General features: G+C 70.5%; 168 protein-coding genes and 6 pseudogenes (2 of these 174 running past the window's edge). 95 read left to right on the top strand and 79 right to left on the bottom strand.

Annotated features, from left to right (window positions below; all coding sequences use genetic code 11):
* Nucleotides 1-110: the final stretch of a VOC family protein gene (locus WAB15_RS31430; protein WP_407288287.1), read on the top strand. 631 nt of this gene lie to the left of the window's left edge; 110 of the gene's 741 nt are visible here — the last part of the coding sequence; the start codon falls outside the window, past its left edge; it ends in the stop codon at nt 108-110.
* Nucleotides 111-262: 152 nt separating this feature from the next.
* Here the strand turns inward: WAB15_RS31430 and WAB15_RS31425 are convergent, their stop codons facing one another.
* The 4 genes from WAB15_RS31425 to WAB15_RS31410 form a co-directional block, all read right to left on the bottom strand.
* Complete coding sequence (locus WAB15_RS31425) at nt 263-1,174, bottom strand: AAA family ATPase (RefSeq protein ID WP_399146248.1); 912 nt, start codon at nt 1,172-1,174, stop codon at nt 263-265.
* A 2-nt stretch (nt 1,175-1,176) separates the two neighbouring features.
* Nucleotides 1,177-2,385, bottom strand: a complete 1,209-nt coding sequence (locus tag WAB15_RS31420) for an RNA ligase (protein ID WP_407288286.1) — start codon at nt 2,383-2,385, stop codon at nt 1,177-1,179.
* A gap of 85 nt (nt 2,386-2,470) precedes the next feature.
* Nucleotides 2,471-3,046, bottom strand: a complete 576-nt coding sequence (locus WAB15_RS31415) for a hypothetical protein (protein ID WP_407288285.1) — start codon at nt 3,044-3,046, stop codon at nt 2,471-2,473.
* Nucleotides 3,047-3,222: 176 nt separating this feature from the next.
* Nucleotides 3,223-4,068: an SDR family oxidoreductase gene (locus WAB15_RS31410; protein ID WP_407288284.1), complete on the bottom strand. Its 846-nt coding sequence runs from the start codon at nt 4,066-4,068 to the stop codon at nt 3,223-3,225.
* 145 nt (nt 4,069-4,213) lie between these two features.
* Between WAB15_RS31410 and WAB15_RS31405 the strand changes: the two genes are divergently transcribed.
* Nucleotides 4,214-4,615 (top strand): winged helix-turn-helix transcriptional regulator, encoded by a 402-nt coding sequence (locus WAB15_RS31405; protein WP_407288283.1) that lies wholly within the window; start codon nt 4,214-4,216, stop codon nt 4,613-4,615.
* 242 nt (nt 4,616-4,857) lie between these two features.
* Here the strand turns inward: WAB15_RS31405 and WAB15_RS31400 are convergent, their stop codons facing one another.
* A complete protein-coding gene (locus WAB15_RS31400) occupies nt 4,858-5,985 on the bottom strand; it encodes an NADH:flavin oxidoreductase (RefSeq protein ID WP_407288282.1) in 1,128 nt (375 codons plus the stop codon).
* A 206-nt stretch (nt 5,986-6,191) separates the two neighbouring features.
* On the opposite strand from WAB15_RS31400, the gene WAB15_RS31395 reads away from it, so the two are divergent.
* From WAB15_RS31395 to WAB15_RS31375, 5 genes and pseudogenes are all read left to right on the top strand, one after another.
* Nucleotides 6,192-6,893, top strand: coding sequence for a LysE family translocator (locus WAB15_RS31395; protein WP_407288281.1), 702 nt, complete (start codon nt 6,192-6,194; stop codon nt 6,891-6,893).
* A 138-nt stretch (nt 6,894-7,031) separates the two neighbouring features.
* A pseudogene (locus tag WAB15_RS31390) lies at nt 7,032-8,349 on the top strand (DUF692 domain-containing protein).
* Nucleotides 8,350-8,354: 5 nt separating this feature from the next.
* The gene (locus WAB15_RS31385) at nt 8,355-9,353 is read left to right on the top strand and encodes a TIGR04222 domain-containing membrane protein (protein WP_399146241.1); all 999 of its coding nucleotides are present in this window, start codon (nt 8,355-8,357) and stop codon (nt 9,351-9,353) included.
* Nucleotides 9,354-9,465: 112 nt separating this feature from the next.
* The gene (locus WAB15_RS31380; RefSeq protein ID WP_407288280.1) at nt 9,466-10,263 is read left to right on the top strand and encodes a TIGR04222 domain-containing membrane protein; all 798 of its coding nucleotides are present in this window, start codon (nt 9,466-9,468) and stop codon (nt 10,261-10,263) included.
* A gap of 84 nt (nt 10,264-10,347) precedes the next feature.
* Nucleotides 10,348-12,033, top strand: coding sequence for an alpha/beta hydrolase (locus WAB15_RS31375; protein WP_407288279.1), 1,686 nt, complete (start codon nt 10,348-10,350; stop codon nt 12,031-12,033).
* 67 nt (nt 12,034-12,100) lie between these two features.
* On the opposite strand, the gene hemQ is transcribed toward WAB15_RS31375, so the two are convergent.
* Nucleotides 12,101-12,862: a hydrogen peroxide-dependent heme synthase gene (hemQ, locus tag WAB15_RS31370; RefSeq protein WP_384431542.1), complete on the bottom strand. Its 762-nt coding sequence runs from the start codon at nt 12,860-12,862 to the stop codon at nt 12,101-12,103.
* Nucleotides 12,863-12,864: 2 nt separating this feature from the next.
* Nucleotides 12,865-14,343, bottom strand: a complete 1,479-nt coding sequence (gene hemG, locus WAB15_RS31365) for a protoporphyrinogen oxidase (protein WP_399146238.1) — start codon at nt 14,341-14,343, stop codon at nt 12,865-12,867.
* Nucleotides 14,344-14,468: 125 nt separating this feature from the next.
* Here hemG and WAB15_RS31360 point away from each other — a divergent pair, with 125 nt between their 5' ends.
* From WAB15_RS31360 to WAB15_RS31340, 5 genes are all read left to right on the top strand, one after another.
* A complete protein-coding gene (locus WAB15_RS31360; RefSeq protein ID WP_407288278.1) occupies nt 14,469-15,590 on the top strand; it encodes a DUF4349 domain-containing protein in 1,122 nt (373 codons plus the stop codon).
* 94 nt (nt 15,591-15,684) lie between these two features.
* Nucleotides 15,685-16,881 (top strand): thiolase family protein, encoded by a 1,197-nt coding sequence (locus WAB15_RS31355; protein WP_407288277.1) that lies wholly within the window; start codon nt 15,685-15,687, stop codon nt 16,879-16,881.
* Nucleotides 16,882-17,041: 160 nt separating this feature from the next.
* Nucleotides 17,042-18,484 carry a benzaldehyde dehydrogenase gene (locus WAB15_RS31350; protein ID WP_407288276.1) on the top strand — a complete coding sequence of 481 codons (1,443 nt, stop codon included), beginning with the start codon at nt 17,042-17,044 and terminating at the stop codon, nt 18,482-18,484.
* 9 nt (nt 18,485-18,493) lie between these two features.
* Complete coding sequence (locus WAB15_RS31345) at nt 18,494-19,144, top strand: chloramphenicol phosphotransferase CPT family protein (RefSeq protein WP_407288275.1); 651 nt, start codon at nt 18,494-18,496, stop codon at nt 19,142-19,144.
* Entirely contained in the window at nt 19,141-20,565 is a 1,425-nt protein-coding gene (locus WAB15_RS31340; RefSeq protein ID WP_407288274.1) for an FAD-dependent oxidoreductase, read from the top strand. The genes WAB15_RS31345 and WAB15_RS31340 overlap by 4 nt, the downstream gene beginning before the upstream one ends.
* Nucleotides 20,566-20,637: 72 nt before the next feature.
* On the opposite strand, the gene WAB15_RS31335 is transcribed toward WAB15_RS31340, so the two are convergent.
* The 3 genes from WAB15_RS31335 to hemE form a co-directional block, all read right to left on the bottom strand.
* On the bottom strand, nt 20,638-22,104 hold the full coding sequence (locus WAB15_RS31335; protein WP_407288273.1) for a membrane-associated oxidoreductase: 1,467 nt from the start codon (nt 22,102-22,104) through the stop codon (nt 20,638-20,640).
* Nucleotides 22,105-22,305: 201 nt separating this feature from the next.
* A complete protein-coding gene (locus WAB15_RS31330; RefSeq protein WP_407288272.1) occupies nt 22,306-23,313 on the bottom strand; it encodes a hypothetical protein in 1,008 nt (335 codons plus the stop codon).
* Nucleotides 23,314-23,351: 38 nt separating this feature from the next.
* The gene (gene hemE, locus WAB15_RS31325) at nt 23,352-24,419 is read right to left on the bottom strand and encodes a uroporphyrinogen decarboxylase (RefSeq protein WP_399146231.1); all 1,068 of its coding nucleotides are present in this window, start codon (nt 24,417-24,419) and stop codon (nt 23,352-23,354) included.
* 102 nt (nt 24,420-24,521) lie between these two features.
* On the opposite strand from hemE, the gene WAB15_RS31320 reads away from it, so the two are divergent.
* The 6 genes from WAB15_RS31320 (at nt 24,522) to WAB15_RS31295 (ending at nt 31,770) form a co-directional block, all read left to right on the top strand.
* On the top strand, nt 24,522-25,178 hold the full coding sequence (locus tag WAB15_RS31320; RefSeq protein WP_407288271.1) for a DUF3000 domain-containing protein: 657 nt from the start codon (nt 24,522-24,524) through the stop codon (nt 25,176-25,178).
* A 285-nt stretch (nt 25,179-25,463) separates the two neighbouring features.
* The gene (locus tag WAB15_RS31315; protein WP_006602452.1) at nt 25,464-26,126 is read left to right on the top strand and encodes a response regulator transcription factor; all 663 of its coding nucleotides are present in this window, start codon (nt 25,464-25,466) and stop codon (nt 26,124-26,126) included.
* A 77-nt stretch (nt 26,127-26,203) separates the two neighbouring features.
* A complete protein-coding gene (locus WAB15_RS31310; RefSeq protein ID WP_399146229.1) occupies nt 26,204-27,484 on the top strand; it encodes an HRDC domain-containing protein in 1,281 nt (426 codons plus the stop codon).
* Nucleotides 27,485-27,926: 442 nt separating this feature from the next.
* Complete coding sequence (locus WAB15_RS31305; RefSeq protein ID WP_399146228.1) at nt 27,927-29,153, top strand: thiolase family protein; 1,227 nt, start codon at nt 27,927-27,929, stop codon at nt 29,151-29,153.
* Entirely contained in the window at nt 29,150-31,285 is a 2,136-nt protein-coding gene (locus WAB15_RS31300) for a 3-hydroxyacyl-CoA dehydrogenase NAD-binding domain-containing protein (protein ID WP_399146227.1), read from the top strand. The genes WAB15_RS31305 and WAB15_RS31300 overlap by 4 nt, the downstream gene beginning before the upstream one ends.
* 95 nt (nt 31,286-31,380) lie before the next feature.
* Entirely contained in the window at nt 31,381-31,770 is a 390-nt protein-coding gene (locus tag WAB15_RS31295; protein ID WP_399146226.1) for an NTP pyrophosphohydrolase, read from the top strand.
* A gap of 53 nt (nt 31,771-31,823) precedes the next feature.
* Here the strand turns inward: WAB15_RS31295 and WAB15_RS31290 are convergent, their stop codons facing one another.
* From WAB15_RS31290 to ngcE, 10 genes are all read right to left on the bottom strand, one after another.
* Complete coding sequence (locus WAB15_RS31290) at nt 31,824-32,690, bottom strand: GyrI-like domain-containing protein (protein WP_407288270.1); 867 nt, start codon at nt 32,688-32,690, stop codon at nt 31,824-31,826.
* Between the two features lie 247 nt (nt 32,691-32,937).
* Complete coding sequence (locus WAB15_RS31285; RefSeq protein ID WP_399146224.1) at nt 32,938-34,464, bottom strand: amino acid permease; 1,527 nt, start codon at nt 34,462-34,464, stop codon at nt 32,938-32,940.
* A 196-nt stretch (nt 34,465-34,660) separates the two neighbouring features.
* Nucleotides 34,661-36,613, bottom strand: coding sequence for a 1-deoxy-D-xylulose-5-phosphate synthase (dxs, locus tag WAB15_RS31280; protein ID WP_399146223.1), 1,953 nt, complete (start codon nt 36,611-36,613; stop codon nt 34,661-34,663).
* A gap of 312 nt (nt 36,614-36,925) precedes the next feature.
* Nucleotides 36,926-38,227: a sugar ABC transporter permease gene (locus WAB15_RS31275; RefSeq protein ID WP_399146222.1), complete on the bottom strand. Its 1,302-nt coding sequence runs from the start codon at nt 38,225-38,227 to the stop codon at nt 36,926-36,928.
* On the bottom strand, nt 38,224-39,024 hold the full coding sequence (locus WAB15_RS31270; protein WP_399146221.1) for an ATP-binding cassette domain-containing protein: 801 nt from the start codon (nt 39,022-39,024) through the stop codon (nt 38,224-38,226). The genes WAB15_RS31275 and WAB15_RS31270 overlap by 4 nt, the downstream gene beginning before the upstream one ends.
* A 184-nt stretch (nt 39,025-39,208) precedes the next feature.
* Nucleotides 39,209-40,303, bottom strand: coding sequence for a substrate-binding domain-containing protein (locus tag WAB15_RS31265; protein ID WP_407288269.1), 1,095 nt, complete (start codon nt 40,301-40,303; stop codon nt 39,209-39,211).
* A 140-nt stretch (nt 40,304-40,443) separates the two neighbouring features.
* On the bottom strand, nt 40,444-41,643 hold the full coding sequence (locus WAB15_RS31260; protein ID WP_399146219.1) for an ROK family protein: 1,200 nt from the start codon (nt 41,641-41,643) through the stop codon (nt 40,444-40,446).
* 255 nt (nt 41,644-41,898) lie between these two features.
* Nucleotides 41,899-42,828 carry a carbohydrate ABC transporter permease gene (locus WAB15_RS31255; RefSeq protein ID WP_407288268.1) on the bottom strand — a complete coding sequence of 310 codons (930 nt, stop codon included), beginning with the start codon at nt 42,826-42,828 and terminating at the stop codon, nt 41,899-41,901.
* A gap of 11 nt (nt 42,829-42,839) precedes the next feature.
* Nucleotides 42,840-43,763 carry a carbohydrate ABC transporter permease gene (locus WAB15_RS31250; protein ID WP_384431484.1) on the bottom strand — a complete coding sequence of 308 codons (924 nt, stop codon included), beginning with the start codon at nt 43,761-43,763 and terminating at the stop codon, nt 42,840-42,842.
* A gap of 209 nt (nt 43,764-43,972) precedes the next feature.
* On the bottom strand, nt 43,973-45,403 hold the full coding sequence (ngcE, locus tag WAB15_RS31245; protein WP_399146217.1) for an N-acetylglucosamine/diacetylchitobiose ABC transporter substrate-binding protein: 1,431 nt from the start codon (nt 45,401-45,403) through the stop codon (nt 43,973-43,975).
* A 438-nt stretch (nt 45,404-45,841) separates the two neighbouring features.
* Between ngcE and WAB15_RS31240 the strand changes: the two genes are divergently transcribed.
* Nucleotides 45,842-49,249, top strand: coding sequence for a GH92 family glycosyl hydrolase (locus WAB15_RS31240; protein ID WP_407288267.1), 3,408 nt, complete (start codon nt 45,842-45,844; stop codon nt 49,247-49,249).
* A 138-nt stretch (nt 49,250-49,387) separates the two neighbouring features.
* Here the strand turns inward: WAB15_RS31240 and acnA are convergent, their stop codons facing one another.
* Entirely contained in the window at nt 49,388-52,114 is a 2,727-nt protein-coding gene (acnA, locus tag WAB15_RS31235) for an aconitate hydratase AcnA (protein ID WP_407288266.1), read from the bottom strand.
* A 271-nt stretch (nt 52,115-52,385) separates the two neighbouring features.
* Between acnA and WAB15_RS31230 the strand changes: the two genes are divergently transcribed.
* Complete coding sequence (locus WAB15_RS31230) at nt 52,386-52,829, top strand: hypothetical protein (RefSeq protein WP_399146214.1); 444 nt, start codon at nt 52,386-52,388, stop codon at nt 52,827-52,829.
* Between the two features lie 129 nt (nt 52,830-52,958).
* Nucleotides 52,959-53,843: an RNA polymerase sigma factor SigJ gene (sigJ, locus tag WAB15_RS31225; protein WP_407288265.1), complete on the top strand. Its 885-nt coding sequence runs from the start codon at nt 52,959-52,961 to the stop codon at nt 53,841-53,843.
* Nucleotides 53,844-53,880: 37 nt separating this feature from the next.
* Here sigJ and WAB15_RS31220 read toward each other — a convergent pair whose 3' ends face one another.
* The 3 genes from WAB15_RS31220 to WAB15_RS31210 form a co-directional block, all read right to left on the bottom strand.
* Nucleotides 53,881-54,708, bottom strand: a complete 828-nt coding sequence (locus WAB15_RS31220; protein ID WP_407288264.1) for a hypothetical protein — start codon at nt 54,706-54,708, stop codon at nt 53,881-53,883.
* Between the two features lie 148 nt (nt 54,709-54,856).
* Complete coding sequence (locus WAB15_RS31215; protein ID WP_399146211.1) at nt 54,857-55,216, bottom strand: GntR family transcriptional regulator; 360 nt, start codon at nt 55,214-55,216, stop codon at nt 54,857-54,859.
* Between the two features lies 1 nt (nt 55,217).
* Nucleotides 55,218-56,174, bottom strand: a complete 957-nt coding sequence (locus WAB15_RS31210; RefSeq protein ID WP_407288263.1) for a DUF1648 domain-containing protein — start codon at nt 56,172-56,174, stop codon at nt 55,218-55,220.
* A gap of 136 nt (nt 56,175-56,310) precedes the next feature.
* Here WAB15_RS31210 and WAB15_RS31205 point away from each other — a divergent pair, with 136 nt between their 5' ends.
* Nucleotides 56,311-57,840, top strand: coding sequence for a helix-turn-helix domain-containing protein (locus tag WAB15_RS31205; protein ID WP_399146209.1), 1,530 nt, complete (start codon nt 56,311-56,313; stop codon nt 57,838-57,840).
* A gap of 124 nt (nt 57,841-57,964) precedes the next feature.
* Here WAB15_RS31205 and WAB15_RS31200 read toward each other — a convergent pair whose 3' ends face one another.
* The 3 genes from WAB15_RS31200 to WAB15_RS31190 all read right to left on the bottom strand — a co-directional run bounded on the left by WAB15_RS31200 (nt 57,965) and on the right by WAB15_RS31190 (nt 60,273).
* On the bottom strand, nt 57,965-59,137 hold the full coding sequence (locus tag WAB15_RS31200) for a tyrosine-type recombinase/integrase (protein ID WP_407288262.1): 1,173 nt from the start codon (nt 59,135-59,137) through the stop codon (nt 57,965-57,967).
* 128 nt (nt 59,138-59,265) lie between these two features.
* Entirely contained in the window at nt 59,266-59,568 is a 303-nt protein-coding gene (locus tag WAB15_RS31195) for a helix-turn-helix transcriptional regulator (RefSeq protein ID WP_407288261.1), read from the bottom strand.
* Between the two features lie 420 nt (nt 59,569-59,988).
* On the bottom strand, nt 59,989-60,273 hold the full coding sequence (locus WAB15_RS31190; RefSeq protein WP_407288260.1) for a helix-turn-helix domain-containing protein: 285 nt from the start codon (nt 60,271-60,273) through the stop codon (nt 59,989-59,991).
* Between the two features lie 260 nt (nt 60,274-60,533).
* Between WAB15_RS31190 and WAB15_RS31185 the strand changes: the two are divergent.
* From WAB15_RS31185 to WAB15_RS31170, 4 genes and pseudogenes are all read left to right on the top strand, one after another.
* A pseudogene (locus WAB15_RS31185) lies at nt 60,534-61,426 on the top strand (hypothetical protein).
* A complete protein-coding gene (locus WAB15_RS31180; RefSeq protein ID WP_407288259.1) occupies nt 61,423-62,121 on the top strand; it encodes an ATP-binding protein in 699 nt (232 codons plus the stop codon). The pseudogene WAB15_RS31185 and the gene WAB15_RS31180 overlap by 4 nt, the downstream one beginning before the upstream one ends.
* A gap of 814 nt (nt 62,122-62,935) precedes the next feature.
* The gene (locus WAB15_RS31175; protein WP_109893445.1) at nt 62,936-63,277 is read left to right on the top strand and encodes a plasmid mobilization relaxosome protein MobC; all 342 of its coding nucleotides are present in this window, start codon (nt 62,936-62,938) and stop codon (nt 63,275-63,277) included.
* The gene (locus WAB15_RS31170) at nt 63,274-64,989 is read left to right on the top strand and encodes a relaxase/mobilization nuclease domain-containing protein (RefSeq protein ID WP_407288258.1); all 1,716 of its coding nucleotides are present in this window, start codon (nt 63,274-63,276) and stop codon (nt 64,987-64,989) included. The genes WAB15_RS31175 and WAB15_RS31170 overlap by 4 nt, the downstream gene beginning before the upstream one ends.
* Here the strand turns inward: WAB15_RS31170 and WAB15_RS31165 are convergent, their stop codons facing one another.
* Both WAB15_RS31165 and WAB15_RS31160 read right to left on the bottom strand, forming a co-directional pair.
* A complete protein-coding gene (locus tag WAB15_RS31165) occupies nt 64,990-65,547 on the bottom strand; it encodes a flavoprotein (RefSeq protein ID WP_109893441.1) in 558 nt (185 codons plus the stop codon).
* A pseudogene (locus WAB15_RS31160) lies at nt 65,544-66,814 on the bottom strand (helix-turn-helix domain-containing protein). The gene WAB15_RS31165 and the pseudogene WAB15_RS31160 overlap by 4 nt, the downstream one beginning before the upstream one ends.
* A 176-nt stretch (nt 66,815-66,990) precedes the next feature.
* On the opposite strand from WAB15_RS31160, the gene WAB15_RS31155 reads away from it, so the two are divergent.
* The 7 genes and pseudogenes from WAB15_RS31155 to WAB15_RS31125 all read left to right on the top strand — a co-directional run bounded on the left by WAB15_RS31155 (nt 66,991) and on the right by WAB15_RS31125 (nt 73,264).
* Complete coding sequence (locus tag WAB15_RS31155) at nt 66,991-67,434, top strand: ATP-binding protein (RefSeq protein WP_407288257.1); 444 nt, start codon at nt 66,991-66,993, stop codon at nt 67,432-67,434.
* Nucleotides 67,435-67,466: 32 nt separating this feature from the next.
* Nucleotides 67,467-68,752, top strand: a pseudogene (locus WAB15_RS31150) (UDP-N-acetylglucosamine 1-carboxyvinyltransferase).
* Entirely contained in the window at nt 68,749-69,972 is a 1,224-nt protein-coding gene (locus tag WAB15_RS31145) for a metallophosphoesterase (protein WP_407288256.1), read from the top strand. The pseudogene WAB15_RS31150 and the gene WAB15_RS31145 overlap by 4 nt, the downstream one beginning before the upstream one ends.
* Complete coding sequence (gene dcd, locus WAB15_RS31140; protein WP_407288255.1) at nt 69,969-70,508, top strand: dCTP deaminase; 540 nt, start codon at nt 69,969-69,971, stop codon at nt 70,506-70,508. Before WAB15_RS31145 ends, dcd begins: the two co-directional genes overlap by 4 nt.
* Nucleotides 70,505-71,044, top strand: coding sequence for a dCTP deaminase domain-containing protein (locus WAB15_RS31135; protein WP_407288254.1), 540 nt, complete (start codon nt 70,505-70,507; stop codon nt 71,042-71,044). The genes dcd and WAB15_RS31135 overlap by 4 nt, the downstream gene beginning before the upstream one ends.
* Nucleotides 71,041-72,138 (top strand): glycosyltransferase family 4 protein, encoded by a 1,098-nt coding sequence (locus tag WAB15_RS31130; RefSeq protein WP_407288253.1) that lies wholly within the window; start codon nt 71,041-71,043, stop codon nt 72,136-72,138. Before WAB15_RS31135 ends, WAB15_RS31130 begins: the two co-directional genes overlap by 4 nt.
* An 82-nt stretch (nt 72,139-72,220) precedes the next feature.
* Nucleotides 72,221-73,264, top strand: a complete 1,044-nt coding sequence (locus WAB15_RS31125) for a serine hydrolase domain-containing protein (protein WP_407288252.1) — start codon at nt 72,221-72,223, stop codon at nt 73,262-73,264.
* 206 nt (nt 73,265-73,470) lie between these two features.
* Here the strand turns inward: WAB15_RS31125 and WAB15_RS31120 are convergent, their stop codons facing one another.
* The 3 genes from WAB15_RS31120 to WAB15_RS31110 form a co-directional block, all read right to left on the bottom strand.
* Entirely contained in the window at nt 73,471-74,214 is a 744-nt protein-coding gene (locus tag WAB15_RS31120) for a hypothetical protein (RefSeq protein WP_407288251.1), read from the bottom strand.
* Entirely contained in the window at nt 74,211-78,254 is a 4,044-nt protein-coding gene (locus WAB15_RS31115; protein ID WP_407288250.1) for a CHAT domain-containing protein, read from the bottom strand. Before WAB15_RS31115 ends, WAB15_RS31120 begins: the two co-directional genes overlap by 4 nt.
* 282 nt (nt 78,255-78,536) lie before the next feature.
* On the bottom strand, nt 78,537-79,862 hold the full coding sequence (locus WAB15_RS31110) for a helix-turn-helix domain-containing protein (protein WP_407288249.1): 1,326 nt from the start codon (nt 79,860-79,862) through the stop codon (nt 78,537-78,539).
* 932 nt (nt 79,863-80,794) lie between these two features.
* On the opposite strand from WAB15_RS31110, the gene WAB15_RS31105 reads away from it, so the two are divergent.
* From WAB15_RS31105 to WAB15_RS31080, 6 genes are all read left to right on the top strand, one after another.
* A complete protein-coding gene (locus WAB15_RS31105; RefSeq protein ID WP_407288248.1) occupies nt 80,795-81,316 on the top strand; it encodes a hypothetical protein in 522 nt (173 codons plus the stop codon).
* Between the two features lie 651 nt (nt 81,317-81,967).
* Nucleotides 81,968-84,208 carry a hypothetical protein gene (locus WAB15_RS31100; RefSeq protein WP_407288247.1) on the top strand — a complete coding sequence of 747 codons (2,241 nt, stop codon included), beginning with the start codon at nt 81,968-81,970 and terminating at the stop codon, nt 84,206-84,208.
* A 62-nt stretch (nt 84,209-84,270) separates the two neighbouring features.
* Nucleotides 84,271-85,104, top strand: a complete 834-nt coding sequence (locus tag WAB15_RS31095) for a hypothetical protein (protein WP_407288246.1) — start codon at nt 84,271-84,273, stop codon at nt 85,102-85,104.
* A gap of 1,024 nt (nt 85,105-86,128) precedes the next feature.
* Nucleotides 86,129-86,377 carry a hypothetical protein gene (locus WAB15_RS31090; RefSeq protein WP_407288245.1) on the top strand — a complete coding sequence of 83 codons (249 nt, stop codon included), beginning with the start codon at nt 86,129-86,131 and terminating at the stop codon, nt 86,375-86,377.
* Entirely contained in the window at nt 86,353-86,601 is a 249-nt protein-coding gene (locus WAB15_RS31085; RefSeq protein WP_407288244.1) for a hypothetical protein, read from the top strand. The genes WAB15_RS31090 and WAB15_RS31085 overlap by 25 nt, the downstream gene beginning before the upstream one ends.
* Nucleotides 86,602-86,760: 159 nt before the next feature.
* Nucleotides 86,761-91,212 (top strand): hypothetical protein, encoded by a 4,452-nt coding sequence (locus tag WAB15_RS31080; protein ID WP_407288243.1) that lies wholly within the window; start codon nt 86,761-86,763, stop codon nt 91,210-91,212.
* A gap of 194 nt (nt 91,213-91,406) precedes the next feature.
* On the opposite strand, the gene WAB15_RS31075 is transcribed toward WAB15_RS31080, so the two are convergent.
* A complete protein-coding gene (locus WAB15_RS31075) occupies nt 91,407-92,258 on the bottom strand; it encodes a hypothetical protein (protein WP_407288242.1) in 852 nt (283 codons plus the stop codon).
* A 61-nt stretch (nt 92,259-92,319) separates the two neighbouring features.
* On the opposite strand from WAB15_RS31075, the gene WAB15_RS31070 reads away from it, so the two are divergent.
* Entirely contained in the window at nt 92,320-93,213 is an 894-nt protein-coding gene (locus WAB15_RS31070) for a hypothetical protein (RefSeq protein WP_407288241.1), read from the top strand.
* On the top strand, nt 93,146-93,385 hold the full coding sequence (locus WAB15_RS31065) for a hypothetical protein (protein ID WP_407288240.1): 240 nt from the start codon (nt 93,146-93,148) through the stop codon (nt 93,383-93,385). The genes WAB15_RS31070 and WAB15_RS31065 overlap by 68 nt, the downstream gene beginning before the upstream one ends.
* Before the next feature lie 735 nt (nt 93,386-94,120).
* Here WAB15_RS31065 and WAB15_RS31060 read toward each other — a convergent pair.
* Nucleotides 94,121-97,222 carry a Tn3 family transposase gene (locus WAB15_RS31060; RefSeq protein ID WP_407288239.1) on the bottom strand — a complete coding sequence of 1,034 codons (3,102 nt, stop codon included), beginning with the start codon at nt 97,220-97,222 and terminating at the stop codon, nt 94,121-94,123.
* Nucleotides 97,223-97,420: 198 nt separating this feature from the next.
* On the opposite strand from WAB15_RS31060, the gene WAB15_RS31055 reads away from it, so the two are divergent.
* Genes WAB15_RS31055 through WAB15_RS31040 form a run of 4 tightly spaced genes read left to right on the top strand, consistent with a single transcriptional unit; the run spans nt 97,421 to nt 99,836 of the window.
* On the top strand, nt 97,421-98,326 hold the full coding sequence (locus WAB15_RS31055; protein ID WP_407288238.1) for a hypothetical protein: 906 nt from the start codon (nt 97,421-97,423) through the stop codon (nt 98,324-98,326).
* A 6-nt stretch (nt 98,327-98,332) separates the two neighbouring features.
* Complete coding sequence (locus WAB15_RS31050; RefSeq protein ID WP_407288237.1) at nt 98,333-99,055, top strand: hypothetical protein; 723 nt, start codon at nt 98,333-98,335, stop codon at nt 99,053-99,055.
* Nucleotides 99,052-99,525, top strand: a complete 474-nt coding sequence (locus tag WAB15_RS31045; RefSeq protein ID WP_407288236.1) for a hypothetical protein — start codon at nt 99,052-99,054, stop codon at nt 99,523-99,525. Before WAB15_RS31050 ends, WAB15_RS31045 begins: the two co-directional genes overlap by 4 nt.
* A complete protein-coding gene (locus tag WAB15_RS31040) occupies nt 99,522-99,836 on the top strand; it encodes a hypothetical protein (protein WP_407288235.1) in 315 nt (104 codons plus the stop codon). The genes WAB15_RS31045 and WAB15_RS31040 overlap by 4 nt, the downstream gene beginning before the upstream one ends.
* A gap of 574 nt (nt 99,837-100,410) precedes the next feature.
* Here the strand turns inward: WAB15_RS31040 and WAB15_RS31035 are convergent.
* Entirely contained in the window at nt 100,411-101,715 is a 1,305-nt protein-coding gene (locus WAB15_RS31035) for an MFS transporter (RefSeq protein WP_407288234.1), read from the bottom strand.
* Nucleotides 101,705-102,769, bottom strand: a complete 1,065-nt coding sequence (locus tag WAB15_RS31030) for an aromatic ring-hydroxylating oxygenase subunit alpha (RefSeq protein ID WP_407288233.1) — start codon at nt 102,767-102,769, stop codon at nt 101,705-101,707. The genes WAB15_RS31035 and WAB15_RS31030 overlap by 11 nt, the downstream gene beginning before the upstream one ends.
* Nucleotides 102,770-104,179: 1,410 nt before the next feature.
* Between WAB15_RS31030 and WAB15_RS31025 the strand changes: the two genes are divergently transcribed.
* From WAB15_RS31025 to WAB15_RS30980, 10 genes are all read left to right on the top strand, one after another.
* A complete protein-coding gene (locus tag WAB15_RS31025) occupies nt 104,180-105,163 on the top strand; it encodes a hypothetical protein (protein ID WP_407288232.1) in 984 nt (327 codons plus the stop codon).
* 2 nt (nt 105,164-105,165) lie between these two features.
* Nucleotides 105,166-106,041: a fumarylacetoacetate hydrolase family protein gene (locus WAB15_RS31020; protein ID WP_407288231.1), complete on the top strand. Its 876-nt coding sequence runs from the start codon at nt 105,166-105,168 to the stop codon at nt 106,039-106,041.
* A gap of 25 nt (nt 106,042-106,066) precedes the next feature.
* On the top strand, nt 106,067-106,891 hold the full coding sequence (locus WAB15_RS31015; RefSeq protein WP_407288230.1) for a phytanoyl-CoA dioxygenase family protein: 825 nt from the start codon (nt 106,067-106,069) through the stop codon (nt 106,889-106,891).
* Complete coding sequence (locus WAB15_RS31010) at nt 106,891-108,600, top strand: thiamine pyrophosphate-binding protein (protein WP_407288229.1); 1,710 nt, start codon at nt 106,891-106,893, stop codon at nt 108,598-108,600. The genes WAB15_RS31015 and WAB15_RS31010 overlap by 1 nt, the downstream gene beginning before the upstream one ends.
* Nucleotides 108,601-108,670: 70 nt before the next feature.
* The gene (locus WAB15_RS31005) at nt 108,671-109,870 is read left to right on the top strand and encodes an MFS transporter (RefSeq protein ID WP_407288228.1); all 1,200 of its coding nucleotides are present in this window, start codon (nt 108,671-108,673) and stop codon (nt 109,868-109,870) included.
* Nucleotides 109,863-110,633 carry an SDR family oxidoreductase gene (locus WAB15_RS31000; RefSeq protein WP_407288227.1) on the top strand — a complete coding sequence of 257 codons (771 nt, stop codon included), beginning with the start codon at nt 109,863-109,865 and terminating at the stop codon, nt 110,631-110,633. Before WAB15_RS31005 ends, WAB15_RS31000 begins: the two co-directional genes overlap by 8 nt.
* 252 nt (nt 110,634-110,885) lie before the next feature.
* Nucleotides 110,886-111,914: a FecCD family ABC transporter permease gene (locus WAB15_RS30995; RefSeq protein ID WP_407288226.1), complete on the top strand. Its 1,029-nt coding sequence runs from the start codon at nt 110,886-110,888 to the stop codon at nt 111,912-111,914.
* Entirely contained in the window at nt 111,911-112,987 is a 1,077-nt protein-coding gene (locus tag WAB15_RS30990; RefSeq protein ID WP_399146199.1) for a FecCD family ABC transporter permease, read from the top strand. Before WAB15_RS30995 ends, WAB15_RS30990 begins: the two co-directional genes overlap by 4 nt.
* Entirely contained in the window at nt 112,984-113,853 is an 870-nt protein-coding gene (locus tag WAB15_RS30985; RefSeq protein ID WP_407288225.1) for an ABC transporter ATP-binding protein, read from the top strand. Before WAB15_RS30990 ends, WAB15_RS30985 begins: the two co-directional genes overlap by 4 nt.
* Nucleotides 113,854-114,023: 170 nt before the next feature.
* On the top strand, nt 114,024-114,983 hold the full coding sequence (locus WAB15_RS30980; protein ID WP_407288224.1) for an ABC transporter substrate-binding protein: 960 nt from the start codon (nt 114,024-114,026) through the stop codon (nt 114,981-114,983).
* Nucleotides 114,984-115,097: 114 nt separating this feature from the next.
* Here the strand turns inward: WAB15_RS30980 and WAB15_RS30975 are convergent, their stop codons facing one another.
* The 13 genes from WAB15_RS30975 to WAB15_RS30915 all read right to left on the bottom strand — a co-directional run bounded on the left by WAB15_RS30975 (nt 115,098) and on the right by WAB15_RS30915 (nt 130,590).
* Nucleotides 115,098-116,456 (bottom strand): glutamine synthetase family protein, encoded by a 1,359-nt coding sequence (locus WAB15_RS30975; RefSeq protein ID WP_399146196.1) that lies wholly within the window; start codon nt 116,454-116,456, stop codon nt 115,098-115,100.
* On the bottom strand, nt 116,453-118,282 hold the full coding sequence (locus tag WAB15_RS30970; RefSeq protein WP_399146195.1) for an IucA/IucC family protein: 1,830 nt from the start codon (nt 118,280-118,282) through the stop codon (nt 116,453-116,455). The genes WAB15_RS30975 and WAB15_RS30970 overlap by 4 nt, the downstream gene beginning before the upstream one ends.
* Nucleotides 118,279-119,670: an MFS transporter gene (locus tag WAB15_RS30965; protein ID WP_399146194.1), complete on the bottom strand. Its 1,392-nt coding sequence runs from the start codon at nt 119,668-119,670 to the stop codon at nt 118,279-118,281. The genes WAB15_RS30970 and WAB15_RS30965 overlap by 4 nt, the downstream gene beginning before the upstream one ends.
* Nucleotides 119,667-121,073 carry a lysine N(6)-hydroxylase/L-ornithine N(5)-oxygenase family protein gene (locus WAB15_RS30960; RefSeq protein ID WP_407288223.1) on the bottom strand — a complete coding sequence of 469 codons (1,407 nt, stop codon included), beginning with the start codon at nt 121,071-121,073 and terminating at the stop codon, nt 119,667-119,669. Before WAB15_RS30960 ends, WAB15_RS30965 begins: the two co-directional genes overlap by 4 nt.
* On the bottom strand, nt 121,070-122,890 hold the full coding sequence (locus WAB15_RS30955; RefSeq protein ID WP_407288222.1) for an IucA/IucC family protein: 1,821 nt from the start codon (nt 122,888-122,890) through the stop codon (nt 121,070-121,072). The genes WAB15_RS30960 and WAB15_RS30955 overlap by 4 nt, the downstream gene beginning before the upstream one ends.
* Entirely contained in the window at nt 122,887-124,533 is a 1,647-nt protein-coding gene (locus tag WAB15_RS30950) for a pyridoxal phosphate-dependent decarboxylase family protein (protein WP_407288221.1), read from the bottom strand. Before WAB15_RS30950 ends, WAB15_RS30955 begins: the two co-directional genes overlap by 4 nt.
* Entirely contained in the window at nt 124,530-125,927 is a 1,398-nt protein-coding gene (locus WAB15_RS30945; protein ID WP_399146190.1) for a diaminobutyrate--2-oxoglutarate transaminase, read from the bottom strand. Before WAB15_RS30945 ends, WAB15_RS30950 begins: the two co-directional genes overlap by 4 nt.
* A gap of 118 nt (nt 125,928-126,045) precedes the next feature.
* Nucleotides 126,046-127,239, bottom strand: a complete 1,194-nt coding sequence (locus WAB15_RS30940) for an alanine racemase (RefSeq protein ID WP_407288220.1) — start codon at nt 127,237-127,239, stop codon at nt 126,046-126,048.
* 128 nt (nt 127,240-127,367) lie between these two features.
* Entirely contained in the window at nt 127,368-127,994 is a 627-nt protein-coding gene (locus tag WAB15_RS30935; protein WP_407288219.1) for a GNAT family N-acetyltransferase, read from the bottom strand.
* Nucleotides 127,995-128,397: 403 nt separating this feature from the next.
* Nucleotides 128,398-128,763, bottom strand: a complete 366-nt coding sequence (locus WAB15_RS30930; RefSeq protein WP_399146187.1) for a hypothetical protein — start codon at nt 128,761-128,763, stop codon at nt 128,398-128,400.
* Between the two features lie 56 nt (nt 128,764-128,819).
* The gene (locus tag WAB15_RS30925; RefSeq protein WP_407288218.1) at nt 128,820-129,062 is read right to left on the bottom strand and encodes a hypothetical protein; all 243 of its coding nucleotides are present in this window, start codon (nt 129,060-129,062) and stop codon (nt 128,820-128,822) included.
* A 146-nt stretch (nt 129,063-129,208) separates the two neighbouring features.
* The gene (locus WAB15_RS30920; protein ID WP_399146185.1) at nt 129,209-130,015 is read right to left on the bottom strand and encodes a VOC family protein; all 807 of its coding nucleotides are present in this window, start codon (nt 130,013-130,015) and stop codon (nt 129,209-129,211) included.
* A 224-nt stretch (nt 130,016-130,239) separates the two neighbouring features.
* Nucleotides 130,240-130,590: a hypothetical protein gene (locus WAB15_RS30915; protein ID WP_399146184.1), complete on the bottom strand. Its 351-nt coding sequence runs from the start codon at nt 130,588-130,590 to the stop codon at nt 130,240-130,242.
* On the opposite strand from WAB15_RS30915, the gene WAB15_RS30910 reads away from it, so the two are divergent.
* A complete protein-coding gene (locus WAB15_RS30910) occupies nt 130,583-130,807 on the top strand; it encodes a hypothetical protein (protein WP_399146183.1) in 225 nt (74 codons plus the stop codon). The genes WAB15_RS30915 and WAB15_RS30910 overlap by 8 nt on opposite strands.
* 57 nt (nt 130,808-130,864) lie before the next feature.
* Here the strand turns inward: WAB15_RS30910 and WAB15_RS30905 are convergent, their stop codons facing one another.
* The gene (locus WAB15_RS30905) at nt 130,865-131,992 is read right to left on the bottom strand and encodes an acyl-CoA dehydrogenase family protein (protein WP_399146182.1); all 1,128 of its coding nucleotides are present in this window, start codon (nt 131,990-131,992) and stop codon (nt 130,865-130,867) included.
* A gap of 177 nt (nt 131,993-132,169) precedes the next feature.
* On the opposite strand from WAB15_RS30905, the gene WAB15_RS30900 reads away from it, so the two are divergent.
* Both WAB15_RS30900 and WAB15_RS30895 read left to right on the top strand, forming a co-directional pair.
* Nucleotides 132,170-133,771 carry an AMP-binding protein gene (locus WAB15_RS30900; protein WP_407288217.1) on the top strand — a complete coding sequence of 534 codons (1,602 nt, stop codon included), beginning with the start codon at nt 132,170-132,172 and terminating at the stop codon, nt 133,769-133,771.
* 9 nt (nt 133,772-133,780) lie between these two features.
* On the top strand, nt 133,781-134,632 hold the full coding sequence (locus WAB15_RS30895) for a PaaX family transcriptional regulator C-terminal domain-containing protein (protein ID WP_399146180.1): 852 nt from the start codon (nt 133,781-133,783) through the stop codon (nt 134,630-134,632).
* A gap of 12 nt (nt 134,633-134,644) precedes the next feature.
* Here the strand turns inward: WAB15_RS30895 and WAB15_RS30890 are convergent, their stop codons facing one another.
* Nucleotides 134,645-135,409 (bottom strand): HAD family hydrolase, encoded by a 765-nt coding sequence (locus WAB15_RS30890; protein ID WP_393488648.1) that lies wholly within the window; start codon nt 135,407-135,409, stop codon nt 134,645-134,647.
* Nucleotides 135,410-135,874: 465 nt separating this feature from the next.
* Here WAB15_RS30890 and WAB15_RS30885 point away from each other — a divergent pair, with 465 nt between their 5' ends.
* Nucleotides 135,875-136,519, top strand: coding sequence for a TetR family transcriptional regulator (locus tag WAB15_RS30885; protein ID WP_399146179.1), 645 nt, complete (start codon nt 135,875-135,877; stop codon nt 136,517-136,519).
* A 46-nt stretch (nt 136,520-136,565) separates the two neighbouring features.
* Here the strand turns inward: WAB15_RS30885 and WAB15_RS30880 are convergent, their stop codons facing one another.
* Nucleotides 136,566-137,585 (bottom strand): MDR family NADP-dependent oxidoreductase, encoded by a 1,020-nt coding sequence (locus WAB15_RS30880; protein ID WP_399146178.1) that lies wholly within the window; start codon nt 137,583-137,585, stop codon nt 136,566-136,568.
* 149 nt (nt 137,586-137,734) lie between these two features.
* Between WAB15_RS30880 and WAB15_RS30875 the strand changes: the two genes are divergently transcribed.
* Both WAB15_RS30875 and WAB15_RS30870 read left to right on the top strand, forming a co-directional pair.
* Nucleotides 137,735-138,352: a ScbR family autoregulator-binding transcription factor gene (locus tag WAB15_RS30875; protein WP_399146177.1), complete on the top strand. Its 618-nt coding sequence runs from the start codon at nt 137,735-137,737 to the stop codon at nt 138,350-138,352.
* A gap of 243 nt (nt 138,353-138,595) precedes the next feature.
* Entirely contained in the window at nt 138,596-139,513 is a 918-nt protein-coding gene (locus WAB15_RS30870; RefSeq protein ID WP_399146176.1) for a ScbA/BarX family gamma-butyrolactone biosynthesis protein, read from the top strand.
* Nucleotides 139,514-139,587: 74 nt separating this feature from the next.
* Here the strand turns inward: WAB15_RS30870 and WAB15_RS30865 are convergent, their stop codons facing one another.
* Together WAB15_RS30865 and WAB15_RS30860 are read right to left on the bottom strand one after the other, a co-directional pair.
* Nucleotides 139,588-141,924: a bifunctional salicylyl-CoA 5-hydroxylase/oxidoreductase gene (locus WAB15_RS30865; RefSeq protein ID WP_407288216.1), complete on the bottom strand. Its 2,337-nt coding sequence runs from the start codon at nt 141,922-141,924 to the stop codon at nt 139,588-139,590.
* A complete protein-coding gene (locus tag WAB15_RS30860; protein WP_399146174.1) occupies nt 141,909-142,736 on the bottom strand; it encodes an enoyl-CoA hydratase family protein in 828 nt (275 codons plus the stop codon). Before WAB15_RS30860 ends, WAB15_RS30865 begins: the two co-directional genes overlap by 16 nt.
* 331 nt (nt 142,737-143,067) lie before the next feature.
* Here WAB15_RS30860 and WAB15_RS30855 point away from each other — a divergent pair, with 331 nt between their 5' ends.
* Nucleotides 143,068-143,529 carry an ATP-binding protein gene (locus tag WAB15_RS30855; RefSeq protein WP_407288215.1) on the top strand — a complete coding sequence of 154 codons (462 nt, stop codon included), beginning with the start codon at nt 143,068-143,070 and terminating at the stop codon, nt 143,527-143,529.
* On the opposite strand, the gene WAB15_RS30850 is transcribed toward WAB15_RS30855, so the two are convergent.
* The 10 genes from WAB15_RS30850 to WAB15_RS30805 form a co-directional block, all read right to left on the bottom strand.
* Nucleotides 143,492-145,015, bottom strand: coding sequence for an amino acid permease (locus WAB15_RS30850; RefSeq protein ID WP_399146172.1), 1,524 nt, complete (start codon nt 145,013-145,015; stop codon nt 143,492-143,494). The two genes, WAB15_RS30855 and WAB15_RS30850, sit on opposite strands and share 38 nt — an antisense overlap.
* Nucleotides 145,016-145,214: 199 nt before the next feature.
* Nucleotides 145,215-146,219 carry an ornithine carbamoyltransferase gene (gene argF / locus WAB15_RS30845; protein WP_407288214.1) on the bottom strand — a complete coding sequence of 335 codons (1,005 nt, stop codon included), beginning with the start codon at nt 146,217-146,219 and terminating at the stop codon, nt 145,215-145,217.
* A gap of 178 nt (nt 146,220-146,397) precedes the next feature.
* Nucleotides 146,398-147,633, bottom strand: a complete 1,236-nt coding sequence (locus WAB15_RS30840) for an arginine deiminase (RefSeq protein WP_399146170.1) — start codon at nt 147,631-147,633, stop codon at nt 146,398-146,400.
* Between the two features lie 361 nt (nt 147,634-147,994).
* A complete protein-coding gene (locus tag WAB15_RS30835) occupies nt 147,995-150,802 on the bottom strand; it encodes a polynucleotide kinase-phosphatase (protein WP_407288213.1) in 2,808 nt (935 codons plus the stop codon).
* Nucleotides 150,799-152,349, bottom strand: coding sequence for a 3' terminal RNA ribose 2'-O-methyltransferase Hen1 (locus tag WAB15_RS30830; RefSeq protein WP_407288212.1), 1,551 nt, complete (start codon nt 152,347-152,349; stop codon nt 150,799-150,801). The genes WAB15_RS30835 and WAB15_RS30830 overlap by 4 nt, the downstream gene beginning before the upstream one ends.
* A gap of 143 nt (nt 152,350-152,492) precedes the next feature.
* Nucleotides 152,493-153,416 (bottom strand): LLM class F420-dependent oxidoreductase, encoded by a 924-nt coding sequence (locus WAB15_RS30825; protein ID WP_407288211.1) that lies wholly within the window; start codon nt 153,414-153,416, stop codon nt 152,493-152,495.
* Nucleotides 153,417-153,841: 425 nt separating this feature from the next.
* A complete protein-coding gene (locus WAB15_RS30820) occupies nt 153,842-154,297 on the bottom strand; it encodes a DUF6099 family protein (RefSeq protein ID WP_399146166.1) in 456 nt (151 codons plus the stop codon).
* A gap of 375 nt (nt 154,298-154,672) precedes the next feature.
* Nucleotides 154,673-155,032, bottom strand: a complete 360-nt coding sequence (locus WAB15_RS30815; protein WP_384431400.1) for a nucleotide pyrophosphohydrolase — start codon at nt 155,030-155,032, stop codon at nt 154,673-154,675.
* Complete coding sequence (locus WAB15_RS30810) at nt 155,029-156,480, bottom strand: biotin transporter BioY (RefSeq protein WP_399146165.1); 1,452 nt, start codon at nt 156,478-156,480, stop codon at nt 155,029-155,031. Before WAB15_RS30810 ends, WAB15_RS30815 begins: the two co-directional genes overlap by 4 nt.
* Nucleotides 156,481-156,535: 55 nt before the next feature.
* Entirely contained in the window at nt 156,536-156,925 is a 390-nt protein-coding gene (locus WAB15_RS30805; RefSeq protein ID WP_399146164.1) for a cell division protein SepF, read from the bottom strand.
* A 220-nt stretch (nt 156,926-157,145) separates the two neighbouring features.
* On the opposite strand from WAB15_RS30805, the gene WAB15_RS30800 reads away from it, so the two are divergent.
* From WAB15_RS30800 to WAB15_RS30790, 3 genes and pseudogenes are all read left to right on the top strand, one after another.
* The gene (locus tag WAB15_RS30800) at nt 157,146-158,306 is read left to right on the top strand and encodes a magnesium and cobalt transport protein CorA (RefSeq protein WP_407288210.1); all 1,161 of its coding nucleotides are present in this window, start codon (nt 157,146-157,148) and stop codon (nt 158,304-158,306) included.
* Between the two features lie 462 nt (nt 158,307-158,768).
* Nucleotides 158,769-159,086 carry a hypothetical protein gene (locus WAB15_RS30795; protein ID WP_407288209.1) on the top strand — a complete coding sequence of 106 codons (318 nt, stop codon included), beginning with the start codon at nt 158,769-158,771 and terminating at the stop codon, nt 159,084-159,086.
* 125 nt (nt 159,087-159,211) lie between these two features.
* Nucleotides 159,212-159,443: pseudogene (locus WAB15_RS30790) on the top strand (RICIN domain-containing protein); the annotation flags it as partial.
* Between the two features lie 897 nt (nt 159,444-160,340).
* On the opposite strand, the gene WAB15_RS30785 reads toward WAB15_RS30790, so the two are convergent.
* Nucleotides 160,341-163,343, bottom strand: coding sequence for an FG-GAP-like repeat-containing protein (locus WAB15_RS30785; protein ID WP_407288208.1), 3,003 nt, complete (start codon nt 163,341-163,343; stop codon nt 160,341-160,343).
* 900 nt (nt 163,344-164,243) lie between these two features.
* Between WAB15_RS30785 and WAB15_RS30780 the strand changes: the two genes are divergently transcribed.
* Nucleotides 164,244-165,230 (top strand): hypothetical protein, encoded by a 987-nt coding sequence (locus tag WAB15_RS30780; protein ID WP_399146161.1) that lies wholly within the window; start codon nt 164,244-164,246, stop codon nt 165,228-165,230.
* Nucleotides 165,231-165,606: 376 nt separating this feature from the next.
* Here the strand turns inward: WAB15_RS30780 and WAB15_RS30775 are convergent, their stop codons facing one another.
* Nucleotides 165,607-166,536 (bottom strand): hypothetical protein, encoded by a 930-nt coding sequence (locus tag WAB15_RS30775; protein WP_407288207.1) that lies wholly within the window; start codon nt 166,534-166,536, stop codon nt 165,607-165,609.
* A gap of 1,139 nt (nt 166,537-167,675) precedes the next feature.
* Between WAB15_RS30775 and WAB15_RS30770 the strand changes: the two genes are divergently transcribed.
* From WAB15_RS30770 to WAB15_RS30710, 13 genes are all read left to right on the top strand, one after another.
* On the top strand, nt 167,676-168,098 hold the full coding sequence (locus WAB15_RS30770) for an ester cyclase (RefSeq protein WP_399146159.1): 423 nt from the start codon (nt 167,676-167,678) through the stop codon (nt 168,096-168,098).
* 165 nt (nt 168,099-168,263) lie between these two features.
* Nucleotides 168,264-172,580: a beta-ketoacyl synthase N-terminal-like domain-containing protein gene (locus tag WAB15_RS30765; RefSeq protein WP_407288206.1), complete on the top strand. Its 4,317-nt coding sequence runs from the start codon at nt 168,264-168,266 to the stop codon at nt 172,578-172,580.
* The gene (locus WAB15_RS30760; RefSeq protein ID WP_407288205.1) at nt 172,577-179,083 is read left to right on the top strand and encodes an amino acid adenylation domain-containing protein; all 6,507 of its coding nucleotides are present in this window, start codon (nt 172,577-172,579) and stop codon (nt 179,081-179,083) included. Before WAB15_RS30765 ends, WAB15_RS30760 begins: the two co-directional genes overlap by 4 nt.
* Nucleotides 179,067-182,036: a type I polyketide synthase gene (locus WAB15_RS30755; RefSeq protein WP_407288204.1), complete on the top strand. Its 2,970-nt coding sequence runs from the start codon at nt 179,067-179,069 to the stop codon at nt 182,034-182,036. The genes WAB15_RS30760 and WAB15_RS30755 overlap by 17 nt, the downstream gene beginning before the upstream one ends.
* Nucleotides 182,033-186,433, top strand: coding sequence for a non-ribosomal peptide synthetase (locus WAB15_RS30750; protein ID WP_407288203.1), 4,401 nt, complete (start codon nt 182,033-182,035; stop codon nt 186,431-186,433). The genes WAB15_RS30755 and WAB15_RS30750 overlap by 4 nt, the downstream gene beginning before the upstream one ends.
* On the top strand, nt 186,430-187,272 hold the full coding sequence (locus WAB15_RS30745) for a methyltransferase domain-containing protein (RefSeq protein WP_399146154.1): 843 nt from the start codon (nt 186,430-186,432) through the stop codon (nt 187,270-187,272). Before WAB15_RS30750 ends, WAB15_RS30745 begins: the two co-directional genes overlap by 4 nt.
* A complete protein-coding gene (locus WAB15_RS30740) occupies nt 187,269-187,478 on the top strand; it encodes an MbtH family protein (RefSeq protein ID WP_399146153.1) in 210 nt (69 codons plus the stop codon). The genes WAB15_RS30745 and WAB15_RS30740 overlap by 4 nt, the downstream gene beginning before the upstream one ends.
* Complete coding sequence (locus WAB15_RS30735; RefSeq protein ID WP_407288202.1) at nt 187,475-189,271, top strand: fatty acyl-AMP ligase; 1,797 nt, start codon at nt 187,475-187,477, stop codon at nt 189,269-189,271. The genes WAB15_RS30740 and WAB15_RS30735 overlap by 4 nt, the downstream gene beginning before the upstream one ends.
* Entirely contained in the window at nt 189,261-190,592 is a 1,332-nt protein-coding gene (locus tag WAB15_RS30730) for an aspartate aminotransferase family protein (RefSeq protein ID WP_407288201.1), read from the top strand. The genes WAB15_RS30735 and WAB15_RS30730 overlap by 11 nt, the downstream gene beginning before the upstream one ends.
* A 102-nt stretch (nt 190,593-190,694) precedes the next feature.
* On the top strand, nt 190,695-191,501 hold the full coding sequence (locus WAB15_RS30725) for a thioesterase II family protein (protein ID WP_407288200.1): 807 nt from the start codon (nt 190,695-190,697) through the stop codon (nt 191,499-191,501).
* Between the two features lie 59 nt (nt 191,502-191,560).
* Nucleotides 191,561-192,610 (top strand): TauD/TfdA family dioxygenase, encoded by a 1,050-nt coding sequence (locus WAB15_RS30720; RefSeq protein ID WP_407288199.1) that lies wholly within the window; start codon nt 191,561-191,563, stop codon nt 192,608-192,610.
* Nucleotides 192,607-193,653 carry a TauD/TfdA family dioxygenase gene (locus tag WAB15_RS30715; RefSeq protein ID WP_407288198.1) on the top strand — a complete coding sequence of 349 codons (1,047 nt, stop codon included), beginning with the start codon at nt 192,607-192,609 and terminating at the stop codon, nt 193,651-193,653. The genes WAB15_RS30720 and WAB15_RS30715 overlap by 4 nt, the downstream gene beginning before the upstream one ends.
* Complete coding sequence (locus WAB15_RS30710; protein ID WP_407288197.1) at nt 193,650-197,510, top strand: amino acid adenylation domain-containing protein; 3,861 nt, start codon at nt 193,650-193,652, stop codon at nt 197,508-197,510. The genes WAB15_RS30715 and WAB15_RS30710 overlap by 4 nt, the downstream gene beginning before the upstream one ends.
* A gap of 248 nt (nt 197,511-197,758) precedes the next feature.
* Here the strand turns inward: WAB15_RS30710 and WAB15_RS30705 are convergent, their stop codons facing one another.
* On the bottom strand, nt 197,759-199,288 hold the full coding sequence (locus tag WAB15_RS30705; protein ID WP_399146146.1) for an MFS transporter: 1,530 nt from the start codon (nt 199,286-199,288) through the stop codon (nt 197,759-197,761).
* A gap of 120 nt (nt 199,289-199,408) precedes the next feature.
* Here WAB15_RS30705 and WAB15_RS30700 point away from each other — a divergent pair, with 120 nt between their 5' ends.
* The gene (locus WAB15_RS30700; RefSeq protein ID WP_399146145.1) at nt 199,409-200,122 is read left to right on the top strand and encodes a TetR/AcrR family transcriptional regulator; all 714 of its coding nucleotides are present in this window, start codon (nt 199,409-199,411) and stop codon (nt 200,120-200,122) included.
* A 96-nt stretch (nt 200,123-200,218) separates the two neighbouring features.
* Here WAB15_RS30700 and WAB15_RS30695 read toward each other — a convergent pair whose 3' ends face one another.
* The 4 genes from WAB15_RS30695 to WAB15_RS30680 all read right to left on the bottom strand — a co-directional run bounded on the left by WAB15_RS30695 (nt 200,219) and on the right by WAB15_RS30680 (nt 203,265).
* Nucleotides 200,219-201,244 (bottom strand): threonine aldolase family protein, encoded by a 1,026-nt coding sequence (locus WAB15_RS30695; RefSeq protein ID WP_407288196.1) that lies wholly within the window; start codon nt 201,242-201,244, stop codon nt 200,219-200,221.
* A 125-nt stretch (nt 201,245-201,369) separates the two neighbouring features.
* Nucleotides 201,370-202,233, bottom strand: coding sequence for an ABC transporter permease (locus WAB15_RS30690; protein WP_399146143.1), 864 nt, complete (start codon nt 202,231-202,233; stop codon nt 201,370-201,372).
* Nucleotides 202,193-203,128, bottom strand: coding sequence for an ATP-binding cassette domain-containing protein (locus WAB15_RS30685; protein ID WP_407288195.1), 936 nt, complete (start codon nt 203,126-203,128; stop codon nt 202,193-202,195). Before WAB15_RS30685 ends, WAB15_RS30690 begins: the two co-directional genes overlap by 41 nt.
* Nucleotides 203,125-203,265, bottom strand: a complete 141-nt coding sequence (locus WAB15_RS30680) for a hypothetical protein (protein ID WP_399146141.1) — start codon at nt 203,263-203,265, stop codon at nt 203,125-203,127. The genes WAB15_RS30685 and WAB15_RS30680 overlap by 4 nt, the downstream gene beginning before the upstream one ends.
* A gap of 437 nt (nt 203,266-203,702) precedes the next feature.
* On the opposite strand from WAB15_RS30680, the gene WAB15_RS30675 reads away from it, so the two are divergent.
* Both WAB15_RS30675 and WAB15_RS30670 read left to right on the top strand, forming a co-directional pair.
* Nucleotides 203,703-204,791, top strand: a complete 1,089-nt coding sequence (locus WAB15_RS30675; protein ID WP_407288194.1) for a hypothetical protein — start codon at nt 203,703-203,705, stop codon at nt 204,789-204,791.
* 156 nt (nt 204,792-204,947) lie between these two features.
* A complete protein-coding gene (locus tag WAB15_RS30670; RefSeq protein ID WP_407288193.1) occupies nt 204,948-205,481 on the top strand; it encodes a hypothetical protein in 534 nt (177 codons plus the stop codon).
* Nucleotides 205,482-205,525: 44 nt separating this feature from the next.
* Here WAB15_RS30670 and WAB15_RS30665 read toward each other — a convergent pair whose 3' ends face one another.
* From WAB15_RS30665 to WAB15_RS30645, 5 genes are all read right to left on the bottom strand, one after another.
* Nucleotides 205,526-206,128, bottom strand: coding sequence for a CGNR zinc finger domain-containing protein (locus tag WAB15_RS30665; RefSeq protein WP_399146138.1), 603 nt, complete (start codon nt 206,126-206,128; stop codon nt 205,526-205,528).
* A 198-nt stretch (nt 206,129-206,326) separates the two neighbouring features.
* Complete coding sequence (locus tag WAB15_RS30660; RefSeq protein WP_407288192.1) at nt 206,327-207,451, bottom strand: 12-oxophytodienoate reductase; 1,125 nt, start codon at nt 207,449-207,451, stop codon at nt 206,327-206,329.
* Between the two features lie 123 nt (nt 207,452-207,574).
* Entirely contained in the window at nt 207,575-208,543 is a 969-nt protein-coding gene (locus WAB15_RS30655; protein ID WP_407288191.1) for a zinc-binding alcohol dehydrogenase family protein, read from the bottom strand.
* A 108-nt stretch (nt 208,544-208,651) separates the two neighbouring features.
* A complete protein-coding gene (locus WAB15_RS30650; RefSeq protein WP_407288190.1) occupies nt 208,652-209,869 on the bottom strand; it encodes a PP2C family protein-serine/threonine phosphatase in 1,218 nt (405 codons plus the stop codon).
* Between the two features lie 104 nt (nt 209,870-209,973).
* The gene (locus WAB15_RS30645) at nt 209,974-210,783 is read right to left on the bottom strand and encodes an S-methyl-5'-thioadenosine phosphorylase (RefSeq protein ID WP_407288189.1); all 810 of its coding nucleotides are present in this window, start codon (nt 210,781-210,783) and stop codon (nt 209,974-209,976) included.
* A 361-nt stretch (nt 210,784-211,144) separates the two neighbouring features.
* Between WAB15_RS30645 and WAB15_RS30640 the strand changes: the two genes are divergently transcribed.
* The 5 genes from WAB15_RS30640 (at nt 211,145) to WAB15_RS30620 (ending at nt 217,274) form a co-directional block, all read left to right on the top strand.
* Nucleotides 211,145-212,350 carry a cytochrome P450 gene (locus WAB15_RS30640; RefSeq protein ID WP_399146133.1) on the top strand — a complete coding sequence of 402 codons (1,206 nt, stop codon included), beginning with the start codon at nt 211,145-211,147 and terminating at the stop codon, nt 212,348-212,350.
* A 189-nt stretch (nt 212,351-212,539) separates the two neighbouring features.
* The gene (locus WAB15_RS30635; protein ID WP_399146132.1) at nt 212,540-213,598 is read left to right on the top strand and encodes a type III polyketide synthase; all 1,059 of its coding nucleotides are present in this window, start codon (nt 212,540-212,542) and stop codon (nt 213,596-213,598) included.
* Nucleotides 213,599-213,771: 173 nt separating this feature from the next.
* Complete coding sequence (gene dnaK, locus WAB15_RS30630; RefSeq protein WP_407288188.1) at nt 213,772-215,649, top strand: molecular chaperone DnaK; 1,878 nt, start codon at nt 213,772-213,774, stop codon at nt 215,647-215,649.
* The gene (gene grpE, locus WAB15_RS30625; protein WP_407288187.1) at nt 215,646-216,275 is read left to right on the top strand and encodes a nucleotide exchange factor GrpE; all 630 of its coding nucleotides are present in this window, start codon (nt 215,646-215,648) and stop codon (nt 216,273-216,275) included. The genes dnaK and grpE overlap by 4 nt, the downstream gene beginning before the upstream one ends.
* Before the next feature lie 234 nt (nt 216,276-216,509).
* On the top strand, nt 216,510-217,274 hold the full coding sequence (locus WAB15_RS30620; protein WP_399146129.1) for a GNAT family N-acetyltransferase: 765 nt from the start codon (nt 216,510-216,512) through the stop codon (nt 217,272-217,274).
* 51 nt (nt 217,275-217,325) lie between these two features.
* On the opposite strand, the gene WAB15_RS30615 is transcribed toward WAB15_RS30620, so the two are convergent.
* On the bottom strand, nt 217,326-218,087 hold the full coding sequence (locus WAB15_RS30615; protein WP_407288186.1) for a thioesterase II family protein: 762 nt from the start codon (nt 218,085-218,087) through the stop codon (nt 217,326-217,328).
* Nucleotides 218,088-219,237: 1,150 nt separating this feature from the next.
* On the opposite strand from WAB15_RS30615, the gene WAB15_RS30610 reads away from it, so the two are divergent.
* From WAB15_RS30610 to WAB15_RS30585, 6 genes are all read left to right on the top strand, one after another.
* A complete protein-coding gene (locus WAB15_RS30610; RefSeq protein WP_407288185.1) occupies nt 219,238-220,212 on the top strand; it encodes a response regulator transcription factor in 975 nt (324 codons plus the stop codon).
* Nucleotides 220,213-220,362: 150 nt separating this feature from the next.
* Nucleotides 220,363-220,830, top strand: coding sequence for an acyl-CoA thioesterase (locus tag WAB15_RS30605; RefSeq protein WP_407288184.1), 468 nt, complete (start codon nt 220,363-220,365; stop codon nt 220,828-220,830).
* 23 nt (nt 220,831-220,853) lie between these two features.
* Complete coding sequence (locus WAB15_RS30600) at nt 220,854-222,407, top strand: class I adenylate-forming enzyme family protein (protein WP_407288183.1); 1,554 nt, start codon at nt 220,854-220,856, stop codon at nt 222,405-222,407.
* An 85-nt stretch (nt 222,408-222,492) separates the two neighbouring features.
* On the top strand, nt 222,493-223,710 hold the full coding sequence (locus WAB15_RS30595) for an MFS transporter (protein WP_407288182.1): 1,218 nt from the start codon (nt 222,493-222,495) through the stop codon (nt 223,708-223,710).
* Between the two features lie 272 nt (nt 223,711-223,982).
* Nucleotides 223,983-225,443: a lyase family protein gene (locus tag WAB15_RS30590; RefSeq protein ID WP_399146123.1), complete on the top strand. Its 1,461-nt coding sequence runs from the start codon at nt 223,983-223,985 to the stop codon at nt 225,441-225,443.
* A 106-nt stretch (nt 225,444-225,549) separates the two neighbouring features.
* Nucleotides 225,550-226,539, top strand: coding sequence for a LysR family transcriptional regulator (locus tag WAB15_RS30585; protein WP_399146122.1), 990 nt, complete (start codon nt 225,550-225,552; stop codon nt 226,537-226,539).
* Between the two features lie 2 nt (nt 226,540-226,541).
* On the opposite strand, the gene WAB15_RS30580 is transcribed toward WAB15_RS30585, so the two are convergent.
* Nucleotides 226,542-227,024: a flavin reductase family protein gene (locus WAB15_RS30580; RefSeq protein ID WP_399146121.1), complete on the bottom strand. Its 483-nt coding sequence runs from the start codon at nt 227,022-227,024 to the stop codon at nt 226,542-226,544.
* 218 nt (nt 227,025-227,242) lie between these two features.
* On the bottom strand, nt 227,243-228,313 hold the full coding sequence (locus WAB15_RS30575) for an LLM class flavin-dependent oxidoreductase (RefSeq protein ID WP_399146120.1): 1,071 nt from the start codon (nt 228,311-228,313) through the stop codon (nt 227,243-227,245).
* 397 nt (nt 228,314-228,710) lie between these two features.
* Between WAB15_RS30575 and nadC the strand changes: the two are divergent.
* Both nadC and WAB15_RS30565 read left to right on the top strand, forming a co-directional pair.
* Nucleotides 228,711-229,604, top strand: a pseudogene (gene nadC, locus WAB15_RS30570) (carboxylating nicotinate-nucleotide diphosphorylase); the annotation flags it as partial.
* Between the two features lie 289 nt (nt 229,605-229,893).
* Nucleotides 229,894-230,686 carry the 5' end (the start) of an AMP-binding protein gene (locus WAB15_RS30565; RefSeq protein WP_407288181.1) on the top strand. The gene runs 836 nt beyond the window's last position, so 793 of the gene's 1,629 nt are visible here — the first part of the coding sequence; it begins with the start codon at nt 229,894-229,896; its stop codon lies beyond the right edge, outside the window.

The raw sequence follows: 230,686 nt of genomic DNA, 5'->3' as shown, positions 1-230,686 counted from the left end.
GGCTGCGGGCCCTCGGCGCCACCGACCTCGACCTCGGCCAGGGCGACGTCCCGTGGACGTGCCTGGCCGATCCGGAGGGCCACGAGTTCTGCGTCCTCGCCCCGTCCTGACGCGGAGCCTCGACGACACCCCGACAGGTGAGCCTTGTGTGCTCGGGCATGCGGTGTTCCCCGGACCCGGGCACGGCCTTCGCGTTGCGGTTGCTACAGGGTGACGCCGCCGGTGACGTCGACCTTGGTGCCCGTGATCCAGTGAGCGTCGCTCAGAAGTTGCCGTAGTTGACCTGCCAGGTCGGCAGGCCCATCCGGCGCCAGACCGCGACGACGCGGTCGCGGTCGTCCAGGGAGACGCGTACCGCGAAGCGGTGGCGGACGTGGCGGTCGAAGAGTTCGGCCTTCACGACGTCGTCACGACGACCGTCGCCGGCGGCGCGCATCCACAGCTCGTCGTAGGGGACGTCGTGCCGGCGCAGCCACTCCTCGGTCTGCCGGCGGTGCTCCTCGCCGCGCCCCGAGAGCAGGACGATGACGTCCTGGTCGGCGCGCTGGAAGGAGCGCAGGGCGTCGCGCACGGAGACGTTGAGCAGGTCCTCGCCGCAGCGGGAGAAGTCGTAGGGGCCGCGGTCGCCCCTGATGGCGAGCGTGCCGTCGATGTCGCACATCACCGCCGCCGGGAGGGCCGGGTCGGCGGCGTACGACTCGACCGCCACCTCGTCGTTGAACCACTCCGCGGTGAGCCGCCAGCCGCCCTGCCGGGCCTTGGCGTGCTTGTCGGCCAGGAGCCGGATGATGTCCTCACCGGCCGTGCGGTCGCGCTCGGCGTCGCGCCGTATGCACTCCTCGACCGGGACGTCGGTGAAGTCGTGCACGACGAAGGCGGCCTGTCCGGCCACGGCGGCCTTCAGGCGCTTGGGGATGTGGGGCGTCAGGTGCGTGTTGTCCACGACGACGTCGAAGCCGTCGTCGACGGCGGCCCGTACCGCCGCGTCCTGGATCGCCAGCACGGTCTGCTCGTGCGCATAGGACCGGCGCTCGGGTGCCGGAATGTCGAGCATGGTCCGCAGGTCGTCGAGGTTCACCCGACGCATCCGGCCCTCGGACTCCGCCTGCAACTTGCGCGCGGCGGTCGTCTTGCCCGAGGCCGGGAGCCCCGTCATGACGTGTACTTCGGGCACGGTCAGTTCTCCTCGTCGTTCTTGAAGGGGTCGGATGCCTCCGGCCGGAAGGAACGGTACGTCACCAGCTCGGTGGGACGCCCGTCCAGGCGCTGGAACATGGCGGGGCGGACGGCCGCGTCGGGCAGCGCCCGCACGGCGCGGGCGAAGGCGCCGCGATCGCCGGCGAGGTGCGCCAGGGACCGGTACGCCTCGTCGATCGCGTGCTCGCGGTCGGCCACGTTCTTCTCGATCCGCGCGATCACCTCGTGCACCCAGGCGTCGAACTCGTCGGGCACCTGCTCCAGCAGCGCGTCCAGGGGACGGCCGCCGGACGCCTCGATGTCGGCCGGCGAGCAACCCAGCGCCTGGGACACCTGCTTGGCGGGCAGAGCGGCGAAGCGCTGGATGCCGTGGCCGCGCCAGATGTCCCGCTCCGTCACGCCGGTGAGCACCTTGTGCAGCCGTACGTACTCGGCGAGCTTGGCCTTGGCCCGTACGCCCGAGGCGAAGCGCAGCACGAAGCCCTCGGCGTTCGTGCCGGTGGCGGCGCCGCCACCGGGCAGTTGGTTGTCCGCGGCCAGGGCGAGCAGTTCGGCGAGCGGCACAGCGGGCCAGACGGTGACGACCGAGCCTATGCCGTGCCAGCACGCCGCGGCGTCGGCCAGGGGTATTTCCCTGCCGTCCTTGGCGAGGGCGGCGAGCAGCACCAGGTCCCGGCGGTCGCCGTAGTCGACGACGATGCGGTTCTGCGGGTAGAGGATCTCGGCGAGATAGGTGATGCCGGGCACCAGGGCGGAGGTGTCCTTGCCGTCGAGCAGCCGCTGGGCCCAGGTCGCCTGGGTGCTGATGAACGAGCCCTTGGACGCGACGTGCCAGCGGTCGGCGTAGTGGAAGATCACCGCGAGGCTGCCGTCGACCTTGTCGTACACCTCGAACGGCTCGTCCGGGAGGGCGGGCGCGTACGGCTGACCCGCCTCGTGCTCACCGACGTTGAAGAACTTGGGCAGCGGAAGCGCGACGATCTCTCCGGTGGCGTCGTCGGCGACCAGACCGCGGCAGCGCATGGTCACCCTGTTCCACACCCGCTCGTACTGGGCCGTCCTGGTGTACGTGTAGAGGGACAGCGGCAGTTCGGGATGCCGTTTGCGGGTGACGTGCCCGGCATCGAGGGCGGCCGTCAGCTCCTGCGGCGGCAGCAGCTCGTGAAGGGTCGGGGTCGCCTGGCTCATACTCTTCTCGGTTCCTCCTGGTAGTGACCCTCGATTCTGGTCTGCGGGAGGCCCGGTGAACAGCGAATTGATGCCAGGCGGTGGATCATCCCGCGGCGGGGCGGGGCGGCATCCAGTGGTCGACGTTGAAGTCGCCCTTCTCCAGGGTCTCGAAGGGGGCGGAGCCCAGGCACTTGCCGACGCTCTTCTTCGGCACGCCGTCCATGGCCCAGCTGTAGCCGAGACGGTCGTTCCTGCCGCTGTCCAGCACGGTGAAGCCGAAGCGCTTGCCCTTCAGATCACCGATCTCCGGCATACCCGGTGTGTTCTTGAAGTGCGACTCCGTCACGATGCCGGTGGCGACGGCGACCGGGCCGCCGGTCAGCAGGCAGTCGACACGGCCCTTGAAGTAGCCGCCCCAGTCCTTGCCGAAGTAATGGCTGACGCGGAACGTGCCGCGCGCCTGATCGGCGAAGCCATGGGCGTCGATGGTGAAGTGCACGTTGTCGCCGGGCTGGCGCTTCAACTTGGCGGAGCCCTTGAGCGCGGGTTCCTCGACGGTGTGCCGGGCGACCTTGGGCCCGCTGTCGACGGCTGCGGCCGGCCCCGGTGTACCCAGGGTCAGCGCGGTCGCCGTACACGCGGCGAGCGCGGTGGCGGCCAGGACAAAGGGACGACGCATTGCGGGCATGCTTGCTCCAAGGGGCGATGCGAGGGATCGGAATCGGTGCGGCAGGGGCGAGTTCCCCGTCCCTGCTGCTCTCCACGGTCCTCCCAGCCGCTTCGTCGGGCGTCGCTCCCCAGAAGGAATGCCCTCCGCCGAACGGTGGAGTCGGGGATGGGCCGACAGACCGAGGTCTAACGGAAGGCCGCGACATGCCGCCGTGCCCAGTCGGCGAAGGTGTGGGGCGGGCGGCCGAGGACGTGTGCGGTGTCGGGGGTGAGGTGCTGCTCGGCGGAGGTGGGTTCGCCGAGGATGGTCAGCGTGGTGTCGACGACGGGCTCGGGCATGAACCGCAGCATGTCCGCGCGGGCCTCCTCGCGGGTCTGCTCGATGAACCGAACGGGCTCGCCGAGTGCGGCACCGAGCGCCGCGGCGCGCTGCCGGGGCGTGGTGAGGGCGGGGCCGGTCAACTCGTACGTACGCCCCAGGTGCTGGTCCTCGCGCAGTGCCGCGGCGGCGACCTCGGCGATGTCGCTCGGGTCGATGGTGGGCAGGCCGACGTCGCCGAACGGGGCGGCGACGGTCCGCCGGTCCCGGACCGACTCGGCCCAGGCGAAGGCGTTGGAGTGGAAGCCGCCGGGCCGCAGGATCGTCCACCGCAGGCCGGACTGGCGGACCGCGTCCTCGATGGCACCCGCCGTGCCCGCGTGCGAGGCCGACTGCGGCCGGGTCGCGACTCCTTGGGACGACAGCAGCACCACCCGTTCGACGCCGCCGGCCTTGGCCGCGTCGAGGATGTCGGGCGTACTCAGCAGGTGCGCGCTGGGACCGCCGTTCTGCAGGAACACCGCGTCGGCGCCGTCGAAGACGCCCCGGAGGCTCTCCGCGTCGATGAGGTCCGCCCTTCGATGCCGGACGCCCTCCGGGACGTCCTGCGCCGAGATCCCCCGGGAGGTCGCGGTCACCTCTTCTCCGGCTTCCGCCAGGGCCCGTACGAGCGATCGGCCTACGTTGCCGGTCGCACCCGTCACCACGATCATGAGCAACTCCCTTGTTTTTCCGCATGGTTGGTCGTCGATGCCCGAGTGGGCGAAAGCGCCCCGAAGGGTTGTTCCCCGGGCGACGGGAGGACGCTAACAGCGGCCGTACAGTAGGTACCTAGAGGAAAGTGACTACCCCGAGGGGATGCACATGGCCGGCGGTGCGACCTGGACGGCGTCGATCGGGGCCGATCCTCGACTCGCCTGCCCCATCAGCCCGGTGGTGGACATGGTGTTCAGCCGCTGGACCACGCCGATCCTGTGGACGCTCCATGCGCACGGACGCCAGCGCTTCGTCGAGCTCGAACGGCGGATCACCGACATCACGCCGAAGGTGCTGACCCAGCGGCTGCGGCAACTGGAACGCGACGGCCTGGTGGTGCGCACGTACCACCCGGAGGTCCCCCCGCGCGTCGAGTACGAGATCAGCGACCTCGGGCGCAGCCTCGCCCCGCTCTTCGCACAGCTCGCCGAGTGGGGCGCCGGCCACCTGGACGAGGTCGAGCAGGCCCGGCGCGACTACGACGACGCCGACGCGGCCCGATAGCGGGCGGCGACCGGGAGGCAGAGGCACGGGAACAACAAGGAAGGGTCCCTTCCTCAAGCGAGGAAGGGACCCTTTGTGGAGCGCCCGGCAGGCCTTGCACCTGCATCTCCCACCGGTTGGTGGACGTCTTTCCTTGGACCACAGACGCGTGACTCCCGCCCGCGGGCCGGAGTTGCACCATGATCATACATGGCGATCTAGGTGCGTCGTCCAGTACGCCGGCGAGGCCCGGGGGACGCCCCCTAGTTCAGCGTCTTCAGCGCCGCCGCGTCGTACGGCTTCAGCTCGTCGAAGCGGCCGGCCAGGACCTTCGTCGCCCACTCCGGGTCCTGGAGCAGGGCGCGGCCGACGGCGACCATGTCGAACTCGTCGCGCTCCAGGCGGTCGAGGAGGTTGTCGATGCTGCCGATCCCGGCGCCCTCGCCCGCGAACGCGCGGAGGAAGTCGCCGTCGAGGCCGACCGAGCCGACAGTGATGGTGGGGCGGCCGGTGAGCTTCTTGGTCCAGCCCGCCAGGTTCAGGTCCGAGCCCTCGAACTCCGGGAGCCAGTAGCGGCGGGTGGAGGCGTGGAAGGCGTCGACGCCGGCCTCGGCGAGCGGGGCCAGGATCGCCGCCAACCCCTCCGGGGACTCGGCGAGCCGCGCGTCGTAGGCCTCCTGCTTCCACTGCGAGTAGCGGAAGATCACCGGGAAGTCGGGCGAGACGGTCTCGCGGACCGCGGCGACGATCTCGGCGGCGAACTTCGTACGGGCGACGGGGTCGCCGCCGTACGCGTCGGTGCGGCGGTTCGTCCCCGCCCACAGGAACTGGTCGAGGAGGTAGCCGTGGGCGCCGTGCAGTTCGACGCCGTCGAAGCCGATGCGCTCGGCGGCCGCGGCGGCCTCGGTGAAGGCGCCGACGACCTCGTCCAGATCGCTCCGGGTCATCGCCTTGCCGCCGCCCTCGGTGCCGTCGACACGGATGCCGGAGGGGCCGACGGCGGGGGCGTCGGCGAAGGGCGGGTCGCCCTGCTTGCGCACCATGCCGATGTGCCACAGCTGCGGCACGATCGTGCCGCCCGCCGCGTGCACGGCCTCGGCGACCTGCGCCCAGCCCGCCAGCTGCTCCTCGCCGTGGAACCGCGGCACACGGTCGCTCTGCCCGGCCGACTCGTGGCCGACGTAGGTCCCCTCGGTGACGATCAGCCCCACACCTGCGGCGGCGCGGCGGGCGTAGTACGACCGCACGTCCTCACCGGGGACGCCGCCCGGGGAGAACATGCGCGTCATCGGCGCCATCGCAATACGGTTCGGAACGGTCAGGCCGTTCAGCGCGACGGGTCGGGACAGGATTTCCGCCGCGCGGGAGGCGGAGGACGCGGTGACGGTCACGGAGTGCTCCTTGTAGGTACCGGTCGGTATGTGCACATGCATCGAATGCGTGCATTGCCAACCAGGGCGGCTGCCGAGGCATTCCGACCGCCCGGCGAACCCGGCTGTGATCCCGGACACGCGCCGGGTGCCGGGACCGTACGGCCGTCCTCAAGGCGACGGCCCCGTGAGGGCGGAAGTTTCGGGCCAGACCGTACTGTTGGCCCATGATTGCCTCACTTCTCGGGTTCACCACCGTGGCCGCGCTGCTGACCATCTCCCCCGGCCCCGACTTCGCGGTGGTCCTGCGGACCGCGCTCGGCTCGGGGCGGCGCGCCGCGCTGTGCAGCGCGCTGGGCATATCCACCGGATGCTTCGTGTGGGGGCTGGCCGGCGCGATCGGGCTGACCGCGATGCTGTCGGCCTCGGAGACGGCGTACCGCGTCCTGGGGCTGGCCGGTGCGCTGTATCTGATGTGGCTCGGGGTGCGGGCGCTGCGCAGTGCCCGGCGGGGACGGACGGCCGGGCGCACGGAGACGACGGGCCCGGGGCAGGGCACGGGGCGGGAAACGGCTGCGGGCGGGGGGCAGGCACAGGCCGCCGGCGCGACGAAGGACGCGCTTGCGACGCCCCTGGGCGCGTTCCGTACCGGTCTGCTGACCAATGTCCTCAACCCCAAGGTCGGGGTCGTCTATATGTCGCTGCTGCCGCAGTTCATCCCGCACGGTGCGCCGGTGGTCGCCACCACACTGCTACTGGTCACCGTCCATGCCGCACTGGGCGTGCTGTGGCTGGGCGGCGTCGCGCTCGCGGTCCACCGGGCGCGGGCCGTCTTCCAGCGTCCGCGCGTACGGCGGAGGCTGGATCAGGCCACCGGCGGGATGCTGCTGGCGCTGGGCGCCGCGGTGGGGTTCGAGACCGCCCGCTGACTGCCGCGGGGGGGGCGCCGGCGGGGGCGCGCGGGAAGCTCAAATCAACCTCTGAACTCGGCCGGTACAGGGTTTGGCCCCTGTTGAGGGGGCCATGAGTACCCCGACCACGGAGCGAGAGGGGGAGCCATGGAGCGCATGGAGCGCCTTGGTACGGGAATCGGCTGGCGGCCGGAAATCGCCGCGGAGATCGCGGAGCTGCCCGGGGTGGACTGGGTCGAGGTCGTGGCGGAGAACATCTGCCCGGGCCATCTGCCGGACGCCTTGCGGGAGTTGCGCGAGCGCGGCACGACCGTCGTGCCGCACGGGGTCTCGCTCGGCCTCGGCGGCGCCGACCGCCCCGACGCCGGCCGCCTGACCGCGCTCGCCGAACGCGCCGAGGCGCTGGGCGCGCCGCTGGTCACCGAGCACATCGCGTTCGTCCGGGCCGGCGGGCCGCTGACCGCCTCGCCGCTGATGGAGGCCGGGCATCTGCTGCCCGTACCGCGCACCCGCGACGCGCTGGACGTGCTCTGCGAGAACGTCCGGATCGCCCAGGACGCGCTGCCGGTGCCGCTGGCCCTGGAGAACATCGCCGCGCTGGTCAACTGGCCGGGCGAGGAGTTCACCGAGGGCCAGTTCCTGTCCGAGCTGGTCGAGCGGACCGGGGTGCGGCTGCTGATCGACGTCGCCAACCTGCACACCAACCACGTCAACCGGGGCGAGGACCCGGCGGTCGCGCTCGACGAACTGCCGGTCGAGGCCATCGCGTACGTCCATGTCGCGGGCGGGGTGGAGCGGGACGGGGTGTGGCACGACAGCCATGCCCATCCGGTGACCCGGCCGGTGCTGGACGTGCTGGCGGAGCTGTGTGCCCGGACCGCCCCGCCCGGTGTGCTGCTGGAGCGCGATGAGGACTTCCCCGAGGGCGGGGAGCTCGCCGGTGAACTCGACGCGATCCGCACCGTGCTGAAGGAGGCCCGTCATGCGCAGGCGGCTTGAGCCCGTACCGGACACCATGACGCGCCCCGGCCCGGGCACCGACCGGGCGACCGGCACCGACGCGGCGCGGCAGCGGCTGGCGCTGGCGCAGACCGCGCTGCTGTCCGCGCTGGTCGCCGGGACGCCGGCGCCCGAGGGCTTCGACCGCACCCGGCTGCGGGTGCAGAGCCGGGCGCTGACCGCCAAGCGCGCCGCGGTGGTCGCGAAGGTCGCACCCGAGCTGCCCGAGATCCTCGGCGCGGGCTACCGGGAGGCGTTCGCCGACTACGCCCGGAACCGGCCGATGGCCGGCGGCTACCGCCAGGACGCGCTGGACTTCGCGGCGCATCTGCTGGCCCAGGACCGTCCCCAGGACCCGGCCGCGCGGCAGCTGTTGACACGCTGGTGGCGCGATCGCGCGGGCCCCAGACCGCCGTCCGCCCGGCCCGCGGCCCGCCTGGCGCGCGCCGTGCGCGACATATGGGGCCGGAGGTGACCGCGATGTCCTTCACACAGTGGGTGTACGCCGCGGTCGGCGTCTCGTCGTTGCTGCTCGTCCTCGGCACGGTGGCGGTGCGGCTGCGGACGCCGTCGGCCACCAGGGGGGACGCGCTGACGCACAACGTGTGGGAGGCGGCGTTCCTCGCCGGCGGCCCCGGGCGGGTGGTGGACGCCGCGGTGGCCGGGATGCACGAGGACGGGCTGCTGGCGGTGGGCGGGCCGGGCGTGGTGACCGTACGCGGTGCCGCCGCCCGTGACGCGGTCGAGGCGGCCGTGGTGGACGCGGTCCTGCGGACGCCCGGCGGGGCGCTGGCCGCGGTCCGTATCGAGGCGATGCGCAGCCCGGCGGTCCAGGGCGTCGGCGACCGGCTGGCGGCCCGCGGGCTGCTGCGCCCGCCGCGGCTGGGGCGGGGCCGGCGCCGGTGGGCGCGCGCGCAGATGACGGCGTGCGCGGTGCTGTTCGCCGCCGCGGTGGTGTTCTCGATCGCCGGGACGGGCGGGGACGACGGGTACGAGGCGCCGGTGGTCTTCCGTATCGCGCCGGCGCTGATCGGCGGCGTGGTGGTGGGTGCGCTGTGCCGGACGGCGCTGCGCAAGCGGATCACCAAGGCGGGGTCGGTGGCGCTGCGCACCGCGCAGTCGGCCGGCTCGCAGGGCGGCGTGGGCGGTGCCTGGCAGCCCGCCGCGCAGGTGGTGGCGCTGGGGGGTACGGCGCTGATCGTGGACGAGCTGCTGCGGCAGCAGTTCGAGGAGGCGCAGCGGGCCACCGCGGCCGCCGCCTCGGGCGGCGGGTCCTCGTCGTCCGGCGGTTCGTCGTCCTGCGGCTCCGGGGGCGACGCCTCCTGGTGCGGTGGGTCCGACGGCGGCTCGGGGTCCGGGTGCGGCAGCGGTGGTTCGTCCTGCGGCGCGGGGGCGTCGTGCGGGGGCGGTTCGAGCGGCGGCTCGTCCTGCGGCGGGGGTTCGAGCTGCGGGGGCGGGGGCGGCTGCGGCGGCAGCTGACACGCGGGGGGCGGTGACCGCGTGTGCGGAGCGGGTGGCCGCGCGTGCGGTGCCTCACATGCGGAGTAAATCCGTGGCGTTCGGGACGGAACCTCCCGTATGAACTGTGCATATGTGGCTCCTGTTCCTCCTTGTCGCCTGTGTGGCGGCGGTGCTCTCCTGTGCGCGGGTCTGCCGCGCGGCGGTCGTCTCCGCCCGCATCTCCGGGCCGGCCCCGCGGCCGGCCCCCGGCCCCGCGTCGGATCCGGCCGCCGCGGACGGGTCCAAGCCCGGCCTGACCCTGTACGAGATGGCCTACCTCTCCGGTGGTCCGCAGCGGCTCGCCGATGTGGTGCTGGTGCTGATGGCTCAGCAGCGGCGGCTGCTGCTCGCCCACACCGGCTGGGCCACCGTCGTCGACCCGGTCGGCCACGACTCCGTGGAGCGCGCCACGCTCACCGCCATAGGGCCCGACGGGCAGCGCCCGATACCCGCGGTGCGCCAGGCACTGGTCGCCGACGAGGCGGTGCGGGCGGTGGCCGACCGGTTGGTGGCCGACGGGCTCGCGCTGCCCGAGGGGGCCCGGCCGGGCATCCGCGGCGCGGTCCGGCAGGTGCGGGCCGCCGCCCTGCTGGTGGTGCTGTCCGCCGCGGCGAGCTACTGGATGGCGCCCTCCGACGCTGAGACCGGGCAGGCGCTGGGCTGGTTCGCGCTCCCGCTGATCCTCACCCTCGGCACCTTGGCCGTGGCCCGCTTCGAGCTGTATCCGTACGGCGACTGGGCCACCGACGCGGGCGAACGGCGACTGCCCGCCGCCGGCTCCCCCAGCTCCCCTGCCACTTCGCCCTCACTCACCAGGCTCGCGCTGCACGGCCCCATGGCTCTCACCGACCCCAGCCTGCGCGCCGCGCTCCACTCTTCCGGGGCATAGCGTCCGACACCGGCACCATGTGCTTTACATCGGCATTGCCCCCCTCAACTATCCCTTTTGTATGCACACACGAAGGGACGGCCAGTGAGAGCACTTGCGTTGTACGGCACGATCGGATCGCTGATCGTGACCGCCGTCGCCACCGCCCCGGCGGGCAGCGCCCCGCGCGCGTCCGGCGCACCGCCGGCGCCCGTGGCACACCGCATCGACTTCGGCCGGTGCGCGCCGGTGGAGCATCTGCCGTCGACCGTCGAGTGCGGCAAGCTCACCGTCCCCCTCGACTACGCGCGGCCGGACGGCAAGAAGATCCACCTCACGGTCAGCCGGATCCGCGCCACCGCGCCCGACGAGCGGCAGGGTTCCCTGGTCTTCAACCCCGGCGGCCCCGGCGCGTCCAGCCTGGAGTTCCCCCTCTACGGCGGGCTCCCCAAGTGGAACAAGCTGGCCCGCGCCTACGACTTCGTCGGCTACGCGCCACGCGGCGTCGGCCGCTCGGCGCCGCTGTCCTGCCAGGACCCCGAGGAGTTCGCCAAGGCGCCGACCGACAGCCGGCCGCACCCCGACGCGGCCTTCAAGCGCAAGAAGGTGGCCGAGGCGAAGAAGTACGCCCGCGGCTGCGCCCGCCGGGCCGGGGCGGACCTGCCGTTCTACAACTCCGTCAACAACGCCCGCGACCTGGACATGCTGCGGGCCGCGCTCGGCGAGAAGCGGCTGACGTTCATGGGCGCCTCGTACGGGACGTACTTCGGTGCGGTCTACGCGACGCTCTTCCCCGGCCACGTCCGGCGGATGATCTTCGACAGCGTGGTCAACCCCGCGCCCCAGCAGATCTGGTACCGCAACAACCTCGACCAGTCCATCGCCTTCGAGCGCCGGTGGGGCGACTGGCTGCGCTGGGTCGCCAAGCACGACCACCACTACCACCTCGGCACGTCCAAGCAGGAGGTGCAGCGGTCGTACGACAAGGCCGTCACGCAGCTGCGCCGCCACCCGGTCAACGGCAAGATCGGCCCCGGCCAGCTGCAGGCGGCGTACCTCAAGACCGGCTACAACGACGCCTTCTGGCCGCTGCGCGCCGAGGCGCTCTCGGACTACCTGCACGGCGACCCCAAGCAGCTGGTCTCCCAGGCCATGCCCCAGGCCCGCACCGCCAAGGACGAGGAGAACGCCAACGCCGTCTACACCGCGGTGGAGTGCAATGACGCGCACTGGCCGCGCTCGTGGCAGACCTGGGACCGGGACAACAGCGACATCGCGCGGATCGCGCCGTTCGAGACCTGGGACAACGCCTGGATGAACCTGCCGTGCGCCTTCTGGCCCGAGCACTCGGAGTCGGAGCCGGCCGGAGCCGAGTCCGCGGAACAGGGTCCGGCGCAGGAGCTGCTGGACACCGCCGGCCACGCCACCGGGACCGGGCTGGACGACCTGCTCCTGGGGACGCACGGACCGCTCGACATCCACACCGAGCCGGGTGCGCTGCCGCCGGTGCTGCTGCTCGCGGCCGAGCGGGACGCGGCGACCCCGTACAAGGGCGCGGTGGAGCTGCAGCGGCGGCTGCCCGGCTCGTCGCTGGTCACCGAGAACGCCTCGGGCACCCACGGCATCGCGTTCGGCGAGAACGCCTGTGTGAGCAAGTACGCCGAGGACTACCTGGTGCGCGGGAAGATCCCGGCACACCGGGTGTACTGCGCGCCGCACGCGGAGCCGGTGCCGGGCCAGCAGGCGAACCGGGCGCAGCTGGCGCGGTCGGGCGCCCGGCCCGGGAAGTAGCGCGGACCGCGTGGACAGCGCTGTGGGCCGTCCCCTGGGGGCGGCCCACAGTGCCGTGCGGAACGGGTCAGGCCAGGCCGGCGACCAGCTCGGCGACCGGCTTGCGCCGCCCGGTGTAGAACGGGATCTCCTCGCGGACGTGCATCCGCGCCTCGGAGCCGCGCAGATGACGCATCAGGTCGACGATGCGGTAGAGCTCGTCGGCCTCGAAGGCGAGCACCCACTCGTAGTCGCCGAGCGAGAACGACGGCACGGTGTTGGCGCGCACGTCGGGGAAGCCGCGGGCCATCTTGCCGTGGTCGGCGAGCATCCGGCGGCGGTCCTCGTCGGGGAGGAGGTACCACTCGTAGGAGCGCACGAAGGGGTAGACGCTCACGTAGGCGCGCGGCTGCTCGTCGGCGAGGAAGGCCGGGATGTGCGACTTGTTGAACTCGGCGGGGCGGTGCAGTGCCATGTTCGACCACACCGGCTCCAGCGTGCGGCCGAGCCGGGTGCGGCGGAAGAGGTTGTACGCCTCCTGCAGGGCGTCCGAGCTCTCCGAGTGCCACCAGATCATGAGGTCGGCGTCGGCGCGCAGGCCGGACACGTCGTAGGTGCCGCGGACCACCACGTCCTTGGCGGAGAGCTGCGCGAACAGCTCCTCGACCTCGTCTGCGTAGCCGCTGCGGTCCTCGGGGAGGACGTCGCGCAGCTTGAACACCGACCACAGGGTGTAGCGGATGACCTCGTTGAGGTCCTTGGCCTTCTTGCCGGCGTTCGGGGCCTTCTCGGGCGCCGCGGGCGTCTGCGGTGCGGATGCGGGGGTGGAAGCGTCTGTCATGTCGTCCATTCTCACTCGCCGGGCCGGGCGTGCGGCCGCAGGGTGTCCAGGATGTCGTCGGCGGCCTTGCGGGCCGAGGCGATGCAGGCCGGGATGCCGACGCCTTCGTAGAGCGCGCCGCACACCCGCAGGCCCGGGAGCCGCGCGACGGCGTGCCGGATGCGGGCCACCCGGGCCAGGTGCCCGACGGGGTACTGGGGCAGCCCGCCGGCCCAGCGGGTGACCTTCGCGGCGACCGGCGCGGCGGTCAGCCCGACCGCGGTCCGCAGGTCGGCCCGCGAGAAGGCGATCAGCTCGGCGTCCTCGCGCGTCAGGTCCTCCTCGTCGCCGTAGCGGCCGAGGGAGGTGCGCAGGACGAAGAGGTCCGGGTCGGCGTCGCCGATCCAGCCCCACTTGTTGCCGGCGAAGGTGGCGGCCTTGATCTTGCGGCCGTCCACGGGCGGCACCAGGAAGCCGCTGCCGGTGAGTTGCCGCTCCAGGTCGGCGCGGCGGAAGGCCATGGTGACCAGCGCCATCGAGGCGTACTCGACGGCGCCCAGCTCGGCGGCGGCGGGCTTGCTGACGGCGGCGAGCAGCCGGGCCGCGGCGGGTGCGGGTGCGGCGAGGACGACGGCGTCCGCGAGCAGCGGCGTCCCGTCGACCACGAGGCGCCAGCCGTCGGCCGTCCGCGCCACGGCGGTGACCGGCGCGTCGGTGCGGATCTCGCCGCCCTTGGCGCGCACGGCGTCGGCCACCGCGCCCGGCAGCGTCCCGATGCCGCCGGCGATGCCCATGAAGACCGGCTTGTCCTGGGTGGAGCCGGTCGCGGCGGGACCGGTCACGTGGGTCGCGGCGGCGGCTCGCGCCTGGATGCCGCGTACCCCGTCGAGCAGCGAACGGCTGCCCCGCGCGGCCTCGAACAGCTGGGGGACGGCGGCGCGCATCGAGATCTTGTAGGCGTCGCCCGCGTACACCCCGCCCAGCAGGGGCTCGACGAGCCGGTCGACGACCTCGCGGCCCAGGCGGCGAGCGACGTACTCGCCGACGGCGACGTCCTCGCCGACCTCGGTGCGCGGCAGCCGGGCGTCCTCCTCGATACGGGCCAGCCCCTCCGGGGAGATCACACCGGAGGCGGCGAGCGGCGCGAGGTCCCCGGGGACTCCCATCACATGCCCCTTGGGCATCGGGCGCAGCGCGTCGCGGGACCACAGCCGGGCGCTGGCGGTGGTGGGCGGCTGGAGCCGGTCGCCGAGCCCGACGGCGCGGGCGAGGTCGACCGCCTCCGGCCGTCGGGCCAGCATCGATTCGGCGCCCAGGTCGACCGGAACGCCCGCGATATCGCCCGCGCGCAGTTTGCCGCCCAGCCGGTCCGACGCCTCCAGGACGGTCACCCGGGCTCCGCCGTCGAGGAGGCGGTGCGCCGCCGCCAGTCCGGAGATGCCTCCTCCGATGACGACCACGTGGCCGGTGCTGCCGGGCTCGCCGCCCGGAACGGTGTGCGCTGCGCTCATGCCTCCACTCTCTCAGAGCGCGCCGAGGCGACCGTGACCGGATCGCGATCCGCGGACGGCAACCGCGGCCGGCGGCGGACCGTCGAAAGAGCAACATCGGCACGCCACTTAGACGGGGAGCGTTCATGCGGCGAGCGAAGCGAGACGGGGGTCCGGCCGGCCGACGGCGGGAGGCGGGACGGGCGGCGGCACCGGCGAGGCGGGTGCGGGCCCGGGGAGCCGCCGTCGCGGGGGTGCTGCTGGCCGCGTCGGTGGTGGTCGCCGGGTGCAGCGCGTCGAGCGGCGAGTCCGCGGCCGGCGACGCGGCGGCCCCTAAGGGGGCGGTCGCACCGAGCCGGGCGGCGGACGGCCGGACGGCCGGCGGCGGGGCGGCGGAGGGCGCCGCCCGCCCGGGCGAGCGCGGCGGCAAGGCACCGAGGGTCGCCCCCTCGCAGATCATCCGGACCGCCACCCTCACCGTGCAGACCAAGGACGTCGCGGCGGGGCTGGCACGGGCGCGGGCGGCGGTCGACGGCGCGGGCGGCTACGCGGCCGACGAGACCACCGACCGGGACCCGCAGGGGCACGACCGCTCGCGGATCGTGCTGCGGGTGCCGCCCGAGGAGTACGACGCGGTGCTGGGGCGGCTGTCCGGGCTCGGCAAGCTGCTCTCCCGCGAGGTCTCGGCGAAGGACGTCACCGACCAGGTGGTGGACGTCGACAGCCGGATCAAGTCCCAGCGGGCGAGCGTGTCGCGGGTCCGGGCGCTGATGGAGAAGGCGACGACGATCAGCGACATCGTCTCGCTGGAGTCGGAGCTGAGCACCCGGGAGTCCAGTCTGGAGTCGCTGGAGGCCGAGCTGAAGTCGCTCAAGGAGCGGACCGGGATGGCCACCGTCACGCTGCTGCTGCGGCAGCCGGACGCCGAGGTGTCCGGTGCCCCGGAGGAGCCGGCGTCCTTCTCGGGCGCGCTGTCCGGTGGCTGGCAGGCCTGGAAGGCGGCGTTGCGCTGGGTGCTGGTGGCGATCGGCGCGGTGCTGCCGTTCGCGGTGACCGCGGCGCTGCTGTACGTCCTGTGGCGGCTGGTCCGCGACCGGCTGCCGGGCGCCTCGCGCGTCCGGCGGCGCACGGCCGGCACCGGCGGCGGCCCGGTGCCGGCGGACGGCGCCGACCAGGCCCCGGAGACGTCCGAGCGGACCGGTGCGGCCGCCGCCCCGACCGCGTCCGATGCGGCCGGTCGCGGGGAAGGTGACCGAGGACCCCGTTGACAGCGGACACCGGCGGGCAAAGACTCGGGGCGACGGACGGCGATCTTCGTACCGTCCGTCGACCGCCGAGCCGGGACAGCGAGGACAGCGCCTGATGACCGACCATCGCCTACGGGATGTCTACATCGTCGATGCGGTACGCACCCCCGTCGGCAGGTACGGCGGCGCGCTGGCCGGGGTCCGGCCCGACGATCTCGCCGCCCATGTGCTCAAGGCCCTGGTGAACCGCACGCCGGACCTCGATCCGGCGCGGATCGACGATGTCTGCTTCGGCGACGCCAACGGCGCCGGCGAGGACAACCGGAACGTGGCACGGATGGCGGTACTGCTGGCCGGGCTGCCGGTCACCGTCCCCGGCGTGACCGTCAACCGGCTGTGCGGCTCCGGCCTGGAGGCGGTCATCCAGGCGGGCCGCGCCATCGCGCACGGCGATGCGCACCTCGCGGTCGCCGGCGGGGTGGAGTCGATGAGCCGTGCGCCGTATGTCCTGCGCAAGCCCGAACGGGCCTTCCCCGCGGGCCATCAGGAGATGTTCTCCTCGACGCTGGGCTGGCGGATGGTCAACTCCCGGATGCGCCCGGAGTGGACGGTGTCGCTCGGCGAGGGCGCCGAGCAGATCGCCGATCAGCACGGCATCACCCGCGAGCAGCAGGACGTCTTCGCGCTGGCCAGCCATCAAAAGGCGGTACGCGCCTGGCAGGAGGGAGCCTACGCGGCGGAGGTGGTGCCGCTGCCGGGCGTGGACCTGGAGCGCGACGAGACCATCCGCGAAGGCTCCTCCCTGGAGGCGCTCTCCAAGCTGAAGCCGGTGTTCCGCACGGCCGGCGGCACGGTCACCGCCGGGAACTCCTCACCGCTCAACGACGGTGCGGCCGCGCTGCTGCTCGCCGACGAGGAGGGCCTGCGGGCCACCGGGCGCGAGCCGCTGGCCCGGATCCGCGCGAGCGCGGTGACCGGCGTCGAGCCGCAGCTCTTCGGCCTGGGGCCGGTGGAGGCGGTGCGCCGCGCGCTTCAGCGGTCCGGCCGCGGCTTCGCCGACCTCGCCACCTTCGAGCTGAACGAGGCCTTCGCGGCCCAGGCGCTGGGCTGCATCGGCCAGTGGCCCGAACTCGACCCGTCCGTGGTGAACCCGCTCGGCGGCGCCATCGCCATCGGCCACCCCCTGGGCGCCTCCGGTGCCCGCCTCGCCGGCTCGGTCGCCCACCAGCTCGCCGCCGAGGGCTCGGGCACCGGACTGGCGGCGCTGTGCATCGGCGTGGGGCAGGGGCTCGCGCTCGTCATGGAACGCTGACGGTCGGCGTCCTTCCCGGTACGTCTGCCGGTCGCGGCACGGCGCGTACGGCAGCATGAGGCGACACGGGCAGACTCGTTCCCGCTGCCGTTCCCGATCTCGTTCCCGTTGCCGGAAGCCGTGCCCCGTCAGCTTCCCCTCCCGGCCCGGAGGTTGCCCGATGCCCCTGCTCGATCCGGCGCGCTGGCGCCTGCTGCACGGCGGCGAGGCGGCGGCGGTCGAGCCCGCGACGGGCGAGGCGCTGGGCACGTTCACGCTCGCCGCCCCCTCGGACGTCGAGGAGGCCGCGCTGACCGCGGCCCGCGCCCAGCGCGCCTGGGCGACGGCGCCGTACTCCGAGCGGGCCGCGGTGCTGCGCCGGGCCGGGGATCTGATCCGGCGCCATGAGCCGGAGATCGGCGAGTGGATCGTCCGGGAGTCCGGCAGCATCCGGGGCAAGGCCGACTTCGAGATCCGCACGGCTTCCGAGGAGTGCTACGAGGCGGCCGCGCTGGCCCATCGCCCGCTCGGGCAGGTGCTGCCGTCCACCGCGCCCCGGCTCTCCTACACCAGTCGGATCCCGGCCGGTGTCGTCGGGGTGATCACGCCGTTCAACGCCCCGCTGGTGCTCGCCGCGCGGTCCGTCGCCCCCGCACTGGCCCTCGGCAACGCCGTCGTCCTCAAGCCCGACCCGCGTACCGCGGTCTGCGGCGGCCACGCCCTGGCGGCGGTCTTCGCCGAGGCGGGGCTGCCCGAGGGGCTGCTGCGGGTCCTGCCCGGCGGCGCGGAGACCGGGCGGGCGCTGGTCGAGGACCCTCGCGTACGGGTCGTCTCCTTCACCGGCTCGACGCGCGCCGGCCGCGCCGTCGGCGAACTGGCCGCCCGCCATCTCAAGCGCGCCCACCTGGAACTGGGCGGCAACAGCGCCTTCGTGGTCCTGGAGGACGCCGATCTGGACGCCGCGATGTCCACCGCCGCCTGGGCGTCCTTCTTCCACCAGGGCCAGGTGTGCATGACCGCGGGCCGGCATCTGGTGCACTCCTCCCGCTACGACGAGTACGTGGAGCGGCTGGCCGCCAAGGCCGACTCGCTCACCGTCGGGGACCCCTACCGCGAGCAGGTGCACCTCGGCCCGGTCATCGACCGCGGCCACCTCGACAGGATCGACGAGCTGGTGCGGGGCAGCGCGGCGGCCGGCGTGCGGATCGCCGCCGGCGGCCGGTACCGCGACCTGTTCTACCGCCCGACGGTCCTGGCCGACGCGGGCCCCGGGTCCGTCGGCGCCTCCCCCGCCTACGGCCGGGAGGTCTTCGGCCCCGTGGCGCCGGTGCGGGCCTTCGACACCCTGGACGAGGCCGTCGCGCTCGCCGGCGACTCCGGCTACGGCCTGGCGCTCGGCATCGTCACCCGTGACACCGCCCGCGCCCTCGACCTCGCCGACCGCGTCCCCGCCGGCCTCGTCCACATCAACGACCAGACAGTCAACGACGAACCGATCGCCCCCTTCGGCGGCCTCGGCGACTCCGGCACCGGCTCCCGTTTCGGTGGCGAGGCCAACCTCGACGCCTTCACCGAGACCCGCTGGACCACGGTGCGCGCCACGCCCGCCGCCTACCCGTTCTGAGGTGCCCAGATGACCGTGCCCGACCTGACCGCCCCGGAGTCCGGGCTGATCGTCTTCCTGAACGGTACGTCGAGTTCGGGGAAGTCGAGCCTGGCCGAGGCGCTGCTGCACACCCTCGACGAGCCGTGCTTCCATCTGCCCGTCGACGCCTTCCACCGCATGCGCTCGCGCCACGAGCTGACGCCGGACGCGCTGCGCGCCACCCTCCTGCGCACCTGGCGGGGCTTCCACCGCGCGGTCGCCGGGATGGCGGCGGCCGGCAACACCGTCATCGTGGACCATGTGCTGAGCGAGCCCTGGCGGCTGCGCGACTGCCTGGACCTGTTCCCGCCCGAGGACGTCGTCCTGGTCGGGGTCCGCTGCTCACCCGAGGAGTTGGCGCGCCGCGAACAGTCCCGGGGCGACCGCCCACTGGGCCTGGCGGCCGGTCAGCTGGCGCAGGTGCACGCCCATGGGATCTACGACATCGAGTGCGACACCACCGACACCCCTCCCGAGGAGTGCGCCCGGCAGATCAAGGAGTTCCTGCCCCGGCGGCCCACCCCCACGGCCTTCGAGCGGCTCGGTCCGGTCTACGGCACCGGCCGGGGTGACGGGGCGGAGCAGGGCGGCACCGCGGTGCGGGACGCGGCACGAGTGGGTACGGAGGGACGACGGTGACGGCGGCGGAGCGGCTGGTGGTCGTCGGTGGCGATGCGGCGGGGATGTCGGCCGCATCGCAGGCGCGCCGGCTGAAGAAGCCCGACGAGCTGGCGATCACCGCGTTCGAGCGCAGCCACTTCACGTCGTACTCCGCCTGCGGCATCCCGTACTGGGTGGGCGGCGTGGTCGACGGACCGGACGCGCTGATCGCCCGTACGGCCGAGGAGCACCGCGCCCGGGACATCGATCTGCGGATGCGGACCGAGGTCACCGAGATCGACCTGGACCGCGGCCGGGTGCGCACCCGCGAGCTGGACGACGGCGGCCGGGAGTCCTGGACCGGCTTCGACAAGCTGGTGCTGGCCACCGGCGCCCGGCCGCTGCGCCCCGACCTGCCGGGGATCGATGCCCCCGGGGTGCACGGTGTGCAGACCCTCGACGACGGCCGAGCCCTGCTGGACGCCCTGGAGCAGACCGCGGGACGACGGGCGCCACTGGACACACCGGGCACGTCCGCGGGGCGGCGGGCCGTGGTGGTCGGCGCGGGCTACATCGGGGTGGAGATGGCAGAGGCGCTGATCCGGCGCGGATACGAGGTCACCGTCCTGGAGCGGAGCGCGCAGCCGATGTCCACCCTCGACCCGGACATGGGCGCGCTGGTCCACGAGGCGATGTGCGGGCTGGGCGTCGAGACGGTGACCGGCACGACCGTCACCGGCGTGCTGACCGACTCCGCGGGGCGGGCCCGCGCGGTGACCACCGAGGACGCCGATCACCCGGCGGACGTGGTGGTGCTGGGCATGGGCGTACGTCCCGAGACCACGCTGGCCGCCGCGGCCGGGCTGCCGCTGGGCGAGTCCGGCGGGCTGCTCACCGACCTCGCGATGCGGGTGCGCGGCCAGGACGCCGTCTGGGCGGGCGGCGACTGCGTGGAGGTCCACGACCTGGTCTCGGGCCGCACCCGCCATATCGCGCTGGGCACCCACGCCAACAAGCACGGCCAGATCATCGGCACCAACGTGGGCGGCGGTTACGCGACCTTCCCCGGTGTCGTCGGCACCGCCGTCAGCAAGGTCTGCGATCTGGAGATCGCCCGCACGGGCCTGCTGGAGCGGCAGGCGCACGCGGCCGGTCTGCGCTTCGTCGCGGTGACCGTGGAGTCCACCAGCCGGGCCGGCTACTACCCCGGCGCCCGCCCGATGCACGTCAAGATGCTCGCCGAGCGCCGCACCGGCCGGCTGCTCGGAGTGCAGATCGTCGGCCGTGAGGGCGCCGGCAAGCGGGTGGACATCGCGGCGGTCGCCCTCACCGCCGGGATGACGGTGGAGCAGATGACCGCCCTCGACCTCGGCTACGCCCCACCGTTCTCACCCGTCTGGGACCCCGTACTGGTCGCGGCCCGCAAGGCGACCGCGGCGGTACGGGCGGCCGGCGGCTGACGCCGACGACCGGTGTGCCGAAGGGCCCACCGCCGTGGAGCGTCGATACCTCTTCGGAGGTTCTGGACCGGGTCACTGGCGGCTGACCGTACGGGTCACGCCGGCGAGGATCGTCGTCGCCAGGATCCAGCCGGTGATGATCAGGGCGTACGACAGCCACTGGTGCCAGCCGTCGGGGGCGAACGCCGACTCCTGGCCGAAGTTCACGACCGGCAGGAGCAGGTCGAGGGTGTAGAAGACGGGGTTGAAGTCGGGGGCCTCGTCGGCCTTGACGGGGCGCGGGTGGTCCAGGCCGTAGGCGATCGATCCGATGGCCATGAGGGACAGCAGCCAGACCGCCGCGCGCAACGGGCGGAAACCGTAGCCGACGGTGGCGTCCTGGGCGTACCCCCACAGCCGGCCGTACCAGGTGAGCGTGGTGCGTCGGCGGCGCTGCTTGGCGAGTTGGACGAGGCGGGCCGCGTCGTCGTCGCCGACGTGGCGGTAGGCGGCCGTCAACTGCTCGTAGCCGTAGGGCTCATACCGGTCGCCCTCCCGCTCCAGCATCAAAAGGCGGCGCTCGGCGGGCTCGTGCGGGGCGAGCACGGTGTACGTGAGATTGCTGAGGTGCACCTGGTCCGGCAGCATCTCCGGTTCCAGGGTCAGGATCTCTATGCGCGAACGCCGTAGGTTCAGGGCGCCCTCGATGCGGTCGCCCCTGCGCAGCCACAGTTCACCGATGACGCAACTGCTCGCCCGCAGGGCGGTGTCGCCCGGATGCGACAGGTGGGCGTGGAGCAGGTCGAGACGGCCCGATATCCGCGAGCCCCGGAGCTCGACCCGGCCCCGCGCACGTACGCACCGCGCCCGTACATGGGCGCCCACGTTGAGGTTCTGCGCGTCCAGTGCGGTGCCACCGGGATGGTGGAACTCGGCATCCTGAACGTTGATCCGCCCGGCGACGGAGGCGCCGGTGAGCCGTACCTGTCCGTGCGCGCGCATCTCCGGCGCCCACAAGTCGTCCCCGATCTCGGCCTGGTTGAGCTGCAGCACCGGCTCGGAGTCGTCCGGCGCCGTGAACTCCGCCCGCTCCATGAACAGCGCCCCGGAGATCTGCACCCCACCGAGCCGCACCGGCCCCCGCATACGGCAGTCCGTCATCCGCAGCACCCCCTCGACCCGCAACGTCCCCGAAGTCAGGCCCGGCAGAACGGACTTGCTCAGGTTGAGCTGGCGCAGTCGGGCACCGTACAGGTCGGGAGCGCCGTCGAAGTGGCAGTGGCTCAGCCGGATGGCGGCGTCGATCGTGGCGTACTTCAGGTCCAGTACGCCGGTGATCCGCGCCCCCGTGATCTTGAGCGCGGCGATCTCCCCGTCCTCCTGCGGAGCCTTGAGCAGCAGTGCCCGCAGCACCCTCGCCCGTACGGTCCGCTCGGCGCCCCAGGTGTCGCCGAGCGCCGGATCCTCGTTCTCGGCGGCGCGGAAGTCCACCGGCTCGCCTCGGGGGAAGGCCCGCCGAATACGCAGTTCGGCCGGCGTCAGATCGTCGATCTCGCTCACGCCGGGACTTTGGCGCGCCGCGTTCAAGCTGTCAATCGCCCTACGGAGCAGACTATGCCGTACGGCGGGCCCTCGTCACGCCGCTGGGCCCAGGCGCCGGGCGGCGAGGGGCGCCCCGTCGGCCCGGACGAGACCGTCGTCGAAAAGCTCGGCGCCGCGGACGACACCGGCCGACTCAGGGCACGAACGAGGGGGTGTCCCCTAACGCGCGGACCCCAGAGCGCCGAACAACTCCTCGCGGGCGGCCCGGACCCGCTTCAGTGACGCACGGGCCAGCTCCGCCACGAACGCCGGGCACCGCCACGCCTCCAGCGGCGCGCCCTCGCCGGGCCGCCCGCCGCGCTCGGCGAGCAGCCGGCGTCCGCTGGGGCTCTTCAGGCGCATCCCGGCCGTGAGGACGTCCTCCGGGGCCTCGGGGAGGACCGGGTGCGCCGCCGCGCCGTGCCCGCAGCTCCCTTCGGCGGGCGCCGCCGGTACGGACGCGAGCCCGGCGATCAGATCGTTGAGCGGCCCCGGACCGTCCACGAGCCCGACGGCGTACCGGGACAGCGCGGTGACGATGACGACCAGCCCGGCGCGCTCGGCGGGCTCGGTCGCCGCGGCGAGCGCCTTGCCGTAGTGGGACAGCGACCAGGACACGCTGACGCCCGGGGCCGGGTGGCCGTCGAGGAGGGAGGCCAGGTCGCCGACCTCCTCCTGCTCGGCGGTGGACAGGCGGGCCGGGACGGCGTCGGTGGTCCCCGGGGCGAGGATGTCGATGGCGACCCGGGCGTAGCCCGCGACATTGCGCGGGCAGCGCCACACCTCGGCGCAGTGCCAACCGTCCCGGTCCGCCTCCCCGGCCGGTGGTGCGCCGTGCTCCAGCAGCGGGAGGTAGGAGACCAGGCGCGGCAGCTGCTCGTCGAGATCGCCCTCGTAGGGGTGCCCGTCGTGGGCGCAGGGGCGCCGGCGCAGCTCCCGGTCGGTGGCGCGCAGCGCGTCGAGGACGGCCGCCGCGGTGCCGTCGGAGGCGGACTGCAGACTGACGTAGTCGGCGGTCATCAGCAGTCCGAAGGTCCACAGCCAGGCGCGCTCGCCACCGGGGTCGGCGACGAGCGCGCGGGCGCAGGCCAGCACGAGTTCCGTGTCGTGGTCCGCGTAGTACTCGGCGCGGACCTCTTCCCAGGCCGCGGCGAGCTCCGCTATCGGGGCGTCGGAGGTGGCGTTCATGCCCTCCACGACGCCCGGCGGCATCGACGCAGTTCCGCTCAGCGCGCCGTCTGCGTGTGGACGTACTCCACCAGGCGGGTCAGCGCGTCCGGGTCGGTGTCGGGCAGGACGCCGTGGCCGAGGTTGAAGACATGGCCTTCGAGGCCGGCCGCCGCGTCCAGCACCTCGCGGGCCTTGGTCTCGACGGCCTCGCGGGGGGCGAAGAGCACCGCCGGGTCGATGTTGCCCTGGAGCGCCTTGCCGGGGCCGACGCGGCGGGCCGCCTCGTCCAGCGGCACCCGCCAGTCGACGCCGACGACGTCCGCGCCCGCCTCGCCCAGCAGGCCGAGGAGTTCGCCGGTGCCGACGCCGAAGTGGATGCGCGGCACGCCGAGGCCCTCGACCGCCTTGAACACCTTGGCGGAGGCGGGCATCACCGAGCGGCGGTAGTCCGCGGGCGAGAGCGCGCCGACCCAGGAGTCGAAGAGCTGCACCGCGCTCGCCCCGGCCTCGATCTGGACCTTGAGGAAGGCGGCGGTGATGTCGGCGAGGCGGTCCAGCAGGTCGGCCCACAGCTGCGGGTCGCCGTACATCAGGGCCTTGGTGTGCTCGTGGTTGCGGGACGGGCCGCCCTCGACGAGGTAGCTGGCGAGCGTGAAGGGCGCGCCGGCGAAGCCGATCAGCGGGGTGCCGCCCAGCTCGCGCACGAGCATGCCGATGGCCTCGGTGACGTAGGGGACGTCGCCGGGCTCCAGGGCGCGCAGCTGGTCGAGGTCGGCGCGGGTGCGGATCGGGTTCGCGACGACCGGGCCGACGCCGGGCTTGATGTCGAGGTCGATCCCGAGGGCCTTGAGCGGGACGACGATGTCGCTGAAGTAGATCGCGGCGTCGACGCCGTGGCGGCGCACGGGCTGCAGCGTGATCTCGGTGACCAGCTCGGGCCGCATGCAGGAGTCGAGCATCGCGATGCCCTCGCGGACCTTGCGGTACTCCGGCAGTGAGCGGCCCGCCTGGCGCATGAACCACACCGGCGTGTGCGGCACCGGCTCACGCCGGCAGGCCTTGAGGAAGGCCGAGTCGTATGTACCGGTCTGCTGCTGGCCCGTGGGGCTCTGGTTGGCGCTCACGCCCCAAATCTTCGCATGCGCCCTAGGGGGCCTCCGAATGGGCGACGCGCGAACCGGGTGTCCTCCGCGTATACGGGCTCGGTTCCGCCTAATCTTCCGGGCATGGCTGCGGCTCAAGAACACCTCGCGGACAGCGCGGACGAGGCCCCGATCCCCTTCCGTCAGGCGGTCGAGGCGCTTCGCTCGGCCCGACTGCGGCCCGAGATCGAGATCGACCCGACGCCCGCCCCCAAACGGCTCGCCCCGTTCGCGTACGCGCTGGAGGCGGCGGTCGTCGAGCACGGCTCGGGGCCGGTCAGTGAGGACAAGGACCTGGCGGACGGCAGGCTGGTGCTGCTGCACAACCCGGCCGGGGACGACACCTGGCACGGCACCTTCCGCGTGGTGACGCTGGCACGGGCGGAACTGGAGCCGGAGATGGGCGCCGATCCGCTGCTGCCGGAGGTGTCCTGGTCGTGGCTGACGGGTGCGCTGGAGGCGCGCGGGGTGCCCTACGGCGCGCCGAGCGGCACGGTGACCCGGGCCGGGTCGTACTACTTCGGCGGGCTCGCCGCGCGCGAGCCCGCGACCCAGATCGAGATCCGGGCGTCCTGGACGCCGGCCGAGGGCCCCGGCGGGGTGCCGGACATGGCGGCGCATCTGGCGGCGTGGTGCGATCTGCTGTGCCAGGTCGCGGGGCTGCCGCCGGCCGCACTGGACCTGGCGCCGCGCGGCGGGGTCGTCCCGCTGCCGCAGCGCCGCGGCGCGCAGCCGCGCTGAGCCGCCCGCCGCGTATTCACAGCCGTGCCCGAGCGGTCAAGAGGGCGGCGCCCCGCGCCCGCCTTGATCACGTTCGCGCACGGCTCTGATCATCTCGGCATGCACTCCGTGCCCACACCTGATCGATCACCCATCCGATTTGCCCGAATTGCCCCTAACTAAATCGTGATCAAAGTCTAAAGTCCCGCCGGTTTGCTGCCGAAGAGGTCAGTGACCCTTCAAACACGGATCATTCCGGCTCCCCCCAGCCGGCTTCCGTCCCCGCCACTCCCCCCAGGAGGCCCGGTGTCTGTTCTCCTCGAGCAACCTTCGAGCCTGGTCGCCTACCGCCCGAACAAGCCGACGGCCATGGTCGTCGTGGCCGACCCTCGCGTCCGCTCCACCGTCACCCGCCACCTGTGGGCCCTCGGAGTACGTGACGTGATCGAGGCGTCGTCCATCGCGGAGGCCCGTCCCCGCGTCGGCAACCCGCGCGACATCTGCGTTGCCGACGTCCACCTTCCCGACGGCTCCGGCCTCACACTGCTGTCCGAGACACGGGCGGCCGGCTGGCCCAACGGGCTCGCACTCTCCGCCGCCGACGACATCGGCGCCGTACGCAACGCCCTGGCCGGCGGCGTCAAGGGCTATGTCGTCACGGGTACCCGCACCAACCTGGGTATTCCCGGCCGCCCGGGCACCTCGCCGATCGGCGCCAACGCGGCTCGTATGCAGCGCCGCCCACCGGGCGCCCCGGGCCATCCCGGCGGCTACCGCGAGCTGTCGGGCCGTGAGGTCGAGGTGTTGCGGCTGGTGGCGGAGGGCCAGTCCAACAAGGCCATCGGCGTCTCCATGGGGCTCTCGGCACTGACCGTCAAGAGCCACCTCGCCCGGATCGCCCGCAAGCTCGGCACGGGCGACCGAGCCGGAATGGTGGCCGTCGCGCTGCGCACCGGCATCATCCACTGACCCTTTACACGACCGGCTCGCCCGTCGAGGGAACGTTCCCTCGACGGGCGACGTGCATACACAGATACCCTTGACTGGTGACCGACGCCCAAAAGACCGCAGCAGACACGACACTGCGAGCACCCGGAGACTCGCCTCCGGATTCCCGACCGGCGCCGGTCCCTCTCCTGGAGCCCCGCGAGGGCATCCCCCCGGTGACCGCCACACCCGAGGCGCTCGCCGAGGTCGTGGCCGCCTTCGCGGCCGGTACCGGACCGGTCGCCGTCGACGCCGAGCGCGCCTCGGGCTACCGCTACGGCCAGCGCGCCTACCTCGTCCAGCTGCGCCGCGAGGGCGCCGGCAGCGTACTGATCGACCCGGTCGGCTGCCCCGACCTGTCGGCCCTGGGCGAGGCGATCGGCGACGCCGAGTGGGTGCTGCACGCCGCCACCCAGGACCTGCCGTGCCTGCGTGACATAGGGATGCTCCCCTCCCGGCTGTTCGACACGGAGCTGGCCGGGCGACTGGCCGGCTTCGCCCGGGTCGGCCTGGGCGCGATGGTCGAGAACGTCCTCGGCTACGCCCTGGAGAAGGGCCACTCCGCCGTCGACTGGTCCACCCGCCCGCTGCCCGAGCCCTGGCTGCGCTATGCCGCGCTCGACGTCGAGCTGCTGGTGGACCTGCGCGACGCACTGGAGGAGGAGCTGACCCGGCAGGGGAAGTTGGAGTGGGCCCGGCAGGAGTTCGCCGCGATCGCCGCCGCTCCCCCGCCGCCGCCCCGCAAGGACCCCTGGCGCCGTACATCCGGCATGCACAAGGTCCGCAGACGCCGCCAGATGGCGGTCGTGAGGGAGCTGTGGACGGCCCGCGACCAGGTCGCCCAGCGGCGCGACGTGTCGCCGGGCAAGGTGCTCGGCGACGCCGCGATCGTGGAGGCGGCGCTGCATCTGCCGCCGACCAGCCAAGCACTGGCGGCGCTGCCCGGCTTCGGCCACCGCATGGGCCGCCGGCAGCTGGAGCAGTGGCAGGCCGCCGTCGACCGCGCCCGCGCCCTCTCGGAGAGCGAGCTGCCGCAGCCCGGCCAGCCGCTCAACGGACCCCCGCCGCCCCGCTCCTGGGCCGACAAGGACCCGATCGCCGCGGCCCGGCTGTCGGCCGCCCGCGCCGGGGTCACCGCCCTGGCCGAGCGCCTGAACCTCCCACAGGAGAATCTGATCACCCCGGACACGGTGCGCCGCCTGTGCTGGGAGCCGCCGGCCGAGCCGACCCACGAGTCGGTCGCCCAGGCCCTCAAGGGCCACGGCGCCCGCCCCTGGCAGATCGAACAGGTCGCGCCGCTGCTGACCGAGGCGCTGCTGGAGGACCCGGCCGCCGGCTGACGCGTGCGGCGGTCCCCGACCGGGGGCCGCCGCGGACGCGTCTTCGCACTGCCGGAGGCAGCCGCCTCACGGCCCGCACCGCGCGCCATCACATAACCCCCCATTCGCCGCTATACGGGCATTTAGCCAGCCGACCGGCCGAATTCCGCCAAGGTCGGACATCATTCGGCCCCTTTCGACCCCGTTCCGGTCGCCCGGGTGCGCCTCCCACCGGCCCGCCGCCCGGGCGCACGCCGCCCGCGCTCGACGGCCCGCCGCCCGGCCACGCCCCGCCTTCACCCGCCGGCCGCCGCCCGGCCTCCTCCGCCTCCATCCGGTGTGACCTTCGCCGCTCCGGGCGATGGGGGTGTGCAGCTTGGTTACCCGTAAGTAGCATGTCGGTGTGAAGCGTCCCTGGGGGCGCCACGCAGCAGTGCCACCCCGCACCTGGAGGAGAGCCAACGTGCCTCGTACCGCTAGGGACGTCGTCTTCGTCGACGGCGTCCGCACCCCGTTCGGCAAGGCGGGCCCGAAGGGCATCTACCACGAGACCCGCGCCGATGATCTCGTCGTGAAGGCCATCCGGGAGCTGCTGCGCCGCAACCCGGACCTGGACCCCGCGAAGATCGACGAAGTCGCCATCGCCGCCACCACGCAGATCGGCGACCAGGGCCTGACCCTGGGCCGTACCGCCGGCATCCTCGCGGGCCTCCCGCAGTCCGTGCCCGGCTACTCCATCGACCGTATGTGCGCCGGTGCCCTGACCGCCGTCACCGCCACCGCGGGCTCCATCGCCTTCGGCGCGTACGACGCCGTCATCGCCGGCGGTGTCGAGCACATGGGCCGCCACCCCATGGGTGAGGGCGTCGACCCGAACCCCCGCTTCGTGTCCGAGAAGCTCGTCGACGAGTCGGCCCTGTTCATGGGCATGACCGCGGAGAACCTCCACGACCGCTACCCGCACATCACCAAGCAGCGCGCCGACGAGTACGCCGTGCGCTCGCAGGAGAAGGCGGCGAAGGCGTACGCGAACGGGAAGATCCAGCAGGACCTGGTCCCGATCTCGGTGCGCAACACCAACTCCGAGGTCGGCGAGACCGGTTGGGGCCTGGTGACCTCCGACGAGCCGATGCGCCCGGGGACCACCCTGGAGAACCTCTCCGGCCTGAAGACGCCGTTCCGTACGCACGGCCGCGTCACCGCCGGTAACGCCGCCGGTCTCAACGACGGCGCCACCGCCTCGATCATCGCCTCCGAGGACTTCGCCCGGGAGAACAACCTCCCGGTCAAGATGCGCCTCGTCTCCTACGCCTTCGCGGGCGTGGAGCCGGAGGTCATGGGCTACGGCCCGATCCCGGCGACCGAGAAGGCGCTCGCCAAGGCGGGCCTGGGCATCGGCGACATCGGCCTGTTCGAGGTCAACGAGGCGTTCGCCGTGCAGGTGCTCGCCTTCCTCGACCACTACGGCATCGCCGACGACGACGCGCGCGTCAACCAGTACGGCGGCGCGATCGCCTTCGGTCACCCGCTGGCCTCCTCCGGCGTCCGGCTGATGACGCAGCTGGCCCGCCAGTTCGAGGAGCAGCCGCAGGTCCGCTACGGCCTGACCACGATGTGCGTCGGCTTCGGCATGGGCGCGACGGTCATCTGGGAGAACCCGAACCACAAGGACGCCGGAGGCAGCAAGTGAGCACCACCACCACCGCCGAGCTGCTGAAGGGCGCGGCCGAGCTGTTCCCCGACGAGGTCGTCACGTCCGCGCACGTACGCCACCTCGACCTGCCGTTCGGCGCCGGGCGCTTCGCGCTCGTCACGCTGGACAACGGCTTCGACCACACCAAGCCGACCACCTTCGGCCCGGGCTCGCTGGCGAACCTCAACGCCGCGCTCGACCAGGTCGAGAAGGAGGCCGCGGACGGCGACATCGTCGGCGTCGGCCTGACCGGCAAGCCGTTCATCTTCGCCGTCGGCGCCGACCTCAAGGGCGTCGAGCTGCTGAAGAACCACGACGACGCGCTGGCCATCGGCAAGGGCGGCCACGAGGTCTTCAAGCGGCTGTCCGGGCTGGCCGTACCGACCTTCGCGTACTACAACGGCGCGGCCATGGGCGGTGGCGTCGAGGTCGGTCTGCACTGCTCGTACCGCACCGTCTCCAAGGCCCTGCCGGCCTTCTCCCTCCCCGAGGTCTTCCTGGGCCTCGTCCCGGGCTGGGGCGGCTGTGCGCTGCTGCCGAACCTGATCGGCGCCGACAAGGCCGTCTCGGTCATCATCGAGAACTCGCTCAACCAGAACAAGCAGCTCAAGGGCCAGCAGGTCTTCGACCTCGGGATCGCCGACGCGATCTTCGAGGGCGCGGACTTCCTGGAGCAGTCGCTGATCTGGACCGCCAACGTCCTCAAGGGCGAGGTGACGGTCGAGCGCGCCGAGATCGACCGCGGTGCGGCCTGGGACCAGGCCGTCGAGCGCGGCAAGTTCATCGCCGACGGCAAGGTGCACGGCGCCGCGCCGGCCGCCTACCGCGCGCTGGAGATCATCGCCGCGGCCAAGAGCGGTGACCTGCAGGCCGGGTTCGACGCCGAGGACGTGGCGCTCGCCGACCTGATCATGGGCGGCGAACTCCGCGCCGGCATCTACTCGTTCAACCTGGTGCAGAAGCGCGCCAAGCGCCCCGCCGGCGCGCCGGACAAGAGCCTGGCCCGTCCGGTCACCAAGGTCGGTGTCGTCGGCGCCGGTCTGATGGCCTCTCAGCTGGCCCTGCTCTTCCTGCGCCGCCTGGAGGTGCCGGTCGTGCTGACCGACATCGACCAGGAGCGGGTCGACAAGGGTGTGGGCTACGTCCACGCCGAGATCGACAAGCTGCTCGGCAAGGGCCGGATCAACCAGGACAAGGCCAACCGCCTCAAGGCCCTGGTGACCGGTGTGCTGGACAAGGCCGAGGGCTTCTCCGACGCGGACTTCATCATCGAGGCCGTCTTCGAGGAGATCGGCGTCAAGCAGCAGGTGTTCGCCGAGGTCGAGGCCGTCGCTCCGGCGCACGCGATCCTCGCCACCAACACCTCCTCGCTGTCGGTGTCGGAGATGGCGTCGAAGCTCAAGCACCCCGAGCGGGTCGTCGGCTTCCACTTCTTCAACCCGGTCGCGATCCTCCCGCTGCTGGAGATCGTGCGCGGCGAGAAGACCGACGACGCCTCGCTGGCCACCGCCTTCGGTGTCGCCAAGAAGCTGAAGAAGACCGCGGTGCTCGTCAAGGACGCCCCGGCGTTCGTCGTGAACCGCATCCTGACCCGCTTCATGGGCGAGATCCAGAACGTCATCGACGAGGGCACCCCGGTCGAGGTCTCCGAGAAGGCCATCGAGCCGCTCGGTCTGCCGATGTCCCCGCTGGTGCTGCTGGAGCTGGTCGGCCCGGCGATCGGTCTGCACGTCTCCGAGACGCTGCACGGCGCCTTCCCGGACCGCTTCACCGTCTCCCCGAACCTCGCGGCCGTCGTCAAGGCGGGCAAGCGCGGCTTCTACGTCTACGACTCCGGCAAGCCGGAGCTGGACCCCGAGGTCGTCGCGCTGCTCAAGCAGGGCGACTCGGTGCTGACGGAGGAGCAGGTCCGCGACCGCGTCCTGGACGCCGTCGCGCAGGAGATCGGCCTGATGCTGGACGAGGGCGTGGTCGCCGAGGCGCAGGACATCGACCTGTGCCTGATCACCGGTGCCGGCTGGCCCTTCCACCTGGGCGGCATCACGCCGTACCTGGACCGCGAGGGCGTCTCCGAGCGGGTGACCGGCAAGAAGTTCCTGGCCCCGGGCGTGGCGAGCGTGCCCGCGTAAGGGTGCGCGACTGACCGCACAAGGCGCGGGCCGGCTCGGCGGAGCCGGCCCGCGCTTTCGCGTTGCCGGGAAGCTGCGCGTGGGAAGGTTGCGCCATGGACTCCTTGGTCATTGTCGATGCCGCGAACGTCGTCGGCTCGGTGCCCGACGGCTGGTGGCGGGACCGGCACGCCGCCGCGGAACGGCTGCGCGACGCGCTGCCCGGCATCGCCACCGCCGGCCTGCCGGGGCTGGCCGAGCCGCCCCTGGACATGGTCCTCGTGGTGGAGGGCGCGGCACGCGGGGTGACCTCGATCGAGGGTGTACGGGTGGTGCCGTCGCCCGGCAGCGGGGACGACCGGATCGTTGCACTGGTGGCGGACGAGGGCGACGGACGGGACTGCCTGGTGGTCACCGCCGACCGCGGGCTGCGCGAGCGCGTCCAGGCGCTGGGCGCGCGGGTGACGGGGCCCCGGGCGGTGTGGGGGCGGCGCGGCGGCTCGTAGCGCCTCTCCCGGGCGCGGCGGCGCCCCGGGCGGGACACCGCCGCGCCGCCCGCTCAGACCTCGGTCCGCTCCACGGGGATCCACAGCTCCGCGTCCGCCTGTGCCGCGTCGGATGACAGGCGGACACGCAGGATCTCGGGTCCCGGCCTGCTCCGGTACGGGTTGGACGGGAACCACTGCGTGAACACGTCCCGCCACAGGTGCTGGAGCGCCTGCGGGAACGGCCCGGAGTTGTCGAAGACGGCCCAGGTCCCCGCCGGGACGGTGAGCGCGTCCAGGTCCTCCGGGACGGCCGCCCCGGACACCACGCCGTGGTAGTAGTCGAGTTCGGTCCCCTCCGCCCTGCTCGGGTCGAGGTCGTCGCTCACCGCGACGATCCCCTCCGGCTCCTGATCCGACAGCGCGCCGATGCGCCGCATCGTCTCCTGATCGATGCTCCGGATGAAGTCGGCTATCGCCGGGTTCACCCCCTCGTGCACGAGAGGTACCCGGGCCTTCTTCCCGACCACCCGGAACTGCTCCTTCTCCACCACTCGGTAGCGCATGCTGCTGCTCCCTTCGACGATGAGCCGGAAGGACATCCGAGGTTGGGAGCGCAACGCGACCCCGGTCCGCCGGGCCTCGCCCGGTCCCACACCGTGCACGGCCCGGAACGCGCGCGCGAACGCCTCCCCCGAGCCGTAGCCGTAGCGCACCGCGATCTCCAGCAGCGTGCGGTCTGCGGCGAGCACCTCGGCCCCGGCGACGGTCAGCCGCCGGCGCCGGATGTACTCCGACAGCCCCATCCCCGCCAGCGCGGCGAACAGCCGTCGGAAGTGGTACTCCGACGTCGTCGCGATCCGCGCCAGTTCGGCCACCTCGATCTGCTGATCGAGATGCGACTCGATGTGTTCCAGGGCCTCGTTCAGCCGCTCCAGCACCTCGGTCTCCTTCCCTTACGGCCACCACGTTAGGAAGGACGCACCCCGTCGGACCCGACATCCTGTGCCCGGTCCGATCAGGCACGACGGGTCGCCGACGCCCCCCTCCCCCGGCACACGGACACTACGCGCAGCCGCCGTACGGGCCGGCACCGCCGTACGGAACAGCCCCGTACACCGTGACCTGCGGGGCGAGCGGAGGGACGGGAGGACGGGCGTGGGGCGGGGGCGGGTGTGCGGCGGGGTCTCAGCCCTTCTCGCTCTGCCGGCTGCGGATGCCGAGGCGGCTGTGCGAGCGCCCGTACAGGAAGAAGACGCCGAAGCCGACCACCATCCAGACCGCGAACCGCGCCCAGGTCTCGGCGGGCAGATTGAGCATCAGCCACAGCGAGGCGGCCACCGACAGCAGCGGCACCACGGGCACGAACGGGGTGCGGAACGAACGGGGCAGATCCGGCCGGGAGCGGCGCAGCAGGATGACACCGATGGCGACCACGACGAACGCGAACAGCGTGCCGATGTTGACGAGTTCGGCCAGCTCGTCGATCGAGGTGAAGCCGGAGACCACGGCGACGACGACGCCCAGCGCGATGGTCGCCCGGTAGGGGGTGCCGTAGCGGGGATGGGCCCGCGAGAAGACCCGCGGCAGCAGCCCGTCCCGGCTCATCGCGAAGAACACCCGGCTCTGGCCGAGCAGCAGGATCATGCAGACCGAGGTCAGACCGACGGCGGCACCGAAACTGATCACCCCCGCGAAGTAGGGCTGGTCGAGGTCCTTGAAGGCATCCGCGAGCGGCGCGTCGGTGGAGAGCCTGTCGTACTTCTGCATACCGGTGACGACCACCGACACCGCCACGTAGAGCAGGGTGCAGATGGCCAGCGAGCCGAGGATGCCGCGCGGTACGTCGCGCTGCGGGTTGCGGGTCTCCTCGGCGGCGGTGGCGACGATGTCGAAGCCGATGAACGCGAAGAAGACCACGGCCGCCGCGCCGAAGATGCCCATGACGCCGAAGTTGGACGGGGTGAAGCCGAAGAGCAGCTGCGCCAGCGGCGCGCCCAGTCCGCCACCGCCGGCGGTGGGCTCGCTGGGCGGTACGAACGGTTCGTAGTTGGCGCCGTTGATCAGGAAGGCGCCGGCGATGATGACCAGCAGGACGACGGTGACCTTGATCCCGACGACCACCGCCGTCACCCGCGAGGACAGCTTCATCCCCAGCACGAGGATGCCGGTCAGCACCAGCACCAGGACACAGGCGAGCAGATCGAAGCCGAACTGTCCCTCGTGGGTACCGGACAGGCCGACGGGGAGGTGCCATCCGGCGCTGTCGAGCAGTGAGCGGACGTAGCCCGACCAGCCGACGGCGACCACCGCGCAGCCCAGCGCCAGTTCCAGGATCAGGTCCCAGCCGATGATCCAGGCCGGCAGCTCGCCCAGTGAGGCGTAGGCGAAGGTGTAGGCCGATCCGGCGACCGGCACGGTGGAGGCGAACTCCGCGTAGCACAGCGCCGCCAGCGCGCACACCACACCGGCCGCGACGAAGGCCAGCGCCACGGCGGGACCGGCCTGCTCCTTGGCGATCTTCCCGGTGAGGACGAAGATGCCGGTGCCGATGACCACACCGACGCCGAAGACGGTCAGATCGAGGGCCGACAGGGACTTCTTGAGTGTGTGCTCCGGTTCTTCGGTGTCCAGGATCGACTGCTCCACAGTCTTCGTCCGGAACATGCCGCTCTGTCGACGTGAATCATGTGGTGTGCCGTGCTGTGTGCTCATGGGCGAACCTCCGCCTGGACGACCCTCGCAACTCTCCTGAACTGACCGAGTCTCCGCAATGTCTGGAAACAGTCAGCTTTGGCGGGCCTCCAGGGGCCGGGGATTCACCCGATGGGGTGTGGCCGCGGGTATGCCGATGGGCCGGGCGGAACATCCGTACGGATGACCGGCCGGCCCATCGCCAGGGTCTGCGGAATCAGTCGCGGGCGACCTCGGCCTGCGCGCGATCGGGAGCGTCCGCGGTGTCCTCCAGGCCGGTCCGTGACAGACCGTCGATCTTGGAGACCAGGCCGGTCACCTGGCGGGCGATGTCCGGTGCGGTGAGCCCGATCTCCGCCAGGATCTCCTTGCGGGAGGCGTGGTCGAGGAAGCGCTCGGGGATGCCGAAGTCGCGCAGCGGCAGGTCCACGCCGGCGTCCCGCAGCGACTGGGCGATCGCCGAACCGACGCCGCCGGTACGGGAGTTGTCCTCGACGGTGACGACCACGCGGTGCTCGGCGGCCAGGCCCGGCAGCGCCTCGTCGACCGGCTTGACCCAGCGCGGGTCCACGACGGTCGTCGAGATGCCCTGCTTGTCGAGGAGGTCGGCGATCTCCAGGCACATCGGGGCGAGCGCGCCGACGGAGACCAGCAGGACGTCGGGCCGCTTGACGCTCTCGTCGGGCGCGCGGAGCACGTCCATGCCGCCGACCCGGCCCACGGCCTCGACGGCGGGACCGACCTTGCCCTTGGAGTAGCGCACGACGGTCGGGGCGTCCTTGACCTCGACGGCCTCGCGCAGCTGGGCGCGCACCTGGTCGGCGTCGCGCGGCGCGGCGATCCGCAGTCCCGGGACGACCTGGAGCAGGGACATGTCCCACATGCCGTTGTGCGAGGCACCGTCGTCGCCGGTCACCCCGGCCCGGTCCAGGACGAAGGTGACCCCGCACTTGTGCAGGGCGACGTCCATCAGCACCTGGTCGAAGGCGCGGTTGAGGAAGGTGGCGTACACCGCGAAGACCGGGTGCAGTCCGCCGGTCGCCAGGCCCGCCGCCGACACGGCCGCGTGCTGCTCGGCGATGCCCACGTCGTAGACCCGCTCCGGGAAGGCCTTGGCGAACTTGCCCAGGCCCACCGGCTGCAGCATGGCCGCCGTGATCGCCACGATGTCGTCGCGCTCCTGGCCCAGCCTGACCATCTCGTCGCCGAAGACGGAGGTCCAGCTGGCGCCCGACGCCGCCACCGGCAGACCGGTGTCCGGGTGGATCACCCCGATGCCGTGGAAGCGGTCCGCCTCGTCCTGCTCGGCCGGCTTGTAGCCGCGGCCCTTCTCGGTGAGGCAGTGCACGATGACCGGGCCGCCGAAGCGCTTGGCACGCTGCAGCGCGGACTCCAGGGCCTCCATGTCGTGGCCGTCGATCGGTCCGACGTACTTCAGGCCCAGGTCCTCGAACATGCCCTGCGGGGCGATGAAGTCCTTCAGGCCCTTCTTCGCGCCGTGCAGCGTCTCGTAGAGCGGCTTGCCGACGACGGGGGTGCGCTCCAGGAGGTCCTTGCCGCGGGCCAGGAACCGCTCGTAGCCGTCGGTGGTGCGCAGGGTGGCGAGGTGGTCGGCCAGGCCGCCGATGGTCGGCGCGTAGGAGCGCTCGTTGTCGTTGACGACGATGACGAGCGGGCGGTCCTTGGCGACCGCGATGTTGTTGAGCGCCTCCCAGGCCATGCCGCCGGTCAGCGCGCCGTCACCGATGACGGCGACGACGTGGTCGTCCTTGCCGCGCACCTGGTTGGCCTTGGCCAGGCCGTCGGCCCAGCCCAGGACGGTGGAGGCGTGGGAGTTCTCGATCACGTCGTGGTCGGACTCGGCGCGCGAGGGGTAGCCGGACAGCCCGCCCTTGGCCCGCAGCTGGGAGAAGTCCTGACGGCCGGTGAGCAGCTTGTGGACGTAGGACTGGTGCCCGGTGTCGAAGAGGACCTTGTCCTTGGGCGAGTCGAAGACACGGTGCAGGGCGATGGTCAGCTCGACCACGCCGAGGTTCGGGCCGAGGTGTCCGCCGGTCTTGGAGACCGCGTCGACCAGGAAGGTACGGATCTCCCCCGCCAGCTGCTCGAGCTGCTCCGGGCCCAGTCGGTCCAGATCGCGCGGTCCCCTGATACGGGAAAGCAACGCCACCCCTGCCTCCTTGCTGTGGTCGAGCTTGCTGCTGTGATCGAGCTTGCCGATCAGATGAGTCTAATGTCGCGCCCGCTGCACCGACGCGCGGGCCTCGCGATGTGTGTCACTCGGGTGACGACGGCTTTCGGCCGGTCGGTTGCGGGGGCCGGTCGATTGCGGGGTGTGACACACACGGCGCCGGCCCCCACCGGATCATGCCCGGTGGGGGCCGGCGCCGTCGAAGCGGCTGGGCGACGCTGCCGCAGCCGGGCGACGACCTGCACCTCAGGTGCGCCCGGTGCGCTGCCGCAGCCGGGCGGCGACCTGCACTTACGTGCGCCCCGCGGTCTTCTGCGTCCGCCGAGAGACCGAGTCGATCACGACCGCGGCGAGCAGCACCGCGCCGGTGATCATGTACTGGATCTCACTGGCCATGCCCAGCAGGTTCAGGCCCTGCTGGATCGACTGGATGACCAGCATGCCCAGCAGCGCGGACCAGATCTTGCCGCGACCGCCGAAGAGGCTGGTGCCGCCGATGACGGCCGCCGCGATGACGTTCATCAGCGTGTTGCCGGCGCCCAGGTTCTTGGTGGCGCCACCGGAGAGGCTGGCGATGAACAGTCCGCCGAAGGCGGCGAGCATCCCGGAGATCGCGAAGACGCTGATCCTGATCTTGTTCACGTTGATGCCGGCCCGGCGGGCCGCCTCGGCGTTGCCGCCGACCGCGAAGATCTGCCGTCCGTAGGTGGTGCGGCGCACCACGAAGTCGGCGATGACCAGCACCGCGAGGAACAGCACCAGGGCCAGCGGCAGCCCGCGGGCACCGGCAGGCTCGTTGAGCACGTAGGCGACCACGAAGCTGATCAGCGCGACCACGCCGGTGCGCAGCAGGATCTCGCTGAGCGGCCGGGACGGCAGTGCGGCGGCCTTGCGGCGCTTGCTGTCCAGCAGGAGCGACGCGGCGTACGCGAGGACCGCGACCAGCGCGAGACCGTACGCGGCGGCCTTGTCCTCGAAGTAGTAGCCGGTGAGGCTCTCCACCACACTGCCGCTCGGCGTGTTGATGGAGCCCTCCTTGCCCATCATCCAGATCTGCAGACCGCTCCAACCGAGGAAACCGGCCAGAGTGACGACGAAGGCCGGCACGCCGATCTTGGCGAAAAAGAACCCATGCAGCGTGCCGATGGCCACACCGGCCACGATGGCGATCAGGACCGCGAGCAAGTCGTTGACGCCGTTGGTGACGCTGAGCACGGCCCAGACGGCCGCGCCGACACCCGCCACCGAGCCGACGGAGAGGTCGATCTCGCCGAGCAGCAGCACGAAGACGATGCCGACGGCCATGATGCCGAGGCCCGAGGTGTAGACACCGATGTTCGCGAGGCTGTCCGCGGACAGGAAGCTGCTGTTCTTGAGCTGGAAGACGACCGCGATGACGACCAGGCCGATGACGACCGGCAGCGAGCCCAGCTCACCGCCGCGCACCCGGCGCTTGAAGTCGTTGAGGTAGCCGGCGATGCCCTGCTCCCGGACGAGGAGCCGGGGGTCGACGGCGGGCGGCTGCGGGGTGTCGACCGCGGCCGGTGCGGCCTCGGCCTCCGGGCCGGCCGGCTCCTTGGTCAGGTCGGTCATGCCCCGGCCTCCTTCTTCACCTGGTCCGTGCGCGCCTTGCGGCGGGTGACGGCGTTGTCCGAGGCGCCGGTGATCGCGGCGATGACCTCTTCGTGGGAGGTGCCCTCGACGTCGAAGACACCGTTGTTGCGGCCCAGCCGCAGCACCGCGACCCGGTCGGCGACGGCCTGCACATCGGCCATGTTGTGGCTGATGAGGATGACGCCCAGACCGCGCTCGCGCAGCCGCTCGACGAGGTCGAGGACCTGCGCGGTCTGCTCGACGCCGAGGGCGGCGGTGGGCTCGTCGAGGATGACGACCTTGGGGTCGCCGATCAGCGCACGGGCGATGGCGACGACCTGCCGCTGGCCTCCGGAGAGCGCGGCGACGGGGATGCGGACGCTGGGGATGCGGATGGACAGGGTGTCCAGCAGCTCCTTGGCGCGCTTCTCCATGGCGATCTCGTCGAGGACACCGGCGATGCGGGTCTCGTTGCCGAGGAAGAGGTTGGCGACGACGTCGAGGTTGTCGCAGAGCGCGAGGTCCTGGTAGACGGTGGCGACGCCGAGTTCCTGGGCGTCGTGCGGCTTGTTGATGCGTACCGCCTCGCCCTCCCACTCGATGGCGCCGTCGTCGACCGGGTGGACGCCGGAGATGGTCTTGACCAGGGTGGACTTGCCGGCGCCGTTGTCGCCTACGAGGGCGACCACCTCACCGGGGTGGATCTCCAGGGTGACGTCCGTGAGTGCTTGGACGGCGCCGAACCGCTTGGAGACTCCGCGCAACGCCAGCACAGGCGTAGCGGACACGTGAATCATCTCCTTCGCCGCCGTCACAACGGCGGGGATGGTGCGAAGAGCGGGGGGCTCTGCGAGGGGATGGGGGTGGTGCGGGTACGGTCCCGCGCCCGCGCCCGGGACAGGTCGGCGCGGGCGGGGGAACCGGTACGGCCGGGGGCCGGTGGCTTGTCGGCCGGGGGCCGGTGGCTGCTGGCCGGGGGCCTTACTTGATGCCGGCCGCCTCGCAGGCCTTCTTGACGTCGCCGGTGCAGATCTGGCTCGCCTTGTAGACCTTGTCCTTGAGGATCGTGGACGCGATGTCGTCCTTGGTCACGATCTGCGCGTCGTAGAGCTTCGCCGGGATGCCCTTGACCTCGCCGCTGAGGCTGTCGACCTTGGCGTCGGTCAGGGAGTCGATCTTCCCGCCCTTGAGGAGCTTGACGGCGATCTCGGCCGTGGAGTCGGCCTGCGGCTTGATCTGCTTGTAGATCGTGAACGCCTGCTCGCCCTTGAGGATGCGCTGCAGGCCCGCCAGCTCGGCGTCCTGGCCGCCGACCGGGACCTTGACGCCCTTCTGCTTGAGGGCGGTGATGATGCCGCCGGCCATGCCGTCGTTGCCGGAGTAGACGCCCTGGAAGCCGTCCTTGCCGAGCGAGTCGAGGGCCGCACCCATCTTCCGGTTGGCCTCGTCCGGCGACCAGTCCGGGATGTCCTGCTCGTACGCGATCTTCTTGACCTGCTTGTCGAGGACGCTGTGCGCGCCCTTCTTGAAGAACGGCATGTTCGGGTCGGTCGGCGAACCGTTGATCATGACGACATTGCTGTCCTTGGCCTTGTCGCCGAGCGCCTTGACCAGCGCCTCGCCCTGGAGGCGGCCGATCTTCTCGTTGTCGTAGGAGACGTAGGCGGAGATGTTGCCCTCGGCCAGCCGGTCGTACGCGATGACCTTGACGCCCTTCTTGGCGGCCTGGTTCACCCACGACTTGGTGGCCTTGTAGTCGACCGCGTCCAGAATGATCACCTTCACACCCTGGGTGATCAGCGCGTCGAACTGCTTCTTCTGGGTCTCGGTCTCCTGCGCCGCGTTGTTGTACTTCACCGTGCAGTCGCTGCACAGCTCCTTGATCTTCGCCTCCATGAGCGGGCGGTCGAAGGTCTCGTAACGCGTGGTCTTGTTCTCCGGCAGCAGCAGGCCGATGGTCTTGTCGTCGCCACCGCCGCCCTTGGCGCCGTCTCCGGCCTTGCCACAGGCGGCCACGGAGAGCGCCATCGATACGGCGGCGGTTCCTATGACGACGCGACGCGTCCAAACGTTCATTTGGGTTGCCTCCCTGACGAGGCCGCGTCGTTGCGGCCGAGGTGGCTGGAAGTCAACTCGGCCGCCAGCCGACCGTCAAGAAGTAAATCCTTAACGAGATGGCAACGGTGCCATGCGTTAGCTGTGTGAACTCAGCGCGCTCACGCTAGGGCGGGCGCGTCCACACCCTGTACGCCGTCGAGCAGGGTCGAATCGCCCATTTCGCTCAGCACCAGCGCCAGTGCGCCCAGCACCTCCGCACGGCCTCCGAGCGTGCCGGGGACGATGCCCAACTGCCGTGCCGCGCTGGGGATCGCGTACCGCGACACCGACTCCCGGATCGGCGCGAGCACCAGCTCACCGGCCTCGGCGAGATCGCCGCCGAGCACCACCCTGCTGGGATTGAGCAGATTGCACAGATTGGCCACACCGCTACCGATATGGCGGCCTACGTCCGCAATGACTCGACGGCAGCCCGGATCTCCCTCGCGCGCCAGCTGGACCACGCGCGGCATGGTCAGATCGGCGCCGTGGCTCGGCTGCAGCAGCGGCAGGACGTACCGGGCCGCGGTGAAGGTCTCAAGGCAGCCGCGGTTGCCGCAGCGGCACACCGGACCGGACTCGTCCAGGGTGATATGTCCGATCTCGCCCGCGGTGCCGCCCGGCCCGCGGTAGATCTGCCCGCTGATCACCAGGCCGGCGCCGACACCGCTGGCGACCTTGATGTACGCCAGGTCGGCGGCCCCGCGGCCACCGCCCCAGACCAGCTCGCCCAGCGCGCCGAGGTTGGCGTCGTTGTCGACGTAGACCGGCACCCCGAGGCGCCCGGAGAGCTCCTGGCTGGGGTTCGTCCCGGACCAGCCCGGCAGGATCGCGGTCGAGCCCAGCGTCCCCGATTCGACGTCGATCGGGCCGGGCACGCCCAGGCCGACGCCGATGACCTTGCCCGGACTGATGCCGGTCGCCGCGATCAGCCGGCTGACCAGCCGTTCCGCCCGGTCGAAGCCCTCGGCGGCGGAGGCGTCCACATCGATCGGCTCGGCCTCCTCGGCGAGCACCTGGTGGGCCAGGTTGCCGACCGCCACCCGCAGATGGGAGTGCCCGAAATCGACGCCCACGACGATGCCCGCGTCGCCGGAGAGCGAGACGCTGCGCGCCCGCCGCCCGCCCGCCGAGGTGGGGGTCACCTCGACGGTCCCGCCGTCCTTCAGCTCACGGACGATATTGGAGACGGTGGCCGCGGACAGCCCCGTGCTCCGGGCGATCTCCGCCTGCGTGAGTGAGCCCGCCATACGCACCGCGCGCACGACCCGCTCCAGATTGGCCCGGTGCAATGAGGACTGCGACCCCGGAGTCTCCATCGACTCATCCACTCCCGTCTCGGGCCGGGGGTGCCTCCCAGCGGGGCTGGGGAGGGCACGACCGCCCGCCGACCGCACCCACACCTTCGGGGGGCGGCTGTCGATTCAACATGTGAACTCTAAGCAGAACGCCCGTCGGGAAGTCTCGTCAAGACGTTGAGCCCGGGATGATCGGGGGGCAGCTCAGATGTGCGGCCCTCGGGGGCGGCTCCGCCGCGGCGGGGCCGCCCCCGAGGGCCGAGCGCGTACCGGGGTCTACTTGATCGCTCCGGCCGTCAGCCCGGCCTGCACCTGCCGCTGGAAGATGAAGTACACCACCAGGACCGGCAGCATCGCGATCATCATGCCGGCCATCAGCCCGCCCCAGTCGCCCTCATAGCCCTGCTGCAGCGCGATGTTGGCGAGGCCCTGGGTCAACACGTACTTGTCCTCGTCCTGGTTGAGGACCATCGGCAGCAGGTACTGGTTCCACTGCCCCAGGAAGTTGAAGATGCCGATGCTGATCAGGCCGGGCTTGGCCATCGGCAGCATCACCTGGAAGAACGTCCGCACGTGCGAGGCGCCGTCGATCATCGCCGCCTCCGCCACCGAGGTCGGCAGGGTGCGGAAGAAGGACGTCATGAAGAAGACGGTGAACGGCAGCGAATAGGCGACATAGACCGCGATCAGGCCCTGGTACGTCGCCAGCAGCGGAATCCCCGGGAAGTCCCGCATCACGAAGAACAGCGGGATGACCAGCATGAACACCGGGAAGGACATCCCGGCCACGAACAGGTAGTAGATGAACCGGTTGCCGGGGAACGTGAATCGCGCCAAGACGTAGCCGGCCATGGAGCCGAGCACCATCGTCCCGATGACCGAACCACCCACCACGACAAGGGTGTTGAGGAAGAACTTGCCGATATTGGCCTTGTTCCAGGCGTTGGCCCAGTTCTCGAAGTGCAGCACGTCCGGCAGCGACCAGGGCGTGGTGAGAATGTCGCCGCTGCTCTTGAAGGAACTCCACAGCACCCACAGCAGCGGCATACCCACCATGAGCGCCCATACGATCAGCATGCCGTGCGAGAAGACGTTGAGTATGCCGCCCTCGGCACCCTTGCGCGGCTTCCCCGCGCTCTTCCCGCCCTCGGCCCGCCGCCCGGCCGTCGCCGGCAGCTTGTCCACCGCGTCGGTTTCCGTCGTCATGCGCCCTGCCCCTAGAACTCGATCCGCTCACGCCGCGCGAAGCGCATCGTGAGGACGGCGAACAACAGCGTGACGATGAGCATGGCGACACCCATCGCCGCCGCGTAGCCGAACTGGCTGTCACGGAAAGCGGTTTGGTACAGCCGGAGCGGTACGACATCGGTCGCGCCGTCCGGGCCGCCCATGTTGACCGACATGATCTGCACCAGCGCGAAGGCGTCCATCGCGATGATGCCCATATAGACCCAGCCCGTCTGCACGGTGTCCCACAGCAGCGGAAGGGTGATCCGGAAGAAGGTGTGGAAGCGGTTGGCGCCGTCCAGCAGCGAGGCCTCGTAGATCTCCCGCGGAATGGAGGCCATGGCGGCGGAGAAGAGCACGACGTAGAAGCCGACGTTCGCCCAGACCATCACCACCATGATGCAGGCCAGGGCGAGACTGCGCTCACCGAGCCAGGAACTCTGCAGCGAATCCAGACCCACCGCGCCGAGCAGCGAGTTGAGCATGCCGTCGTGCGGATCCGGATTGTAGATGTTGAACCAGATCACCGAGATGATGGTGATCGAGATGACCTGCGGGAAGAAGTAGACGAACTTGTAGAACGACGCTCCCCGCACACCGGTGATGACCGCGCCGCGGCGGGCGCGTCCACCGACGTTGAGCATGAAGGCGAAGAACAGCCCCAGCGCCAGCGTCGCGATCGGCACCAGCACCAGCATGACGACGTTGTGCCGCAGCGCGTTCCAGAACTCGTCGCTGTGCAGCAGCTTGTCGTAGTTGTCCAGACCGATGCTCTTGGCGGCGCCGCGCAGGCCGCTCCATTCCGTGGTCGAGATCTGGAATGCCTGGATGAACGGCGAGATCACGAAGATCGCGTAGATCAGCAGAGGCAGGGCCAGGAACCCCACGATGAATCGGTACTTGCCGTGTTGCATGCGCTCCCCGGCCCTCCCTCGTCAGCGGTGGCGGTGTGCTCAGGCCTAGGCCGTGTCTTTCGGATCAGCCCGGGCCCGCGGCGTCTGGCACGGCACCTCGCGGCGTTGTCGCATCCCCCACGGACACCCAGTCCGAGTGAGACGCTCCGCCTTGCGATGCACCGCACCAGACGCCGCGGGCTGATCCGGGCTGATCCAAAAGGCACGGCCTAGCGGCGGAACTTGGTGACGGAATCGTCCTTGGCGAACTCGTCCGCGTACTGCTGGGCCTTTTTGATCCACTCCGCGGCCTTCATGTCACCGGTCAGCAGCTGACTGGTGAGCCCGCCCAGCTTCTCGTCCGTCAGCTTCGGGTACCACTCCGGGAGCTGGATCATCAGCAGGTTCTCGCCACCCTTCTTGACGAGCCCGGCGGCCGAGGAGAGCCCCGGCGAGAGCTGCATACCGTCGGTCGCGCCCTGGACCGAGGTGAGCGACTTGACCTTCGTCGCGAAATTCTGCGCGTGCTTCTTCGACAGCAGAATGCGCAGCAACTCCATGCCGCCGACCGGGTTCTCGCCGCCCTTGGCCACGATGAACGGCTCACTGGGCTCGGCGCGTACGGTGCCGTGCGGCATCTTGTCGCCGCTGCCGCCGTCGAACAGCGGGCCGACGGCCATGCCGAAGTCCTTCGGGGTGGTCGGCGCGGCCTCGTTCTCCACCCAGGAGCCGTTGGGGATGAAGACGGCCTTCCCGCGGGTCCAGGCGGTCTGGGACTGAATGTGCGTCAGCCCCTGGCTGCCTTCCAGGAAGTACTTCTTGGCGGCGAGTTCCTCATAGTGCTCGACGACCTGCTTGACCGCGTCGTTCGAGGTCCAGGCCTTCGGCTCCAGGTTGTCGATGGCGATCCACTTGTCGAGCCCGCCGATCTTGGCGATCTGCGCGAACATAGTGAAGTGGACGTAGTACGGGTACTTGCCCGGGTACGTCCAGGGCGCCACGTTCGCCTTCTTGATCTCCGCACAGAGCTTGATCATGTCGTCGAACGAGGTCGGGTACTCCCAGCCCCGGTCCTTCAGCAGCCGGCTGGAATACCACGTGCCGTAGACGGTGAACGCGTAGTAAAGGACATCGAAGGCATCCTTGTGCTTGCCCTTTTCCAGCGTGCTGGGGTAAAGCGTGTCCCGGACCTTCTTCTTCGGGTCGTCCAGCGAAGGCGCGTCGAGCAGTGTCGTCAGATCCTGCAGCTGGCCCTGCGAGGACAGCTTGTTCATATCCAGGTGGTCGGATCCGGAGTTGTCGATGACGTCCGGGGGATTTCCGCCGGCGAAGCGCGGCTGCAGTTTCGGGCCGACCTGCTGGGTTCCGGTGTGCTTGACCGTGACGCCATAGGTCTTGTTGTAGTCGGCCTCGGCGTCCTTCGCGTACTGGTCGCCCAACCCGCCCTTGAAGATGAACGCCTCCATCGGCACGCCCTTCTTCACGCCGAGCGGGTTCTTCGCCGAGGTCTCGCCCTTGTTCTTGGTGCCGTTGTCGGTGTCCCCGCCACCGCCTCCGGTGGCACACGCCGAAAGCGTCCCCATGGCCGGGACGGCGATGATGCCCAGGGCCGCGGCTCGCTTGACCAGATCGCGACGGTTGAATTCTGAGGTGGATCCCATGCTCAAGTCCTCGCCTTCTTCAGGACTCAGGCGGTGTACCGGAGCCACCCCGGCACCGCGGGTCAGATGAAGCTGAGTTGTACGGGATGTGCACCGGGCGCGCTAGGGATATGCGGGGAAATCATCCGTTCCCTAGCCGTAACCCGGCTCCCCACGGCCTTGGCCGTACGGCCGCTCGGACGCCGACAGGTATAGTCCACTTCCGGCCGAAGGGGCAAGATCGAATGCAGGGTTGGACAGCAGTCTTTCCCTAGTTGAGACCTCCCCGGTATGCGGACGATCCGACCGCCGTCACCCCGCCGGACCACCTTGGGACCCGGCCGGCCCATCGATCGCAGCGGCACCCTTGACACCAAAGTGCCCACGCACCTTACTTATCTCTGTTTATCGTGGCGTCATTCAACTGACAACGATGTCAATCTGGTTGAGAGGGACCGCGTGCGGCTCAGACACCGGCACAGTCCACTGCGGGGCCTCCCCCGCCCCGCCGCCCTCGTGGCGGCCGCTCTGCTCGTCATCACCGCCCACGGCCCGGCCCTGGCCGCGCCGCCCCAAAAGCCCAGTGCGGCAACGGAGTTCAGCTCCTCCTTCGAGTCCGGCGACCCCCGGCCGGACTGGACCGACGGCGTCGAGACCGGGCCCGACGGACGGCCCCGGACCTCCGGCGTCACCCCGCCGACCGCGCCCGCGGCCCCCGGCATGAGCACCGCGCCCGGCACCGGCCCCGCCGACTCCCCCACCGCCAAGGCGCACGCCGGCTTCTCCGGCGGCCATGCGCTGCGCTACGCCGGCACCCACACCGCCGGCGGCCGCGGCTACTCGTACAACAAGATCTTCGATGTCGACTCGCCGGTCACCGCGTCGACGGCGCTCTCGTACGAGATCTTCCCGGAGATGGCGACCACCGACCCGGCCTACCCCGCGACCCATGTCGCCGTGGACCTGGCCTTCACCGACGGCACCTACCTCAGCGAGCTGGGCGCCGTCGACCAGCACGGCGCCCCGCTGACCCCGCAGGGCCAGGCCGCCTCCAAGACTCTGTATGTCAACCAGTGGAACCACCGCGAGTCGCGGATCGGCGCGGTCGCCGCCGGCAGGACCGTCGACCGGATCCTGGTCGCCTACGACGCGCCCGAGGCACCGCGGACCGCACCGGCCTTCCGCGGCTGGGTCGATGACCTCACCCTCGGCCCCAAGGCCCCGGACAAGCCGCTCGCGCACCTCTCCGACTACGCCGTCACCACCCGCGGCACCCTCTCCAGCGGCAGCTTCTCGCGCGGCAACACCTTCCCCGCCACCGCCGTCCCCAACGGCTTCAACTTCTGGACGCCGGTCACCAACGCGGGCTCCTCCGACTGGCTCTACGAATACGCGCGCCGCAACAACGCCGACAACCTCCCCACCCTCCAGGCCTTCAGCGCCAGCCATGAACCCAGCCCCTGGATGGGCGACCGGCAGACCTTCCAGGTCATGCCGTCCGTCGCGGCCGGCACCCCGGACGCCTCCCGCACCGGCCGGGCGCTGCCGTTCCACCACGCCAACGAGACCGCGAAACCGCACTACTACGGCGTGACCTTCGACAACGGCCTCAAGGCGGAGATCACCCCGACCGACCACGCCGCCCTGATGCGCTTCACCTTCCCCGGCGACGACGCGAGCCTGATCTTCGACAACGTCAACAACAAGGGCGGCCTGAGCCTGGACACCGAGCGCGGCGTCGTCACCGGTTTCTCGGACGTCCGCAGCGGGCTGTCCGTCGGCGCCACCCGGCTCTTCGTCTACGGCGTCTTCGACGCACCGGTCACCGGCGGCGGCAGGCTCGAAGGCGGGGGAGGCAAGGACGTCACCGGCTACCTCCGCTTCCGGCCCGGCGCCGACCGCACCGTGACCATGCGGATCGCCACCTCCCTGATCGGCGTGGACCAGGCGAAGGCGAACCTCTCCCGCGAGATCCCGGCCGGTACGGCCTTCGGCGACGTCGAGCGCCGGGCGCAGTCGCAGTGGGACGACCTGCTGGGCCGCATCGAGGTGCAGGGCGCGAGCCGCGACCAGCTCACCACCCTCTACTCCAACCTCTACCGGCTCTACCTCTACCCCAACTCCGGCTTCGAGAAGGTCGGCTCGCGCACCCGCTACGCCTCCCCCTTCTCGCCGCAGACCGGCCCCGACACCCCCACCCGCACCGGCTCGAAGATCGTCGACAGTGCGGTCTACGTCAACAACGGCTTCTGGGACACCTACCGCACCACCTGGCCCGCCTACTCCCTGCTCACCCCCGAGCGGGCCGGGAAGATGGTCGACGGCTTCGTCCAGCAGTACAAGGACGGCGGTTGGATCTCCCGCTGGTCCTCGCCCGGTTACGCGGATCTGATGACCGGTACGAGTTCCGATGTGGCCTTCGCCGACGCCTATGTCAAGGGCGTGGAGTTCGACGCCGAGGCCGCCTATGCCGCGGCCGTCAAGAACGCCACCGTCGCGCCGCCGAATCCGGGAGTCGGTCGGAAGGGCATGAACACCGCGCCCTTCCTCGGCTATACGAGCACCGACACCCGCGAGGGAATGTCCTGGGCGCTGGAGGGCTATCTCAACGACTTCGGCATCGCCCGGATGGGAAAGGCGCTGTACGCCAAGACGCACAAGCAGCGGTACAAGGAGGAGTCGGCGTACTTCTTCCAGCGCGCCCGCAATTACGTCAGGCTCTTCGACGACAAGGTCGGCTTCTTCCAGGGCAAGGACGCCCGGGGCGACTGGCGCCTGCCGCCCGACCGGTTCGACCCCCGCGTCTGGGGCCACGACTACACCGAGACCAACGCCTGGACCTTCGCCTTCACCGCGCCGCAGGACACCCGGGGCCTGGCCAACCTCTACGGCGGCCGCGCCGCCCTGGCCAAGAAGCTGGACGCCTACTTCTCCACCCCGGAGACGGCCGCCAAGGAGTTCGCCGGCTCCTACGGCGATGTCATCCATGAAATGACCGAGGCCCGCGACACCCGTATGGGCATGTACGGGCACAGCAATCAGCCCTCGCATCACATCGCCTACACCTATGACGCGGCCGGCCAGCCCTGGAAGGCCCAGCAGAAGGTCCGCGAGGCGCTCTCCCGGCTCTACCTCGGCAGTGAGATCGGCCAGGGATATCCGGGCGACGAGGACAACGGCGAGATGTCCGCGTGGTACGTCTTCAGCTCGCTGGGCTTCTATCCGCTGGTGATGGGCCAGGGCGAGTACGCGGTGGGCTCGCCGCTGTTCACCAAGGCCACGATCCACCTGGAGAACGGCCGCGATCTCGTCGTCAACGCCCCTCGGAACAACGCGCGCAATGTCTACGTCCAGTCGCTGCGCGTCAACGGCAAGCCCTGGAATTCCACCGCACTCCCCCACAAAATGCTCGCCCGCGGCGGCACCCTGGAATTCACGATGGGCCCGAACCCGTCCGCCTGGGGCAGCGGCAAGAACGCCGCCCCCACCTCCCTCACCCGGGGCGACCGGATCCCGGCACCCGCGGCCGATCTGACCCGCCCGGACGGCGGCGCCCTGTTCGACAACACCTCCGACACCGCGGCGGAGTTCACCACCGCCACGGTCGCGCTCACCGCACCAAAACCGGTGACGTCGTACACCCTCACCTCGGCGGCCAAGGAGAACGCACCCACGTCCTGGGTCCTCGAAGCCTCCGACGACGGCCGGCGGTGGACACAGGTGGACCGCCGCCGCACCGAGTCCTTCACCTGGGACCGCCAGACCAGGGTCTTCGAGATCTCGCGGCCGGGCTCGTACCGGCACTACCGGTTGGTGGCCGACGGCAGGCCGGTGCTCGCCGAGATCGAACTGCTCGGGAACCCATAGACCCGGTCGACCGGTAAGCCCCAGTTGCGGGCGGCGAACGGCGCCTCGGCGTCGCCGGCGCCCGGAACGCGGAACGGGCCGCACCCCCCGTGCTCCGGGGAGTGCGGCCCGTCGTGCGGGACCTACTTGCGGCGGTGCTTACTTACGGATGAGCGACCGCAGCACGTACTGCATGATGCCGCCGTTGCGGTAGTAGTCCGCCTCGCCGGGGGTGTCGATGCGCACGACCGCGTCGAACTCGACACCGGTGTCGGTGGTGACCTTGACCGTACGCGGCGTGGTGCCGTTGTTGAGCTCCTCGACACCGGTGAAGGAGAAGGTCTCCTCGCCGGTCAGACCGAGGGACTCGGCGGACTGGCCCTCCGGGAACTGCAGCGGCAGAACGCCCATGCCGATGAGGTTCGAGCGGTGGATGCGCTCGTACGACTCGGTGATGACGGCCTTGACGCCGAGGAGCGCGGTGCCCTTGGCGGCCCAGTCACGGGACGAGCCGGAGCCGTACTCCTTGCCGCCCAGGATGACCAACGGCGTGCCCTGCGCGATGTAGTTGCGCGAGGCGTCGTAGATGAAGGCGACCGGAGCCGCGTCAGCAGTCGCAGCCTGCGTGAAGTCGCGGGTGTAGCCGCCCTCGGTGCCCGGCGCGAGCTGGTTGCGCAGGCGGATGTTGGCGAACGTGCCGCGGATCATGACCTCGTGGTTACCACGGCGGGAGCCGTAGGAGTTGAAGTCGCGACGCTCCACACCGTGCTCGGTCAGGTACTGACCGGCCGGGGTGTCGGCCTTGATCGCACCGGCCGGGGAGATGTGGTCGGTGGTGACCGAGTCGCCCAGCTTGGCGAGGACGCGGGCGCCCGTGATGTCGGAGACCGGGGTGGTCTCCATCGTCATGCCCTCGAAGTACGGGGGCTTGCGGACGTAGGTGGACTCGGCGTCCCACTCGAAGGTGTTGCCGGTCGGGATCGGCAGCGCCTGCCACTGGGCGTCGCCCGCGAAGACGTCCTGGTAGGACTTGTTGAACATGTCCTCGCCGATGGCGTTGGCGACGACGTCGTTGACCTCGGCCTCGGTCGGCCAGATGTCGGCCAGGTAGACCGGCTTGCCGTCCTGGTCGGTGCCGAGCGCGTCCTTGGTGATGTCCACCTTCATCGAACCCGCGAGGGCGTACGCGACGACCAGCGGCGGGGACGCCAGGTAGTTCATCTTGACGTCGGGGTTGATCCGGCCCTCGAAGTTGCGGTTGCCGGAGAGCACCGAGGTCACGGCCAGGTCGTGCTCGTTGACCGCCTTGGAGACCTCCTCCGGCAGCGGGCCGGAGTTGCCGATGCAGGTGGTGCAGCCGTAGCCGACGAGGTTGAAGCCGACCTTGTCGAGGTACGGGGTCAGACCGGCCTTGTCGAAGTAGTCGGTGACGACCTTCGAGCCGGGCGCCAGGGTGGTCTTGACCCACGGCTTGCGGGTCAGGCCCTTCTCGACCGCCTTCTTGGCCACCAGCGCGGCGGCGACCATGACGTACGGGTTCGAGGTGTTGGTGCAGGAGGTGATGGCCGCGACCGTCACCGCACCGTGGTCGATCTCGTAGGTCGAGCCGTCGGGGGCGGTGACCGTGGTCGGGCGGCTCGGCACGCCGTTGACGGCGGCCGGGGAGTCGGAGGCCGGGAAGGACTCCTGGCCCGCCTCGTCGGCGTCCGACACGTAGTTCAGCACGTCGCGCTCGAACTGCGTGGCGGCCTCGGCGAGGACGATGCGGTCCTGCGGGCGCTTCGGGCCGGCGATCGAGGGGACGACCGTGGAGAGGTCCAGCTCCAGCTTCTCGGAGAAGTCGGGCTCGGCGGCCGGGTCGAGCCAGAGGCCCTGCTCCTTGGCGTACGCCTCGACGAGCGCGACCTGCTGGTCGCTGCGGCCGGTCAGGCGCAGGTAGTTCAGGGTCTCGCCGTCGATCGGGAAGATCGCGGCGGTGGAGCCGAACTCCGGCGACATGTTGCCGATGGTGGCGCGGTTGGCGAGCGAGGTGGCGGCGACGCCCTCACCGTAGAACTCGACGAACTTGCCGACGACACCGTGCTTGCGCAGCATCTCGGTGATGGTGAGCACCAGGTCGGTGGCGGTGGTGCCCGGCTTCAGCTCACCGGTCAGCTTGAAGCCGACGACGCGCGGGATGAGCATGGAGACCGGCTGGCCGAGCATGGCGGCCTCGGCCTCGATGCCGCCGACGCCCCAGCCCAGCACGCCGAGGCCGTTGACCATCGTGGTGTGCGAGTCGGTGCCGACGAGGGTGTCGGGGTAGGCCTGGCCGTTGCGGACCATGACCGTGCGCGCCAGGTGCTCGATGTTCACCTGGTGGACGATGCCGGTGCCCGGCGGGACGACCTTGAACTCGTCGAAGGCGGTCTGGCCCCAGCGCAGGAACTGGTAGCGCTCCTTGTTGCGGCCGTACTCCAGCTCGACGTTCTGCTTGAAGGCGTCGTTCGTGCCGAACTTGTCGGCGATGACGGAGTGGTCGATGACCAGCTCGGCGGGCGCGAGCGGGTTGATCTTCGCCGGGTCGCCGCCCAGCTCCTTCACGGCCTCACGCATGGTCGCGAGGTCCACGACACACGGGACGCCGGTGAAGTCCTGCATGATCACGCGGGCCGGCGTGAACTGGATCTCCTGGCTGGGCTGGGCCTGCGAGTCCCAGCCACCGAGCGCCCGGATGTGGTCGGCGGTGATGTTCGCGCCGTCCTCGGTGCGGAGCAGGTTCTCCAGCAGCACCTTCAGGCTGTACGGCAGACGGGCGGCGCCCTCCACCTTGTCCAGCCGGAAGATCTCGTACGACTCGTCGCCCACCTGCAGCGTGCTGCGGGCGTCGAAGCTGTTCGCCGACACGACAGTCTCCTTCATGCATGAATTCGCGCGTACCTCCGCAATCCTGCCGTCACAGGTCCTTGCCCCATCCGCTAAGGTGAGCCTAAGTTAGGCATGCCTTACTGGCGCGGCGGCGGTACGCCTCTCAACAGATATCTCGATGTCGAGATAACTCTAGTACATCGTCGCGGCGGGGTCATGCCCTGACGGGCGCCGACCACTCCCCCGCAATCCGGTCACCGTCTCCTCGAACGCCGTCCAAAGGGACACGCCGGTGCCCGAAGATCTACGGATGGACTTGGACAGCCGACTGGTCGGCCACTGGAGCAGCGTCCCGTTCTCCTACGGCGTCATGGAAGCCTCCGAGCTGGGGTTCCTCGACGACGGATGGGGATGGAGCGCATGGTTCAACGTCGATGCGCTGTGTGTCACACGCTTCGGCTGGCGGTGCCCGGAGCCAGGCGTCGTGGAACTGCGCACGCACTGGGCGGTACAGGGGACGCCCGGCCGGGCGGCCGGCCCCACGGCGTTCGCGTCGACGGAACCGGCCGAACGGCTGGAGGAGGTCACCCGGCATCGCTACGGCATCGGCCCCGCCGTACCGATGCCCGGAGCCGAGCCGCTGACAGCGATCGATTTCGAGGAACCGGTGGAGTTCTGCGACCGGTACGCCCGAGGATCGACACGGATCCGGCGCGAGGAGGACCCCACCCATCTCGTGCTGCCGTACCCCTGATCCCGGGGCCGGACCCCCGTGGCCGACGGTGTCGCACACCTCACCCTCGTCATGATCCTTGTCACGTCACATCCGACCCGCCGCATACGTCATGGTGATGACGGAGCATGACGGGGAGGCGGGAGACCGGTGAACGATCACGAGTGGCTGGCGGCGCGGTTCGAGGAGAACCGGAACCATCTGCGGGCGGTGGCCTACCGGATGCTCGGCTCACTCAGCGAGGCGGACGACGCCGTCCAGGAGGCCTGGCTGCGACTGAGCCGGACCGGTGCGAGCGGTGTGGAGAATCTGGGCGGCTGGCTGACGACGGTCGTCGGCCGGGTGTGCCTGGACCAGCTGCGGATGCGCAAGGCACGGCGTGAGGACCCTCTCGACGTACACGTCCCCGAGCCGGTCGTGAGCCGCCTGGACTCCGTCGATCCGGAGGACGAGGCGATGCTGGCCGACTCGGTCGGCCTCGCACTGCTGGTCGTTCTGGAGACCCTCGCCCCCGTCGAGCGGCTCGCCTTCGTCCTGCACGACATGTTCGCGATGCCCTTCGACGAGATCGCGCCGATCGTCGACCGCACGCCCGCCGCCGCCCGGCAGCTCGCCAGCCGGGCGCGCCGCCGCGTCCAGGGCACCGCCCCGGCCGCGGACACCGACCTCGCCCGCCAACGGGAGGTGGTCGAGGCGTTCCTCGCCGCCTCACGCGGTGGCGACTTCGAGGCGCTGCTCGCCGTCCTCGACCCGGACGTGGTGCTGCGCGCCGACGCCGGTGCGGAGCCCGGCGGCTTGTCGAAGCTGGTCCGCGGGGCACGGACGGTCGTCGGACAGGCGCTGATGTTCTCCCGGTTCGCCCCCCTCGCACGGACGGCGCTGGTCAACGGCGCTCCGGGACTCGTCACGGTGGTGGAGGGGCAGCCGTTCGCCGTCATGGGCTTCACCATCGCGCGCGGAAAGGTCGTCGAGATCAACATCCTCGCCGACCGCGCGCGGCTGCGACGACTGGATCTGACATTCCTCGATGACTGAGTCATGCGCGGCCCATGACATGACAGGCCGGGCCGGCTCAGCAGCTGGGGACCGCGCCGCCCTTGGCCAGCGCGCGCAGCGCCTGCACCGCGCCCTTGAGGGTGGTGACGGGGACCAGCCGCAGCCCGGCCGGAGCCGGCCGCACCTGCGCGCACTCCGCCTTCGGCACGAGGAAGACGCTCGCCCCGTCGCGCCGGGCCGCCTGCGTCTTCAGCGCCGCTCCGCCGACCGCGCCCACCGTCCCGTCGGCATCGATCGTGCCCGTACCGGCGATGCTGCGGCCGCCGGTGAGGTCGCCGCCGCTGCCGTCGCCGTCCAGCTTGTCGACGATGCCCAGCGAGAACATCAGTCCGGCGCTGGGCCCGCCCACACCGTCGAGGGCGAGCTTCACCTTCACCCGGCCCGGGTCCTTCCCCAGCAGCGCGAGCGCGGCCGCGGTCGCGGCATGCTGTGAGGACTTCATGTCCGCGAGGTTGTGCCGCGCGATCTCCGCATCGGACAGACCGGCCGGAAAGACGGCGTCCTTGGGCATCACCGCACGATCCGTACGGGACCAGCCGTCGATCACCTCTCCCACACGCACGGCGACCTGCGGCCCGGTCGCCTGGATCGCCGCCATCCGCAACTGACCGCTGGTTTCGCGCACCGACGCACCGCTGATGGAGATGACCTCGCCGCCTCGGTCCGAGCCCAGCACATCCGTGGTCTGTCCGGGCCGCGCGACGGAGTACGGAAGCGGCGCGAGGCCGACGACGGCCAGCAGCACGACGAGCGGCACGGCGCTGAGCGCGAGGACACGGGCACGGACGCGCGGGGAGGCGCCGGGGCGGACCGCGGCTCCGTCACGGGAAGGGCGAGTGATCACGTTGTCAATCTAGGTCACGGCGAGTGACCGGGTTCGCGCGCCCCGGTCAGCGACAGTGAAGAGCGAGGACGGGGCGGTCCGTTGGAGGTGCTCGGCACGATGGCGGCGGGGACCGCGTACGGACGGCACGCCGCCGCCCCACCCCGGCTCACTTGCCCGCCAGGCCCACCCGTACCACCGTCACGATCTCCTCGTCGGAGAGTCCCAGATGGCGGGCCTGCGCGATCAGGCGCTGGGCGGACTCGCCGAGGCGGGCGCGGGCGGGGGTGGCGATGCCGGTGACCACCGCTCCGCGGCCGCGACGGAGTTCGATCAGGCCCTCCTCCTTGAGGCGCTGATAGCCGCGCAGCACGGTGTGGACGTTCACCCCGAGGGACGCGGCGAGTTCACGGGCGGCCGGCAGCCGCTCGCCGGTGCCCACCGTGCCGTCGGCGATGGCGCCGCGGACCGAGGCGGCGATCTGGTCGCCGAGCGGGACGGACGAGCCCGGGTCCACCCGGAAGAGCACCTCAGCCTCCTTGCCGCGAGCGCGCGCGGTCCGCGTACGTATTGAGCAGTGCGGCGGCGGTCGCCGCGTCGTCCACCGTGACGACGAACTCCCGGCCGCTGGTCAGCCGTACCGCGATTCCCTCACCCGAACGCAGCACCAGGCCGCTGCCGCGGCCCCGGACACGGTAACCCCAGCCGCCGAACTCACCGAAGCAGTCGACCCGGCGACTGGTGGCCTCCACCACCCGGTCGGGGCCGATGCGCCGGAACCGGATGCCGAAGGCCTGCGGCAGCGTCGGCGCGAGGGTCAGACCGCGGCGGTCGACGGTCACCCGTACCGACGTGACGGCGAGGGACACCACCCCGCTGAGGACGAGGATCACGCAGGAGATCCAGATGCCGAGGATGCCGGTGGCGAGCCCGCCGCAGAGCACCAGCACGCCCAGCGTCATCAGCGGGGGCGAGCTGATGGTGCGTGACCAGCCCGCCGCCGTACCCGCCGGGACGTCGAGCCGGGGCGCGTCGCCCGTCGGCCGACGGGGCGGGCGGGGTGCGACGCCGGCGAGCAGATGGCCCAGCGCGCCGGCGAGCAGGGCGACGGGGAGCGTCAGCAGCACCTGCCACAAGGGCAGCCGTACGGCCGAGGCGTCGGCGGCGCCCGCATTGCCGAGCAGGGTGAGGCAGAGGGCGTAGCCGAGCCCGGCGGCGACGGCGTACCCGGTCGCGATCACCCACGGGGCCGCCGTGGCGAGCTTCGGCACCCGGCTGAGCAAGGCGAAGACGGCGCCCAGGGCGACCAGGGCGAGCAGAGTGCCCGTCAGAAAGCCATGGGTGGAGGAGAAATCGTCGGCCCGGCCGGCGTCGTCGAAATGGGTGGCGAGCGGGTCGGGCAGCCGGGTGGAAACGGAGGCGTGGACCGCGGCGGCCGTCGCGGCGGCGACGACGAAGGGAAACACGGCAACAATCGGCCAAAACATGCGCTTTGAGGGTAAAGCCGGATAAGGAACGCGCTTCATATGCGTGATGACCACCTCTCAGTTGTTCGCATATTAGTAGAACAACCTAGCCACCAGCAATTGCGCATCCATCTCATATCTGAGATACGGTCGGTCCATGGCAGACGACTACCTCGTACGCATCGGCAAGCTCATCCGCGACGCCCGACAGCATCGCGGCTGGACGCAGACGCAACTCGCGGAGGCGCTCGGCACCAGCCAGAGTGCGGTCAACCGCATCGAGCGTGGGAACCAGAACATCAGCCTTGAGATGATCGCCCGTATCGGTGAAGCCCTCGACAGCGAAATCGTGTCGCTCGGCTATGCCGGACCGATGCATCTGCGCGTGGTCGGCGGCCGCCGGCTGTCCGGCAGCATCGACGTGAAGACCAGCAAGAACGCCTGTGTCGCGCTGCTGTGCGCCACCCTGCTGAACGCGGGACGCACAACTCTGCGCAGGGTGGCCCGCATCGAGGAGGTCTACCGCATCCTCGAAGTGCTGGGCAGCATCGGCGTGCGCACTCGGTGGATCAACGACGGCAACGACCTGGAGATCGTGCCGCCCGCGGAGCTCGACCTCGACGCGATGGACACCGAGGCGGCCCGCCGCACCCGCAGTGTCATCATGTTCCTCGGCCCGCTGCTGCACCGGATGGACCACTTCAAGCTGCCGTACGCGGGCGGTTGCGACCTCGGCACCCGCACCGTGACCCCGCATATGACGGCGCTGCGCCACTTCGGGCTGGAGATCACCGCGACCGACGGCATCTACCTCGCCGAGGTCGACCGCAGTGTCGCCCCCAAGCGGGCGATCGTCCTGACCGAGCGCGGCGACACCGTCACCGAGAACGCGCTGCTGGCCGCCGCCCGGCACGACGGCGTCACGGTGATCCGCAACGCCTCCTCCAACTACATGGTCCAGGACCTCTGCTTCTTCCTGGAGGAGCTGGGCGTCAGGGTCGACGGCATCGGCACGACCACCCTGACCGTCCACGGCACCGCGCACATCGAACGCGATGTGGACTTCGCCCCCTCCGAGGACCCGGTCGAGGCGATGAGCCTGCTGGCGGCGGCAGTCGTCACCGAGTCGGAGCTGACGATCCGCCGGGTCCCGGTGGAGTTCCTGGAGATCGAGCTGGCGGTCCTGGAGGAGATGGGCCTGGACCACGAGCGCAGCACGGAGTACCCCGCGGACAACGGCCGCACCCGGCTCATCGACCTGACCGTCCGCCCCTCCAAGCTCCAGGCCCCGCTGGACAAGATCCACCCGATGCCCTTCCCGGGCCTGAACATCGACAACGTCCCCTTCTTCGCGGCCATCGCCGCCAGCGCCCAGGGCCAGACCCTGATCCACGACTGGGTCTACGACAACCGCGCGATCTACCTCACCGACCTCAACCGACTCGGCGCCCAGGTCAAACTGCTCGACCCGCACCGGGTCCTGGTGGACGGCCCGACCCGCTGGCGCTCCTCGGAAATGATGTGCCCCCCGGCCCTGCGCCCGGCCGTCGTGGTCCTCCTCGCCATGATGGCCGCCGAGGGCACGTCCGTCCTCCGCAACGTCTATGTCATCAACCGGGGTTACGAGGACCTGGCGGAGCGCCTCAACTCGATCGGGGCGCAGATCGAGATCTTCCGGGACATCTGAACTACGGATGCCGCCGCACCCTTTCTGACCTGCGTGAATACGGGACAGGAGGGGGTGCGGCGGCATGTCTGGGACTTCTCTGGGACTTTGCGCCAGGACCGAGCTTCTGCCAGTCGGCTTGCGGCTACGCAAAGACCGCGTCGATGGCGGCGCCGCCGCGCGCACCGGCGCGGGGCAGGAAATGCGCGTACTTCCGGAGCGTGAAGCCGGGGTCAGAGTGGCCGAGCCACCTGGCCAGGGAGACGACCGACTCGCCGGCCTCCAACTGCTCGGAGGCGTAGAAGTGACGCAGGGCGTGATAACCGTGCTCCCGGAAGGGCTCCCAGGCTCGGGATCCGTCCGGTGCGCTCTCCTCCAGCGCGGCGATCACGCCGGCCTCGGCCAGGGCGGGCTTCCAGACGTAGGAGTTGAAGTAGTTCCGATTGATCGCCTTATGCTCGCGGCCCGTCACCAGGAGGTTGTACGTCCTGGGCCGACGGTGCTTGGCTTCTACCGGGGTCTGCGGCGGGCGCGGATCGTCCCACGGCATGGTAACCGGCACGGGTGCGAGGAACTCCACATGCTGCCGCAGTGCCTTGGCCACGCTTGAGGGCAGTGGCACGTCGCGTACCTTGCGCCCCTTGGGAAGCGCGAAGCAGAGCTTCGTCCGCACCATCTTGACCTGGCGCCGGACATGGACGATCTCCGCGTCGAAGTCGATGTCCTCCATCGACAGGCCGAACGCCTCTCCCTGTCGCAGGCCGAGTCCAGCACCAATCTCGACAAGCACGCGGTAGCGGTCCGGGATAACTGCGCGTACGGCCAGCACACGCTCGGGCCCCCATGCCTCGACCCGGCCCGGTGCGGCCGCCGGAGGGCGAACTGTGCTCGCACGGCACGGGTTGCGTGCGAGGCGTCGGTCTTCGACGGCAGCCTGGAGAACACCAGACAGCGTGGCCCAGACGAGACGAATGGAGGTGGGGCCCAGGTCCTTCTCGAGTCGCTTCTTCCAACTCCGCAGCACTTCGGTACCGACACCATTGAGCGGCAGGGCACCGAGGTGCGGGACGATGTGCCGGCGGACCCGTTGCTCGATGCGTTCGAGGGTGGACGGGTCGCCACTCTGGGTGGGCCACCAGTGGGTCGCGATGTAGTCCTTGAGGGAGAGGGCTCCATCGCGTGGATCGACGAACTCGCCTCGACGTGCGTCAGTCTGGGCTTGGGCGAGCCAGGTCTTGGCGTCCTGGAGTGCGTCGAAGGAACGGTCCTTGACGCCGGGGATGCCCTTGACGCGGTAGCGGGTGCACTTGCCGTACATGGTCGTGCGTTCGCGCTTGCCGGTCGTCGGGTTGGGGCGCTTCTTGAGCCATCGGTCTTCTATGTAGCCGGTCAGGTGGGACTCCTTGATGTAGAGGATGGAGACGGCGTTCTACGGCGCTTGGAGTGTCAAGCGCTGGTGAGGCGGGTGGACCGTTCCTGACGAGGAGCGTTCAGCGGGTTGAGAGCCGCGTTTGAGCGCGAGTCGGCCTGCTCCTGCTCGCGGACCCAGGCGTCGAGGGCTTCCAGTCGGTACATCACGCGACCTCGCGGAGCCATGCGGAAGCTCGGAGGTCCCTGTCGACGGTGGCGCCAGACGTAGAGGGTGTGGGGTGAGAGGCCGAGGTACTCGGCGGCGTCCTTCACGGTCAGGAAGGCCGTGTGTAGGGCACCCGGGGAAGTTGTGGGAGCACGCAAAGATCGGGCAGGCATAGGAGGTTCTCTGTGAGGTACGGGAGGGAGCGGACCTTGAAGGGCCGGTTCGTCATGCGCGGCACTCGCAATCGGTGGGCCAGTTCTCCGGATGATTGCGGAGGATACGCAGAATGGTGTTCGGAAGTTTCACACAGCGGGGCACCTGCCCCTTTCAGGGCCAGTCATAGAAAGCCGACCGGGAGACCTGAAGCTCGGCGCAGAGTTCGTCCACGGTCATTTTGTCGCGCGAGCGGCTGGAGCCATTCATCAGCGCCCCGCCTGCTCGTTGTCGAGAGAGTTTCTGGCAGGGCTTATGAGGGGTCGGGGCAAAGGTTTTCCTCGCATGGAAAGAGCGGATTACCGAAAGAAGGCACGACGGGGTGCCGGGATATTCAATGATGCGGAGCATCGCCGGTTTGGCCAACCGGCGATCGTCGGCTATGTTTCCGCCCGCTCCGCATGGCCCCGGTCTCGCGGAGAGCTGGCGAGGAGGGTGTATGGAGAGGCTCCGAGCGCGGTGGCGATGGCGACGAAGTCGTCGATGTCGCAGCGCCGGACCGTGCGTTCGATGCGGGAGAGCGCGGTGGCGGTCATGGGCCGGCCGAGGGCGTGGACGCGTGCGGCGAGCTGACACTGGGAGTAGCCGCGGGCGGTGCGGGCGCGCACGATGAGCCGAGCAGCGGCCTTTCCTGCGGGGCCGTTTTCAAGGGAACGCGGTGGCATGGATGTGTTGTAGCTTGCGTTCCCCGGCGACAGGAAGCCTTTCCCGTCTGCTGTGAGCGATGCACCGACCGTCGGAGATTTCAAGGGGCCGAATTCGGCGACCGGCGATTCGGGTCTACTGTTTTCCGACCGGCCCGGAAGTAGTACAGAGTTTCAGAATCAACTCTGGACTTTTGCGCCCCTGGTGTGGCTGTCTTGTCCATGCCCCCGGCACCGCCGAATTCCCTGCCCCCGATCTGCGACGAAGGTGGTCGATCGACATCGCCCGTATCCGCACCATCAAGCCCGAGGCGTTCCACTCGGAGTCCCTCGCGGCGGTCTCCCTGTCCGCCGAGCGGACGTTCTTCGGCTTGCTCACCCAGGCAGACGACCACGGCCGGTTCCGCGACCAGCCCGCCGTCATCGCCGGCCTGCTGTGGTCCCTGCGCCCCGAACACGGCCCTCTGGGCGTCGAAGACGACCTCACCCAGCTCCACTCCGCCGAGCTGATCTGCCGTTACCAAGGCGCCAACGGCAAGCGGTACCTGCACGTCGTCACCTTCGCCCAGCACCAGAAGGTCAACCGCCCCAGCGGGGTACGCCACCCTGCCTGCCCCCACCACGATCAGGGTGTTCCGCGTGAGCCCTCACCGCCGACGCACGCACCCGTCACTGAGCCCTCCGCACCGGCTCCCGGAGGTGTCACGCAGGGCGCGGTGAGCGACGAATCCGCAGGTCAGAGCCGATTCAATGAGTCCTCATCCCCAGCGCAGGGAGACCTCACGGAGCCCGCGACGAGTGCTCACGGTCCGGATCTAGGATCTAGGAACAGGGATCTAGGAACTACTCCGTTGGAGGGCGCGAGCGCCCCGCGCCCCAGACCGTCTCGGCGAAGGACCTCATAGGCGAGTACGCCGCCGCCTGCAGCCACCGACCGCCTGCGGGCGTGCTCGGACACCTCGGCAGCGAAGTCAAAAAGCTCCTCGGCGAGGGCATAGCCCCCGACCACATACGTGCGGGTCTTGACCGTCACCGGGCCAAGGCCATGCACCCCAGCGCCCTGCCCAGCTTCGTCCACGAGGCCATGAACGCCGCCCCGACCGCATCTGGGACCGCCCACCGGTCGTGGACGAATCCGTCCGACGTCGCCGCCGCTTACGGGGGTGACCTGTGACCGCCACCCTCACCCACGCCCCAGACCGCCTCGGCCCGCTCGCCGAGCGGCTCGGCGCCATCCTCACCGCACGCGGCATCGACCCCGAGGCAGCCACCACGCAGGAGCCACCGAGCGAACCGGTCACCGCCCTGGAGCTGGCCGATGCCCGCATTCCCGCCCGATACCGCCGCGCCCTGGGTGACGACCCACAGGTCATCGCCTGGACCGAGGCGATCGCCGCCGCCGGACGCCCCGGCCCCAGCGGCGCGCCGGGCATCGACGAAGGCCCGTCCCTGCTGATCGTCGGCCCCACCGGCACCGGCAAGACCCACCAGGCGTACGGCGCCATCCGCACCCTGCTCTCCGCCGGAGTCCGGCTGCGCTGGGAGGCCGTCACCGCCGCCGACCTGTACGCCCGCCTGCGCCCTCGCTCCGGCCACGACGCCGAACGCGACCTGCAGACCCTGGCGCGCTGCCCGCTGCTGCTCCTGGACGACCTCGGCGCGGCCAAGAACAGCGAGTGGACCGAGGAGCTCACCTACCGGCTCATCAACCACCGGTACGAGCACATGCGCCCCACCCTCATCACCACCAACCTCCCCACCGACGCCCTCCGCACCGCCCTCGGCGACCGCATCTCCTCCCGCCTCGCCGAGATGACCGAACGCGTCATCCTCACCGGCCCCGACCGCAGGCGCCGCTCCCAAATCTGACCGGTCCCGGGGACCAGCCCCAACCACACAAAGGACCGCGAGCCTCAGACGGTTCGGGACCCACCAACGCAGGGGACCGAGCGGGGACTCGGAAGGGACCGGTCCCGCTCGCGGTCCCCGCCGGGGACGGTCCCCCTGACACTCCGTCGGGGACCGGTCCCGGTCGAAGTTGGGACCGGTCCCCAGACACTTCGGGGACCGGTCCCCATCGAACACAGCAGATTCGGGGACCGGTCCCAACAAAGACGCAGGTCACCCCGCCTAGGGTCACCAAGCCCCGGTCCCCGAACGGGACTGAAAGGGCAAACCGAGGGCGGGGACCGCGCGGCACCGCCGACCGCCGCCGCTCGCGAGAAGTGGAAACCAGGCACCAGAAGCGCGGTCCCCGAACTCAGTGTTTCGCGGGGACCGATCCCCGTGGCCGCCCCGGCCCCTGCGACAACCGCTCCCGGCCCCGGTCCCAACGACATCTCCTGCGCACAACCAGTGCGCGCTCACAGCCCAACTCCCCACCCGCCCCACTCACCCAGAGAGAGCCATGCACCATTCGCGCCACGAAACCCCCACCGACCCCAACGCGGAAGCCGCCACCCCGGCCCCAGGCGGAGCAAGTTGTACCGGGAGCAATGCTCCCGGAGTTCCCGCCCCGGGGGTGGCGGGAGCGGACTGGCGCCAGGGGGCACCGGACCGGCAAGCTGCGGCCGAGGGCGGACCGCAGCCTGGAGGGGAACGGCAGCCCGAGACCCCCTCGCCGAAGCGTCAGCGCGCCCGTCAGCCGAAGCCGCTCAAGCGCCTGCACCAGCCCAGCTGCCGCATGAACGAGCCCGAGTACGCGCGCTTCACCGCCGCAGCCGCCCACTGCGAGATGACCAACGCCGCCTTCCTCGCCTACGCCGTCGACAAGGCTGCCCGCGACCTGACCCGCACCGCAGCCGAGATCGCCACCGAACGGGAAGTCATCGATGAGATCTTCGCCGCCCGCCGGCACCTGGGCCGCATCCACGGCCTCTTCAACCAGGTCGCCAAAGCCCTCAACTCCGGCGCCGACGCACCCCACCTCAACGCCACCGCACAGGCGGTCCGCGGCGCGGCCCGCCGCATGGAGGAAGCCGCCGACGCCCTGTTCGCTCACCGCGACGGCGGCGAGTCGGCGTGATCCCCAGCATCCACAAGCGCGGCAGCGAGACGATCGGCTTGATCCGCTACCTCTACGGCCCCGGCACCCACGAGGAGCACATCGACCCGCACCTGGTCGCCGCCTTCGACCCGCTCACCCCGGATCCCGGCCGCGACCTCAGCGCCACCTATGAGCATCTGCAGCGCCTGCTCGACCAGCCCGTCAACGCCCTGACCAAGAACCGTCGCCCCGACAAGCACGTGTGGCACATATCCGTGCGGGCCAGCCCTGAGGACCCGGTGCTGTCCGACAAAGACTGGGCCGCCATCGCCCGCCGCACGGTCGCCGCCACCGGCATCGCCGCCGACGGCGACGAGCAAGCCTGCCGGTGGGCGGCCGTCCGTCACGCCGACGACCACATCCACATCATCGCCACCCTCGTCCGCGACGACGGGCGCCGCCCACGCCTCCACAACGAAGCCCGCCGTGCCCAGGCCGAGGCCCGCCGCATCGAGGCCGACTACGGCCTCCGCCGCATCGCGCCCGGTGACGGTACCGCCGCCAAGCGTCCCACCAGCGCCGAGCGACACAAGGCCGAACGTCGCGGTCAGGACGCCACCTCACGTGACCTCCTTCGTGAACGCGTCCATCGGGCGCTGGCCGGGGCCATGGACGAGAGCGAGTTCTTCGACCGGCTCGCCGCCGAAGGCATACGCGTCAAGAAGCGGATCGCGCCCTCCGGCGACGTGCTCGGCTACTCGGTCGCCATGGTCGGCGACCGCAACAAAGACAACGAGCCGGTCTGGTTCTCCGGCTCCAGGCTCGCCCCGGACCTGTCCCTGCCCAGGATCCGAAAGCGATTCGCGGCCACGACGGACATGCCTGAGCCTCCCGCAGTCTTGGAACGCAGCGCAGCCTCCGCACCCGTCCGCGCCCGCCACTTCGCCGCCGAGGCCACTGACTCCGCACTGGCGTCGATATCGTCCGACGACGACAGCGCGACAGCGGCCCAGCTGATCGGAGTCGGCGAGGTCCTCGACGCCCTCGCCCAAACCTCGCTCGGCCCCACACAGGCAGAACTGCGAGAAGCCGCGCGGTACTTCGAGCGCGCCGCTCGCTCCCACATCCGCGCCAAGAACGAGGAGATGTACGCCCTGCGTCGCGCGGCCAACCAGATCGTCCACTCTGGGACCGCGCTCGGCAGCGGTCAGGACGGTGCCGCCACCGCCCTGGTCCTCGACGTCATGATCCTGGCCGTCATCGGCGCTGCCCGCTGGCACGCCGCCCGCGGCCATGCCCAACAGGCCGAGGCCGCCCAGCAGGCCGCAGACCGCCTGCGCGTCGCGTACCAGGCAACTGCCGCCAGTCCACTGGCCGCCATGCGCACCTACGGACAGCGACTACCCGCCCCGGCCCGGGGGCGTCACGCCGGTACGATCCGCGCCGCGCTCCCCCGCCTCGCCGACCGCCTCGAAGCCGAGCCTGGTCGGGACGCGCTAACCGCTGTTCTCGACCAGGCCGAGGGTGCCGGCCACGACACCGTCGCCCTGCTGACCAAGGCCGCTCAGCAGCGTGAACTGGGCAGCGCCGAGTCGATCAGTGACGTCTTGGTCTGGCGACTGCACCACCTCGGCTACATCGCCCCGACCGCGTCCGTACCCCGGCCGCAGCGTCCACGCAGCAGTCCCCCTGCTGCTCCTGCCGCGACGACAGTCGTCCACCAGGAGGCGCCGCGGCCACGGCTCCGGTGATCACAACCGCCTCGACACCTTCGGGGCGAGCAGTTCCAGCGCTTCCTCCCACCGGAAGTGGGCGGCCCCGCCGCCGGCCTTGGGCTGGTGAGGCTCGTACCCACCGATCAGGACGCCCATCTCGCGCAGCCGGTCCAAGCTCTGCCGGTAAGCGGGGTGGGCGGCCTGGGCCGAGTTCAGATACGGCAAGACGGCGGTCGGAATACCGAAGCCGTACGCCTCGCACAGGATGCCCACCGCGAGGGTGTCGGAGATCCCGGCGGCCCATTTGTTGATGGTGTTGAAGGTGGCCGGCGCGACCGCAATGGCATCGGCGGGCGGCAGGGGCCGGGGGTCACCGGGTGAGCGCCAGGCCGAGCGGATGGGATAGCCGGTCTGCGCTTCGACCGCCGTCGTGTCTATGAAGCCGAGGCCCTGTGGGGTGGCGATGACACCCACGTCCCAGTGCGCCTCCTGCGCAGCCGTGATCAGCTTGCCGACGTCGTCGGCGATTCCGGACGCGCACACGACGACGTACAGGAACGGCTTCTTGGTCTGCTGGTCAGGCTGTTCGCTCACGCGGGGACTCCCAGTCGACGGCTGAAGTGATGCAGTTCCGGCAGGGTACGACGGCGGTCGCGGGCGGCCATGTCGGCGACTAGTTCCCGGACGGCCGGGCGGCGGATGTCCTGGGCCGCGCAGCTCTCGGCGATGCGCAACGCCTGGTAGCCGTCGGCGAGGCGGCCCTGCTGGCTGTAGGCGCGGGCGGATTCAACCCAGAGAGCAGCACGGCGCTCGGGCACGGGGATGTGGCGACGCATGAGGGGTCGGGCGGTCTTCAGTGCGATTCCCGCGTCGCCGAAGGCGACGGCCGCACTGACCCCGTGCAGGGCAACGTTGGTCGGGCTGAAGTTGGCCCAGGCATCGGGACGGTCCAGCGCGACGTAGCGGGCGACTTCCTTCGCCTCGGTGAGGAAATCCTGGGTGGCGGAGCGGTCGTCGCCGGTGCTGGCGGCGGTGACGCCGCGCAGGAGCAGAAGGCCGAGCGCGGCGAGGTATTTCGGGGAGCGTTGGTCGTACGCACCTGTGAGCTGGTCGGTGGTGTGCCGGACGAGGGTGATGGCCTGGGCGGTGTGGCCGTCACGGGCGAGTACGTGGGCATGTACTCGGACACTGGACGCAAGTACCACCGGATCGCCGGAGCGCTCGGCCTCGGCCATGGCCCTGCCGACCGCGAGCCAGGCGTTGCCGTGATCGCTCTGTTTGAGCAGCAGGCTTGCCGAGGTCTGGTAGGCGTGGCCAGTAGTGCGGACAGGTCGGTCGAGCCGGGGGATTCGCCGATGGCTTGCCGGAGCTGCCCGATCAGTCCGGGCAGCGTGCGCTCCAGTTGCGTGTAGTGGCAGGTGGAGAAGAGGCGGCGTGCGGCGGCGACGTGATCTCGCATCTCCGGCAGGTCCGGTACGGGGTCTGTGGCCGCAGGGCTCGGGCCAGGGAGAAGGGACTGGATCAGATCCTGGTGTGCGCCGGCAGGAGTAGTCGGGGCCGCAAGCGCGGCGACGCCCGCAGCGAGAAAGGTACGGCGGTGCATGTCTTCTGTCTCTGGGTTGGAGGAAGTGGCATCCGGAGCAGTGCCGAGGCCGAGGTGGTGCGGCGGGATGCCCAACACCCGCGCGACCTCGCGCAGCATGTGGACGTCCTGGGCACCTCTGCCGGCTTCCAGGCGGCTCACTTTGGACTGGTGATACCCCAGTGCGGCAGCGACGTTCTTCTGCGAGCGCCGCTGTAACACGCGTGCCTGACGGATCACCTCACCGATCCGTCTCGCTTCGCTCTGCGCTTCGGCCATCTGCGCCACGGCTCCTCCCGCCGTCGCCGATCCTGCCTGCTCAACCGAGCGTAATGGAGAGGCACTTGGCTGTGATGCAGCTCGTGCATAAGTGATGCAGCCCCAGCACACGGACTGGTTCCGCTTGCTCCTGGAGCGGTTGCGTGGAGCAGCCGCACCCATCCAGGAGGCCACTCATGGAAGTGCACGACATCCGCTTGTCTGTCTTCGGTACACCCGCTGCCGCGGCGTCCGCGCGGCGTCGGCTCGTCGCCGCGATACGCGACTGGGGCCTGCCTGCCGGCAGCGAACCACTACACGTCGCTGAGCTGATGGCCGGCGAACTGCTCTCGAACGCCGTGCAGCACGCAGGTCCCGGCGCAGTCACCGTGACTGCCCGCTGTGATGGCAACGCCATTCGGGTCGAGGTCAGCGACAGCAGTCGCGATCTGCCCCGGACCCGGTCGCCCAGCCAGGACGACGAGCACGGTCGGGGCCTGTCCATCGTCGCGGCCCTGGCCGACCGGTACGGCACCGAACCGACCACGTCTGGCAAGCGGTGCTGGGCGGAGGTCGGCCTCCAAGCAGTTTCAAGTCCCGAAGTCGCACTACCCGTTCCACTTCCGAGGAGACGACCGTGACAACCGCTCGGACACCAGCCATTACCTCCGAGGTGATCGCCATCCGTCCCGGCCCGCCGCTTTCCGGGGCCGTGACCGTCGACGGCTCCAAGAACGCCGCCCTGCCGCTCCTCGCTGCGGCAGCCGTACTGTGCCGGCCCGTCCAGCTGTCCAACGTCCCGGCCAACAACGATGTCCAGGCCATGCTCATGCTGCTCCAGCACGCCGGCCACGGCATCACCCACCCGGTCGGCAAGCCTGACACGGCCCTTGTACTGCCGAGCGACGGTGTGCACATCGGGCCGGAATTCCACGAAACCGCCGCTCGTATCCGGGCTTCGTACTACCTGGTTCCGGCTCTCCTCGCCGTTCACGGGCGGGCCGTGTTGCCGTGGCCGGGCGGCTGCCGGATCGGTGACCGCGGAATGGAGCAGCACTTCAAGGTGTACGAGGCGTTCGGCGACCGCACGCTCGTCAACGACCACGGCCACAGCGTCGAAGCCGGTGAGAGCCGCACCGGCTCGGTTTCGGTGATGCTGCCGTTCCGCTCCCGCGGCGCGAGCATCGCGGCAATACTGCGCGCCGTCGTCGCCGGGCGACCGCTGCGGCTGGGCCAGCCCAACCTCTCGCCCGAAGTCATCAGCGTCCTGCAAGCACTCCAGGTGGCCGGTTGGGAGACACGTGCCGACGAGCGCGTTCTCTCCTTGACTCCACCCGCCTCCACATCACAGGAGCCAGTGGCCTGGGAAGTCCCCGGAGACAAGGTGGAAGCAGGCACCTTGGCCTGCGCCATCGCTGCCACCCGCGGAAACGGCCGCGTCGAGGGCGTACGCAGCAAGGACGTGGCGCCAATGGTGGCCGCATTGCGCTGGCTCGGCATTCCCGTCGACGCCCAGCAGAACGCCCTAAACGTCCGTGCCGAGGGCACTCGGCCCACCCACCAGCCCCTACGAGCCATCGCCTCACTCTCTCCCCGCGGGCTCGATGCCGACTTCGAACCCGCTCTGATGGCCCTGGCCCTGGGAATGCATGGCACCCACCTCTTCGCCGACGCGATCAACCCCGGGCGCCACAGCAACCTGATCCCCCAGCTCGCTCGCCTCGGTGCCGACATCCACCAGACCTCCCCACCCAGTGCCGCCTGACCGGGCCACAGCAGCTGATCGGCACGGGAGTGGAGGCCACCGACATCCGCACCGGGTCGGCCCTACTCATCGCCGGCCTCACCGCCAGCGGCGTCACGACCCTCGGCGGCCTCGAACAGCTCCGCCGAGGCCACGCTGACCTTCCCACCAAGCTGCTCGCACTCGGCGCCGACATCTGCGAGGTCACCCCGTGACCGGTCCACGCGCACTGCAACGGATCGCCGCCACCACCGATGTCCACTCCTCGTTCGACAACGCCCTGCCGATGCTGACCCACCTGCACGCCATCCGGCGGGACACGCTGATCGTCGATTGCGGCGACTTCTTCGAAGGCAGCGGCTACTACCGCCTCGGCCACGGCCGTATCGAAACCGCAATCCTCCAGGGCCTCTACGACGTGATCGCGCCCGGGAACCACGGATGGATCCACCACTTCGAACCCGCGGTCCGGGACATCACCGTGTGCGCTAACGCCGTAGAGGCCGCTACCGGCGAACCGCTCTTCCGCCGCCTGCACACCGTCTGCATCGGCAACCGGCGCGTGGCCATCACTGCGGTCATCGGCGAGCAGGCGTTCCACTCCATCCCCGTCGAGCAGCGAGCTGGGCACCGAGTCACGAACCCGGCCCAGGCCCTGCGCGAAGTGATGCTGGCGCATCACCACGAGGTCGATGCCTGGGTCGTGCTGAGCCACTCCGGATTCGACGAGGACCTCAAGCTGGCTGCCGTCTGCCCCTTCGTCGACGTCATCTTCGCCGGCCACTGCCACAGCGACCAGTACGGCCCTATCCATGTGGGCGAGACCCTCGTCCTCAAGGGCCGCGAACTCGGCGTCGGCTACGCCCTCGCCGGACCGGCCCCCGCACGATGGACTGGGCACACCGCCCGCTTCCCCGACACGACCGGCACGGCAGCGCTACCGCCCCAACTCGCCTCCGTCCATGACCGGATCGAGGACCTCAGAGATCGCCTGGCCCTGCCGATCGGCGCCATCGCCAAGCCGTACCGAGGCAAGGCTCTCGATCGACGACGCCTCCTCTCCGGCCTCGCCACCCGACTCCACACCGCCCTCGGCGCCGAAGCCGTCGTCCTCAACGAGACCGCCCTACGTTCCACTCAGCTCGACGACGTCCTCACCTTCGGCGACCTCCTCACCATCGAGCCCTTCAACAACCAGCTCGTCCACACCCGTGTCCCCGACGCGCTGAGAGACAACCCTGGCGCACTGCTGGCGCACCTCACCAAGAGCGCCGGCCCCTTGATCACCGAACCGGCACCGTTGCCGCCGCATCTGCCGACCGTGCTGTCCACCGACTACCTCGCCGAGAGCTACCTGGACGGCCGCACCCACCAAGCCGGCATCCGCCTCCGCCAGGCCCTCCAGCGGATCCTGACTGAAGGACCTCACCGATGATCCTCACCGGCCCCGAAATCACCGCAGCCGAGGTCGACGGCCGGCTGCGCATCACCCCCTTCGACGCCGCGCAGGTCAACCCCAACAGCTACAACGTCCGCCTCGGTCCGACCCTGCTCACCTACAAAGCCCCTGTCCTCGACGCCCACCGGTCCAACCCGACCCACCGCATCGAGATCGGCGCCGACGGCTACGTCCTCAAACCTGGCCAGCTCTACCTGGGCCACACCGTCGAGCAGGTCGGCTCCGACACCTTCGTCCCCCTCCTGTTCGGCCGCTCCTCCGTCGGTCGGCTCGGCTTGTTCGTCGAGATCACTGCCCCCATCGGCGACATCGGTTTCCATGGCCAATGGACTCTGATGCTCTCCCCCATCCGTCCCTTACGTGTCTACGCGGGCATGAAGATCGGGCAGATCATGTTCTTCGTCGCCGTCGGGCCCATCACCCCGTACTCCGGCAAGTACCAGGCAGCCAGCGGGCCCAGGCCCTCTGCCTACTGGCGGGACGTCGCCCCACTGGAAGCGGTGGCGCCGTGATCCTCACTGGCCCCGCCATCGCCGCAGCGCACGCCGCCGGCGAGATCACCATCGACCCGTACGACCCCGACAGGCTCTCCCCCAATGCCTACGACTGGCGCCTCGGCAACCACCTGCGCATCTGCGACGGAGACCTCGACGCCGCCGCCCCAACCTCGTCCACCGAGATCTCCATCCCCCGCACGGGCTTCGTCCTGGAACCCGGTGTGCTCTACCTGGGCGTCACCCACGAGAAGACCGGTTCGGAGACCTACGCACAGCTCCTCAACGGCGACCGAGCCACCGGCTCCCTCGGGATCTGGGTCCATGTATCCGCTCCACTCGGTCACCAAGGCCACGCCATCCGCTGGACCCTGGAGATCCGCGCCAGCCAGCCGGTCCGCATCTATCCCGGCATGACCTTCGGCAAGCTCGTCTTCCTGCAGCCCCTCGGCACTGCGGCCAGCTACCAGCAGCACGGCCTCAAATACACAGCCAGCCAAGGAATCGAGACCTCCCGCCTGTACGAGGAAATCCCCGGGGGCTGCCGACCATGAACGCCAAGGTAGCCACCGTCCTCGACCTCCCCTTCCCCAGCCCCGGCGGCAGCGTCGAGCTCTTCCTCGACCTCTACACCGGGGACAGGCCCCTCATTCCCGCACGCGCCTTCATGCTCTCCCCCGCCAGCCCCAGCCCCCAACTGCCCGCCGGGCTCGGTCTGCTGCCAGTCGTCGGCAAGTGTCTCGAAGGCCCGGCCTTCCACCGCTACGTAGCAGCCCTCCAACGGTCCCTGGCCGAGGCAATCGACCCAGACCACATCGGCGTCCTTCACCTCCAGCACCTCACCTTCGGTGGCACCCCCGCGCTAATCAGGGCCCTGCGCGAGCACCCGCGGATCGCACTCGTGCATGGCACCGACCTGCTGTTCGCCGAAGCCCACCGCCACCAGCACAAAGTGCTGACCGAATCCGTGCGGCTCGCCGACGCCATCGTCGTGCCGACACCGGCCATGGCCGACCGGCTCCTGCGCATCGCGCCTACCACCGACCGCGCGAAGATCGCCCACATTCCCTGGGGCATCCCCGACCGACTCCTGGCCCACCCGCCGCACAAATCACCCCGTCCGCCAGGCAGTCCCTTCCTGCTGCTGTACGCCGGGCGGCTCACGCCGGAGAAGGGCGCCGAGAACCTGCTGCTGGCCCTGGCGGCCGTACAGGGCGTCGAGCTGAGCATCGCCGGCCCGCAAGACCAGTTCCACACCCTCAGCCGCGCCGTACGGCAGTCCGGCGTCAAGATCCGGTACCTCGGCTGGCTCCGCCGCCCCCAACTGTGGAGAACCTTCACCGACCACGACCTGCTCGTCATGCCCTCCACCACCCTCGAAGCCATGGGACTGGTCGCCCTCGAAGCCCAAGCCTGCGGCCTGCCCGTGCTCTACCAGCCCGTCCCCGGCCTGGCCGAAACGCTCGCCGTCTCCGGCACCGCGACCGACTTCACCCGCCCCGCAGCCGTTGCCCGAGACGTCGACCGCCTTCGTACGACCCCCGGGCTGCTCGCTGCCTTGCGGCAGGCTGGGCGAAGCAACGCCGTCCGCTACCCGCTCAGCGCCACCGCCAAGGCCCTGACCGAGCTCGGCCACCGGATCAGTTGACCACCCCGCCACGTTCCCCGGCCGGGCCCGCCCGCGTCACTACGCTGATGGGCGGGCCCGCACCACGACATCGGAGATGTTTATGGAAGACAGCACCGACCGGATCAAGCAGCTCGTGGCGGACGGCGTCCGCGACAAGGTCTACCCCGGCGCGGTGTGGGCCATCGGCAACGCCACAGGCATGAAGGCCAGAGGTACCGCCGGTGTCCTCGACCCCGCCGAGCCGGACATCCCCATGCGGCCGGACACGGTCTTCGACGTCGCCAGCCTGACCAAAATCCTGGCCGTCTGGTCCACGGTCGGCGCCCTCTGGGAAGACGGCTCCCTCCCGCTCGACGAACCTCTCGGCACCTTCTGGCCCGAGGCCTCAGGCCGCCCCCTCGGCCAGGTCACCGCCCGCCACCTACTCACCCACACCGCCGGCGTACCACTGCGAGCCCAGCTGAAGAACCTCTACGGCACCGGCCCGACCGCCATCCGAGCTGGAGTCCTCCACGAGGCTCTACACCGGCCGCCCGGCGAGGCCGTCGAATACACCGACCGGGCCGCTCTCATCCTCGGCTACCTTGCCGAACACCTCTCCGGCCGGGGCCTCGACCAACTCGCCCACACCCACATCTGGCAGCCCCTGGGCATGACCCACACCCGCTTCGGCCCGTTGCTACCCGAGCTGTCCGTCCGCTGTGCCCCGACCGAACTCGACGAGGACACCGGCCGCCACCTCAAGGGCACCGCCCACGACTTCTCCGCCCGCCTCCTCGGCGGCGTCTGCGGCATCGCCGGCACCTTCTCCGTCCTCGACGACCTCGCCCGCTTCCTGCGGTACATGCTCGACCCCACGACCGCCCCCACAGCGCCGGGATTCGGGCCGAGCTGGGTCGAGGAGTCGCTCAGCGTCCAGACCGGAACCCTGGAGCCCGTGCGCGGTCTCTTCTGGCACCCCGCCCCCGGCACCGACCCCGCCGACCGCACCTACGTGCACTACGGATTCACCGGCACCGGCATGTGGATCTCCCCCAAGCGGGGAACCTGGGCCGTCCTGCTGACAAACAAGCTCTACTACACCCGCGACCGCGAACCGTTGACCCGCATCCGCAATGCCTTCCGAAGCGTGGTCTTCACTTGAAGAAGCTGCACGATCCGAGCCCATCTCATGCATGAGGACGCCGCGGTCTCTCGCTCCTGCGCTACTTCCACGCTAGCTTGCCAGAGCCGGGCGGAGAGTACGCGCACAGCGTTCCGCTGGGAACACCCGCACTTCTCCCTGCTGTCCAGTCCCTTGCAGCAGAACTGGCCTGGCGGCATCACTTCACTCCGGCGGCTCGCTCTGTGTCAAGCGCCGCTCGTAGGCAAGGCAGCCGTTGTGTTTCGGTCCCACCGATCGGTCTGACGACGCAGATCGATGGTTCGCAATGTGGCGGGGAGGTCTGCCCGGTAGGGAATCAGGCCGAATCGCCGATGCTTGATGGTGGCTGCCACCGTCACGTGGGCCTGAACGGGAGCGCCGGCAGTGGCCTTGACGATCAGCGTGAAGGTCTCGTCGCCGATCAGGGGGTGACGGCTGGTCGCCTGGACGCGCCACTCCGGGTCACTGTCCCTTTCGCCCATTCCGATGACGAAAAGGTCCTCCCGGCCTTGGCCGGGGGTGATTTCGAGCGTGGATTCGACGATCGCGAGCTTGGCACTGAGTCCAATGGTGGTTGCCCGTTCCACCGGGTGGGAGCGCTTCTTGGGAGAGATCGACCAAGCGATCGGCTGTCGGTCTGCAGGCTCATCAGAAGACTCCAGACGAACGCCGACGGCAGCGTCGGCGAAAGGATCACCATTTGCCGACGGGCGGAAGGCGCACGTGAGGCTGAGGAGGAGATAGTCGCTGTGCGACGCCTCCGCGGTCAGGAAGCCGAGCCAATCCGCCTCGCCTGCGGCTGCCTCCTCGGCAGTCAGTGGATGAACGACGGCGGTGCTGAGCGATACCCGCCCTTCGATGCGATGCTGCGGGGCAGGCAACTGCAGCCGGGGCACCTCCACCAGGTCGATCTCGTGGAGCGGGGGCAGGGGCAGTTCCAGATGGGTCACGAGGCAACTCCTTGGTTCGAATCCGAATGGCGCCAGTCGCCGATGAAGCAGAACGAGCCCCAATCGCGGAATGCCGGATGGCGGCCGCGGACGGCCGACTGCGCGGCGCGGAAGGCGGCCCGCCGGTCCGGTGTCTGCGCGAGACGCTCGTAGAGCGTTCCGAAGAAGTCCGTGGCCACGTCTGGGTGAACCGGCCATAGGCAGCCGATGACGGCCGAAGCGCCGGCGGACAGGAACGCGGCGGGCAGGCCGCGCAGATTGTCATTGACGTCGAAGCGACCCAGAGCAGATTCGCAGGAACTCATCGTCACGAGTTCGACGCCCCGCAGGTCGGCCTGGAGAATGTCGTGGGCGAAGACACGACCGTCGTTGTCCGCATCCGGCGACAGGAACAGGCACTGGTACCACGGGGCCCACTCGTTGTGGGCCCCGTGCGCGGCCACGTGGACGTAACGCGCGTCGGCGAGTTCGCCGAGCAGTCGCCGCGGTGTCGCTGCGGCACCCAGAACCGCGTGACCGCGCATCGCCACTGCGACCTGGTCGGCGTGTGTTTCCAGGGCGTTCTGAGCGAGGAGACCGTGCCGGGTTCCCCCGGCCGCGGATGCGAAGGCGACGAGCCCACGCTCGGGCGGACGGTGAGGGCCGGGCGCCGGAGTGCGGAGGAAGCCCAGGCTCGGCACCTGAGTGACGATCCAGTCCTCGGCGAGGGGACGGCCGTTGACCTCCAGGAGGTGGTATGGGAGGTAGTGCAATGGGCCGTTCGGCCAGATGCACAGATGCCGCTTTCCCTGGGCCCGCCAGCCGTCCAGCGAAGCGGTGAAGCCCGCTAGATGTGGGACGCTGTCCTCCCTGAGCCGCTTTTGTGCCTCACGGCTGACAGCCCGGTGCAGGGGGTCCGCGATGATGGCCTGTCTTAGGGCACCGACGTGAAATGCCACCGGGTGTGCGGAGAGAGAGTGCTCTGCGCGCGTGAAGCGAACGAGTCCGGCTTCGAAGTTCGACAGGAGCACGGTGTGGTGCTCCGTGTCGTCGCGTGTCATCGCCATGCCGGACAGAGAGGTCACCGGCGTCTCGGTTCCCTCCCGGCGGGCGTGGCCGAGATACAGCGAGAGCAGGACCGTGTCCTCGGTCAGGAGTGCCTGCAACTCGTCAGGGAACATCATCGGTATGCGGTCCATGCGGCCGGTGGCCAGGAGTTCCTGACTGATCCACCGGTCCGCGGCACGCTGCGTGTTGCGGTGCTCCGCTTCGGCGTCGCTTCCGAGTTCGGACTCGCCGGTGCCCACGTAGAAGAGCATGGCCTCTTCGGGGCCCGGCAGTTCGGGCTCGCTCAGCGGTCCGGACAGCTGCGCCTCGTCCGCCCGGATGCGGTCCAGCAGTCGCGAGAGGCTTGCGGAGGGTGTGAACGGGCCGGGCTGTTCGGTGATGACCGTGAAGTCAATCCCTTTGGCGGCTTGGTGAATTGCCATCATCAGGCCGTAAGGGATGGTGGGTCCGCTCAGTTTGAGGATCAGCTGTTGGTACAGATCCCGGAGCTTCCAGCCGATGACTTCGTCGATGCCGCCCCGCAGCCATACGGCGGCGGGGATCAGTGCTGCCACGGCCACGCCGACGCTGCTTTCGTCGGCTGCGAGCGCACTGCGCGATGCGGCATCGAGGCTGTTCAGCGCCATATCGATCTGGCCGCACAAGGCGTAGGCGGCGAGTGCATCGGCGAAGTGACGTGCGGCGAGGGCCTCTTGTCCTGTCCCCGACATGCGCAGCCCCATGTCGTACGAGAGTGTGCCGTCGAGATAGTCCAGTGCGGGACCGCACCGGCGACACAGCTCCGGAGCCAGCTCCCGAGCCTCCGCTGTCAGAGCGCGGCCGATGTGCTCCTCCTCGTCTCCCCTGGCATGCGCGGCGAGGTGGATGAGGGTCGCCGCACGTTCCTCGGGAGGCCAGCCCTCTTCGTCCGCGCGGGTGCGGAGCTGTCCCGCGGCTTCCTCCACTCGGATCAGCCCTGCGAAGCAGCCCAGGCGATTGTCCGCCAGACAGTGCACCTCACTGGCCCAGCGGCGACGACGGTAGGAATCCGCGGGCAAGTCGGGGAGTTCGCGGTCCGCGGCCTCGATCAGCTGGAACTCCAGGTCGGGCCGGCGGACCTCCTCCGCAAGCGTGAGCGCCTCGGCGAAGACGCTCGCGGCCCCCTGCATCCCTTGTCGGTCCCGGATGGCGGCTAGCGGCAATGGCAGGACATCCTGAAGGTCACCGGGCAGCGAGAGCTCACTCAGCAAGCAAAGGACTCTCAGCAGGTACAGATGGGCGAGGGGATCCCTGACCGGGTCCAGCAGGTCGAACGCCTCACGGGCAACCGCCCGGATCTCCTCGTCATGCGACTCCTGCTTGAGACCGGCGACCATGGACAGGGCTTCAGCCAACGCCTTGAGAACACGCCCCCGCTCGTGCTCGCGCGACAGGTCGGCGGCCTCGCGCAGATACCGGACCGCCTCCTCGGCGGCGACCAGTGGAGGAGGCATCTCCGCAGTTTCCGGTGCGACGGAATCGTCGGGGTGGATGGAGCGGCGCCGAGCTTGGCGTTCGCGCCACAGAGCATGGGCCGACTCGAAGGACAGTCCCGACATGTTCCCCACATACGGGCTGACCCGCAGCAGCCCTGCGGCGAACAGTGTCTCGGCGAGTTCAGCGATGTGCTCGGCGCGGCCGCTGTCGCGCAGAACGGCGATCTGTTCGTCCGCCACGGCACAGGCGCGGCGGAAGAGCAGCCCGTCGGCCACCTCGATCAGCGCGAGCCGTCCTGCTTCGACGTAAGCATCGGCCGCCCACCACCAGGGCGTTCCTTGTCCGGCAGCCCAACGGGAGCGCGCGGCCTCCAGAGCGAGGGTCAGCGCCGGCACCGCATCGTACGGCGTGCCGGCCTGTACGAGACGTAAGGCCCCGAGCACCACGGAGCCCACGGCGGCCTCCGAGAGCTCAAGGGACTGATCCTTCACTCGGCGTATGGCCTCGCTCTCGGTCACCACGCGTGCCGAGAGCTGCGAAGCAAGATCGACTAAGGCTTCCACCTGGCGCCGGACCACGGGATCGTCCGCATGGTCTGCTCGGTCGTCCTCTGCCGCATGGGCGTCGTTGAACAGCGGAACCCCCGTGGCCTTCCTGGCGTGGGACGTCCGTTCGAGAAGAAGCCTCATCACTCTTCTGAGGTTGGCCAGGTTCGACTCGCGACCATTGCTGTTCGTCAGGTCGACCGCGCGGCGCAGCCACCCGGCCGCTTCCCGCAGCACCGGTACGGCGCCGTCCTCGTCACCCGCTGTCGCCTCCGCTGCTTCCACACGGCGGCCGAGAGTCGAACCAAGCCCGGCCGCCGCACGCGCATACGTAGGGGCGTCCCCGGCAGCGACCGCGAGAGTATCCCGATAGGCCCTCTCGGCTCGGGTGAGATCCTTGATGCCTCTTGAGACCTCGAAGCGTTGTACGAGGGCATCGGCGTAGGACATTCCGCGGCTCGCGCGCCGTACAGCGGATGGCTCCGGGAGAGCGGCGACACGGCCCAGCAGTTCCACCGCGGCATCTGCGTCGGCACTCCGTTCCACCGCGGGACGGTCGGGAAGAGCCGCGCGGTGTTGGAGCGCAAGGCCGTGGACGGTGTCCCGGTATGAGTTGTCATCGCTGTCCGTGACGGTCCTGATCAGGCTGATGGCCTGGTCGAGGGCAGCGATGTCACCTGTCTCCTCAGCATCGACGACCAGATCTGCCGCATGTTGCACCGGGTCGCTCCACGGGTCGTATCCGGTCTCATCGGCGAGCCGGGGCCACAGCTCACGCGGCACTCGCCGGTGATCGACCAGGTAAAGCAGGCCGAATACACCGATGGCTGTCTCAAGGTCCCGGGCTGCAAGGGCGCCGCGCCTCTGCGCCAGGGAGCGGGCCCAGTAGAACGCGGCAATGGTGTGAAGGACATCAGGGTCGGCCTCTTCGGGTCGCCCATTGACCGAGGCGAAGAGTTCCGACGCGACGCCCAAAGCGTCGTCCTCGAGCACGCGTCGCGGATCTCCGCCTTCGCCGAACTCCCCTACGCGAGCGGCCAGCTCACTGAGACGCGCATCCTGCACGAATCCCCCGTCCGTTGGAGTACTCATGGTAGTGACGGCGGCACGATCGACCAGGGCGAACCGTCGATCCACACCACGAGCGGGGCGATGATCGAGATTTGGATCGACCGCGCGATGAGAACGCGGCAACCTATCGCAGGTGGCCTGCCGCTGAATAGGGAAAGAGGCGCGCGAGCAGCCCCACGCCAGCGGCCTTCTCGCGCACCTCTGCTACCGCTTCCAGCCCGTAAGCCTGTGTCTCCAGCCGGAGTTGAGCCGTTCGACCCTGAGGTCTCCTTCGGGAGTCAGGATGCCGGGCTCATGGGCTCCCATGTCGGCCAACAGGTCGGAGGCGAGCGTGTAGGCCATGGTGATGGCCTCGCGCATGTTGGTGGCGACGGCGACGAGATCCGCCGTGGTCCGTACTGGCGTTGAAGGCAGAGCAACGGCGGAGCCCCACAGGCCGGGGTCCTCCGAGTTGTTAAGGCGCACATCCTTGTCGTCGAAGCGGTGGAGTGCCGTCGCGAGGAGGATTTCGCCCGTCGCGCCGCTCTCCACCGCCCAGGCGGAAGCGGCTTGTACCAACGTCACCAGGTGTAGTTCGAGGCCGATCTGGGACAGTGCGTTGGCGCCGTCGCGGCCGCGCTGTGCCTCTTTGTAGTCGAGCGGCATTGCGCCGTAGAAGGAGCCGTCCTGGTGGAGCTGCCCGATAGGGGCGCCCTCGAAGCGGACCTGGCGGCGACCGGCCAGGACGGGATGGCGGGGTTGCATCTTGTCCGTCAACGCCGCTCCAGCCAGCTTGTGGAAGCGTTCAAAGGCCGCGTTTCGCTCGTTCAAGGTGGTCACGGAGTAGTTTCCGCGGATTGTTGGGATGGCGGTCAGGCTGGCCCAGAGGGGGTAGAGGTCGGTGGCGCGGGTGCCGCCATTGGGCAATGGAGTGTTCACGTCGTTCACCAGATAGCGGAGGCCCGCCTCGGCGACATAGTTGAGGCGGTCGATGTCGTCGGACGCGGCTTGGAATCGGTCGCGGTAGCGCTGCGCGATCTCGGATTCGGCGAGGCTCCGGGTTGTTGTGCCGTTCCGGACGTGCACACGGAAGTTGTAGTCGTTGCCCGGAGCGGCGACCGCGTGCGGCGCCTGCGTGCTGCGAGGAACGGTGATCAGCCAGTAGATCCTGCCGTCGTGCTTGGCGGACCGCAGGGAGCGCACGCCGATGTGGGGGACGACCGGCTGGATCCAGTTCGCGAGCACCGAGCGGATCCACTCCTCGCCGCGGCCCTGTGCTGGCTCAAGGGGTGAAAGTTCGTGTGCATGGTCCTTGCTCCCGTCGTCAACGCCGACGACGACCAAGCCGCCGACGGTATTGGCCATGGCACTCACATCTTTCGCGAGTTCCTTCTTGCCCGCGTCGGTGCCCTTGTAGAAGTCCTTCTTCCAGTCGAGGTCGACACCTTCAGGTATCTGGCTGTCGACCGCGCGCTGAAGGTCATCCTCGTCCAGGTCGTCGGGGTGTCGCCCAATGCGGCTGTGAGTCGTGCGGGCAGAACCATCCGGCACTCCAGTGTTCGCCGTTCTCGCGACTGACTATCGTCAGTCACACAAGGCTAGAAGCAGACTGCTGTGCGTAACCAGGGTTTTGATCCTATGACCGTGCCCCATCGGCTCGCCTCGCACGCCACCGCGCCCAATAGGAATGCCACGGTGCGGTGACTGCATCTACGGCCCTGCCGAACGCAGCCAGGGAGGCGTCCAAGCGAGCCGTGTTTTCCACCTCGGAGACGGCATTCAGCAGATGCTCGGTGGAGTCGACGACGGCAGGATCCGAGCACCGCATGAGCGGGGCCGCTGCGCTAGCGACCCGGCTGAACGGCTCCCGCACGGCGTTTGCGATCTGCTTGCTGGCCCGCCGTTCCAAGCTCAAGAGCTCTGCTGCCCGGCCAAAGCCGACCAGGCCACACTGAGCGTCCGAGCCGCCGGCGATCCGGGCCCGAGCAGCACCGCCCGCGACGGCGAGCACGGCCAGGAGAAACGTCCCTCCGCGAGCGACCAGCCCTTCCCACAGCACGCGGTTGGAGGCTGCCGCCCCCCGCACGTGTTGTAGGAGACAGAGCGTAGATCGCGGTTCCAGTCCAGCTGGGCGATGAGGGCGTCGTCGCCGCGTCGTTGAGGGGACGGTGCCCCGCTGGCGCGGGAGGGATCGCTGCGGCCGTCTCACATGAGGCCCGGTAAGGATCCACTCTGTTGCCAGCCCGGCTCAAGGATGTGACGGACCTGCAAGAGGGAGGCGTGCTCCAGCCACACGGGACACCGCTCCCCAAACTTCCAGGCACTGGCTCGGCATTGAAGACACCTCGCCTTACCGCCGCGGGACTGGCTTATTTGCCTCTTCCGGAGCAGTGATCGCGACCATACCGTGAGTCACACTTTTGCCTTGATCAGCACTCCTTCCTGGTGCCAGGTCAAGGACAGGGAACGGGGAGGGGCACATCATGGATCCGCTGTCGTTTCCGGTGCTTGCCGGAACGGTGTTGACCGAGGCAGTCAAGTTTCTGTTCGACCGCGCAAGTGCGGTGCTAGATAGGCGAGCGGGGCGAGTTCCAATCGAGGAACCGGAGCAGGTAGCCGGGCGATCTGCAGCCCTTCAGGTGCGAGCTGCCGAACTCACGGACGCGCGTCTCGAGCGCCTCAGTCAGGCTCAAGGCGCACTCCGCGTCTATCTATCGCGGCCAAACTTGCTGCAGGGCGATGACGATGACCTTCGCGACCTCCTCGCACAGCTGAGGCGAGACCTGGAAGAGGTGTACGGCTGCGGCCTTCCCTTCGGAGACGAAGAGCGCCCTCGGCCAGGGGCGGAAGTCTCCCAACATGCCGACGAGGTCTCAGGTCAGCAGGTGGGAATCCGCGCTCAGAGCATGACGGCCAACGGCCGAGCCCACGTGGTGCAGACCGCCAAGACCATCACGGAAACCGGCGAGCAGGTCGGGCTGCACATCGACGGATCAATCGGCTGAGGTTGGCGGCACACCATGAACTTCGAGCACGGCGACTCTCAGACGGCCGGACAAGACCCCAACCCGCGCGGACAACACAATTCGCTGCCTCAAGCGCCGTACCTGTCGGAAGGTGCGGAAACTCCCGCCCCAAGCGACCCAGCTACTGCAGCAGTAGACGACGGGGCGAGCTCTGCTGAGGACTCACCGAGCCCCGTTGACGCGGCTGGCGCTCCGGATCACGAGCCGCTTGCCCAAACAGCTGACAGGCCCCTTAGCTCGCCGCCGGCCCAAGTCATTTTCCCCTCGGGAGCATTACCGCACGAGCCCGAGAAGGCGAAGACCACCCAGTTACATAGTGACTCCGCCCACGAGACAGAGACGCCCTCACCCGCAACCGCCTCGAGCGAGGGCGAGGCGGCCGGCAAGGGCTCTGAGCCAGAACCATCGACACCGCACGAAAGCCAGCGCCGTCACACAGAAGAGCCACCCGCAGCGACGCCAAGCTGGGAAGGGGACTACACGCCTCCGGCGGATGCTTCCTCACAAGGCACAACGCGGGCCGAGCCAGCGGCCCTTGATACCTCCCCAATCGAGCCAAACGGCGCTGATCCCCATGCTCAGCCTGCTCCCTCCTCGCCCCCTGATCTGCCGACAGAGGACTCTTCTGCCGTGTCGCAGCGGCAGGCGCCGGATCCGTCCACGGTAGAAGCCTTTCATCAGGCAGCTCTCCTTCAGCGTGCGCTGATCAACAACGGCGAGATGATCGCTGTAAAGAATGTATTCGAGCAGACGCTCGATACTCATGCACCGATTTCCACTGGGTACCTGGACGTCGTCCGTGAGGTGTACGCCGAGCTGCACACGAAGCTGGACCGGGGCTACTTCGGCGAGAACGAACGCAGCACGTTCGACGACGCCTTCTCGCTTCTGCGACCGGCAGGGTCCGTGCTGGTCCTCAGCCGGCCCTCTGGCACGAGTCGCAACATCACCGCCTACGCCCTCATGTCCCGCCTCTTGAACGACGGACTCATCAAGGAAGTGTGGCCGCTCTCGTTCGGAAGCGCTTCGATCTTTCCTGCAAAGCGTCTGCCACGTGAACACCACCGTGGCTACGTACTTGAGCTTCCCCCCGACGAGGACGACTTCGAGATTCACAACTCGTTCGGCGCGAACCTGAAGGATGTCCAGGAGCATCTCAGCCCGCGCAATTGCCGACTCATCGTGATCACGACGCCCGATCAGTGGCGCCGCATCGGCCGCGGCGCTCCGGACAGTGTGGCCCCTGACCTTGGCGCCGCGCGGCCTGCCGACGTAGCGGAGCGATGGTTGCGCGCCGAAGAGCCCAGCTTTCCCGTCGCGGCATGGCTCAAGCACCCACAGATGAGAGCCCTCCTGGACGGCCAGAGCCCGACCGAGGTGCTGCGCATCGTGGACCTCATGCGCGAGGCACGACGGACTGCCTTGCGGACCATCGCTAACGAAGCCATGGGTCTCGAGGCGTTGCAGCGCCGCGCCGAAACCGCCGACACCGATGACGCAATCGCCAAGCAAGTAGCCAACGTCGCAGCTGCCCGCAACAACTGGGAAGACCAGCTGTACACATGGCATGAGAAGCCAGACCGAACTAGTTTCCAACGCAACTTCCTGGTGACCGCTGCCGTACTCCGCGGAGCGCCTGTTGGCCACATCTACGCCAAAGCCGCCGACCTCAGCAAGCTGCTTGAGGGCGACGACGTCAAGGTGACAGGACAGCAGGCACCCGGCGTAATCTCCATGACCCGAGCCATCCACGCGGACCGCACGAAGGAAGGTGTACTCAGCTTCCAGCGTCCGCATTGGGACGACGCCGCTCTCGAATACTTCTGGACTGACCGTCCCCTCGCCCGCGTGCCATTCCTAGAATGGCTGGCGCAGGCGCCGCTGGACGAACCAAAAGTGGCCATGGAAAGCGTCGGCATAGACGACCGGCGGGCACTAGCCGAAAGGGTCGGTGATTTCGCTGTCCGCTGGGCAGTCCGCCACCGTCGTCAGGAACCGCTGCAGGAAATCGTCACTGAATGGCACAAGCAGCGCGCTAAGGGGTTGTGGCCCCTTGCCACCTCCCTCTTGGACGACGCCGCCATTCACCCTGCCAGCGCCCCCTACATCCATACAATGTTGCGAGCCTGGGGCAGGCGAAAGACCGAAGTTGCCCTGCCGTTGGCAGTCGTGTCTGTCTGCGCGGGCAAGTTCGGCCGTACCCACACCGGAAAGGCACTACGACGCCTACGGGATGCTGCGGAGTCGGAGCACACTGAGGTGGCAGACGCACTGCAGGCCGCCGTGCGCACTCTCTGGGCGGATGACTCCGTGCGCCCTTTGCTCTTCAAGGACATCGTCGGCTGGTGTGGGAACGCCAAGATCAAGGAAACCGTCGGTCGCCAGACCTTCGCTGCTTTGGCGACCACCACAGACCCCAACAGCGATGGCATCCCGCTGATCCTCGGGAATCCCAACTCCGGAGATGAAGAAGGATTCCGCCCATCGTCAGAGGGTTTGGTCAAGGGTTGGCGAACCCTGTTAGCGGAAGGGCCAGGGCCAACGGGCGCAAGGCAAGTAGACACGGCAGTCTTCCTTTGGCTGGACGCAGCCCTACGGCATCCTCCCCTGAAATCCCTCATCCTCGACTCCTTGCGGAAGGCCGTCGACGTACGAGGCACGGAGGAAGGAAGAGTCTTGCGCGAGACCTTACGCGCCTGCGCACACGGCTGGGTGCAAGGTGAAGACCGCCCCTTCTCCGAGGAACGGGAGGCAGTGCGACAAGAACTGGGCGCCCTCCTCGACGAGGACCTGTACGCCGCAGTGCAGGAGCAGGAGGACCCAGACCCCAGCGGCGATGGCGTCAGGAGCAAGGGGACCGACACCGAGTGAGGCGATTCATTCCCTGGCCGCGACGGAACACTCCAGCAGAAGAGCCGCCAACCCTACCCGCTGTGTGGACGCAAACATTCACCGACCGTCTGGCCAGCAGCGATCCGACGCTGCGGTTCGGTGCGCAAGTACAGGTGACATGGCGGGCAGAGCCCGATGGCACGGCAGTTAATCCCGACGACGCAGCACGTCTCGTTCGGAGAGTCGTAGATGAGGCGGCAGGATCGTGCGACGTATTACGACGTGACGTTGCCGAGCAGGACATCAACGCAGCCCTGCGGGACCAGCTGCCGCTAGCTGGGTACGGCATCGAGGTACTGGATAGCCATGTCCGCCTCGCCATCGATGACTCCACGCAGAGGGCAGCTCTCCTGGCAGAGCGAATGCGCCAGGGCTACGCCCTCGAGGAGGCTCGTCAACGCCAGGAGCAGGAACGTAAGGAAACCCACCTGCGCCTGCAGCGCAAGCGAGAAGAGGCCCAGCGGCACGAGGAACACACTCGTGAGGAGGATCGGCTTCGCCGCGATTACGAACTGGACGCATTAGCCCGCAGGCAAGCGCGAGCGCGTGCGGAATTCCTCCGTAACGAGATCCTCGCCAATCCTGCGTCAGCCCGTCTCTACACACTGCTAGAGCGCTCTGCGGAGCACTGGCCCCGGCTGGGCGGGCCTCCTGCCGGCACGAGTCTTCCGGATTTGGTGCGCGAAGTTCAGGGATGGCAATCACATGCTCGATGGGTAGTCATCGCCCAATTGCTCCACGACTTCGCGACCGGCCTCACAGAGGAAGGCCGCAAGGAATTCGTGACCATCCTCGCAAAGGCTGTCAAGGTGCACGGCGACGAGAAGACAGCCCAAGCGCTCATCGACGCCGCAGGGGAGCAAGAATGCGATTAACCCTGTGGCGATGGGCCCTGGACCCAGCCACAAGCCTCCTAGCTCTGCGCCTCCGGGCTGGGACCCACGGCCGTATGTCGTACGACGCGGCCTGGCGACTAGCCCGCGTCACTCGCTACCCCGACGAGTTGGTCTACCGACTCCACGGCCACGGTCGGGAACCCATGCCATAGAGTGGCCCGGAAATTCTGGGCAGTAGTGAGCACGGCGTGAGTGTGCTGGACTACTCGCTGCTGGTAGTGCTGGGCCACGACTCGTGCAGCGTGGTCGCAGCGCACGCTGCCGCCAAACGAAGTCTCGTGGCCTCTACGGATGCTCTGTACTGGCAGCCAACCTGGTCGGTGGCTGGCACCGCGTGGGTCGGCTCTTGGAGTTGGTGCCGGGCAAATGATCGCGGCGTTCCGTGTCGAAGACCCCCGCCGTCCCGAAAACGCCGGAAGTTTCCGGGACGAGCCAGTGGTCGGGCGCGTTCGCGCAGGTCAGAGCCGCCTCGCTCCCCCACCCACCAGGTGCCTTCTAAGCACCTAGTGCGTTTCGGCCTGGCGCGTACATCTACGCTAACGGCTCCTTCCTGACGCACGTTTTTCCGGCACAAAGCGCCTGGCCCCGCACGGCTGGGAACACACCTTAAATGGGGCCAACTCCCGCCTGGCTCACCTCGGGCTCGGGGGCTTCGCTAGAGCCCCGCACATGCTCCGACATAGCTTTGCCCCGCGCTGGTTCTCGGTTGGCTGGCTCCTCTCTGACCGGACGCTTGCCATCTGACGCCGGAGGAGACGAGGGACTTCCGGCACGAGTTCGGCAGCGCCTGGCACCTGGTGCAGATGCTTCTCGGGTACGCGGACTAGCGCACGACCAAGAAGATCTATATTGAGCCGTTCCAGGCCCTGGAAGTGGAGATGCTCCTGATACACGCGGACGTGGGGGCGATTCCGGACCTGATGTCGGCGGTGTTCGCCGGGGACCGGTGTGTTCAGGGCGACCCGCTGGTGATGGGCCGGTGAGCCCGGGCCACCAGGCATCGATGTCGGAGGCCGGCTACGAGCCGCCCCAGAGTTACTTCCTCGAGGAGGACCAGTGCATCGTCCGGTTCGTGGCCGAGCAGGACGGCAAGTCCCGGAGCTTCGACTTCATGAAGTTCGGGCTGGCCGGGCCGCTGCGGGGATCCTTCACCCGGGCCGTACACGCACACACCGGCACGGCAGGACAGATCAAGTCGTTGGGGCCGCCGGAAACTGCTACCGGCAGGTGGGCTACTTCATCGACGCGCTGACTGCCGAGCCGACCTCACCGACAACGCCGGGTGAACTGTGGCCGAGGCACGGCGACGCCTTCGCGCTGAAGAAGGCCGACCTGGCCACCGCGGGCATGGTGATTGGCTTGCTCGGGTCGTCCATGGTGAACGTGGACGGCCTGACGTCGGAGTTCGCGGACGCCTTCTTGGCTGCGACGGTTACGCGGTTGGGACTGATCCTAAGCGTCGCAACGGGGACTTGACCTAGCGTGGCCATGAAGGCCGTAGATCATACGAGAATGGTCGTCTCCTCGCAGCTCAAAGGCCAGAATCACCGCATGCGGCAAGTTGACGGGTGAAAATAGTACAATGACGGCGCTGATTCATCACTCTGGATCACGCCCTTCAAGAAGGAGAGCGACGTGAGCCCTCGCGCAGGAGGAGAGACCGACAAGTTCGGCAATCGATACGAGGGCGCCTGGACAGTCCGTCACCTCCTGTATGTGCTTCTGGGGAGTGCTCAGTCCATCAAGGTCGAGGATATCGATGACCTGGGGAAGGGTGCCGAGTTTACCTATCGCCATGGCTCGACCGTCGAGGTACATCAGGTCAAACGCCAAAACGGGAACTCGAACAGTTGGAGCGTCAAGTCGCTCCAGAATAAGGACATCTGGGCGAACGCTCGTCACCATGTCGAGCAAGGACGCCACTTCCACTTTGTATCCATGGTCCCCGTGCGAGACGTCCAAGAATTGACCGAAAGAGCGAGAGGCACCGACAATCTTTCCGAGTTCATCAGCGATAGGCTTACGAAAGAACTCCAAGGACCATTCAACAAAATCTCGTCGTCTGCAATCTACGGCTCCACTGAAGTAGCTTGGAAAGTGCTGCGCGGCATCTGGATTTCCTGCATCGACGAAAATGAGATCGTTCGGATGAACGCAGTTCTCTCTGAACTGCTCTTGAGCGGCGCTGGAGGCCGGCTTGCGGCTGCTGCCTTGGGCGAACTTGTAAACAATAGCCTTGGCTCCACCCTTGACGCGGCGGGCATCGAGTCCCGACTTGGCCAGTATCAGCTCAGCTGCTCAACGCTTCTAGTTGGCGCCGATATCTCAGGCACAGTCCAGGAGATCACTACGGCTTGGTCTGCCAGCGTCGAACGCGAGCTTCTTCGGCCTGCGATCAAGCGTTCCGAAGCACAAGAAATCGTTGACCTTGTCGACGCAGGTTCGGACAGGCTAACACTTCTCATGGGAGCTGCCGGGGGCGGTAAGAGCGCCACCCTTCATCAAGCGGTGGAAATCTTCCGTGGTCGTGATACCCCTACCTTGAGCTTTCGACTCGACCGACTTGAGCCTTTTACATCAACCACGGAATTGGGTAACCGGATCGGGTTGGACGTATCACCGGTGGCTGCCCTAGCAGCTGTAGCAGAAGAACGCCCCTCCGTACTCGTCGTGGACCAGGTTGATGCGGTGAGCCTCATGTCGGGACGGATGCCAAGAAATTTCGATGCGATCGCTGACCTGGTGCGTGAAGCATCGGCTTTTCCGAAGATGCGAGTGGTGCTGGCTTGCCGAAAGTTCGACGTTGAGAACGATCACCGAATTCGCGAACTGGTCGACGAGAAGCAGTGTGCACGCGTTCAAGTCCAAGAACTATCAGAGACCCAGGTCAATGAGGCAGTTTCAGCTATGGGCCTGGATGCCGACCGCCTCATTACGCACCAGAGGAATCTCCTAAGGTCGCCACTGAATCTCGTCTTGTTGAGAGGCATTGCTAACGATCCGCAGGCGCTCGCATTCCAGACCACCGATAACTTGTTTGACGCCTTCTGGCAACGCAAGCTGACCGACTGCGTGCAACGACGTGACGCAGTTCGCTTTAACGAAGTTATCTCGACAGTGGCAGAGGCTATTAGCACTCGGCAGCGCCTGTCCGTTCCTAAAACCGTTCTCGACCAGGCGAACCTTTCCGTTGACGCCAGTGTGTTGGTTTCAGAGCATCTGCTGGTTCAGGACGGTAAAGAGATCGCGTTCTTCCACGAAGCGTTCTTTGACTATTCATTCGCACGTAGATGGACGGGCCGTAATGAATCCCTCGTCAACTTCTTGACTAGTGGAGAACAAGAGCTTTTCCGCCGTGCACAAGTACGGCAGATCCTGAGCCACTTGCGCGACCTTGAGCCCGATCGCTTCGCAGAGGAGGTGGGAGCTGCCCTAGTCAGTGCTGACGTCCGCTTCCACATCAAGGACGTGATTCTCACCCTTCTGAGTTCACTCCCTGATCCCACACGAAATGAATGGGACATGGTGGCCGATGTGCTCGACACCAGACCCTCATTCGAAGAGAAGATCTGGAGATCCCTGCGGACAGACGCATGGTTCGACTGCCTCGATGCAGACGGCATTATTGAAGAGTGGCTAGCGGGTAGTACAGACGAACAGGCGCGGGCTGTAGAGATCATGGGAAGCGCCGCGAAAACTAACCCAGACCGCCTAGCTGAACTGCTCCTTCCCCATCTGACTAACAGTGATTTTCCAGGCTGGCTACAGTGGATCGTCCGCTTCGCAGATGTCTACGAGAGCCGTCCTCTGTTTGATCTGCTTCTCAATGCCGTTCGTGACGGTCAATACAGCGGAGAAGTCGAGAATGAACTTTGGTACTCAACCCATGGTCTGGCACAGCATCAGCCGGCCTGGGCAGTCGAGCTATTGGCTGCCTACCTCGTCGACCGCCCCAACGCGATGGCCTTGGAACCAAACGGCAAGGTCGCTGCGCTGCTAGGCCGGGAGCACAGCGCGATCGAGCTAGCACGGCATGGAGCGAAAGGGGCTCCGGAAGCATTCTGCACCCTCATGCTTCCGTACATGCTTCGGGTGATGGAGGTAGCGGTGCATGGGGATGACGAACTCCCGAAACATGATCTGCACTTCACGCATCGCTACCCGGACCTAGGGACGCACGAACTCGAAGAAGCCGTCCTGTCTGGGATGGTTACGTCGATCCGGCACCTGGTGAGACAGGAGCCCTTGATAGCTCAACCCACTCTTGAAGCTCTTGCGCAAAGTCCCTACGAAGCTGCGCAGTGGCTCTTGTATGAGGGTCTGCGAGTGGACGGCGAGAGGTACGCACAGTGGGCAACAGAACTTCTGCTAGAAGGAACCCACCGTTTCTTGAGTGGGTACTCATCCAACGGCGTATGGACAACCCGCCAGTTGATCCAGGCCACCAGCCCATTCTGCTCTGATAGCTCATTCCGTAACCTAGAATCTGCGATCCTGGAGCTCCGATTCCCCTGGGAAAAGCGACGGCCTGGTTGGTACATGTTCAACCTCCTCTCCGGGATGGACGAGGCGCGTCTTTCTGATGTGGCAAGACGTCGACTCGGTGAGCTGCGGAGGGCTACAGGCATGGAGCAGCCCCCCCAGCCTGAAGGCGTGACCGGGGGAGGTATCGCCTCCCCGATTTCTTCAGATGCTGCTCAACGGATGAGCGACGAACAGTGGTTGAAGGCGATCGCCAAGCACAATGCGGCTAGAACGAACTGGCAGAACTTCACCGGCGGCGCCCATGAGCTATCAAGCGTTTTGCAGCAAGAGGCACAACGCGATCCTGCCCGGTTTTCAGCACTCTCCCTGAGATTCGACCACAGCACCCACCCGGCCTATAGCAATGCCATCCTCCTAGCCTTGGGCTCAGCAGAAGCTCTCGACGATGGATCGCCGGTGTTCGACGCCCTTCGTCACATCTCATCGCTGAATCACGATGGTGTTGACCGATGGCTCGGTCATGCACTTCGTCACTACTACAAGTCAGTCCCGCTTGATCTCGTTGAGACGATCGTCGGCTACGCAAGCCGCTCGGTAGACCCCAAGGAGAGGGACCCGGAGGTTTGGTCCTCCAGTGACGAAGAAAATATCGGTCGTGACATATACGGGTCGGGAATAAACTCGTCCTGCGGCGCGGCAGCCGAAACATTGGGAGATCTACTTATTCACGACGCAGATGGGAGCCGCACTACACTAGTTCTCCCTGTATTGAGGCAGCTAGCTGAAGATCCGTCTACTCCAGTTCGCTCGTGTGCTGCGCACCTTGTTCACGCCTCAATGCGTCATGCTCGGTCTGATGCTCTGGATGCATTTACGCTTCTCGTCGCGACACGAGACGACAGCCTCTTCACCACGCACACAGTAATCCGTCTGATTGCTTACGTGGGATCTGAAGACCCGGACACGGCGCGTCCTGTCATCGAACGAATGATGAATTCACAGGTCCGCGAAGTCCGGAAGGCTGGAGGGCACCTAGCCGCTATTGCTGCAATCCAGTGGGGCGTGACGGACCTGCTCGATACCGTGCTCGCAGGTAGTGATGGGGCGCAGCGAGAGGGTGCCTCACGACTGTGTGCGCACAGGTTGGCGAACACCACCGAAGCGGCACCTGCACGACGCGCTTTCGAAGAGTTCCTAGACGACTCGGAGGAGTCCGTTCGCAAAGCCGTGGGTGATGCAGCCGCAGCGCTTCGCGGTGAGCGCCTTCGGCCCGTGAAACAGTCGTTGAGTCGCCTGATCTCGTCAGCCTCTTTCACTGAAGCCTTGCCCCAGCTGTTCATCACCTTGGAGCAGGCACCTGATCGCGTAGATGACCTAGTCTTGGAGTGTTGCCAGCGCTTTATCGAGATAAAGGGTACAGATTCTGGAGACATCAGAACTGGTGCGGCAGGAGATGCTCGTTACGTTGGTGAGCTTCTTATTCGAGCTTACGCGCAAACAACGATGCAAGCTAAGCGCAGCAAGGTCCTCGACCTGGTTGACCAACTACTGGAAGTCGGCGCCTTTGGCGTGGCAGACCTGGTCGCAAAGTCGGAACGTTAAGGCGCGGTCTGGAACTTTTTCACCCACCGCCGCTGTTGGCGTGAGATTGGAAGCAGCCAGCCCAGCACGAGGTGCGCGACCATCGACGGTCGCCCACCTCCATGGCACTCGACCCTCCCAGAGCCGACGGATTCTACGCGTCGAGGCCGGCACGGCATTGATCGTGGGGTTCATGCGCGAGAGGGCGTCTCCCGTCACGCCTTCGTTGGGACGGCGGGGCTTACCCGAGCAATCCTAAAGATCGCAACGGTTCCCAAGAACGGCGATGGTCCGCCTGTAAGGGGATAGTTGTCCTTTGTCGCGGAGTAGAGGGCGAGCCCCTTCTCTGCGAGCTCCTCCAGGATGGCAGTAAGGCTTCGCTGTGCATCCCGTACCGAAGAGCGTGAGAACTCGATGTCTCCCGAGATGTCGCTCCAGTCCCGGAAGGATTGAACCGCGTCGTCAATGAGGTCCTGCTCCTCGTCGGTGCAGTCCTCTGGTTCTTCGTGCTCCAACCACCCGAGGCAGCCCGAGAGGATCGGCCACAGGTCACGGCCCGTCTTCACGTGGTTGAGAATCACGACCTCGAACTCCGGCTCGTCCACCGTGATGACGTCGATGATCCTGTCAATCTGCTCCCGCTTGAGCTTGCTGAGTTCGTCAGCAAGCGTCTTGATCCCCCACACCTCGATGGTGACGCCCCGGTATCGAGGACGAAGCTCGTTGTCGATGAACTGGTTGACTTCGCCTGGGAGTGTGTCGTTGGTGAGAAAGCGCCACACCTTCACGTCGCGGTGCTCCTGAAGGCAGCCCTCCAGGTCGCCGCGGATCTTCACCTTGGTCTTGTCGATCCGCTCGCCGCGCGTCGCGTGCGCCGCGAAGAACACTCGCGCCTTCGGACAGTAGCCGTCATTCTTGGTGTCGCCCTTCGGCCCCGCCGCCCGCACGGGTTGGTAGTCCCCCGGGTACAGCTCCAGACCGAGCCGATCCATGCAGTCCTGGAAGGCATTGCCCTCCAGACGAAGGAGCTGACCTTCCACGAGCTTCCGCAGCGAGTTCTGATCCACGGTAGTCATTACCGCACAGCTCTGGCGTGCTGCACAGCTAGATCGCGCGGATCAAGCGGCGGTGGCCGGCACGCCGTTGGCGCGCTCGATCAAGTGCTACCCGCAGCAGTCCGTAGATCTTCGTTACTCGCTTGCCCCGCTTCACTGTTGGCCCGATCCTGGAACGTTCGTCCCCACCAACCCGAAAGACGATCACGAACGACATCTGGGTACACATCGGCACCACGAACAACGCGGCCGGCTGGAACTCAAGTCGGTGTCCGGCCGTAGCGGCATTGGCGTGATGCAGCTCCGCTTCCGGTTCGAAGCGTCATGTCGGAATGACGCCTCGGCACAGCGGCCGATGTGGTTCGAGGGCAAGCTGTCTGCGCTCAGTCTTGGATCGTCGAGCGGCTACCTGGGGCGGCTGGTTGTCGAGTCCTCGCCCGTCACGCTGCACAGCCTCGCAGCGACGACGACGTTCGACCTCGTGGTCGACCTCGACCACCGGCAGCTTCAGATCATCGAGGAGCACAGGACTGGAGCGTTGAAGTTCAACCTCGAAGTCACCGGCGCAGCCATGAAGGACGGCAACCTCGAGCGCATCGGGGTCGGCAGCATCGAGCACGAGGTGAACCAGAGCAACTGGGCGGCGATCCTTGAGCAGATGCAGTACCGCCGCCTGCTCCTGGTCGAGCTGGACGCACCGGACGCGACCCGGTCGGCAGAGTTCGCCGCCGCCCTCGACTACTACCGCGACGCTGAAAAGCAGTACATCAAGCACGAGTGGCGCCTCACAGTTGAAGCGCTCCGCCAGACCCTCGCGGCGCGTGTCGGCAGGAAGGCCCGACGACGAGGACGAGACAGTGGACGTTACAGCGGCGGCCAAGGCGCAGCGCAAGGAGTCGATGAACACGGCTGTCGGCTACCCGGTGCGTGCCGAACAGGTACGGCTCGCCCTCAAGTTCATGTGTGACCTGGGCGCGCACCCGGAAGTGGCCGGTACAGAGAGGCACAACGCGTACTCAGCCCTCCTGATGGTCGGCGGTCTGCTGCACAGCTGGCAGCCGGTGAAGCCGCACATCACGGCACAGGCTTCCGTCGAGAACGTCGAGGCGACCCAGGCCGCGCCGGCGGCGACCGCCTGAATCAGCGAACCTTACGACCTCGTCCACGCCAGCAGAGCCTCTTGTCAGGAGGGAAAGCCGTGACCAACATCGATACGGCTGACAAAGATCGTAAATGGCTATCTTGCCTGAGGTCACCAGCAGCAGGGGCATCCGCCTTGCACGGACCAGTGCGCGCGCGGAGCCCTCCTGACCGCCTACATCGCCGGAACCGTCGACGGCGACGCCGTGGACGGACGCCAGGCTCGGGCTCCTCAAGGAGGCCCTGACGCGCGGGGTGAAGATCCTCGACGAAGCCCCCGGCTGGGCGGAGGGCGTGCCCAGGGACACACACGATCCAGGCACCTACCAGCGTTTCCTTGGCGAGGCCGGCACCTGCGCCGCCTGCGACTTCACCGCGATCTGCCGGGACCGGCCCAGCACTCCGACACTGATCGACCACGTCCGCCCGTAGAGCCGCGGTGTTGTGCGATACCGGCACCACGGCCCAACCTCTACATCTCCGACAGAGAGGTGCACAGCATGCTCCGCCCTCCCAGGTAAGGGATCCGATGAGACAGCCGCAGCTGCGACGTCGAAGATTGCTGAACCGTGTGATAGCGCCATCCGGTGCAGGTCAGAGAGTGCCTTCGACTGCCAGAGCCGAGTATCGGCCGCGGGGGCGATGCGGATCGGACGGAAGATGACGGCGCGTCCACTGACACTCACGGAGCCGAGACAGGGTGTTGCGTGAAGTGTGGCGAACGCCGCTGTCGCTCAGCTGGCGTCGGTGCTGTCGCCCGTCACGTCGTCAGGCCCGTCGTCCAGATCCCCTACGGCCCGCATGGAGCTGTCGGAAAGTTCGGGCATCTCGAAGGCGTAGCGGCCCTTCATGTGGATGTGCCGATAGAGGAAGGGGGACAAGCTCCTGACGACTTCGTCGGGAATGGGCCGCAGGTGGCTGGCCTTCTTCTGGAGGAACAGGTCGATGTAGGCGGTGTTGAAGAGCACCACCATGTTGACGATCAGTCCGAGTGCGCTGAGTTGTTCCTCCATTCCGGTCTGGTAGCGGTGGATGCGGTCTTCGGTGCCGTGATAGATCTTCGCGGCCAGCTCGTGGCGTTGGGCGTGGCGGAGGCTCTGTGTTTCGATCTGACGGCGGTAGTCAGGGTTGTCGATGAGATCCAGGATGTGTGCGGTCTTGTGGATCTTCCCGTAGTGGGCGAGTGCCTTGCCCAGGGGCGTGAGGCTGCCGTTGCGGACCACCATGCGGATCGCGTCTGCGGATCGCACACGGCCTAGGTGAACGGCCCCGACGAGGCGGAGCATGTCGTCCCAGTTTCGTTCGATGAGAGCGGAGTCGATCTTGTTGCGGGTGGCATGCTGCAGGGGGCCGTAGTCCTCGCTTGATGTGGTGTCCATGCGAGCGAGGGTCATGTCGGTGACGTCGGCGGCTGTGGCGGTGTAGGTGTAGCCGGAGAGCGCGAGCAGGCCGAAGATGATCTCTTGGTGTGGCCCGGCCTCTGCGACGATCTTCTGGGGCTTCTGTTGGCGGTTCTGATTCTGGGTGCTGGTGGCTTTGAGGGCGCTGGTGCGTCGGTCGTTGAGGACGTCGAGTACGTGCAGGCAGGTGTGGACGGATCCGGCGACGACCTTGTCCGTGAGTCCCATGGCCTGCTCCGACAGGAGGGTGAGGTGGGTGACGTGAGCGGTGCCGTGGGCAGACAGGCGCGCCTTGATGGCGGTCGGGGGTGCGACCATACGCTGGCCCTCTACGGATGCCATGTGGCCGCCGTTCCATGATGCGGCAACAGAAAGCTGTGACTGCCGCGCCAGCAGGCGGTGGTTCAGTGCTTCCAAACAGTCCGGTCGCAGGAAGTTGTCGATGACGTAGGTGATGTGCCTTTGTTCCAGGGCGGGGAAGTTGCCGGCGACAGCCTCGACACCGACGTTGCAGCCGAGCGCGACCAGTGCGGCGGACAGGGTGATGTCAAAGTCGCGTTGGCGTGGGGTCGCTCCGCCTGGTGTCGTGAACACCTCGGTGCCCTTGGTCCACGTGAGGACTTCCAGGATGAGTTGGGGAAGGTCGCCCTTGGGCAACCAGCCCGCGAGTTCCGCGGTCACCTTGCGCAGCCTGGGGTCTGGGGAAAGAGGTGCCGTGGACAGGACGAGCCTGCCGCCATCTCCGACTTCGACCTGTCTGTCTTTCGGCAGGCGCTCTGCGATCGCATAGGTCTTGGTGTGGAGCTCTTGGCCCAGTCGCTTCAAGTGGGCGACCACATCCAAGGGAAGCCCCAAGCTCTTGGCCACTGAGACCCGCAACGCCGCCCACTCCGCCGACGACGGCAGGCCCGCTTCCGGGTTACCCCACTTCGATGCCCCCTGGACGAAGATTTCGCGCCGCAGGAGGCGAGAGTAGAACCTCTCCACCACGCAGAACGCGTAGGCGGCGGTGTCGACCGTATCGGGCGCCAGGTGCGGCGCGTGGAGCGCCAGCTCTTTCCAGGACCCGGTCAACAAGCGCTCATCGGCCTCGGCACGGCTGATCGCGGGTCGGTCGATCAGGTCGGTCAACGACCACAGGGCGTCCAGCACATGTCTGGCTTCCTGTGTGCCGGACCGGTACGTCAGTCCTCCGACGATGTGTGGCAGGTAGGTCTTCAGGAGATCGATCCGTTTGATCATTTTGGCGCGGCGAGCCTCTTCCGAGTCCGATCCCGTCGCGGGGGCCAGCTCGCCGGCCACCGTGACGGCTGCCTCGAACGCGGGCAGATCCTCGAGTTGGTCGAGAAATTCGCGCACCGTCAAGGTGTCTGCCGCAGGGGGGATGATCTCTCCCGTCGCAGTGTCAACCTGTTCGTGCCTCGCGTCGAGAAGGTCTTTGCCTACCTCCCTCATGACGGCGGCAGCATGGGCCAGGTCGGGGAAGATCGCGGAACGCTCCTTTTCGGTCTTGCGTCGCGCTCGTCCGATGAGGTCGTTGGCGATCAGGTGCACCAGCATGTCGACCGCGTCGTCCGCAGCAGTCTCGGTAAGGCGGCCAACTGCTGCGACGGTCGCGGCGCGCCGCTTCGTCCTCTGCGCCTCTTGGTCTGCGGCGAACCGGGCGAGATGCGACAGGCGTCGTGGGGAGAAGGCCCGGGTGTCCACGGGTGGCAGCCCTAGAGACTGGATCTCGTTGTTCCGGGCGAAGGCGCGCGCGAGGTTCGTCCAGGCAGGTTTGCCGGGTCCTCGCTGCATCTCGGCCAGCGGCGACTTTCGTTCATCGTCCGGGACTGCCGTCAGCCGATCGAGTTCGAACAGCCGGTCAGCGTACGGGGCCAAGAGCGCCTGCCACATTCCTTGGTCGGCTTCCGCCCGTACCGATCGCACCAGGTCGGTGAGGGTGCGCTCGCCGGGCAGCTCGATACGTTGCTCCCGCAGCCAGTCAATTGCACGCCGCAGGAGGGCCTTGACTCCTTCTTCCGTGTACGTGGCGCGGGACACCACCATGCTTTTCAGTGCGGCCTGGCCCTTGCTGTACGGCTTCCAGCCACAGACCGACCTGATCTCCTGCGCATGTCGCCGCGTCAGCCCATCGTGCGCGCCGTACGCGGACAGGACCGCCACGCCACCGCTGATGTCGAGCTGGGTCGCCAGGTGCTCCACGACCGGTCGCGGCAGAGAAGCAATCTCCTGAGGTTTGGGGAGCCGGCCCAAGGACCGCAGGCAGGCGAGCTGGACGGCGAAGCCCAACCGGTTCTGCGGCCCGCGTTTGTTCAGGATCAGTTCGGCCTCGGCCTCGGTGAGGTCGAAGAGAGCCAGCAGGCCGTCTGGCAGGTCTCCTTCGGGAATTGACGGGTAATCCCGGCCCAGGGGAAAGCTCGGGCTCGTGCTCATCTTGTATGCCTCGCTGCAAATCCGACTACGACGACGTGCAGATTCAAGGCATGCGGTGCGGCCAGTCAAACGGCTGCCTCCCCGGTACGGCGCCTAACACACGGTTCTGCAATCTTCGTCGTCGAAGACATTTCGCCTGGTCCGATCCGGGGATACGCCGTTCCTACGGGCAGTTGGGAGCACCTACGGTCCTCGGCCATGGAGAACGTATGGATCGAGCCGGGCGGGACTACCGATCCCGGCTACACCGAAGATCAGCTCAGACGGGCGAGAACTTTCGCCGAGACGGACATCCGAGCCTCCCGGGCACAGCTGGCCGCTCGCTTCGGCCTCGGTGACGTCTGCGCCGAGATCACCGACGGGGCGCCTCCGGGCGCAAGCCTCGCCTTGGAACAGCTGGCCCAGCAGCTCGGGTACGCGACAGAGACACTGGAGCAATACCTGCGGGTTACCCGCCTCGCGGGGACCGCACTTCGCGAGCGTCTGCTCGCCTCTGCCGTCCAGGTCCCGTGGAAGTGCGTGACCACCGCCTGCGTCACCGACTCCCAAGAGCGTTCCCGACGTGTCAGTTTGCTGCTGGAACGACTCGACAGCGCGGAACGGGCGGGATGGCCCATGGCTCTGGACGCGGCGCAGTACCGCAGGGCATTGAGCCGGGCGGCCGGAGTGGAGCCTCCCGGCGAGATCGTTGCGCAGCTCGACCGAGAAGAGGTCCGGGAGGCCGTCCTGGCCGAGCTGACGAAGAGTCCGGCGGCGGTGCTGGCCGTGCTGCGGGAACCTGCAGTGCGGGAGGTCCTGAAGGACAAGGACGTCGCCCGCTATGTCCGCGCACAGATGCGACCGGCTCCTAGCCCGCACGAAGCCCTGCTCGACGAGCTCGTCGGCAGTGAGGAACGCGACCCGCACGCCGACTGGACCATCCGCTACTTCGGCCTGGCCCACAAGGCCAGGGAAATCCTGCTGCTCGGTCCCGAGGACTTCGCGGACGTCAACGACCCCGAAGTGTGGGAGTCCGTCGAGTCCATCCGTGACTCGGTCACTTCCTGGGCCGACCGGGTCTTGCAGCAGCGACCCCGCACCATCCGACTCCTGACAGGAAGGTAGAAAACCATGCCCAGCGCCGCAGGCCGCTATTCGAACACCGTGCGCGACGTCCTCGACCGTGAAGCCCTCCGCTGCATTCTCGCCGGCGGGAGCGAGAGTGAGCAGTTCGCCCGGCTTCAAGGGATCGTCCGATCGAAGGTCAAGGTGCTGTCGGCCGAGTACCACGCGGTGTTCGACCGCGCGGTGAAGTCGATGTGCACCACCTCCTTCAAGAAGGTCACCAAAGAGATCCGAATCGCTGCCATGGCCGGACCGCCCGGCCCCACGCCCACCGAACCGACCCTTCAGGGCCCCGGCTGCGGTGCCACCCCCACCAGCCCGGACCAGGCGAGCGTTCCCGGTCCACGCGCCGGCGCCACCGACGAAAGGGTCGTCGCGAAGGTCGTACTCGGCGAGGGCGGCGAACTGACGGAGAAGACCGCCCGGCAGCTCGTGTTGCAGGACCTCGACCGCATCATCGACGTGCTGCCCCCACTGGCCGAACGTGACTTCAGAGAGGCCGACCGGCTCGACCAGCAGGCCAAGGAGTCCACGCAAGGAGCGAAAAGGCACCGAGCCCGCGGAAACCGCATCATCGCCCTGGTTGAACGCTACGACCGCCTGGTCGCCGGCGTCGACAACCTCCCTGGCATCTTCACCGTCGCAGACCTGCTCACGGAAGTCGGGCCGCAGGCCCTCGGCCTGGACGAGGACGACGCCGAACTCCTCCGCTACGCAGGTGCCCTGTGACCGAGTATGCCTGGCACAAGGAGATCAAGGGATGGGGCGTGGCCACCGAGATCTCCCTCGGCAACCGCCGCGCCGACTGCCAACTACGCTGCGGCAAACGGGCTGAGGTACAAGCCCGCCCGCTTCCCCCCGACGAAGTCGCCGGCCGGGAAGCGCACGCCGACTTGTGGCTCCTGGACTGCCGTGCCGCTCACCGCTCGCGGCGCCTGATGGTCTGGAGCGACCCACAGTTCGGCACGCTGTTCCGCTGGGAGCGGGCCTGGCAGGGGTTCGCCATCTCCAAGCGTCCCGTCTTCCTCAACCTTGAGCTCGATCTGCGAACCGGACACGGCACCTTCCTCGAGGTGACCGGCTGGACCTTCGACGGATACCGGGCCACGGGCACCGGCCAGATCCACACCGCGGCTTCCCTCCGGTCCTGGATGCGCTACGGTCTCCCGCTCGCAGGCCACCAGCCAGTGGCGCTATGACCCTCTACCTCCTCCCCCTCCAGCGACACCGCACCGTCACGATCGAACTCGACGGCCTCCTACAACAGTTGCCCGCCGAGTACCACCCCACCGGGCCGCTCGTGGGCCGCATAGTGACCGCCCCTGCCTTCCACGCCCAGTCTGTGTTCGGCGAGTGTCCAGTGCCGGTAGCCATGCCCCTACACCGCCCCGCCGCTCGCACCGACCCACGGCTGATCGTCGTAGACGACCTGTCCGAGGAGTGGGTCATGGGCTTCCGAGTCCACTACCAGCAACAGCCCTACCGCATCACCGGCTTCTACCCGCGATAGTCCGCACCGCCGTCGCAGACCCCCAGTACGACGGAACTGCCATACGCTCTGGAGCACGTTCTCAGCACCGGCCTCGCCACTTCACTCATCCGCATTGTGTGCGCTACGTGCGCGCCCTGATGCACGTTGGTCCGTCAGGGCGTCGCGCAGCATCCGTCAGCAGTGGTAGCCCTCTGAGACTTTTCTGGGACTTCCGGCCCCGTCAACCTGCACGAACATGAAACACCTGAAAGGCCATTCGCGCAGGTCAGCAACCACAAGCCACTCATCGCGGCAGGTCACCGCATTGGCTGGTCTCTTCCGGGACATCTGACGATCCCCCAGTTGAACGCCGCCGCACCCCCCTGACCTGCAGGAAATGCAGGCCAGGAAGGATGTGGCGGCACCCGTGGGACTTCTCTGGGGCTTTGCGACCGCGCCCCGCTCTGTGAGGCAGCAGTCCTGGGCCGGTCGGTCAGGACACCAGCACGGCATAGCCGCCCCTCGGCCGGCGAAGGCCGCGGCCGTCCCGGCGGACCCGACTTCCCGTGTGCGGGGCGACTCTTCGGGAGGTGGGGCCGCCGGGCCGGTCTGGTCAGCCGGTGAGGGGGCCGGCGGGTTGTGTCGTTCGGGGAGCCGGGGCTTCCTCCGGGACATTGCGGCACCACGTCTCCGTGGCACGCAGCGCGCCGAGGAGGCCCACCGCGCTGAAGGCGACGGGGAGCAGCAGGGCCAGGCGGTAGCTGTGAAGATCGGGTTGGCCTGCCGCGGGGTGCGTGAGGTCGACTATCCAGCCGAAGAGCGGCTGGATCACGGCGGAGGCGGCGAACACTCCGGTGTTGGCCACCGCCAGGACGGTGGCGGAGATGCTGTTGGGCACCAACTCCTTGAGGGTGGCGAAGGACACGGTGACCTGCGCGGCGGCGAGGCCGACGAGCAGGTAGAGCGCCAGGCCGCTCCAACCGGGCCGCCACGGGGCGAGTCCCAGCAGGAGCCAGCCGGCGAGCGCGGCGGCGGAGGAGGCCAGCAGGAGCGGCTTGCGCCTTCCGAGCCGGTCCGACACGAGGCCGATCACGAAGGAGCCGATGCCGTAGGTGGCGAGGGCGAGCGTGGTGTACAGGGCCGCGTGGGAATTGGAGAGATGGAAACCGTCGGTCAGTACGGGGACGCCCCACAGCCCGGAGAAGGCGTAGAAGGTCCCGTTGGTGCCGATGGTGCACCAGTAGACCGGCCACAACTCCCGTCGTCCGAGGACGTGCCTGATGCTGCGCCAGGCACCGGCGGACGAGCCGGCGGGGCGCGGCACCGGGACGGCGGTTGCGTCGGAGCGGTTGCGGACGAGCATCACGACCGATCCCGCCAGCAGGAACGAGATGACCGCGGCCGAGGCGAAGATGGTCCGCCACGACAGGTGGTGGAGCAGCCAGGCGGAGGGGCTGCCGGCGAGGACGCTACCGACGTTGGCGAGCAGCATCGTGAGGCCGGTGATGGCGCCGTAGTGTCGGGCCGAGAACCACACCGCGTTGTTCTTCATCACGCCGACGAAGACCACCGACAGCCCGAGCCCGGTCAGCACCGGCCCCAACGACGCCTGGAGCAGGTTGTGCGCCGTCGCCTGTGCGGCAGCACCCATCGCGGTCACGAAGGAGCCCGCCGCGACGCACAGGCGCGTACCCCAGCGGTCCACCAGCAGGCCCGCCGGGATCTGCGCCGCGGTGTACACCCAGAAGTGCCACGCGGCGAGCACGCCGAGCTGCGCGGCGGACGCGCCCAGCGACGCACTCAGCGACTGGGCGAACGTGGCCGGCGCGAACCGGTAGAAGAACCCCGACAGGAAGCAGGCGGTGAGAACGGTGTAGCCGCTCCACCGCATGACGTGGAAGCGGCGATCAGCCGACATGGAGAACCTGATCGAGGATCCAATTGTCCAGGCGGTGCACGACGTGCTCCTCGGGGACGTAGCAGCCGGGCGTCGAGGCGTTGAGCCCCTTCTGCTGGTATTCGGTGATCCAGTCGTCCTCTTCGACGACTTGGTTGAGCCGCTTGTAGTAGTGCTTGGAGACCTCGTCGAAGTCCTCGCGTTCCAGGGTCGACGCGGGGAAGGAGTAACCCACGCGGACCCGGGTGCGGGTCGCGGAGTCGGGGATCTTGTGGATCCACCACATGACGTCCTGAGCGGTGACGAGGAAGAAGCCGGGCAGCAGGATCGAGAAGTGCGTACCGCGAGCGGCCTTGCCGGACAGCCCCTCGACATGGGGGAAACCGCGGTCACGTTCGCCCGGGTGCAGAGCGGGTGTGTGGGGCGACTCGTGGTAGACGCCGATCCAGTTGCCCTCGGACTCCGACATGGTGACGGGCTGCTCGCCTATCGACCCACGGTGGATGTGCTTGGTGTGCAGGGTTTCCATGTCGACCTCGACATAGAGCTTCCAGTTGGAGTCCAGGACGTATTCCCGCTCTTGGACGGCGACCATCTCCGCAGTGCGATGCGGTGCGGCGACAGTGGACACATAGTTGCCGAGATAGGCGTCCAGGGTGGGAGCGGACGCCGGGTCGCCCAGGTGGACGAAGATCAGGCCCTCCCGGACGCCGCAGGGAACCTGTAACAGGTCCTTGCCGAGCCCCGCCAGTTCGTCTCGGCCGTAGCCCTCCAGACCGGGCGCGTGTTTGAGGACGCCTTCCAGGCTGTACGTCCAGGAGTGGTAGGGGCAGCGGAGGCCTCTGCAGGTGCCGGAGGGCTGGTCGGTCACGGGTGCGCCGCGGTGCCGGCACGAGTTGCGGAAGGCCCGCACCTCCCCGTCGTCGCCGCGCACGATCAGTAGGGGCTCGTCCAACAGGCGGAGGGTCATGAAAGCGCCGGGCTCGGAGACCGAGGAGGCCAGACCGGCGAAGTGCCATGCGGGACGGAACATGGTGTCCATCTCCCGCTGGAACCAGGTCTCATCCGTGTACACCCAATGCGGCAGCGTTTCGGCCTGTTCACGGGGCAATCGGGTGCGCGCGTAGTGGGACGGATCAAAAATGTCAGCAGGCTTCCGCATCACGATATGAACTTTCCGTTGGCGAGATCTGGACGTGGCGCAGGCTAACCGCCGCGACTTTCGCCGATCAAGAGAGTTCGGAAGTCGGGCAAGTCGGCCGATATCGCTTTACCGGGTAGGCAAAAACGGTCCGGAGGCCCCTCGCCTGCGAGGGCAAGAGAGGCGGCGGCGCAGAGTCAAGTCGAGCCAGCCGAGTCGGCACGCCAAAATGCGCATCGGCGGCCCCCCAGAGCGGGAGCGCCGCATCCCGCGACCCACTCGACAGGTCCTGCCGAAGCCCCGAAGGCCGCGATCAAAGAGGGTGCGCGAAGCCACTTCGACGGGCCACCACATTCCCTCGGGGGCGATATCGACAAGGGGCTTGAAATATTCGATGCGGGGCTGAAAATACCTCCCTCCACGACGTCGAGGTAGCCCGAGACGTCCACCGCACCGATTTCAAGGATAAAGGACCGACAGGCCGGTTTTGACGATTCCCGGACGCGTCGAACGGTCGCCACTCAAGCAAAGGGAACCTCAAGGGATCCGCGACAATCCGCCCATGAACCATAGGCGCGCAAAGAAAGCCTCAAGGCGAGTAAAGGGTAGTTGCCAGCTACACGGAATACTTGCTTCAGTGATCACGAAGGGCAGCCGAACGAGGCGGGCCCACACTGTCCGCGCACTTCATGGTCTTGTGACAAGCGGGGGAAAGACGGTCGTGAGCATCTCTGGAGACTTAGTCCCGAGCCTCACCGGAGGCTCGGCACTCGACAGATCAGCAGCTGCGTCGGACAAGGCCCTTGTGCCCTGTCTGCCGACTACCGGGCTTTTCGGCATCCGGCCAGGTGGGAGAGCATCCCGCCGAATCCGCCGAACAATGCCGCGCCATGCGGCACCGTCGCTCCCAGGGATTTCGAGAATCCTCAGCGGCGCCATGCGCTGAAGCGGAACCCTGTACGGCTCGGCACGACTTCGCCTCTGATGCACCCCATGACGGCGCACGCCAAAAGAGCCGTGCGGGAGTCGGAGGCTGACGCGCGCCGCGTCACCGTATGGAATCGTTTCATCTACGGCTCCGACCTCCCCCTCTTTGCGGTGCGGCATTCTTTCCGCCGCCCGTAGGGAACATTTCGGCACTCATACGGCAGCGCATCGGTTCGCATTTCCGAGGTGCACCGTCACGGGTGCCCGATTCCTTCCTGCCGGCTTCCCTCATTCACCACATGCACCGTTTCCCCATGCGCCTATCGCGTTGCCGATCGGCGTTCAACGAGAAAGGATGTACCACCGATGGATCAGCAGTGCATATTCCCTTCCCGCCAGTCCCATCAGCACACCTTCATGGATTGCACCCTCCGCGACGGCTCGTACTCGGTCAACTTCCAGTTCGATACCGAAACGGTCGAGACCGTGCTCTCCACCGTGACCGCGGCGGGGATCGAGTGGGTGGAGGTCGGCCACGGCCTGGGCATCAACGGCAGGAAGATTTCGGAAACGAACATCTCCGATGAGGAGTGGTGCGAGCTCGCCACCCGATTCCTGCCCGCGGATTGCCGCTGGGGCATGTTCGTACAGCCGGGACTCGCCTCCCTCGACGACCTCGCGCGGATGGCCGATGCCGGAATGAAGTTCGCCCGCATAGGCGTCGACATCACGTCGTACGAGCAGGCCTACACCCACGTGGACCGTGCCAAGGAGCTCGGGCTGACGGTCTTCGTCAACTTGATGAAGTCGCATGTCCGCGGTGTCGACGCGGCCGTCCGGACCGCTGTCGACATCGAGGCTTCGTGTGATCTCGACTGCCTGTACTTCGTCGACTCGGTGGGGCAGTTCCTCCCCGATCACACGGCACGGCTCTTCGGCGAGGCCGCACGCCGGCTGAAGACGCCGATCGGCTTCCACGGGCACAACAACCTGGGGCTGGCCAACGCCAACTCACTGGCCGCGACCAACAACGGCGCATCGATCGTGGACTGCACGCTGGCAGGGCTCGGCAGGGACGCCGGAAACGCCGTCCTGGAGGAGATGGCCGCCGTGCTGGAACTGCAGGAGGGTAAGCGGCTCTACCACACGGACATGTTGGCGCACACCAGCGAGTACTGCGTCTCGCGCCTGGAAACGCTCGGGACCGACCGGGAGTTGCAGGTGCTCGGCGCGTTGTACGGGCTGCACTCCAAGTACTTCCCCGCCCTCGCCGATGCAGCCACAAAACACGCGGTCGACCGCACCACTCTGATGGAAGCGGTGAAGCCGCAGGCATACCAGAAAGACCTGTCGCGCCGAGACATCGACGCCATCGCCGCATCGCTCCTGGAGGCCGAGTAAAGATGAGCCTGAAGATCTACCCGTACTCGTTCGACGGCCGGCCCGATATCTTCATCGAAGATCACGACGGCTACCAGGCGTCCGTGCGTCGATTGGTGAGCACGCTGGCCGAGCCGCTGCCGATCGATCTGGCCCAGCTCATCTCGATGCAGGAGATCCCGCGGCTGGTCGACGCGTTCCGCGAACACCGCGCCGCCGGTCAGGAAGGACTGCGCTCCACGCCGGTCTCCCTGGCGAACACCCTGCTGCTGAACTCCATCCCCCAAATCTGGGGGGTCGGGCTCAACTTCGCGGCGCACGCGAACGATCTGGAAACCGCACAGCCCACGTTCGGGCCGGGCTCGTACCTGCGTCCGTACAGCTGTGTGATCCCCAATGGGGGCGCCATTGAGATTCCGCGGCAGTCCACCCGGGTCACCGCCGAAGGGGAGTTGGGGCTCGTGCTGGGCAATCCCTGCCGGAACGTGTCCGCGGAGGAGGCGTTCGACTACGTTCTCGGGTTCACCACGATCCTCGACATGACGGCCGAGGACGCGATCCGGAAGAACCCCCGGTACATCCCGTGGAGCAAGGGATTCGACACCTTCTCCAGTATCGGCCCCTGCCTGGTGTTGAGGGATCAGGAACAGTGCGAGGACATCGCCGACATCACCGTGACGACGTACCTCAACGGCTCGGTGGTCTCGCGCGATTCCGTCAGCGCGATGAAGTACAACCCGGCTCAGCTGGTCGAGTACTTCTCCGCCGGGCGCACGCTCCCGGCCGGCACCGTCCTCTCCACCGGCACCCCCGGCGCCACCGTCATTTCACCCGGCGACACCGTCCGCGCCGAAGTCTCCGGTATCGGCGTACTGGACCATCCCGTCAAGAGTGCGTAGCTGCCTGTCCCGAGGGAGAACGAACATGGTATTCACCGCTGAGCACTTCGATGATCTCGCCAGCAAAGGCTACTGCGTGATCGAGAACTACCTCGATCCGGACACCGTTCAGCGCCTGCGCGACGAATCGGAAGAGATACTTTCCCGGGGCGCCGGCGGCACCATGCCGCCCAGCCTGTTTCTGGAGAGTGCAGAACTCAAGAATGCATTCTTCTCGGAGAAGTTATACGAGATGGTCACCGACCTCAACGACAAGGTCGGCCCCATGCTGCTGTACCCGAACTTCACCGTCCGCAAGGGGCTGGTCGTCGGGTGGCACATCGACGACCGCATGCTGTCCCGCCCCGTGGACGGCTCCGGGGACTTCCCCTCGATCCTGATGTTCAACGTCTTCCTGCAGGACAACGACACCGTCAGCGGCGGGGGCGTGGACATCGTGTCGGGAAGCCACCTGCTCGGCCGCGAGCAGCGCGAAGAGCTCGTACGCGACCACGAGTACACCTCGCGGGACACCGTGCGGGGAAAGGCGGGTGATCTGGTGGTGTTCGATTACCGCGCGGCGCATCGTGGCACGCACCCGCAGGTGGAGAGCGATATCTCACGCCTCGCTCTGCAGTGGACGTTCTCCGTCGGCGGAGCGGTGACGCAGGACTACCTGACGTATCTGCGCGCCAGGCTCACACAGAAGATTCATATCTCGGACTACACCAACCACAAGGCGAAGAGCTTCTTTGCGGACCTGCCCCACATCACCCGGGAACTGATCGAGGACTCCTGCGGAAGGAAGGTCTTCACCGACGGTCTTGAGTATCGCGGTCTGGCGGACCTTGCGGAACAGGGGTCGCACTGATGCCGAACGTGTCGCGGGAGATCCTGGATTCCCTCTGGGACGAGGGTGTTTCGACGTTCTTCATGGTCCCGGGCAAGATGATCAACGCTTTCATGTCCAACTACCGCGCAGCGGACCAGGAGGGCAACCCGCGGATCTCCCCCGTGGTCGCCGCCGTCGAAGGCGGGGCGGCGATGATGGCCGACGGCTACGCCAGAGCCTCGGAGAAGTTCGGCGCGGTGATCGCCCTCGACGGCCCCGGAGTGGCCAACACCGTCGGGGGACTCGTCAATGCGCATGCGGATCGATCACCGGTCCTGTTGCTTTCGGGGCACATTCCCACGGGTTTTGACGCCCACGACGCCCTGCAGGACGTGACACCGACGGGTCTCGACATGGCGGCGATGCTGAGTCCGGTGACCAGCTCGTCACTGCAGGCACGCAACGCCTCACACCCGATCAGGTACTGGAACATCACGCTGAAGAAGCTCGTGGAGTGCCCCACCCGGCCGGCGTATCTTTCCTACCCCGCCGATGTGTTGTTCGCGGAGTCGGCCGAGTCCGCCGTGCGCACGAGGAAGCTGTCCGCGCCGCGCCTGGTGTGCGACCAGGAGGACCTCGACCGCACCCTCGCCACCCTCAACGCATCGGCGAGTGTCGCCGTGCTGGTCGGTTCGCACGCCAACAAGCGGGACGTCCGTGGCCTGCTGACCCGGCTGTCGGAGTCCCACGACCTTCTCGTCGGGTCCACCGTGGACGCAAAGGGGGCGTTCACCGAGAGCCACCCCAACAACGTCGGCGTCTTCGGTTACTCGGGCAATCTGCGGGCGATCGACCTCTTCACGCGGCAGCCCCCGGAGACGGTGCTGCTGTTGGGCTGCCGACCGTCGCAATGGAACACCAACGCGTGGGACGCTCGCCTCTCCGGCGCGCGCAACGTCATCGAGGTGACGTCCTCGATCGAGGACATCGGCAATTTCGCTCCGGGGTCCCAGACCCTGCTGTGCGACGAGCTGACGTTCCTGCGGAACTGGGAGTCCTCACTTACCGAGGACGCCTTCGCGGAGAACACGGCGCTGCGCGAACGGGTCCGGAGCATACCGCTGCACGAAGCCGTGACCGAAGGCCCCGATGAGACCGCCCTCCTGCATCCGGCGCGTGCGGTGCAGTGCCTGAACTCCTGGCTGAAGGACCGGGTGTGCGTGGTGGACTCGGGGAATCACCGGTCGTTCGCCACGCACTACTGGACGACGCACATCGACGCGGGCTTCCACTCCAGCACCTCCATGGGCGTGATGGGCTGGGCGTTCGGCGCCGCGATCGGTGTTTCCTTCGCCCGGGACGAGCCCTGTCTCGTCATCACGGGTGACGGCTGTGCCCTGATGCACGGGATGGAGATCCAGACTGCCGTTCGGTATCGCCGGAACATCATTTTCGCGATATTCGACAACTCCGCCTACGGCGCGACCTACATGAACAACAAGAAGAACCTGCCCGAGTTGAGCGTTCTTCCCGTTCATGACTGGGTGAAGTTCGCCGAGTCCATGGGAGCCAATGGTTTCCGGGCGACGTCGCTCGAAGAGTTGGACACCGTCGTGCAGAAGGTCAAGGACACCGATGGCGTGCACGTCATCCACGTCATGGTCGATCGAGACGCCTCCACACCGGCCCAGTCGTACCGGGAAAACCTGAAGTCATTCGAGCAGTCGAGAAGTGGGAGTAATGCATAGCACGGCCGTTCTACGCACGTTGAAAACCCTCCGCAGCGCATGCGGACCCGAGGCGAGTTAGGAGGCGGACATGTCTGGCGCAAAGTTTACGAGCAATGAGGTTCGTGTACTGTTCTTCGCCTTCTTCAGTGTGGTCATGGGTCTGATGGCGGTGGACTTCTTCAACCCATCCCTGCCCGCCATACAGAAGGACCTGTCGGTCGGCCAGGGCGCCATGAAGAACCTCATCGTGTTCTACATGATCGTGCTCGGCCTGGCGCAGTTCTTCTACGGCAGCTTCTCCGACACCAGAGGGCGTAAGGTCGCCCTGACGACAGGGCTCGCGGTGGCCGCGGTGGGGCTGTTCCTGGGATACACGGCCGACAGCGTCGTCATGCTGAACGTCTCCCGTGTGCTGACCGCTCTGGGCACGGCCTCGTGCACCGTGATCTCACGGGCATTGATCGTCGACACGCTGCAGCAGCCCGACAAGCTGCGCAGGGCGTTCTCGTACTTCTCGATGGCGAGTCAGCTGTCGCCGTCCCTGGCCCCGCTGATCGGCAGCTTCATCGGAGTCCGCTTCGGATGGCACGTGCAGTTCCTGCTGTTCGCCGTGGCGGTGGTGGCCGGGTTGGTCATGATTGCCCGCATGATGCCGGAGACGCATCCGGCGGCGAACCGTCAACAAGGCGGGACGAGCAAGGTGCAGGCCTATACGGCCGTCCTGAAGAACGTCAACTTCACCTCGTACAGCATCGCCTCCGCGCTGATCTTCTCGTTCACCATCGCGTTCTACGCGACTGCGCCCTTCGCGTTCGATGCGCTGAACGTGAGCCCGGTGGGCAACAGCCTCTTCTACATCCTGTACTCCCTGTCCATCATCTGCGGCTCGTTCTTCAACAGCTGGATTCGCCGGCCGCCGAGGGACACCTACGTCATCGGGCTCGGTGTCTACCTGGCGATATTCGTGCTCTCCGCGTTCGCCGACCTGGACAGCAGTCTGGTGAAGGTGGGTCTGTTCTCGGTCGCGCTGGGATTCACCTGCGGTGTGATGGCTCCGCTGACCCTCACCCTGAGCATGACGACGGTGGAGACGGCCCGCGGTGCCGCCAGTGCGGTCCAGGGCGCCATCAAGATGTTCTTCACCGGCCTGTTGCTGGTGGTCTTCGACAGCGTGTTCATCTCCGGATTCTCCTCCATCGTGCTGATCTTCCTCGGGTTCGCGGCCGTACTCCTGGTGCTTTTCGCACTCACCGCGATGGCGAACCGAACGGAGAAGGTCAGTGCCTGACATCACCGCCCTGGTCCTGGGCGGGACATCCGGTATCGGTTCGGGGATCGCTCGGAGCCTGGCCGCACAGGGCGCCGCCGTGACCGTGGCAAGTCGCGATCAACGCCGGGCCCAGGAGGCGGCGGACAGCATCAGGGCTGCTTCCGGTGCGGCCGAGGTCTCCGGTATGGGTCTCGATCTGTCCCGCCCGGAAGACGTCGCGGAGAACCTCTCCCGGTACGGAAGGGATTTCGACGCCGTCGTGCTCAACGGTCCCGGGTATCCGCCCGGCACCGTCACCGACGCGACGGCGGACGACTTCACCCAGGCCTACCGCTCCATGTTCCTGTCGCTGCAGCAGGTGGTCACCTCGGTCATCGACAGCATGAAGCGGAAGCAGTGGGGCAGGGTGCTGTATGTCTCTTCGAGTTCAGTGATCGCGCCCATCGACGAACTCGCCGTTTCCTCCGTTGTGCGCGCCGCCATGAACGCGTACCTGAAGGTGTTGTCGAACGAACTCGCCGCAGACCGGATCACGGTGAACTCGATCGTCCCCGGCCGTATCGACACCCCCCGTGTGAAGGCGGTGGATGCGGCACGTGCACGCGATCGGGGCACCAGCGCCGACCAGATCCGCAAGGCCGCGGAGAGCCGTATCCCCATGGGCAGGTACGGCACACCGGACGAGATCGGAGAACTGGCGGCGTTCCTCTGTTCCGATGGGGCGGCCTACCTCACCGGAGCCACGTTCCGCTGTGACGGTGGCATGACCGCCGCCCTGTAGAGCGCGCCGCCCCCAGGGGCCGGTGTGGCGAGGACCGACCTCGTCACACCGGCCCTTCGATCGACGCGTGCCGCTCGTGCCGCGTCCGTACCCGCCTGCCGACCAGGAGGAGAACGCCACCCCACCGCAGGCGGCGGCAGTCATCCGTCCCGGTAGTCGGTTACGCGCCCCGAAGGCAACCCCTACACTTAGGGTCGCCTAAGTTCTTGATCAGTAAGACCGGTCGGTCTTCGTCTTGTCGAAATGGATGCGATGTCAGCTGCCACGATCAGCAGCCCGCGCGGCGCTCTGGTCAGCCGGCGCATCGGCTGGACGGCCGCGGCCGTCATAGCACTGCTGCTTGCGGTGCTGCTCAGCCTTGCGGTCGGCGCCCGCCAGATAGCCCCGGGTGAAGTCTTCGACGCCCTTTTGCACGGTGGTACGAGTGACGCCGCCGAGGTCGTACGGTCCATGCGGGTGCCCAGGACCCTCGTCGGCCTGATGGTCGGCGCGGCGCTGGCCATCGCGGGCACGGTGATGCAGGGCATCACCCGCAATCCCATCGCCGATCCCGGCGTCCTGGGCATCAGTCAGGGCGCGGCGGCGGGCGTGGTGCTGGCCATCGCGATCGCCGGGGTGCACACCCTCACCGGCTATGTGTGGTTCGCCTTCGTCGGAGCCGGCATCGCGTCGGTGGCCGTGTACGCCGTCGCCGCCAGCGGGCGCGGCGGGGCGAGTCCGGTGAAACTGGCGCTGGCCGGTGCCGCCGTGAACGCGCTGCTGATCGCCGTGATCCAGGGGATGTTGACGACGGACGCGGCCACCTTGGACGAGTTCCGGTTCTGGCAGGTCGGGTCGATCGCCGGACGGGATGCCGAGATGGCGGGCCAGATCTGGCCGTTCCTCGTCGTCGGCACGGTACTGGCGCTGTCGGTGGCGCGGGGGCTGGACGCCCTGGCGCTGGGCGAGGACGTCGCCAAGGGACTCGGGCACAAGGTCGGGACCGTCCGGATCGTGGGCGGCATCGGAGCGACGGTGCTCACCGGAGTCGGGGTGTCGGCCGCCGGACCGATCGCCTTCGTGGGGCTCGCGGTGCCCCACATCGCGCGCGCCCTGGTGGGCAGCAACCACCGCTGGGTGCTGCCCATGGCGGCGCTGCTCGGGCCGGTCATGCTGCTGGTGTCGGATGTGATCGGACGGGTCGCCTTCCCGCCGAGCGAGGTGCCCGCCGGGGTGATGACGGCCCTGCTCGGTGTGCCGTTCCTGATCGTCCTGGTCCGCCGCAAGGCGGTGAGCGCATGACGGCCTCCGCCAAGGAGCGCCCCGCGGCCGTGCGCATCCGCCCCGCCGGCTACGCGCTCGCGCGCAAGGGGCGCGGCTCCTTCCTCGTCCACCGGCGTGCGGCGGTCGTCGCGGTCGCGCTGGCGCTGCTGACGGCGGCCGTGTGCGTCGCCTACCTCTGCCTCGGCGAGACCGACGTCGCGCCGGGCGAGGTCCTGAACATTCTGGCGGGGCAGCCGTCCTGGGCCGCACTCGTGGTGAGCGACCTGCGGCTGCCGCGTATGGTGCTGGGGCTGCTGGTCGGGGCGGCTTTCGGGGTGGGCGGCGCGCTGATCCAGACCGTGGCCCGCAATCCGCTCGCCAGCCCCGACATCATCGGTGTGTCGCAGGGCGCGAGCGCCCTGACCATCGGCGCGCTCACGTTCGGCGTCTCGTCGTTCGGCGTCCTGCCGTACGTCTCGGTCGCGGGCGGCATGCTCGCCGCCCTGCTCGTCTACCTCTTCGCCTGGCGCGGCGGGCTGCACGCCGGGCGGTTCGTGCTCATCGGCATCGGCATCGCCATCGCGCTGCGGTCGATCGTCCACCTGTTCATCACCAAGGGCGACTACCTGGTGGCCCAGCAGGCGCAGGTGTGGCTGACCGGTTCGCTCAACGGGCGGGGCTGGGACGAGGCCGCCCCGCTCGGCTGGACCCTGCTCGCCGTGCTGCCCTGCGTGCTCTGGGCGGCACGCGCACAGCGCAATGTGGCCCTCGACGACGACACCGCCACGGCGCTGGGCGTACCGCTGGCGCGGACCCGGTTCGGGCTGGCGCTGCTGGGCGTGTTCCTCGCGTCGATCGCGACGGGCGCGGCCGGGCCGGTGGACTTCGTGGCGCTGCTCGCCCCGCAGATCGCCCGCCGCTTGACGCGCACGTCGCAGATCCCGCTGCTGTGCTCGGCCCTGCTCGGTGCGTTCATCGTGGTGGCCGCCGACCTGCCGGCGCGTCTGCTGTTCGCGCCGGTGGAACTGCCCGTGGGCGTACTGACCGCGGCCATCGGTGCCCCGTATCTGATCTGGCTGATCATCCGCAGCCGTACTGGAGGAAGAGCGTGACCGAGAGCAGGCTCACAGCCCGCGGCCTCACCCTGGCCTACGAGGAGCGCACGGTCGTCGAGGACCTGGACCTGGACGTCCCGCACGGTCAGGTCACCGTCATCGTCGGCCCCAACGCCTGCGGCAAGTCCACGCTCCTGCGCGCGCTCGGACGGCTGCTCAAACCCCGGCAGGGGTCGGTGCTGCTGGACGGCAAGGACCTGGGCCGCATACCCACCCGGACGATCGCGCAGTCCGTCGGGCTGCTGCCGCAGACACCGGTCGCGCCGGAGGCGATCACGGTCGCCGATCTCGTCTCGCGCGGGCGCCAGCCGCATCAGCGGTGGTGGCAGCAGTGGTCGGAGGAGGACGAGCGCGCGGTCACCGGCGCCATGGAGCGGACGGACGTGGCGCAGCTCGCCGAGCGGGCGGTGGACGAGCTGTCGGGCGGTCAGCGGCAGCGCGTGTGGATCGCGATGGCGCTCGCCCAGGAGACGGATCTGCTGCTGCTCGACGAGCCGACGACGTATCTGGACATCTCGCACCAGGTCGAGGTGCTGGACCTGGTGCGGCAGCTCAACCGCGAGCGCGGCCGGACGGTCGTCGCGGTGCTGCACGACCTCAACCAGGCGGCGCGGTACGCGGATCATCTGGTGGCGATGAAGGCGGGGCGCATCGTCGCGCAGGGCCGTCCCTCGCAGATCGTCACGGCGGACCTGGTACGGGACGTCTTCGGCCTCGACTCGGTCGTCGTGCCCGACCCGGTGACCGGCAGCCCGCTGGTCGTTCCCGGCAGGCCCTGGCAGGCGGAAGGCGACGGCGACGCGGGTTCCGCGGCGGCGGACACCCCGGTCGCGGCGGGTGCGTCCTCGGCGGAGTCCGGCTGACCTCGTACCCGTATCCATCAACTCCGTGTCGGGCCGGGCTCCTTGGGGTGCCCGGCCCGGCGCGGAGATCGAGTTGTGATGCGGGCGAGCTTGTCCGCCGCCCCACGTAAGGTTAGCTTTACCTAAGTTCACCCCCCGCTGCTCTTGTCCCTGTACTGGAAAGGCCGCTCATGTCCCGCTCCTTCACCCGCCGCGCCGCAGCCGTCGCTGCCGTCGCTGCGCTCGCCGTCACCGCCACTGCCTGCGGGGGCGCCAAGGACGACGCCAAGAAGGCGTCCGCCGAGGGGGGCAAGCACACCGTCAAGACGGCCATGGGCAATGTGGAGGTGAACGACGCCCCCAAGCGCGTGGTGGTCCTGGACACCGACTCCCTCGACTCGGCGATCACCCTGGGCGTCAAGCCGGTCGGCGCCGTCCAGCCGGAGGCCGGCGCCCCGCTGTCCTCGTACCTGCCCAAGGACAAGCTGACGGGCATCAAGAAGGTCGGCCTCATCGCCGAGCCCAACCTCGAGGCGATCGCCGGGCTGAAGCCGGACCTGATCCTGAGCAGCAAGGAGCGCGACGAGAAGAGCTACAAGGAGCTCTCGACGATCGCCCCGACCGTCTTCACCAAGACCACCGGCCCGGCCTGGCGCGAGAACTTCACCCTGCACGCCGACGCGCTCGGCAAGAAGGACCAGGTCAAGAAGGTCGTCGCGGACTACGACAAGCACATCGCCAAGGTGACCGCGGCGCTCGGCGGCCCCGAGAAGGCCAAGAAGACCAAGGTCGGCTTCGTCCGGTTCGTCGAGGGCGCGGACACCCGCCTGTACAAGAACGACACGTTCGTCGGCAGCATCCTCAAGGACCTGAAGGTCGGCCGCCCGGCCAACGTGGACAACACCGGCTTCTCCCTGGACATCAGCCCGGAGAAGGTCGACGACGCCAACGCCGACGTCATCTTCCACTCCACCTACGGCGACCCGAAGAAGGCCAAGGAGACCGCCACCACCGGCGGCAACCTCTGGAAGAAGCTGGACGCGGTGAAGGACAAGAAGGTCTTCGGGGTCGACGACGACGTGTGGATGCTGGGCATCGGCTACACCGGCGCCAACAAGGTCCTCGACGACATGGAGCAGAAGCTCGGCTGACGGCCCGGCGACCGGCCGTCCGACCAAGGCGGCCACACCACCTCGCACAGACGCCGGCGGCCCGACACGCAGTTCGTGTCGGGCCGCCGGCGTCTGTGCGAGGTGCGGTGCTTCCTACAGCCGCTCGAAACCGCGGACCCGTTCCCAGTCGGTCACCGCCGACTCGAAGGCGGCCAGCTCCGTGCGGGCGGCCTGGGCGTAGTGGGCGACCACCGACTCACCGAAGACCTTGGCGGCGATCTCGCTGTTCTCCCAGCGGTGCAGTGCCTCGGTGAGGGTGGTGGGCAGCCGCGGCACCGAGGGATCTCCCAGGGCGTTGGCGGCGTGCGGCTCCGGCAGCGGCAGGCGGTTCTCGATGCCGTGCAGACCGGCGGCCACCGCGGCGGCGACGGCCAGGTACGGGTTGGCGTCGCCGCCGGGCACGCGGTGCTCGAGGCGCATCGAGTGCCCCGAGCCGACGACGCGCACCGGGCAGGTGCGGTTGTCCCGGCCCCAGGTGATGCCGGTGGGCGCGAACCCGCCCGGCTGCAGGCGCTTGTAGGAGTTGATGTTCGGCGCCATCAGCAGCGCGAAGTCGGCCAGGCAGGCGAGCTGGCCGGCCACGAAGTGGCGCATCAGCTCGGACATGCCGTCGTCCGCGGCCGGATCGGCCAGTACGGCCGATCCGTCGGTGCCGCGCAGCGACAGGTGGATGTGGCAGGAATTGCCCTCGCCCTCGTCGAACTTGGGCATGAAGGTGAGCGCGACGCCCTCCTGCGCGGCGATCTGCTTGGCGCCGTTCTTGAAGAAGACGTGGTTGTCGCAGGTGGTCATCGCCTCGTCGTAACGGAAGACGATCTCGTACTGGCCGGCGTGGCATTCGGCGCGCGCGGTCTCCATGGTGAGCCCGGCCCGCACCATCTCCCGGCGGATACGGCGCACCACCGGCTCGATCTCGGCGAGGCCCTGGAGGGAGTAGTCGACGTTGTAGGCGGTGGCCGTCTCCAGACCGTGGTAGCGCCGGTCCCACGCCTGGCGGTACGTCTCGCGGAAGACCAGGAACTCCAGCTCGGTGCCCGCGAACGCGGTCAGTCCGCGCTCGGCCAGCCGGTCCAGCTGTGTGCGCAGCACCTGGCGAGGGGCCACCTCGACCGCCCGGCCGTCCGGCCAGACCGCGTCGGCGAGCACGAGCGCGCTGCCCTCGTCCCACGGCAGGGTGCGCAGGGTCGCCGGGTCGGGGCGCAGCACGAAGTCGCCGAAACCGCTCTGCCAGGCGTCGATGGCATAGCCGGCGCCGGTGTTCATCTCGACGTCGGAGGCGAGGAGGTAGAGGCAGGCGCCGAAGCCCTGCTCCGCCGCCTCGTCGAGGAAGTACGGCACGGACAGCCGGCTTCCCTGGAGCCGTCCCTGGAGGTCCGGGACGCTGACGATCACGTCCTCGAGTCGTCCTGCGTCGGCCTCGGCGCGCAGGTGTGCGTACGGCGAGGTGGTCATATCTGCTCCTGGGGGTCTCGCGCGGGGGCGGTCGCGGTGGCGAGGGGGTTGGTGAGGGCGCCGTGGACGACGTCGAAGCCCTCGTCCTTCTCGGCGCGGTCGTGGAAGCCGCCGCCGAGCAGCTGCTCCCGGTTGAGCGCCACCCGGTCGAACTCGGGGGCGAGCAGCCCGAACTCCCCGAAGCGGTCGGCCAGTTCGGGGAAGCGGGCGTGGTAGCGCTCGATCTCGGCGCGGACCAGGCCCCAGAACTCGTCCTCCGGTACGCCCAGGTGCTCGGCGACCAGCGGGGCGAAGAACCGGAAGTGCCCGGCGAAGACGGCGCTGAGGAGGGAGTGCGCCAGCTCGCCCGCGGGCCAGCGCAGCAGCAGCGCGTCGGCGCGCTCGGAGAGTCCGGCGTACTCGGGGTGCTCGCCGGGCAGCAGGTTGACGTCCTCGGCGAAGTCCTTCACGGCGATGCCGATCGGGGTGTCCGCGGCGTCGTAGAGGACGACGGTGTTCTCGCCGTGCGGGCAGTACGCCGTGCCGTACCGGTAGAGGTAGTGCAGCAGGCCGGGCAGCAGCGCCGAGAAGAAGCGCTCCAGCCAGGCCCGCGGGGCGAGCCCGGACCGCTCGACCAGTTCGCCGGCCAGTGCCCGGCCGTCCGAGCCGACCTTGAGCAGCGCGGCCATGGTGCGGGCCTGCTCGCCCTCGCCCAGCAGCGCCGCCACCGGCTCGCGCCAGACGGCACCGAGGAGTTCGTGGTAGCGGTACGGGGCGTCCTTGACGGACTCGTACAGCGGGTGGCGCACGGCCACGCCCGCGACCTCGCCCAGCGGGTGGAAGCGCAGCTCGTCGCGCAGGTACGGGTCCGCGTCGCGGACCGCGTGCAGCCAGGCGCTGACGTCCGGCGCCGCCTCGGTCGGCTTCGTGGACAGACCGCGCCAGACGAGGGTGTTGCGGATGTACAGCGGCACCTTCACATTGCGGCGGTGCGGATGGTCGAGGTTGGCCAGCGTGCGGATGGACTGCAGCGGCCGGTAGCGGTCGGGGCCCTCGCCGAGCAGCACGATCCGGCCGTCGGCGAGGTAGGGGGCGAAGAGGGTGGCGACGGCCTCGTCCCAGTGGAAGGGGTGCACCGGCAGCCAGTGGAAGTCGACGGTGTGATAGCCGGTTTCGGCGCAGGTCTCCTGGAGGACGGCCGCGAACTGCTTGCGGGTGTCCTCGTCCAGTTCCTCGCCCAGCAGGGTGTCCGCGTCCAGACTGTCCACACCGTCCCTGCCGGAGTAGGTGGCGAGGCTGCCGTGGACGGCGGCCCACAGCAGGTGCACCGTCCCGGCCGCCTCGGGGGCGTAGGCGGCGGCGTCGGAGGCGGAGAAGCCCAGCCGCCCCTTGTTGAGGAGCATGCAGGGGTGACCGTCCTGGTGACCTTCGAGGTCGAGGTGGTCCAGGTCGGCGAGGGCGGCGGCGGGCAGGGCGCGGGCGATGACCTCGGCCTCGGCCCGCCGGGTGGCGGTCATCTCCCGCAGGACCTCCGCCGTGGTGGGGCCGTCCCAGCCCAGGACCGGGCGGGCGTCGAGCAGCAGCCGCTCGGGGCCGCTCTCGCCCTCCCCGGGCGCGGGGTGCCGCCGCAGGGTGCCGGGCACCAGCCGCCAGGTGCCGAAGGTGCCGCGGCTCGCCCGGAACGTCCAGTGCACGCCGTCGGTGAAGTCCAGCCGGTAGGCGTCGGGGGTGTCGGCCGAGGTGTCGGGCTCGGGGACGAGCAGCTCCTCGTAGGCGAACTCCTCTACGGCCTTGGCGAGCAGCCGTCGGCCCGCCTGCGCCCAGGCGTCTCGTGTGGTGCGGTTCATCGGTGGTTCTCCTCGGAGTGCGCGGGGGCGGCGGTGGCGGCGGTCAGGGGGCGGTCGGCGGCCTGCGCGGACGGATGCGTCCCGCGCCGGATCCGCACGGGCACGGCGGGCATGCCGGTGGTCTGCGGTGCGTCCGCGACCGGCGTGAGCGGTGCCGTGGCGATGGCTGCGGTCCGCGGGCTCCGCAGGGACACCACGGCGGCAAGGGCCTGGACGGCCGCGGCGACGGCCAGCGGGAGTGCGAGATCGTACGAGACGGCTGCCGTGGCGGCGATCGGTGCGGCCAGCAGACCGGCGGACCGGGCGGTCTCCACGGCGGTGAACGCCGGGCCCTGCGTTCCGGTCGCACGGAACATGCGCAGTTCGACGGCCACTTGCCCCAGCCCCAGACCGACGCCGAAGAGCAGTCGCCCGCCGACCAGTCCGGGCAGCGAGCCGGCCAACCAGCTCCAGGCCAGCCCGGCCGCGCCCACCGCCAGGGACAGCGGCAGCAGCCGCTCGCCGAGCAGGTCGTGGCAGCGGCGTACAGCGGGCAGGGCGGCCAGCGCGGACAGGCTCGGCAGGAAGAACAGCACCGCGCCGCCGACCGAGCCGCTGCCCAAGCCCTCGGCGAACTCGGTGAAGAAGGGTCGCGCCACGTTGACCGAGAAGTCGAACGCGACGCCGATCAGCGCGACGTAGGCCAGCACCATGAGCCACGGCAGGCGGCGCGTACGAGGTGCGGCGGCGCCGTCCTCGCGGGCGTCGCCGGCCCTGTCCTCCCGGGTGTCGGGGCGCTTGCCCAGGATCCGGTACGTGAACACGGCCAGCAGGGTGTCCAGCACCGCGAACGCCGAGATGCCGATGCGGGGTTCCGGCAGGGCGAGGACGCCGGCGCCCACCATCGTGGAGACGACCACCGACAGATGGAAGACGATCACGAGCGAGCAGATACCGGTGAGCCGCGCCCGGGTGCCGTCCTCGGACGACTCGTCGCCGTGCTCGGCGATGAACGCCGGATAGGCCAGCAGGAGTGCGCTGTTGGTCGTGACGATCAAGGTGGACAGGGCCAGGTACGCCGGGTAGCTGGGGGCCATGCCCAGGAGCAGGTCGAGGACGGCGGAGCCGCACAGTCCGGCCAGCACGAGTCGGTGCAGGGACCAGCGCCGGGCCGCCAGTCCCCACAGCGGGAGGGCGAGGAGGCCGGCGATCCGGCAGATCCAGATGTACAGCCCGGTCGCCTCGGGGTCCTCGATCCCGTACAGCCGCTCGAAGAGCTGCGGCAGGAACGGCGTCAGCGCGGTCTCGGCGACCAGATGGAGGCCGATGACCGACAGGAGCACGGACTTGGCGCGGCGCGCCGACCCGTCACGGGCCGGCGCGCCGTTCTTCGTCTCCGCGGCCGTCATCGCGGTGTCTTTGCCGGTGCGGGGACGGCGGCGGGCGCCTGGGCCGGGACGGTCGCCGGCTCCTGCGGTGCGCCGAAGGTGGTGTACGCCTGCCGCGGGGCGCTGGGCAGGAGGGTGCGTCCGGCGGCGGCGTTGAGGATGGTCGCGGCGCGCCAGGCGCCCAGGGTGAGGTCGGGTGCGCCCACACCGTGCGTGTGCATCTCGGCGTTCTGGACGTACAGGGAGCCCGAGACCCGGGGGTCGAGCGCGACCCGGTAGTCGCCGTCGACCTGGTAGCGGCCCCTGTCGTCCCAGTCGACCAGGTCGGCCATCGTCTCCAGGAAGGCGGGGCGGGAGGCGGCGTAGCCGGTGGCACAGACCACGGCCGAGGTGCGGATCTCGAAGAGCTCGTCCTGCTGCCGGCTGCGGCAGGCGAGCCGGTATCCGTCGCCGTCGGCCTCGGCCGCGACGACCTCCACGGCCGGGTGCAGCGCGGCGCGCGGCGCGCCGCCGCCGATGGTGCGCTCGTACATCTCGTCGTAGATCTCGCCCAGCGTCTCCTCGCTGACCCCCTTGTAGAGCTGCCACTGCTCGGCCGTCAGCCGCTCGCGCGTGGCCTCGGGCAGCCCGCGGAAGTAGCGGATGTAGTCCGGGGTGAAGTGCTCCAGGCCGATCTTGGAGTACTCCATGGGCGCGAACGCGGTGGTCCGGGCGAGCCAGCGCACGTACGGGCCGCCGTTGCCCTCGCCGTCCTGGTTGCGCAGCAGGTCGAGCGCGACCTCGGCGCCGGACTGGCCCGCGCCGACGACGGTGACGTCGTCGGCCGCGGCGAGGCGGGTGCGGTGGGTGCGGTAGTCGGCGCTGTGCAGGACGCGGCCGGCGTGGGCGTCGGTCAGCAGCGGGCGCAGCGGCTCGGGCACGACGGGGTTGGTGCCCACACCGAGGACGACCTGGCGGGCCAGGACGCGGGTCTGCGCACCGGCCGCGGAGCGGTGGGTGACGGCGAAGGCGTCCGCCGCCTCGTCCCACTCCAGCGCCGTGACGGCCGCGTCGAAGCGGCAGGAGGGCAGCCGCTCGGCGACCCAGCGGCAGTAGTGGTCGTACTCGCGGCGCGGGATGTGGAAGCGCTCGGAGAAGAAGAACTTGAACATCCGGTCGTGGGCGCGGAGGTAGTTCAGATACGACCACGGGCTGGTCGGGTCGGCCATGGTGACCAGGTCGGCGAGGAACGGCACCTGGAGGGTGGTGCCCTCCATCAGCAGGCCGGGGTGCCAGGAGAACGCCGGCTTGGCGTCCAGGAAGAGCGAACGGAAGCCGGGCGCGCCGTCGGCCAGCGCGGCGAGCGACAGGTTGAACGGGCCTATGCCGACACCGACCAGGTCGTAGGGGGCGTTGTGGTCGGGGGAAGTCGAGGGCGCGGTCACCGCTGTGCCTCCGTGAGGGGGTTGGGGAGATCGATGTAGACGGACTGGGTGTGAACGTCGCCGACCAGTTCGTCGAGTCCGTCCACGCAGGTGAGGTAGTTGCCCTTGCAGCGCAGTACGGGCGCGTCGAGCAGCAGGTCCAGCAGTCCCTGGGCGGCGGGCTCGGCCGTGCGCAGCCGCGCAAGTGCCCCGCGCAGGACGCGCAGTTGGTCGCCCTCGTCGGCCAGACCGAGCGCGCCGAACGCGCCGATGAGCCCCAGGAGGTTGTTGATGCCCAGGTAGTAGGCGACGCGTTCGTCGACGAAGGCGTCCTCGAAGACCAGGTCGACGCCGTCGGTCGCCCCGGGCAGCAGCCGTTCGATGTCGGCGGTGCGGGACTCGGCCAGGTAGTAGCCCTGGCTGTCGCGGTACCAGCCCGCGCAGGGCAGTCCGTCGGCGTCGAGGGCGACGAGGGTGTTCTGGTGGTGCGGCTCCAGGGCGATGCCGTACCGGGCCTGGAGGCGGATCAGGGGTACGGCCAGGACGTCCAGATAGCGCTCCAGCCAGCGCGCCGACGCCTCGGCGGTGGAGATGCCGAGCGCACCCGCGGCGCGCTCGACCGCCGCGCTCAGCAGGGCGCGGTGGCGGGGCGGTGTGCCGTCGCCGGGACCGGTCCGCTCGGCCAGCAGTCCGGCCACGCACAACCCCTCGGGCCGACCGCCGCCCCGGAAGGGGTTGTCGCGGATCGCGGTCTCCAGACCGGTCTCCGGACCGTCCGCACCGGCCGATATCCAGGCGAAGTCGCGCAGGATGCCGAACTCGGGGTGCTCGGCGCGCAGCCAGTCGGCGGGGCCGGCGGCCAGGAGCTGGGCGGCCCGGACGCCCAGCCGCATCTCGCTGCGCAGGTTGTTGCGGCGGGAGTTGGTGATCCGCATGCCCAGGGACAGCTTCAGCATCACCTCGGCGTCCGGCCGCTGGACGGTCCGCACGGAGGACGTGGGGTACCACGCGGGCCCGGCCGCGCCGAGCGGGCGCAGCAGCCCGGCGTCGACGAGGGCGGCGACCTCCGGGCGGCCCAGCACCTCGCGGGCCTGCCAGGGATGCGCGGGCACCGGCACCATGCCCTCGGGCAGGCCGAGCCCGGCGGCGAGCGGGCGCAAGCGCTCGGCGACCGGCCGGCCGTCCGCGCTCTCGCCGACCACGATCTCGGGGTGGGCGGCGAACCAGTGCAGCGCGAAGGAGCCGCGCAACTCGGGCGAGTACGCCGCCAGTTCCGCTTCCGACGCCTCCTCGCGGCTCTTGGGCGCGGGATGGAACGGGTGTCCCAGCAGCAGGGCCTGCTCGCTGTCGAGGAACGGCGTCGGGCCCTGGGCGTCGGGGGCCTCGGCACGCCGGTGCTCGATGTGGGCGGCGGTGCGCCGCGCGGAGTTGAGCACCCGCGCGGCCGCGTCGGCGCCGTGGTGCGGCGGTGCGCCACGGCCCAGGGTGGTCTCGCGGATCAGCGCCGCCGCCACCAGCGAGGCGTCGGCGGGCAGGCCGCTGCCGTCGCCGGCGGCGGCCAGGCGGGGCGCTCCGAAGCGGTGCCAGCCGGTGGCCGACCGGTACCGGACGGGCACCGACAGGGTCAGCTGACTGGCCGGCAGGTCCAGCAGGAGCGCCTGGCCGGTGGCGGGAACCGCGGTACCGGTCTCGCGTACGTAGGCGCGCAGCAGCGTCTCCATCGCCGCCGCGTCGCCCGCGCGCAGGGCGTCGGCGTCGTCGAGCGGGTCGGGACCGTTGGCGGGCTCGGGCAGGGCCGGGGCCGTGTCCGTGGGGCGGGCTTCGACGGGGTGGTTCACCGCTGCTCCTCGGCCCGGCCGGCCGCCACGACCGCGTCCAGCAGCCGCTGGACCTCGTCGGTGGTGGTGTGCGGGTTGAGCAGGGTGAGCTTGAGGCGTACCCGGCCCGGTCCCTCGCCCGGCAGTTCGGTGCGGCCGACGACCGCCCGCCCCTCGCGCAGCAGCCTGCGCCGCAATGCCGCGTTGACGCGGTCGGTGTGCTCCGGGTCGGTGTTCTCGGGCAGATAGCGGAACAGAAACGCCGTCAGGATCGGGGCGGCGTGCAGTTCCAGTCGCGGGTGGGCACGGACCGCCGCCGCCCCGGAGTGCGCCAGCTCGTGGCAGGCGTCCACCAGACGGCCCAGGCCCGCGCGGCCCAGCGTCCGCAGCGTGACGGCGATCTTGAAGGCGTCGGCACGGCGGGTGGTGCGCAGCGAGAGACCGAGCAGGCTGGGGTAGCCGGCCTCCTCGTCGTCCTGCGGGTTGAGGTAGACCGCCCGCCGGGCCAGCGACGCGTAGGTCTCCGCCCGCCTGACGAGGAAGATGCCCGCCGCGACCGGCTGCCAGCCCAGCTTGTGCCAGTCCAGCGACACCGAGTCGGCCAGCGCGATCCCGCCCATCAGCGGGGCGAGCCGGTCGGACAGCAGCGCGCCGCCGCCGTACGCGGCGTCCACGTGGAGCCAGGCGCCGTACTCGGCGGCCAGTGACGCACAGGTGCGCAGCGGGTCGACGGCCCCGGTGTCGGTGGTGCCGGCGGTGGCCACGATCGCCACGGGGATGTCGCCCTCCGCGACGCAGGCGCTCAGGGCCGCGGCCAGCGCCCTGGGCTTCAGCCGCAGCCGGTCGTCCACGGGGACGGGGACGACCGCGTCCTCGCCGAGGCCCAGCAGGGCCGCCGACCGCTGCACCGAGAAGTGCGCGGCGGCGGAGGTGAAGATCCGTGGCCGGGGGCCGCCGCCCGGTACACCGCTCAGCTCGATCTGGCGCCCGCTCTCCCGGCCGAGCACGCGGTCGCGGGCGAGCATCAGGCCCATGAGGTTGGACTCGGTGCCGCCCGAGGTGAGGACACCGGCCGCCTCGGCCGGGTCGTAACCGACGAGCTGCGCCAACTCCCCCAGCAGCAGCGTCTCCAGGGCGGTGGCGGCGGGTGCCTGGTCCCAGGAGTCCTGGGACGGGTTGAGCGCGGAGACGGCGAGGTCGGCGGCGACGGCGACGGCCAGCGGCGGGCAGTGCAGATGCGCCGCGCAGGCCGGGTCGGCCGGGTCGGCGCTGCCGTGCGCGAGGACGTCGGTGAGCCTGCCCAGGGCATCGTCGCCGTCCGCCTCGGCGAACACCCGGGCGACGTCGGCGGCCAGTTCCGCGGGCGTCCCGGCGGCCAGCGGTCCGCCGCGCCGTTCGGCGCCTTCGGCGAGGGCGGCAAGGACGGTGCGCAGCAGCGGAGTGAGCGCGCCGGGGCCGCCCGTGCCCCCGGACAGCGCGGTGTTCGGGGCGCCGGACGAGGCCGGAGCGACCTCGCGCAGCAGTCCGGCCATCTCCTCGTCCAGCGCGTCGGCCGGTGGGGCGGCCGGTTCGGGGACGAGCCGCAGACCGTGGCGGTCCTCCGCGTCGCCGGCGACCGCGGATTCCCCGCCGGCCGCGGACAGTTCATGCACCTTGCCGGTCATGCTCCCGCTCCCGCGTTCTGAGTGGCCGTCACTGCGGCGATGGCGTCGGTCAGCCGGTCCAGTACGGCCTCGACCTGCTCGTCGGTGATGATCAGCGGCGGCAGCAGCCGCACCGTGGAGTCGAAGCGGCCGCCGAGTTCGACGATCAGGCCACGCTCCAGGCAGGCGTCACGGACCTGCGCGGCCAGCTGCGGGGCGAACGGCCGGGCGCCGCACGCGTCCGGCTCGGCCTCGGCGTCGACCAGCTCGACGCCGATCATCAGGCCGCGGCCGCGGACGTCGCCGATCACCGGCAGTTCGGAGCGCAGCGCGGTCAGCCGCTCGGTCATCCGGGCGCCGACGGCCGCGGCCCGCTCGACCAGGCCCTCGCGGGAGACGTACCGCAGCGTGGCGGTACCGGTCGCCATGGCCAGGGTGTTGCCGCGGAAGGTGCCGGTGTGCGCGCCGGGCAGCCAGCCGTCGTAGTCCTCGTGGTAGACGATGACCGCCAGCGGCAGGCTGCCGCCGATCGCCTTGGACATCACCATGGCGTCCGGCACGATCCCGCTGTGCTCCACGGCCCAGAAGGCGCCGGTGCGGCCGACGCCGGTCTGCACCTCGTCGACGATCAGCGGAATCTCGCGCTCGGCGGTGATCCGCCGCATCTCGCGCAGCCAGACGTCCGGGGCGGGCACCGCGCCGCCCTCGCCCTGCACCGCTTCCAGGATCATCGCGGCGGGCGGCACCACTCCGCCGTTGGGGTCGGCCAGCAGCCGCTCGACGTAGTCGGCCGAGATCTGCGCACCGCGCTCGCCGCCGACGCCGAACGGGCAGCGGTAGCTGTACGGGTAGGGAAGCCGGGTCACGTCCGCGGCGATCCCGGGCACCGGCGTCTTCGTACCGACACCTCCGGAGGCGGCCAGCGCGCCCGCGGTCATGCCGTGGTAGGCGCCGGTGAAGCCCAGCACGCCGCGGCGTCCGGTGGCCGTCTGCATCAGCTTGAGCGCGGCCTCGACGGCGTCGGTTCCGGCCGGCCCGCAGAAGTGGATACGGGCCTTGTCGGCGAAGTCGCCGGGCAGCGTGGCGAAGAGCGCGTCGGTGAACTCGTCCTTCTCCGGGGTGGCCAGGTCCAGGACGTGGAGCGGGGCACCGCTGCTGACGGTCCGCTGGATGGCCTCCAGCACGACGGGGTGGTTGTGGCCGAGGGCGAGCGTGCCGGCGCCGGAGAGGCAGTCGAGGTAGCGGCGGCCGTCGGTGTCCTCGATCGTCATGCCCTGGGCGCGGGCCGGGACGATGGGGAACGAGCGGGCGTAGGTGCGGGCGGCGGATTCGCGTCCGCGCTGGCGCTCCAGGATGGCCGCTCCGCTGGGTGCGGTCCGCTGTGCCGCGGGCAGGTCGGTGGGCTGCAGGGTCATGAGGGCTGGCTCCAAGGAGGGGGACATAAGCGGGGGTGGCCGCACCGGTGGGGCCGAAGGAGGCGTGGCACGGTGGCGGTAGCGCCGCGGGGACGAGCCGCGGCGGCCGGGTGCTCGTTCAGAGCAGAAGTCGTTCGGCGACCGGGTGTCCGAGGAAGCCGTGCATGGCGAACTCCCAGCCGTAGGAGCCCGCGTTGGGGAAGACGACCAGGTCGCCGGCGCGCACCCGGTCCACCTTCACGTCGCGCAGCAGGGTGTCCTCGGGGGTGCACAGTTCACCGACGACGGTCACCCGGGTGCCCTCGGCGGCGGGACGGGGGCAGCCGTCGGGCCAGTCCTCGACGGGCAGGACCGCGACGTTGTGCACGATGTCCCAGGAGGTGGGCAGCTGGAAGTGGTTGATGCCGCCGCGGAGCACGACGAACGACTCGCCGTACGACGCCTTCACGTCGGTCACCTCGGCGGCGTACCAGCCGCAGTCGGTGACCAGGAAACGGCCGGGCTCCAGCACGACCTTGACGCCCTCGGGGACCTCCACCTGCGCGGCCAGTTCCCCGAAGCGGACGACGTCGAAGGGCTTCTCACCGATCTCGAAGGCGACGCCGATGCCGCCGCCGATGTCGACATGGCGCAGGTCGATCCCGTTCTCGCGGGCGGTCCGCACGCTCCACTCCACGCACCAGCGCAGATACGCGGCATGGGAGTCGGCGTCGAGGTTGTTGGAGGCGGCGTGGATATGGAAACCGACCAGGTCCAGGCCGGGCAGCACGGCCGCCGCGCGCAGCACACCGGGCACATCCGGCTCCGCCACACCGAACTGGGAGGGCACACCGCCCATGTGCAGCGAGCCGGTGACCGGGATCGTCTCCGGGTTGACGCGCAGCGCCACCTTGGCGCGGACGCCCTCCGCAACCGCGATCCGGCTGATCCGGTGCAGTTCGAGCAGGCTCTCGGCGTTGATCGCCTCGACCCCGGCCCGGACCAGGGCGGTCAGGACCGGAACGGACTTCGCGGGCCCCGCGGCGACCACGGGGGCGGTGGCTCCCTCGGCAACCGGCTTGGTCGACAGGGCGAGTTCGAGCTCCGAGCGGGAGGCGACCTCGAACCCGTCGACGTACGGCGCCAGTGCCGCGACGACCCCGGGGAAGGAGTTCGCCTTCACGGCGTAGTAGACGGCCGCCCAGTCGGGAAGGGCGCTGCGCAGCTCTCGCGCACGCTCGGCGGCGACGTTCCCGTCGTACACATACGTGGAGACCGGCGTCTCGGACTGCGCCAGTTCCAGAAGACGACCGCGAACCCTCTCCGGGACCACGTCGACGGGGTAAACGGATCGCGGGGCTGCGGACGGCGGCAACTCTATGGACACGGTGATGCCTCAGGTCGGGGGCGGGGACAGGGAAAAAGTTCGGTTTCCGGGCGGGCCGGGAGCGGCAAGGGCCTTCAGCCACGGCCGAGCGGACGCACACCGGCGAGCGGGCGCACTCCGTCGAGCGGGCGCACGATCGCCACATGGGGGCGCCAGCCCGGGTACGGCTCCATCCGACCGACGGGCGTGAAGCCGTACTTGGCGTACGTGGCGAGCATCACGTCGTTGCCCTCGGACACGAAGGCCGCCGCACGCTCCTCCGGGCGCTCCGCGAGAAACGCCTCGAAGAGCACATGCCCGATGCGCGAGCGCCGCCACCGGTGACGCACCAGCAACTCGCACACCCCGATCGTGCGTCCGGGGTACTCGCGGGTGAACTCCGCACCGGGATCCGGCATCAGGCCGTCCCACCACAGCGAGTCCGGCGGAAGCGTGTATCCGTAGACGAATCCGGCCACCTCATCGCCGTGCAGAGCCGCCATCAGCCCGAAGCCGGGGCGCTCGGCATGCCGCAGCAGACGGTCCGAGACGGGCGGATCCTGATGGTCACTGAGGCCCAGCGCATCCGCGTAGACGTCCTCGTAGACGCCTGCCCACCGCCCGACGTCGGAGGTGACGGCCGTACCGTCGTAGTGCTCGATCACAAGCTCGGCCGACGCCATCGCCGGCGCCGGCGCGATTGACTTGCTCGAACGAGTCACGAATGCTCCCAGGGGGTACACAACTGCCTGGCGGACACACGAATTCAGGCAAGTGCTTAGGTGAGGCTAACCTAACGCCTCCTGGTCGCGTCGCCAAGACCGGGTGTAACGCACACGCAGTGCTGCCGGGTCGAGCCCGAGACCGCACGCTGAACCCCCGTCAGGACTCAAGAGCACCCCGGGGCCCCTGACGGGCTCACCTCGGCAACACCGAAGGGCGCCCCCTCCTTGGCGCCGAAGCCCGAACGCCAGGCGGTGACCAGACCTCCCCGCGAAACCTGGTCAGCGGCGTTTCAGCAGCCCGGCAGGGGCCGGGCGATGACGCCCGACCCCTGCCGGAAGGGAGAAAGCGGGCCCCCGGCGCCCAGCCTGCGGCTCGGCTGCCCGGGGCCGTCACCCACCCTCAGTAGCCCTTCTCGTCCTTCTCGTCCTTGTCGTCCTTGCCGCCCTTGTCGTCGCCCTTGTCGCCCTTGTCGCCACCGTCGGCGAAGCTGTTGTTGCAGCCCATCGACGAGCCCATGGTGGTGGACTGCGCACCCGGGCTGCCCTCGCCGCCGAGCGCGTTGCCCAGCACGCCGTTGAGGATTCCGACCTCGCCGAGGACGTCGACGTTCAGGTCGTGCGAGCGACAGGAGCTGCCCTGCTTGATGTTGAACGCGCTGCCCTTGCCCCCGTGCATGCCGCCGTCGGCGTGGGCCGAGCCGGCGCCGAGGAAGGCGACGCTGCCGAGGACGGCCGCCACGACGGCAGCCTTACGGAAGGTGTGCATGTCATCTCCGGTGTTTTTCGAACGGATGCGATCAGTAATTGATCAACCTCGTACAGTTACGAAAGGCTAATCGCAAATTCACTGACCCCCGTTGATCGACGCGCCGAATCTGGGCGCGCGGCCGCGGGCGCCGGTCGAGTCTCGTAAGAGCGTCGGTGGAAGTTCTTGACGCCCCACACCTGCACGGTGCCGTCGTTGTCGCCGCTCCCTGTGGCGACCGCGGTGCCGTCCGGGCTGAACGCGAGCCCGGTGACGAGGTGGGTATCGGCGAATCTCGCGACGTTCCGTTGGCCGGCCACGTCCCACAGGCGCGTGGTGTGGTCCCAGTTGCCGGTGGCCGGGGTGCGGCCGCTCCGGCGAGGGGAGATCCAGCTTTGCGATGCACCAACCTGCCGTGGTGGACGGCGAGTTGGCGAACGCCCTGCCCCGTTCCGGCGAAGGCCGCTCAGCCCAGAGCGCCCTCCTGCGGTGTGAGGACGACGAACTCCGCGCCCGACGAGTCGGCGCAGACGGCCAGCCGGCCGACGTCCTCGGCGGTTTCCGGGCCCATCGACAGCGAGCCGCCGTTGCCCGTCACCAGCCCGACCGTGGCATCGCAGTCCTTCGAGACGAACACCGGGTGCCAGTACGGCTTTCCGCCCGGCCCGAGCAGGTCGGCGGGGACGCCGATGAGACCGCCGTGCATCCGTTCCTCACCGCAGTTCGCGGGGCGGAGCAGGGTGTAGGTGCCGCCGCCTTCGGGAAGCTGCATGTCCTGGGTGTGCCAGCCGAAGACGGTCTTGTAGAAGGTCTGCGCGGCGGCCGGGTCGGTGGTGTACAACTCCGTCCAGCCCAGACTGCCGGGGCCGTCCGCGGCCTCGATGCCCGGATACCTCGCCGGCTGCCAGACGGCGAACTCCGCGCCCTGCGGATCGGTGAGTTGGGCGAACCGGCCGTCGTCCGCCCCGACCGGGGCCGGCGCCGAGCGGACCGCGCCGCCCGCCCGCGCCACCGCCTCGGCCGTGGCATCCGCGTCAGGAGTGTGGAAGTAGATCGTCCAGGCGGAGCGGGCGCCGTCCTCGGTGAGCGGGCCGACCGCGCCGACCGCCTTCCCGTCGAGCCGGAAGAGGGTGTATCCGCTCGCGCCCTGCTCACCGTGCGGTTCGGCCCGCCAGCCGAACACGGCTCGGTAGAAGGCCGCCGCGACCTCGACATCGGGCGTACCGAGATCGATCCAGCACGGGGAGCCGGGGACGAAGTCAGTAGTGATCATGACCATTCCCTTCGCGGATCCTTCGTGGTTTCAGCCTGACACCCGCCACTGACACTCGCCCGTCGGCCGCCCGCCGCCCGGGATTCGGCGTCCGGGCGTCCGCTTGCTAGCCTGACGCGCGCTCGTCAAGGAATCCCGCATCGACGGGACCCGCGAGCGCGTCATCGATCGGGTACGCGTACGGCTACGCGTACCGCGGCGGCCGCCACAGAGGCGACCGCCTGTCACGGGGGAGAACTCAGGATGAAGATTCGCCATGTTCGCGCTGTCGCCGTGTGCGCACTGGTGGTCGTCGCGCTGACCGGTGCGCGCGGTTCGCACGGTGGGGGCTGCGGCGGCAGCCACAGCTCCAGCAGCTCCAGCAGCAGCTCCGGCGGCGAGTACAGCTCCGGCAGCACGTCCAGCGGCGGATACAGCAGCTCCGGCAGCACCACCAGCGGCACCACCACCAGCGGGACGACGACCGGTTCGCCGTCCTCCGGGTCCACCACGCCGCCGGAGTCGGACATCCGCATCACCGACTGCCAGGTCGACAGCGCGGCCGCCACGCTGACCGCCAAGCTGAGCGTGACCAACGGCAACACCACGAGCCCCGCGACCTACAACGGCAGCGTGCGCTTCACCGACGCCTCCGGCGGCTACGTCGGCGTCGTGCAGATCTCGTCGCTCAAGGTGGCCGCCGGCCAGACCCTGCCCACCACGGTGACCGGCACGTTCATCAAGAGCCCCAGCGAGCAGGGCACGTTGTCGGGCAAGTGCACGCTGGGCAGTGTGTGGAAGGTCAACGGCTGAGGCCGGCTGCGGCCGGGCCGCGCGGCGGAGTCCGGGACCGGCACGGGCGGTTGGCGTTCAGTTCCGGTACAGCTCCTTGGCGATGATGGAGCGCTGCACCTCCGTCGCGCCCTCGTAGATGCGCGGCGCGCGGACCTCCCGGTAGAGGTGCTCCAGGAGGTGCCCGCGGCGCAGCGCGCGGGCGCCGTGGATCTGGACGGCGGCGTCGACCACGTACTGGGCGGTCTCGGTCGCCAGCAGTTTGGCCATGGCCGAGCGGCGGGCGATGTCCGGGGCCCCGGTGTCATAGGCGGAGGCGGCGGCGTACACCAGTAGGCGGGCGGACTCGACCCGGGTGGCCATCTCGGCGAGCTGGTGGCCCACGGACTGCAGGTCCTTCAGCGGGCCGCCGAACGCGGTGCGCGCGCCCGCGTGCGCCAGCGCCGCGTCCAGCGCGGCCTGCGCCATGCCGACCGCGAAGGCGCCCACGCTCGGCCGGAAGAGGTTCAGGGTGGCCATCGCGACGGCGAACCCGCAGCCCACCTCGCCCAGCACATCCGCCCTGGTCACCGGCGTGCCGTCGAACACCAACGTCCCGATGGGGTGCGGGCTGAGCATGTCCAGGCGCTCGCCGGTCAGGCCGGGCCGGTCGGCGGGGACGAGGAAGGCGGTCACACCGCGCGCGCCCGCCGCGCCCCCGGTGCGGGCGAAGACGGTGGCGAAGTCGGCCTCGGGGGCGTTGGAGATCCAGCACTTCTCGCCGGTCAGCCGCCAGCCGTCGGGGCCGTCCGGCTCGGCGGCCAGGGACAGCGCTGCGGCGTCCGAGCCGGCTCCCGGCTCGCTCAGCGCGAAGGACGCGACGGCGCGCCCGGCCGCCACCTCGGGCAGCCAACGGGCGCGCTGGGCGTCGGTGCCGGCCTGGACGATCGGGTAGGCGCCCAGACCCTGGAGCGCGAGCGCGGTCTCCGCCTCCGTGCACTCCTGGGCGAGGGATTCCCGCAGCAGGCACAGGTCCAGGGCGCGCAGCGATCCGTCGGCGGGGAACAGGCGGCGCAGCAGGCCCAGTTCACCGAGGGTGGCGACCAGCGGGCGGTTGACCCGGCCCGCCGCGCCCTTCTCCACCAGCGGGCTCAGCCGTTCGGCCGTCATGGCGCGCAGCTCGGCGCACCATTGCCGCTCGTCCGGTCCCAGCGCGAATACAGTCACGAGGCGGCTCCCTGGTAGCGGTCCTCTATCGCGGTCTGTTGACTGCCGTCACCAACACGTTACGCTGACGAAGCATCCGAACGGCAGTCCTCGACCACTCGTCGCACCGGTCCCGGCCGCGCCCGACGAGCAGCCAACCGAGTCGGCCACCCGGCCGCCCTAGGGGGCGCATCCGCCATGGAGCTACGGTCCTCGGCCCACTCCGACACCTTCGCGCGCGACCGGCTGCCGCCCCGCGAGCAGTGGCCGCACCTCACCGATCTGGGCTACTCCGACCGCCTGAACTGCGGCGCCGAACTCCTCGACGGCACCATCGCGCGGCTCGGCGCGGACCGTCCCGCGGTGCGCGACACGAGCGGGCCGGTGTGGACCTACGGGCAGTTGCGGGCGCAGGTCGACGCGATCGCCCGGGTGCTCACCGACCGGCTCGGGGTCCTGCCGGGCAACCGCGTGCTGCTGCGCGGTCCCACCACCCCGTGGCTGGCCGCCTGCTGGCTCGCCGTGATGAAGGCGGGGGCGGTCGCGGTGACCGTCCTGGCCGCGCAGCGCCCCAAGGAGCTCGCCACGATCTGCGAGATCGCCCAGGTGCGGTACGCGCTGTGCGACGTCCGCTCCGTCGACGACCTCGCCGCGGCCGGGGTCCCGGGGCTGCGGATCACGACCTACGGCGGGGACGGTCCGGACGATCTGCACCAGCTGGCCCGGCCCGGCGGCGCGCCGTACACCGCGGTGGCGACCTCGGCCGACGACGTGGCGCTGATCGCCTTCACCTCGGGCACCACCGGCCGCCCCAAGGGCTGTCTGCACTTCCACCGCGATGTCCTCGCCATCGCGGACACCTTCTCGGCACGGGTGCTGCGCCCGTCCCCCGACGACGTGTTCGCCGGCAGCCCGCCCCTGGGGTTCACCTTCGGCCTCGGGGGGCTGGTGGTCTTCCCGCTGCGGGCCGGTGCCTCGACGCTGCTCGCCGACTGGGGCGGGCCCAGACGGCTGCTCGCCGATATCGCGGCGCACCGCATCTCGGTGCTGTTCACCGCGCCGACCGCCTACCGGGCGATGCTGTCCGAGCTCGACGGGCACGACGTCTCCTCGCTGCGCCGGTGCGTGTCGGCCGGTGAGAACCTGCCCGCCGCGACCTGGCAGTCCTGGTACGGGGCGACCGGCCTGCGGATCATCAACGGCATCGGCGCCACGGAGCTGCTGCACATCTTCATCTCGGCCGCCGACGAGGCCGTCCGGCCGGGTATGACGGGGCTGCCGGTGCCGGGTTTCCAGGCCCGGGTGGTGGGCGCGGACGGCACACCGCTACCGGACGGCGAACCTGGCCTGCTGGCCGTACGCGGGCCCACCGGCTGCCGCTATCTCGCCGACGCCCGGCAGACCGAGTACGTCCGGGGCGGCTGGAACCTCACCGGTGACACCTATGTCCGCGAGCCCGACGGCTACTTCCGCTACGTCGCCCGCGCGGACGACATGATCATCTCTGCCGGCTACAACATCGCCGGCCCCGAGGTGGAGGACGCCCTGCTGCAGCACCCCGACGTGACCGAGGCCGCGGTGGTCGGGCGGGCAGACGAGGACCGCGGACAGGTCGTTGTCGCCCATGTCGTGCTGCGGGCCGGCGTCCCCGAGGGGGCGGACACCGTCGCCGCGCTGCGCGCCTTCACCAAGACCCGTATCGCGCCCTACAAATGCCCCCGCGAGATCGTCTTCCACACCGCCCTCCCCCGCACCCCTACGGGCAAGCTCCAGCGGTTCCGGTTGCGTGCCCCCCTCTAGAGTGACCCGGTGATCGACCAGCAAGCACAGCACACCCCGCGGTCCCTCATCGTCACGTTCTACGGCGCCTACGGGCGCGGTGAGCCCGGCGCGGCGGACGGGGCGGCCGCTGCGGTGCCGGTCGCCGGGCTGATCCGGCTGCTCGGGGCGCTGGGGGTGGATCCGCCGTCGGTGCGCTCCGCGGTCTCCCGGCTCAAGCGGCGCGGGCTGCTGGTCCCCGCGCGTACGGCCACCGGGGCGGCCGCCTACGGACTGTCCGACGCGGCCCGCGAGCTCCTGGAGGACGGCGACCGGCGGATCTTCGGCCGGCCGGCCGCGCGGTCCTCCGACGGCTGGGTGCTGGCCGTGTTCTCCGTCCCCGAGCAGGAACGGCACAAACGGCATCTGCTCCGCTCCCGGCTGGCCCGGCTCGGCTTCGGCACCGCCGCACCGGGCGTGTGGATCGCCCCCGCACAGCTCTACGAGGAGACCCGGCACACCCTGGAGCGGCTGCAACTGGCCCCGTACGTCGATCTGTTCACCGGCGCGCACGCCGGTTTCGCCGCCACGGCGGACGCGGTGGCACGCTGGTGGGACCTGGACGCCATCGCCGCGCAGTACCGCGCCTTCCTGGACGAACAGGAGCCGGTCCTGCGCCGCTGGTCACGACGGCGCACGGTGCCGCCGGAGGCGGCCTACCACGACTATCTGCTGGCCCTGGACGCCTGGCGTCGCCTCCCGTACGCCGATCCCGGACTGCCCTCTCCCCTCCTTCCGGAGGACTGGCCGGGCGGCCGCGCGGCAGAGGTGTTCAGCAGACTGCACGGCATGCTGCGGACCACGGGCGCCCGTTACGCGCAGCAGGCGACCGCCGGTCCGTAAGGCGTCCGCGCCTCAGCGGCGGCGCGCCTGAGCCCCCACCGCGACGGCCGGCCGCGGCCGGGCCGCGGCGATCACCGAGACCACGTCCTTGAACGAGCTGCACATCCGGGTGCCGGCGACCGCGGCCAGCTCGCCGAACGTGCCGACGCCGTAGGTCACCGCGACCGGCGCCATCCGCGCGGTGACCGCCATCCGCATGTCCCCCACGGTGTCCCCCACATACGCGCTCTGCCAGGGCGCGACACCCAGCCGGCCGGCCGCCCGCAGCACCATCTCCGGGTGCGGCTTGCCGCGCCGGACCATGTCCTGGCCGATGACCGGGCCGACCAGGTCGCGGATGCCCATGACGTCGAGCAGCGCCTCGGCGCTGCGGGTGGTCTTGGACGTGGCGACGGCCAGCTCGACACCGTGGGCGCGCAGCGCGGACAGCCCCGCCGTCACGCCGGGGAAGAGCAGCTGCGGCCCCTGGCACAGCACCTCGTAGGAGAACAGCTCGCGGTATCGGGAGATGGCGGCCTGCACCCGGCCGTCGTCCTCGGGCTTGCCCAGCAGCCGGCCGAAGGCGGGGCCGGGGGGTTTGCCGATGGCGGAGGCCGCCTGCCGCGCGGTCACCGAACAGCCCTGCTCCGAGGCCACCTTGACCAGCAGCTTGCTGATCGCCGGCATGGTGTTGGCGAGGGTGCCGTCCAGATCGAAGACAGCGGCCCTGATCGTCTCGCCTCCTGCGCCCCGTGCGCCTCTCGCGGGACGTTCGCCGACTTCCATTGCTACGCGCATGGCTGGAGACCTTTCCGGATTCCGATGGGGGTGCGGGGTGCGGGGGTTTCGGGTGACGTTGCTGGCTCGGCTGGTTGGGCGGCCTGCGGTCGGCGACTGGTAAGGGGCAGAGGCGGTCTCGCCATGGCGCACTCGCTGTCCAAGGGCGGTACGCGACCGTCGCGGCGGCTACATCGGAACGGATCGTCCCGTTTACCGCCTTCGGAGATTTAAAAACCGCCTGCGCTGTTTGTCAATGTGCCTTTGTCACATCCTGACGGGTCGACAACGCTCCCTCGCAAGGCCAGACTGGCGACACAGCGCTCGCAGGCGCCACCGGAGGCCCGGAATCCGCGGCCGGACGTCAGCTTCTCGCCAGGGCGTACGAGTTCAGGCCATTCACCCCGACCATATCGAACCGCATGGTTGGTTTTCTATGTAGACTGCAATCAGCTTCGCAGCCGTACTAGAGACGGGACGGACACCGTGCCCACCCAGCATCGCGCCATCCAGAGCCGCCAGGCACTCATCCGCTCGGCCGCAGAGACCTTCCTGGAGAAGGGGGTTCCCGCCGCGGGCATGGTCGAGATCAGCCGGCGGGCCCGGCTGAGCAAAGGAGCCCTCTACTTCCACTTCACGTCCAAGGACGACCTCACCCTCGCGGTGCGCGACGCCGCACTCGCCACCCTGCAGGAGATCGAGAACGGCTTCGCCCGCTCCCCGCAGCCGCTGGCGACCGCCGTGCAGGACTTCGCCGTCGAGCTGTTCGGCCGGGTGGAGTCGGACGCCGTACTGCGCGCCGGACTGCGCCTGCGGCCGGAGACCGCACCGGGTCTCGGCATCTACGCCCTGGAGCAGCGCTGGTACGCGCTCTTCCTCGACAAGGCGGTGACCTGCGGGACCGGCGAGCCGGGCCGGCCGAGCGCGGTGGACACCTCGGACGCCGAACCGCGCCGCACCGCCCAGCTGCTGACCTCGATCGTGGTGGGCCTGCTGCATCTGGGCGGCGAGGACGGGACGTGGTGGGACCGGGAGGCCGTGGTCGGCCTGTGGGGGCTGCTGTCGGCCTCGCCGGAGCGGATCCCGGCCGGCGGCCTGCCCGAGCCGGCACGCCTGCCGGCCGCCGGCTGACCCGCAGGCCGTCAGGGACCGTACGCCACGAGCGGGCGCGGGCGGATCACAACTCGACCAGCACGGCCCCGATATGGCGGCCCTGGGTGAGCTCGCACAGCGCCCGCGGGGCCTGCTCGATGCCCTTCAGCAGGGCGTGCGGGAAGACCAGGGAGCCGTCCCGCAGGCCCTGGCCGAACTCCTTCGCCCACTCCTGCGGCAGATCCGGGTGCGCATGCAGCCCGAATCCGCGCAGCGCCACCCGCCGCGTGATGATCAGCCCCGTGTCCAGCTCCACCGGGGCGGTGCTGCCGCCGGTCGCGCCCAGCTGACTGGAGAGCGCGCCGACCAGCGCGAAGCGGGCGTCGGGGCGGGCCACCGCGAGCGCCGCGGTCAACTGCTCGCCGCCCACGGTGTCGAGCAGTACGTCGATGCCGTCCGGGGCGGCCCGGCGCAGCTGCCGCTCGATCGGGCCGGCACCGCGCACGATGGTGTCGTCGTACCCCAACTCCGCGCGCAGCCGGGAGGCCTTGCGCTCCGAACCGGTGCTGCCGACCACCCGGGCGGCGCCCAGCCGCCGCGCCAGCTGCCCGGCCATACTGCCCACACCGCCGGCCGCGCCGGAGACGAACACCGTGTCCCCCGGGCGGACTTCGGCGGCCCGGCGCAGCGCGCCCCAGGCCGTCGCGCCCTGGGAGAGGTGCGCGGCGGGGTCCGGTAGCGCGTCCAGATCGAGCCGGCGCACCTGCGACTCGTCAACCACAGCGAACTCCCGCCATCCGTAGCGGTGGTGGACCAGTTCGCCGGGCGTGAAGCCGCCGCCGGGCGCCGCCACCACCTGCCCGACCGCGGAGCCCCACAGCGCCCGCCCCGGCACGAAGGGCGGCATCGGCTTGGAGTCGCCGGACATCTGCATCCGCATCGCCGCGGTCACCGCCATCAGGCGCGTACGCACCAGGACCTGCCCCGGCCCCGGTTCGGGCATCGGCACCTCGGCGACCACGAAGTGCCGGCTGGTCGGCTCTCCTTCGGCATGGCGGACGAGCCGGATCTCGCGCTGCGCGGCGGGCAGAGCGGTGGGGGACATCGGACAGCTCCTAGAAGTCGTCGTACACGCCACGGCGCGCAGATTCAATACCGCCTGGTTGGCTTCTTTATGATGCCGAAAGAGACTGCGCGGCCAGGGCGACGGGTCGCACTCGGCGCAACTCCAAGAGAGCATACGGAGGCTGTTCGGTGGTCAAGCAGGCACGTGCAGTGCGCACCCGGCGCGCGGTCCTCGAAGCCGCGGCTCACGTCATCGGCAGCCGCGGGTACCAGGCCGCCACCATGGCCGAGATCATCCAGCGCGCCGGCGTCACCAAAGGAGCCGTCTACTTCCACTTCACCTCCAAGGGAGCGCTGGCCCGCGCGGTCATCACCGAGCAGGCCGACCCGTTCCTTCCGCAGGTCAGCGACTCCCGGTTGCAGGACGCCATCGACTTCACCCACCGGGTGGCGCTGGCGCTGCGCAGCGACCCGCTGCTGCAGGCCGGCACCCGGATCGCGGTCGAGACGACGTTCAGCGACGAGCCGTTGGTGCCCTACCAGGCCTGGACCGACATCATCAGCACGATGTTCGGCGAGGCCCGGGACAAGGGGGAGTTGCTGCCCGGTGTGGTGCCGGACCGGGCCGCCGAGTTCTTCGTCGCCGCCTATATGGGCGTGCAGTTGTTCTCGCGCGCCGCGACCGACCGCGCCGATCTCCCCGAGCGCGTCACGGCGCTGTGGAAGCACACCCTGCCGGGTCTCGCCTCGCCCGGCGCGATGGGCCATCTCGACCCGAGTGGCCGCGCGGCGCGGGTCTCCGTCTGACGGCTGCCCGTCCGCCGACGCCCTCCCGGCCTGGCCGAGGAGCGCCCCTTAGCACTGGTGAACAAACCACATGGTCCGTATCTTGGTGGCGCGGGGGCCGCCAGCGTGGCTCGGCCCGTCTGGGGCGCTGAGAGCCGCACTTCAGAGAGGACACCTATGGCCAGAGCCATCCTCATGCCGTCGTCTCCGGATCAGCGCCACGACGGCCGAGGCGGGTTCGCCGACGAAAACCGACCGTCCCCTTTGCCTACCACCGCGCCGCACGGGTACGGCGAGCGTGCGGCGTCGTCCGAGGTGTTCCTGACCAACTGGCGGCGAGACACCGCCGACGGCTGGGTCGTCAGCGCCCGGTGGCCGCGCGCGCACGGCTTCTACAGGTCGGTCGACGGGGCGCACCACCGGCTGCACGACCCTCTGCTGCTGGTCGAGACCATGCGGCAGGCCGGGATACTGCTCAGCCATCTCGCCCACCGGGTGCCGTTCGACCACCCGATCACCTGGCAACGGATCCGCTACGACCTCGTACCACAGGCGCTGAGCTCGGCCGGTGCGCCGGCGGAGGTGGAACTGCATGTCACCGATCACGAGGTGGTCCGCCGCGGCGAGCGGCTGCTCAGCGCCCGCCAGGAGTTCCGGGTGCGGCGCGACGGCGCCGATCTGGCCACCGCGACGCTCGACTACGCGTGCCACAGCCCGTCCGTCTACCGCCGGCTGCGCGGCAGGTACAGCGAGCTGACGCCGGCCAACGCCGGCAGGCTGCCGCTGCCCGCGCCCGTCGCCCCGCAGTTGGTCGGCCGGGACCGCGAGCGTGATGTGGTGCTCTCCCCCACCGACCGCGCCGGCCAATGGCGCCTGCGGGTGGACACCTCTCATCCGGTGCTCTTCGACCAGCCCGTCGACCACGCCCCCGGGATGCTGATGATCGAGGCCGCCCGGCAGGCCGCGCAGGCGGTGACGCCCGGGGTCACCCTGCCGATAGCGATGGAGTGCGGTTTCGAGCGGTACGCCGAACTGGACGCGCCGTGCCGGGTACGGGCGCGGACCGGCCCGGAGCCGGTCGAGGCGCAGGCGGGTGACGGCCGCATGCTGGTCGACGTGGCCGTGGAGCAGCACGGCAAGCCGGTGATCGCGGCGCGGATCACCAGCCTGCCGCTTCCCTGACGCGCCGCCGTACGGCTACCGGAGGTCCACTGCCCCTCCGCAGACGGCCCCGCCCCGCTGCCCGTGTCTCCCCGTCACCGCAGCGTGAGGCGGGGCTTCGGCGCGTCGGTGCGTCCGGTGGGCGGGGTGCGGCTGCCCGCCTGGTAGGGCGGCGGCCACGGGGCGCCCGGCCCGGTGTACCCCTGCTCCGCGGCGGCGTGCAGCGTCCAGTGCGGGTCGTACAGATGGGGTCTGGCCAGCGCGCACAGGTCCGCGCGCCCGGCGAGCACCAGGGAGTTGACGTCGTCCCAGGAGGAGATCGCGCCGACCGCGATGACCGGCACCCCCAGGGTGTTGCGGATCCGGTCGGCGAACGGCGTCTGGTACGAGCGGCCGAAGTCCGGGCTCTCCTCGGCCACGACCTGCCCGGTGGAGACGTCGATGGCGTCGGCACCGTGCTCGGCGAAGGCCGCCGCCATGGCCACGGCGTCCTCCGCGGTGGTACCGCCCGCCGCCCAGTCGGTGGCGGAGATACGGACCGTCATCGGCTTCTCTTCCGGCCACAGTTCGCGGACGGCGTCGAAGACTTCGAGCGGGAAGCGCAGACGGCGGGAGAGGGAACCTCCGTAGGCGTCGGTGCGTTGATTGGTCAGCGGGGAGAGGAATCCGGACAGCAGATAGCCGTGGGCGCAGTGCAGTTCCAGCAGATCGAAGCCGCAGTCGACGGCGCGGCGCGCGGCCGAGGCGAACTGCTCCCGGATCGTGGCGAGTTCGTTCGTGGTCAGCTCATGGGGGCGCTGGCTGCCGGGCTTGTACGGAAGGGGGGATGCCGCCACGAGAGGCCAGTTGCCGTCGTCGAGCGGTTCGTCGATGCCGTCCCACATCAGCTTGGTGGAACCCTTGCGCCCCGAGTGGCCGAGCTGGAGACCGATCGCGGTGCCGGGCGCCTGGGTGTGCACGAAGTCGGTGACACGGCGCCAGGCGGCGGCCTGATCCGGGGTGTAGAGCCCGGCGCAGCCCGGTGTGATGCGCCCCCGCTCACTGACGCACACCATCTCCGTCATCACCAGGCCCGCCCCGCCCAGGGCTCTGGCGCCCAGGTGGACGAGGTGGAAGTCCCCGGGGACGCCGTCCCGCGCCGCGTACATGTCCATCGGCGAGACGACCACGCGGTTGCGCAGGGTCAGCGAGCGCAGCCGGAAGGGCGTGAACATCGGCGGAGTGTCGGCCGGGGTGTCCGCCTCGCCCTCGACGGCCGCGACGAATCCGGGATCGCGCAGCCGCAGGTTGTCGTGGGTGACCCGGCGGCTTCGGGTGAGGAGATTGAAGGCGAACTGGCGCGGCGGTTGGCCGGTATAGGTGGACAGCTCCTCGAACCAGTCGAGGCTGGCGCGGGCGGCGCGCTGGGTGGAGGCGACGACGGGGCGGCGCTCCGCCTCGTACGCGGCGAGCGCGGCGGCGGTGTCGGGCTGTTCCTGGAGGCAGGCGGCCAGCGCCAGGGCGTCCTCGACGGCGAGCTTGGTACCGGAGCCGATGGAGAAGTGCGCGGTGTGCGCGGCGTCGCCGAGCAGCACGGTGTTGCCGTGCGACCAGCGGTCGTTGACGACGGTGCGAAAGGCGGTCCAGCTGGAGTTGTTGGAGCGCAGCGGCCGGCCGCGCAGCGCGTCGGTGAAGGCCTTGGCGCACCATTCGGCGGAGGCGCGCTCGTCGCAGCGGTCCAGCCCGGCCGACCGCCAGACCTCCTCGCGCATCTCGACGATGACGGTGCTGGCGCCGGTCGAGTACGGAACCCCCGAGGGCGTCTCCGAGGGGTGGGGGTCGGGCGACGGGCCGGCGTAGGGGTAGGCGTGCAGCTGGGCGACGCCGTGCTCGGTCTCGGCGATCTCGAAGCGGAAGGCGTCGAAGGCGAAGTCGGCGGCGAGCCAGATGTAGCGGCAGCGGTGGGTGGTCAGCCGCGGCCGGAAGGCGTCGGCGTGCGCGGTGCGGGTCGCGCTGTGCACCCCGTCCGCGGCGATCACCAGGTCGTGGGCGCGGGCCAGTTCGGCGGCGGGCGGCGCCTCGGTGCGAAAGCGCAGCTCGATGCCGAGGTCGCGGCAGCGCCGGTGCAGTACGGCCAGCAGCCGGCGCCGTCCGAGCGCCGCGAAGCCGTGTCCGCCCGAGGTGAAGGTGCGGCCCCGGTGCACGATGTCGATGTCGTCCCAGCGGACGAACTCCGCCTGGAGTGCGCGGTAGACCACCGGGTCGGCGTGCTCGATACCGCCGAGGGTCTCGTCGGAGAGCACGACGCCGAAGCCGAAGGTGTCGTCGGGGGCGTTGCGCTCCCATACGGTGATCTCGCGGCTGGGATCGAGGCGCTTGAGAAGGGCCGCGGCGTACAGCCCGCCCGGTCCGCCGCCGATGACGGCGACCCGCACGGCTACTTCCCCTGCCACTTGGGCGCGCGCTTCTCCGTGAAGGCGGCGTGGAACTCCGCGTAGTCGGCGCTGTTCATCAGCAGCGCCTGGGTGGCGGCGTCCATCTCCACGGCGGCGGCCAGCGGCAGATCGAGCTCGGCGGTGAGCAGCGCCTTGGTCTGGGCGTATGCCAGCGCGGGTCCCTCGGCGAGCCGCCGGGCGAGCGCTGCGGCCGCCTGGTCGGCGTGCCCCTCCTCCGCCAACTCGCTGATCAGGCCCAGCCGTTCGGCCTCCGGTGCGCGTACCGCGTCGCCGAGCATCAGCAGCCGGGTGGCGTGCCCCAGCCCGATGACGCGGGGCAGCAGATAGGCCGCGCCCATGTCGCCGCCGGACAGTCCGACCCTGGTGAAGAGGAAGGCGAAACGGGCCGAGGGGTCGGCGACGCGGAAGTCCGCGGCCAGCGCGAGCACCGCGCCGGCGCCGGCCGCGACGCCGTGCACGGCCGCGATCACCGGGAACGGGCACTCCCGCAGCGCCCGGACGACCTGGCCGGTCATCCGGTTGAAGTCCAGCAGCTGTGCGGTGTCCATGCCCAGGGTGGCGCCGATGATCTCCTCGACGTCGCCGCCGGAGCAGAATCCGCGGCCTTCCCCACCGAGCACCAGGGCGCGCACGGAGCGTTCCCTGGACAGCTCCGCCAGCAGGTCGCGGAGGTCGGCGTAGGCCTCGAAGGTCAGGGCGTTGAGCTTCTCCGGGCGCGCCAGGGTGACCGTGGCGATCCCGTCCTTCCTGGTCACGCGGATGTGCTGCCAGGAGTCTGTGCTGCGGGCGGATCCTGTGAACGGGCTCATCGGACTGCCTGCCCCCTTTGGCGGGTCGGCCGGTGGATGCTCTTCCGGATGCCCTTCGAAGTTATCACCGCTTTGTGACTGTCGTCACGATGGCGCGATACGCCGTTTCTCGGCCATCGAACGGACGAAGGTCCCGTCCGCCGTAGGACCTAGGTCACCGCGACACCGTCCGCTCGCCTCTGTCACGGGCTCCGCCGCGCTTCCTACGGTGGACGTATCGGATCCGGCCCGCAGGCACCCGGCGCGGTCCGCAGGCACCCGTCCCGGGCCCTCGGCACCGATCCGGCCCCAGGCACCCGATCCGGCCTTCTGCGAACGGAACGTACCGCTCATGTTGGCACCGCCGACCCCCACGACCTGGCATATCGCGCTGCCGCGGGGCGCGACCGCGGTCCCCGTCGCCCGGGCGATGGTCCGCTGCGCCATGCAGGACCTGCAGGCGACGGCCGACCGGACCACCGCTCAGCTGCTGGCCGCCGAGCTGGTCGCCAACGCCCTCAAGCACGCCGGCGACGCCGATCCCATCGAGCTGGTGGTGGAGCTGGGGGCCGGGGGCTGCCGGGTGGAGGTCCACGACGGGGACGGCAGGCACCTCGACGGCCTCGGCGCGCCTCCCCCGGCCCCGCCCGTGCCCCCTCCCCCGAGCGACGGCACCGCCGCCCCGGTCTGCACCCGGGGCCGCGGTCTGCTGCTGGTCCGGTCCCTCAGCTCCGCGTCGGGCTGCCGCCCGACGCCGCGGGGCAAGGCCGTCTGGTTCACCCTTCCCGAGCTGCGGCGGCACCAGGAACGGTGACGGCCGCTTCCGCGGGCGGCTGCGGGGCCGCCGCGAGCCGGGAGCGGCGCCGCCCGTAGAGCGTGTAGACCAGTGCGCCGGCGGCCAGGAAGCCGGCGAACTGCAGCCAGGTCGCCGGGCCGGTCCCGTACATCAGGTAGAGGCAGAAGCCGATGCCGAGCAGCGGGCTGGCCGGGAAGAGCGGGACGCGGAAGCGGCGCGGCAGATCGGGGCGGGTGCGGCGGAGCACCATCACGCTGAGGTTGACCACCGCCATGATCGCCAGCGTCCCGATGGTGGTCAGGTTCATCACCACGTCCAACGGGACGACCGCCGCCGGCACGGCGAAGACGGCCGCGACGATCCAGGTGTTGGCGACGGGGGTGGACGTACGGGGCGAGACCCGCTCGAAGACCCGCGGGATCAGGCCGTCCCGGGACATCGACAGCAGGATGCGGGTCTGGCCGTACATCACGGCGAGGACGACGGAGGCGATGGCGACGACCGCGCCGAAGGCGATCACCCCGCCGCCGAGCGCCGAGTCGGTGACCCGATTGACGATCAGCGACAGCGCGGCGGGCCGGCCCGCGACCTGGTCGGAGGAGAGCGCACCGATGGCGGCGAGCGCGACCAGGCAGTAGAGCACGGTGACCACACCGATGCAGACCATGATCGCGACGGGGATGTTGCGCCGCGGGTTCTTCACCTCTTCACCGGCCGTGGTGATCGCGTCGAAGCCGATGTACGAGAAGAACGCGAGCGAGGCACCGGAGGTGATGCCGGCGATGCCCTCGGACGCGAACGGCGAGAGGTTGCCGGCCCGGAAGGCGCTGAAGCCGATCGCGCAGAACAGCACCAGGATCGCGAGCTTGAGCACCGCCATCGCGGCGGTCGCCCGGGCGCTCTCCCGCACGCCGCGGACGAGGAGCAGGGCGGCGAGCAGGATCACCACGACGGCCGGGATGTTGACGATGCCGCCGTCACCGGGCGGGTTGGCGAGCGCGGCCGGCAGCTGCCAGCCGATCAGGCTGCCCAGCAGCTCGTTGAGGTACTGGCCCCAGCCGACGGCGACCGCCGAGACCGAGACGCCGTATTCGAGCAGCAGGCACCAGCCGACGAGGAAGGCGGTGCGCTCGCCGAGGGTGGCGTAGGCGTAGGAGTAGGAGCTGCCGGACACCGGTATCGCGCCGCCCAGCTCCCCGAACGAGAAGGCGGTGAACACGCAGGTGACGGCCGCCAGCACAAAGGAGACGACGACCGCGGGACCGGCCTCGGCGACGGTGTCGGACAGGCCGACGAAGATGCCGGTGCCGACGATGGCGCCGATGCCGAAGCACACGAGCTGGAAGAGCCCCATGCTGCGCTTGAGGCCGTTGCCTTCGAGGTCCGCGCCGGATTCGGCGACGAGGACGTCGGGGGACTTGATGCGCAGTCCGGACGGACCTGGCGCGCCGGGTGCGGCACGCAGCGCCTCCTGGAAACGGCGGCGAAAGACGGGCGGGCGCATGCGGGTGGTTCTCTTTCTGGTGGTGCGGTGCGCGCGGCGAGGGTGGGCCGCACACAGGAGCGGGGTCCGGACCGGTGGGTCCGAACCCCGCGAGCGGCTCGATGGTAGCCGCTCCCTCCGCATGATCGCCCATTCGGACGTATGCCTATGCAATGTGATCTTTCGGGCGATGCCGCCGCCCGCGGCGGATAGCCGCCGCTCAGCGGGCGAGCGTCGCCACCAGCACCGCCTTGATGGTGTGCATCCGGTTCTCCGCCTCGTCGAAGACGACGGAGTGCGCGGACTCGAAGACCTCGTCGGTGACCTCCAGCGACGACAGTCCGTACTGGGCCTGGATCTCCCGACCGACCGCCGTACCGAGGTCGTGGTACGCGGGCAGGCAGTGCAGGAACTTCACCTCCGGCTTGCCGGTGGCGCGCAGCACGTCCATCGTGACCGCGTACGGGGCGAGCAGCGCGATCCGCTCACCCCACACCTCCTTGGGCTCCCCCATGGAGACCCAGACGTCGGTGGTGACGAAGTCCGCGCCGCGCACGCCCTCGGCGACGTCCTCGGTGAGTGTGATCCGGGCGCCGCTGCCCTCGGCGAGCGCCTGCGCCCGGTCGATCACCGGCTGCTCGGGCCACAGCTGCCGCGGGGCCACGATCCGTACGTCCATGCCGAGCAGGGCGCCGGTGACGAGGTAGGAGTTGCCCATGTTGTTGCGGGCGTCGCCGAGGTAGGCGAAGGCGGTCTCCGCCAGGGGGCGGCCGCCACCGTGCTCGACCATGGTGAGCACGTCGGCGAGCATCTGGGTGGGGTGCCAGTCGTCGGTCAGCCCGTTGAAGACCGGTACGCCGGCGTGGGCGGCCAGCTCCTCGACGTCGGACTGCCGGCTGCCGCGGAACTCGATCCCGTCGAACATCCGGCCGAGGACCCGGGCGGTGTCCTTGACCGACTCCTTGTGCCCGATCTGCGAGCCGGACGGGTCGAGGTAGGTGGTCGAGGCGCCCTGGTCGGCGGCCGCGACCTCGAAGGAGCAGCGGGTCCTGGTCGAGGTCTTCTCGAAGATCAGGGCGATGTTCCTGCCCTGGAGGCGGGGGACCTCGGTGCCGGCGCGCTTGGCCGCTTTGAGCTCGGCCGCCAGGTCGATCAGTCGGCGGAACTCCTCGGCGCTGAAGTCCAGCTCCTTGAGGAAGTGGCGGCCCCTGAGGTCTATCGCCATGGGTGGGCTCCTGGTTCGCGGCGGTGGGACGGGGTACGTACCGAAGGCGTACGGTCGCATGACGGGAGGGGCGCGCGGCCCCGTTCCCTGGAAGTGTATACGACCTCTCGTATCTATATGCGAAGCGTCCGGCGTACCCCTCCGGGTGCGGCCGGTGCACCCGCGGGGGTGCCACGCCTCAGGCTGCCCCGGGCACCGCGTCCCTCGCCACCGGGCAGCTCATACAGCGCGGGCCGCCCCGGCCCCGCCCCAGCTCACTGCCCGGGATCGTGATTACCTCGATGCCGCGCTTGCGCAGAAACGTGTTCGTGGTGACGTTCCGCTCGTACGCCACGACCACCCCCGGCTCGACCGCCAGCACATTGCATCCGTCGTCCCACTGCTCGCGCTCCGCGGAGTGCACGTCCTGGGTCGCGGTCAGCACCCGGATGTCCGACAGACCCAGCGAGGCCGCTATGGCGCGGTGCATGTGCTCCGGCGGATGGTCGGTGACCTTGAGGTCCTGGTCGCCCGAGCCCGGCTCGATGGTGTACGAGCGGAGCATGCCCAGGCCCTCGTACTGCGTGAAGGTATCCCCGTCGATCATGGTCATGACGGTGTCCAGGTGCATGAACGCGCGGCGCTTGGGCATGTCGAGCGCCACGATCGTGCGCGCGGAACCGGCCGCGAACAGCCCGCGCGCGAGCAGTTCGACCGCCTGCGGGGTGGTCCGCTCGCTCATCCCGATCAGCACCGCGCCGCTGCCCATCACCAGGACGTCGCCGCCCTCGATCGTCGACGGGAAGTCCGCCTGCCCCTCCGACCAGACGTGGAAGTCCTCGTCGCGGAAGAGCGGGTGGTGGCGGTAGATCGCCTCGTAGTGCACGGTCTCGCGCTGCCGGGCCGGCCAGCGCATCGAGTTGATCGACACCCCGTCGTAGATCCAGGCGGAGGTGTCGCGGGTGAAGAGGTGGTTGGGCAGCGGGCCCAGCAGGAAGTCGTCCAGATCCATCACATGGAAGCGGACCGAGGTCGGCTCCGGGTGGCGTTCGAGGAACTCGCGCTTGGTCATGCCGCCGACCAGCGCCTCGACGAGTTCCGGCACCGGCAGCTCGTCGAAGGCGGCACGCAGATGGTCGGTGGCCAGCGGCCCGTACTCCTTCTCGTCGAAGACCCGGTCCAGGACCAGCGTCCGCGCCTCGGGGATCTGCAGGCTCTCGGCCAGCAGATCCCCGAAGAGGTGCACCTCCACACCGCGGTCGCGGAGCACGTCGGCGAAGCCGTCGTGCTCGGCCCGCGCCCGGCGCACCCACAGCACGTCGTCGAAGAGCAAGGTGTCCTTGTTGGACGGTGTGAGCCGCTTCAGCTCCAGATCGGGTCGATGCAGGATGACCCGGCGCAGCAGCCCGGCCTCGGAGTCAACATGGAATCCCATCCACCCATCTTGGCCGCTTCCGGGGCCCGGGGGAGGGAGTCGGACGATCTCGGCTCGGTCGGGTCCGGGACCCGCCGACCGGCGGCGGGCCGGGCCGGAGCGACCCCGTGTGGCAACGCGCCGGGTCACCGATCGGCACGTCGCAGGGTCAGCGCCGCGACGACCGCGCCCGCCGAGGTCACGGCCGAGATGAGCCGGCCACCCCGCAACTCCCCCCTACCCGGGCTGCGCTGACCACCCATGACGGCGATCAGCACGGCGACGCCGAGCGACAGGGGCGGCGGGACGGGGCGGGGCAGGGCGGGACGGGCTGCGGGGAGGGAGGGGCGGCAATCGCCCCTCCCCCGCCTCGGCCCGACTACTACAGTCTCGGGTCGACCGGCTCCGACTCCAGCGCCAGCACCGCGAAGACCGCCTCGTGCACCCGCCACAGCGGTTCGCCCTCCGCCAGCCGGTCGAGCGCCTCCAGGCCGAGCGCGTACTCCCGCAGGGCCAGCGAGCGCTTGTGCCCCAGATGGCGTACGCGCAGCCGGTCGAGGTTCTCCGGGCGGGTGTACTCCGGGCCGTAGATGATCCGCAGGTACTCGCGGCCACGGCACTTGACGCCCGGCTGGACCAGCCGCCCGGCCGCCGTCCGCACGAGCGCCTGTACCGGCTTGACCACCATGCCCTCACCGCCGGCCGCGGTCAGCTCCAGCCACCACTGGACACCGGCCGCGACCGACGCCTCGTCCTCGGTGTCGACGAGGATCCGCCGGGTCGTGGCGAGCAGCCCCGGCCGGTCCTGCGCACCGTCCCGTGGCGCCGCACCATCCCGTGTCCCCGCACCGTCCCGGGACAGCACCGCGCCCTCGGCCGCGACGATCCGGTCGATCAGCGCCAACTGCTCGGTGTGCGGCAGCCCCGCGAGGCTGTGCCCCTGCACGGCGAGGATCTGGAACGGCGCGAGCCGGACGCCCTCCAGGTCGCCCAGCCCGCCGGACGGTTCCGCCACGGCCGAATCCGTCCCGGCCGCCGGCTCCTGCGCTGTCTCTTCCGCGGCGCCTTCCGTCGCCCCGACGCGCCAGCAGTAGCGCCGGTACGCCTCGGTGAACGCCGCGGCGTCCGCGGCCCGGTCGCGCTGCCGGTCGAGCAGCGGACCCACCTCGACGCCGCGGGCGGCGGCCGCCTCCAGCGCGCCGAGCACGCTCGGGAAGGCCGCCCCGGACGCCGCGCCGACCGCGGCGTACTGCTTGCGCAGCAGACCCGTGGCCTTCAGGGACCACGGCATCAACTCCGCGTCCAGCAGCAGCCAGTCCGTCTCCAGCTCCGCCCAGAGGCCGGCCTCCTCGACGCACGCCCCGATCCGCCGCAGGATCCGCTCGGTCGTCTCCGGGTCGTCGAAGAACGGCCGGCCGGTGCGGGTGTAGAGCGCGCCCGACACGCCCTTCGGTACCCCGAAGCGCTCGCCGGCGACGGACTCGTCGCGGCACACCAGGACCACCGCGCGCGATCCCATGTGCTTCTCCTCGCACACCACTTCCCGTACGCCGTCCGCCCGGTATCCGGCGAACGCCTCCACGGGGTGCTCCAGGAAGCCCTCGTCGCCGCCTGCGTCGTGGGTCCGGCCCTTCGAGGTGGCGCAGGGCGCCATCGTCGGCGGGAGGTACGGCAGCAGTCGCGGGTCGATCGCGAAGCGGCTCATCACCTCCAGCGCGGCCGCCGCGTTCTCCTCCCTGACCGCGAGCCGGCCCATCTGGCGGGTCTCCACGATCCGCCGGCCGGCCACGTCGTCCAGGTCGAGGGGACGTCCGTCCGCCCCGCCCGGTGCCTCCGTGGCGAGCGGCTTCGCCGGCTCGTACCAGACCTGCTCCGCGGCTACGTCCACCAGCTCGCGCTCCGGCCAGCGCAGCGCGGTCATCGCGCCGCCGAAGACACAGCCGGTGTCCAGGCAGATGGTGTTGTTGAGCCACGTGGCCCGCGGGGTGGGCGTGTGGCCGTAGACGACGGCGGCGCGGCCTCGGTAGTCCTCGGCCCACGGGTAGCGCACCGGCAGGCCGAACTCGTCGGTCTCGCCGGTCGTGTCGCCGTACATCGCGAAGGACCGCACCCGGCCGGACGTCCGGCCGTGGTACTTCTCCGGCAGCCCCGCGTGGCACACCACCAGCCCGCCGCCGTCCAGGACGTAGTGGCTGACCAGGCCCTGGATGAACGTCCCGGCCTCGGCGCGGAAGGCGTCGTCCTCCCCGTCCAGCTGCGCGACGGTCTCGGCGAGTCCGTGGGTGTGCTGGACCTTGCGGCCCTTGAGGTAACGGCCGAGCTTGTTCTCGTGGTTTCCGGACACGCACAGCCCGTGCCCGGCCCCGACCATGCCCATCACCAGGCGCAGCACTCCGGGGCTGTCCGGTCCGCGGTCGACGAGGTCGCCGACGAAGACGGCCGTCCGGCCCTGCGGGTGCGCCGCGTCCACGGCCCTGCCGAGCTCGTCGCGCTCCAGCGCATAGCCGAGCCTGCCGAGCAGCGTCTCCAGCTCGGAACGGCATCCGTGGATGTCGCCGATGATGTCGAAGGGGCCGGTCAGATGGCGCAGATCGTTGAACCGCCGCTCCAGGACGACCTCGGCGGCCGCCACCTCCGCCTGACCGCGCAGGATGTGCACCTTGCGGAAGCCCTCGCGCTCCAAGTGCCTGAGGGAACGGCGTAGTTCGCGCTGGTGACGCTGGATGACGCGGCGCGGGAGTCCGGCTCGGTCGGCGCGCGCCGCGTTGCGCTCGGCGCAGACCTGCTCGGGCACGTCCAGCACGATGGCCACCGGCAGTACGTCATGCTCCCGGGCCAGCCGCACCAGCTGCGCCCGCGCCTCGGACTGCACATTGGTGGCGTCGACGACCGTCAGCCGCCCGGCCGCCAGCCGCTTGCCCGCGACGAAGTGCAGCACGTCGAACGCGTCGGCGCTCGCGCTCTGGTCGTTCTCGTCGTCGCTGACCAGCCCCCGGCAGAAGTCCGAGGAGATCACCTCGGTCGGCTTGAAGTGTCGGGCGGCGAAGGTGGACTTGCCGGAGCCGGTGGCCCCTATCAGCACCACCAGCGAGAGATCGGGCACGCCGAGCGTGCGCCGCACCGCCTCCCGGCCGTCCCCGTGCCCATGCGCCTTGTCGTCCTGGTGCTCCGTACGATCCGCGTCCGTCATGCCGCGACCTCCTTCCCACTCACCGAACCACCGTCACCCGCACTGCCGCCACCCGCACCGCTGTTACGTGTACCGCTGTCACCTGCTCCCTTGCCACCATCGCCGTCGTCACCGGAGATGCGGAAGTGCGCGAGCTGGGTGGGCGGGCCCACCTCCGGGTCGTCCGGCCCCACCGGGCCGAAGGCCACTTCGTAGCCGTGCCGCGCGGCGACCCCCTGCGCCCACTGCCGGAACTCCTCGCGGGTCCACTCGAAGCGATGGTCCGCATGCCGCACATGGCCGGCCGGCAGCGACTCCCAGCGCACGTTGTACTCGACGTTCGGCGTCGTCACCACGACCGTCCGCGGCCTGGCCGACCCGAACACCGCGTACTCCAGGGCCGGCAGTCGCGCGGGATCGACATGCTCGACGACCTCGCTCAGCACCGCCGCGTCGTACCCCTTCAGCCTGCTGTCCGTGTACGCCAGCGACCCCTGCACGAGCCGCACGCGCTCCGCCTGCCGCTCGGACATCCGCTCCAGCCGGAGCCGGCGCCGCGCCTCGTGCAGCGCCCGCATCGACACATCCACGCCGACGACCTCGGTGAACTGCCCCTCCTTGAGCAGCGCACCGACCAACTGGCCCTGCCCGCACCCCAGATCGAGTACCCGCGCCACCTGCTCCCCGCGCAGTACGGCGAGGATCGCCTCCCGTCGCTGTACGGCGAGCGGCACCGGCTTCTCCTCGGTATCCGCCTCCTCGTCCACCGCGTTGTCCATCTCCTCGGCCGCCACCCCGTCCGACTCGGCCAGCCGCTCCAGCTCCAGCCGCTCCATGGCCTGGCGGGTCAGCGACCAGCGCCGTGCGAGATAGCGTCCGACGATCACCCGCTGCTCCGGGTGGTCCTCCAGCCAGCCCTCGCCGGCCCGCAGCAGCTTGTCGACCTCGTCCGGCGCGACCCAGTAGTGCTTGGCGTCGTCCAGCACCGGCAGCAGCACATACAGATGCCGCAGCGCCTCGGCGACCGTCCGCTCGCCTTCCAGGACGAGCCGGACGTAGCGGGAGTCACCCCACTCCGGGAACGTCTCGTCCAACGGCACCGGCTCGGCCAGCACCGTCCAGCCCAGCGGCTGGAACAGCTTGCGCACCAGCTCCGCGCCACCCCGGGCGGGCAGCACCGGCACCTCGACGCGCAACGGCATCGGCTGCGCCACCAGCTCGGGCCGCGCCGCGCACTGCCCCTTCATCGCGCTCGCGAAGACGCTGCGCAGCGCCACCGCCAGCAACGAGGAGGCCGCGTACGGCCGGTCGTTCACATACTGTCCGAGCGCCGAGTCCGGAGCGCCGCCGCGGCCCTTCCCCCGTCCCCGGCGGACCAGGGCGATGGGATCGACCTCCAACACCAGCGCGGCCGTGCACCGTTCCGCATCCGCTTCCGGGTAGAGGACGTGTGCGGTGCCGTGGGACGTCGAGAACTGCTGCGACCTGTCCGGATGCTTATGCAGCAGAAACCCGAGGTCGGTCGCGGGACGGACGGCGCTGCCGGTGGTGGTTATCGTCAGGAACACGCGCCCGAGTATCGCCGCAACCCGTCCCGATTCCCCACCGGTTTTCCCACAGCACCGCCCACCACACCCCGGGCTCCAGTCGGCCTGCCCCGGCCGGTCGCACCGGCCCCGACCCCGCTCACCTCACCTCATGCCACCTCGCCTCAGCTCACCTGTGACTGGACCTGATCCGAGATCAGCTCAAGGTGGTCGAGATCATCGAGGTCCAGGATCTGCAGGTAGACACGGGACGCTCCGAGAGCGGCATAGCGCCCGATCTTGTCGACGACCTCGGCGGGCGTGCCCGCCAGGCCGTTGGCCTTCAGTTCGTCCGCCTTCCGCCCGATGGCCGCGGCCCGCCGCGCCACCTCGGCGTCGTCCTTGCCGACGCAGGCGACGAGGGCGTTGGAGTACACCAGCTCATCCCCCTTCCGCCCGGCGGCTTCGGCGGCCGCCCGCACCCGTCCGAACTGGCGCTCAGTGTCCTTGAGCGAGGCGAATGGGATGTTGAACTCATCGGCGAACTGCGCCGCGAGGCGCGGCGTGCGGGTCTTACCGTGTCCACCGATCAGCACCGGCACCTTGCCCTGAGCCGGCTTGGGCAGCGCGGGCGAATTCTCCAGCTGGTAGTACGCCCCGTCGTAGTTGAACTCCCTCCCCGTGTCTGTGGCCCACAGGCCGGTGATGATTTCCAGCTGCTCCTCCATTCGCGCGAACTTCTCCCTGGGGAAGGGGATGCCGTATGCCTTGTGCTCCTCCTCGAACCAGCCTGCCCCGAGGCCGAGTTCGACCCGCCCGCCCGACATCTGGTCGACCTGCGCGACCTGGATCGCCAGGACGCCCGGCAATCGGAAGGTGCCGGCCGTCATGAGCGTGCCGAGCCGGATGCGCCGGGTCTCACGGGCGAGTCCGGCCAGTGTGATCCAGGCGTCCGTCGGGCCGGGCAGCCCGTCGACGTTGCCCATGCTCAGGTAGTGGTCGGACCGGAAGAACGCGTCAAAGCCGAGATCCTCTGTGGCCTTGGCGACCGTCAGAAGGGTGTCGTAGGAAGCCCCCTGCTGGGGCTCGGTGAAGATTCGTAGGTCCATACCTCCATCCTGCACACCGACCGGCAAACCAACCGTTAGGTGTGTCGATGTATCAAGTCACTACGTCAGTTCGGGTCAGTGCTGGTCAGGACCGGGTGAATTCGGGTCAGACCTTGTCATGGTGACGGTGTGGGCGATGGGCTGGACCCAGCCGACGCGGGTGGTATGGCGGTGGCGTGGCACGGCACGGCGCGTCGGGGCCGACCCCCACGCATAGGGCGGCTGCACAGGCGCGAAGGCGACGATCACTGGCGTCGGCGGCAGATGAGACGGAAGGCGCTAGCAGCCGCACAGTGGCAGTGGCAGTGGCAGTGGCAGTGAGGAAGGCAAGCACGGCGGTGGGCTTACCGTGACCTGTCGGCGGACGTGGCATCGCGCCGTCGGCGTGTGGGGCGTGAGCATTCCCGTCCTGTCCGGTCCCCCGCTCAGGCCGGATTCCGGTCGCGCACCTCCAGCTTCTCCAGGATTCCGGCGACGCGATCCCTCGATTCATCGAGCGTGTCCATCGCCTCGACACAGGTCCAGTACGCCCCCTCCTCGTCCGCGAGCAGCACCACTCCCACCAGCGCCTCGCACACTTCCCGCAACAGCCGGCTCAGGCTCGTCAAGGCGGCTCTGACGTCGCGCACCTCGGTCAGCTGGGCCGCCCGCAGGCCGCCGGTGACCGATGCCGGGCACAGCAGTCCCCCGCTGAACCGCCCGCCCGCGTCACCCAGACTCTGGGCCCTGGACCGTACTTCGTACGGCCCGAATATCGCGAGGTGGCTTCCTATCGCCTCCGCCAACGCTTGCGCCTGCCACGCCTCGACGATCACGTCCTGAACCGTGGTCGCCTCCGCCAGGCCGCGCCGGCCGGCCTCGATGATCCGCACCGCATCCATCCGTTCCCCTCCTTCCCGCTCATTCGCATGCATCCTGCACTTCTTCCACTACCCAGAGTGAAGGTGAACGCCCAAAAAAGCCAGGGGAATTCGCAAATCTGTGGACAACCAAGGCGCTGTGGAGAGATCAATCACTCCGGAGAGTGACGACTGGCGAGTACGGACCCTTCCCTCTCCCCTCCCGCCACAGCGCTCCCACCGCTCACACGACGGACATAAGTCACGGAAAGCTCATGAACGGCCTGAATCGGCGCGCCGGTGCGGACCGAACGAGCCCGGAGCCCACCGTGATGAAAAGGGCGGGGGTGGGAACGGATTACCGCTCCCACCCCCGCCGAGGCGGCAGCCCCCACCCCGCCGCGACGACTCCGCTCCCTACTCCTCGCCCTCCCGCGGCCGGTCCGGCCGTGCCCTGCGGACCGCGGGGAAGCGCGACTCGTTGCGCTCGATCTTCGCGGCGAGCGCCGCCAGGGCGTCGATCCCCAGCGCCTCACAGAACTGCAGCAGATACGCCAGCACGTCGGCGACCTCGTCCTCGACCCGGCCGGCCGCCCGCGGATCGGACATCACCTTCGCCGACTCCTCCGGCGTCAACCACTGGAAGATCTCGACGAGTTCCGCCGCCTCGACGCTCAGCGCCGCGGCCAGGTTCTTGGGGGTGTGGTACTGCTGCCAGTCCCGGGCGGCCGCGAATTCGGCCAGCCGTCGCTGCAGCGCATGAAGATCCTCGCTCATGTCCCTAGGTGTAGCACCTGTACGCCGGGCAGCCCCTCGGCGACCGACGGATCCCGCACCGTCCCCAGCAGCCGGACGTGCCCCCGATCCGCCATGCGGACGGCCAGCGACACCAGCTCGCGCGCCTGCCTGCGGTCCATGCAGCGGTCCATGCCGTCCGCCATCACCGTCATCTGCTGCTGCGCCGACGGGATCTCCCCGGCCGGGTCCATCGCCAGCACCCCCGGCCCGGTGAGCAGTACCAGCGCCAGCGCCAGAAAACGCAGCTCCCCGTCACCGAGCTGCTCGACGGGCATCTCCCCCAGGGCACCCCGGTCAAGGACGGCCCGTACACCCGATTCCCGTACCTCCTGCCCCGTGTGCCGAGCGGCCGCCGGTCCACCTCGGCCCGGCACCGGCGGGGCCGCGGCCCCCTCCTCCGCGGCGCCCTCCTCGCGCGGCACCGCGCGCAGCCCGTCGACCGGCCCCGTGCAGGCCTCCCTCACGGCCGCGACCAGCACCGCATGCCGCCGCGCGCACTCGCGGCTCGTGCGCTCCAAGACCGCGGGCAGGTTGTCGCAGGAGGACCGCAACCGCCCCTCGTCGCGCTCCTCCTCCGCGGCCCGGCCCCAGCCGCCGGCCTCGCCGGCCCCACCACTCCCCCTGCGCCCCCGCGTGCCCCAAGCGCCGGCAGCCCCATCGCCCCCACCGCCCCCGCCTGCTTTCGTCGCACAGCCTCCCGTGCTCCCCGCCCGGCCGCCCCGGGCTCCACCGCCCCGCCCTCCGCCGCCGTCCGGCCCCCGTCCACCGGGATCGCCCCCGCCCAACTCGCCCGCCCCCGACCGCCGCATGGCCTCCGGTCGGGGATCGCACACGAACGCCGACCGCAGCGCGACCACGACCTGTTCGGCCGCGGCCAGGACCAGCCGCTGGCCTTCGGTCTTCCCCGCCACCCGCAGCGGCAGCAGTGAGGTACCCAGCCGGTCGTCGGGCAGCGGCGCGCGGGTCACGGGGGTCGCGCCCGCGGTGTGCCAGGCCGCCTGGACGGCGGGGCGGGTGGGGTCGGTGAGCGCGGTGGTCAGCAGCGTCTCCCCACCGCCGGTCAATCGCTCGCCGACGATGCGGAGTTCGGGCTCGGCCTGTACGGCGAGATCGAGGCTGACGGGGCCGGCCGGGCCGTCGACCGTGCAGCCGATACGGAACCCGCGCCGCCCCTGTCCGTCGGGACGTGCCCCCGCCGGCACACAGGCCGACGGGCCGCCCACCACCTCCTGTACGGCGCGCGCGAGCGGCTCCCCGCTACCGAGCCGGGCGAGCATCTCGTACGCCTGCAGCACACTGGACTTGCCGCTTCCGCTCTCGCCGCTCAGCAGCGTCAGCGGGCCGAGCGGCAGGGTGACGCCGCGATGGGTCTTGAAGGCGGACAGCCGTAACTCGGTGACGGCCGGCCGCACACTGTCGGTATTCATGCGTGGAAGCTATGCAGCAGCCCGGCCGGAGAACCGTTACGCCCGGCAGCTCTTCCTACGAACGGGGGACGGCCCCCGTTGCGGCCTCGTCGACCTCGGTGCCCACCGGGGCCAGCAGGAAGACGTTGGTGTCCACGCGGTGCATCCCGCTGCCGAGCCCGAAGACGACACCACTGGAGAAGTCCAGGATGCGCTTGGCGACATCGGTGTCCGCGCTGCTGAGGTCGAGCAGGACCGGGATCTGCGCCATCAGGTACTCGGCGACCTCACGGGCGTCCGCGAAGGTCTGGACGCGGATGACGATGAACCGCCGCGTCTCCTCCGTCGGCTCCTCCTCGGGGAGGGCGCGGTGGTCGGGCCAGGAAGGCCATTCGCGGCTGCCGCGGAGCGGGACGACCTCGGCGAGCCCTTCCCACTGCTCGTCGGTGGCATCGGGGCCGTTCACCGAATCACCTCACTCAGAGGGGTGCTGGCTATCTGCGGTATCTGCATCGCACAATTCTAGAGATAAACATACAAAGCCTGAGGGACGCGACACACACCGCGCCACGCCCGTTCCATCCTGCACCATGCCCCCTGACCTGTGCCGACATCCTCGGCAGATATCCTGCGTCGAGATTCTGTGTGGCTGTTCATCCCCCCTTGTGACGGAGGTCGGTTCTGTCGTGAGCACTGAACCTCCCGGTCGTCGGCCCCGTGGCCTGCGCGGCCTGCGCAAACCCGCGAAGAAGAAGGGGGCCGCCGCGCCCCCGCCCGCCAAGCCCGCCGACGGCACCGAGGCCCCCGAACCGTCCACCGAGAACCACAGCAGCATCATCAGTGCCGCCCTGTACCGGGACGGCCACCGCGTCAGCACCCACGACACCCTCGCCGACGCCTTCCGGCAGCAGCGCACCACCGCCGACACCCTGGCCTGGATCGGGCTGCACCGCCCCACTCCGTCCGAACTGGTCACCCTCGCCTCGGAGTTCGACCTCCATCCGCTCGCCGTCGAGGACGCCCTGGAGGCCCATCAGCGCCCCAAACTGGAGCGCTACGGCGGCACCCTCTTCGTCGTACTGCGCGCCGCGCGCTATCTGGACGACGCCGAGGAGGTCGACTTCGGCGAGCTGCACGTCTTCGTCGGCCGCGACTTCGTGATCACCGTCCGGCACGGCGGCGCCCCCGACCTGTCGGCCGTGCGCCGCCGCATGGAGGACGCCCCCGAACTCCTCAAGCGCGGCCCCGAGGCCGTGCTCTACGCCATCCTCGACGCGGTCGTCGACGGCTACGCACCGGTCGTGGCCGGCGTCCAGAACGACATCGACGAGATCGAGACCGAGGTCTTCGGCGGCGATCCCCGTGTCTCCCGCCGCATCTACGAACTCTCCCGCGAGGTGGTGGAGTTCCAGCGCGCGACCCGCCCCCTCAACACCATGCTGGAGAGCCTCACCGCAGGCTTCGAGAAGTACGCGATCGACGAGGAACTGCGCCGCTACCTGCGCGATGTGGCCGACCACGTGCTGCACACCACGGACCGTGTGGACGGGTTCCGGCAGGCCCTGCAGGACATCCTCACCGTCAACGCGACGCTGGTGAACCAGCAGCAGAACGCCGAGATGCGCGCCCTGGCCGAGGCCGGCTTCGAGCAGAACGAGGAGATCAAGAAGATCTCGTCGTGGGCGGCGATCCTGTTTGCACCTACGTTGGTGGGAACGATCTACGGCATGAACTTCGAGACGATGCCGGAGCTGAAGTGGGCGGCCGGATACCCCTTCGCGATCCTGCTGATGGCAGCGGTCTGCGTGAGCCTGTACTTCATTTTCAAGCATCGCGACTGGCTGTAGGCAGCAGATCGTTCCGACCGTTCGACTTCGCACTAGCGAACGACTTCAAGGGCGCATTTCCATACCCCGGGGAGAATCTGGGGAGAATCCGCGCCGCTAGTGAGCGGGCATCGCCCGCGTCCCCAGCTGCTCCGCATGTCGCGCCCGGCCCTGATCCAGTCAGCGCGCCTCCGCAGGTGCTCACTGAGAGTGCCGAGAACGGCCTTGCGGGCGGCTGCCCCAGATGCTGTTGACTGGGCAACCACGGCGGACCATGCATACCGGGAGGGCCGGTTGGAACCGAGAAGTGCCGCAGCAGCGGGGAAGGACTTCCCCTACACCGCGCGTACGACGTGCTACATCGAAGTCCATGAGGACGGGGCGGTGACGCACGGGAACGATCGAGCCGCCCACGAGCGGGCACTCGCCGGCCAGTCTCGCCTCTTCGCTGTCTGGCCCGGCGAGTGGTCGAGTCACTTGTTCGTGATCGACGACCTGGACGAGTACGCGAAGGCCCACGGGATCAAGCACGACGAGGAGCGCACCGGCCTCACGGAGCACGTCCACGACGTGAGGTGGGAGAAGGACCCCTTCGGGAACGACAACCCCCGGAGTCCCTACATCAGCGTCCGTGTGTCGCTGGATTGCGGCTGCTCGATTCACGACTTGGGCGCCTTCGCCGCCCAGATGAGAGAGCAGCAAGGATGGGACGTGGCCAAGAGCGGCGGCTGGGGCAGCAGTAGCGGGCCTGAGGGGACGACGTACTCGCTGCGCGTTCGCCGCAAGAGCCTCTCGGGCTGACACCGGCACCAAGGGCTTCAGCGGTGACGGCGGCCCCGCCACCGCCGCCCAGTTGGATAACCCGTTCGAGGTGGCGGTGGACAGCAACGGCACCCTCTACATCGCCGGTCCTCGGAGCGCACGAGACGGCCGGGGCGGTGGTCGCCCAGCGCGCCTACGAGGGTGACGACGCACACCACCAGCAATGGAGGCTGATCCCGGTGAGCTCCGCGACCGACACCCCATCGGTGTACGAGATCGCGAACCGGAACAGCGGTCTGCTCCTGCGAGTCGACACCAATGCCCGCACGGCGATCCCAGCAGCACAGGGCGGAGGGCGACCACAGGGAACGGCAGTGGCACCTGCTCCCCGTGTGACCCACGAGGGGTAGTGGCGAACTCGCCCCTGTCCATGTCTGGCCAACCGTCCGTTGTCGTGAAGTATGCGTTGACGGAGCAACAGGTCAGCTTGCTTCGTGAGGTCGCAGCTTCCTCGGGCGCGATGCCCGTCCCGTCGAAGAGCTCAAACACGGCCTGGGCCCTTGAGCAACGCGGTCTGGTCAAGCGCAGCTGGACCAGGAACGGCGCGCCGTCGCGATCGTGGCCGCAGACGGTCGCTACTAGCTCAAGCACGGCAGACATCCCCAGGAGGTACGGGCCGAGAAGGTCGCCTGAAGGGCGACTCAGGCCAGGCCGCTCTTGCTCCCGACGGTGGAGCCGATCTCGTACGCAAGAGCTGGCGCCCCCACCCTGCCCCGACCCTCGCGGTCCAACTTCGATGTCAGGAACCTACTGGTTGTCCAACTTCCCTGACAAACAATCCAAGTTCAGTGTCAGAGGACAGCTGCAGCTCGTCCATTACCGTGCCAGATAGAGCGGTAAACGACGGTCAACAGGGGCCCAGAGGGTTCGCCAGGAACCGCACCCGCAATGCGGCGTCTTCGCAGGTCAGGACGGCACTAGGCGCCCGAAAGCCCCCTGAGCTTCCCAAGCTCGGAGCGCGGGTTCGATTCCCGTCACCCGCTCCATGCGAAAGCCCCAGGTCGGCGACCTGGAGCTTAGTCATTGTCTAGACCTTTTTGGGCCGGGTGCTCTTCGCGTGCCATGCGGGACCGATTAGCGCACCGTCACGTACTGCTGGGCCGCCCGCATCGATGCACCTGCGAACGCCCCTGGCATCGTCTGACGGGTGCCTGACGAACGGCGAAGGGCCCGTACGACACCGAGTCGCACGGGCCCCATGGCCGGCTATCTGTTCACCGGTCGACTACCTGCTCAGAACAGCCCCTTGTAGCCCTGCCAGCCGGTCATGATCTGCGTACGGGCACTGAACGCCCCCTTGCCGTCACCGCTGTTGCGGTAGACATTGCCGCTGGTGTCGCGGGCGACGAGGTCCGCCTTGCCGTCGCCCGTGATGTCTCCGACACCCACGACGGCGTTGTACGAGGAGCCCCAGTTGGTGAAGACCACGACCCGGCTCTTGAACTGCCCGGCCGCCGTGCCGTCATAGCGGTACAGCGTCCCGTCGGTGTGGCGGGCCAGCAGGTCGCCGTAACCGTCGCCGTTCAGGTCACCGGCCCCGATGAGATGCGTGTATGCCGTCCATGCCGAGCGGATCCTCGTGCGCGCCTTGAATCCGCCCGCGCCGTTGTCCGCGTAGAGGTAGACATCCCCGGTGGAGGAATGGCGGGCGATCAGGTCGGTGCGGCCGTCGCCGGTGAGGTCGCCTGGGGCGGTCAGCACGTTGTACTGGTCCCAGCCGGTGCTGAGGACGGTGTGGGAGCTCGACGGGGTGTAGCCGCCGCCCGCGCATTTGCCTGTGTAGCGGCGGAGTTCGCCGTCGGGCATCCGGACCAGCAGGTCGTTGCAGCGGTCCTCGTCCAGGTCGCCGAACGGGACCGCGACCGTGCCGGCCGGCCAGCCGCTGCCCGACGCCTTGGTGCCGAAGGCGCCCGTGCCGTTGCCGTAGTGCGTGGTCAGGTAGCCGGACGAGCTGAGCGTCATCAGGTCGCCGGAGCCGCCGTTGAGGTCGTGGAAGCCACGCATCCCGCCGGTGAGACTGACCGTGCCGGTCAGCGACAGGGCGGCGCCGGAGCCGTCTTCGGGGGCGGCGCTCAACTGCCAGGTGTAGGTGCCGTCGACCGCCCACCTGCCGGCGTCCGTACGGCCGTCCCATGTGGTCTTGAGCGCCGCGCCGCTGCGTGTGGGGTCGAGCGTACGGACGACCTTGCCCGTACGGTCCTTGAGGGTGACCTTGGCGCCGGTGGCGGGCTTGGAGAGCTGCCAGGCCGCCTGCCACGTCGGGGCGGTGGCGGACTTCAGGTTCACCGACGTCCCGACGCGCGACTCGATCTTCGTCAGCGGGGAGGTCGGCACCCCGGGATCGAAGATCTGGAGGTCCTTCCTGTTGTCCGCGAGGAAGGCGATGCCGGTGCCGAAGCGGTCCGCGTCGAGGTACTTGCCCGACGCCCACTCCGGCGTCTGGGCGATGGTCCTGGTCGCGTCCCCGATGGGCGTCACCAGCAGCCGCTGGTTGTCGGTGTCGTGGGTGAGGACGTAGCCGTCACCGAGCGTGCCACTGTAGGGCCCGCCCCACTGCTCCTTGGACACGCGGTCGTACACACCGTGGCCGCCCGAGATGTTCAGCTTGCAGTCCCAGGACACCCAGCGGCCGACGGCCTGTACATCCACCGGGACGCAGTCGTTGCCGGTCTGCACCGTCTCGGTCGCGCCGCTCTTGAGGTCGAGGGAGGTGAGCGTGCCCGCGGTCTCCCCGGCCCGCCAGAGTTTCGTGCCCCATACGGCCAGTCCGCCGCGGCCCTTGTAGGCACGGATCACCTTGGCGCCGCCCGTGGCCTCAAGGTCGACCACGTACTGGACGTCGCTGTCCTGGCGCTGGCGGTCGCCGAAGACCACATAGCGGCCGGAGACGGAGGTCACCCAGGTGCGGACGTCCGCCGGCAGTTGCTCGCCGGTCGCCGGGTCCGCCGGCTGCACCACCGTCTTCTTGCCGCCGGGAGCCACCACCTCCAGCGCGTATCGGCCGTCGTCGCCCTTGGCCGTCAGCGCGTACCGGCCGTCACCGGTGCCCGTGACGTACGCGGCGTAGAACTCCTTCTGGGCGTCCCCCGTGGCCTGCGGATCGGGCTGTGCCAGCAGCGAGCGGTCCCCCGCCTTCGGCGTCGCGCCGAGCGTGATGTCCCGCTGGTAGAGGGAGGCGAGGTAGTTGCTGTCCCGCTCCGTGGTCACCAGCTGTCCGGCGGTCAGCGAAACCTCGTCCACCGCCGCGCGCTTGACCGCCACATCCCGCAGCTTGGTCAGCGCGAGGCTGCCGTCGTCGGCGGCCGTCACCTTGCGCACGGCCCAGTCCTGCGCCGAGTCGCCACCGGTGACGATGACGCCGCCGCCGGGTACTTGGGCCATCTCCGCCTGTGCGTGCGGCAGCAGCGTTTCTGCCTCACCGCCGTCGAGCGGGACCGCCTTGAGCGGCTCGCCCCGGCGCTGGAGCGGGTCGCCGTCCTTCTCCGGCACGCCCCAGGTGGTCAGCAGCGAATCGCCCACGAGCCCGATCCGCGCGGTGCCTTCGCCGCCGGTCGGCAGCGTCACCTTGGTCTCCGGGCCGTCCAGGGCGTCCCGGCCCAGTACGCGCACGGTGGTGTTCCCGCCCTCAGGCGAGTACCAGGCGAGGCGGGTGCCGGAGAACACCACACGGGCGCCGGCTCCTCCGGTCGCGCCCGGCAGAACCGGCCGTACGCTTGCCGACTCCAGGTCCAGCAGGCCGACGCCATGGGTGCCGTCGGGCGCCGCGTACCAGATCGCCACCGAGCGGGTGTCGCCGCCGAGCACGGTGTCGTACCGCTCCACCCAGCCGTTCAGCCCGGTGACCGGGGTGTCGGACAGGCCGTCGGCCGTCTTGCGCAGGATGTGCAGGCCGTTGATCTCTCCGCCCTCGTCCCGGGTGGCGGTGAGCACGGCATCGCCGAAGCTGCCCTTGAAGAGCTGTCCTGCGGGCAGGGTGAAGGCGGTGGAGGTGCCCGCCTTCATGTCCTTGAGCGTCACGCGGTCCGTGAAGGAGGCGCTGACGGTGTCGGACGCGGTGGCGGTGACGGTGTCCGAAGCGGAGCCGGCGAACGTGGCGCTCCCGCCGTACGTCGTCCACTGGTAGTCACCCAGCGCTGCGGCCGTGGCCGACTCGCGCCGCTCCAGGACCCCCGTGGTACCGGCGCCGTAGACCGGGTTGCCCGTCGGCGCGTAACGGTCGGGCGCCGGGATCGCCAACGGGGCCGACTCGGCCTGCGCCTGGGAGAGAAGAATCGATGCGCCTCCGGCCGCGAGACCGAGCGCAACGGTCGCGGCGATTCCGCCGCGTACGAGGGTGCGTCTATGACCTGGTTTGTGGCGTGCAGCCACGTCATACCTCCAGCTGAGGGGAGAACGAGGGCGGCCATGCATCGCGGAATGGGGGTCGTCGCGGCGCCAGCCTCTCGAAAGCTGGGGGAAGATAACACGGCCTGACCAGCCAAGTCGATGCAAGTAGACAGAGGCGACCGCTCGTCCAGCATGCGTGACGAATGATGCTGACGGATGGTCCGAGGGCTCATTGTCGGGGCCATGAGACCGCCGGAAACGTAGTCGGTCGAGGCATCCTCACCCTCTTGCGACACCCCGTCCGACCAACTGGCCCCACCCCGAGCAACGATCCACCGCTCCCACCCAAAACCGCACACCCGCAGTGACCTGCCTCACTTTCCACGGCAACGCTGTGATGTTTCGCCAACGGGCGGCGCTGGATGCTTTGGGTCGCATGTGTGGCGGCTGTGCTCAAAGCTGTGACAAGGGGTGATGAGGGTGGCTATGCGTGCAGCACGTCATCGGCGTTCGGTGAAGGGCCGTGTCATCGCCGGGGGTTCCGCCGCCGTGGCGGTGGGGGTCGCAGTGGCAGTGGCGGTAACGATGCCTGCCCAGGCCGCATGGTCTTCGGCGTGGAAGGTATCCGCCAGTGGCTGGACAGCCGACGATTCACCCCGGGTCTCGGTCGACCGGCAAGGCGATGCCCTCCTGGTCTGGAGAGCCTGCGACCCCACGACGCCGAGTTGCTACTACCAGATTCAGTCCAGGACCAAGCGTGCGGACGGGACGACGGGTTCGATCCGTAATCTGTCGCCTCTGGGGGCCTCGGTGTCCTGGCCGGAGGCCGACTCCGACGACACCGGCGACGCCGCGGTGGCCTGGGAGCAGGACGGCCACGTCGTGGGCCGGCGGGTCTCGGCCTCCGGCAGCCTCGTCGGCTCCACGCAAAAGCTCTCCACGTCAGCGCCTGCGACCAACCCGGTGGTGACTGTGTCGCCGGGCGGAACGGCGCTGGTCGCCTGGTCGGAGAGCCGCGGGGGAAGCTGGTACGCCGTGGCACGCCGACTCAAGCTGGACGGCACGGTTGGCTCGGCGATCACCCTTGGTTCGGGCTCGGCGGAAAAGCCGGGCATCGGCGTCGACCGCAACGGCCACTTCGTCGTGGCGTGGGTGCAGGGTTCCACCGTCGTGGCCAAGCGCATCACGCCGGATTCCGTCTCCTCGACGAAGGTGCTCACCTCGTCGATCGCGTCGTACGCCGGATTCGGCATGGTGCGGGTCGGCGTCGACCGCGACGGTGACGCGGTCATCAGCTACCGCTCCGGTGGCGGTACCCGCCCTCAGGTGTGGGCCTCGCGCTGGAGCCGGACCGGCACGCCGGGAAGCCCTCTTCGCATCTCGTCGTCCACGGACAACGTGGGCGTCCACCACGCCCTCGCGACCGACCTCGACGGCGACTCGATGCTGGTGTGGACCCGGTGGAACAGCAGCAGCCGGCTTGAGATGCTCGGACGGCAGCTGTCCGCAGGCGGCACCCGCGGAACCACCACCGTCCTCGGGCTCAACGACCGGCCCGACATCGCCCTCGATGACGACGGCGACGGCATGCTCGTCTACCAGACACCGAGTTCTCCGTACTCGGCGCAGCAGGTCGGCGCTCGCCTGATCAGCCGCTCCGGTTCCTTCGGAAGCGCGAAGACGCTGACGTCGGACGGTCGGGTGCCCCAGGTGGATGCCCGTCCGAGTTACCGCTTCACCGCACTGTGGCAGCAGGTCTCCTACCCGTACTCGATCAACGCCGTCGCCGGCCCGTGAGACGAAGAAATGCGCGCCAGGGCGCTGAAGACGGCAGGTGCCTGGCAGGGACATACAGATTGTTCCCTGCCACTGGAGGGGGATGGCGACGGGGAAGCAGCGGGGGGGGCACGGTCCTGCTCAGCCTCAGCATGGGCCTCGTCCGGATGCTTGGGACCACCAGAACCACAGGCGGAACACGTCACGCGCTCCGACCTGGCCGGCGAGTGGCACGCCGGCGGCATGTGTGATTCCTCGGTGAGGCCTCCGGGAAGATGTTCCCCCGTCAGCCGCTCCACAGCGCCGGGGTACGTGATCGAACCACACAGTGCGGTCGCCCACGCCGGAGGTACGCGCGGTGCGTGTCAGTCGTACCCCGGACGCCGAATGCCGTGCCTCAGCTCTCCGCGTACCAGTCCAGCCGCTCCCGCAGTACCACTCCGTCCCGGTCAAGGACGGCCGCCGCGTACAGCTCCGACATGGGTGAGGCGAGGTTTCCGTCCCGTATTCCGGGCTGGTTCATCAGCGGGTCACCCGCCCAGTGGGTGTCGTGTTCCTCGGGATCCAGGTAGTGCCACGCCGCGTCGCGCTCGCGGCGGGCGACCTCCCCCACGTACCAGGAAGCGCCCTGAAGAAACAGTCCGGCTTCCGCCTCCTCGAACTCCTCCTTCGCGGGGAACCGCTCGCGTACCAGCCGTTCCAGAACATCGAGGGAGGCGGGGCTGAAGTCCCACGTCTGCGCGGGCAGGCCGGTCTCCTCGACCCAGACGGCGAAGGTCTTCTCGCGCTCGTTGAGCCACCCGGACAGCCAGGGATACCGGGGCACCTCCGGATCTGGATCCACGCCCGGGGTGTGCTCCTTGGCGGGCGTGAACTGCGGGTCGTGTGTGCGTACCGCCTCCACCGCAGCGCTCAGCGAGGCCACCGCTTCGGTGAATACGCTGCCGCTGGAGACGTTCAGCGCATCGGCGATCAGAAGCATGGGCAAGATCGGGTCGGCCTCCAGCGCCGCGTCCGGCACGATGGCCGGCTGTCCGCCGGCGTCGCCGGCAGATTCCGTGTCCCAACCCCAAGCGCCGCCGCCCACGCCCATCAGGACCTCACCGAGGTAGGCCATGGCGTCGTCCACAAAGCCCGTCGGCTCGTCTGCGTCGCCGTGGTCCAGCAGAGCATCTTCCAGGCGGGGCAGGGAGTCCACGCTGAAGTCCAGCCACTCCGCCTCGGGAAGATGGTCCTCCTTGAGCCTGTCGATCGCGTCCGGTACCTGGTCGAACCACAAGACAAGCTCCGGCACTCCGCCGGTGCGCACACTGTCGTTGGGGGCCATGCCATGACTGTAGAGGGTGGCTCCGACAGCTAGGGCCTGTCCGATGGGTCAGGGCTGGAAAGGCCGCGGCGTCTGGTGCGGTGCATCGCAAGGCGCCGGAGCGTCTCGATAGCGGAGCTATCGGGATGTTTCGGCAACGCCGCGAGGTGCCGTGCCAGACGCCGCGGGCCCGGCCATGACCCATCGGACAGGCCCTAACACGCCGCCTGCGCCGGGCACTTGCTCACCTGACAAGGAGACCGAGGGCGGCCCGATCATCGTCCACGGCAGCGCCACCCTGCGCGGGCTCACGTACGCGGGTCCACGGACACCGCACGATCAGGGCGAGTGACGGGGACGTGAGCGGCGGGGACGCCGTACCCCTCCCCTGACGAGGCGCGGCACCACGGTGCATCAAGATCCGGACATCTTCCAGTGGATCTTCGGCGGGCCGACGGGCCGGAACCGCACGGTTGACCGTGCTCGGGCGGGCGAAAAAATTAGCTGGAGGCTATGCGGCAGAAGGCTTGAGCTTGCCGTACGACACTCGTACACTGTTCTACAGCGGTACAGTCGACCGGCGGTCGGGGGTCCGTAGGGCGCGGCCTCGCCTTGCGGATGAGTGAGAAATTCCGACCGGCCCGGCACCGAAAGTGTCCGCTTATGCGTTCCCTTGCCAGACGGCACGTCAAGCAATCGCCAAGCAATCGCAAAGAAAAGAACCGGACGATTTTGCGGTGTCGATCTGCTGATACGCTGAAATAGCAGGACTACGGGTGTCAGCCCTCGACCGGGGCTGAGTATTGGGGGGTTCGAAAGTGATTTCTCGCACCGGGGGGCGAGGAGTGTCGGGGGCAAATCCAGGAGTGCGCACTTTGGTGCCACCCCTTTTTCCGCGGTGATCTGAGCCGCTTTCCTTCGTGACACCGGGCCGGACTCGGCCCTGTCGGTCATGACCTTTTCCCTGGCGTCTCCAGGGCTTATATCACCCATGCGCACCAGCATGTATCTGCGGACCGGTGCGTTGCGGGTGTGCCGCCAAGACTTTCCCTTATTGCTTCCAACATTTCTTTTCGATGCGGCGTGCCGGACATCAGTGTATCCAGCATGCCCAGAAATTGACCGCTGGCCGGCATGGGCCGCGAAAGGTGGAAAGTTTAATGAACAAGAAATCCCTTGAAGACCTGATCATCCGTTACCAGGACGAGGTCCTGAACGGACACCGGGACGACCTGCTGACCGAGATCCTGCACCCCGAGTTCCGTGGTGAGACGGACGAGTCGGCGCTGGAGATGGAAACCCAGGGCGAGGACATTCAGGCGGCTCGCGACTTCATGGTCGAGCTGCGGTCGAAGGTCGCCGAACTCCGCTACACCTGCACCGAGATGCGTTGGGACGGCGAGGTCCTGCGCATGCAGTGGACCGTCGACGGAGTCCACACCGGCACGCTGATGGGCTTCCCGCCCACCAACCGGCGGTTCACCTTCAGCTATCCCAACTGGGCCCGTTTCAAGGACGGCCGGATCATCGCCGCCCGCAGCGAGTGGGACGAGCAGAAGCTCGCCGCCCTCCTCAGCGCGTGACCGCGGCGGCCCCGGTGCCCGTCTGACGCCCGACGCCGGGCCGGGCGAGCGGCGGTAGGAGGCCGTATCGCGCGAAGCGCGCACGGCCGCCGGTCGGAGCCGAGGACCCGGCTCCGACCCCACATTCGTGACCCAACCAACCGGACCTTGTCCGACGGAGCGTCCATGTATGCCAGACCTGCGGACCGCCATGGCCCCGCTTCCCCCGAGCCGCTCTCCGCAAGCGACCTGACCGGCCGTCTCCTGCGGCGCGCGGGCGAACTGCTGGACATCCCGGCGGCGTCGGTGGACCCCGACGCGCCCCTCTCCGACCTGGGGCTGACCTCCTTGCACGCGGTCGCGCTGGGCGAGGCGCTCGCGGAGTGGACCGGCCGCCATGTGCCCACCAGCGTGTTCTGGGAAACCCCCACCCTGGGAGGGGTCGTGGACCGGGTCCTCGACCGCGGTCGCCCCGTCGGGCGCCGGGAGCCGTCCGGGTCCACGGCGCAGGCCGGGCCGGCCGCGCAGGAGCCGGTGGCCATCATCGGTATCGGTTGCCGGCTGCCGGGCGCCGCGACGCCCGAGCAGCTCTGGGAACTGCTGCTGGCCGGCCGGACGACCGCCGACGGGCTGGAGCTGCACACCTCCGACGGGACGCGCGCCCGGCTCGAAGGCTCCTTCCTCGACGATGTGGACTCCTTCGACGCGGCCTTCTTCGGGATCTCCCCGCGCGAGGCCGCCAGCATGGACCCGCAGCAGCGGCTGCTGCTCGAAACGGCCTGGGAGGCGCTGGAGGACGCGGGCGAGGTCCCGGCCGCGCTCGCCGGCAGCGCCACCGGTGTCTTCGTCGGGGTCTCCGGATACGACCACGGGCGGCTGCACTTCGGCACCCCGGACGCCGATCTGCACATCGGCACCGGCAGCGCGCTGAGCATCGCGGCCAACCGGCTCTCGTACGCCTTCCACCTCACCGGCCCGAGCATGTCGGTGGACACCGCCTGCTCGTCGTCGCTGGTGGCGGTCCATCTCGCCTGCCGCAGCCTGTGGGAGGGCGAGTCTGAGCTGGCCCTGGCGGCAGGGGTGAACGTCATCCTCGACGGGGCGGTCGGCGACGCCTTCGCCCGCGCCGGGTTCCTCTCGCCCGACGGACGGTGCAAGACCTTCGACGCGGCCGCCGACGGCTACGGGCGGGGCGAGGGCTGCGCCGTGGTCGTCCTCAAGCCGCTGTCCCGCGCCCTGGCGGACGGCGACCCCGTCCACGCGGTCATCAAGAGCACGGCGGTGAACCAGGACGGACACAGCAACGGGCTGACCGCGCCCAGCGGTACGGCGCAGGAGGACCTGCTCACCGCGGCCTACCGCCGGGCCGGTGTGGTGCCCGACGACGTCGGCTACGTCGAGGCGCACGGCACCGGTACCGCACTGGGCGACCCCATCGAGGCGCGGGCGATCGGCCGGGCGCTGGGCAGGTCGCGGCGGGCCGAACAGCCCCTGTACGTGGGCTCGGTGAAGAGCAACGTCGGGCATCTGGAAGCGGCCGCCGGTATCACCGGGCTGGTGAAGGCGGCGCTGTGCGTCAGTCATCGCACGATCCCGCCCACCGCCGGCTATCGGACGCCCAACCCCGACATCGACTTCGGTGACCTCGGACTGCGGGTACCGGACGCGGCGACGGCCTGGCCCGAGGGCTACGACGAGGCGATCGCCGGCGTGAGCTCCTTCGGCTTCGGCGGCACCAACGCGCACATCGTGCTCGGCGAGCCGCCCGCCACCGCCGCGCCGCACGTCAGGGCCGACCAGGAGGAGCACGAGCCGGGTGGCGCGCTGCTGCTCCCCGTCTCGGGCGCCGACCCGGCCGACGCCGGCCGGCAGGCCGACGGCTACCGGCGGTTGCTGGCGGCCGATCCCGCCCGGTTGGGTGCGCTGGCGCACACGGCCGGCACCCGCCGCACCCAGCATCGGTTCCGCCGGGCGCTGGTGGCGGGCGACACCGGGGAGGCCGGTGCGCTGCTGGCCGGCGTCGCGGCGGAGCCACCGGACCGGCCGATCCCCGCGGGCCGCCCCGGCCCGATCGCCTTCGTCTTCTCCGGGCAGGGCAACCAATGGGTCGGCATGGGACGCGAGTTGCTGCGCGACGAGCCGGTGGCCGCCGCGGTGCTCGGCGAGTGCGACGACATCCTGGAGAAGCTGACCGGATGGTCCCTGCTGGAGCGGCTCACCACCGACGAGGAGCCGGCCGCCGGGTACGACGACCCGGCCGTGCTCCAGCCGGTCCTGGTGTCCGTCCAACTCGCGGTGGCCCGCCTCCTGGAGAGCTGGGGCATCGCGCCCCGGGCTTGCGTCGGCCACAGCCTCGGGGAGATCTCCGCCGCGGCCGCGACCGGTGCGCTGAGCACCGAGGAGGCGCTGTTCCTCGCCGTCACCCGCGGCGAGGTGATGCGCGAGGCGACCGGCACTGGCGGCACGGCGCTGCTCGGGCTGGCCGCCGACGAGGTCCGCGCCAGGATCGAGGCGGTGGGCGGCGCGGTCGACATCGCGGCCTGGAACGCCCCCCGTTCGACCCTGATCGCCGGCGACGGCCCGACGGTCGCGCGGCTCGTTCAGCAGGCGGCGTCCGACGGCGCCTTCGCCCGCGTCCTGCCGGGCACCACGGCGTTCCACAGCCGCTTCGTCGAGCCGCTGCACGACCGGCTCGCCGACCAGATGCGGGATCTGGCACCCCAGGACGTCGGCGCCACCCTGATCTCCACCGTGACCGGACACCCCGTCGACGGCGGCGCACTCGACGGTGCCTACTGGGGCCGTAACCTGCGCGAGCCCGTACGGTTCGCCCAGGCCGTGCGCCACTTGGCCGACGCGGGCTGCCGGACGTTCGTCGAGATCGGCGCGCACCCCACCCTCACCCCCGCACTCCTTGAGACCGCCGCGGACGCGGGCGCCGAGATCATCGCGGTGCCCACCCTGCGCCGCGGTGAGCCGTCGCGCACCGCTCTCCTGTACACCGCGGGCGCGCTGTACGAGTCGGGCACCGGGATCGACCTCGCCGCCGTCAACCACGGCGCGGCCGGTGTGCTCCGGCTCCCGGTGCGGCAGTGGAACAGGCAGCGGTTCGGGGACCGGGCGCACCTGGCGGCCCGGATGTCCCAGGCGGTCTCCGCCGTGCCCGCCGGACTGCTGGGCCGTCGTCTCAGCCCGGCGTCGGGCGATGTGCACTACTGGGAAGGAACGCTGGCTCCGCACGCCCCGGGCCTCGCCGCGTGCCAGGCGGGCCGCTACGGCCTGGCGGGCGTCCCGCTGCACCTGCCGGACACCCTGGCGACCGCGGCGCTCGACGCGACCGAAGTGCTCTTCCCCGGGCGGGAGTTCAGCGTCGGCGTGCGGCCGAGGCCGGGGGCCGTCCGGGTGGCGCAGGACGCCGGAACGCAACTGGCGCTGCTGCCGGACGGCGGCGGAGCGCGCCTGACCCTGCACACCCGCGGGGAACGAGCCGCGGAGTGGCTCCCGTACGCCGAGGCGACCGCCACCGAAGCACGCCCGGCCCCCGCCGCACCGCAGGGGGCCGTGGAAGTGGCCGCCCTGCTGGGCCGGCTCCCGCAGCACACGCACGGCGCGGCGCTCCGAACGACCCTCGCCACAAGCGGCTGGGACCTCCCCGAGCCCGAGCGGATCGACGCCGTGCACCACGGGCCGGAGGGGGCGCTGATCCGGCTGCGGGCCACCGCCCGGAGCCGACACGCGATGCTCGACACCGCGGTGCTGGCGGCGGTGGTGACCGCGCACCTGGCGGATCGGGGACCGGCGGCCTGGGTACCGGCCCGTCTGGAGGGCGTCTTCGTCCCCGGTGCCGCGGACCAGCCGGCGCCGGTGTGGGCTCATGTCGCCCCTCTGGACGACCAAAGTACCGACGCGGCAGAGGAGTTGGCGCTCCGCGTACGGCTGGTCGACGCCGAGGGGCGGGTGCTGTCGGAGATCGGGCGCATCGCCCTGTCCCCGCTCACCGACGCCGAGACGGCCGCGGCGGCGGCGCTGCTCCATCAGGACGAGGCCATGCTGGCCGTCGCCGGCGCCCCGCTCGACGAACTCCTGGCCGCGAGCCCCGAGGAACGCGTCGGCCTGCTGACCGACTATCTGCGCGGGGAGACGGCCCGCGTGCTGCGCGCTCCCGCCTCCTCGATCGACGCCGCGATGCCCATGAACACCCTCGGGCTGGATTCGATCATGAGTCTGGAGCTGCACCGCAGGCTGGAGGCGGCGCTGGGCATCGAGGTCCCCGTCGTGCGCTTCCTGCGCGGCGCCACCACCGCGGACATCGCCGCCGAACTCGCCACATCGCTCGTCGCCGGTCCCGAGCGGCCGGACGACGACACCGGGACTCCCCGCCACGCGGAACTGGAGGACCCCAGGGACATCGAACGGCTCCTGGCCGAACTGGACGACCTGCCCGAAGAGGAGGTGGATTCGCTGCTCCAGCGGCTCGCGCCGCAGGCAGCGGAACAGTCATGACGACCGAGCTCTCACAGGACCAGCGCCGCGAAGCGCTGCGCGCGCTGCTGCGCGACCGGGCCCGCCGCTCCGCCGAGCCGCAGCCCGCATCCCGGGGCCAGCGGGCTCTGTGGACCTTCGACCAGCTCCATCCGGGCAGTCCGGCCTACAACCTCAGCTTCGCCGCCCGGGTCGACGGCCCGTTGGACACCGGCGCCCTGCGCACCGCCCTGACACAGATCGTCGACCACCACGCCGGCCTGCGGACCACGCTGGTGGAGTACGAGGGCGAGGTGCGCCAGCAGATCGCCCGCCACGGCACGCTGGAGTTCACCGAGACGGACCTTTCGCACCGCTCGGCCGAGGAGGTCGACGCCGCGGTCACGGAGTTCTGCACGCTGCCCTTCGACCTGTCCCGGGGCCCGCTGCTGCGCGTCCGGACGATCCGCCACGCGGACGGGCGGCTCCTGCTGCTGTCGGCCCATCACATCGCCATGGACCTGTGGTCCTTCGGGCTGTTCATGGACGACCTCCAGCGCTGCTACCCGGCCGCGGTCGAGGGGCGTCGGGCCGAGCCGGCCCACCCCGGGCAGGGCTACCTCGACTACGTCCGCTGGCAGTCCGAGAGGCTCGAAGGGGAGCAGGCCGCGGCCGACGCGGCGTACTGGGAGGAACGGCTCGCCGACGCCGTCCCGGTGCTGGACCTGCCGACGGACCGCCCCCGCCCGGCGGTGCCCGGCCACCTGGGATCCGTGCACACCTTCCGGCTGGACTCCGAGGTGACCGCGCGGGTCACCGCCCTGGCGAAGGAGCACCGCACCACCCCGTACGTCGTGCTGCTGTCGGCCTTCAACCTGGTGATGCACCGCTGGACGGGACAGCAGGACATCTGCGTCGGCTCGGTCTCCTCGGGGCGCAGCCGCGCCGCGTTCCAGGAGGTGCTGGGGTACTTCTCCAACCTCACCGTGCTGCGTACCCGGATCGGGCGGCGGCAGAGCTTCGGCGAGCTGGTCGACGAGGTGCGCGAGACCGCGCTGGGCGCGCTGGAGCACCAGGACCACCCCTTCCCGCTGCTCGCCGAGCGGCTCTCCGGCCTGCGCCAGGCCGGCGGTTCGCCGCTGTTCAACGTGGCCTTCTACTACGAGTCGGCCGCATGGTCCGCCCAGCGCGGTCTGTCGCTGTTCGGCACCGGATTCACCGATGCCCGGCTGCCGTTGGGCGATCTCACGCTGCGGCCCTACCCCCTCGCCGTGCAGGGAACGGAGCACGATCTCTCGCTGTTCGTCGAGGAGGTCGACGGCGAGCTGTGCTGCTCGCTGCGGTACGCCACCGACCTCTTCGACAGGAGCACGGTGCGGCGGCTGGCCGACTCCTTCGCCACCCTGACCGCCCAGTGCCTGGCCTCCCCGGACCGCGACCATGCCCTGCTGGACGCCGTCCCGGACGCCGACCAGCGGCTCCTGGCGGGGTGGAACCGCCTGGAGGACGGCGCCCGCAGCACCGGGCGCTGCGCCCACCACCTCGTGCTGGAGCAGGCCGCCCGCACCCCGGACGCCCCGGCCGTCGTGCACGGCGGCAGCAGCCTCACCTACCGCCAACTGGTCGAGCGGGCAACGGACCTGGCGGCCGAACTGCAGACCCGGGGCGTCGGGCCGGATGTGCGCGTCGGCCTCAGCGCCGAGGGGTCCCTGGAACTGGTCGTCGGCATGCTGGCGGTGCTCCTGGCCGGTGGCGCGTATGTGCCGCTCGACCCCGCCTACCCGCACGACCGCCTCACGTACATGCTGGAGAACTGCCGGGCGGCGCTGCTGCTGACCCTGCGCCGCCACGCCGGGCAGCTCCCGCCCACGGACCTTCCCATCCTGTTCCTGGACGAGCTGCGCCCGGCGCCCGGCGGACGGCTCACCGGCCCGGCGCCCGCACCGGACGACCTCGCGTACGTGATCTACACCTCCGGCACCACCGGACGCCCCAAGGGCGCCATGATCACCCACCAGGGGCTGGTCAACCTCGACCTCGTCCACCGCGAGGCGCTGCCGCCGCAACCGGGCCGTCGGGTCCTGCAGTTCGCGTCGATCAGCTTCGACTACTTCACCTGGGAGTGGATGCTCGCGCTGACCACCGGCGGCTCCTTGCATGTGGCCTCGCGCGAGGAGCTGCGCCCCGGGCCCCCGCTGATCGACCTGGTGGCGCGGGACCGGATCACCACGCTCAATCTGACCGCCGGTGTCCTGTCCACCCTCGACCCCGCCGACCTGCCCTCCGTCACCGAGGTCACCTCGGCCAGTGAGCCCTGCTCGGCCGCGCTGGTCGCGCGCTGGGCCCGGGACGGCCGGCGGATGGTCAACGCCTACGGGCCCACCGAGATCTCGGTCTTCTGCACCACCATGGCGCCGTTGGTCGACGACGGCAGCACCCCGCCGATCGGCCGCACCGTACCGGGCACCGAACTCCACGTCCTGGACGAGAACATGCAGCCGGTGCCGGTCGGCGCGGTCGGCGAGCTGTACATCGGCGGCCTCGGCGTCGGCCGGGGTTACCAGAGCCGCCCCGACATCACCGCCGACCGCTTCGTACCCGACCCCTTCGGCACACAACCGGGCGGCCGGCTGTACCGCTCGGGTGACCGGGTGCGCTGGGACGAGCGCGGAGTGCTGCACTACCTGGGCCGCACCGACCACCAGGTGAAGATCCGGGGCGTGCGCATCGAGCCGAGCGAGATCGAAACGGTCCTCGCCGGCCATCCGGACGTGCGCCGTGCCGTGGTCCTGGCCCGACCGTCCCGGACCGGAGACCTTCACCTCGTCGGCTATGCCACCCTGCGCGAGGCGACCCGGGGCCCGGTGGACGCCGCGGCACTGCGGGCCCACCTCGCCGAGCGGCTGCCCGCCGCCATGGTCCCCGCCTTCCTCGTCGTACTGGACCGCTTCCCCCTCAACCCGAACGGAAAGCTGGACCGGGCCAAGCTCCCCGAGCCGGATCTGGAGCGGGCGGAGGAGACGCTGGCCGGCGGTGAGCCCCGTACGCCGCTGGAGCGGGACATCGCCGCGGTGTGGCGCGAGGTGCTGGGCGTCCAGCGGATCGGTGTCCTGGACAACTTCTTCGAACTGGGCGGGCATTCGCTGCTGGCGACCCGTGTGGGGACCCGGCTGCGCGACACGCTGGGGGTCGAACTCCCGCTCCGTGAACTGTTCGAGGCCCGCACCGTCGAGGCGCTCGCCGCACGGGTGCAGGAGCACCGGGCCGGCCGGGACGAGGCCTCGGCGGCGCCCATCGAGGTGGTGGCGCGCGATCCGCGGGGGATGCAGCTCTCCTTCGCCCAGCGCCGACTGTGGTTCCTCGAACAGCTGCAACCGGGCAACCCCGCCTACCACGTGGCCGGCGAACTCCACCTGGACGGCGAGCTGGACGTCACCGCGCTGCACGCCGCCCTGACCGAGGTGGTGCGCCGGCACGAGGCGCTGCGCACGGTGTTCACCACCGTCGACGGCGCACCGCGCCAGGTGGTGGCGCCGGTCCCGGCCGACGTCCTGCCGCTGTGCGAACTCGCCGACCCGGAGCGGCTCGGCGAACGCGCCACGGCCTTCGCCGTGCGGCCGTTCGACCTGTCCGCCGCGCCCCTGCGGGCGGAGCTGGTCCGGCTCGGTGCCCGCCGGCACGTACTGCTGCTGGCGCTGCACCACATCGCCTCCGACGGCTGGTCGCTGCGCATCCTGCTGCGCGAACTGGCCACGCTGTACACGGCGTTCGGGGCCGGCAGGCCGTCACCGCTGCCGGAACCGGGCGTGCAGTACGCCGACTTCGCCGCCTGGCAGCGCGCCCGGCACCGCGCCCCCGAAGGGGAGCGGTCGCTCGCGCACTGGCAGCAGCGGCTGGCCGGCAGCCCGCCCGCACTGGAGCTGCCCACGGACTTCCCGCGCGGCGAACTCTCCGGCCGGTCCGCCGAGCGCGCCGTACAGGCGCTCGACGCCGACCTGACCGCAAAGCTCCACGGGCTGGCCACACGGCACGCCGCCAGCCCGTCGATGGTGCTGCTCAGCGCCTTCCAGCTGGTGCTCTCCCGCTGGGCCGGGCAGCACGACGTGCTGGTGGGCATGCCGGTCGCCGGGCGGGTCCGCCGGGAGGTCGAGGACCTCGTCGGGCTCTTCGTCAACACCGTCGTCATCAGGAGCGACACCTCCGGCAACCCGACCTTCACCGCGCTCCTCGACCAGGTGCGCCGTGCGGCGCTGGATGCCGACGCCTATCAGGACGTGCCGTTCGAGGAGCTGGTGGAGCGGCTGGCTCCGCAGCGCGACATGTCCCGCACCCCGGTGTTCCAGGTCATGTTCAACATGCACAACCTGGACGACTTCGAGATCGACATCCCCGGGGTGCGCACACGGCTCGTCGAGGCGGAGGACACCACCTCCAAGTTCGATCTGACCCTGTACGCCAAGCCGCGCGACGGCCGCATCGACCTCGAACTGGTCTACTCCGCCGACCTCTTCGAGCCCGAGTCCATGCGGGCGCTGCTCGGTCAGCTCCACGGTCTGCTGGTCCAGGTCGGCGACGATCCGGACCGGCCGATCGACACGATCCGGTCCGACGCCGCACCGGCCGACGACGCCCCCGCGGCGCTGCCCACGCTGCCATGGACCAGCGCGGTGCACGAGAAGTTCGCCGAAGCGGCGCGCCGCCACCCGGATGCCCCCGCGCTGCTCCACCCCACGGGCCGGCTCGACTACGCGAGCCTGGAACGGGACTCGGCCGCGCTGGCCGACGCGCTGCGGGAGGCCGGTATCGGACCCGGCGATCGGGTGACCGTGCACGGCGCTCGCTGCGCCGGGCTCGTCGTGGCACTGCTGGGTGTGCTGCGCGCCGGGGCCGCCTTCGCGGTCCTCGACCGGGAACACCCCGCCGCCCGCCGCACGGCGAGCGCCGAAGTGGTGGCCGCCCGGGCCTGGATCGAGGTCGGTGACGCTCCGGACGGGCCCACCGCGCTCGGCGCCCGCCCGGAGGTCGTGATCCGGATCGGCGCGGACGGCACCGTGCCCGCAGCGGCCACGCCGGCGCCCCGTCCGCTCGACGCCCCGACCGGGCCGTCGGACACCGCCTACCTCGCCTTCACCTCCGGCTCCACCGGTGTCCCCAAGGCCGTCGTGGGCCCGCACGGACCGTTGGCGCACTTCGTGGACTGGTACACCACCACCTTCGGGATCGGGGCCCAGGACCGGTTCGCGCTCACCTCCGGGCTGAGCCACGACCCCCTGCTGCGGGACCTGTTCGTACCGCTGGCGGTCGGTGCCCCGGTCCACGTACCCGGCCCCGAGGACCTGGCGGCCCCCGAGGCGCTCGCCTCCTGGCTGGCCGCCAACGACGTCACCGTGCTGCATCTGACCCCACCGACCGCCCGCTTCCTCTCGGGGCTGCCGAAGGGCGCGCTGCCGTCGCTGCGCTACGCCTTCTTCGGCGGCGACGTCCTCGGCGCACACGAGGTCCAGGTGATCCGTCGGCTCGCCCCGGGCGTCACGGTCGTCAACTTCTACGGCGCCACCGAGACCCCGCAGGCGCACGCGCACCACATCGTCGGCGACGATCCGGTGGGCGATCAGCCCCTGGGCCGCGGTATCGACGGAAGCCGGCTGCTGGTGCTGCGCGGGGACGAGCCGGCCGCCGTCGGCGAACTCGGCGAGATCGCCGTCCGCAGTGCCCACCTGGCCGACGGCTACCTCGGCGACCGGGAGGCCACCGCCCGCGGCTTCACCACCGGCCGGCACACCGGGCCCGGCGAACGCCTCTACCGCACCGGCGACCTCGGCCGGCTGCGGCCCGACGGCACGGTGGTCTTCGCGGGCCGCGCCGACCGGCAGGTCAAGGTGCGCGGCTACCGCGTGGACCCGGCCGAGACCGAGGCCGTGCTGCGCGCCCACCCGGGTGTCGCCGACGCACGGGTGCTGGCGGCCGCCGACTCCGCGGGCGAGACCGTGCTGCACGGCTACGTCATGGGCCGCGGCAACGGCGCGGACCTCGAAGCCCGCGCGGTGCGCGCCCACGCCGCCGAACGTCTGCCGGCCCACCTCGTCCCCGCGGCCGTCACCGTCGTCGACGCCTTCCCGTTGACCCCCAACGGCAAGCTCGACGAGCGCGCCCTGCGCCGGCTGCCGGCACGCCGGGCGTCGGACGGCGCACCGGCCGCCGCAGCCGCCTCCGATCTGGAGCACCGGCTGATCGAGCTGTGGCGCGGCCTGCTGGGGACCGAACAGGTGGGCCGGGCGGACAACTTCTTCGACCTCGGCGGGCACTCCCTGCTCGTCGTACGGCTGCAAGGGCTCCTCGCACGCGAGCTGGGCCGCACGCTCAGCGTCGTCGAACTCTTCCGCTACCCCACCGTCGCCGATCTGGCCCGGGCGCTCGGCGACGACGCCCCGGACGGCGCGGCGCGGGCGGAGCGCGCGGCGGCCGACGCGGCGCAACGCAACGACCGGCGGGCGCAGCGCAGGCGCCGTCTGAGAGAGGAGCACACCGGTGGACACCACGCCTGACGACGGGCTCGACCGGATCGCGGTGGTCGGACTGGCCTGCCGGGTGCCCGGCGCCGACGGCACCGAGCGGCTGTGGCAGAACCTGCTGGCCGGGCAGGAGTCGATCGTCCGGCTCCCGGTCACCGGTGACGAGCCGGAGGGCTATGTCGCCGCCGCGGCGCCGATCGAGGGCCCCGGCGACTTCGACGCGGAGTTCTTCGGGATGACGCCGCGCGAGGCGGAGCTGACCGACCCCCAGCACCGGCTGTTCCTCGAACACTGCTGGACGGCTCTGGAACACGCCGGCTGCGACCCGGCCCGCTACGACGGCCGGGTGGGCGTGTGGGGCGGCTGCGGCGTCAACACCTACCTCGTCCTCAACGTGCTGCCGCAGTACCGGCGTTCGGACCTGCTGCGGGAGTACCCGGCCGCGCTGCTGCACGGCAACGACAAGGACTACCTGGCGACCCGTACGGCGTACCGGCTCGGGCTGACCGGCCCGGCCCTGTCCGTGCAGACCGCCTGCTCCACCTCGCTGGTGGCCGTCGCCCAGGCCTGCCAGTCGCTGCTGGACTACCAGTGCGATATGGCGCTGGCCGGCGGAGCGGCACTGAAACTCCCCCAGGAGTGGGGGCATGTCCACGAGGAGGGCGGCATCCAGTCGGCCGACGGCCACTGCCGGCCGTTCGACGCGGACGCCGGCGGCACGGTGTTCGGCAGCGGCGTCGGGGTCGTGGCGCTCAAGCGGCTGGAGGACGCGCTGGCGGACGGGGACACGGTGCACGCCGTCATCCTCGGCGCGGCGGTCAACAACGACGGGGCGCGCCGGGTCGGCTATGCGGCACCGAGCGTCGACGGTCAGGCCGAGGTGATCGCCGAGGCCTACCGGGCCGCCGGGATCAGCGCGGCCACGGTCGGCTTCGTCGAGGCCCACGGCACCGGGACACCGGTCGGCGACCCCATCGAACTCGCCGCGCTGGACGAGGTGTTCCGCGCCGCCGGGGCGGCCGAGGGATCGGTGCTGGTGGGGTCGGTGAAGTCCAACCTCGGCCATCTCAACGCGGCCTCCGGGGTGGTCGGCCTGATCAAGGCCGTGCTCGCGGTCCGCCACGGCCAGGTGCCGCCGACCGTGCACTACCGGACCCGCAATCCGAGGACCGCGGCCGACAGCCCGTTCACGGTCAACGACACCCCGCGGCCCTGGCCCCGCCGGGACGCACCGCGCCGTGCGGGCGTGAGCTCCTTCGGGGTGGGCGGCACCAACGTCCATGTCGTCCTGGAGGAGCCGCCGGCCCGCACCCCGAGCGGCACCACCCGCCGGGTGCGCGCACACCAGATCGTCCCGCTGTCGGCCCGCACCCCCGAGGCGCTGGAGCAGGCCAGGGACCGGCTGGTGGCCGGGCTGCGCGAGGACGCCCTGGGCGCCCTGCCCGACGTCGCCCACACGCTGCAACGGGGCCGCCGGCACTTCGCGCACCGTATGGCCGTCGTCGGCGCCACCGGGCCCGACGCGGCGGCGGCGCTGGGCGAGGCCGCCGGGCGCCGGGCCGCCGACCCGGCCCGGGTGGCCTTCCTCTTCCCCGGGCAGGGCAGCCAGTACAGCGGCATGACCGCCGGACTGCGCCAGACCGAGCCGGTCTTCGCCGCGGAGATCGACCGATGCGCCCGGATCCTGGAAACGGAAACCGGTCGGGACCTGCGGGAGTTGCTGGCGCAGCCGGCGCCCGATGCCGGGCCCGACCCGCTGACCTCGACCGAACTGGCGCAACCCGCGCTGTTCGCGGTCGAGTACGCCCTGGCCCGTACGGTGCGGGGGCTCGGCGTGGAGCCGGTCGGGATGCTCGGGCACAGCCTCGGCGAATGGGTGGCGGCCACGCTGGCCGGCGTCTTCTCCCTACCCGATGCCCTGCGGCTGGTGGCGGCCCGCGGCCGACTGATGGCCGAGATGGCGCCGGGCGACATGCTGGCGGTGCAGCTGACCGAGGACGAGGCCCGGGCGCTGGAGCGGCCCGGACTGGTGCTGGCGGCGGTCAACGCCCCGCGCCAGTGCGTACTGTCCGGCACCTCGGCGGCGGTGGCGGCCGCGGCCGACGAACTCGCCCGGCGGGGAGTGCAGACCCGGCTGCTGGAGACCTCGCACGCCTTTCACTCGCCCTCGCTCGACCCGATGCTCGAACCCTTCGCCGCCCTCGTCGCCGAGGTGCCCCGGCACGCGCCCCGCACCCCCTTCGTTTCCGGGGTGAGCGGCACATGGATCACCGATGCCCAGGCGACCGACCCCGCCTACTGGGCCGAGCAGGCGCGCCGCCCGGTGCGCTGCGCCGACGGCCTGCGGACGCTCGCGGACGCCGGAGCGCCCGTACTGCTGGAGGCCGGACCCGGCCGGACGCTGGGCCGGTTCGCGGCGCAGGTGGCCGGGCCCGGCACCGTGGCGGTCGCCGCCGTCCGCGGGCCGCGGCAGGCCGGACCGGACGACCGGGTGCTGCTGAGCGCGGTGGCCCGGCTGTGGGAGCACGGCGTCGAGGTGGACTGGGCGGCGTTCTCCGCGCCCGAGGAGCGGCACACCGTCCCGCTGCCCACCTACGCCTTCCAGCGCCGGACGCACTGGGCGCGGGCTCCCGAGGACGACCGCCCGACGAAGGCCGCCGACGAGGCGGGGACGAGCCCCGCGCCGCCCGCCCCGGCCCACGGCACCGGCGCCTCCCCGGAGGACGAAGTCCTGGCCCGGACCCGGCAGTTGTGGAGCGAACTGCTCGGCGTCGTGGACATCGCGCCCGGGGACGACTTCTTCGCCCTCGGCGGCGACTCCCTGCTCGCCACCCGCCTGGCCTCGCGCATGCACCGCGCCTTCGGCGTCCGGCTGCCCCTGGACGAGCTCTTCGACGAGCCGTCCCTGGAGCGGATGGCCAAGCTCGTCACGGCCCATGGCGGCGCGCTCGACCACGCCTCAACGGACCCCACGGAGAAGCGATGACACCGTCACCCACCCGCCCCCTCTCCTTCTCCCAGGAGCGGGTCTGGTTCCTCGAACAGCTCACCCCCGGCACCGCGCGGCAGAACATCCCGCTGGCCGTGCGGCTGACCGGCCGGCTGGATGTGGCCGCGCTGACCGAGGCGCTGCGCGGCGTCGTGCGCCGCCATGACGTGCTGCGCTCGTCGGTCACCGTCGTGGACGGCGTCCCGGTCCAGCGCGTCGAGGATCCCGGACCGCTGGCCGTCCCGGTCGCCGACCTGCGCGGCGGTGACCGCGCGCGGACCGAGACGGCCGCCGGGGACTGGCTGCGCCGGCAGGCGCAGACCCCCCTCCCCCTCGACCGGGCGCCCCTGCTGCGGGCCGCGCTGGCGCGGGTGGGCGAGGACGAGCATCTGCTCGCCGTGACGGTGCATCACCTAGCCTTCGACGGCTGGTCGGTCGGGGTGCTGATGCGGGAACTGGGCGACCGCTACACGGCCCACACCTCCGGGCGCGACCCCGAACTGCGCGAACTCCCGCTGAGTTACGCGGATTTCGCCGTCCGCCAACGCGCGGCGTTCGACGCCGGCGACATGGCCGACGACCTGGCGCACTGGCGGGACGAGCTGGCCGGCGAGCTGCCCGTGCTGGAGCTGCCCACCGACCGCACCCGCCCGGAGACTCCCGCCTACCGGGGTGCGACCGTCAGCCGGGTGCTGTCCCAAGGCGCCACCGAGGCGCTGACGGAGCTGGTCCGCGCCCATGGCGTGACGCCGTACATGGTGCTGCTCGGCGGGTATGCCGCGCTGCTCGGCCGCTGGAGCGGCCGGTCCTCCGTGGTCGTCGGCAGCCCCATCGCCGGCCGTACCGACGAGGACCTGGAGGACCTGGTCGGGTTCTTCGTCAACACCATGGCGGTGCGCCTGGACCTGACCGGCGATCCGGGCTTCGACGAACTGCTGCGCCAGGTACGCAAGAAGGCGCTGGGGGCCTACGCCCACCAGGGCGTGCCCTTCGAGAAGATCGTCGAGGAGCTCGCCCCCGACCGGGAGAGCAACCGCGCGCCCGTCTTCCAGACCCTGTTCGTCCTGCAGAACGCCCCGCTGGAGGGGCTGCGGCTGCCGGGACTGACGGTCCAGCCGCTCCAGGTGCACAACGGCACCGCCGGTTTCGACCTGCAGATGTCGGTCAGCCGGCTGCCCCAGGGCCTGACCGTGACGCTGGAGTACGACACCGCGCTCTTCGACGAGGCCACGGCCGTCCGGCTGCTGACGCAGTACGAGACGCTGCTGCGGGGCGCGGCCGCCGACCCCCGCACACCGGTCTCCCGGCTTCCGCTCCTCGACGCCGACGAGGCCGAGCGGCTGCTGGCGCTGGGCCGGGGCGGCGAGGACTTCCCGGTGAGCGGCAGCCTGCACCGCAGCTTCGAGGAGCAGGCCCGCCGCCGACCCGACGCCACCGCGCTCACCTGCGGAGACCGTCACCTCAGCTACGCCGAGCTGAACGCCGCCGCGGATGAACTCGCCCTGCGACTGGGCGAGTTGGGCATCGGCGGCGAGAGCCTGGTCGGCCTCTACCTGGACCGCGGCTTCGACACCGTCATCAGCATCCTCGCCGTACTCAAGGCCGGAGCCGCCTACGTCCCCATGGACCCGGCCTACCCCGGTCCCCGGGTGGCGCGCATCCTCGCCGACGCCCGCCCGCCCGTCCTCGTCGTCCACGAGCGGCTGCGCGGACGGCTGCCGGAGTTCGACGGGCACCTGCTGGTGCTCGACGGCACCGACCGGCCCGCCGCCCGCCCCGCACCGCCGGCGCCGGCCGCGCGCCCCGGCTGCCCGGACAACGCGGCGTACGTCATCTACACCTCCGGGTCGACCGGCACGCCCAAGGGCGTGCAGATCACCCACGCCAACGTGCTGCGGCTCTTCGCGGCGACCCGCTCCCGCTACCGCTTCGACCACCGCGACGTGTGGCCGCTGTTCCACTCCTACGCCTTCGACGTGTCCGTGTGGGAGCTGTGGGGGGCGCTGCTGCACGGCGGGCGGCTGGTCATCGTGCCGGACGAGACGGCCCGCGACGCCGAGGCCTACCGCGAGCTGGTGCGTGCCGAAGGCGTCACCGTCCTCAACCAGACCCCGTCGGCGTTCGTGCACTTCTCGGCCGCCGACGCCCTGCGCGACCCGGCGGAACTCGCCCTGCGGCTGGTCGTCTTCGCCGGCGAGGCTCTGGAGCCGGGCAGCCTGAAGGGCTGGTTCGCCCGCCACGGCGACCGCACCCCGCGGCTGGTCAACATGTACGGGATCACCGAGACCACGGTGCACGTCACCCTCCGGGAGATGACGCTGGACGACGTCACCATGGCGCGGCGCAGCCCCATCGGACGCCCCATGCCCGACCTGGACATGTACGTCCTGGACGGACAGCTCCAGCCGGTGCCCACCGGAACCACCGGCGAGCTGTATGTGGGCGGCCCGGGTCTGGCCAGGTGCTACTTCGGCGCGCCCGCCCTGACCGCCGACCGGTTCGTACCGGACCCGTTCGGCCGCACCCCCGGCGCACGGCTCTACCGCAGCGGCGATCTGGCGCGGATCACCCCCGACGGCGAGATCGAGTACCTGGGCCGCTCCGACCACCAGATCAAGGTCCGCGGCTACCGCATCGAAGCGGGCGAGATCGAGGCCCAGTTGCTCGACCACCCCGCGGTCGACTCCGCGGTCGTCGTGCCCCGGCCGGACCCGGGCGGCGATATGCGGCTGATCGCGTACGTCACCGGCGGCGAGGATCCGGCGTCCGGCGACGAGCTGCGGGCCCTGCTGGAGGAGCGGCTCCCCGGGTACATGGTGCCCTGGCGGGTGGTGGTCCTCGACGCGCTGCCCCTCACCGTCAACGGCAAGGTGGACCGCGCCGCGCTGCCGGCCCCCGACAGCGTCCGCCCGGCCGTGGCCACCGCGTACGCGGAGCCGCGGGACGACATGGAGCGGGCCGTGGCCACGGCCGTGGCCGCGGTGCTGCGGCTGGACCGGGTGGGCCGGTCGGACAACTTCTTCGAGCTGGGCGGGCACTCGCTGCTGGCCACCCGGCTGGTCTTCCGGCTGCGTGCCGAGCTGGGCACCGAACTGCCCCTGCGCGCCCTGTTCGAGGTGCCCACGGTCGAGGGCATCGCCGCGGCCGTCCGCACGGCGAAGGAGCACGACGGCGCCGCGCCGGCGCACACGGTCCGCGACCTGGCCGCGGACGCCGTACTGCCCGCCGGCCTGGCCGGGTTCGACGCCCCCGCGCCCCATCTGCTCGCCAAGCCCACCCATGTGCTGCTCACCGGCGCCACCGGGTTCCTCGGCGCGTTCCTCCTGCGCGAACTGCTGCGCACCACGGACGCGTACGTCCACTGCCTGGTGCGCGCCGAGGACGACGCGCAGGCCCGGCGGCGGCTGGCGGACACCGCCCGCCGCTACGGCCTCGGCGACCCGGGCGCGGAGAGCCGGGTGGTGCCGCTCGCCGGTGACCTCGCGGCCCCCGGCCTGGGCCTCGTACCGCGGGAACTCGACCGGCTCGCGGACACCGTGGACGCGATCTACCACTGCGGCGCGGACGTCAACCTCGTCTACCCGTACGAGCAGCTCAGGGCGGCCAACGTGGACGGCACCGCGGAGCTGGTGCGGCTGGCCGGCCGCACCCGGCGCGCCCCGCTGCACTACGTCTCGACCGTCGGGGTCTTCGGCGCCGTGCCCGCACACGGCGGGCCGGTCCGGGAGACCGATCCCCCCGGCCCCGCCGACCTGCTGCGCCAGGGCTACACGCAGAGCAAGTGGGTCGGCGAGCAGATCGTGTGGCGGGCCGCCGCGGCCGGACTGCCGGTGACCGTGCACCGGCCGAGCCGGATCGCCGGCGACAGCCGCAGCGGCGCCTGCCAGACCGACGACTACCTGTGGCGGGTGGTCAAGGGCTGCGTCCAGGCGGGTGCCTACCCCGACGACGTGCGGGTGCTCACCGATCTGGTGCCGGTCGACCACGTCGGGGCCGCCATCGTCGCGCTGTCCCACGACCCCAGGGCCCTGGGCCGGGCACACCACCTGGTCAACCCGCGGCCGGTGCCGCTGAGCGAGGTGCTGGACCACGTCCGCGCCTTCGGCTACGAGCTGGCCGGTCTCCCCTTCGCGCGATGGGCGCGCACCGTCGCCGCGGACCCGGACAACGCGGCCTACCCCCTGCTGGCCGTGCTGGAGTCGAGCGCAGAGGCCGCCGGGGAACTGCGCTTCGCGCAGGACGAGACGGCCGCGCTGCTCGAACCCGCCGCGCTCCGGTGCGCCGCCATCGACGCGGAGCTGCTGCACCGCCATCTGAGCCACTTCGTCGACACCGGGTTCCTGCCGGCCCCGGTACGCCCCCACCACAACGACACCACGAGGGACCACTCATGACCACAGCGACCCGCTCCTCCTACTACAGCGCCGGTGAACACCCCCACCCCGAGTACGAACTGGAGCGCCTGCGCGCCCAGGCCCTGATGTTCTGGCCCAAGGAGCTGCGCAACCTCCGGCAGCTGGGGCTGCGCCCCGACATGGACGTGCTCGACGCCGGCTGCGGCCCCGGCTTCATCACCGAGGCACTGCTGGAGAGCCTGCCGCAGGGCACCGTGACCGGACTCGAACTCGACGAGGGCCTGCTCGCACAGGCACGCGGCCGCCTGGTGCCCGAGGAGAACCGCCGGCTGCGCCTGCTCCAGGGGTCCATCACCGAAGCCCCGCTGCCGGACGCCGGGTTCGACCTGGCGCTGGCCCGGCTCGTGCTCCAGCACATCGCCGAGCCCACCCGCGCCCTGACCGAGCTGGGCCGCCTGCTGCGCCCCGGCGGCCGCCTCGTGGTGGCCGACGCCGACGACGCGCTGTGGGGCAGCATCCACCCCGGCATCCCCGGGCTCGCCGGCGTCATGGAGCTGCGGCGGCAGCACCAGTCGCAGCGCGGCGGCAACCGCTACGTCGGGCGCGCCGTGCCCGCCATGATGCGCGCCGCCGGCTTCACCGACATCACGGTCGAGGCCGTGGCCGTCACCAGTGACGAACTGGGCATGGACGCCCTCGCCGGCCAGCTGGACGTACGGGCCCGCACCGCCCTGATGGTCAAGGAGGGCGTGATCTCCGAGGAGCAGGTGGCCCGCACCGAGGCCGAGGTCCAGGAGTTCCTGGCCGACCCCGCCTCCTCCTTCATGCTGCTGATGTTCCTCTACAGCGGCGTCAAGCAGAACGGTGAGCACCGATGAGCGCCGGCGGCGCCGCGGCCGCGTGGGCGGTCGTCGTCAATCACGAGGAGCAGTACTCGGTGTGGCCCGGCGACCGCCCGGCTCCGGCGGGCTGGCGTGAGGAGAGCCGCCACACCACCCGCGAGCAGTGCCTGGAGCACATCGCCCAGGTGTGGACCGATATGCGGCCGCTGAGCCTGCGGAACCGAATGGAGGGGCCGGCATGACGGACGGCACCGATGCCCCGCGCGAAGGGGGAGACGTGGACGAGATTCGGCGCTTCGCCCCGAGCACCCTGGTGGAGGCGCTGCGCACCCGCAGCGGCAAGCAGCCCCACAGGGTGGCGTACACCTTCCTGCACAACGGTGAGGAGATCGGCGAGGAGCTGACCTACCAGCAGCTGGACGTGGCCGCCCGGGCGCGTGCGGTCGCGCTGGAGAACGCCGGCCTCGCCGGCCGCAACGCGGTGCTCCTCCACGCGCCGGGCCTGGAGTTCGTCAAGGCGTTCGCCGGCTGCCTCTACGCCGGGACGGCCGGGGCGCCGCTCCAAGTACCGCACAACGCCGCGGGGGTGGAGCGGCTGCTGCGGGTCGTCCAGGACACCGGTTCCCCGGTCGTGCTCACGGACACCGAGACCCGCGACGACCTCCTCGACCGGTTCGCCGACACCCCGGGGCTGGCGGAGCTGACCTGGCTCACCACGGACACGGTGGACGCCGGCGCGGCCGAGCAGTGGGTCGAGCCGGAGCTGGACCCCGAGCACACCGCCCTGCTCCAGTACACCTCCGGCTCGACCGGCCACCCCAAAGGGGTGATGGTCTCGCACCGCAACTTCTGTGTGCAGGCCGCCGAGAACCAGGAGATCTGGCACGTCAGCGACGACGACATCGGCATCTCGTGGCTGCCCACGTTCCACGACATGGGCCTGATGTACGGCGTGGTCATGCCGCTGTGGCGCGGTATGCGGGTCTATCTGATGGCGCCGCAGGCGTTCGTGCGGCGGCCGCGCCGCTGGCTGGAGGCGATCAGCCGCTACCGCGGCACGCTGTCGGCGGGCCCCAACTTCGCCTACGACATGTGCAGTCGGGTGGCCGAGGCCGAGGGATGCGACGGGCTGGACCTGTCGTCCTGGCGGATGGCGGTCTGCGGGGCCGAGCCGGTGCGGATGCCGAGCATGGAGCGCTTCGCCGAGGTCCATGCCCCCGCGGGGTTCGCCCACCGCGCACTGGCGCCCGGCTACGGGCTGGCCGAGAACACGCTGAAGGTGTCCGCGACCCCCGCCGACCGGGACTACCGCACGCTGTGGATCTTTGACGGCGCACTCGCCGCGGGGCGTGCCGAGCCGGTCGAGGCGGACGCGCCCGGAGCCGTACCGGTCGTCTGCAACGGCCCCCACCAGACCGGCACGACCGTGCGCATCGTCGACCCGGTCACCCGCCGCGCCCGCCAGGACGGCGAGATCGGTGAGATCTGGGTGCAGGGCGGCAGCGTGGCCAAGGGCTACTGGCGGCGGCCCGCGGAGACCCGGGAGACCTTCCGGGCCCGGATCGCGGACGAGGAGTCCGGGGAGTTCCTGCGCACCGGCGACCTCGGGTTCGTGCACGAGGGCGAGCTGTACCCGACCGGCCGCTGGAAGGACCTGATCATCGTCGACGGCCGCAATCTGTACCCGCAGGACATCGAGCTGACGGTGGAGAAGTCCCACCCGGCCCTGCATTCCGCCTGCGCCGCGGCCTTCCCGATCGAGCGGGACGGACGGGAGCAGCTGGTGGTGCTCGTCGAGACCAATCCCCAGGTGACCGCTTCCGGGGACGACCTCCCCGCCCGGGTCGCCGCCGCCGTCGGCGGGCGCCATGAGGTGCTGCCGGCCGAGGTGGTCCCGGTCCGCCGCCGCAGTCTGCCCAAGACCACCAGCGGCAAGATCCAGCGCCGGGCGTGCAAGCAGAGCTATCTGGACGGCACGCTCCAGTACGCCCGGCACGACGAACGGGGCGGCAAGGGCGGACCCCATGGGTCCTGACTCCTTCGACACCCGCGGACAGGTGTTCCGCTGCTGGTCGGCACAGGGCGGCAGCCGCCCGATGACCGTGGCCGGCGCCCAGGGAAGCTGGTTCTGGGACCGCGAGGGCAACCGCTATCTCGATCTGGCGTCCCAGCTGGTCAATGTGAACCTGGGGCATCAGCACCCCCGCCTGCTGGCGGCCATCGCCGAACAGGCCGGGCGGTTGTGCACCATCGCGCCGCACTTCTCCCAGGACACCCGCGACCGACTGGCACAGCTGATCGCCGAGCGCGCCCCGGGCGACCTGGACCGGGTCTTCTTCACCAGCGGCGGCACCGAGGCCAATGAACACGCCGTGCGGATGGCCAAGTTGGCCACCGGCCGGTCCAAGGTGCTCACCGCCTACCGCTCGTACCACGGAGCGACCGGCGGATCGATCACCCTCACCGGGGACCCGCGCCGCTGGCCCAACGAGCCCGGCCTGCCGGGAGTGGTGCACTTCTTCGGGCCGTACGCCTACCGCACCGCCTTCCACGCGCAGGACGAACGGCAGGAGTGCGAGCGGGCGCTGGCCCACCTCGAGGAGGTCCTGTGCCTGGAGGGCCCGCACACCGTCGCCGCCGTGCTGCTGGAGACGGTGGTCGGCACGAACGGCGTGCTGGTTCCGCCGGACGGCTACCTCCAGGGCGTACGTGAACTGTGCGATCGCCACGGCGCGTTGCTCATCTGCGACGAGGTCATGGTCGGCTTCGGCCGCATCGGCGAGTGGTTCGCCGTCGACGCCTGGGGCGTCACCCCCGACCTGATCACCTTCGCCAAGGGCGTCAACTCCGGATATGTGCCCCTGGGCGGGGTCATCGTCTCCGAGCGGGTGGCGGCCGCGTTCGAGGACCGGGTCTACCCCGGGGGCCTGACCTACTCCGGGCACCCGCTGGCCTGTGCGCCGGGCATCGCCACCATCGAGGTGTTCGAGGAGACCGGCGTACTGGAGCATGTGCGGCGCCTGGGCCGGGAGGTGATGGCGCCCGGACTGGAGAAGCTCGCCGAGAAGCACCCGAGCATCGGCGAGGTGCGCGGCCGCGGCCTGTTCTGGGCGATCGAGCTGGTACGTGACCGCGCGAGCCGGACACCCCTGGTGCCCTTCAACGCCTCCGGCGCGGAGGCCGAGCCGATGACCAGGGTCATGAACTCCTGCGTCGCCGAGGGCGCCTGGCCGATGTGCCAGATGAACCGCATCCACCTCGCACCGCCGCTGGTGGTCACCGAGGAGGAGCTGCGCTGGGGGCTCGACGCCGTCGACGCCGCCCTGGACACCGCCGACGCCTACGTCACGGGGTGAGGGTCGGTCCGGCCGTGCCACCCGGCCGGACCGCCGCCGCCCGCCTGCCCCCTTCTCTCCCCCCTCCCCACCCGACTCGCCTCAGGAGGGCGATCCGTTCACATGAGTGCTCCACTTTCCCCCGCACCGTCCACGTCCCGGGACTGGCTGCGCCGCTACGGCCCAGAGCGCCCGCACGCCGCGGCGCGCCTGGTCTGCTTCCCGCACGCGGGCGGCGGCGCGAGCTTCTACCGGCGCTGGGCGGCCCTCCTGCCCGAGACCTTCGATCACCTCGCGGTGCAGTACCCCGGCCGCGAGGACCGTATCGGCGAGGAGTGCGTCGGCGAGCTGCATCCGCTCGCCGACCGGATCGCCGAGGTGCTGCTGCCCCTGGCGGACCGACCGCTGATCCTGTTCGGCCACAGCATGGGCGCCTCGATCGCCTACGAGGTCGCCCGGCGGCTCCAGGAGCAGGGTCGCACCCCCCACCACCTCGTCGCCTCCAGCCGGATGTCCCCCACCCTGGAGCGTCCCGGGACGGTCCACCTCCTGGACGACGAGGAGTTCCTCCAGGAGCTCGCGGCGTTCGGCGGCATCAGCCAGGAGGTGCTCCACCACCGCGAACTGCGCGACCTCGTCCTGCGGCCGATGCGCAGCGACTACCGACTCGTCGAGACCTACCAGCCGAAGGGCACCCCGGCACTGGAGTGCCCGGTCACGGCGGTGCGCGGCGACCTGGACCACGCCCACCCGGAGGAGGAGATCCGCGCATGGGCCGATGTGGCGGGCGGCGACTTCCGGCTCCTCACCCTGCCCGGTGACCACTTCTTCCTCGCACCCCGGGCGCAGGAGCTGATCGACCTGCTGCTGCCGCGGTTCGCCGCGCCGTCCGGCCACGGCGCGCTCCCGTCCCTTGAGTCCCGGACCTGAACGCCCCGGCTCCCTTTGCGCACCCGTACGACCACGCCACCGCACGACGGAGGAACCCCATGACCCACACGCAGCCCGCCTCACCCGGCCCCGCCCCGGCCATCAGACGCCGCTCCGGCGGCCGCGCCCTGTTCTCGGTGTCCGAAGAGTGGAACGGCGCCACCCTGCCGGCGCTGGTCCGCGCCAATGTGCCGGGCCTGGACCTCGCCGCCTGGATCACCGCCCACAAGGACACCGTCGACGAGCTGGCGCACCGGGCGGCGGCCGTGCTCTTCCGCGGTTTCGAGGTCCCGGGGGCCGAGGCGTTCCAGTCGGCGATGAACGCCCTGTCCTCCCACGTCCTCGACTACGGTGAGCGCTCGTCACCGCGCAGCGAGGTCGCCTCCGGCGTCTACACCTCCACCGAGCACCCCGCCGACCAGCACATCCTGCTGCACAACGAGCAGTCCTACACCACCAATTGGCCGGTACGCATCGTCTTTTGCTGCGAGCGGGCGGCCACCAGCGGCGGACGTACCCCCCTGGCCGACTCCCGCAAGGTCCTGGCGAGGCTGCGCCCCGAAACGGTGGCGCGGTTCGAGCGGCTGGGCGTCGCCTACGTCCGCAACTACCTGCCCGGCATCAGCCTCTCCTGGCAGGAGGCGTTCCAGACCGAGCGGCGCGAGGACGTCACCGCCTACTGCGCCGAGGCGGGCATCACCGCCGAGTGGGTCGGCGAGAACCATCTGCGGACCCGCCAGATACGCCCCGCCGTGCGCACCCACCCGGTCACCGGCGAGCGCACGTGGTTCAACCACGCGGTCTTCTTCCATGTGACCTCGCTGCCCGAGGAGGTCACCCGGGGCCTGCTGGACTCCCTGCCCCAGGAGGACCTGCCGTACCACACCTACTACGGCGACGGGACCCCCATCGAGGACGACACCCTCGCCGAGATCCGTGCCGCGCTGGACGCCGAGACCCGGTCCTTCGCCTGGCGGCCCGGCGACGTCCTGCTGGTGGAGAACATGCTCAGCGCGCACGCGCGGGAGCCCTTCGAGGGCCCGCGCCGCATCCTCACCGCCATGGCCGATCCGATCGGCGACTTCGACACGAACGGGAGGACCGCATGACCGCGATGACCACCCATCCCGCCGCCGCCGGACCCGGTCCGCGGCGCCGGCGCACCGGCGCCGGGCCGGCCACCGAACTGGTCCGCAGCCGCCCGCTGCACGACGAGCCGTTCCTGCTGCGGGTGGACGCCGCGGTCCAGGGGCTGGAGCTGGACCGGTGGATCGCCGACAACCACGAGCGGGTCACGGCCGAACTCGACCGCTACGGCGCCGTCCTCTTCCGGGGCTTCTCCGTCGACGGACCGGCGGCCTTCGGGCGGGCGGCCCGGGCCGTCTCCCCCGATCTGCTGGACTATCTGGAGCGCGCCGCGCCCCGTACCGAGGTCGCGGACAAGGTCTTCACCTCGACGGAGTTCAACGAGGACCAGTGGATCCCCTTCCACCACGAGATGTCCTACTCCCACAACTGGCCGAGCAGGCTGTACTTCTACTGCGATCTGCCCAGTGCCGACCGCGGTGCCACCCCGCTGGCCAGTGAACGGGCGGTCGTGCCCAAGATCCCCGCCGAGGTCCGCGAGCGGTTCGAGCGGCACGGCGTCGCTTACGTCCGCAACTACAGCCCCGATCTCGACCTGCCCTGGCAGGAGGTGTTCCAGACCACCGACCGGGCCGAGGTGGAGGCGTACTGCCGCTCCTCCCACACCGAGTTCATCTGGATCGGCCGGGACGGGCTGCGCACCCGGTCCGTCCGCCAGGCCACCGCCCGGCACCCGCGCACGGGCGAGACGGCCTGGTTCAACCACGCCCATCTCTTCCATGTCTCCAATCTCCCCGCCGAGGTGTCCACCGCGCTCACCGGGGAGTTCGGCGTGGAAGGGCTGCCGCGCAACGCCTACTACGGCGACGGCGCCGCCATCGAGGACGACGTCGCGGAGCTGATCCGCGGCCTCTACCGCGACGCCGCGGTGTCCTTCCCCTGGGAGCGCGGCGACGTCCTCGTCGTCGACAACTTCCTTGCCACACATGCGCGTGAGCCCTTCTCCGGCGACCGCCGGATTCTCGTCGCCATGTCCGACCTTTACGTGAATCGAGGTAACCGATGACCAGCGTCGAGGGCTACCGCCTCTCGCCCGCCCAGCTCCGGGAGTGGGAGCGCGGCGGCGATCGCCGACTGACCGCGCGGCTGCGGCTGACCGCCCCGGCGGACCGCGACCGGCTCCAGCGCGCACTGGACACGGTCACCGGGCGGCACGAAGTGCTGCGCCTGCGGCTGCTGCGGTACCCCGGCGTGCGGGTTCCCCTCCAGGACATCGACGAGGACGCCGCGGTCGCCCTGGAGGACGGCGAGGAGGCCACCGCCGGTGACCTCTTCGGCGGTCCGCTGTTCCATGCCGCACTGGTCGACCTGGCCGACGGCGGAGCGGAACTCGTGCTGCGGGCGTCCGCGCTGCTCACCGACTCCGCCGGACTGCGCGTCCTGCTCGGCGAACTGGCCACGGCCTACCAGGGCGGTGCGCTCGACGACGACCCGGAGCGGCTCCAGTTCCTCGATGTCTCGGAGTGGCTGCTGGAGCAGGCCGACGAGGCCGGAGCGCCGAGCACACCGGCCGTCTCGGGCACGGTGATCGAGCGGCTGTCCCTGCCGTTCTCCGACGGTGAGCCGGCGCGGACGGCGACGGTGCTGCGTGCCGAGGTGGGCCGTGAGGCCACCGAGGCGCTGCACCGCCGGGCCGCCGTCCAGGGCGTACCGGCCCGGTCGCTGGCGCTGGCGGCCTGGGCGCTGGCCCTGTCCGGCCGCACCGAGACCGAGGCCGACGACGCGGTGCTCCCGCTCGGTCTGCACGTCGAGGGCCGCTCCGCGCCCGGAACCGACCGTGTGGTGGGCCCCCTGGGCAGCCGGCTCGCCGTCGGGGTCCCGCTGCCGCTGCCCGCGGCGCCCAAGGAGCTGCTCGACGTCGTGCAGCGGCAGGTCGACCAGGCCGTCGAGGCGGCCCGGCACACCGGCCCCACCGGGGACGAGGGGCTCGCCGCCGGGTTCACCGCCTCCGAGCCGGATGTCCTGGCGGAGTGGGCGGGCCTGCCCGTCGCGGAGCTGACCGTGGACGGTCCGCCGCCGGTGTCCCCGCTGCATCTGAGCGTCGAGATCGCCCCGGAGACGATCCGCCTCGCGCTGCACCACGACGGCTCCCGCTACCCCGGCGAAGCCGTGCAGCGGCTGCTGGACGGCACCGTGGAGATCCTGGCCACGCTCCCCGCGGCGTTCGAGGACGAGCGCGCCCTACGGGTCTGCGGCGCCCGGGAGGCCGCCCTGCTGGCACGGTGGAGCAAGGGCGGCTCCCTCGACGAGGACGGCCCCGCCACCCTCGTCGAGGCGTTCGACACGGCCCTCGCGGCCGCCGACGGCACCGCGCCCGCGGTGGTGTCCGCCGACGGCACGGTGTCCTTCGCCGAGTTGGACCGCGCCGCGTCCGCCGTGGCCGCCGCCCTCATCGGGGCGGGCGTCGCCGCCGAGGAGCCGGTGGCGGTGCCCGCCGAGCGTTCCTGGCGGACCGTCGCGGCGCTGATCGGTGTGCTGCGGGCCGGCGCCGTCTACGTACCGCTGGACACCGCGGCGCCCCTGTCACGGCAGCTGACGCTGCTGCGGGCGGTCGAGGCCCGACGGGTGGTCGCCCCGGACGGGCGCGGCGTGCCGGCCGGGCTCGCCGAGGAGTTCGAGGTCCTCGCGCCGCACTCCGCCGACGCCCCGGCGCCCGTAGCGCTGCCGCAGGTCCGCCCGGACCACGCCGCGTACATCATCTTCACCTCCGGCTCCACCGGCGCACCGCGGCCCGTGGTCGTCGAACACCGGTCGGTGGCACACCTGTTGAGGGCGCTGAAGGCGACGGTCCACGCCGGCGCCGGGGCACGGCTGCGGGTCGCGGTGAACGCCCCGCTGACCTTCGACGCCTCCGTCAAGCAGCTGATCCAGCTCGCCGCCGGGCACACCCTGTGCCTCGTACCGGAGGAGATCCGCTACCACGGCGGGGAGTTGCTGACCTACCTCGCGGAGCAGCGGGTCGACGTGTTCGACTGCACGCCCTCCCATCTGCGCGCGGTGCTGGCGGGCACGGCGGGCGGCGCGACCGCGCTGCCCGCCACCGTCCTCATCGGCGGTGAGGCCGTCGACCAGCCGCTGTGGGACGCCCTCGCCGCCCTCGACGGCGTACGGGCCGTCAACGTCTACGGCCCGACCGAGTGCACCGTCGACGCCACCGCCGCCGAGATCACCCCGGGCACCCGGCCCACCATCGGCCGGCCGCTCCCCGGCAACGACGTCCTGATCCTCGACCAGGACCTGCGGCCGGTACCGCCGGGCGTGGCGGGTGAGTTGTGCGTCGCGGGCCCGCAGCTGGCCCGCGGATACCTCGGGGACGCCGAGGCCACCGCGCGCCGCTTCGTGACCGTCGAGGCGCTGCCGGAGGGCGAGCGGCGCGTCTACCGCACCGGTGACCGGGTGCGGTTCCTGGCCGACGGCACCCTGGCCTACCTCGGCCGTACCGACGACCAGGTGAAGGTCCGCGGATTCCGGGTCGAGCCCGGCGAGGTGCAGGCCGTCCTCGGCACGCACCCGGGCGTCGAGCAGGCGCTGGTCGTGGCCCGCAAGAGCGCCGACGGCACCTCCCTGACCGGCTACGCGCAGCCGGCCGCCGGCGCGGTGGCGGCCCTCGACCTGGACCGGGTCTCGGGCGTCAATCCGCACGAGACCCGGTACCTGTACGACGAGATCTTCCTCCAGGGCACCTATCTGCGCGGCGAGGTGACGCTCCGCGAGGACGCCGTCGTCGTCGACATCGGCGCCAACATCGGCATGTTCTCGCTCTACGTCCACCAGCTGTGCCCGAGCGCCTCGCTCTACGCCTTCGAGCCGCTGGCACCGGTGTACGAGCATCTGCGGCGCAACACCGCCCGGTTCGGCGTACCGGCGAAGACCTTCCCGCTCGGCCTGGGGAGCGCGGACGGCGAGCTGTCGTTCACCTACTACCCCGGCTACTCGATGATGTCCGGCGTCAGCGCGTACGCCGACTCGGCCTCCGAGGTCGAGGTCATCAAGCGCTATCTGGCCAACGAGCGGGAGAAGGGCCTCCAGGACCGCGACCAGCTCCTGGACCGGGCGGACGAGCTGCTGGCGGAGCGGTTCCAGGGTGAGGAGCTGCGTACGCGGGTGCGGCGGCTCTCCGACGTCCTCGACGAGGAGGGGCTCACCCGTATCGACCTGCTCAAGATCGATGTCCAGCGGGCCGAACTGGACGTGCTGCGGGGCATCGACGCGCGCCACTGGGGCATGGTGCACCAGGTCGTGATGGAGGTGCACGACGGCGCCGGCACCGCCACCGAGGGGCGCCTCGGCGAGATCGTCGCCCTCCTTGAGGAGCAGGGCTTCGCGGTCACGGCCGAGCAGGACAGCCTGCTGCACGGCACCGACCGGCACTCCCTGTTCGCGGTGCGCGCCGCGTACGCCGACGACCCGCGCCCGGTCGTCGCCGACGCCCGCACCCAGGCGCCGGTGGACGGCGTCACGCTGCGGGACTGGCTGGCCGAGCGCCTGCCGGCGCATCTCGTACCGGGCGCGGTGGTCACCCTCGACGCCTTCCCGCTGACCCGCAACGGAAAGGTCGACCGTGCGGCGCTGCCCGAACCGGCCGAGCGGGACCGGGCGGGCGCGGAGGTGGTGGCGCCCCGCAACCGTACCGAGGAGGTGCTGGCGGAGGTGTGGCAGGAGGCGCTCCGGCTGGACCGGGTGAGCGTGGAGGACGACTTCTTCCGCCTCGGCGGGGACTCGATCCGGGCGATCCAGGTGCAGGTGGCGGCCCGCAATCAGGGGTTGGAGGTCCAGCTGCGGGACATCTTCAGCTGCACCACGATCCGTGAACTGGCCGAGGCCGAGGGCACGGTCCTGACGGAGGCCACGCCGGCGCATTAGCCCTGCCTTTCGTCTGGTGCGTGATCCGGCCGGTGGGGGTATCGGTCTCCCACCGGCCACTCGCCGTGCACTTCGCCTTCGGGCGAAGAGCGCCGGGCGGTGGTGGAGCGGCTCGACGCCGTGGCGGCCTCCACGGTCGTCGCGCGGGCTACGACACCACCGCCCGGCCAGACCGGCTCGATGTGCGGCTGTGCACGGGGGTAGCACACCGAACCGGTGTCCGGGCCCGCCTGTCGGCGGGCGGTGGGTCACGCGGGCACGCTCTGTCCCTGCGGCTCCGCGGCGGCCTGGTGGCCGGGGGGTGCGTCCTTGGCACCGGGGATGAGGATCAGTGCGATCACGGCGCCCAGCAGGGCGGTCGCCGCGCACACGGCCATGGACAGGGTCATGCCGTGGGCGAAGGCACGGTGGGCCGCGCCGAGCAGCGAACCGGCCTGCTCGGCGGGCATGCCGTGCACCGCGTCGGCCGCCTCACCGAGGGAGTGGCGCATCCCCGCCGGGACCGTACCGGGCAGCGCGTTGCCGTACGCCAGCGCCAGCACGCTGCCGATGACGGCGATGCCGAACGCCGAGCCGAGTTCCTGCACCGTGTCGTTCATGGCGGACAGCCGTCCCGAACTCTCCGGGGGGCCGGCGCTCATGAGGACGTCGTTGACCGGGGCCACGGCCAGGCCCATGCCGGCGCCCAGCAGTACCAGTCCCACGGCGACGGGCGGGTACCCGGCGCCGGGAGCGAAGAAGGCCAGCACACCCAGGCCCGCGGCCATCGTGGCCAGGCCGAGCGCGATGGTGATCCGGGCGCCGATCGCCCTGGCGACGAGCGGCGACAACGGGGAGGAGACGACGATGGCGGCGGCGAGCGGCACGGTGGCCAGCCCCGCGGACATGGGCGAGAAGTCCAGCACCAGTTGGAGCTGCTGGGTGACCACGAAGGCCCCACCCAGCAGGGAGAACATCAGGAAGGCCATGGTGCCGCTGGCTCCGAGGAACTGCCGGGAGAACATCAGCCGCAGGTCGAGCATGGGCTCCTTGGCGGTGGCCTGGCGCAGGAAGAAGAGCGCCAGCACCACCAGTCCGCCGATCAGCGCGGTGAGCACGATGCCCGAACCCCAGCCGCGCGTCGGCGCGGAGATGACCCCGAAGAGGACGCCGCCCATCCCGACCGTGGAGAGCACGGTGCCCGGGAGGTCGGCCCGGCGCGCCACGGGGTCCGACGACTCCGGAACGATCCAGCCGACACCGATGAGGGCCAGCACCACGACGGGCACGTTGAGGACGAAGACGGCGCCCCACCAGAAGTGCTCCAGCAGCAGTCCGCCCAGCAGCGGGCCGAGCACCATGCCCAGCGCGGTGACCGCGCCCCAGCGCCCGATGGCGGAGGCGCGCTCCTCGGGGGAGAAGACATGGACCAGGATCGACAGGGTCCCCGGCATGAAGAACGAGCCGCCGACGCCCATCAGGCCGCGTGCCGCGATGACCTGCCACGGCTCCTGGGCGAAGGCGCCCAGGCCGGAGGCGATGCCGAAGACGGCCAGGCCCACCATGAGCATCTTCTTGCGCCCGAAGCGGTCCGAGAGGCTGCCCGCGGTGAGCAGGACGCCGGCCAGCACCAGCGTGTACGCGTCCACGATCCACTGGAGTTCTTCGGTCCCCGCGCCCAGTTCACGACTCATCGTCGGCAGCGCGACATTGAGCACGGTGGTGTCGATCGAGACCACGAAGACGGCCAGGCACAGCACCGCCAGGATGGCCCATCGGCGTGGATGTCCCCGTTCCATATCCCCTCCAGTACGGCGTTCGATTGCCGGTACAGCGTACGACTCTCGGGCACTGTACTCTAGATCGCACGCCGGCACCACCAGCACACGCAGGCACACCCCCGGACTCATGGAGGCGAAGTGACGGACGGCAGGCACAAGGTGAGCGCGGCCTGGGTGGCGGACAAGCCGCCCCGCAGGCAGCAGCCGCTCTCCCGGGAGCAGATCGTCCGCGGTGCGGTGGACTACCTGGAGCGGCACGGGCTGGAGGAGCTGAGCATGCGCAAGCTCGCCGCCCATCTCGGCACCGCGGCGACATCGATGTACTGGCATGTGGCCACCAAGGACCAGCTGTTCGACCTCGTGCTCGACGAGATCTTCGGCGAGGTGCGGCTCCCCGACGAGGACGGCGAGCCCCTGGAGGACCTCCGCCGGGTCATGCACGAGGTGCGGCGGGTGCTGAGCCGCTACCCCGAGGCGGCGCGGCTGGCCGCGAGCCGTCCGACGCTGGGCCCCCGGGCGCTGCGCGTCGTCGAGTACACCCTCGGCGCGCTCCTGCGGACGGGGTACCCCGAGGAATCCATCGCCTACGCCTACAACCTGATCGCGAACTACACCATCGGCGGTGTGCTCGTAGAACTCTCCCGGCAGCGGCTCGCCGAATCCGGCGGCCCTTCCGAGGACGCCTCCGAAGACGCCGACACCATGCAGTCGTTCGTGGAATCGCTGCCGAGCGAGGACTTCCCGCACTTCGTCAGGCTCAGCGGACTGCTCGTCAAGGCGAACGACGACGAAAGCTTTGAATTCGGGCTGGACCGGCTACTGGCCGGAATCAGCAACGATCTGAAGAAGTGATCTCCGCGGAGATCCACGGAGATCCACGGAGCATTGACCCTTCGTCGTGAAGGGCCAATACACCGCGGAATTCCGACCGGCGACCGGGCGTGAAGATCAGCCCTGGATAACTTCCGCTATTCGGCGCAGCGTCTCGCCGATGTCCGCCCGGGACACGTCCCGGTGTGTGACGAACCGTACGCAGCCGTCCATCGACGACGCCAGCACCCCTGCCGCGCGCAGCCGCGTCAGCCACTGCTGGAGATCGTCCACCTCGGCCAGCACGATGTTGGTCCGCGGAGCCCGCACCCGCAGGCCGAGTTCGGCCAGACCGTCGGCGAGTTCCCTGGCGGCCTCGTGGTCCTCGTGCAGGCGGTCCAGGCGGTTCAGCGCCACCAGCCCCGCCGCCGCCAGGACACCACCCTGGCGCACTCCCCCGCCGAGCATCTTGCGCACCCGGCGCGCCTCGTCGGCAAAGGCCCTGGAGCCCGCGACCAGTGAACCGACCGGAGCGCCGAGCCCCTTGCTCAGACAGGCCTGCACACTGTCCACACCGGCCGTCAGCTCCGCCGGCTTCACACCGAGAGCCGCCGCGGCGTTCCAGATGCGCGCGCCGTCCAAGTGCACCTTGAGGCCTGCGGCGTTGGCCGCCGTGACGAGTCGGGCGTGCTCGGCCGGTGGCGTGACGGCGCCGCCCGCCGCGTTGTGGGTGTTCTCCAGGCACAGCAGGGGGGTGCGGAGCCGGTAGTACGGCCCGCTGGAACCCGCCGCCTTCGTCACGGCCTCCGGCGACGGGCGACCGGGCGCCGCGTCCCACGCCAACGGCTCCGGCAGGCCGCCGGCAAGCCATGCGGCGGTGCCCAGTTCATTGTCCAGTACATGCGCCGCCCGGGGCACCAGAAAGCGGTCGCCCCGCTGTAGATGCAGCATCAGCGCAATGGTGTTGCCCATACAGCCGGTCGGCACCCACAAAGCGGCTTCCATACCGAGAAGTTGAGCCGTGCGCTCCTCCAGCTCGCGCATCGTGGGATCACCGTCGAGTACGTCGTCACCCACTTCGGCGGAGGCCATTGCGGCGCGCATTTCGGCGTCGGGCTTGGTCACTGTGTCAGATCGCAGATCAATAGATCGAGAACCATTCATGGGACCCAATCAAACACACAAATGATTTGCCGGTGCAGGCTTTTGCCGTATTTTTCAACGCATGGCGGCCGAGATCTCCGCGCGCCGGGAAAACAGGGCCGGGATACGCCCGGAGGCCTCCCCGCTCAGCGGGCCAGGCGCCCCAGGAGGGAGGCCGCGGCGGCGATACCGAGAGCCGCGGACACCACGAGGACGGCGTAGTCCAGGGCCAGATGGGCGTGGGTGCCCAGCAGGAGGCCGCGCAGGGCATCGATCTGGTAGCTCAGCGGGTTGACCTTGCTGACCGTCTGGAGCCAGCCGGGCATGACCGCCACCGGATAGAGGGCGTTGGAGGCGAAGAAGAGCGGCATGGTGATGGCCTGGCCGATGCCCATCAGACGGTCGCGGGTGAGCACGATCCCGGCGATCGTCATGGACAGGCAGGAGAAGAAGGCCGAGCCGAGGACCACGGCGACGGCCACCCCGATCAGCCGCAGCGGGTTCCCGGTCATGGCCACGCCGAGCAGCGCCGCGATGACGATCACCACCACGGCCTGGATCAGCGCCTTCACCCCGGCGGCGAAGGCCTTGCCGGCGATCAGGGCGGCTCGTGGGGTGGGCGTGACCAGCAGCTTGGTGAGGATGCCGGCGTCCCGTTCCCAGATGATCATGATGCCGTAGAAGATCGCGATGAACATGGCCGACTGCGCGATGATGCCGGGCGCCAGATAGTCGATGTACGGGATGCCGCCGGTGGGGATGGCGTTGATGCGGGTGAAGGTCTCGCCGAAGACCAGCAGCCACAGGGCCGGCTGGACGGCGCGGGTGTACAGCTCGGTGCGGTCGTGGCGCAGCTTCTGCACCTCGACCACGCACATGGCGACGACCCGGGCGGGCAGCACCCGCCAGCCGGTGCGGGAGCGCGGCGGGACCAGCAGCAGATCCAGTCCGTCGGCGCCGGTGGGGGTGTCAGCCGACTCGGTTGGCCGTGCGGCGGGTGCTTCGGACATCGCGGAAGCCTCCTGACTGCTCGTCGAGGCCGCTGCCGGCGACGTCCCGGAAGACGTCCTCCAGCGTCGGCGCGGCGTCCGACGAGCGCGATGCGGCGGCGGGGTTCGGTGTGGCGGAGGTGGGCGGAGTGCGGGCCGCCCGGAGGCGGGCGCGCAGGGCGGACTTGAGGGCGTCCGGTGTGCCGAGGGCACGGATGCGGCCGCGGTGCATCAAGGCGACGCGGTCGCAGTACCGGTCGGCCTCGTCCATGTAGTGCGTGGTCACGAGCACGGTCATGCCGGTGGCCTCCCGTACCGCGTTGATGTGCTCCCAGACGCTGGTACGGGCGATCGGGTCGAGACCGACCGTCGGCTCGTCGAGCATCAGCAGGCGCGGCGCGCTGACGAGTGCCTGGGCAAGTTCGAGCCGGCGGATCATGCCGCCGGAGTACGTCTTGGCGAGCCGGCCGGCGGCGTCGGTGAGGCCGACCGCCGCCAGCGCCTGGGTGACGCGAGCGGCGCGCTCGCGGCGGGGGACGTCGAAGACCCGGGCGAACAGGGCGACGTTCTCGCGGCCGGTCAGTCCGGCGTCGGCGGAGAGCTGCTGCGGCACATAGCCCAGCAGCCGGCGGACCGCCATCCGCTCCTTCGCCGCGTCATGCCCGAATACCCGCACCATGCCGGCCGGGACGGGCAGCAGCGTGGTGATGCAGCGGATGGTGGTGGTCTTGCCCGCACCGTTCGGCCCGAGCAGACCGAAGACCTCACCGGCGCGTACGGAGAGGTCCACGCCGTCCACGGCCCGGGTCTCGCCGAAGGCGTAGTGGAGGGCGAGGCAGGTCACGGCGTCGGGAGCGGGGGCGGCGGACGCCGCTTCGGCGGCCGGTCCCGGACTGCGCCCGTCGTCGGTGGTCATGGGCCCGCCACCTCCTCGCGCCGCAGACGGCCGGACCGCGACCGGCGCCGGATCGGCCGCCGGACACCGGCCGGGGCGCCGGCCGGGTCATCGGCCGGAAGGTCGGCGAGCGAGTGGGGGCACTCCCCTGCAGCCATGCCCCGATTTTAGTTCTGGGTGAGCGGCGGCGGCCAGGAAGCGCGCTGGGCACGGCAGAGCATCACGCCCCGTGGCCGGCCCCAAGGGGTTCGCCCTGGTCACTCCGCTTCCGGAGACGGAGTCGGAGTCTGCGCCCCGAGTGGCGGAGTCGGCGCTCCCGGTGGCGGTGCGATCTTCGCGTGGGCCCGGACCGTGCCCACCGCCGCCGTGCCCACCGCCGCCGTGGCCGGCTCCGCCGGACAGCTGCGCGAGGGCGGAGCCGGGCGCGATGACGATGCGGAAACTCCGGGAGGCCGTACGTTGTCCACAGCCCCAACTTCCGCCCTTGACAGTCAGGTTGTAGGCGGAGAAGTCTGGTTCTTCCGGCGATTGCCGGAAGTCGGGGGATTCCGAAGGTAGCGGGAGTACCTGAGGTATCGGGGGAATCGGGGGGCTCATGCCGGGATACACGTCTGCGCGTCCGACGGGCGGGACATCGACGTACGAGGACCGGACTTCGACCTACGAGGACGGGGCATCGACATACGAGGACGGGGCACGCGCCGCGAGCGGAGCGCGGCGACTGGGGCGGCGGCGGGCGCGCCGGACGGCCGGCCTCGGCGCGACGGCGCTCGCGCTCTGCTTCGTGCTGGCGGCCTGTGCGTCGGAGGGGGGCGGCACGGACAGGGCGAGCGGCTCCGGCAGCAGCTCTCCGGGCACTTCCACCTCGTCGGCGCCACCCCCGAAGCCCTCCGTCGCCCCCGACGCCTATCGCAAGGCGCTCGCCCACACCCTCGTACCGCTCGACAACGCGCTGCGCGCGGTGGACCGGGCGCACGAGGGCGGCTCGCTGGAGGCGGCGCTGGACGCCGCCGCCACCAAGGCCGACGCCGCCGCGGACGCGCTGCAGACCACCCGCACACCGGACGACGCCGGCTCGGGCAACAGCCAACTCGCCACGGCCCTACGTGCTTTGGGGCAGGACCTCAAGAGCGCCCGCGGGCAGGGCGGCCGCTGCGCCACCTCACCGCGGGTCGAACTGGGGACGGCCCAGAGCCCGAAGAGCGTCGAGGAAGCCACCCGCGCGCTCGGTGCGCTCGGCTATGACGCCGCGCTGCGGCTGCCGCGTACGGAGCGGGCCAAGCACCGCAGGCTCGCCAACGGCGCCTTCCTCCGCGACGGAAGCCGGGGCGGCCTCGGGCGGCTGACGATCAACAACGGCACCGGCACGGATGCGGTGGTCACACTGACCCGCGGTCGGCGGACGGCGTTCTCCGTGTATGTGCGCCAGGGCTCGAACACCACCATACGCAGCGTCGACAGCGGTTCGTACACGGTGTACTTCACGACGGGAGAGGACTGGAACGGCGCGAAGAGCTCCTTCACCCGCGAGTGCGGCTTCGAGAAGTTCGACGACAAGGCGAACTTCCGGACCGTCCGGGTGTCCGGTGGGACGCAGTACACCGTGCTGACGTTCACGCTGAACAAGGTGCTCGGCGGCAATGCGAGCACGAGCACGGTGCCACCGGGCGAATTCCCGTCGTAGCGGCGCCGTGGGGCGCGTGGCGGATCGTCTCGGCCGGGTGTCGCGTGCGCGCAAGCGGCCCGGCGTCCGGTTTTTCCGCGGTTGCGGCCCGGCGTCCGGTCCGCGGGGGCGGCTCGGCGTCGGGTGCACCGGAGCGGCTCGGTAGTGTGGCGCCACGTGGGTGACAGCACATGGTGGACTCTGGCAATCGCGGCGGTGACCGGCGGCACGGCCGTGCTCGCCAGTTGGGTCACCAGCCGCGGCAGTACCCGGGCCGCCAGGATCCAGGCCGAGATCGCCGCGCGCTCGCAGCGCGCCGAGCGGCTGCGGGAGAGTCGGCGCACCGCCTATCTGGATCTGATCGAACAGACCCACCGGATGGGCGAGTTGTACTGGGAGATCTCCGCGACGCTGCGGCTGTCCGGCTCGGAGGCCCGTACGGCCACGCTCGGCGAGCTGCACGACCGTGAGGTCGCCGAGTACGCCAAGATCCGCCGCTGCGCACGCGTCGTCGAACTGGAGGGCCCGCCGTCGGCCGCGGCCGCGGCGCTCGCCCTCCAGAAGGCGACCGGCCCCTTCTACGCGGCCGTCAGGGCCGAACTGGACGGTGACACCGACCGTCGCGGTGCGTTCGACGCCGCCTACAGCCCCTTCTGGGCGGCGCTGGAGCGCTTCGTGGACGCGGCGCGGGACGCGCATCAGACGGACTGATCGGACGGACCGATCGGACGGACCGAGTGCGACCGCACGGCCGGTCAGGTGTTCTCGGCCTTCCGGCGGGCGCGGTAGGCGCGCAGGTTGGCGGCGTTGCCGCAGATCTTGACGTCGTGCCAGACGCCGCTGTTGTTGCGGGAACGGTCGTAGAAGGCCACCCGGCAGCGGGGGTTGCGGCAGGTCTTGAGGCGGCGACGGGTATCGGCCTGCTGCGCCTCGAAGGCGGCGGTGAGGATCAGTGAGACCAGCCGACGCCAGCCGCTGCCGCGCGGCTCCAGGCGGACGAGCCCGTCCTCCCCGATCTGGAGCGCGGCGCTGGCACTGTGCAGGACGGGCGTGACGGCGGTGGCCGGTTCGGCTCCGGTGGACTGCCCCGAGGCGGTCAGTTCGTGCAGGTCGTCCCGGAAGGCCCGGAGCCCGTCGAGGCCGTCGGCGTCCAGCATCACGGGGGGAACGGGCTGCCCCGTGACCGCCGACCACTCGGCGATCGCCTCGTCCGCCCAGGCCTGCGCGTCCTCCAGGGCGGCGAGGAAGTCCGGCCGGCGCGGGGCGCCCGCGGCGACGGTGTTGAGCAGGTCCTGGACGAGGCCCAGCCCACCGGGCGCGGGGTCCTGGCGGTAGCGGGTGGTTGCGGGCCAGGTCATCGCGTTCACACCTCCTGGCGGGACGTCGGGCGGATGGGCGGATGGGCGGATGGGCGGTCCATCTTTTCACAGGGGCGGCGGGCACGCGTCCCTCCGAGGAGAACATACCCGTAAGCGGGTCACCCATTACCGGCACCGTCCCAGGCATGCCCCGACCACCATCCCCCAACTACCGGCCCCCCGGACCGCCCGCCCCGCTCACCGCAACGTGGCGAGCAGGGCCGCGTCGTACGGAATCGCCTCGTCGAGGCGGTCGCCGAGCGCCTTGGCCGGCCAGTCGGGGTCGGCGATCAGGGCGCGCGCGACGGCGACCAGGTCGAACTCGTCGCGCTCCAGGCGGTCCAGCAGGAGGTCGATCCCGGTGGCCTCGGATCGCTGGGTCCGGTTCCGCGGGTCGGAGAACTCCTGGTCGAGGCCGACGGATCCCACGGTCAGCACGGCCCGGCCGGTCAGCTTCTTGACCCACCCCGCCAGATTCAGCCCCCTACCGCCGAACTCCGGCAGCCAGTAGCGGCGGGTGGAGGCGTGGAAGGCGTCCACTCCGGCCGCGGCGAGCGGGGCGACCAACTGCTCCAGCTCCACGGGGGTCTCGGCTATCCGGGCCTGATAGTGGCCGGTCTTCCACTGGGACAGCCGGAAGACGACCGGGAAGCCGGGCGAGACGGCGGCGCGCACCGCGGCGACGACCTCGGCGGCGAAGCGGGCGCGGGAGGCCGGGGCGCCGCCGTAGCCGTCGGCGCGGCGGTTGGTGCGCGACCACAGGAAGTTGTCGATCAAGTAGCCGTGGGCACCGTGGAGTTCGACGCCGTCGAAGCCGGTGCGCTCGGCGGCCGCGGCCGCCTCGGCGAAGGCCCGGATCACCGCGTCGATGTCCTGCGGCGTCATCGCGGTGCCGTAGGGGCGGCCGTCGAGCCCCACCGCGGACGGGCCCTCGGCGGGGACGCCGGCCGGCAGGCTCCCGGGGCCGCGCGACACCCCCGTGTGCCACAGCTGCGGCATGATGCGGCCGCCCGCGCGGTGCACCTCGTCGACCACCCGCGCCCAGCCGGCCAGCGCGTCCTCGCCGTAGAAGTGCGGCACGTCGTGGTAGGCGGCCGCGGCGTCGCGGCCGATGAAGGTGCCCTCGGTGATGATCAGCCCCGCCCCGCCGGCCGCCCGGCGCGCGTAGTAGGCCGCCACGTCCTCCCCGGGCACCCCACCCGGTGAGAAGCACCGGGTCACGGGCGCCATGGCGATCCGGTTTTGGAGGGTGAGGCCCCCGATGGTGAACGGCCGTCCCAGCAGCCGTGCCGCTCGCGAGTCCTCGTACGTCGTCATCGCCATGGTGCGCTCCCCAGGTGCAGCAACTCGATCCTATGACAGAAGCGTAAGCCATAGACTTCTTTCGTTTGGCGATACACCTCTGCCGTTGTCGTGTGCCGTTACTCACCCCCGCGCGGCCGGGGCTCAGCTCCGAGGGCGGAGGACCAGCTTCCCCTTCGTCCGGCGGGCGAGCAGGTCCTCGTGGGCGTCGCGCGCCCGCGCGAGGTCGTACTCCGCGCCGACCAGCGGCCGCAGCCGTCGCCGCGCCGTGAGGTCGAGCAGTTCCTCAAGTGCCGGGCCACCGGCCCCGTCGCGGGCGAGGAGCGGGATGAGCCAGAAGCCGGCGACGGTGCGGCTCTCCAGCGCGAGGCGGCCCGGCGCGATGGCGGAGGCGGCCTGCCGCGACGAGGCACCGTAGGTGACCAGCCGCCCGAGGTAGCCGAGCGCGTCCAGGGCGGAGTCGAGGACCGGGCCGCCGACGGCGTCCAGGACGATGTCGACCGGGCGGCCGTGATTGGCGTCGAGGACCCGCTCGCGGTAGCCCTCCGCCGCGCCGTCGATCGCCACGTCCGCGCCGAGCTCCAGGGCGAAGGCCCGCTTGTCCTCGGACGAGGCCGTGGCGATGATCCGTCCCGCCCCGAACTCCCGGGCCAGTTGGACGGCGAGGCTGCCCGTTCCGCCCGCGGCGGCATGGACCACCACGCTCTCGCCGGGCGCCATACGGGCGGCCGACCGCAGCAGGTGCCACGCCGTCAGCCCCTGCACGAGCAGGGCCAGCGCCTCGCCCGCGCGCACCCCCTCCGGCACCTCGACCAGGTCGCGGTCGGCGACCACCGCCTTCTCGGCGTATCCCCCCTGCGGCAGACAGCCCAGGACCCGGCGGCCGTCCGGGGTTAGGCCCACGACCTCCAGACCGGGAATGCGCGGGAGCGGCCCCTTCGGCGCGTACGGACCGTCGGTGTGCTCGCCCGCGATCTGCTTGATGTCCCCGAAGTTGACGCCCGCGGCCACCACGTCGACCAGCGTCTCCCCCGGCCCCGCCACCGGGTCCGGCACCTCGGCCTCCGCCAGCACCTCCGGACCACCGAACCGCTCGAACCGCATGGCGCGCATGCCTGCCCCTCTCCGATGCCGAACCGATCGCCGTTCCGTCGCCAAACTACGTGGCGGATGAGATCGCCTGGGTGCCGCGGCCGGGCCGACGTCGCGGAGACCGGCCGCTCAGCGCGGGTGGTCGTCGCTCTCGGCGGTGTGCGGTGCGATCGCCAGGATGGCGACGTCGTCGTGGAACACGCGGGTGTGCAGCGGCAGATCCGTGTTGAGGAAGTCGACCACGTCGCCCGGGCCGGGCGCGGGCCGGTCCGCGAAGCCGTGGCGGAGACGGTCGAGGAGGGGGTAGAAGGCGCCGTTGTGGTCGCGGGCCTCGATCAGGCCGTCGGTGCACAGCAGGAGGACGTCACCGGGGCCGAAGGGGTGGGTGTAGGCGACGGGGTCTTCGTCGACGAGGGTGGCCAGGCCCAGCGGCAGGGCGGGCGGTCCGGTGAGGGCCGTCACCTCGCCGCCGGAGATCAGGACCGGTTCGATGTGCCCGTGGTTGACGATCGTCACCAGGCCCGCGGGCGCGTCGTACTCGACCAGGGCGGCGGTGACGAACAGTTCGTCGTCGCGGATCTCCTGGGCCTCGCGGGCGAGGCGCCGTTCCAGACGGGCCGCGACGGACAGCAGGTCGCCCTGGTCGTAGGCGGCCTCGCGGAAGCTGCCGAGGGTGTCGGCGACGGTACGTACGGCCTTGAGCCCCTTGCCGCGGACGTCCCCGATGATGGCGCGCTCACCGGCAGCGGTGGCGAGGATGTCGTAGAGGTCGCCGCCGACCATGGTGCCGACCTCGCCGGCCCGGTAGAGACCGGCCGCGAGGACGTTGCCCACCTGGTGCGGCACCGGTCGCAGCAGGGTCCGCATCAAGGCTTCGGCCACCGAGTTGGCGCGGACCAAGTCCCGCTCCTGGCGCCGGCGGTGGGCGGCCAGCGCCATGCCGAGGACGCCGACCAGGCCGGTGGCGATGTACGCGGCGACGTGGTGGTTCTCCCACAGCTGGTGGAGGTTGTGGCCCGTGCAGCACGGAGTGCCGGCCACCACGCCCAGCAGCACGACGGCGAAGACGGTGACGAGGCCGACGCCGACGGGGCCGAGGGTGTAGGCGGCGACCACCGGCAGCGCGATCAGCAGGAAGCTCACCGCCCACTTCGTGGGGGTCACCGTTTCGAGGAGCATGACGAACACGACGTAGGCGAGCGGCAGCCAGCGCATCCACGCGGGCGGGCGGGGCACCTCGAAGCCGCTGTTCTGCGCCGTCGGCGCGCAGCCGTCGGACGGTCGGCCGCGGTCCGGCCGGCGGCCGCGGTGTATCCGTTCGAAGACCGTCTCACCCGATCTGTTCACTCACGGACTCCCGGTACGACCGTGCACAAGGGCCACAGCCTCGCGTGCCCGATCGGCCCCGCCCGGCCATTACGCCATCGGTGGCATGTCATACGGCGGGTCCCTCAGGGCAGCGGGAAGGGGAGGGTCATGTCGGCGAGCGTGCCGGGGCAGGCGCAGGAGCGCTCCCGGGGGAGCCGGCCGAGGGCTTCGAGGACGAGGCCGCGCAGGCGCTCGGTGTTCTGGGCGAAGACGCCGAAGACCTCCTCCTGGGAGACGCTCCGGCGGGCGTCGATGCCCGCGTCGAGGTCGGTGACCAGCGCCACCGCGGTGTAGCAGAGCGCGAGTTCACGGGCGAGTACGGCCTCGGGGTGCCCGGTCATGTTGACCAGCGACCAGCCCGCGGCGGCGTACCACTGCGACTCGGCCCGGGTGGAGAACCGCGGCCCCTGGACCACGACCATGGTGCCGCCGTCGGTCGCCTCGGTGCCGGTCGCGGCGGCCGCCGCCAGCACCGCCCGGCGGCCGTGCACGCAGTAGGGGTCGGCGAACGAGATGTGCACCGCGCCCTGCTCGTAGAAGGTCTGGGCGCGGCCGCTCGTACGGTCCACCAGCTGGTCGGGGACGACGACGGTGCCGTGGCCCAGTTCGGGACGGAGCGAGCCGACCGCGCACGGGGCGAGGATCTGGCGGACGCCCAGCGCGCGCAGCGCCCACAGGTTCGCGCGGTAGTTGATGCGGTGCGGGGGTACGGCGTGGCCGCGTCCGTGGCGGGGCAGGAAGGCGACCCGGCGGCCGCCGGCCGGGCTCAGGGTGATCGCGTCGGACGGCGCGCCGTAGGGGGTGTCGACGGTGACGCGTTCGGCGTCCGCGAGGAGCTCGTAGAAACCGCTGCCGCCGATGACGGCGAGTTCGGCGGTGGGAGTGATGGTCATGGGTCCTGTCCCGCTGCGGCGTGAAGTCGCTCCACATTAGTGGAGGAAAGGCGTCGGGAGGCTGTACCGATACCTCTCTCCAGGCATCGGGTCACTCGGCGGGAGCGGGCGGGCACCGCGCCCGCCGCCGAGTGGCCGGCCGGCGGGTAATGCAGAAATCAGCGGGGTCGGCAACTCGGCAAAGAATGCGGAAACGAGGAGTTCGGCGGGTTCCGATTCCGGCCGGGACGCGGTGTCGGCGGGAATCGGGGTTCACCACCCGTTCGGCGCAATGGAACCGACGCCGGGCCGCCCCGGCATCTCCCGTTTCACGATAATGAGATCGCAAGTGATGTCAAAACCTCTGACGTCGGGAGTTCACATGGAATCCGGATCCAAGGTCTGGAACTGTCCCTTCGACTACGCCGAGGCCCTTGAATTCGATCCGACGCTGAAGCGTCTGCTGACCGAAGAACCCGTCGCGCGCATCAAGCTGCCGTACGGGGAGGGCGAGGCCTGGCTCGTCACGCGGTACGACGACGTACGCACCGTGACGACCGACCGGCGCTTCAGCCGCCACGCCGTCATCGGCCACGACTTCCCCCGCATGACGCCCGAGCCGATCGTCCAGGACGAGGCGATCAACGTGATGGACCCGCCCGCCAGCAGCCGCCTGCGCAGCCTGGTGTCCAAGGCGTTCGCCCCGCGTCAGGTCGAGCGCATGCGGGCCCGCACCCAGCGGGTCGTGGACGAGCTGCTGGGCGAGATGGAGCGGCACGGGTCGCCGGCCGACCTGATGGAGCATCTGGCCTCCCCGCTGCCCCTGACCACGATCTGCGAGGTCCTCGACATCCCCGAGGCCGACCGCGCCCAGCTGCGCGCCCACGCCCGGACGATGATGGACATCGGCCTCGACAACAAGGACAACGCCGTACGGGCCAAGGCCGACATGCGGGAGTACTTCGCGGAGCTGACCGCGGAACGGCGCCAGAACCCGGGCGACGACCTCATCAGCGCCCTGGCCACGGCGCGGGACGGCGACGAGCTGCTCGACGAGCGGGAACTGACCGTCATGGCCATGGTGCTGCTCATCACCGGCCAGGACACCACCACCTACGAGATCGGCAACCTCGCCTACACGCTGCTCACCCGGCCCAAGGAGCTGGAGCTGGTGCGCTCGCGCCCCGAGATGCTCCCGCAGGCGATGGAGGAGATGCTGCGGTTCATCCCCTTCCGCAAGGGCGTCGGCATCCCCCGGGTCGCCCTGGAGGACGTCGAATTGAGCGGGGTGACGATCCGGGCCGGGGACATCGTGCACGTTTCGTATCTGACGGCAAATCGGGACGGTGAGAAATTCGAACGGCCCGACGAACTGGATGTGGAACGCCAGGGGCCGTCCCATATGACGTTCGGCTGGGGCGGGCATCACTGCCTGGGTGCCCCGCTGGCCGTCACCGAGCTCGAAGTCGCCCTCAGCGCCCTCCTGAAGCGTTTTCCGGAGCTGCGACTGGCCAAGCCGGCCGACGAAGTGCCCTGGAACAAGACCTCGATTTGGCGCTATCCGGTAGAGCTGCCGGTCACTTGGTGACGGTGTGCCACAGGCGGGCATGCGGTTCTTGCCCGCCTGGCTTACCGTGATGTCTCGACCAGTTGGCCCATCTGGACAAGGAGAGTTCATCCCTCGGGGAGAGTCCCTTCTTCGAAGGCAGGCCCGCCGAAACGAATTGAGCACAGGGATGTGCACTGGCGGACCACGGTCTGCAAGGAGTGAAATCCCATGGCAGTTCTGTGCAAACCAGCGATAGCCGTCCCCGAATACGTCATCACCCAGGAAGACACCCTCGAACTGGCGCGGCGGCTGCACAAGGACCACACGCAGCTGAAGCTGGTACTCCGGCTGATCGAGCACACCGGCGTCCTCACCCGGCATCTGATCCAGCCGATCGACAAGGTCCTCAAGCACCCCGGTCTCGACGCCCGCAGCGAGGTCTACGAAGAGGAGTCCAAGGCCCGCGTCCCCGCCGTGGTGCGCCAGGCGCTGGACCAGGCCGAGCTGGAGGCACGGCAGATCGACCTGATCGTCTACGTCTCCTGCACCGGCTTCATGATGCCGGCGCTGACCGCCTGGCTCATCAACAAGCTGGGCTTCAGGTCGGAGACCCGCCAGATGCCGATCGCGCAGCTCGGCTGCGCCGCCGGCGGCGCCGCGATCAACCGGGCGCACGACTTCTGCACGGCGTACCCGGACGCCAACGTGCTCATCGTGGCCTGCGAGTTCTGCTCGCTGTGCTACCAGCCCACCGACCTGGGCGTGGGGTCGCTGCTGTCGAACGGCCTCTTCGGTGACGCGGTGGCCGCCACCGTGGTCCGCGGCAAGGGCGGCACCGGCATCCACCTGGAGCGCAACGGTTCCTACCTCATCCCGCACACCGAGGACTGGATCTCCTACGCGGTGCGGTCCACCGGATTCCACTTCCTGCTGGACAAGCGGGTGCCGGGAACCATGGAGCCGCTCGCCCCGGCCCTGCGCGCGGTCGCGCAGGAGCAGTCCTGGGACGCCGGCAACCTGGACTTCTACCTCGTCCACGCGGGCGGCCCGCGCATCCTGGACGACCTCAGCCGCTTCCTGGAGGTGCCGCACGAGGCGTTCCGCTTCAGCCGGGCGACGCTGACCGAGTACGGCAACATCGCCAGCGCGGTCATCCTCGACGCCCTGGCCAGGATGTTCGACGAAGCGTCCTCCCTCGACGGCCACCGCGGCCTGATGGCCGGCTTCGGTCCCGGTATCACCGCCGAGATGGCGCTGGGCACCTGGACCTCGGGATCAGCGGAGTAACCGTCACGGCCGGTCACCACGCACACATCGCCATCCGCCGTCGGCCGCGTGTCCATATGTCGCAAACCAGGGCATCTTGACACGCGGCACGGCGCGATCTATCCAGAGGGTGGAGGCGGTGCCCTCTCCATACCAGCAGGTGAGAGGGCCTGCGGCCAGGTAAGGAGAGGACCATGACACGTGCAGTGGGTATCGACCTCGGGACGACGAACTCGGTGGTCAGCGTGCTGGAGGGCGGTGAGCCCACGGTCATCGCCAACGCCGAGGGGGCCCGCACCACTCCGTCGGTGGTCGGGTTCTCCAAGGGCGGCGACGTGCTCGTGGGGGAGATCGCCAAGCGGCAGGCCGTGACCAACATCGAGCGCACCGCGCGGTCGGTCAAGCGCCACATGGGCGACGCGGAGTGGCGCTTCCCCGAAGGAGGCGGGGACATCGACGGCCGGCACTACACCGCCCAGGAGATCTCCGCGCGGGTGCTGCAGAAGCTCAAGCGCGACGCCGAGCAGTACCTGGGCGAGGACGTGACGGACGCCGTCGTCACGGTTCCGGCCTACTTCAACGACGCGCAGCGCACCGCCACCAAGGAGGCGGGGGAGATCGCCGGGCTGAAGGTGCTGCGGATCGTCAACGAGCCGACCGCCGCCGCCCTGGCCTACGGCCTGGACAAGGAGAACGACCAGACGATCCTGGTCTTCGACCTCGGTGGCGGCACCTTCGACGTCTCGCTGCTGGAGATCGGCGAGGGCGTGGTCGAGGTGAAGGCCACCAACGGCGACACGCACCTGGGGGGCGACGACTGGGACCAGCGGATCGTCGATCACCTGGCCAAGCAGTTCAAGAACGCGTACGGCATCGATCTGTCCCAGGACAAGATGGCCACCCAGCGGCTGCGGGAGGCGGCCGAGAAGGCCAAGATCGAGCTGTCCGCCGCCACCGAGACGACGATCAACCTGCCGTACCTGAGCGCGTCGGCCGAGGGCCCGCTGCACCTGGACGAGAAGCTCACCCGCTCGCAGTTCGAGCAGCTGACCGCGGACCTTCTGGAGCGCTGCAAGACGCCGTTCCACAACGCGGTCGACGATGCCGGGATCAAGGTCTCCGACGTCCACCAGGTGATCCTGGTCGGCGGCTCGACCCGGATGCCGGCGGTGACCGAGCTGGTCAAGGAGCTGACCGGCAAGGACCCGCACAAGGGCGTCAACCCCGACGAGGTCGTCGCCATCGGCGCCACCCTCCAGGCCGGTGTCCTCAAGGGCGAGGTCAAGGACGTCCTGCTGCTGGACGTCACCCCGCTGTCCCTGGGCATCGAGACCAAGGGCGGCATCATGACCAAGCTCATCGAGCGGAACACCACGATCCCGACCAAGCGCTCGGAGATCTTCACCACCGCCGAGGACAACCAGCCCTCCGTGCAGATCCAGGTCTACCAGGGCGAGCGCGAGATCGCGGTCTACAACAAGAAGCTCGGGATGTTCCAGCTGACCGGCCTTCCGCCGGCCCCGCGCGGCGTCCCGCAGATCGAGGTCTCCTTCGACATCGACGCCAACGGCATCATGCACGTCACCGCCAAGGACCTGGGCACCGGCAAGGAGCAGAAGATGACCGTCACCGGCGGCTCCTCGCTGCCCAAGGACGACATCGACCGGATGGTCCGCGACGCCGAGCAGTACGCGGAGGAGGACCGCCGCAGGCGGGAGGCCGCCGAGACCCGCAACCAGGGCGAGCAGCTGGCCTACCAGACCGAGAAGTTCCTCAAGGACAACGAGGACAAGGTCCCCGGTGAGGTCAAGACCGAGGTCGAGACCGCCGTCGCCGAGCTGAAGGAGAAGCTCAAGGGCGAGGACACGTCCGTGATCCGCACCGCCAGCGAGAAGCTCGCGGCCGTCTCCCAGAAGCTCGGCCAGGCCATGTACGCCGACACCCAGGCCGCGCAGGCCGCCGGGGGCGGCACCGGGGGCGCTGCCGCCGACGGGCAGCAGGCCGGGGCCGAGGACGATGTCGTCGACGCCGAGATCATCGACGACGACAAGAAGGAGGGAGGCGCCCGATGAACCGCCCGCCCCACGTCCGCGGCCCCGCCCGCCCGCGGCTGGCACTCGTCGGACGCGGGCCGCAGGACGGCCCCGCCGGGCTCCCCTTGCGCACCGCCACCGGCAAGGAGCGGACCGCCACCGACCCGCCGGCGGCGTCCGAGGTGGCGGGCGCCGAGCTGCGCGAGCGCACGGCCGACCTGCAACGGCTCAAGGCCGAGTACGACAACTACCGCAAGAGGGTGCGCCGCGACCGCCAGGCCGTCGCCGAGATCGCCGTGGCCAATGTGCTGGGCCGGCTGCTGCCGGTGCTCGACGCGCTCGCCGAGGCCGCCGAGCGGGGCGAGGTGACCGGCGGCTTCCGGCGCGTCGCCGACACCCTGGAGGCCGAGCTGGCGGCCCTGGGCCTGCAGTCCGTCGCCCGGCCCGGCGCCCCCTTCGACCCCCACGTCCACGAGGCCGTCACCTGCACCCGCACCGACCGGGTCGGGGACCTCACCTGCTCCGCGGTCGTCCGGCAGGGCTACCGGGTCGGCGGGCAGCTGCTGCGGCCCGCCCAGGTGGCCGTCGCCGCACCACCGGACCCGGACGTGCCCGGAGCGCCGGGGCCGCCGGGCGGCAACACGCCCTGCGCCAGGGCACGTTGAGGTCGACCGCAGCCGCGGGCGGTGCGGGGCGGACCGCCCGCGGCGCGGCGTGACCGTCCGGCGCATTTGCCCCGGACCTGGGGCGGTGTGCGACAGTGGGCGGCCCGGTCGGCCGGGCCCGCCGCGCGCGCAGCCGCTGCCGGGCTCCCTCCCGCATACCGACGACTCCGGGCGCGCCTCGCGCTCGGGGCCGAAGGATCCCGTACGTGTCCCTTACGTCCTTCCCAGAGAGCGATGCAGGCAACGACCCTCGTCCCCCGGACCGCCGAACTGTTCGACCAGGGCCTGGAGCGCCAGGCCGGATCCGCCCTGCTGCGCTTCGGCGCCGCGCGGCAGCGCCCGGCCGACCGGGTCAGCTGGTCCGGCGACGGCGCCGCCGCCTGGCTCGACGGCCCCCGCGGCCACGTATGGAGCGTCGGCGCACCGGACGCCGCCGCCGGACTCGTCCTGCGCGCCGCACACGGGCTCGCCGACGATGTGCGGGAGTTCACCGGCCCGCGCGGCACCGACGCCCTGGTCGGCCGCCACCTGGCGGTGACCGACGCCGTCGAGTGGGTCTTCCGCTGGACGCTTCAGGAGCCGCCGGTCCAACGGGGCGAGGAGCGGGTGTCCGCGCTCGACGAGTCCCACCACGACGAGCTCGTCGCCTTCCTCGCCGAGCACAGCCCGGCCCACTCCACCGGCCCCGGTTCCTCGGGAGTCAGCCTGTGGGCCGGCATCCGCGACGACGCCGACGGGCGGCTGGTGGCGTGCGGCGCCCTGAGCAGCCTGCGGGACAGCGGCGCCCCGCTGATGGCGTCGGTGGCGACCGACGCCGCGCTGCGCGGCCAGGGGCTCGGCGCCGCGCTGACCGCCTGGCTGACCCGGCTCGCGGTACGCCGGCACGGGTTCTGCACCCTGTGGCAGCTCGCCGACAACGCCCCGGCCGAACGCCTCTACACCCGCCTCGGATACCGCAACGAGGACCCCTGCGTGGCCGCCCGCATCGGCGCGGCCTGAGGCCGCGGGCCGCCCTCGGGCAGCGGGCCGTCGGGCGGCCGGTGGGGCGCTCTACACGCCGGTGGCGGACAGCAGTTGGCCGGAGATCTCCCGGACGACGCCGCCGCTGTGCTGGTTGAGGTAGAAGTGCCCGCCGCCGTAGATCTTGAGGGCGAACTCCCCGGTGGTGTGGGCGGCCCACGCGCGGGCCTCCTCGACCGTCACCCGGGGATCGGTGTCACCGATCAGGGCGGTGATGGGGCAGCCGAGGTCGGGGCCGGGCGCGTAGCGGTAGGTCTCGGCGGCCTTGTAGTCGCCGCGGAGGGCCGGCAGGACCATGCTCCGCATCTCGGGATCCCGCAGCAGCTGCGAGTCGGTGCCGCTGAGCTCCTCGACCTCGCGGATCAGCCGGTCGTCGCTCTGCCGGTGCACGAACTCGTCCCGGTGCGCGGACGGCGCCCGCCGCGCGGAGGCGAACAACGCGACCGGGACGACGCCGTGTTGGTGCTCCAACAGCCGGGCGACCTCGAAGCCGAGCGAGGCGCCCATGCTGTGCCCGAACAGGGCCAGCGGGCGGTCGGTCCACGGGAGCAGCCGGGGGACGATCTGCCGGGCCAGCTCGGGGAGGGAGTCGATACACGGCTCCTTGCGGCGGTCCTGGCGGCCGGGGTACTGGACGGCCAGGACGTCGACGCGGGGGGCCAGGGCCGCCGAGACCGGGAAGTAGAAGCTGGCCGCGCCGCCGGCGTGCGGGAGGCAGACCAGGCGGGCGGCGGCCTCCGGGGACGGGTGGAAGCGCCGCACCCACAGCTCGTTGTCCTCGGTGCTGTTCATCGACCGCAACTCCTTTGTCTCTTCGCTCGCTCGGACTGCTCGGGTCGGCCGGGTGTCGACAGTGCGCACGACGGACTTCGTGTGCGCCGGGCGCCGAGAGGGGTTCGGGGATCCGGGAAGGCCGCAGTGATCGGCGTACACCTCCGCGCCGTGGAGTGTACGTTCCGTGCATGAGCGGCGTGCCGCGTTTATCGAAACCGCGCACTCCACGGCCGGCCGCACACGCCGGCATCCGGCATCGCGCAGGGGCTGTACGCAGACCATCCGGACTTTCCCAAAGCTTGACTGCAATTTTTTGCACCTCGCCCGGCGGATAAACATCGCAGGGCCCGAGGTGAAATTTTCTGCAGATGCATCAGGAGTGCAATTCTCTGCAGGTGAGCGGCTTCACCACGGCTCTCACCTGCTGAGTTCTGACTCACCATGCGTCGCGCCGGAATAATCTTGACGACATTACTGAGCCGAAGATAGCTTCGGGGCTGCCGCAAAGCCGCACGATCTGGTGGGGCGGCGCGGCCGATGGGGGTGGCTGACGTGGAGCCGGCCCGGGCCGCGTGCCCGGGCCGGCCGCGCGGCCCTGCGGCGAGTCCGTGTCAACGGGGTTCTGGGGGAAGGCGTGACGGGGGTGCGGGACGGGGTGGACACCCCGCTGACATGTGTGCCGCAGGGCACGGTCCACCACTGTGGAAACCGCCTTCCACTCCACGAATTTCCGCACGTTACATATTTCTTTTCCACTCTCCATGCGGCCGCCTTTCCGGTCGTCGCCGCATTTACCGCACGTGGCCGCGCCGCCGGTGGCCGGCGCACCTGCTCACAAGAACTCAACGGGGGACTTGAAATGAACTCGACCGACTGCTGATACCTGCGAGAAGCGCTCCCCTGCGGGGTTACCGAACTACCCCGCAGTGTGTTCCCCCTACCGCCCCGCATGTCACTCCGCCTCTCCCTCACACGCCACGGGATCCGGAGATGCGCGCGCGGCATCTGGGTGCCATCAACCGCTTCCGCGCCCCCGCCGCCGCACCCGTGTGAGCCACCGGTCCCCCCACTGTTTTCCGCTCAACTGAACAGGACCGCCGGACCCCCCGTCCGCCAGCTGACGGACGGTCCGGACGGTCGCCCTGCGCACGTTGAAGAGAGGTATCCAGTGACTGGCAGACAGCAGGTCGAGGAATTACTGCGTCGGGCCGACCGCCGCGTCGGCCCGACGATCGAGAGCATCGTCGGACCGCCCACCAGAGGGGAGTTGGTCGACCGGCACTCCGGCGTCGAGTACTTCGAGCTGGCGGACAGCCTGTTTCGGACCGCCCGCAAGGAAGTGCTGCTCGTCAACGGCCAGATGAACGGGTTCCGCCGGGAGGACATCGACCGCTTCCGCGCCGCTATCGCCGCCCTGGGCGAGCGGTCGATCGCCGTGTCCGTGATCTGCCACCCCGACGAACTCGACGGGCACGGGCGGCAGGAGTTCCTTGAGCGGATCGGCCGGGAGCACGGGGCGCAGACCCGGATCAGCACCGTGGACCTGCACGGGATGCTGGTGATCGACCGCAGGCGCGCCCTGATGTGGCCGGCCGAGAACGGCCGCAACTGCCTCCTGGTGCACTCCCCCGTCATCGTCGAACCGCTGCTCACGCTGCTCGACGCCAGCTGGGACAGCGCCTGCGACCTGGAGACGTTCGTCCGCTACCACCAGAACATCCTGGACGAGAAGACCCCGCAGATCCTGCGGCTGCTGGGATCGGGGCGCAAGGACGAGGTCGCCGCCCGCCAGCTCGGCGTCTCGGTGCGGACCTACCGCCGGCATGTCGCGAGCCTGATGGAGATGCTGGGTGCCGAGTCCCGGTTCGAGGCCGGGGTGAAGGCGGCGGCGCTCGGGCTCATCGACGTCGACATCCGCGGTGGTTCACCCCGTCCCGCCGCGCCGTCCGGGCGCGGGGCGGTGCCGGTGGTCCCGACCCAGCGGGACGGCCTCGGCCCCGGTGCCGCCCCGGAGATCAGCAGCGACCGCGACCCGACCGACGAGCAACTCGGCTGCGTTGGCGGGCCCCTGACACTGCGGCGGCCCCGCCGCGGTGGCGGCCCCACGGCTGCCTGGGCCGCCGCCCGCTGGTGCCCGAGGTGATCCGGCTCCGCCCCGCCCACATCGATGGCAGCTTGCTGCCTTGCGGGCAGGGGCGGGGCGGGCCCGGCCTACGCTTCCCACGAGGTGCTCTCCCGAGGGGTTTCCCTGCGGGGCAGGGCGCAGACGACGCGACGGAAGTGATCCGGGACCGTGCACACCACAGCTGCCGACGATGCGACGCCGATATTCGCGCGGGACAAGAACATCTGGTTCCACCACTGCGACCCGGCCGGCATCGTGTTCTATCCGCAGTACCTGCTGCTGATGAACGAGATTCTCCAGGAATGGTTCGAAGTCGGACTGCGCACCGACTACGCGGGGCTCTTCCAGAAGCGGCAGCTCGGCATTCCGACCGTGCGGCTGGAATGCGACTTCCTCGCGCCGAGCCGGCTGGGTGACACCGTGCGGTTCGCCCTGGAGGTGAACCAGATCAAGACCAGCTCGTTCCACCTCGCGTTCTCGTGCACCGGCGCCGATCCGGCCGACGTACGCGTACGGATCAAGGCCGTCCTGGTGTGCATGTCGCTCGATTCCCACCGGCCGGTGCCGATTCCCGACGACATCCGTAGCGCGATGCAGGAATGGCTGAACCCGGCGGCCGACCCGGCGACCACGTGACAGGGGAAGGACGTAAGCGAGAGATGGCAGACGAACTGGTGCTCACCGAGGGCGTGGGAGCGGGCAACTTCTTCCGCACCGCGGCCGCCGCCGGCGCGGTCGCCGGCAAGAGCGTCATCGAGCTGGACAAGGACTACCACCACCCCGAAGGCCACGCCGTCCGGGAGTTCACGCTCGCCGAACTCGACGCGCTCACCGACCGGGTGGCCGCCGGATTCCAGCGCGACGGCATCGGGCCCAAGGACCCGGTGGCGCTCTTTCTGGACGAGAGCGTGCGCTATCTGATCCACTACATCGCCCTGACGAAGATCGGCGCCATTCCGGTATTCCTCAACAGCCTGCTGCCGCCGGACATCGCGGCCACGTTCATCTCCCGGGTCGGCGCGGTGGCGGTGGTCTGCGACGGCAGGCTCGACGAGGGCGCGCTGGACATCCCCTCCTACGACGCCGACCCGTATGCCGACGGCCCCTTCCGGGTGTTCACCCACGCCGACGACGACCCGGTCCTGATCGCGCACACCTCCGGGACCACCGGCGTACCGAAGGCCGTCCAGTTCAACCACCAGGGCTTCTTCTTCGGCATCCGGCAGCAGATCGGCGCGGAGCTCGGAGCGCGCGTGCTCTCCGCGCTCCCGCAGAGCCATGCGTCGGCGATCTCGGTGCTGATGTCCTGTGTGGCACGCGGCAGCCGGGTGCTGCTGAGCACCGGGCGCGAGCCGGAGCATCTGGCGGGACGCATCGAGGAGTTCCGGCCCGAACTGGTCGCCGCCTTCCCGAAGGTCTTCGTCGACCTGTGCCGCCTGGACCTGGACCGCTACGACTTCGGGTCGGTCGCCCGCTGGATGTCCACCGGTGACGCCAACCACGAGCGACACATCCGGCGGCTGGTCCGGCTGGGCAACCACCGCGACCGCAGCGGCACCATGACCCCCGGGTCCCTGTTCATCGACAACTTCGGCTCCTCGGAGTTCGGCTTCGCGATGTTCCGGCAGGTCCACTCGCCGGCCACGGACCGCTACGGCCGGTGCATAGGGCGGCCCTTCGACTGGATCGACGCCCAGGTCTTCGACGACACGGACAAGCCGGCGGAGCACGGCACCGTGGGGCGGCTGGCGCTGAAGTCGCCCACCGTCACGGCGGGTTACTGGAACGACTCGCTGCTGAGTGAGAAGAACCGGGTGCGGGGCTACTGGCTCACCGGCGACCTCGCCTACCGCGACGAGGACGGCCGCTTCTACCACGTCGACCGCACATCCGACAGCATCACCACGCCGCGGGGCACCATCTACAGCTGCCAAATCGAAGAGTTGATTCTGCGCCAGATTCCGGAGGTTTTCGACTGCTCCCTGGTGCACTCCTCGGCGACCGCCGAAGCGCCGCGGCGCCTGGTCCTCACCGTCGACCTGTCGTCGGCCGAAGCCGACCTGGAGGCGCTGCGCACGCGGATCAACGCGGCGCTGTCCCGGGCGCGGCTCCCGGTCGTCGACCGGATCGTGGTCAAGGAGTCCGACGACCACGTCGGCATCACCGGCAAGGCCCTCAAGCGCACCATGCGGGACGCCTACCAGAGCGTGTGACACCTCCGCCCGCCCGGGCGCGCCGCCCACCCCCCAACGGCGCGCCCGGGCCGTTTTCCGTACGTCAGGTAAGGAAAGAAGCAGTATGCCGACACCCAAGCTGCGCACCCGGGTGGGCAGCGCGCACGCCAGGCCCAAGCCCCGTACGGCGGCGGCCTGGACGGTCACCTACATCGTGTTCACCCTGCTGCTCGGGGGGACCGTGCCCACCCCGATGTACTCGATGTACGCGCAGCGGCTCGATCTGTCGCCGGTCACGGTCTCGGCCGTCTTCGCCGCCTTCGCGGTCGGCGCGCTGTCCTCCCTGGTGCTGTTCGGCTCGCTGTCCGACCAGATCGGCCGGCGGGCGACGATCGCCCCGGCGCTGTGCCTGGCCGTGTGCAGCTGTGTGACGTTCGCCCTCTCCCCCACGCTTCCCGGCATCATCGCCGGGCGCCTGCTGTGCGGCCTGTCGGTGGGCCTGGCCAACGGTGCCGCCACCGCCTACCTCGGTGAACTCCTCCAGGACCGCGGGCGGGCCGCGCTGACGTCGTCGGCCGCCAACATGCTGGGCCTGGGCGTGGGGGCACTGCTGTCCGGGGCGCTGGTGGAGTTCGTCCCCGCGCCGCTGACCGTCTCCTACCTGGTGCTGGGCGGTCTGCTGCTGCCCGGGTTCGCGCTGCTGCTGCTCCCCGAGACCGTGCGGCGGGAGGGCAGGGCGCGTTTCCGGCCGCAGCGGCTGGGGGTTCCGGCGGAGATGCGGTCGGTGTTCACCGCCATGGCCGTCGCGGTCTTCGGGGCCTTCGCCCTGCTGGGGCTGCTCGCCGCGCTGGCCGGCAAGTTCCTCACCGGCGGGCTGCACATCAACAGCCATCTGATGGTGGGCGTGGTCGCCTTCAGCGCGTTCGGCTCCGCGGGGCTCGCCCAGCTGCTGGGCGCCCGGCTGGCGCCCCGGGTGGGGTCCGTGCTCGGCATGGTGGCGGTCCCGGTCGGACTGGGGCTGTTCGTGGCCGCGTTGCCGGCGGCCTCCCTCGCCCTGTTCCTGGCGGGGTCGGTGATCGGCGGTGCGGGCAGCGGCCTCGCCTTCCGCGCGGGCCTGGCCATGGTGTCCCACCAGGCCCCTCCCGACCGGGTGGGCCAGGTCGTCTCCAGCTACTTCGCCGCCGCGTACCTGGGCCTGACCCTGCCGGTCCTCGGCATCGGCGTGATGGTCACGGAGCTGCCGATGCTCACCGCGGCCGTGGTCTTCGCGATCATCATCAGCCTGCTCGCCGCGCTCAGCATCACGGTCACCGTCGCGACCCGGACCAGGGCGGTGGCCTGACGGAGCCCCGAGCGGAAGTACGGCGGCGTTCCGTCCTCGGCTCGGCCGCCGCCTCGCCCTTGGGCGCCGGTGTGTCACCTCGACGCCGGGCTTCCACGAGATCCGGCGGAACCGGGAAGCCGGCCCGGCCTTCGATTAGTGCAAGTAATGTGCAACAGCAAGTAGCCACGTTTGACCGGAATCCGGCAACAAGCTGCCGCCCACGACGATCGCACCGCACTCGGCACGCACAGTGGGATCGGCCGGTGCACAGATCCCAGGGAGGGCGGCGCATGACCGACACGACATCCGTCACCGCGGCCGCCGAGGCGGCGACGCCCGGCGAGACCGACGCGGGGCTGCTCTCGCCGGTGCGGGCCGGCACCCCCGTCGAGCGGGTGGTCGGCGACCGGGCCTGGGTGCAGGCGATGCTGGACGCGGAGGCGGCGCTCGCCCGGGCCCAGGCGAGCCTCGGCGTGGTGCCGGCCGGCGCCGCGGCCGCGATCACCGACACCGCGCGGGCGGAGCTGCTGGACCCGCGTGCCCTCGCCCTCGCGGCGCGCGAGACCGCCAACCCGGTGGTGGGCCTGGTCGCCGCCTTCACCCGCGAGGTCGCCGCCAGGGACCCGCAGGCCGCCGAGTACGTCCACCGCGGCTCGACCAGCCAGGACATCCTCGACACCGCGTGCATGCTGGTGGCGCGCCGGGCCCTCGGTCCGATGCGCGCGGACCTGCGGCGCGCGGCCACGGCGCTCGCCCGCCTCGCGCTGCACCACCGCGCCACCCCGATGGCCGGGCGCACCCTCGCGCTGCACGCGGTGCCCACGACCTTCGGCCTGAAGGCCGCCGGCTGGCGGCAGTTGCTGCTGGACGCCGACGAACGCCTGCGGCGGCTGGTGGAGGACGGCGGCCTGCCGGTGTCGCTCGGCGGCGCGGCGGGCACCCTGGCCGGATACCTGGAGTACGCGCGGCTCGACACCGCCGAGGCGGACGCGCGCCCGGGAACCCGGGCCTACGCCGATGAGCTGACCGACGCCTTCGCGCGGGAGACCGGACTGGCCCGGCCGGCGCTGCCCTGGCACGCCCTGCGCACCCCCCTCGCGGACCTCGGCGCGGCGCTGTCGTTCACCGCGGCGGCCCTGGGCAAACTCGCCGTCGACGTGCAGACCCTCGCCCGGACCGAGATCGCCGAGGTCGAGGAGGCGCCGGTGGCGGGCCGCGGCGCCTCCTCCGCCATGCCGCACAAGCACAATCCGGTCCTCGCCACGCTGCTGCGGTCCGCGGCCCTGCAGGTCCCGCCGATGGCGCTGGGGCTGACGCAGAGTCTGCTGTCGGAGGACGAGCGCTCCGCGGGCGCCTGGCACGCCGAATGGGAGCTGCTGCGCGAGTGCCTGCGGCTGACCGCCGGTGCCACGCACACCGCCGTCGAACTGGCCGAGGGCCTGCGCGTCAAGCCGGAACGGATGCTGCACAACCTCGGCCTGACCGGCAGCCGGATCGTCTCGGAGCGCGTCGCGGCGGTCCTCGCGCCCCACCTCGGCAAGGCCGAGGCCAAGCGGGTGCTGACCGACGCCTCGCGGCTGGCCGGTGAACGGGGCTGTCCGCTCGCCACGGCCCTGATGACGTTCCCGCAGGTCGCCGACCACCTGGACGGCGCGGCCCTGACCGCGCTCACCGACCCGACCGCCTACACCGGCGCGGCCGCCGTCCTGGTGGACCGCGCGCTGGAGACCGGCCCGGCGGCCGCACGGTAGGACGCGACGCGACCTGCCGCACCGGCCGTGCGATACGCCCCGCGCCCCTCGCCCCCATCCCCCACGACCACCGACCATCCGTCCGGTTGAACACAGGGAGCCCCTCATGCCCTCCGTACGCGTCTCGGGACCGAACCGCCGCGCCTCGCACACCTCGCGCGCTCCACAGGGCGCGGTGTGCAAAGAGGAGTCGGGACCGCTCAACCCCGCCCTGCTGCGTACCTTCGTCGAGGTCTACCGCACCGGATCCTTCGGAAAGGCCGCCCACCGGCTGCATATCTCGCAGCCCGCCGTCACCCAGCAGATCCGCATGCTCGAAGAGCGGGTGGGGGTGCCGCTGTTCGTCCGGCACGCCACCGGATCGAGGCCTACCCCGGCCGCGGAGTCCCTCGCCCGCGACGCCGAGGGCGCGGTCGACGCCCTCGACTTCGTCTTACAACGCTACTTCGGCACCGACGGCCCGGCCCGTCCCCTGCGGCTGGGCGCCCCCAGCGACCTGATCAGCGACCGGATCCTGCCGGCGCTCGCCGACATGCTCCGCGACAGCGTGCAGCTGCACACCACCCTGGCGCTCTCCGACGCCCTGCTGTCCCAACTGGCCGCGGGAGAGCTGGACATCGTCATCGCCCGGGTGCGTCCCCGTCTGAAGGGGATCACCGCACTGCCGTTGTACGACGAGGAGTGCAGCCTGGTCGCCTCCCCCGAGACGGCGCGCGACCTGGCGCCGATCCTCACCGCCGGCGAAGCGCCGCACGTGCTGTCCGCCTACCCCCTGGTCGCCTTCGCCGAGTCCGTGCCGCTCATCGACCACTACTGGTGGTCGGTCTTCCACGCGCCGCGGTCCACCGCACCCGACGTGGTGGTGCCCGACCACCGGGCGGTGCTCTCCGCCGTCCGGGCGTCGGTCGGCATCACCGTGGTCCCGACGTACCTGTGCGCCGACGACTTCGCCCGCGGCACGCTCGTCCCCCTCCTGAAACCCGAGATCCCGCCGATCACCACCACGTACCTGGCCACCCGCGAAGGGGACGTCTCCCGTCCGCAGGTCTCCGCCGCGCACAACAAGCTGATCGCCTGCGGCCGCACCTGGAGCTGACCTCACGGCGCGGTCAGCCGCCAGTCGAGGGCGCGCCGGAAGTAGACCAGCGGCTCCCCCGGTCCGACGTCGCAACCGGCGACGTTCCCGACCAGGATGGCGTGGTCGCCGTGCTCGACGACCTTGGCCCGTACGCACCGCAGATACACCAGCGCGCCCTCCAGGCGGGGCACCGGTCCGTCCCACGACCAGTCCTGCCCGGCGAACTTGTGCTCGCTCCGGCCCGCGAACACCGAGGCGATCTCGCCCTGCCCCGAGTGCAGCAGGTGGACCGCGAACTCCTGCGCGGCCAGGAGCGAGGCGTAGGAGCGGGCCCGCTGGTCGACGGCGAGCATGACCGACGGCGGGGCGGCGCTGTACGAGCACAGCGAGGACACCAGCAGTCCGCACGGTGCGCCCGAGCGGTCGGCGGCGGTGACCGCGGCGACGCCGGACGCGAGGCTGCTCATCGCGTCGAGAAACGTCTCGGGTGCCACTGCGGACATCTGGGAATCAAGCATTTGCCACCACGCATTCCGTCGGCGGGAGAACCCTGCGGCGCCATTGCAGGCGCCGGAGGAAAAGGGCGACCGCATCGGGGCGCGTGCACCGAAAGGCACATGCACCGAAAGGCGTCCTCGGCGGCCGCCGTTGCCGGGCGAGGTGTTTCCTCACCCGGCAACGGCGGGCCGTACGCGAAACGGTGCCCGGCTGCCTCAGCGGGTCATCGCTCGCGGGGCTTGAACAGCGGGGCCACCTTCTCGGCGAAGAGACGCAAGCTCCGCTCGGCGTCGCGGTACTCCGTGTAGCCCGAGTTGACCTGGATGCTGATGCACAGGTCGTCGCCGTAGCTCGCCCGGGAGGCGTCGAGCTGCCCGATCACGTCGTCCGGATTTCCGGCCAGGATCTTGCCCGCGCTCAGGGCCTTGCCGAAGTCGTACTCGCGCGCCTTGTCGACGAGCTTGTCGTACCCCTTGTACTGGTCCGAGCTGGTCCGCAGCCATCCCGCGGCCGCCTCGGACATCAGCTCGACGTGGTTGTTCTCCATCTCCTCGCCGCGCCGCAGCGCCTCGTCGCGGTCCTCGGAGAGGTAGCAGTTGTACTTGAGCTGGATACGGGCCGCGCCCTTGGCGTGGCCGGCCTCCACCCACGCCTTGCGGTAGGCGGCGAGCATCTCCACCACCGTCTCGTGGCTGACGATCGTCGGCACCACCTGCAGGTGGTAGCCCGCCTTGCCGGCGGCGGCGCAGGACTCGGGGCTCGACGCGGAGGCGACGAACACCGGCGGGCCCGACTGCTGCACCGGGCGGGGCGAGAGCGTCACCGGCCCGAAGGAGTGGAACTCGCCCTCGAAGACGACGTCCTCCTCGCTCCACAGCCGGCGGCAGGCCTCGATGCCCTCGCTGAACCGGCGGCGGCTCTCGTCGATCGACACGCCCAGCCACTCGAACTCCTGGGGCAGCCAGGCACGGCCGAAGCCGACGTCCAGGCGCCCGTCGGAGATGTTGTCCAGCATCGCCAGCTTGCTCGCGAGCTGCAGCGGGTGGGTGAAGGCGGGAATGACGGCGCCGCTGGCGACCCGGATGGTCTTGGTGCGCGCGGCGATCGCGGAGAGCAGGGTCACCGGGTCGGGGCTGTACCCGCCGTACGGTGTGCCGTAGTGCTCCACCGTCTGCACATGCTCGAACCCGTACTCCTCCGCGATCTGACTCAACGCGATGGCCTCGCGATAGAACTGCGACGCGGGCTTGTGATCGGGCGTGAAAACCGGGAAAAAGTTCAGACCGAAGTCCACGGAACTCTCCTGAGGAAAAGGGTGCGCCGGCATGGGCAAGGGGTGATGCGACGAGGCGTCCATGGCGTATCCCCCGCGCGGCGACTCAAGAGTGATCACACATCGCCGCGGCACTCGCCGCACATACCTCCGGTGCATTCGACGGCATTCGGAGTCGATGTTCGGATGGCGTAACTGTGGCAACCGGCCGTCAGAGCCGTCAAATAAGGTGGGCTATCGGCTTGATAACCGATCTGATCTCCCGGCTGAATTGCGCCAATCGAGCTGGTGGGAGAGGTGAGTTGATAGCGTCGCAGCGCCCCGTGGCGCCGGGTGTGGGAATGCCGGCGCCGGCCACCACACTCACCCCGGAGCCGCTGCCATGAGCACTGTGATCCTTCCCTGCGCGCCGAGCCGGCCGGAGAGCGGGCTCGACCCGGATCTCGCGGCGCTGCTCACCCAGGCGGGGCTGGACCCCTCAGGGGTCGCGGACCTCGCACGCCGGGCCGTCGAGGAGGACCTCGACGGCGGTGTGGACGTGACGACCTGCGCGACGATCGCCGAGGACGCCGTCTGCTCGGGCGACTTCACCGCACGCGAGGCCGGCGTGGTCGCGGGGCTCCGGGTCGCGGAGGCCGTGCTGTCGGTGGTGTGCGCCGAGGCGTTCACCGTCGAGCGGCACGCCGAGGACGGCGACCGGGTCGAGGCGGGCCAGGCGCTGCTGAGCGTCGCCACCCGCACCCGCGCTCTGCTCACCGCCGAGCGCAGCGCGCTGAACCTGCTGTGCCGGCTGTCCGGGATCGCCACCGCGACCCGCCGCTGGGCCGACGTCCTGGAAGGCACCGGGGCGAGGGTCCGCGACACCCGCAAGACCACCGCGGGCCTGCGCGCGCTGGAGAAGTACGCGGTGCGGTGCGGCGGCGGCGTCAACCACCGCATGTCGCTGTCCGACGCGGCCCTGGTCAAGGACAACCACGTCATCGCGGCCGGCGGGGTCGCCCAGGCGTTCTCCGCCGTGCGCCGGGAGTTCCCCGACCTGGCCATCGAGGTCGAGGTGGACACCCTGCCCCAGGTGCACGAAGTGCTGGACGCGGGCGCCGACCTGATCCTGCTGGACAACTTCACCCCCGCCCGCACCGCCGAGGCCGTCGCCCTCGTCGCGGGCCGCGCCCTGCTGGAGTCCTCCGGCCGCCTCACCCTGGACACCGCCCGCGCCTACGCCGAGACCGGCGTCGACTTCCTCTCGGTGGGCGCCCTCACCCACTCCGTACCGGCCCTCGACATCGGACTGGACCTGAGGGCGCGGCACTGACCGGGCGGCGTCCGGCCGCGGCACCTCGCGGGAGGCGCGGTCCGGCGCCCGCCTCCCGCTCCGTCGGCCAGGGGGTGTCTCTCCGATCTCCGCAGGCCCACGGAGTTCGGAGAGACACCCCTTAGGCAGCAAGCTGCCACCGCCGCGCCCCGAGGCTGCAGGAAGGTGCCAGGGCCGCACGCGGCGCGAACTACGCGCGCAGCATGGGCTCGCACCGGATGCCCCGGCGAGCGGAGTCCGGGCAAGGGATGGCGTGCCGTCCGTGCCCCGGGCCCCTGACGGAGGAGCGATGGAACCACTGTCACCTTCTGCGCACCAGGACACCTTCCCCCGCGACAGCCTGCCACCGCGCGAGGAGTGGCCCGAGCTCGTCTTCGACCTGCCGGAACTGCGCTACCCGCAACGGCTCAACTGCGCCGTGGAGCTGCTCGACGCCACCATCGCCCGGTTCGGCGACGGGCCGCCCGCCCTGCGCGACGATGCCGGCCGGGTCTGGTCGTACGGGCAACTCAGGGAGCGCGTCGACAGGATCGCCCGGGTGCTGGCCGAGGACTACGGCCTGGTGCCGGGCAACCGGGTGCTGCTGCACGGCCCCAACTCGCCCTGGATGGCCGCCTGCTGGCTCGCCGTCCTGAAGGCCGGCGGGGTGGTGGTGACGACCATGGCGCTGCTGCGGGCCAAGGAGCTGCACGCCGTGGCGACCAAGGCCCGCGTCGGCCTCGCGCTGTGCGACGCGCACTTCACCGGCGAGCTGGAGCGGGCCGGCCTGCCGGGGCTGCACATCGTCGCGTACGGGCATGCCGGCTGCGAGCTGAGCCGGCGGGCGGCGGACCGGGCCGGCGGGTTCACCGCGGTGGACACCGCCGCCGACGACGTGGCCCTGATCGCCTTCACCTCGGGCACCAGCGGGCAGCCCAAGGCGACGATGCACTTCCACCGCGATGTGCTCGCCATCGCCGACACCTTCTCCGCGCACGTCCTGCGGCCCCGGCCCGACGACCTCTTCGCCGGCAGCCCGCCGCTCGCCTTCACCTTCGGCCTCGGCGGCCTGCTGGTCTTCCCGCTGCGGGCCGGCGCATCGG

It is taken from the genome of Streptomyces sirii, assembly GCF_045690365.1.
Taxonomy (GTDB): Bacteria; Actinomycetota; Actinomycetes; order Streptomycetales; family Streptomycetaceae; genus Streptomyces; species Streptomyces sirii.
The sequence above is the reverse complement of the archived record's forward strand: the minus strand, read 5'-3'. Positions and strand labels throughout refer to the sequence as shown.

Bases quoted from the DNA above. Each gene is read 5' to 3' on its own strand.
- WAB15_RS31420 (WP_407288286.1), bottom strand. From the start codon at position 2,385: ATGAGCCAGGCGACCCCGACCCTTCACGAGCTGCTGCCGCCGCAGGAG.
- WAB15_RS31415 (WP_407288285.1), bottom strand. From the start codon at position 3,046: ATGCGTCGTCCCTTTGTCCTGGCCGCCACCGCGCTCGCCGCGTGTACG.
- WAB15_RS31410 (WP_407288284.1), bottom strand. From the start codon at position 4,068: ATGATCGTGGTGACGGGTGCGACCGGCAACGTAGGCCGATCGCTCGTA.
- WAB15_RS31405 (WP_407288283.1), top strand. From the start codon at position 4,214: ATGCACATGGCCGGCGGTGCGACCTGGACGGCGTCGATCGGGGCCGAT.
- WAB15_RS31395 (WP_407288281.1), top strand. From the start codon at position 6,192: ATGATTGCCTCACTTCTCGGGTTCACCACCGTGGCCGCGCTGCTGACC.
- WAB15_RS31385 (WP_399146241.1), top strand. From the start codon at position 8,355: ATGTCCTTCACACAGTGGGTGTACGCCGCGGTCGGCGTCTCGTCGTTG.
- WAB15_RS31380 (WP_407288280.1), top strand. From the start codon at position 9,466: ATGTGGCTCCTGTTCCTCCTTGTCGCCTGTGTGGCGGCGGTGCTCTCC.
- hemQ (WP_384431542.1), bottom strand. From the start codon at position 12,862: ATGGACGACATGACAGACGCTTCCACCCCCGCATCCGCACCGCAGACG.
- hemG (WP_399146238.1), bottom strand. From the start codon at position 14,343: ATGAGCGCAGCGCACACCGTTCCGGGCGGCGAGCCCGGCAGCACCGGC.
- WAB15_RS31360 (WP_407288278.1), top strand. From the start codon at position 14,469: ATGCGGCGAGCGAAGCGAGACGGGGGTCCGGCCGGCCGACGGCGGGAG.
- WAB15_RS31355 (WP_407288277.1), top strand. From the start codon at position 15,685: ATGACCGACCATCGCCTACGGGATGTCTACATCGTCGATGCGGTACGC.
- WAB15_RS31350 (WP_407288276.1), top strand. From the start codon at position 17,042: ATGCCCCTGCTCGATCCGGCGCGCTGGCGCCTGCTGCACGGCGGCGAG.
- WAB15_RS31345 (WP_407288275.1), top strand. From the start codon at position 18,494: ATGACCGTGCCCGACCTGACCGCCCCGGAGTCCGGGCTGATCGTCTTC.
- WAB15_RS31330 (WP_407288272.1), bottom strand. From the start codon at position 23,313: ATGAACGCCACCTCCGACGCCCCGATAGCGGAGCTCGCCGCGGCCTGG.
- WAB15_RS31320 (WP_407288271.1), top strand. From the start codon at position 24,522: ATGGCTGCGGCTCAAGAACACCTCGCGGACAGCGCGGACGAGGCCCCG.
- WAB15_RS31295 (WP_399146226.1), top strand. From the start codon at position 31,381: ATGGACTCCTTGGTCATTGTCGATGCCGCGAACGTCGTCGGCTCGGTG.
- WAB15_RS31285 (WP_399146224.1), bottom strand. From the start codon at position 34,464: ATGAGCACACAGCACGGCACACCACATGATTCACGTCGACAGAGCGGC.
- WAB15_RS31275 (WP_399146222.1), bottom strand. From the start codon at position 38,227: ATGACCGACCTGACCAAGGAGCCGGCCGGCCCGGAGGCCGAGGCCGCA.
- WAB15_RS31270 (WP_399146221.1), bottom strand. From the start codon at position 39,024: ATGATTCACGTGTCCGCTACGCCTGTGCTGGCGTTGCGCGGAGTCTCC.
- WAB15_RS31265 (WP_407288269.1), bottom strand. From the start codon at position 40,303: ATGAACGTTTGGACGCGTCGCGTCGTCATAGGAACCGCCGCCGTATCG.
- WAB15_RS31260 (WP_399146219.1), bottom strand. From the start codon at position 41,643: ATGGAGACTCCGGGGTCGCAGTCCTCATTGCACCGGGCCAATCTGGAG.
- WAB15_RS31255 (WP_407288268.1), bottom strand. From the start codon at position 42,828: ATGACGACGGAAACCGACGCGGTGGACAAGCTGCCGGCGACGGCCGGG.
- WAB15_RS31250 (WP_384431484.1), bottom strand. From the start codon at position 43,763: ATGCAACACGGCAAGTACCGATTCATCGTGGGGTTCCTGGCCCTGCCT.
- ngcE (WP_399146217.1), bottom strand. From the start codon at position 45,403: ATGGGATCCACCTCAGAATTCAACCGTCGCGATCTGGTCAAGCGAGCC.
- WAB15_RS31230 (WP_399146214.1), top strand. From the start codon at position 52,386: ATGGACTTGGACAGCCGACTGGTCGGCCACTGGAGCAGCGTCCCGTTC.
- WAB15_RS31210 (WP_407288263.1), bottom strand. From the start codon at position 56,174: ATGTTTTGGCCGATTGTTGCCGTGTTTCCCTTCGTCGTCGCCGCCGCG.
- WAB15_RS31205 (WP_399146209.1), top strand. From the start codon at position 56,311: ATGGCAGACGACTACCTCGTACGCATCGGCAAGCTCATCCGCGACGCC.
- WAB15_RS31200 (WP_407288262.1), bottom strand. From the start codon at position 59,137: ATGTACGGCAAGTGCACCCGCTACCGCGTCAAGGGCATCCCCGGCGTC.
- WAB15_RS31195 (WP_407288261.1), bottom strand. From the start codon at position 59,568: ATGCCTGCCCGATCTTTGCGTGCTCCCACAACTTCCCCGGGTGCCCTA.
- WAB15_RS31190 (WP_407288260.1), bottom strand. From the start codon at position 60,273: ATGCCACCGCGTTCCCTTGAAAACGGCCCCGCAGGAAAGGCCGCTGCT.
- WAB15_RS31175 (WP_109893445.1), top strand. From the start codon at position 62,936: ATGAACGAGCCCGAGTACGCGCGCTTCACCGCCGCAGCCGCCCACTGC.
- WAB15_RS31155 (WP_407288257.1), top strand. From the start codon at position 66,991: ATGGAAGTGCACGACATCCGCTTGTCTGTCTTCGGTACACCCGCTGCC.
- dcd (WP_407288255.1), top strand. From the start codon at position 69,969: ATGATCCTCACCGGCCCCGAAATCACCGCAGCCGAGGTCGACGGCCGG.
- WAB15_RS31130 (WP_407288253.1), top strand. From the start codon at position 71,041: ATGAACGCCAAGGTAGCCACCGTCCTCGACCTCCCCTTCCCCAGCCCC.
- WAB15_RS31125 (WP_407288252.1), top strand. From the start codon at position 72,221: ATGGAAGACAGCACCGACCGGATCAAGCAGCTCGTGGCGGACGGCGTC.
- WAB15_RS31105 (WP_407288248.1), top strand. From the start codon at position 80,795: ATGGATCCGCTGTCGTTTCCGGTGCTTGCCGGAACGGTGTTGACCGAG.
- WAB15_RS31090 (WP_407288245.1), top strand. From the start codon at position 86,129: ATGTCGGAGGCCGGCTACGAGCCGCCCCAGAGTTACTTCCTCGAGGAG.
- WAB15_RS31065 (WP_407288240.1), top strand. From the start codon at position 93,146: ATGAACACGGCTGTCGGCTACCCGGTGCGTGCCGAACAGGTACGGCTC.
- WAB15_RS31060 (WP_407288239.1), bottom strand. From the start codon at position 97,222: ATGAGCACGAGCCCGAGCTTTCCCCTGGGCCGGGATTACCCGTCAATT.
- WAB15_RS31055 (WP_407288238.1), top strand. From the start codon at position 97,421: ATGGAGAACGTATGGATCGAGCCGGGCGGGACTACCGATCCCGGCTAC.
- WAB15_RS31050 (WP_407288237.1), top strand. From the start codon at position 98,333: ATGCCCAGCGCCGCAGGCCGCTATTCGAACACCGTGCGCGACGTCCTC.
- WAB15_RS31040 (WP_407288235.1), top strand. From the start codon at position 99,522: ATGACCCTCTACCTCCTCCCCCTCCAGCGACACCGCACCGTCACGATC.
- WAB15_RS31035 (WP_407288234.1), bottom strand. From the start codon at position 101,715: ATGTCGGCTGATCGCCGCTTCCACGTCATGCGGTGGAGCGGCTACACC.
- WAB15_RS31025 (WP_407288232.1), top strand. From the start codon at position 104,180: ATGGATTGCACCCTCCGCGACGGCTCGTACTCGGTCAACTTCCAGTTC.
- WAB15_RS31020 (WP_407288231.1), top strand. From the start codon at position 105,166: ATGAGCCTGAAGATCTACCCGTACTCGTTCGACGGCCGGCCCGATATC.
- WAB15_RS31015 (WP_407288230.1), top strand. From the start codon at position 106,067: ATGGTATTCACCGCTGAGCACTTCGATGATCTCGCCAGCAAAGGCTAC.
- WAB15_RS31010 (WP_407288229.1), top strand. From the start codon at position 106,891: ATGCCGAACGTGTCGCGGGAGATCCTGGATTCCCTCTGGGACGAGGGT.
- WAB15_RS31005 (WP_407288228.1), top strand. From the start codon at position 108,671: ATGTCTGGCGCAAAGTTTACGAGCAATGAGGTTCGTGTACTGTTCTTC.
- WAB15_RS30995 (WP_407288226.1), top strand. From the start codon at position 110,886: ATGTCAGCTGCCACGATCAGCAGCCCGCGCGGCGCTCTGGTCAGCCGG.
- WAB15_RS30990 (WP_399146199.1), top strand. From the start codon at position 111,911: ATGACGGCCTCCGCCAAGGAGCGCCCCGCGGCCGTGCGCATCCGCCCC.
- WAB15_RS30980 (WP_407288224.1), top strand. From the start codon at position 114,024: ATGTCCCGCTCCTTCACCCGCCGCGCCGCAGCCGTCGCTGCCGTCGCT.
- WAB15_RS30975 (WP_399146196.1), bottom strand. From the start codon at position 116,456: ATGACCACCTCGCCGTACGCACACCTGCGCGCCGAGGCCGACGCAGGA.
- WAB15_RS30970 (WP_399146195.1), bottom strand. From the start codon at position 118,282: ATGAACCGCACCACACGAGACGCCTGGGCGCAGGCGGGCCGACGGCTG.
- WAB15_RS30965 (WP_399146194.1), bottom strand. From the start codon at position 119,670: ATGACGGCCGCGGAGACGAAGAACGGCGCGCCGGCCCGTGACGGGTCG.
- WAB15_RS30950 (WP_407288221.1), bottom strand. From the start codon at position 124,533: ATGACCGGCAAGGTGCATGAACTGTCCGCGGCCGGCGGGGAATCCGCG.
- WAB15_RS30945 (WP_399146190.1), bottom strand. From the start codon at position 125,927: ATGACCCTGCAGCCCACCGACCTGCCCGCGGCACAGCGGACCGCACCC.
- WAB15_RS30930 (WP_399146187.1), bottom strand. From the start codon at position 128,763: ATGCACACCTTCCGTAAGGCTGCCGTCGTGGCGGCCGTCCTCGGCAGC.
- WAB15_RS30920 (WP_399146185.1), bottom strand. From the start codon at position 130,015: ATGATCACTACTGACTTCGTCCCCGGCTCCCCGTGCTGGATCGATCTC.
- WAB15_RS30900 (WP_407288217.1), top strand. From the start codon at position 132,170: ATGGAGCTACGGTCCTCGGCCCACTCCGACACCTTCGCGCGCGACCGG.
- WAB15_RS30890 (WP_393488648.1), bottom strand. From the start codon at position 135,409: ATGCGCGTAGCAATGGAAGTCGGCGAACGTCCCGCGAGAGGCGCACGG.
- WAB15_RS30880 (WP_399146178.1), bottom strand. From the start codon at position 137,585: ATGTCCCCCACCGCTCTGCCCGCCGCGCAGCGCGAGATCCGGCTCGTC.
- WAB15_RS30860 (WP_399146174.1), bottom strand. From the start codon at position 142,736: ATGAGCCCGTTCACAGGATCCGCCCGCAGCACAGACTCCTGGCAGCAC.
- WAB15_RS30855 (WP_407288215.1), top strand. From the start codon at position 143,068: ATGTTGGCACCGCCGACCCCCACGACCTGGCATATCGCGCTGCCGCGG.
- WAB15_RS30850 (WP_399146172.1), bottom strand. From the start codon at position 145,015: ATGCGCCCGCCCGTCTTTCGCCGCCGTTTCCAGGAGGCGCTGCGTGCC.
- argF (WP_407288214.1), bottom strand. From the start codon at position 146,219: ATGGCGATAGACCTCAGGGGCCGCCACTTCCTCAAGGAGCTGGACTTC.
- WAB15_RS30840 (WP_399146170.1), bottom strand. From the start codon at position 147,633: ATGGGATTCCATGTTGACTCCGAGGCCGGGCTGCTGCGCCGGGTCATC.
- WAB15_RS30835 (WP_407288213.1), bottom strand. From the start codon at position 150,802: ATGACGGACGCGGATCGTACGGAGCACCAGGACGACAAGGCGCATGGG.
- WAB15_RS30825 (WP_407288211.1), bottom strand. From the start codon at position 153,416: ATGGACCTACGAATCTTCACCGAGCCCCAGCAGGGGGCTTCCTACGAC.
- WAB15_RS30820 (WP_399146166.1), bottom strand. From the start codon at position 154,297: ATGGATGCGGTGCGGATCATCGAGGCCGGCCGGCGCGGCCTGGCGGAG.
- WAB15_RS30815 (WP_384431400.1), bottom strand. From the start codon at position 155,032: ATGAGCGAGGATCTTCATGCGCTGCAGCGACGGCTGGCCGAATTCGCG.
- WAB15_RS30810 (WP_399146165.1), bottom strand. From the start codon at position 156,480: ATGAATACCGACAGTGTGCGGCCGGCCGTCACCGAGTTACGGCTGTCC.
- WAB15_RS30775 (WP_407288207.1), bottom strand. From the start codon at position 166,536: ATGGCCCCCAACGACAGTGTGCGCACCGGCGGAGTGCCGGAGCTTGTC.
- WAB15_RS30770 (WP_399146159.1), top strand. From the start codon at position 167,676: ATGAACAAGAAATCCCTTGAAGACCTGATCATCCGTTACCAGGACGAG.
- WAB15_RS30765 (WP_407288206.1), top strand. From the start codon at position 168,264: ATGTATGCCAGACCTGCGGACCGCCATGGCCCCGCTTCCCCCGAGCCG.
- WAB15_RS30760 (WP_407288205.1), top strand. From the start codon at position 172,577: ATGACGACCGAGCTCTCACAGGACCAGCGCCGCGAAGCGCTGCGCGCG.
- WAB15_RS30750 (WP_407288203.1), top strand. From the start codon at position 182,033: ATGACACCGTCACCCACCCGCCCCCTCTCCTTCTCCCAGGAGCGGGTC.
- WAB15_RS30745 (WP_399146154.1), top strand. From the start codon at position 186,430: ATGACCACAGCGACCCGCTCCTCCTACTACAGCGCCGGTGAACACCCC.
- WAB15_RS30740 (WP_399146153.1), top strand. From the start codon at position 187,269: ATGAGCGCCGGCGGCGCCGCGGCCGCGTGGGCGGTCGTCGTCAATCAC.
- WAB15_RS30735 (WP_407288202.1), top strand. From the start codon at position 187,475: ATGACGGACGGCACCGATGCCCCGCGCGAAGGGGGAGACGTGGACGAG.
- WAB15_RS30730 (WP_407288201.1), top strand. From the start codon at position 189,261: ATGGGTCCTGACTCCTTCGACACCCGCGGACAGGTGTTCCGCTGCTGG.
- WAB15_RS30725 (WP_407288200.1), top strand. From the start codon at position 190,695: ATGAGTGCTCCACTTTCCCCCGCACCGTCCACGTCCCGGGACTGGCTG.
- WAB15_RS30720 (WP_407288199.1), top strand. From the start codon at position 191,561: ATGACCCACACGCAGCCCGCCTCACCCGGCCCCGCCCCGGCCATCAGA.
- WAB15_RS30715 (WP_407288198.1), top strand. From the start codon at position 192,607: ATGACCGCGATGACCACCCATCCCGCCGCCGCCGGACCCGGTCCGCGG.
- WAB15_RS30710 (WP_407288197.1), top strand. From the start codon at position 193,650: ATGACCAGCGTCGAGGGCTACCGCCTCTCGCCCGCCCAGCTCCGGGAG.
- WAB15_RS30705 (WP_399146146.1), bottom strand. From the start codon at position 199,288: ATGGAACGGGGACATCCACGCCGATGGGCCATCCTGGCGGTGCTGTGC.
- WAB15_RS30695 (WP_407288196.1), bottom strand. From the start codon at position 201,244: ATGAATGGTTCTCGATCTATTGATCTGCGATCTGACACAGTGACCAAG.
- WAB15_RS30690 (WP_399146143.1), bottom strand. From the start codon at position 202,233: ATGTCCGAAGCACCCGCCGCACGGCCAACCGAGTCGGCTGACACCCCC.
- WAB15_RS30685 (WP_407288195.1), bottom strand. From the start codon at position 203,128: ATGACCACCGACGACGGGCGCAGTCCGGGACCGGCCGCCGAAGCGGCG.
- WAB15_RS30680 (WP_399146141.1), bottom strand. From the start codon at position 203,265: ATGGCTGCAGGGGAGTGCCCCCACTCGCTCGCCGACCTTCCGGCCGAT.
- WAB15_RS30675 (WP_407288194.1), top strand. From the start codon at position 203,703: ATGCCGGGATACACGTCTGCGCGTCCGACGGGCGGGACATCGACGTAC.
- WAB15_RS30665 (WP_399146138.1), bottom strand. From the start codon at position 206,128: ATGACCTGGCCCGCAACCACCCGCTACCGCCAGGACCCCGCGCCCGGT.
- WAB15_RS30660 (WP_407288192.1), bottom strand. From the start codon at position 207,451: ATGGCGATGACGACGTACGAGGACTCGCGAGCGGCACGGCTGCTGGGA.
- WAB15_RS30655 (WP_407288191.1), bottom strand. From the start codon at position 208,543: ATGCGCGCCATGCGGTTCGAGCGGTTCGGTGGTCCGGAGGTGCTGGCG.
- WAB15_RS30645 (WP_407288189.1), bottom strand. From the start codon at position 210,783: ATGACCATCACTCCCACCGCCGAACTCGCCGTCATCGGCGGCAGCGGT.
- WAB15_RS30640 (WP_399146133.1), top strand. From the start codon at position 211,145: ATGGAATCCGGATCCAAGGTCTGGAACTGTCCCTTCGACTACGCCGAG.
- WAB15_RS30635 (WP_399146132.1), top strand. From the start codon at position 212,540: ATGGCAGTTCTGTGCAAACCAGCGATAGCCGTCCCCGAATACGTCATC.
- dnaK (WP_407288188.1), top strand. From the start codon at position 213,772: ATGACACGTGCAGTGGGTATCGACCTCGGGACGACGAACTCGGTGGTC.
- grpE (WP_407288187.1), top strand. From the start codon at position 215,646: ATGAACCGCCCGCCCCACGTCCGCGGCCCCGCCCGCCCGCGGCTGGCA.
- WAB15_RS30620 (WP_399146129.1), top strand. From the start codon at position 216,510: ATGCAGGCAACGACCCTCGTCCCCCGGACCGCCGAACTGTTCGACCAG.
- WAB15_RS30615 (WP_407288186.1), bottom strand. From the start codon at position 218,087: ATGAACAGCACCGAGGACAACGAGCTGTGGGTGCGGCGCTTCCACCCG.
- WAB15_RS30600 (WP_407288183.1), top strand. From the start codon at position 220,854: ATGGCAGACGAACTGGTGCTCACCGAGGGCGTGGGAGCGGGCAACTTC.
- WAB15_RS30595 (WP_407288182.1), top strand. From the start codon at position 222,493: ATGCCGACACCCAAGCTGCGCACCCGGGTGGGCAGCGCGCACGCCAGG.
- WAB15_RS30590 (WP_399146123.1), top strand. From the start codon at position 223,983: ATGACCGACACGACATCCGTCACCGCGGCCGCCGAGGCGGCGACGCCC.
- WAB15_RS30585 (WP_399146122.1), top strand. From the start codon at position 225,550: ATGCCCTCCGTACGCGTCTCGGGACCGAACCGCCGCGCCTCGCACACC.
- WAB15_RS30580 (WP_399146121.1), bottom strand. From the start codon at position 227,024: ATGTCCGCAGTGGCACCCGAGACGTTTCTCGACGCGATGAGCAGCCTC.